The following is a 230,023-nucleotide window of genomic DNA, read 5'->3' on the forward strand; positions in this document are numbered from 1 at the left end:
GGTTACTAAGTGGGAATCCAAAACTTACAAGATATTTAAAAATGAAATCTTCTTTGAAAATACCTGTGAGTAATGGAGGCATTGATTGCAGATGGATAAAATATTTAATAAGATAATTTATTTTTTTCCTAATACTGCTTTTGTTGTTTTACCCAAACCTTCTAGTGTTTGGGGTAGATAAGGTCCTTTAGCAAGTTTTCCTCCAAGCTTTAAGCTCAAACCTGCAAGAAATAAATCAACAAATATTATCAAAAGTAAATTATATTCTGTTGCCCAATTATTCAACTTACTAAGAGTCAGATAAAAAATAACATGAATAGATATTAAAACTAATAATAATAAAATTCCACCCATAGCAATAAATACTCCCCCACTTATTAATCTTCTCTTTTCTCTATCAACTTCTTGAAGTGCTATTCGAACATGCAAATCCATTACCGAACTAGCAATTGCAGAGATTCTTGAAGCTGTATTAGCAAAGTTTTTGTTTTTGGGTTTATCCATTTATTTATTTCTACTATTAATTAAACTACCTATAAATAATCCTATACCAGCAGCAATAGCAATAGATAAGATTGGTTTTTTTCTAATTGGGGTTTCTATTTTTGGCCTTAATGTACTGTTTAGTTCATCTAGTAACTCTTCTAATTGACTTTCGATTGGTTCTATTTTATCTGCAATTTCCCAATTATTTTCTTGAATTGAATCAATGATTTGAAATAATTGATTTTTAATACCACTAGCAGATGATCCAGTATGACTTGCTATTACTCCAACTAAATCATCAATACTTCCTTTTGCAGTCTCAAGAGTTTGTTGTGCGATATTAGGCCATTTTTCTTGTATTAACGGAATCAAACTATCGATTTTTTCTCGTAACCATTTTTCTGATATGCCTTCTTCCTTTGGCAGCCCAGAATCATCAATTGTTTCTTTAACTTCTTTGGGAGGATGAAAAGCTTCCATTAATCAACCTACATTTCTTTTAGAGTAGACTGTATTTTCTTAATTTGAAACCCTTTTATTTAGTTTTTTTTTAATAAAAAATTATAGACATATAAAATTTTATTTACATTTCATTTATCTCACCTGTTCTGTAATAAGGTTTTGTTAAGCTATTACTGACTTTATTAAATTAAGTTTTTTATTTCATCATGGATATCACATTTGCAGCAATTATTTTTGCATCCCGTACAATTCCAACTGATTTTGGATTGGTAGCAGCAGCTATTGCAGGAGCTGGCAGCTTGCTATTTATTGCTTTGAGATTTGTTCCTGATGCGGGTAACTAGGTTTTTCCTTTTTTAAAATGCACTAACTTGTTAGTTCATTTTAATGATTGATTATTGAAATAAAATAATTTATTGATGAGCTAGATAATGAATCGATGGGTTTTACTCGAACATAAGATTCTTAGTAGTAAATTTATTGATATTCACTATGATTTTCTTGTTGAAGATCAATTAGATTGTTTGACTTGGAAGTTTCACGAAATTCCATCACTAAATAAGGGTGTCATTAAAATAGTAAAACAACCAAATCATAGATTGGTGTGGCTTTCTAGGGTTGAATATCAACTTTCTAAGAATAGAGGTTTAGTAAAAAGAATTGATCATGGAATTTTCTCTAATATTCCTCATAATCAAGACTCTCAAAAATTAAAAATTATATTGAATGGTAAATTGTTAAACGGTCTGTTCATAATTGATGGAAATTTTTGTCAATTAACGAAAAACAATTAATTTGTTTTTAGAAATAATCTTAATAATTCTCTTGAGATTTTTTGAAAAGTAGCTATTCTTACTTAGCTATTGTGACTTGCGATTGGTATACATCAATCAGGTCGAGTTTGAAAATTTTAAATCTTTTGGAGGAAGTGTAAAAATTCCTCTTGAAGAAGGATTTACAGTGGTGACTGGTCCAAATGGATCTGGGAAAAGTAATATTTTGGACGGAATTTTATTCTGTTTAGGTTTGGCAAATAGTAGAGGGATGAGAGCAGAAAGATTACCAGATTTAATAAATAATTCTAAAGTAAAAGAAGGTAAAGCTTCAGAAACATTTGTTTCCGTTAAATTCAATATTGAAGATTGGTCGCCAAGGGAAGATGTTCCACCTTTGGATTTAGAAGAAGATGATATCGCGCTTAATAGAGGTCAAAAAGAATGGATAGTTTCCAGGAAATTGCGGTTAATGCCTGGTGGATCTTATGCATCTACTTATACCTCTGACGGACGCCAGTGCACTTTACAACAAATACAGAGAGTTCTTAGAGATATAAGTGTTGATCCAGAAGGAAGTAATGTTGTGATGCAGGGAGATGTTACAAGAATAGTATCAATGAATAATAAAGAGAGGAGAACCCTGATTGATGAATTGGCAGGGGTAGCTCTTTTTGATAGCAGAATTGAACAAACACATTCAAAACTTAATGATGTTTTTGAAAGACAAGAAAGATGCGAGATTCTAGAAAACGAACTGCAATCTAGTAAAGTAAAGCTTGAAAAAGAATGTGAAAAAGCAAAAAAATATAAAGAGTTGAAGGCAAAACTTTTTCATATTAAGGAGATTGAAAAAGTACTTTTATTCGATAAACAAGTTCAAAATATTGAATTAATTAAGAAAAAAGCTATTAACTTGGATAAGAGTAAGATTTTATTTAATCAACACAAAGAATCTCTTAGTAAAGAAATACAAGTATTGCAAGATGCAATGCAAATCATGATTGCAGAATTAAAAGAGAAAGGAGAAGATAACTTAATCAAAGTAAATTCTGATATTGGGAGTATAAATTCTAATTTAAGGGAATTAGAAAGAATAGCAGTTGTCAATAAAGAGGAGGGCATTAAACTTCAAGATCAACGCGATAAAATTGCAATATCTAAAAAAAGTACGGAGTTAGAAAAGAATCGACAAGAGGACTTTAATTATAATTATCTAGAAAAATTGAACATCGAGATTCAAGATTTAACGTTAAAACACAAGCTATCTAGAAAAAAACTTTCTCATGCTGCAGGTGAATCAGGTGAATTTTCAAAGCAAAGTATAAAGCTTAATAATGAGTTAGAAAATTTAAAATCTTTAGTACAACCTCTTGAATCTAGTAAAAGGAATATTGAAGAGGAAATTATACAAATTAATATTCAAAGAGAAGAAATAGCATCTCAAAATGATCTTTTAAAGTTAGAAAAACAAAAACTATTAGAATTTAATCAAAATAATGAGAAATCAACGGATATAAAAAATCGTAATTTGAGCAGTATTAGATCTGAAATTGATTCTTTAAAAATTGAAATAGATCTGTTAAATAAAACTAAACTAAGGCTAAACAACGAACAATTAAGGCTTGAAAAGGATTTATCAAGATGTGAAAGCAGAAAAGAAGCTTTAAATGAAACCAGGGGATCATATGCATTAAGAATACTTTTAGAGGCAGGTTTAGATGGTATACATGGATATGTTGCTCAATTAGGTGCCGTCAGTGAAAAGCACAGGTATGCATTGGAAATTGCAGCTGGTAATAGACTTGGACAAATAGTTGTTGATAATGACACTATTGCTTCAAAAGCTATTGAAATTCTGAAAAAAAAGAAAGCAGGCAGATTAACCTTTATTCCACTTAATAGAATTAAAACCTATAAAAAAAATTTCGCGCTTAAAAGATTTGAGAATTTTAAAGAGAATGGATTTTTAGATAAGGCTATTAATTTAATTGATTGTGATGATGTTTATGATGATGTTTTTAAATACGTTTTTGGAGATACAGTAGTCTTTTCAGATTTAGAGTCAGCGAAATCATCTAAACAAAAAATTAGAATGGTTACTTTGAGTGGAGAACTGTTAGAAGTGAGTGGTGCAATTACAGGTGGTAGTAAAGTTAATAAAGATCTTGCTTATAGGTTCGGAACCAATAATGATATTGACGAATCTCACCCCATAAAACAAAGATTATCTACAATTGTAGAAGCTTTAAAGAAATCAGATAATGATACTTTAAATAAAACTAACAACTTGAACAAACTGAATTTTAATCAAAGGGAAATATTAGAGGATTGCGTATCTTCTAATAAAGAAATTGAAGTAAATAATAATTCTATAAAAGTTTCTATGAAAAGAATTGATGATAACAATTTGAGGCTTAATCAGCTTAAGTCTCAAAATAATTTATTAAATGATAAGTTGGATAACATTCGAAATGAAATAAAACCATTTAAAAAAAAGTTGGATGACTTAGAGATGATCCTTAAAAAGAATTATGAAGATAATCAAACATCCTCTTTAATGACTCATAATAATGATTTCGAAAAGTTAGATAAAAAACTTGAATTAATGATTCAAGAGAAAGATGAATTATTAAATAAAAAGAATCAATTTGTTTTAAATCAAGAACGTATAAATAATCAATTAAATCTAATATCTCTACAAGAAAAGAATCTACAAAAATCAGTTAAAGAGCTTTCTAATGCTCATAATGAATGGATAAAGAAAAGAGATGATTATAAAAGTGAGCTTGCGAGTCTTGATGGTCAAAAATCATTGCTTGAAAAGGATCTCGGAATATTAAGAAGAAAAAGGGATGAGTTGAATTCATCTATTTCCAATAAAAGACAAGAAATAAATCAGTTGACCCTTAAGTTGGAATATCTTGAAAGAGATATAAGTTCTCTAAATGAGGAAATGCGTAGCGAAACTATCAAGTTAGAAAATTATAAAAAACAGCTACCTGATCCTTTGCCCAGCTTTGGAGAATATGAGACTATAACGCTTGATTTATTACAATCAGAGATCGTTGTGATTAATACGAAATTGGAAAGTTTAGAACCAGTAAATATGTTGGCTTTAGATGAACTCGAGGAATTGACAGAAAGATTAAATGATTTGATAGAAAGACTGGAAGTTTTATCTAATGAAAGATCGGAGTTGTTATTAAGAATAGAAACTGTTTCAACTATGCGACAAGAAGCATTTATGCAGGCATTCATAGAGGTTGATAAGCATTTTAGAGAGATCTTTGCCAATTTATCAGATGGAGATGGGTTCCTTCAGCTCGAAAATCCAGAAGCTCCTTTAGAGGGAGGTTTAACTTTAGTGGCTCATCCTAAAGGAAAAAACGTTAGAAGATTAGCTTCAATGTCGGGGGGTGAGAAATCATTAACGGCCCTAAGTTTTTTATTTGCTTTGCAAAAATATAAGCCTTCTCCCTTTTATGCATTAGATGAAGTAGATAGTTTTTTAGATGGTATTAACGTTGAAAGATTATCAAAATTAATAACAAGTCAGTCATCAAATGCTCAATTTATAGTCGTAAGCCATAGAAGACCTATGATAAGTGCATCTGAACGAACAATTGGTGTTGCTCAAGCAAGAGGTGCTAATACTCAAGTTGTTGGATTACCAAATGCTGCATAATCACACTTTTTTATATTTTTACGTCAGAATGTCAGAAAGATATTAATGAGTTTGTCCAACACATCCACAAATAATAATGGCCGCAATTCTGTACCTAGCGAACGTCTATGGTTAAGATCGGAACTTATGGGGACCCAAGTCATTACTACTGATACTGGCAGGAGATTAGGAGTTGTAGGTGAAGTTGTTGTTGATATTGATAGAAGAGAGGTAGTTGCTTTAGGTCTGAGAGATAATCCTCTTACAAGATTTTTGCCAGGTTTACCTAAATGGATGCCTCTTGAAAGCATAAAGCAGGTTGGCGATGTAATTTTAGTGGATTCTTTAGATTCTTTGAGCGACGGTTTTTCTCCTGAAAGATATGGGAAAGTTATAAATTGCCAGGTAATTACGGAATCTGGTCAGCTTCTTGGAAGAGTTCTTGGATTTTCTTTCGATATTGAGACGGGGGATTTAATTTCTCTTGTGATGGGTGCAGTAGGAGTTCCTCTTTTAGGTGAAGGCGTTCTAAGCACTTGGGAAATTCCTGTAGATGAGATAGTCAGTAGTGGTACTGACAGAATAATTGTTTATGAAGGAGCTGAGGAAAAACTAAATCAGTTAAGTAGTGGATTACTCGAGAAACTTGGGGTCGGTGGCTCTTCTTGGGAAGAAAGGGAAGCTAATAGATATACAGCAAATCTTGTTCCAGTGGAGAATCAGCTATTGTCAGGTTCTGAATCAGAAGAACAAAATAATTTTATGGAAGAAATTAAAGAAGAAGAATTTATAGAAGAAGAAGAGTATGAAGAAGAACTGGAATATGTAGAAATCGAAACCACAAAAGAAAAAATAAATAATAAAAAACAACTTTATTTGGATAATGACTCCTCTGAACAATTAGACAATCAAACTGATGAAGAAAATACGACAGAATTTGCTGTTCAAAGGCCATCTATATCTAATCGAGCTTCAAAGAGACCTATTCAAAGGTCACAAGAACCTTTAGATATTGAACCTGTTGAAGAGAAAAAAACAATTATAGAAAATCCTCAATCAGAATCTGTAGAAATTGATGATCCTTGGTAATTATTTAGTAATTAACTGAATTTTTTGATCGAATTAAAAATTATGTAAGCTAATTTTTTAACTGCACCAGTTTTCCCTCGTTGTTTTGATAAATTATCTTTTTGCTCACTTAAATAATTTTTATTTTTTATCAGAAATATAGCTTCATTAGCGATTTGTTTTGGTGAAATGTTTCCTATTCTTTCTGGAATAATTAACTTGTTAGCTTTTATATTTGGCCATGAAAAAAATTTTTTCTGCTTTAAGTACCAATTTTTAATTATAAAAGTGAAGAATTTATTGATAAAAGAAATTTTACCAAGTATTCCGAAGATACCGTCCCAAGCGTTCATTACATTCAAATGTTGGGTGGGTAGAACAACTATCATGGGTAAAGTAAGTGAAGCTAATTCAGCAGTATTTGCTCCAACTGTAGTAATTGCAAGATCACATTTTTTTAGTACTTCATAGCAAGGGTGTTTATTAATTAAATAAATTTTTGTATTATTTGAGGTTTCAATAACATAGTCAAAAACGGAATTTTTAATTTGTTTAATTTGTTTAATTTTGGATGAATAATATTTTGATATAGGATTCTTATTACTTTGAAAGAATAAATATTCGCTTGTACTTGTAGTTGGTGCTATGGGAATAATAAAGTTAATATTTTTATTATTTTTATTAATATGATCAGCCATTTCAAGAAAGAAAGGAATACCCACCATGAGCTTTGCTTTTTTAGAACCTGGTAGTAAAGCAATCCACTTTTTTTCTTCAAGATTTAAAGCAATTTCTTTTTTATTCGTAATGTCTGCCATTAAATCGCCAATAATTTTACATTTATATCTATATTTTGAAGGAATGCTTTTCTTAACGTTTTTATTCATTGCTGCAATTACATTGTTCCAACGTGGCCATCTTGAAATCCATTCAGCATATGTGATGTTGATATAACCTAATCTTTTTGCTAACAAAACACTCCAAAATTGATCACCTCCAAGAAAAATAACGATCCCCTTTTTAGGCCATTTTGCATATTGAGCAGGCCTGATTAACAATTTCCAAAAAGTCTTTGCTTCTGTAACTAATTCAAATTTGTGCCAAGATTTAGCAACTTCATATTCTTTACCAGTAGCATTTGGACACGGTACTAAAACTAATCTTATTGAGTAATTCAGTTTATCAATATTTTTCGAAGTATCATTTATCTTATTTAGATAATCCACTACAGGCCTCACCCACGTTGATAATTCCCCAGGCCCATTAGTGATAATTACAACTGCAATTGATTTTTCTTTCATTGCAGTCAATCCAAGATACATTAAATGCGGACGGCGAGACTTGAACTCGCAAGGCCTAAGCCACACGCTCCTTAGACGTGCGCGTCTACCAATTCCGCCACGTCCGCAAAGGGTTTTCGAGCACAAGGGTGTTCTTAAACCACTAAGTTATCATACATTAATCGCATTAATTTGCGATAATATTTTGTTAATCTGCTCGGTTTAAATATTTAAAAGATGTATTTTATATAACTTAGTTTTAAATACTTAAAATGACTGATTTTTTCTATTGCATAAATAAATAATTATCCACATATAACGTTTTAGGTTGTATTGTTAATCAATGCATTCTTGAAATTCAAAAATTTTATTGAATACTTTTTAAAGTAATTTCAATTTAAATTAATTTTTATTTCTTCAATTTAATTTTGTAATGGTTGAAAAAGTTTTAATTGCTAATCGTGGAGAAATAGCTTTACGAATTATCAGAAGTTGTAGAGAGCTTGATATTGCAACTGTTGCTGTTTATAGCACCGTAGATAAAAAGGCATTGCATGTGCAATTAGCAGATGAAGCAGTTTGCGTTGGAGACTCACTAAGTAACAAGAGTTATTTAAATATTCCTAATATCTTAGCTGCTGCTACATCAAGAGGAGTTGATGCTATTCATCCAGGTTATGGTTTTCTTGCGGAGAACGATAAATTTGCAGAAATGTGTAACGATCATGGTATAACTTTCATTGGTCCATCTCCCAATGCTATTAGATCAATGGGAGACAAATCTACTGCTAAAGAGACAATGGAGAGAGTCGGAGTACCAACTGTTCCTGGAAGCAAAGGTTTATTATCGAGTGTCGAGGAGGCCTACGAAATGGCCCAAGAGATTGGATATCCCGTCATAATAAAAGCCACAGCTGGAGGAGGAGGTAGAGGAATGAGATTGGTTGAAAATAAGGCTAATTTAGAAAAAATGTTTAAAGCAGCCCAAGGAGAAGCAGAAGCGGCATTTGGAAATGATGGTTTATATATGGAGAAATTTATAAAAAAGCCAAGACATGTAGAAATTCAAATCCTTGCTGACAGGTCAGGTAATGTGGTTCATTTAGGAGAGAGAGATTGTTCTGTACAAAGGAGGCACCAAAAATTATTAGAGGAGTCTCCCAGTCCAGCTATAAACTATTCTCTTAGAAAAAAAATGGGTAATGCAGCCATTGCTGCTGCAAAAAGTATTAGTTATGAAGGGGCGGGAACTGTTGAATTTTTAGTAGATGATGATAATAATTTTTACTTTATGGAGATGAATACCAGGATTCAAGTGGAACACCCCGTAACTGAAATGGTTACTGGTGTTGATCTAATTGCTGAACAAATCAAAATAGCTGGAGGTGACAATTTAGGATTTACTCAAGATGATATTCAATTAAATGGACATGCTATTGAATGCAGAATTAATGCGGAAGATCCTTCACATAATTTTCGCCCATCTCCCGGTAAAATAACTGGATGGCTGCCTCCAGGGGGCCCTGGAGTGAGGGTTGATAGTCATGTTTATACTGGTTATGAAATACCGCCATTTTATGATTCACTTATAGGTAAATTAATAGTCTGGGGTAAAGATCGTAATACTGCTATTAAAAGAATGAATAGAGCTTTAAATGAATGCGCTGTAACAGGAATTCCAACAACAATTAACTTTCATTTATCTCTTCTCAATAAAAGGAAATTTATGGAAGGCAAAATTCATACTAAATACGTTGAGGAAGAATTATTACCTAACTATTAATGGAATATAATGCCTTCTTAACTTATACTTTTTAGAATGGCTAATTTGATTAAACCTTGTTGACCAACTAATATTTCTCTTAGAAAACTTATTATTCCTATCCAAATCACTGGGCCAACATCGACGCCCCCAATGGGAGGAATCAATTTTCTCGTAACGTTTAAAATAGAACTTGTTGGAATTGCAATTAATAACCAAAAACCTTTATTTAAATCAACTTTTGGGTACCAAGTTAAAATTAATCTTATTAAAAAGACTAGGGTTAAAAATGATAAAAGGATTCCTAGTGTAAGATCTAAAGCATGTAAATAGTTTTGAGACAATGAAATAACAATTGTTTAATCCATCTTAATAAATAACCCATAAGTTAGGATTTAATTCGTATTATAAATTCAGAATTTAATTTTAAAAAAGTGATTCAAATTTCAAATCTAATATTAGCGGCTGATGTTTCCCCAGAAGTGGCTGGTAGTTCGGGCTTCAATATGATAGCGAGTTTCTTCGCTGCAGCTTTACTTATAGTTATTCCAGCAGCAGCTTTTTTGATCTTTGTTAGCCAAAAAGATTCACTTGAACGTACTTCAGCTACACGTAGACGCTAGTTTTTATAAAAGTTTTAAGTAAACTATATATAAAGGTGTTTTATTGCACCTTAAAAAATAAGTTTTGGAGAAAAAAAGTGGTCAATGCTAGTCTAAATTGGGCGAGTATTGTAGGCATCGTACTAGCTGTATGTGGAGGTGGCCTATATTTTTTGAGGTCATTTAAACCTGCGCTGGCAAGAGATTATGATGTTTTCTTTGCGGCAATAGGTCTTTTATGTGGAGGAATATTATTTTTTCAAGGATGGAGATTAGATCCTATTTTGCAATTTGGGCAGTTTTTATTAGCAGGAACGACGGTATTCTTTGCGTATGAAAGTGTTCGACTAAGAGGTGTTGCCACTGATCAAGCAAGAAGATCTTCTTATTTTGAAGATGATCAGATTCCAGATATGCCTAGAAATTCTTCCAGAAATAGATTTAATGATGATTATAATCAATTTGAGGATTCTGATAGACCTTCTAGAAGATTCAAACCTCAAGATGATGATTTAGAAGATGATTACATGGAAGCTAGATCGCAAAGGAGAAATATATCAAGAGCTATTCCTGAATCTGCAGTCAGCAGGAGGCGTCCTTCTTTAAGAGAGTCTAATCAATTTGAGAATGAAGAACCTAAGAGAAGAAGAAATCGGTCTGAAGATAATAGGATGAGTAATGAAGATAGAAGAGCAAGTTTTGGAGAAAGAAGATCATCAAGAAGTGAAATTAAAAGAGGCTCTCGGCCATTATCTAATCAAGAAGTTTCTAGAAAATCAAATAATTCCTCTCTTAAGGATGCTTCTACCTCCTCTAATAAACCAACAAGGTCATCTATCAGATCTCAGACTTCAACAGAAAAAGTAGAAGATGCATCATTTTCTACAAATATCAATGAAGTAAAAAAGCCTCGTCAAGCAAGAAGCTCAGCAGCTAGTGCAAGATCAACCTCTAAAAATAAAACTGGAAGGTATACTGTGGGAACAAAAAAAAATAAACCCAGAGATAATAGTTCTAGATTTGATGACTAATTAAAATATCCCAGCCCAATTTAGAAATGATTTTTGACTTATTAATTCAATTAAAATAATTGCTAAAAAACCGAGCATTGCAAATCTTCCATTTGTTATTTCTGAATAATTGCTCCATCCAAACTCATATCTATCTTCAATTTCAATTGATTGTTCCTCAATTTTAATTTCTTCAGAATTTGTTTTTTCTAGTTCCATAGCTTCCTGATTATTTTGTTCTTGATTTGAAGTCATGATTGTAATCTAATTTTTAAAATTATACTTATCTGTAGTAAATAATTTCCAGCCCCCTTGTCCATTTAATTCTAAAATGTTCTCATGAAAATCTTTTAAACTAGGCCTGTGTCCCACGCTTATCAAGGATAATTCTCTATCCCTTAGTAAATTATATAGTCTTTTTTCAGTTTTAATATCGAGTGCACTAGTAGCTTCATCTAACACAGCAAATCTCGGAGAATTAAGTAGTAATCTTGCAAAGGCTAATCTTTGCTGTTCTCCTAATGAAAGTATTCTTGGCCAATCTTGTTTGACGTCAAGGTTGGGATATCTATCAACAATAGAATTTAAATTTACTTCATTAAGAACAGAAATTAAGTGGTCATCACTAAATTTGTCAACTTCTGTTGGATAACATAATTGTTCCCTTAAAGAACCCAATAGCATATAGGGTTTTTGAGGTATAAATAGCAAATCACCTGTCTTTGGTTTTTTAATCGATCCTTGATTGGGTTCCCATAATCCGCTGATCATCCTTAACAAAGAGGTTTTGCCACACCCAGATGGGCCTACTACTAATAATGATTGATTTGTTTCAATACTCAGATTTAAGTTTTTGATAATAGCTTTATCAGACCCAGGTGGAAAAAGGTCGGCATTGTTAATAAGAATAGAAGAATAATCAGAAATTATATTTTGATTGTCTATTGGCTTGGTTTGACTGATACTTTCAACTTTTGACTGAAAACCCTCTAATCTTCCAATTCCTGCTGTGAACTTTGCAAGTTCCTCTATTTGATTAACTATAAAAAATAAAGAACCTTCTACCATACCAAATGCAAAGCTTGCTTGAATAAATCGACCATAATCAATATCTCCTCTAAAGTAAGGAATTGCCATTATTAGATATGGAAAGAAGTTTCCAGCATAATTAATAGAACGTCTCATTACATCAATAATTACTCTCCAAATTATTAGTAAGTTAAAGTTTCTTACCACTTCTCCTAATCTTCTCTCTGTTTCACTTTTTTCTGGTTTTTCACCCGAATAAAAAGCTATTGATTCAGCATTATCTCTAATATGAACTAATCCATATCTAAAGTCTGCCTCATATCTAAGTTGATCGAAATCAATTTTTACAAGATTTTTTCCAGCAATTAATAAGATAGCAGTAGCAAATGCTGCGTATCCAAATAATGAAAAGGTTAATGTTGTACTAATGCTCCATAATATTAGAATGTTCAGAGAAAAAGTAAGAAGTGCATCAAAAACTCCCAAAGTAAAGGATAAACTTTGACCAGTAAAAGCTCTGGTATCATCTGTTATTCGTTGGTCAGGATTATCTACATCTGTTTGTTCTTCATCATTAGGATTTAGTTGGTAGTATGCTTTATTAGTCATGTAGTCTTTAACTAAGCTTTTTGAAAGCCAATCTCTCCAAATTATTCCTAATTTATAAGTAAAGAATATTTGAGAAACCCGAATTGGAAGCGCTACAGCAAAGCAACAAGCATAGATTCCTAAAATTCTATAAAATCCATCTTGTTGTTTCTCTACTAAAGCATTGGTTAAGTCTCTAGCAATAAATCCTATTCCTGCATTAATTCCATTTACTGCCAAAAGCATTAATACTATGACTGCTAGGAATAACCAATGTACCCATCTGCGATTCTTAAGTTGACGCCTTAAACTAAAAAAACTTCCTGAACCGATAAGAAATAATCCTGAAAACAATAATCCCCACCAGCCAGACCATATTGTATTAACAGTATTAACTACTCCTCCAAAGTATTTATCAAGAAAAATAGGTTGAATGCTTTCAAAAAAACTAATTATGCCTGTAAGAGCTACAAGAACAATACCTCCTACACAAAATAAGAGAGATATTAAAAGCCATATAAATTGAAAGCCATTACATTGATCAATTGGTAAGAAAAATGGTTGGGCTAATCTTCTTAACTTTTGTAGTTGATAAAATATTTTAGATTTATTTTGCACTACATTATTCATATTTTTTCTATATCTTTATAGTAAGTAAATTATATCTCTATGAAGATGATTGCCCAAAACCTATTAGTGAAAGTGCCCAATCTGGAAGGTTGAGGTATGATAATAATTTTAAATCAAATTCATGGACTTTAATAATCAATATATCCATAAGCCACCATATTAGAAAAGGTAAATTAAATAAAATTTGTAATTGCCATTTGTAAGTTAATACTTTCCAAATTTTAGTTAAAACTAACTTCTGAGATTCATCTAAACTCTCCCAATTTGTAGCAATTAGATCTAGTAAATTTTTAGATTTATTATTGAGAGATTCTGGAGAATTCATGTTTAATTTTTCTTATTTATAGCTAAAAAGAAACTCTTTTGAGAGTTTTAGCCAGGAGGCCAACTCATTTTTCTACCAGCTAAGAAATGTATATGTAAATGAAATACTGTTTGTCCAGATTCTTCACCAGTATTAATAACAGTTCTCCAATTTTTTAATTGCTTAGATTTGGCAATATTTTTTCCTATTAAAAGAAGATGTCCTAATAAATCTCTATCTTCCTCCAAACACTCGCATAAACTGACTAATGGTTTTTTAGGAATTACTAAAAAGTGAACTGGAGCTTGAGAGGCAATATCATTAAATGCTAAACAAAGCTCATCTTCATGAAGCTTTTCGCAGGGAATCTCACCATTTATTATTTTGCTAAAGATTGTAGTTTCAGCCATTGCTTTATTAAATAATTAAATCATTTGATTGGTATTACATCTTTTTGATGAAATCCTTCTTTGATGAGTTCTTTATTCAAATCTTCTTTTGAAGTAACTCTATCAACAAATAAAACTCCATTGAGATGATCCATTTCATGTTGAATGCATCTTGCTAAGAGTCCATCAGCTTTCATTTTTCTTGGCCTGCCCATTTCATCTCTAAATCTTAATTTAATTGTTGATGGTCTTACGACGTTTAAATAAACTCCTGGGATACTTAGACAACCCTCTTCATATGAATTTAAAGTTGTTCCATAATCAGTAATTTCTGGATTTATTAAAATTAATGGTTCAGCAGCAGCATCTTCAAAATTTACATCAATTACAAGTAGCTCTTTCTTGATTCCTATTTGCGGAGCGGCAAGTCCAATCCCTTTGGCTGCATACATACTTTGAAGCATGTCTTTAGCTAAATTTCTTATGGAATTATCAACTTTACTTATTCTTTTAGCATTTTCTCTCAATACATCATCACCAAGTTTATATATTTCTAGTGATGGAGTTCCTGTTTGTTCTTTAGATACCTTTTCTATAGGACTATTTGTTTTTGACTTTCTTGCAAGTTGTGAAAAATTGTTTGCCACGGTAAAAAAAATTATTTACTCAACAGTTAAGCTATAAAAATATTAGCACTTTAAATACATCTTGAAATAAACTTTTTAAATGAATAATGCTAAGAATTTAAAAATTAAGCAAATCGATAAAAAAAATATATCTTTTAAAGAGTTATCTCTAATTAAGAATATAATTTTCTGGGTAGATATTATTCCTGGAGATCAAACACAAAAAAATGCTATTTTTGCTAGGCCATTTCATGATAAAAATGCAATTCCACAAAAATTAACGGGCGATAATTTTTATATTAAAAGCAATTTTCATGGTTATGGGGGCAAATCATATCAATGTATAGAGGTGAATGATCATATTTATTTGATATGGGTTGATCAGCTTTCAAAAGCAATGTGGTTAAAAATTTTCAAAGTCCAAGAAAAAGTACTTAAAAATGATAATCAATATCTGCTATGCGATGTGGAACCAAGACAACTTACTGAGTCAATAAAAACGAATTTTGATACTTCATTTGTTATTTCTAAAAACAACCTTTTATTCGGTTTATGTGAGATAAAACATAGAGATTATTTATTCTCATTAAATTTAAAGAAAACTAAACAAGATATTCGCATAATAAAAAAATTTGATAATTTTGCGGGGAATTTATCTTCTAATATTTCAGCTGATTTATTTTCCTGGATAGAGTGGAATGCTGGCTCCATGCCTTGGGAAAGAAATGAGCTATTTTTTGCAATGATTGATAATGATGGAGAGATACAAAACATAAAAAATTTTTCTAATAAATTTGTTAATGAAGAGAAAAATGTTTCTTTCTTTCAACCTTACTGGATGAGTGATACTACTTTAGTCTGTTCTGAAGATAGTACAGGCTGGTGGAATTTATTATTTCTCGATTTAACTGATATTAAAAATATTATTCTAAAAAAAAGAATAATTAAACCTTTGACTGAGTATGGATCGCCTCAGTGGGTTTCTGGAATTTCATTTTTTTCCGGAAATATTAAAAATCTATTTTGTGTTGCAAAAAAAGATAATAGTTGGGTACTAGAGCATTATCAGAATTGTGAATGTATTAAAGAACTTAAATTACCATTTTGTTCAATAGGTGATTTAGATGTTTGTGATCAAAAATTAGTTATTAGAGGTTGTAGTTTTGGTTGTTTCGAAGAATTATTCGAGTGTGATTTTGGAGAGAAAAGCCATACTAAATTATTAAATGAGATATCCCTTGAGTCTATAAACGAATATTCAAGACCAGAATCTTTTTGGTTTAAAGGTTTTAATAATCAACCCACACATTCTTTTATTTATAAGCCTCTATTTGAAAGATTTATTAAGTCACCATTAATCGTTAAGGCACATAGTGGCCCTACTGCTTGCTTTGACGGGTCTTTAAATTCCGAAGTGCAGCATTGGACTTCGAAAGGATTTACAGTTGCGGAAGTGAATTATGGTGGTTCCTCGGGTTTTGGAAGAGAGTACAGGGAGAGATTAAATTATAAATGGGGTATTCTTGATTCATACGACTGTAAAGCATTGGTACTTGATTTAATTAGGTTAAATCTAGTTGATAGAACCAAAGTCGCAATTTTAGGCAATAGTGCTGGTGGTTTAACTGCAATTAATGCTCTATGTGAAGGTGATTTGTTTAAAGTGGCGATTTGTAAATATCCTGTTCTGGATTTAAACGATATGCATCAACACACTCATAGATTTGAAAAAGGTTATTTAAATTCTCTCATAGGTAGATATTCAAAATTTCATAATGAGTATAAACTTCGATCACCAATTTATAAAATTAATCATTTAAAAAAACCAGTTTTATTATTTCATGGAAAAAAAGATTTAGTTATTTCATGCAAAAAAACCCTACAAATCAAAGAAAAACTTCTTAAAAATAATAAAAATTCAGAAGTCATAATTTTTGAAAATGAAGGGCATGGTTTTAAAAACACAAATAATAAAAAACAAGTTCTTATTAAAACTCAGGAGTTTTTAGAGAAAACTCTTAATATTTAAGAATTTAGTTTTAAAAAACTAATAGTTTCCTTAAGTTTTTCGATAAAAGTATTTATATCTTCTTTGGTAGTTGTGAAATTCATACTAATTCTAGCTGTTGAATTTATTCCGATATGTCTATGCAGAGGTTGACAACAGTGATGTCCACTTCTGATACAAATACCTTTAGAATCAAGAATTTCAGCGATATCGTTTGAATGTATTTCTTTAACATAAAATGTTGCCAATGCAGCTCTGTTTGGATCTATTTTCGGAGAAGGACCTATTATTTCAAGATCCTCTATTTGCTTTAATTTTTTAAATAAATATTTTGTAATCTCCTTTTCATATTCACTGATTCGATCTAACCCAATATTGTTAATGTAATTAATCGCTGCAGCTAATCCTATTGCTTCAGCAATAGCTGGAGTACCAGCTTCAAATTTATGAGGGAGTTCAGCCCAAGTACTTTTCTCTTCAAAAACATCTTGAATCATTTCACCACCTCCAAAAAAAGGAGGAATTTTTTCTAAAATTTCTTTTCTGGACCATAAGAAACCTATGCCTGTTGGGCCACATAATTTATGTCCTGAACCGGCTAAAAAATCTATACCTAGTTCATTAATATCTAACTTTTGATGGGCTAAACTTTGACAAGCATCAAGCAGAACTAAAGAACCCTTATCCCTAGCTAATTTAGTTATTTCTTTTATTGGATTACAGCACCCTAAAGTGTTGCTTATATGTAATAAGCTTACTAGTTTTGTTTTCGTTGTTAATTTTGACTTGAAATCATTTATATCTAATCTTCCGTCTTGATCTATGCCCACAAATTTCAGTTTACATTTGTTTTTTGCAGCTACCATTTGCCAAGGAACAATATTACTATGATGCTCCATTATTGATAGAAGAATTTCATCATTCTCTTTTAAAGTAAATTCTCCCCATGATCTGGCAACCAGATTTATAGCTTCAGTTGCATTTCTTGTAAAAATTATTTCTTTTGTTGAATAAGCATTAACATATTTTGCAATTAAAGATCTTGAATTCTCAAATTCTTCAGTTGCTTTTGCACTTAATTGATGAGCTCCTCTATGAACGTTTGCGTTGAAATTCTTATAGTATTCATCAATTTTTTCAAGAACTTGGATTGGTTTTTGGGTTGTTGCAGCGTGATCTAGATAAATAATTGTATTTTTGTTTTTGAAATTATTTTCTAATAAAGGAAAGTCTTTTTTATCTATTAGAGGAAAGTTTTTTTTACAAATTTTCGGGAAATTTTTAATTGTTTCCATTAATTTTCTTTTAAAATTTTATCAAGCAAATCCCATCTATCTTTTGAAATAGGAATACTTGAAATAACTTCTTGTATATAAGAACTTAATTGTAGTTTACTCGCTTCTGCTAACGTGAGTCCTCTTGATCTCATATAGAAAAGTTCTTCTTCATTTAATTGTGAAATAGTTGCACCGTGTTTGCATTTTACATCGTCAGCAATTATTTCTAATTGAGGTTTAGTATCTATTTTTGCATGTCTCGATAAAAGTAGATTCCTGCTTAATTGTGACGCATCGGTCTTTTGCGCAATTTTTGGAACAATTATGGAGCCTTCAAAGACTGCATGTGATTTATCATCTGCCAAGGATTTATTAATTTGATCTAAAAATCCATTAGGACCGTTAAATTGCATTTTTGTATAAGTAGCTATTTGGTCATTATTTTTTGTTATTTGTATTCCTTTTAAATTTGTTTTGGCATTTCCCTCTAATTGATTAATACGGATTTCAAATCTTGCATAATCAAATTTGAAATGTAGTGATCCTAGGCTGTACTCACTGTTGGTCTTTTGAATTACATTTAAAGAATTTAATAAATTAGATTTGCTTTCTCCATAGGAAACTAAACCATGATTAACCGAAGTATTTTCTTCTAGACATAAATAAGTTGATTGAGATAGTGAAGAATTTTTGTTTCCAAGATTAATTTGTATTAAATCAACCTTAGAATTCTTTTCAAAGAATAAAATAAGTGTTTTAGCATTAAAAGAGTCGGGTGACGAAGCACTAAATATCTCAAGAGGAGGAATTTTATTACCAGAAATATTTAAACCTAAGATGTTTGCTTTAGAACTTAAAGAATGATTTAGTAAGTCACTCCAATGATCATTTTGATCAGAATTAGATATATTTTTTTTTATATAGTCTACAATTTCGATCTCTTTTAATTCTTTTATTGAATAGTTTTCTTTTTCTAAATTGATTGAGTTATTCTCTCCGATGATCAGTCTAATTATATTTTGAGAGGCTTTTTTATATGGGAGATTAACTTTAGATTCTTTATTTTTATTTGAATGATCTAAAAATCTTGAAAATTTGGATTTATTGGAAAGTCTCCAGTATTCACTTTTGATATTTGGTAATGGATTTAATTTTAATTTATCAAGACAAATTTTTTGTATCTCAGATGGATTACTAATTAATTCATTATTTTTGATTTCATCAATAATTTGCATTGATTTATTGCTCTTTTATAAAATTATCAGTCCATTCATATCCATGTTTCTCAAGTTCTAGGGCAAGATCACTTTCTCCAGTTTTTATTATTTGTCCGTCTGACATTACATGAACATAGTCAGGTTGTATTTCATCTAATAACCTTTGATAGTGAGTGATTAATATAATTCCGGTTTCTTCATTAGATATCTTTTTAATACCTGAAGCAACTATTCTAAGTGCATCAATATCTAAACCTGAGTCGGTTTCATCCAAAATTGCAATTTTTGGTTCTAATAATGCCATTTGTAATATTTCATTCCTTTTCTTTTCCCCACCTGAAAACCCTTGATTAATACTCCTCGATAAAAAGGCAGAATCCATTTTGACTAAGTCAAGTTTTTCTTTTACTAAGTCTTCAAAATCAAAAGTATCTAGTTCTTCTTTGTTAAGAAATTTTCTTCTTGCATTTGTCGCAACTCTAAGAAATTCTAGATTGCTTACTCCAGGAATTTCGATGGGATATTGAAAACCAAGAAAAATACCAGATTGAGCTCTCTCTTCTGGTTCTAAAGACTGAATATCATTTCCTGTAAATTTTATTTCGCCTTTAGTAATTTTGTATGATGGATGACCCGCAATAATCTTGGATAGAGTACTTTTCCCACATCCATTTCTTCCCATGATTGCGTGAATTTCGCCAGGATTAACTGAAATGGTTACCCCTTTTAAAATAGGAAGATTTTCGATAGATGCAAAAAGATTATTTACTTCTAATATTGGATCTAATTCTTTCGTTTTGCTTTGCATCACACTTTAGAAATTAATTGATTATCCAACCGAACCTTCTAATTTGAGGGCAAGCAGCTTATCGGCTTCAGCCGCAAATTCCAATGGCAGTTGATTGAAAACATCTCTACAAAAGCCACTTACCATCATTGATACAGCCTCTTCAAATTCAATACCTCTACTTTGTAAATAAAAAAGTTGATCTTCAGAAATTCTACATGTACTTGCTTCATGCTCAATTTCTGAATTTGGTTGTTGAGAGTGAATATAAGGAAATGTATTCGCAGCAGCTTGATCGCCTATTAACATTGAATCACATTGACTATAATTTCTTGATCCAGAAGCTTTTGAACCCATTTTTACAAGACCTCTGTAACTATTAATTGAATTGCCAGCACTAATTCCTTTACTAACTATTGTTGATTTAGTTCTAGGACCGATGTGAATCATTTTTGTACCTGTATCGGCTTGTTGAAGGTTATTAGTGAGAGCTACAGAATAAAATTCTCCTACCGATTCCTCTCCTAAAAGTATACAGCTAGGATATTTCCATGTTATGGCAGAGCCTGTTTCTACTTGAGACCAGCTTATTTTACTTCTCTTACCTAAACATTTCCCCCTTTTGGTGACAAAATTAAAGATTCCTCCAACTCCTTCTTCATTCCCAGCATACCAATTTTGTACTGTTGAATATTTAATTGAGGCGTCGTCTAAGGCAATAAGTTCAACTACCGCTGCGTGCAGAGTATTCGTATCAAACATTGGAGCTGTACATCCTTCAAGGTAACTGACGGAGCTAGATTCTTCTGCGATAATTAAAGTTCTTTCAAACTGACCAGAGTCTCCACTGTTGATTCTAAAATATGATGAGAGATCCATCGGGCATTTAACTCCTTTTGGGATGTAAACGAATGAACCATCACTAAAAACAGCTGAGTTTAATGCAGCAAAATAGTTATCATTAGCTGGTACAACAGAACCTAAATATTTTTCTATTAAATTTGAGTGATCTTTTACTGCTTCACTTATAGAACAAAATATTACACCATGCTCAGCAAGTTCTTTTCGGAAGGTTGTTGCAATAGATACACTATCGAATACTGCATCAACAGCAACGTTTGTAAGTTTTTTTTGTTCAGTAAGAGGAATTCCTAATTTATCAAAAGTTTCTAGGAGTTTGGGATCAACTTCATCTAAGCTAGAAATCTTTTCTTTTTGTTTAGGTGCAGAATAATAAATTATATCTTGATAATCAATCTTTTTGTAACCTAGGTCTGCCCAGTTAGGCTCCTCCATTCTTTGCCATTTCCGAAAGGCATTAAGTCTGAAATTAAGAAGATATTTTGGCTCTTCTTTTTTTTCTGAAATTAATCGAATCGTATCTTCATTTAGGCCTTTGGAAATCTTTTCAGTTTCGATATCAGTAACGAAACCATATTTGTATGGTTCAGATACGACATCTTTAACTAAATTTTCACTTACCATAGTTTCTATAAATTAGTCTATTACAATTAGTTTTCTATACTTTAGCTAAATATATGCCCAATATTGAGTTTTTATCTTTAATTAAATTAAAAAATTAATGTCTAATCAAACAAATTATTTTCCAAGTCCGTTAAGCGATGAGATCGTGAAAAATATAGATCAACTGAATTTGTCCATTATTAAAAAGCACCATGTTCGATTGCTTGCCCATTGTCTTGAAATCTTCAAGGAAATCGGAAAAGATGAAAAATCATTCTTTGATGAAGATGAACTTCTTAAGAAATGGTGTGAAAAAAAATCCCAGAAGTTTAATGATAAAAATTTCAATCAACTTTTTTATGAACAAATGTCTTCTGCTGCAAAAAAAATAAACTTTTTTTCTAAGAGTATTAATAAAAATTTCAAAGAATTGGATCTTGAGGATTTAATCACTTTAGTTGAGCAAAATCAGGCAAATTAATATGAAGCGATCCCGAAGAAAAAATATATTTTTGTTGAGTTCTTAACAATTCAAGGTAATAAAATTTAAAAAACAGAAAATTAATTTACGAGTTATAGATTTCTAGATTTCTTTAAAATTCACTTATACCAGTTACTTATAAGAAAGTTGTAAAATTTAAAAACTTGAAAGTAGTCAGAAGATCCTGACGACTGCCTCTAATGTTACCCAAACTGCAAAAAAAAAGAACATACTGATCCCATGCAATTTATGGAGTTTTAAAAGTGGTTGATGGGATCAAGAATAAAGAATATTTACTTAGTCTAACCCTCAGACAATTGCGACAAGAAGCTAGTAAATTATCTGTCCCTTTATACAGTAGAAAGACAAAAGCTGTACTTATTGAACTAATTGATAAATACCAAAAAAATGCTAATCAATCATTTAATAAAACTCCAACTAAAAATATTCCTCTAAAAACCTCTAAACTCGCAACTCAAACAAAAACAGAAGAAGTTAAAACAAAACTAGTATTTTTGCCCAGAGATCCAGAGTGGGCATATGTATTTTGGCAAATTTCAGAAAGTGATAGAGATAAAGCTCAGTCTTTAGGTGCTAATAAATTATGTCTACGTTTATATGATGCCTCAGGTATTGGTGAAGGAAATCTAAATAAAGGCACTTTAAGAGAAATTGCTGTAGATAGTTATAGTACCGAATGGTATTTGCCTATTCCTCTAGCGGATAGGGACTATAAGGTTGAATTAGGTTACAAATACGGCTTTAAATGGATGTCATTAGCTTTTTCCTCTGTTAGCTATGTACCAGGTACTCAGCCTTCAGAGCAGATTTTAGATAAATTTGTTCCTTTTAACTTAGAAAATCCTGCATCACTTGAGCCTCCTTCGATTATACAAAACCCAAAGGTACAAGAAAATAATGGTTTGCATGAGCGCTTATACCAGGCAGCAACAAGTTTTCCTATAAGAAGAAAAATAGGTTCTGAAGAATTTATGGAAAACATGAATTCAAATAATTTAAACTCAAATCTCACCGATTCTGGTGCAGGGCAATGGTCTTCAGGCTTAAACGAATCTGGTAGTGGAATAGTTAAAAATAAATCCTTTTGGTTAGTTGCTGATTCGGAATTAATTGTTTATGGAGCAACAGATCCATCCGCCAAATTAACTATTGGTGAAGAAGAAGTTCCTTTGGCTGCTGACGGTACTTTTAGGCTTCAAGTTCCTTTTAGGGATGGCTCGCAAAAATACGAAATTAAGGCTACGGATGCTTCTGGTGACCAAGAAAAAAGTATTACAATGAAATTTGATAGAGTTACTCCCCTTGACGATACAAATGAAAAAGATAATGCTGAGACAAAATGGTTTTAAATAAATAAAATACTAATGCTAAAAAAAATTGTTGCTTTTACACCTTTATTTGGAGCTGTGACTTTTCCTTTGATAGTTCCTATTACTATTTCTAAGTTTGGAGTAAATTATGGAATTCTAAGTGCATTAGTTATTTCCTCCTTATGGTTTATCGCTATGTTAAGAACATCCGAAATGCCACATTAATTTAGTTAGATTTTTCTAAGTTTTATATAAATCATGACTGAAGTTAATGTTATTAATATAAAAAATCCTTTTCTAGATCAGAAACCAGGTACTTCTGGGTTAAGAAAAAGCACTTTAAAATTTAAAGAAGAGCATTACTTGGAAATATTTATAGAGGCAATTTTTAAATCACTTAATAATTTGAGCGGATCAACTTTGGTTGTTGGTGGGGATGGTAGATATGGAAATATCGAAGCAATCGAGAAGATTATTCAAATATGTGTAGCTCATAAAGTTGGAAAAGTTATTATTCCAAAAAACGGTTTATTATCAACACCTGCGACATCTCATTTGATTAGAAAAGAGGAGGCTATTGGAGGAATTATTCTTTCAGCAAGTCATAATCCTGGTGGTATTGACGGGGATTTCGGAGTGAAATTAAATACTGCGAATGGTGGACCTGCTCCTGAGTCAATTACAGATCAAATATTCCAATGTTCTCAATCACTTAAGAGTTACAAAATTAGTAATATTAAAATTCCAGACTTAGATAAGTTTGGTGTATTCTCACTTGGAGAAACTTCATTAGAAATAATTGATGGATTAAAGGATTATTCAGATTTAATGGAGAATATTTTTGATTTTGATCAAATAAGTGATTTTCTTAAAAATGATTTCTCTTTAATTTTTGATGCAATGAATGCAGTTACTGGTCCATATGCAAAAAATATTTTTGTTGAAAAAATGGGTCTTGTAGATGCTTGTGTAATGAATGGCACACCCCTCGAGGATTTTGGAGGTTTACATCCTGATCCAAATCTTACTTATGCGTCTAAATTGGCAGATTTGTTATTAGTTCAAAAAGCCTATAGTTTTGGAGCTGCATGTGATGGTGATGGTGATAGAAATATGATCTTAGGTCAGGGATGTTTTGTAAATCCAAGTGATAGTTTGGCAGTTATTACTGCTAATACAAATTGTGTACCTGGATATAAAGATGGTATTGCTGGTGTTGCCCGATCTATGCCCACGAGTTCAGCAGTAGACTTTGTTGCACGTGCTTTAAATATTCCTTGTTTTGAAACACCAACTGGATGGAAATTTTTTGGAAACCTTTTAGATTCTAATTTAATAACAATTTGTGGAGAGGAAAGCTTCGGAACTGGTAGTAATCATGTAAGAGAAAAAGATGGCTTATGGGCAGTTTTATATTGGTTACAAATTTTAGCTGTGAAAAATTGTTCAGTAAGTGAATTAATTCAAAACCACTGGAAACAATACGGAAGAAATTATTATTCAAGACATGATTATGAGGCTATTCCCTCTACTATTGCAAATCAAATATTCAATAATTTATCTTCTATGCTTCCAAGTTTAAAAGACAATAAGTTTGCTGGAAATCTTGTAAAACAAGCTGACAACTTCTCATATTTAGATCCAGTAGATAATTCAGTTAGTAAAAATCAAGGATTAAGAATTATACTTGAGGATAATTCCAGAGTAATCATACGTTTATCAGGTACTGGTACCAAAGGTTCAACTTTAAGATTATATTTTGAAAAATTTGCCAATTCTCAACATAATTTAGATTTAAATCCTCAAATAGCTCTAAAAGATTTAATTAACGATTTAGATCATTTATTAAATATTTCAAAACTTACCAAAATGGAAAAACCTACCGTTATTACATAATTTTCAAAAATGATTTATTCGTTAGATTAAAAAACATGGAGTCAGATAATTTATTTAGCAATACTTATCGAATAGAAAGTAACGCGCCATTAGCGGATAAATTAAGACCAAAAAATTTAGATGACTTTTTCGGTCAGGAATCCATTTTAGGACATGATTCTTTATTAAGAAATGCAATTTTGAATGATAAGGTAGGAAATATTATTTTTTCTGGACCGCCTGGTGTAGGTAAAACAACTTTAATTGAGATTATATCTTCTAATACTCGTTCTTCATTAATAAAGTTAAACGCTGTTTTGTCTAGTATTAAGGAGTTAAGAACTGAGATTGCTAATGCGAAGGAAAGATTACGTAGTTCTAATAGGAAAACAATTTTATTTATTGATGAGGTACATAGATTCACCTCAGTTCAACAAGATGCTTTGTTGCCCTCAATTGAAAATGGCACCATTACTTTTATTGGCGCTACAACAGAAAACCCTTTCTTTGCCGTAAATAAAGCTCTAATAAGTAGAGCTCGTATTTTCTCATTACTTCCTTTGAATAAGAATGATTTGAAGAAAATAATTGATAAAGTAATAAAGTATTACTCCTGCCTTAAAGATTCCAAGGTTGTTGAAATAAAAGAAGAGGCAATTAATCATTTAATAAAATTTTCTGGAGGCGATGCGAGGAATCTCATAAACGCTTTAGAGTTAGGTATTAGTATTACCAAGGAAAATAAAGAAAACTTGGTTGTTATTGATCTCGCAATTGCTGAAGATTCAATCCAAAAGAAAAATATTGTATATGACAAAAATGGACAAAATCATTTTGATGTTATTAGTGCATTTATAAAATCTATTAGGGGTTCAGACCCAGATGCGACTTTATATTGGCTTGCCAATATGGTAGAAGCTGGTGAAGATCCAAATTTTATTTTTAGAAGACTTTTGATTTCCGCTTGTGAGGATATAGGTCTTGCAGATCCCAATGCAATAGTTGTTGTGCAATCATGTTGTGATGCTTTTGATCGAGTCGGTTTTCCTGAAGGATTATTTTTTCTTTCACAAGCCTCTTTATACTTAGCAATTTCTCCAAAGAGTAATAGTACTAAATCAATTTTTAAAGCGCTAGAAGCAATTAAGGCTACTAACGTATCGTTAGTTCCCAATCATCTGAAAAATAATGCTAGTAATTACTTGAATCCACATAATTATCAAGGGAAGTGGTTGCAACAAGAATATCTGCCAACAGATTTACAAGGAATTAAGTTTTGGAAACCAAAAGATTCTGGATGGGAAAAAAATAAATATGAAGATTTACCTAAAAAACAAAAAAGTTAGACCATTTTTGAGCTGCAAATAATATTAGGTATAAAGTGAGAAGTATCTTTATAAGCTAAAGAGATAGTCCATTTATATAAGTTAATTTGGGTAAATTTTAACTTCAGTTTCTTTTTATTATGAAATAAGATTTTGTCATTTTCAGAATATTGCCATTCCTTTATGTCTTCAGCTAACTTCCCATGATCCCATTTTATGGCGGCCTCAACTGCACACCATTGATTTAAGATGGTTTTTCTATATGATTCGCTCGTAGTATTTAAACTATTTGATTTGAAGAAATATTTTTTCGCTAATTTTTCATAATTGAAATTTCTATCAAGTCTCTCAATATCAATCCCAATTTTTCTTTCATGCCAAACTAATATAATTGCATCATTGCAATGACTAAAACTACAATACCCCATCCCTTTTGGTAATTCAGGAGGTTCTCCTGGATTTGCAATTATGGGTACCTCTAATGGATTTAAATTAAAAAGATTTCCTAAACATTGTCTTATATAAGCTCTGCTTTCTAAAAAAATATTTGCTCGATGTCTAGAAAGCTTATTTGCGATTTCAAGTTCATTCAGTGTTGCGACATCTTGTACACCTTTTATCTCATGAAACCAGATTTTTGGTATTTTATATTCATAGTTATTTAATAATGTCAATGGCTCTTAAGGTTGGTGATAAAGCACCAGAATTTAATTTAAAAGACTCTTTTGAAAAAGATGTATCTTTAAAAGATTTTAAAGGTAAAAGAATAATACTATATTTTTATCCAAAAGATAATACTCCAGGATGTACTAAAGAGGCTTGTAATTTTAAAGAAAATTGGGATTTACTTAAGCAAAATAACTTTGTAGTTCTGGGAATTAGTAAAGATAGCGCTGCTTCACATCAGAAATTCATTGAAAAATTTGACTTACCTTTTGTTCTCTTGACTGACCCTGAACCTTATAAAACCTCTTCTGATTATGATAGTTATGGCCTTAAAAAATTTATGGGCAAGGAATATATGGGAATGATGAGAAATACTTTTTTAATTGATGTTGATGGTAAAGTCGAAAAAATTTATCTTAAGGTTAAAGCAGCTATTATGGCAGACCATATTATTTCAGATTTAGGATTAAGGTAATTATTCTAATGATTGAAGTGTGTGATCATCCCTTGCATAACTAAATTCGGGGAGATAATAATTTCTTCTTTCTTTTGCTTTAATAGACTACCAATTAATTCAGAGTCGCCTCCGCACACAATCAAAATATCCTTAGCAGGGTTAAATGATAAATTAATCACACCCATGAGAGAGTTAGATACTCCCTTTAACATTGAATCTTCTGTATTAATTAGAAAATCTTGAACAGGAATATCATATTTTTTTGGAGCTTTAAGATTATCGGTATATTTCTCCATAGATCTTAGCTGTGTCAGGAAACCAGGTGTTATTTGCCCACCGATAATAGAGCCTTTTGCAGTTAACTTCGTAATAGATAAAGTTGTTCCAAAATCTGCTACTAATAGATCTTTTCTGGATGGGTTCTCTATTATTTTTAAAGCTTCCAAACAACCAAGAGCTCTATCAACCCCAAAATGATTCGGAAGGTTTTTTAATTTAATATCTTGAGTTGAGATCCTATTTTCTTGCTTAAGAGACAAATCTGGTAATTTACCTACTGATGCCCAAATTAAATTATTTAAATTGATATTTTGAGGCACATTATTATTTTTTTGTGTGTGAAAAAACTTATACTTTGATTGTAAATTTTCTGCCCAGTGAAGCCTGCTATTGCCAACTAAAAGGAAATTAATATCATCAATCATAGGCCCTAAAAGAAAAATTTAATTTTCAGTATGAATTCCACATTCTTGCTTCATTCCGCCAAATCTTGTTGTCCTGCCTTCTTTATCAACACTTTCAGGAGAACTGGAATGCCAATCTCCAACAGTTGAATAACCTTTTGAGAAAAGTGGGTGTGACGGTAATTGATTTTCTTTCATGTAATAAAAAATATCTTTGTTTTTCCAGTTGAGTAAGGGCCTTAAAGAAAGTCGTTTGCGAATTACGTCAACAAAATTCATTTTATTCCTATTTTTCGTTTGCTCCGATCTAACACCGCTAGCCCAGCAGAATATGTCGTGTTTATCTAAAGCATTTTCTAAAGGTTTGATTTTTCTTATGTCATGGTATTTATCTAAATCACTAGATTTATTAGTTTCCCAAAGTTTTCCATAAAGGGATTCCATTCTTGCTGGAGATAGTTCACTTTGTAAAACCTCAATTTCTAAAGATAAATCATTAATTAGTCTCTCTGCATATTTATAAGTCTCTGAGGGTAAGTAACCTGTATCTATCCAGAAAATCTTAATTTTTTTTTGTAGTGAGTGCTGATGCACCATATGTAAAATAACTGATGATTGTATACCAAAGCTTGTTGTAATAGCGAATTGATTACCAAAGTTTTTATAACCCCATAATATTATTTCTTTGGGGGTCATATCTTTTAATTTTTTATTATGCCCTTCTAAATTAAGTTGAATACTTTCTAGCGTTTTCTTAATCATTATCAAAGGTAGTTAGGGATTAGAGTTTATTTCGCTCAGTTTGAGTATTATTCGTTTAATTTAATAATACATTTAGGTTTAACTATATATCCTTCATGAAATCAATAAAAAAACCAATAGTAATAGTTGGAGCAGGCTTTGGAGGTATGACAGTTGCTTCAAACTTAAAAGAACTTAATCCTTCTTTGCCGATCCTAGTCGTTGATTCTGAAGCAAAGTTTATATTTAAACCTTTAATGTATGAAGTTTTAAGCGAAGAATTATCAATGTGGGAGACTGCTCCTGAATTTTCAAATATATTTTCAAATTTAGGTATTACATTTCTAAGAAATTGTTTAACTAAAATTAGATTTGATGAAAAGATTCTCGAATTTAGTGATGATTTAAATATAGGTTATGAATGTTTGATTCTTTGTACAGGATCCTTATCTAGTAATTTTTCAGTTAGAGGAGTAGATGAAAATTGTTATTTTTTCAATAATTTAAATGATCTTAAAAAATTAAAGTCGTTTTTACAAAAGTTTCAGAATGACAAAATTAAGAAAAACTTATTTGTAATTGGAGCTGGTCCTTCTGGGGTAGAGATCGCATGCAAAATTAATGATATATATAAAAATAAATTTGATATAAGTATTGTTGAAAGGTCTAATGAAATTTTAGGTCGAAATAAGATTTTTAATCGAGAAGAAGCCGAGAAAGCTTTAGAAAAAAGAAAAATAAATGTTCTTTTAAATTCAACTGTTCAAGAAATTTCTGACCAAAAAATTAGTATTTTGGATGGTTCTGAGATTAAAGACTTAGATCAAGATATTGTGATCTGGACTGCTGGGGTCAAACCTAACCTTCCATACATTGACGCACAAGTCACACAAAAAGATGGAAGAATTCTCGTGAATGAAAATTTTCAGATAGATAATTGTGTAAACTCTTTTGCTATTGGAGATATTTCAATTATTAAAGGTATGGAGGATTTGCCTTTGACCGCTCAAGTTGCAATGCAACAAGGAAATCATCTTGCTAAAAATATCGAATTACTCTTTCAAGAAAAAGAGCTTTTGCCTTTTAATTTTGAGGACAATGGTGAAATGATTAGTTTAGGAATTGGTGAAGCATCCATCTCTGCTTTAGGTGTAACTTTATCGGGTAAATTTGCATTTGAAGCAAGAAGATTGATTTATGCTTCAAAAATGCCTGATATTAGTAAAAGCTTAAAATCTACGGCTTCTTGGTTATTTCAAAAAAAATCTACTATAAATAACTTTATTAATAAAAAACCATAAATAAGCTTAAACTTTTGTGGCCTATTGTTTATAGGTATATTGAGTTAAATAAGTTTGATATGAATCTGATTTCTTTTTTTAGTAATAATTTAGATGCACTAATAACAGTATTAGTTTTATTTCTGTCATTAATTTTATTTATAAAAAATACTATAGCCCCTGAATTAACTGGTTTATTATGCGTTGGAATATTTATTGTCACTGGAGTTCTAACCCCTGAAAAAGCCTTATCTGGATTTGGAAGCCCATCTTTAATCACTTTGATGGGTTTATTTGCAGTCTCATCTGCATTATTTAAAAGTGGTGCGTTAGACAGAGTAAGGGAGCTTATATCCTCTGAAAATATTAAAACGCCTAGAAAATTAATTTTACTTATAACTTTTTTAATAGCTCCAATATCTGGAATCGTTCCCAATACGCCAGTTGTAGCTTCCCTTTTGCCTTTAATTGAAGGCTGGTGTGAACGACGAAATATTTCACCTTCCAAAGTCCTTTTACCTTTATCTTTTGCAACTCTATTAGGAGGAACACTTACATTATTAGGTAGCTCAGTAAATCTGCTAGTAAGTGATATTAGTCAGCAATTAGGCTATGGTTCTCTTGAATTATTTAGCTTGACTTCAATAGGGATTCCAGTTTGGTTAATAGGCACAACATATATGATCTTAGTCTCTGATGTTCTTTTGCCTGATAGAGGAAGAAATAAAGATTTTATTAAAAATGGTAATATGAATATCTATTTTACAGAAGTTACCATTCCTTCTTCCTCCGAATTAGTTGGCCAATCAGTAAGAAATAGTAGATTACAAAGAAGATTTGATGTTGATGTTCTTGAGTTGCAAAGAAACGGAAAAGTAATATTACCTCCTCTTGCAGATCGCAAATTTGAGCCTGAAGATAGATTGATAGTACGTGTTACGAGGGCAGATTTATTGCGATTACAACAAGAACATACAATTTTGTTAGCTGAAAACAAGAGATCTATTGTCGGAACAAATCTTCTCTCTAATGAAGAAGGTACTAAAACTTTCGAGGCTTTGCTCCCTTCAGGATCAACTTTAGCAGGAGCAAGCTTGAGAGAACTGAGATTTAGGCAACGCCATAATGCCACAGTTTTAGCCCTCAGAAGAGGACAACAAACTGTTCAGGAAAGATTAGGTCAAGCCGTTTTAAGAGCAGGAGATGTTTTGTTACTTCAGGCACCTTTAGACTCAATAAGAGGTCTGCAAGCAAGTAACGACTTATTAATTTTAGATCAATTTGAAGATGATTTACCATTTTTAATTAGAAAACCAATTGCAATTGCAATTGCAATTGGTATGGTTCTCTTGCCTGCTCTAACTAATATTCCATTAGTAGGGTCAGTTCTTTTAGCAGTTATAGCGATGGTTGCTTTTGGATGTTTGCGTCCTGCAGAAATACAAAGGTCAATTAGGTTAGATATTATTTTATTATTAGGTTCACTATCAAGCTTCAGTGTAGCTATGCAAGTCACTGGATTGGCAGATCTAATAGCCATAAATTTGGATTTTATCCTAAGTGGAATGCCACTTTATTTTGCTTTAATAGTAATTTTTATATCAACTGTAATACTAACTCAATTTATAAGTAACGCTGCTTCTGTCGCGCTGATATTGCCTGTAGCTATTCAGTTTTCAAGCGTTCTAGGGATCTCACCAAATGCCCTGATAATGCTTGTATTGTTCGGTGCAAGTCAATCATTCTTAACTCCAATGGGTTATCAAACAAATTTAATGGTTTATGGACCTGGGAGATATAGATTTTTTGATATTGCAAAATATGGGGCGGGTTTAACACTTATAATGTCTTTGATTGTGCCTGCTTTGATAATTTTAAATTTTAAATAATTAAATAAAGTGAAAATAAAGAACGTTGTTTATAAATTAAAAGAAATATACAGAAAGTTATCTGTACCTCAATTCACTATTGTCACAGGTTTAATTATTATTATTTTTGGAACCTTAATTTTAAGTTCCCCATTATGTTCTTCATCGGATGTGGGTTTGTGGGAAGCATTCTTTACGTCTACTTCTGCAATAACCGTTACTGGATTAACTATCATTGATGTAGGGGTTGATTTAAATATTTTTGGGCAAATTTTCTTAGCTTTAATGCTTTTATCAGGTGGTTTAGGCTTAATGGCTATTACAACTTTCTTACAAGGATTTGTTGTGAAAGGGACTCAGCTTAGAACTAGATTGGATAAAGGCAAGACTCTTGACGAATTTGGGGTTGGTGGAATTGGTAGAACTTTTCAAAGCATCGCTATTACTGCCACTTCTATTATTTCTTTTGGTGCAATAGTATTGTATTTTTTCGGTTTTTTAGAAATTCAAAATAATTGGCAAAGATTATGGTCTGCAATTTTTCATAGCATTTCTGCATATAACAATGCAGGTTTTTCTTTATGGTCTAAAAGCCTTCAAGATTATCGATCTAATTTTGTTGTTAATGTTGTATTTATTTTTTTAATTGTGATGGGAGGACTTGGTTGGAGAGTTATTGACGATATATGGAGTAATAGAAAAAATCTTTCATATAAAAAATTAAGTCTTCATTCTAGATTAGTAATTAGGACAAGTTTTTCCTTAATAATTTTTGGATCATTAGGTTTTTTCATAACAGAGACATTATTAAATAGTCAATTTTTTAGTGATCTAAATTTCTTTGAGAAAGTTTTATCATCTATTTTCGAGACTGTGAGTGCAAGAACAGCGGGATTTACAAATTTTCCAATATCTTTAAACTCAATATCAGATACTGGTCTCTTGCTATTAATGACGTTGATGTTTATTGGAGCTAGCACCGGTGGTACTGGTGGTGGAATCAAAACTACAACTTTTATTGCCTTAATGGCAGCAACTAGATCAACGTTAAGGGGACAAAAAGATGTAATTATTAGTAATAGATTAATTTCAGATAAGGTTATTTTGAAAGCAGTTGGAATAACTGTTGGCTCTTTACTTTTTGTTCTCTTGATGGCTATGTTATTAAGTACTACGAATACTTTTATTAAAAAAGAATCATTTACATTTCTAGAAATTCTTTTCACATGTATTTCTGCATTTGCAACTGTAGGTTTTGATATCGGTTTGACAGCAAAATTAAATCATTTTGGTCAATTTATTTTAATTATTGGTATGTTCGTGGGAAGACTTGGGATTCTTTTGCTTTTAAGTGCTCTGTGGCAGGCTCTATATAAGAGTAGAATAGAAAGACAAAAAAGAATTGGCTATCCAAAAGCTGATCTTTATGTTTAGCCTTTACAAATATTTATTATGGCTGATTGGTGGCAATGGTCTCAACAAAAAGAAGAGCAAGCTCTAACTTTCGCAGTTGTAGGAGTTGGAAGATTTGGAACGGCTGTTTGTAGAGAACTTATAAGTAATGGCGTAGATGTTTTAGCTGCAGATGCTTCTGAGAAGGCTATTGATGATTTAAGACAATTAGAACCTTCTATTGAAGCCAGAGTAATAGATTGTACTGATGAGGAATCAATGAAGGAATCAGGTATCTTAGAGATGAATACAGTTGTAGTCGGTATTAGTGAGCCTATTGAAGCAAGTATTACCACTACTCTTATTGCTAAGGATAGTGAAGGAACAAAAGTAAAAAGAGTAATTGCAAGAGCTACGAGTGATTTGCATGAAAAGATGTTAAAAAGAGTAGGTGCTGATAAGGTCGTTTTCCCTTCTAGAATGCAAGGTGAAAGGTTAGGTTTAGAACTTGTTAGACCAAATCTAATTGAAAGATTAGAATTGGACAATCAAACTGGAATAGATGAATTAACAGTTCCAGAAGAATTTATTGGTAGATCTTTAAGAGATTTAAATTTAAGAAAAAATTATTTAGTTAACGTTCTTGCTGCTGGTCCTCCGGAACAATTAACAGTGAATCCTCCTGCAAAATATATTCTTGAGAGAGGAAATATTTTGGTAGTTATGGGGAAAACTTTAGATTTACAAAAATTACCTCAAAATTAATTATTTATTCTCGGATTTTTTGGTATACCTAATCCTTTGAGGAGCCCCTTTTAATCTTTTAATACTTTGTCTTTCTAATGTATCCCGGAAATTCTCAGTATTAACTGCAGTATCTGATGTTTGTGATTTGGCTTCTCTTTTGAGATGATTTTTAATTCCTTGCTGAATTAATACCTTGGCCATATTGCTGACAGTTCTTGATTCATTCTCAGCTAAAATATTTAGTTGCTCACAAATCAATTCTGGAAGAACCACCTGTATTCTAGGGGATTTTGGCTTCCCATTAGTTGAGTTTTGGCGGGTTGCCATTAGTCAAACTTAATAACTGTTACTTATAAGTATACACAGTTAGTCAAGGGTAGTATCTTTGTGTATATTAATAGTAAGGATATAAGCCTTTGATTAATTTGTTCCTCGTATAAATTATGCAAAATTCAAGAAATCTTGATTCTTCTCAAAGATCAACAATTGATAAAAAGAAAAAAAAATTAATACAGTCTGAGTCTTTAAGTAACGAGAATAGTGATGTATTAGTATCTGCAGTGATCAGTCCGTATTTGTTGACACATCTGCATCAAATTTTGCAACGTTCTGAATATTATGCTCAGAAAGATGGAAGAATATCTCATGCTGCTAATTTTGCAAAGCTTAGGAAAGTTCTATGTTTAGATGCAAGAAGTATGGCAGATGCCTCAGCCAAAGAAATAAAAGATACTGATCATGATTTTTCTATAAATAAAAATAATGAACAAAATGTAGCTTGAGGGAATAGTCTATAGATATGAATTAATAGAAACTGATGACTAGTAATGTTGAAAAACTCTATAACTTGATAGCCGATGATTCAAGAAAAAAACAAAGTTTATTTTTGATGGCTCTTAATAATCCAAAATCAGCTCTTGAAAAAATTTGCGAGATTGGTAAACAAGTAGATATTCAGGTTACTAAAGAAGAGGTAATAGAGTATTTGTCGACTGTTGATGACGAAGCAACTAAATTATGGTTGATCAAGGCTCGAGGAGGTCTTTAGCAAAAGATTTTGCGTAGTTCCTTCTTTTAATGTTGGGGCTATTCTTCTGTTGTAACCTCCACCACCAGCTAATGTCCAAAAAAACCAGTAACTTGGAATTGCCAATGCTGCAGCTATGAAAATTACCACTATTTGTTCTATTCTTTTCATATAACAATTTTATTCCACAAAAATTTTTTTGGTAAAAAGTCTCTAAGTTTGTAAATTCAATTTTTTTAAAGTGATTAGATTTGATAATGTAAGTAAAATTTACTCTACTGATGTTGTTCTAAAAAATATTAATTGGGAAATTAGGAAGGGAGAAAAGATAGGCTTAGTTGGTTCTAATGGAGCAGGTAAATCTACTCAGTTTAAAATCTTAATTGGAGAGGAGGATCAAACAAGTGGACTTGTTCTTAAAGAAGGAAGTCCCAAAATTTCTCACTTAAAACAGGAATTGGATTGTAATTTAAATCGAACAGTCAGAGAAGAATTAGAAAGTTCTTTTAAAGATATTCAAGTAGTTTCAAATAAACTTCTAGAGATTGAAAATGAAATGAAATTTTTAGAAACTAGCAAAGACTCTGAAAAACTTGATCATCTTGTAAATCAACTAGCCAAATTTCAAGAAAAGTTTGAAGTTTTAGGTGGCTACCAAATGCAGGCAGAAGTAGAGAAGATACTGCCAAAACTAGGTTTTTCTCAGAATGATGCAGACAAATTGGTAGGTAATTTTTCTGGGGGTTGGCAAATGAAAGTTGCTCTCGGAAAAATTATTTTGCAAAAACCTGATCTACTTTTACTCGATGAGCCAACTAACCATTTGGATTTGGAAACAATTTTTTGGTTAGAGGAATATTTAATATCTCTAAAAATATCCATCATATTAATTAGTCATGATCGATATTTTTTAGATAAACTATGTAAAAAGATTATTTTTATAGAAAGAGGAATTTCTGAAACATATAATGGGAATTATTCTTTTTTTATTGAACAAAAGTCTTTAAATGAGGCAACTCAAAGTAAAGCTTTTGAGTTGCAGCAAAAAGAGATCGAAACACAAAAAAAGTATATTGAAAGATTTCGAGCTAGTGCTACAAGGAGTACACAAGCTAAAAGTAGGGAGAAGCAATTAAAAAAGATTGTGAAAATTGATGCACCTATTTCAAGACTAAAAAGTCCTTCTTTTAATTTTCCTGAGTGTCCGCGTTCTGGTAAATTGGTTCTTCAAATTAAGAATTTATCTCATAGTTTTGAAGAAAAGATACTATTATTCGATGTCAATTTAAGGGTTTCTGCGGGCGAAAAAATAGCAATTTTAGGTCCTAATGGTTGTGGTAAATCTACTTTGTTAAAGTTGATTATGAAAAAAATAGAACCCGAAATAGGAGAAGTTAATTTAGGTAAACATAATATAATTACAAGTTATTATGAGCAAAATCAGGCTGCAGCACTTGCTGTTGAAAAACAGGTTATTGATTTAATATATTCAAAAGCACCAGATTGGTCTCAACAAAAAGTAAGGACATTCTTAGGAAGTTTTGGCTTTCATAATGATTCTGTTTTTAAACATGTTCAACAACTTAGTGGTGGCGAAAAAGCTAGATTAGCATTGGCTTTGATGATAATGAATCCAAGCAATTTTTTACTTCTTGATGAACCTACAAATCATTTAGATCTACAATCGAAAGAGAATTTGGAACTAGCAATAAATAATTATAAGGGAACAGTATTTATTATTTCCCATGATAGATATTTTATTTCAAAAGTTGCAAATAGAATTATTGAAATTAAAGACTCTAAATTATTATCTTTTAATGGTAATTATGAATATTTTTTAGAGAAGAAAAGAAGTATAAAATAACCGTTTATGTTTATCTTTTAAATATTTTTTTCTTATTTTTTTTAGTTGTGACGAATAGCTTTTAGAAAACTTTACAATCCTCTAGGCAAGATCACTTATTTTTCTTTACAGACTTCATAACTTTGATTAATGTAATAATTACGAATTTGTTTTATTGAGAATACTTATGAAAAAGTATGATTTAAAAGAAAGTAAATATGTTACTTTTGATCCAGTAGAAAGTTATTTTGAGTGTATTTCTAGTTGTGATATTTCTGATGGTATTTGTATCTCTCAATGCGTAGAAATACTTAGAGACGATGAAAGTTAAAGAATTTTTATTTTGTTAATTTAGTAATATCTATAGGTTTAACTTTTAATTTAATAATTTTATTTTTTCTTTTTAAGGTTATATTTATAAATTTATTAATTCCGTTGTTGCTTATTTCATTGATAACATCAGAAGAATTATTAATATTTGTTTTCCCCACTTTTAGGATTATGTCATTAATAAAAATTCCGCTCTTTGCAGCGGGGCTATTTGGGACAACGTATCCTACTTTTACAATACTTTCATTCGTCTCAAAATAATTTTCGTCTATTAAGTTGATTCCAATCATGGGATGTATTACTGTTCCATTTTTTATCAGTTGCGAAGCGATATTTTTAGCTTTATTTATTGGGATTGCAAAACTTAAGCCTGCCCCAGGGCCTGATCTAATAAGAGTATTAATTCCAATCACTTCTCCCTTACTATTTAATAATGGACCCCCAGAATTTCCAGGGTTAATTGCTGCATCTGTCTGAATTAATTCAAACTTTTTATCATATATTCCTAATTGTGAGACATTTCTATTTAAGTTACTAATTATTCCTAGGGTTACTGTATTTTCTAGTCCAAAAGGATTACCAACAGCTATTGCCCAATCACCAACTTCAATTTTTGTTGAATCACCTAACTTTGCTTTTGGCCAAGGTCCTTTTCCTTCAAGCCTGATAACAGCTAAATCAGTAAGTAAGTCTTGTCCTATTAACTTCCCTTTATATTTTTTTCCGTTTGATAAACCAACTATTAACTTTTGTGATCTATTAACAACATGTGCATTAGTCATTACGAGACCATCTCCGAATATAAAGCCGCTTCCTTGGCTCTGTTCTATCCGTGGTTGATTTTCAGGAGGTAATTGTAAGCCGAAGAATCTTTCAAAATATGGATCTAAGAATATTCTTGAATCTCTAGAAAATTGTCTATTTTCAACAAATCTTTGAGTGTCAATAGTTACTACTGAAGCCCCTGTTTTCTTTACTGCTTTTGTTATGAAAGATATATTTGAAATTTTAGATTCTTCATTAAGATTTTGATTTACTATGGGCTGAGATATTACATTTGATTTATTAATTAGGCCAAGTGTTAAACAGGATAGGAAGAATAGTTTTTTAAAAGATAATTTTATAAATTTTCCTTTTGTGATTGTCTTTGAAAACATTCGTTTATAATTTATTATTTATGTTAGTGAAAATTACATAAATCGCTCAAATTATTTGGCAAATAGAAGAATATGTTTCTTTAAATTAGCTAAATTTATTTTTTTCGAGCTATTATAGATCATAAGTAATAATAGATTAATACACTAAATGTCTTTCTTATTTCCAATAGTTTATTCAGCTGCTCTAACCTATTTAGTTTGGAAAGCTTTTAAAGTAATGTCAAATGGTTGGGGGGCACTTGATAAACAACCAAATCGTTCTTACAAAACAAATATCAAACAAAAAAAATATACTATTCATCCTGAACTTCTTGATAAATCTGGAAATATAACTCAAGAAGAATTACTTACAGTAAGGTTTTCTAATGATACAGATTCAACTCTGGAGGAAAAGGGAACTACAACTGATTAAATTCATTAAACACATTTATTACGGATAAAAATTTGGAATTAAGAACAAAGATTGTCGCCGGAGTTATTAGATCACTTAAGTTACCGCCAAGGTTTCGTCTTAAAATGGTTAAGGAAGATCCTGTCAGACTTGAATTGAGTATAACGCCTTCTTATGGAAAAAATCCAGTAATAGTTGGAATAGTGGAGTCTCTTGATTTAGTTGCCAGGAGAGATAGAGAGGGAAGAATGCCAAGAGATCTACAAGGAACTTGGGATTGGACCGTAAGACATGGAAAAGTAAGTACTGGAGGTTGGAACCCAATGCTTAAAGAAGCTCTCCAAACTATGTTTGAAACAGGTTTGCCATCGATAATATATGAAGAATTAACTGGAGATGAGTACAAGCCAGTTGATGGAATAAGACATGTTAGATAAATCATGAATTTTTACATAAATTCAACCTTATAACGCTAAAATATAGTTACTTTTTCGAATAAATCATTATGAATGAGGATAATCAACCAAGATTTGGTTTTGTCAACTTTGCAGAAACTTGGAACGGAAGAATGGCAATGATGGGAATATTGATAGGTTTAGGTACAGAATTGATTACAGGACAAAGTATTCTAAGACAAATTGGGATTGGTTAAATTTTTTTCAAGAAGTATTTAAGGACAATCACTTAATTTCCTCTGCTTTTACTTCAATTGTAGTTTCGCTGGGTTTTTTCAAAATTTCTGAGCTTTTTGAATTTGTATTTTCTAAATCTGCACCACAATTCATGCAGGTATTATTAATTCCTAAAGTCACAGTGCCACACTGATTACAAGTATTTACTTTTGACTTTAAGGAATTAAAACTTATCAATAAAACAGCAAGTATTAAAAGAGGAATTAAAAATATAAGTAATAAAAGATTTCCGATAAGATTTAAAAAAAAGTTAAATCCAAAAAGGGAAATTAATATTAAAAAAATTAAAGAGTAGGTGAATAAATTTTTGTTCATTTTAGAAAAGGAAACATGTGATTCTTTTAGAATTAATTTTTTCTTCTCCTGCTTGTTAAAGACATACTAGCTATAACCACACTCCAACATTGTCCAAAATATAAAACGACGCCTAATAGCCAAACCCATAAAGTTAGTACTAAAAAACCTCCAATAAAACCATATGCTTGAAATCTTGTCCCAAGGGAAAGAATACTTTTACTTACTGCTAGATTAAGAGTAGTTAGCCCAATTCCAATCAGAATTGAACCAGGGATTAGTGGTTTTAAAGGAACTTTTCTACTAGGCAATAGTGCTTGAAGTAATAAAGCCATTAATGAAAATCCTACCAGTGGCAAAGCAAATTGACCAACTTGTAAGAGTGGTAATTTTATAATGAATTCAGATATGAAATTACTAGAATTTGATATCTTTTCTAAAACAGTAGTTGGAATCATTCTGAGGTTTGCACTGATTTGATCTAATACCATTAAAAACCCTATAAAAAATACTACCAAGAAAGCTTCAATTCTGTTCCTAAGAAATCTTGATGCTTGCTCTTGCCAGGCAGAGTTTATTCTTCTTGAAGGTAGCTGATCTTCCCATAGCCTATCTGAACCTCTTTGAAGTGATAAGTAGGCGTTGCCAGCAGTAAATAGTAAAAACATAGCTCCTAAAATACCTGCTCCAAAGCCTTGGTCAATTAAGTTAAATAATGTTGTTTCAACTAATTCAACAACCGATGGAGGTAAAATTTGAGCGGCAACAGATATTATTTGTTGATCTAAACCATCTTGCTTACCTAGAAACCAAGAAGCTATTGAAAGAGAAATAAGGAGTATTGGAAAGAATGACTGAAGAGTGTAATAAGCAAAAGCAGCGCTTAAATCAATACAATCCGATTTACTCCATCTTTCACAAGCTCCCCATAAACTTTTAATAATCCATGTTGTACTGCGCTGGATATTGATTCTCTTCAAATACTTATTCCAAAATCTTTTTTATTCTATCCAATAGGGATATTTTTCAAGTCTTTTATATATTTATGATGCAACTAATTTTCCAATAATAAATTGCCCCATGGTCTTAATACTTTCATTTTTTCTTTTGTTATGGAGGCAATTAAGGGAAAATTAGTATCTTGTAAATCTTGTTTTGCAGTTAAATGCATAGGGTTTATTTCTAACCATTCAATTGAACAATTTAGCTCCTCAAGTAATAGCCATGCTGCCGCAATGTCCCATATTTTAGGAGTTGATTCTATTGCCCCAAAAGTTTGTCCCATTGCAACGCTTGTTAAATTTAAACTGGATACACCAAGAAGTCTTATTTTCCCAGGAAATATAGAACTAGGATTTTTTTGTAAAATTTTAATAGATCTACTGCATAAAGATACGCATTCACTTTTTTGATTATTATTAACCTCAATTTTCTTGTTGTTAAGCCAAACACCTTCTCCTTTGATTGCTACAAATTTTTTCTTTAATGTAGGAATGATTAAAAAAGAAGATTGAGGGGTACCATCCACAAATCTTGCTACCGAAATAGACCAATATGGAATTCCTGCAGCAAAATTTGTCGTCCCATCAAGAGGATCTACTATCCAATAAGCATTTGTATTAGGAACTATCTTTCCTCCCTCTTCACTTAGAACCCCTTCATTTGGAGCAATTTTAGATAGAGCTCCTACTATTGTTTTATCGCTCCATAAATCACAACTAGTGATTAACGAACCATCTGACTTGTTGCTAGCACTGATGTTTCCAAAATCTTTTAATTGGCGATCACTAACCAATTCAAATAAAGATTCTAAATCTTTTAACTGTTGACTGGTTAAATTATTCTTATTCATATTCAGATATTGCAAATAGATTGAATTTCATTTTTGATAAGATTATTTTCCTCGTTACAAATATTACTTATTTCAAGAAAAGTCAATCTAACTAATTCATCTAAATTTAAATTGTAATTATAAATTGAATCAATTTTTTTTGAATTAGCATTACTTAACTCTTTTTGTCTTACAAGAACATCTTTTAGTGTAGATATTCCTATGTCATATCTTAATCTTGCTAATCTTAAGGATTCTTCTGTAGAAGAAATTTCTTTTAGAGATGAAAGAATTTTTTCCTCATTTAATTTTAAATTCAAATAAGCTTTACTAATATTTGTCTTTAAAACATTTTCAATATTTTTATAGGAGTAATCTTCGGATTTTACATCAGCTTTGCTTGATTTATATAAATTTTTATTTTGCCCGCCGTCAAAAATATTCCAACTAAAGTTTAAGCTTACAGTATTTGTATATGAAGATCCAGATTTTTCAGGGTCTATTTTGACTGACAAAGAGTCACCCTTAGAAAACGAACTAGTAAAATTATTACTTATATAAACATTTGGCTTGTAAACATTCAAATAATTCTTAGCTTGATTTTCTTTGATTGATTTTTTTAGATTAATATTTTTGAGGGAAAGGCTATTTGCCAAACCCTCAGTAATATTCTTGTTTAATTTATGGTTCCAGAAACCTATTAATTTTTGCTTTTGATTAATCTCGAAGTCCCCATTTATATTTAAGATTTCTTTTAGTTCAATTTTATTAATCTGATTCTGAATTTTTTTCTCATTTAGTGATTGCATATCTCTAGATAATTGTGCTTCAGCTTCAAGAACCTCAAATTTTGTTCCTATCCCTGCATCAAATTTTGACTGAGCATCTTTCAAACTAGTAATTGATAAATCAAGAGATAATGTTTTGTTTTTAATATCCTGATAAGACTTTTGTAATTTGTGATATCTAGATTTTGCCTCTTTTATGAGATCTTTCTTTTTAATCTCATAATTATTTTTAGCTATTGCGTAATTATTTCTAGCTATTTTAATTTCAGATCCCCTTAGAGGGTCTATTAAGTCTAATTTAATATTAAGGGATGGATTTGCTGAAAATTGGGAAGTTTTTGTAGTAGATGAGCTACTGTTATAATTTTTACCCGAAGTATATTTTGGTAATCCACTGGCTTGCAAATCTAATGAGGGATATCTTTTAGCGATTTTGCTCGAAAGAGTAAACATTGTTGAATTGACTAAACTTTCTAATGCTTTAAGTTCTCGATTATTCTTTAGAGTAATATTATCTATATCTGAATAATTAAGGAATATTTGGTTTTCGTTTTCATGAAGGATTTCTTCAATACTATTATTAGCCTTACTTAATAATGCTTCTTGAGAATTAATATACAAACAAAAAGGCAAAATTAAAATTGGATGTATAAGTTTTCTAAGCATAATTAGGTATTTCTTTTGTTTTAGATAAACCGATTAGATTACTAATAATATCATTTGTATCATCAAGAACGTGAATATTAGTTTTCAGTTTATTTGAAACTTCAGTTATATTTTTGTCATCCAAAAACAAATCACTATTAAGCTTTAACATTATCGATGGTATAAATATACTTTCTCCTAGATCCTTATTTTGTAGTCCAATAATTAAATCTTCACCAGTTAAAAGCCCTGTTACAACTTGATCTTGCCCCCAGTAAACACTTGGCAAACCATATAGATTAATTCTGAGGCCATCAATTTTATTAAGTTTTTTCACTGTTGGAAGCAGTGCTTCATAAACTAATTTCCCAACAACCCAACTGACTTTTCTTTGTTTATCTATTTTTTCAGGAAGAGATTTTGTTTTAGTTTCTAATGTTTTAAGAAAACTTCGTATTGAACCAACTCCATTAGATTCTTGGGGCATATTTTCATATGTTTTATAGCTTGGTAATTTGAGACCAGCTATTAAGTACCATTCGTCGGCAAGCCAACAAAACCGAGTTCCAATACTTTTTTGTAGAGAGGTTTGAAATTTTTCAACTTGTTGAATAATTTTTCTTGCATATTTTTTGCTTATCGCTATTAAGCCATCGTTTTCAGGCCTAAACTTTGTGAGGCCTACTGGAACTATGGCTGTTGAAAGTACCGTTTTAAAACTTTTTTTATGAAATTTTGCAAGATCGTAAATAGATTTTTCTAAGATTTTACCATCATTAATTTCGGGACATACAACTATTTGCGCGTGTATCTGGATTGAATTTTGTTCTAACCATTCAATTTGTTCAAGAATTTGACTTGCTTTTTTATTTTTTAATAATTTTTCTCGGGTCTTTGGGTCAGTGGCATGTATTGAAATAAAAAGCGGTGAGAGTTTTTGTGTTGATATTCTATTCCAGTCATCTTTATTTAAATTGGTTAGGGTTAGATATGAACCATATAGAAAACTTAATCTATAGTCATCATCTTTTACGTAAAGACTTTTTCTTTTACCATTTGGTTGTTGATCTATAAAGCAAAAAGGACACTTATTATTACATTGTTTGATTGAGTCAAATAATGCATCTTTAAAATTAATTCCTAAATTGTCATCTTGATCTTTTTCAATACTAATGTTGTGAATCTTCTTGTTTTTATCCAATACCGATATATCTAAAATTTCTTCACTAATCAGGATCTGATAATCAATTAAGTCTCTAGGTTTCTTACCATTAATACTAATAATCGAATCACCTGATTCAAAGCCTATTTCTTCAGCAATAGAATTATTTTCAATACTTTCAATTTCTGCTGGATTAATTTGGTAGTTAATATTCGGAATCAAAAGATCATTAGAATCCTCTTTATAATTAATTTCTTTCCACACAATTAAAGACCAATCTTTTATCTTTATATTTATTGTAAACTCATATAAGACTCAAAGTATATTAAATACTCTTAAAATACTAAATATGATTAATTTATTTCAACTATTAAATTAATAAAATATGTCATCTGCATTTTTATTAAACTAGACATAAATTAATTCAAAAATTTTAAAAGCCTTAATGCATTGGAAGAATTAATTACTAAAAAATTAGAAGTGAATGATAATTTGAAATCTAGATTTCATAATGGATTCAATATTGTTAAAAGTACTTTTTTATCTAGCCCAATTGCTTTGAGACTATGGTCCTCTTTTTTTGTAATTTTACCAATTTTTGTACAGGCACCATGGGTTAGATTTGCTCCTATTAGTGCTCTTTGCGCTACTTTTTTTATCCTTGCTGCGGCTTTTTTATTGTCTAGAAAAGAGGGAGATAAATGGTTTATTGTAGGCTCGTTATTATTAGGAGTCACGGGAAGTTGGCTTGGAGGTTGTTTATTTTGGGGCTGGTTAAGTGCTTATCCTATTCTCCATATCCCAGTTGAAGCAGTTGCATTGCCTCTTGCTATTGTCGGACTGGGAACAAAATGGAAAATCGGTTCAAGTTTTTATATCTCGTCTTTATTCGGAACGGCGATTACAGATTTGACAATATTTTTGACAGGAATAATGGATCAATGGAAGGAGGTTATTATTGCGGATTCTGATAATGCTCCATTAATACTTCAGAAAACTTCCGAAAATCTTATTCAGTTTAAATCTTTGTCTATTATTATTTTGGCGGCATTAATACTTTGGTTCATATCAAAAGAAATTTTTAATTACGCTACATCAAATTCGATAAATGGAAAGGCTTTTTTGGTATCAAGTTATGTAATTCAAACTACCTTAATAGTTGATGGTATTTTTATTATGCTAGCAATTATTCAACCAACACTAAGTGGTTTGGTTTAATGCTAAGACCGCCATTTTCGCAAGAATCAATATCTATTGATAAATGGGATGTGATTGTCATTGGTGCAGGAGCAGCTGGTTTAATGACTTGTTTGGAATTGCCAGAAAATTTAAATGTCCTTCTTTTAAATAGGAATACAAGTAAAAGATCATCTAGTAGATGGGCCCAAGGAGGGATTGCATCAGTAGTTAGACCTGAAGATTCTTTTGCTCTTCATGTTGAAGACACCTTAAAAGCTGGAGATGATTTGTGTGACTTATCTGCTGTTGAAATGCTTGTGAAAGATGCTCCTGGTTGCGTTGATAGGTTACAAAATTTAGGTATGATTTTTGATCAGAGCTCAGATCAACTATCAACAACTTTAGAAGCGGCCCATTCTTGTAGAAGAGTTTTGCATGTTAAAGATAGAACAGGTAGAGCACTTGTAGAAGTCTTAGAGGATCATATCGAAAACAAGGAGAATATTTTGCATTGTCGAGGTGTAAGAGTAACAGAATTGCTTATTGAAAAGGAAGTATGTAAAGGAGTTCAGGTATTAGATGGATCTAATTTATATTGGATTACTTCTAAAGCTGTTGTTTTAGCCACAGGAGGAGGGGGACACTTATTTACTAATACTACAAATCCTGCCCAATCTGCTGGGGAAGGAATAGCTCTTTCATGGAAAGCTGGAGTTGCAATAGAGGATTTAGAATTTATTCAATTTCATCCTACGGCATTAAAGTTTTATGGTTCTCCCTGCTTTCTAATCTCTGAAGCCCTTAGAGGTGAGGGAGCAGTTCTCGTTGATAAGAATGGTGAGAGCCCAGTAAAGCATTTGGAAAATGGTGATCTAGCTACAAGAGATCAAGTTAGTAGAGCAATTATGAATAATATGCAAGAAAACGATGTTGATCATGTTGGTTTGGATTTAAGATTTATTGATCCAGAAAAAATTGTAGAAAGATTTCCTATGATTATAAGTAGATGTCAAGATTATGGAGTTAATCCTTTAAATGAGGTGATTCCTGTTGCGCCAGCAGCTCACTATTGGATGGGAGGTGTTCATACCGATTTAAATGCATCTTCTACAATGAAAGGATTATATGCCGTGGGAGAAGTAGCTTCTACAGGAGTGCATGGTGCAAATAGACTAGCTAGTAATTCGCTTATGGAATGTCTAGTATTTGCAAGAAAAATGTCTTGTATCGAGTTGAATGCTCCTTATAACCTAAGAAGGTTAGATAGATATACTACGGAAATTTTTATGGATAATCCAAAGGAAGATTTTATCTTAGGTGTTTCAGATAAGATTGATAGTTTGAGAAAATTATGCTGGTCTAATTTAGGTGTCTCTCGTAATAAAAAAAATATGAATAAACTTTTAAAAACTCTTCAAGATGAGATAGATCAACTACAAAAAAATCCTTTACTTGAATGTCTTAATAAAATAGAAATTGATCAAAAATTGAAACTAAGTGAGCCAAATAGGAGAGGACTTAATTTATTGCTTGATTTGCATAATAGACAAATTACAACATTGCTATTGTTAAAAGCTTGTCTTTTTCGAGAGGAAAGTAGAGGAGGCCATTATAGGGATGATTTTCCAATTAAAGAAACAACTTGGAAATGCCATACTAGGCAGCAACTAAATCAAGAAATAATTAAAAGGTTTATTAAAAATTAGAATCGCCATCATATTCAGTCATTATTGCTAAATCATTTAAATCTTTGACTCCACTATATATTTCACCATTAATTTCCCATGATGGAAACCCTTCAATCTGTTTTTCTCTGCAAAGTTTATATTGATTATCTTTACCGTCTTGTGCGCATTCTATAATCGATAACTCTTTAACGGCTTTTTTGCCAAATATTTGTTTTTGATCATGGCAATGTGGGCACCAGTATGCACTGAACATTTTAATATTATTATCACTTAAAAATTTAGCAAACTTAATTTTCTGGGGTGAGCTAGTTGTAGTGATTGCAGGAGATACTTTTTCTGTACTTTTAGAAATATCAATTGCATTAGAAGGGTCAACACTATTTGACCATATCAATCCCCCAATAAGAACTGTTAAAAAAACAATAAATCCTCTATAAAACATAGGCTCTCTACTTTCAAACTTTGCACCAATCATAGAAATAATAAAGATAGAAATAGATAAAATTGCCGAAAGAATACAAAAAAAACAATAAGCCTTGATTTTAAAGAACATAATATTTAGCAAAAGGATGCTAAACACAGAAGAAGCACAAGAGATTAAAAATATTGCCCACCATATAATCTTATTTAATTTTTCTTTAGGAGAAACTAAATTCAATGATAAAAATATTGAAAATCCCAGTATTGAACCATAAGTAATTACTCCTGCTAATGAGAGAGGAATATTGAATTGACTATTATCGAATAATGTACCCCAAGGGCTATTTAAAACTGTTTCGCAACCATTTTTGATTCCAGGACATGAAAGAGAGTTAAATAATCCCCAATTTTTTAAGGTAATAGAGCCCGTATCAACTAATCCAATGGTGCTCAGAATAGCAATTATAATTTTTGGCCATTTTAGATCTTTTTTATTTTTACTTTTCAAAGTCTTAAGAGCCATAGATCTTTTATCTTTGTAATTTGCAGAATCTATCCTAATATTATCTTTTAATGAGACTTATTAAAAGTTTCTTTGTAAATTATTTCTTATATAATATCTAAATTACGTGAAGCAAAATAATCAAAATGTAAAGGATAAAAAAATTTCAAAGGTTGCTTTTAGTCATGTTGGTTGTGAGAAAAATCTTGTTGATACTGAACATATGCAAGGGTTATTAGATAAGGAGGGATATGAAGTAGGAAATGATATAGAAGATGCGAATGTGGTTGTAGTCAATACTTGTAGTTTTATAGAAACAGCTAGAGAAGAATCTATAAGGAAGATAATTGAATTTACTGATCAAGGTAAAGAGGTAATAGTTGCTGGTTGTATGGCTCAGCATTTTAAAGAAGAACTTTTAAAAGAAATGCCTGAAATAAAAGGTTTAGTAGGAACGGGTGATTATCAAAAAATAGCTAAGGTTATTAAAAGAGTAGAGAAAGGGGAAATTGTTAATGAAGTTTCAAAAATACCTGAATTTATTGCAGATGAAAAAATTCCACGCTTTGTAGATAAAAATAAATTTGTTGCTTATCTTCGTATCGCTGAAGGGTGTGATTATAAGTGTGCATTTTGTATTATTCCTAAGTTAAGAGGTCCTCAACGCAGTAGGGACATAGAATCTATAGTTTCAGAAGCAAAAAATCTTGCAGCTCAAGGGATTCAAGAAATAATACTAATTAGTCAAATTACAACAAATTATGGTCAAGATATTTATGGTAAACCTTCTTTAGCAAGACTCTTGAAAGAACTGTCTAAAGTTTCAGTTCCTTGGATACGAATTCATTATGCATATCCAACTGGTTTAACTGATGAAGTTATTAAATCTTTTAAAGATTCAAATAATATAGTTCCCTATTTTGATCTACCTTTGCAACACAGTCATCCAGATGTTCTAAAAAGTATGAATAGACCTTGGCAAGCTTCTTTAAATGAATCAATTTTGAGTCAAATAAGGGAGCAAATACCATCTGCTGTATTAAGAACAAGCTTAATTGTTGGTTTCCCTGGAGAAAATCAAAAACATTTTCAACATCTTTTAGATTTTTTGCATAGGCATGAGTTTGATCATGTTGGCGTTTTTATCTTTTCTCCGGAGGAAGGAACAAGTGCTTTCGATTTGCCAAATAGGGTACCCTCAGAAGTAGCTGATGCGAGAAAAGATAATATAATATCTATTCAACAAAATATTTCTAAGAAAAAAAATCAGTTATATGTAGGTACTACGATTAAAGTATTAGTAGAAAAAATATCAGAAAATAAAGAACTGATAGGACGTTCTTATAACTTTGCTCCAGAAATAGACGGTAATGTCATATTATCCATTAAAAATTATGAAGATGAAAAAAATTATATCGGTAAATTTGTTGAAGCAAATATTTGTTTTGCGGATGAATATGATTTATATGGAGAGGTTATAAAAACCTTATGAATTTTTTTAAATTAATTTAACTGCTCTTAAAAGTTTATCTAATAAGAAAGCGGCTCCAAAACCAAAACCTAGAAATGCAAAATAGAAAATGATGTTCATTTATCTTTTATATTTTTATTTAATTTAGCACCTCAATAAGAATTAGAATTCTTTCGTTTAATTTCTTAATCTTGAATATAAGGTAATTTTTTGTATAAGCATTCTTCTGCTTTTTGTAACTCTCGTCCTAAATATAAGGCATGATCAAATCTAGATATTAGATCATTACGCTTTTCTGTTATTGCTATTCCAATCTCTTTAGCGCTAATTCCTGTGAAGGTCTCATTACAAGTTTTGATTTCTTTTGAGTCACATTTAATAGGCTCATTAGTTTTTGGATCTATTGCATATCCTTCTTTATTAATAGTATTTAAATAATGTTCTAAGATGATTTTTTTTGTCTCCAAATCTATCTTTATAATAAAATATCCATTAGGGTCTAGCTTAATATATCTATTAGATAAATCATTATCTATATCTATTTTTTTTTCAAATATTTTAATAAAATCCATCTTCACATTTTTAATAAAATTATATTAATAATATAAACAACTATCAGATTAATTAATTTCTATTTTATTTAAAAGGAATAGAATTATTTTCTAACTCAATTTCTTTCAAAGTTTGAAAATTAACTTCATTTAACCAAGGGGTAATTATATTTTTCATGTTTTTGTTAAACCATTTGTGAAAACTTTTAGCACCTTTTGCATAAAATCCTCTTCTTCTTTTATGTTTACCTCCTGCTCCAGGATCAAAACTTTCAATGTTATTTTTTATTGCCCACTCAATAGGCTGGTAATAGCATAATTCAAAATGTAAGTTAAGTACTTCTTCTTGACTACCCCAATATCTACCCCATATATATTTTTCATTTTTTATACACATTGACATTGCAATCGTACTTTCAGAATCATTTCTTGATGCACTAAAAAACAATAGATTTCTTTTATTTTCAAGAATGTTTTCAAAAAATTCAGAGGTAAGATATTTGCTACCCCAGACTCCCCATCTCAAACAATGTTGCTCGTAGAAATTATGCATTTTTTGGACCATTTCTAGATTTATATTCTCCTCTGTATGAATTTTGATCTCGAGGTTTTGTTTTGAAATTGATTTTCTTTCTTTTTTAATGTTTTTTCTTTGATTAGAGTTGAATCTGGATAAAAAATCATCAAATGTCTTTTCCCCATTATTCTTCCATTCACTACTTGTATTTATCCATTCCTGATATCCTAGGGATTTTAGATGTTTTCCCCAATCTTCGTTTACATATAAGAAATTGCAACTCAAGATATTATTTTGCAAAGCAAAGTCATCAATATGTTTTATTAATGAATTTGTAATCTCAATTTTATTTTTATTTTCTTTATATAAAAATTCGTATCCACTAATAGGGCTGTAAGGGCTCATCCCAATGAGCTTAGGATAATAATTTAAATTTAAATCTTGAGCTAATTTTGCAAAGGATTGATCAAAAATAAATTCTCCATAACTATGATTTTTAAGAAAAAGTGGAGCTATTCCGCATATTTCTTCATTTTCATAAGCAATAAAATATAAAGGTTGCCATCCAGTTTGTCTTGAGACACTTTTCGATAATTCAAGGTTATAGAGCCATTCCCATTCGTAAAATGGATTGTTGATTTCTTTTCTTAATTCATTCCATGTTTCTTTATTTATTTCTTGAATTGATAGTTTAATTTCAATTTTGTGCTCAATATGATTCATATTTTTTTACTTTAATCATCTTTAGTTTTTCTTGTGTAATGAATATATATTTCATTTCTATCTAATTCTTGAATCGATTTTATATTCCAAAATTGCTTTAAATTAAAAATTTTATTTGTTTGTTCAGTAGGTATCCATGTAAATTTCCCTCCAATGATTCTTGGGGCTATTGTAATTTTGATTTCATCAATCAAATCTTCTTTTATAAAAGAATTTATAAGATTTGCCCCACCAAGAAGTGCTAGACGATTGATTCCAGCTTTTTTAATACTTAACAAGGTTTTACTCCAGGAATTTTTGTAGAAAATTTCTTTATCAAAATCTTTAGTCTCTATTGCATCTTTTTTATTAGAGCTGATTAACCATCTTTTAATTGGTTGATTGAAATAATTCCAATCTTTTTTAAATTTTTTGCTATTGGAGGCCACTATAGAAATAGGCTGATTTTTTGAAATTTTTATTTCGCCATTTTTACAATGATTTTTTACTAAATATGTACTTTGATGAGCTTTTAGAGTTCCCAATCCAAAAATGGTAGCGTCAACTATTGATAAGTTTTCATCTAACATTCTCCTATCTTCCTTACTTCCAAGATGAGATTCACCTCCACTTGGGAAGGCAATCCTTCCATCTAAACTAGAAGCGATAATGATCGCTATGCTTGGAGTATTCAAGCTTGAGCAACTAAAGAGTTAGTAAGATTTTTTTGCAAAGAATTTGGTAAGCTTTGTTCAACATAAATTTCCGCAGCATTATTTGGGCTCTCTTGAAGTTTTACCTTGTGCAGATTTGCTCCAATTTTTTTAATCGGAGATGAGAGAATATCGGCAATGTGTAGTGCAATATTTTCACATGTTGGGACGCAAGTTTTAAAATATTCGATATCTTTGTTTAAGAAAGTATGATCAAATGGTTCAACTATAAGATCATCAATAATTGCTTGTAATGAAGGTAAATCACATATCATCCCAGTTCTTGGATCAATTTTTCCTCGGACTGTTACATCGAGAAAATAATTATGTCCATGTCCATTTACTCTGGCACATTTCCCATAAATCTTCTTGTTTTCATCAAGAGAAATCTCATCTTTTGCTAATCGGTGAGCAGCATTAAAATGACTTTGAATTGTTAATAAAGCTTCCATGTTTTTTCCATAGTAATCTGCCCATAAAGTTGGGCTTTCATAAATTCTTAAACTTGTAAGAGGTAGTTCATCTTTTAAACGATTCCAGATAACTTTAACTAGAGCCTCAGTCGTTGGAAGAATGCCTTCTTGACTATGAATATTAAATTCAGGCCATACGTCATTTAAAAAACGAAAATCTAATTGTCCAGTGACCTTACTCTTAATAGAATGTTTTACATCAGAAAGATTAAGGACCATTCCATCCGAGTCAAGTTTGCCCCCCATTGATACGATAAGTTCGTAATTATGGCCATGTCCTGGAGCTATACTACATTTCCCAAAAAGAGAGAAATTATCTTCTGAGCTTTTTTCAGGAAGCCAATAACGATGACTCGAACTAAAACAGGCACGTCGAGTTATGACGCATTCACGTCCCTGCCCATGTAATGGATTGGTATGTGTAAAAGTCATAAATGTCTGTAATAATACTATCTTAAGGTTTTATATACTCTTTTGTCTGTATGGAAAAATCTATTATTGAGAAAACAAACAAAATAATTCAAGGAAGAAGTATATATTTGATAGGTATGATGGCTAGTGGTAAATCTAAAACTGGTCCAGTATTAGCCGAGTTATTGAGGTATAAGTATATTGATCTGGATAAATTAATAGAGAATATAGCAAAAAAAACAATTAATGAGATGTTCCAGGAAGATGGAGAAAAAGCATTCCGAGAACTAGAAACAAATTGCTTAAAAGAAACAATTAAAATCCCTTCTTTAATCGTTTCTACTGGTGGAGGAATTATTTCTAAACCAGAAAACTGGGGTGTTTTAAGGCAAGGAATTATTATTTGGATTGACACAAAGCAAGAGATTGCTCTTGAGAGGTTGAAAAAAGATATTGAAAATAGACCTCTATTACAGGGAGAAGATTTAAGTGATTTATATAACCAAATTTTTCAATCTAGAAAAAATTTATATTCTCAGGCTGACTTAAGAGTTGAGGTTAATAACGAAGATGTTGAAGAAGTTGCAAAACAAATAGTTTATGGAATTTACAAAAAAATTATAAATTAATCAGGTTCCACTCTTACAGCAAACCATTTAATAACGAATCCAAATTTTATTTCTAATTCATAAGTACTTTCTAATAATTCTTCGAGAAATTCCTCATTGGAATAATCTTTTTTTTGATATATAGTTGATGAATCAACCTTATGAAGCCAATTTCTTAACCATAATATTGCTTCTTTTTTAGTTACTATTTTTTCTTTTGAATCTGGCTCTAATAATACAAAATGGTCTTCAGATCTTATTAATGGATTAGACATGATTAAAAATTTTTTAGGATTAATTATTTTTCTAATTATTCAAGTAATTTCTTTAGATAATGCATTTGCTTTCAATGATCATAATGTAAGAGAATTTTTAGATGAAAGAGAAAATTTATGGCCAGAATTATACTTACCAAATTTCAAATTTTCAAATACTTCAAGAGATTTAATTTATCCTAATTGGTTTGAGGGTAATTGGCTTGTTACTTCTCAAGATTTAGAAGATGAGTCTCAAGCACCAGTGATTTACAAAGTAAATTTTTTCAAAAATAATTTAAATCAAGTTATTGGTAATCGATCGAAAAATTCTGAGTCAATTGGTAAAGCGATATTTGGTGATACTTTGATTAAAGTTGTTAATGATCCTAAATCAATTAACAAACAAATTACTTATTTAAAAGATGATCTATATATTGATTCAAGGATCACAGGAAGAAATCAAATTAAAGATGATGATATGTTTTTTGCTGACGAATTAGTTATTCAAACTCTTCATAAACCAGGAGCATCTAGGGTTAATCAGGTCGAGACAATAAGTAAATTTCAAAAATGTAATCGTCATAATTCCAATTCAGAGAATACTTTAAAACCTAATATCTGCGGTTTTCAATATATTGCTACATACGGTTCAAAAGTTGGAGATCCCTCAGTGCATGCAATTAAAACTAGTAAATTTAAATTATCGTTTGAATTTATTGAGAGTTAGCACTAAAAAGATATTCTTCTATGTTGTTTCTCCAAATAAATATATTTTCTAAATAAGGATTATTTATGTATTCTTGACAACCTTCCCCTGAAAGAATTGGTCCCGATGATTTTGGAAATTTAAGAAGAGATAATTGTGCACTAATTGCAATATCAGCTATTGATAAATTATCGCCTATCAAATATTTTTTATTAATTAGGGCTTTAGATAAAGCCTCTAATATTTTTTGCAGTTCTAAATTGTCTTTGGTAGAAAAAACTACATTAGAAATTTTACTAAGATTTTTAAAAGGTAATTTATCAACTAAACCTTTTACTGAAGATGGTATTTCGTCTGGAAGTAAAGCAGTGCGTAGTTGTGGATTCTCTATTGCTGATTTAATCAGAGCTTTTCTACAAGTTGAAGCCATAGTAGTGTCAGCCCAATCTTCTATTAATTTGCATTGTGCAAACAATAAAGGATCTTTTGGAAAAAGTGGATTATTATCATTTTTTTTATTTATATATTCGCAAATAATTGTAGAGTCACTAATAATTTGATCATTATCATCAACAATTATTGGGACTTGTTTTTGACCTGATATCTTAAAGATTTCAAATTGACCTAAGCCTGGTGTAACTTCTTCAACTCTATATTGCAATTTCTTTGCGTGAAGAGCCATTCTTGTCTTTAAGCAAAAAGCGCTATGTCTAAATTGATATAATGTAATCATGCTGTTTAATGTTTGTTAAAACTTAGCTAAAAAAGTAATCAAATTGTGGAGCTAATGGGCCAATTTTTCTCTAATGTTGCAAGATATCCTAAGTATTTAATTTCTATTATTGCAGGAGGATTAGTTGCATTACTAGAACCTTTATTTAAAAATAGATCAAATCCATTAACATTAGTAGGTTTAATTTCTTCAGTAATAAGTGCCTTCATAACATTTTATTTCGTACTAAAAGCAATGACTAATCCAATCAACTTATAACAATAATGCCTAATAATTATCGGATTGCAAAAATTTCTTCTTTGTTGAAAAAAGAGATAACTCTTATTTTGCAGAATGATTTGGAAAATGATCTATTAAGGAGTAATTTTATTAATATTTCAAAAATAGAATTATCAGGAGATTTGCAATTTTGCAAGATTTATATAACTTCAACTGCTGAAGAAGCAATAAGAAAAGAAATTGTTGAAGAATTAAATCTTGCTAAGACCTATATCAGGCATACTTTAGGTCAAAGAATAGAGATGAGACGAGTACCAGAAATGACTTTTAAAGACGATACAGTATTAGAAAAAGGATTGTCGGTACTCAAGCTCCTTGCGGAATTAAAAAATAAAAAACATAATCAAGATTCAAAAGTTGAGGGAAATAATAAAAATGTCTGAGCTCTCTTTGAATCAAAAAAATATAATTATTACTCGATCAAAAGATAAGATATCTGATGTAAAAAAGTTATTCACTAATAAAGGAGCTCAAATATTTGATTTTCCAGCAATTGATGTTGGATATCCTGATGATTTAAATCCTCTTGATGATGCCTTAAGCGAAATTAACGATTTTCACTGGATTATTTTTACCAGTAGTAATGGAATACAATTTGTAGATGAGAGATTAAGAAATTTAAATACTTCATTAAAAGAATGTTCGAAGAAAATAAAAATTGCTGTAGTAGGGGAGAAAACTTCCTTAACTCTAAGCGATTTAGGTATTGAGGCTGATTTCGTCCCCCCAGAATTTGTAGCAGAAAGTTTAATTGAAAATTTTCCGGTATCAGGATATGGACTCAGAGTTTTTTTGCCAAGAGTTCAAACAGGAGGAAGGAATTTCATAGCTGATGAATTCAGGAATTCTGGTTCGCGTGTTGTAGAGGTTCCAGCCTATGAAACAAGATGTCCGGATTCAATTCCTATAGAAACAATAAATGCTATCTCTAACAGAAAAATTGATGCAATGGTTTTTTCAAGTGGTAAAACAGTATCAAATTCTTCTTTCTTGCTTGAAAAAGAATTTGGGGAAGAATGGTTAACCTATCTAGAAAATGCAAAATTATTAACTATTGGACCTCAAACTTCAAAAATATGTGGAAAAACTTTTGGCAGAGTTGATAAAGAGGCGGTTAAGTACACTTTTGAAGGATTATTAGATGCGGCAATTGATATTTTTAATTAGTTAATTCATTTTTGTAATTTTTTTCTACTAAATCTCGAAATCTATCAATATTTGCTTGTAATTCATTAGTTACCATTTTACCCAAAATTTTTTCTTCCATAAATCGAGCAATCATTCTAGGTAATTCATAGGTAACTGCTAAGTGTACCGATGTTAATTGGTCTCCTTTTGATTCAAAAATAACAGAACCCTGAGTTGGTAATCCTCCAATAGATTTCCATTTTAATTTATTTTTCTCAATCCTTTCTGTTATTTGTGCTTTCCATTTAAATTTGAATCCATTAGCAGCTAAAGTCCATTCAGTCAGATCAGGTAAAGTTGATGTCTCTTGATCAATTGTTTTTACCGATTCAATCCAGCTCATCCACAGAGACATGGAATCCAAATCACTCCAGGTGTTCCAAACGTTATCTAATGGCGCATTAACAATTGTAATTACGTCATGTTTAAGCCAAGTACCCATAGTTAGCTGACCGCAAGATTCTTTGCTAATTCAGCTTTCTTATCTAAAATTGCTGCTGCTGCTAGATGACCGCTCATAGTAGCCCCCTCCATTGAATCTATATAGTCTTGTTTTGTATAACTACCTGCCATAAAGAAATTTGATATTGAAGTCTTTTGATCAGGTCTATATGGGTCCATACCTGGAGATTCTCTATAAAGTGATTGTGGAACTTGTACGACATTACTCCAAAGTAATTTTAGATTTTTCGAAGAAGGAAATAGACGACGCACTTCAGAATCAATTTCTTTAGTGATTCTCTCTGTTGATCTACCCATCCAACGATCTCCAGGAGTCAAAACACATTGAAGTAAAGATCCCATTCCTTCCTTTCTATAATCTACGGGACTTGCTAAAGCTAAATCTGCGAAACAACTGAAAGATGCATCTGCTGAATATAAAAGATTATCTAAACCTGTAGGGTTTTGACTTTTGTTATCGTTATTTAATTCTGTAACCCATCCATCATATCTTAATTGAATTGTCGCTACTGCAACCGCTCTGAGTTTTTTTAAACCCTCAAACTCCTTAAATTGATACCATTCTTTAGGAACTATCTTTTTAATTCCAGGAACATCACAAGCAGCGAGAAATGTATCAGCAAATATAACCTTTGGGCCTTCAGGAGTGGATATTTTAAGTTGAGTGACCGAGTAAGAGGAAGATTCTTTTTCAAAAATAATTTCGTCCACCTTATGATTTAAGTGGATTTTGCATCCTTTTTTTGTTATGTAATCAACGATAGGTTTTGTAAGCCATTTATGAGGGGATCCTTTTAAAAGATTAAGTTTAGAGGCTTCAGTCTTAGATGCAAACATCATAAAAATAGTTAACATGCATCTTGCCGATATATCTTGACAATTTATGAAACCTAATGCGTATGCAATTGGATCCCACATCCTTTCAAGACTTCTTAAGCTTCCGCCATGATTTAAAAACCATTCTTTAAAGCTTATTTTATCTAAGTCTCTTATTATCTTCATTGCACCCTCGTAATCTACTAATCCTCTAACTATCGGACTGGTTCCTAAAGCTAATGCATTTCTTAACTTATCTACCCAAGTCAATTGTTCGGTAGTGAAAAAAGCCTTTAGACCGTTGAAAGGAGCTCCTAAGGCAAATCTAAAATCCAAAGATTTTAAATCACCACCTTTATTTACAAATAAATGAGTATGTTCTTTAGGAAGCAAATTATCTAATGCTCCAACTTTTTTCATGAGTTTAAAAAGATTTGCATAGTTATAAAAAAATACATGTAATCCCATCTCTATGTGGTTACCATCTTTATCTTCCCAACTTCCAACTTTTCCGCCCCAGAATGATCTGCTTTCGTAAATTTCTACTTCATGACCTTCATCAACTAGGTTAACTGCCGCTGTTAAACCCGCTAATCCAGAACCTACTATTGCTATTTTCACTTTTTTTATGAATTATAACAAATCAACTTTGTATATCGCTTGAAATATGCATGATGTATCTATATTTTTTATAGTGTAGTTATACGTTTATATGTATTTATGGAAAATGTAAAAATAGAAGAAAAAATAAAGACCTCAGATGACGGAAAGGGAATTTTAATAACCAATGATGCCATAGAGCAAATATCTTCTTTATTGAAGAATCAGACTGATAAGAAAGCTCTAAGAGTTGGGGTAAGATCTGGCGGATGCAGTGGTATGAGTTATACGATGGATTTTATTGGTGGAGATGAAATAAATGCAGATGATAAAGTATATGATTATTCATTAAGTTCCGAACAAACCTTCAAAGTAATATGCGACCCAAAAAGTCTTCTGTATATTTACGGCATGCAACTAGATTTCAGTAAAGATTTAATTGGTGGAGGTTTTAATTTCGTTAATCCTAATGCTTCACAAACTTGTGGCTGCGGAAGCTCTTTTGCAGTTTAGAAATAAATATGACAGATGACATTAATCCAATTGAATCTGATTTCAATGCTGCCTTATCTAGATATCAAGATGGCCAAGAGTTAATCCCAATTGCACAAGATTTTCAAAAAATCATTCAACAAATACCCAACCACTTTGCTGCTTGGACTTGTTTATCTTGGCTGCAGCTTCTATTGAAAAATAACGAAGAAGCATTAGCAGCAGCTAGAGAGGCGGTTCGCTTAAATCAGCAAGACCCGCAAGCAAGAATGAATTTGTCCTTAGCTCTTTTGGCTACAAATAATAAAGGTGTTAGAGACCATGTTGAATTAATTAAAAAAATGGCAATGATGATGCCTGATGTAAAGACAGAGTTAAAAGAGTCAGTTGAAGACGGATTTAATAGATATCCAAACTGGCCAGAATTAACCAAAATCAATAAATGGTTAGAATTTTAAATTGTCCAGAATTTTACTATTAAGTAATGGACATGGAGAAGATTTATCTGGTAGTTTATTAGCCAAATATTTTGTAAAGAAAGGTGATCTTGTTGATGCACTACCTATTGTGGGTGATGGTGAAAATTATAAAAAAGAAAATATAAGAATAATTGGTAAAACCAAAAAATTTAGAACTGGTGGTATTGGTTATAATTCTTTTAGTGGAAGAATATTCGAAATATTTGGAGGACAAATAATTTACTTTTTTAAAAAATTATATTTGTCTTATAAATTAAAAAATAAATATGATTTCTATTTAGTAATTGGAGATATAGTTCCTGTTTTTTTTGCATGGTTTGCAAAAAAAGATTTTTTTACATATTTAGTAGCGTACTCTAGTCACTATGAGGGAAAATTGAAATTACCTTGGCCCTGTAAATTTTTTTTAATCTCAAAATATGCAAAAAAAATATATGCTAGGGATTTTCTAACAGCAGATGATTTATCTCAACAATTAAGAAAAAAAGTATCTTTTTTAGGTAATCCATTTATGGATAAGTTTTCTTTTTTTGAAAATAAACCGAAAATCGTCCCTTTTAATATTGGTTTATTTCCTGGAAGCAGATTTCCTGAACTTTTAGATAATTTGAAATTGATTTTAGAAGTTTTAGAGACAATGTCTAAGTTGCAATATTTTGAGAATATTGCATTCAAGTTTGCCATAGTAAAAGCTCTTTCTATGGAAGAAATTAGGCAGATACTAAATCAACGAAAATGGATTTACATAGAAAAAAAAGGAAAAAATGATGGTCTAGAATTTACATTTGGATTCATTACGATTAATTTGAACTGGAATTTGTTTGAAGAAATATTATTTGAAAGTAATTTCGTAATAAGTATGGCTGGAACTGCATCAGAGCAGGCAATCGGTTTAGCAAAGCCAGTTATTCAAATTGAAGGTAACGGTCCACAATTTACAAAATCTTTTGCAGAAGCTCAAAGAAGATTACTTGGTAGATATGTTTTTTGTTCTACCAATTATATTAATAAGAAAGATCAAATAAATCAGACAATAAATCTAATCCTTAAAGTTATTTATCTGATAAAGCTAGACAAAAAGTTTTTGGTTTCTTGTCTTGATAATGCAAATCTAAGAATCGGAGAGAGTAATTCATGCCTTAAGATAATTAATGATATAAAAGGGTTTCATGAAAAATGACTAAGCAGAAATCAGAATCAAAGTTGAGAGTGATTATTGATAATTTTTTATTGATAAATTTATTCGTTGTTATTTTTTTTGCAATATTTTTTATTTTTGCAGTAATTATGCAAATTAATGGAGTATTTATTTTCCTTAATATTTTTCAGAATCTTTGGAATCCACTCATCACACCTTTAATCACTATTTTAATTGTAAGTGCGGTAGTTAATGGCATTAATTCTTGGTGGAGGCGTAAATGGCTTTCTCAAGAAGAGGATATTTAAATTTATATACTTTTTCTTGTAATTTAATACTGATCACTTTTTGGCCATCTAGTACTAATTTTGCTCCATCACCTAATAATAATTTCAGTATTGATCCTGGCACTGGAAGTAGATCTGGTCTTTTGAGGCATCTACCTAAAGTTTTGGAGAAATACTTCATTAATACTGGCTCCGGTGCAACAGCGTTATATACCCCGGAAAATTGTTTATCTACTAGTGCTTTAATTATTAATCCACATAAATCACTTCTATGAATCCAACTCATCCATTGATTCCCATCTCCGATTGGACCTCCCAGTCCAATTTTAAATACTGGAAGCATTTTTCCTAGTGCACCTCCTTCTGCTTCTAAGACTATTCCGATTCTGAAAATTACTAATCTTGAGAAAAATGGTTTTCCGTTCGCAACTTCCTCCCATTTATTGCAAAGGTTGGCTAAAAAATCTTTACCACTCTGACTATTTTCATTGAACTCTTGAGTTAAGCTTGTCCCATAAAAACCTATTGCCGAACCATTTACTATGACTTTTGGATTGATTCTCGATTTTTTCAGGGTTTCCATCAAAAACTTAGTTGTATTAATCCTGCTTTTTTTTATCTCTTCTTTTTGAATATCAGTCCATTTTTTATCTGCTATTGGTTCACCTATTAAATTAATTATCCCATCAGAATCTTTTAAATTACTTAATAGATTTTCATTGCTCCAATTTTGTTTTTTTGAAAGATCTATTTTAAGAAATTTAAATTTATCTAGCGGAATATTTATCTTCAAATTATTAATATTTTTTCTACTGATAATGCAAAGTTCGTGGCCTTCTTTGAGTAAAGCTGGGACTAACTCTTTCCCCACAAAACCCGTACATCCAAGGAGTAGCAGACGCATATTTTTAATTATGTAATAAATCTAGACTATTTAAATTTTGTATCAATTGTAATTATTATGGTGTAATCAATTTAAAAAAAATTAATGAAAAAAGTTTTTTGTATAATAAATTTTGAAATCTAAATAAATTAATAAATCTCATCATGACTGAGTCGATACCCAAGAAGCCTCTTAAGAAAGGAAGCTTAGTCTTTATAGATAAAAGTATTTATGATGGAAGTGTCGAAGCATTAGCTAGTGATCAAGATTTACCTAGTTATATATTTGAAGGCCCTGGGGAAATTCTAAGTATTAAAGAAGAATATGCTCAAGTAAGGTGGCGTCGTCCAGTACCAGATGTTTGGTTTAAATTAGACCAAATTAAAGAATATATAGTTTCAGAATAGTTATTCAGGAAATTATAGATTTTTTATCATAAGCCATTTTTGATTGGATTCTTTTTGCTTCTTTCATCATTTCTTTTCCATCAAATAAATAATCATCTACATATCCTTGTGTGTACTTATCAAGTTCTGATAAAGCATCTTTAACTTGAGAAAAACAATGATAAAGATCTAAACCTAAAGAGGATATTGGATTGGGCACAGATATTGACTTATAAAGCTTATCAACTTTTTCAATTTTTCTTTGGGAAACAGTGATGTAACTGCAAAAATTATCCATCAATTCATCATCATATGGATCAGCAGATAGTTCCTTAATTTCTTGACTCAGAGGTTTGATTATTTGGGTAATAAATCTATTGGTAGGATTATAAATATTTTTAATCCAATTTTTAACTTCATTATCTTTTATTGTAGAACTATATTTTGTTGTATTAACTTTCTCTTCCCAATTTTCATTTCTGAAATTAGATGATTGTTTTAATGAAAATAGGGTTTTATCATATTGTTCTTTTTTAAAAGGATCATTAAGAGTCTCCCATGCATTTTGTATTGCAAGAAACCTATCTTTTTCACCTCCTGCATCGGGGTGATGTTGTTTAACTAAGCGACGATAAGAAGATTTAATTTCACCTTGAGTTGCATTTTCCTTTACCTCTAATTCTTTATAAAGATTTTTGATCATATCTAAATATCCTTGCCTATAGATAACCGTCTTTTCTAGCTTTTATTGCAGTGTTTGATTCAAACATTGCTGTAGATAAGTATCTTTCACCAAAACTCGGAAGAATCACTATTAATCTTTGATTAATAAGCTCTTTCCTTTGACCTATTTTGATTGTTGCTGCCAAAGCAGCTCCGCTACTAATTCCTGATAAAAGACCCTCTAATCGAGCTAATAACCTCCCATAATAAAATGCTTCTTCATCATCTATCTTAAAAATTTCATCTATTAAATGAGTGTCAAGTACCTTAGGAACGAAGCCTGCACCAATCCCCTGGATAGAATGAGAACCAGCTTTTTCTCCTGAAATTACAGCGCTTTTTGCGGGCTCTACTGCATATATTTTGCAATTTGGATTAACTTTTTTTAGAAATCGAGAACATCCAGTTATGGTTCCTCCAGTACCAACTCCAGAAACTAATCCATCAATAGTTTGATTAGATTGATCCCAAATTTCTTTAGCTGTGGTCCTTTCATGAATTTCTGGATTTGCAAGATTTTCAAACTGGTTAAACTGAAAGCTATTTGGAATACTTGAAGATAATTCACTTGCTAAATCTAGAGCACCGTTCATTCCTTCTTTGCCAGGAGTGAGTTGTAATTCTGCCCCATATGCTCTTAGCATTGCCCTTCTCTCAATACTCATAGTATCTGGCATAGTTAATATCAATCTATAACCTTTAGCTGCTGCAACCATTGCTAAAGCAATTCCAGTATTTCCACTTGTTGCCTCAATTAATGTTGTTTTCCCAGGTAAAATTAAACCATCTTTTTCGGCTGAATTTAACATCGAATAAGCAATACGATCTTTGACAGATGCTGATGGATTAAAACTTTCAAGTTTCGCTATTATTTCTGGATGACAATTACAGTATTTTTTTATGCGATCTAATTTTACTAATGGTGTTTTGCCAACTAAAGAAGTAATATCACCTGCTATTTCCATGGAAAAATTTTTACAAAATTAAATTTGTTCATTATTATTTTAAATGTATTTATACGTCTTTTATAAAAAAATTTTAAATTGAACTTAATTTCAAAACAACTTCTTAGAAAAGATTGTTCTATAGTTTGTTTATAATATAAAATTTACAATTCTTTTATGTATTCTCTTGAAATAAGTCTAAGATATTCCCCCTTTCCCCTTTCAATTCAGAAGAAAGAGTATGAGGATATTAAAAGAATCTATGATGAAATCAAAGATTCTATGAATAGTGATAACCAAAACTCCCCTTTAATCGAATTAAGTTGTGAAAAAGTTCAAGATAAATTGATAACTGTTCTTGCTAAAGAAGTTATTTCTGTTCAGATATATGAAAAGTCAGCAGTTGCTGGTGGATCAAAAAGACCTGGATTTTCCTTAGATATTTAGAATGATCGAGATCGAGGATACTTTGCAAAATGGAGTACCTAATGTAACTTTCAAAAATGTGAGTTTTTCATGGCCAGGAAAAAATGAGCATGTAATAAATAATTGTAATTTTTCTATTAATAAAACTGGGTTATGGATGATTGTTGGTAAAAATGGGAGCGGAAAGAGTACCTTGCTTAAGTTAATTAATGGACTTCTAATACCAAGCAATGGAGTCATAAATAAATTAGCGAACATTGGGATGGTTTTTCAGAATCCTGATCATCAAATATTAATGCCAAACTGTAGGAGTGAACTTCTTCTGAATATTAATCAAAATTTAAGTAGAAAAGATATTTCAAATAAAATTGACATTGCTCTAAACAAGGTTGGATTAGCTGGATTTGATAAAAGGTCGATTCATACATTAAGTGGCGGTCAAAAACAACGTTTAACTATTGCATCTTCATTGATAAGTGATAAGAATTTCATTCTTATGGATGAGCCCACAGCTCTATTAGATAGTTCTAGTCAATTAGCAGTTTTAGAAATAATTAAGGGCCTTACAAAGAATAAAAGAAACCCATTCACTGCTTTATGGATTACTCATCGTTTAGAGGAATTAAGTTATGCAGATGCAGTTGCAGAGATGAAGAATGGAAATTTATCAGATTGGCAGAAACCATTTAACTTTCAATATAATTAAGGTTTACCCCTTGTCATAAGGTACATGTAAGAGTTAAATTTTTATATGTTCCTCGGTAGCTCAGCGGTAGAGCGATCGACTGTTAATCGATTGGTCGCAGGTTCGAATCCCGCCCGGGGAGTTCCTTTTCATAAACGTTATCGTGTCATAAGACCCCATAAGGGTCTTTTTTATTGGCATGTCTTGCAATATTGCAAAAACCATTAGATCACACACGTCCATAATAAGTCGCTTTTTTTATGTGTTTTGTGTTTTTTTATGTGTTTTAGCTCTTTGTAAAAATGTGATTTTATTATTCAACTTATTTGACCATTTGTAATTGACAGTCAATCTAAAATTTAGAATAAACATCTATTTTATATGGTGTATTCAGGTGACATTTAGAGAACGCTAGAATGATATCGAATTTCAGTTACATCAAAATTCAAAATTTTTTTCGGACATGAAAAAACTTGTATACCTTTTTCTTATATTGATGTGTTTTACCAGTGGTAATTCATACTCATGGGAAAAGGTACCTGTTCCAGACTCTGTAGATAAAAAAACAAAATCTCCTTGGAATTTTTCTGAAGACTTTGAAAATCAAGAAGAAGGAAGACTGAGAACTAACAAATTTCTCATCAACGATAAGGGGGCAGGTCTCAAACCATTTTTAATTAAGGAAGATCCTGATGGTAATAAGTATCTTGCGGTGACAGTGAAACATGGATGGAATCATGATCCTAAGAAAAAAAGAGGAGAAGAAACTGAAAGAGCAGAATTTCAGACAAGACCAAAAAGAGCTGTAGGTAAAGAAATGTGGATAAGTTTCAAAACAAGACTTCCACAGGATTTTACTCATATCGACGACAGAGTATTATTTTTTCAATTCAAAAACCAATTTGAACAAATGGGAAGGAGTCCTCTTTTAGGATTACGTTATTATAAAAATGGAAATAGATTACAAATAGGGGGAGATACCGGAGGAAATCCAAGGAAATCTATGAGTCGGGAGGAAAGGTATGTTCACCACATCGGAACAAAGTATAAAAACAAAGGGGGAAATTGGATTGTGCGTTGGGAAAAAGATAGAAGGGAAGGTAAAATCAGAGATGAAGATGATTTCAAACTCACAACGAACGAACCAGTGAGTGTAACTCCATTAGGTGAATGGAGCACATATAAGATTGGAATTTATAATACAAAGAATGATGATGGTTTTGTAAAAGTTTATAAAGATAACCAATTGATGTTTGATTATAAGGGTGTCACCTTTGATTGGCGTGGACGTTATAAAGGAAGTTATATCAGAATCGGTATCTATCGAGATTCAGGAAAACAATTTGGAATCGAATACCCCGATCAAACTATTCACTTTGATGATTTCATTGTTGTTTCAGATGAAAAGACTTTAGATCAGATACTCAATAGGTAATCTGCGATCTTTTGATGAGCAGGTTCAAGTAGGTAAAATCCATTGACAAAATTGAAGTTAGAAGGAAATAGCAACATAAAAAATGACCCCATAAAATGTGTTTTTTTATGTGTTTTCCAAGAGGGATATTTGTAATTTGGGCGACTATGCCTGTCTATGAACGCTTATGAAATATCAAACCGACTTGCGCCCGGGGAGTTTATTTTCTCCTAAATAAGAGATATTGAGATCTTCGGGTCTCTTTTTTTACGTAAAATACAACTAACTAAAGGGAAAAACTTTAAAAGCGCCTCATAACCTACTTTTAAAGAGTTAATCATCCCACATGTCTTGTTTATTCTGTTCGATATTATTTTTTTCAAGCAACTCTAATCTATGCTCTTTTGAATCTTCTTCAAAATTTTGTAAGTTTTCGTTGTTTGCAAATTTTTGTTGAATCTCCAAAATTATAATTTCAAATTGATCGCCATAAAATTTAGACATTTCCATCCATGCTTCCATTTCCTCCTCTTTTCCAATTGTGTCGTTTATCTGATGGCTAATTATTTCTAAAACAAATTCTTTTAACTCTTTATGGCTCATGCATTCAACTTTTTTTTGAATATAAAGTTCTTTTAGATGTTGTAACTGCTTTTTAGATAAATCGGTGTAAGTAATAGATTTCTTTTTCATAAATATTCAGTTTGTTTTTATAATAAAGTTAACAATTAGTATCTAAAAAAGATTTTGAGTCACAAATAATTTACATAATATTCTACGAAAAAAATTTAGTTTAAAAATAAAAGATTTAAATTGGTATGATAACAATCACCTGAATTTTTTACTTTCATAGATGTTGATATTCATGTTTTGAATAAAATTTAACTGACGTTATTTGCCGATTTATATTGAATTATTAAGTAATTATTAAGCAAATCGAAAGAATTTATAAAATTTATATTTTCTTTTTAGTTGATATTTCCGTCTAATCCATTGAAGTAATTAGTTTTTTTATTGTAATAACTTAAATAAGTCTTTAAATTAGGTCTGCAATAAATGCAAAATGTTGAGAGAATCGTTATACAAAATCTTAATCTCGGTTTAATAATAGGTCAGATATGAAAATTTCAATCCTGTTGATAGAAGATGATCGTGATATGCGTGAATTAGTATCTGGTCATCTTGAACATTCTGGTTTTGATGTTCAAAAAGCTGAAGATGGTATTAAAGGTCAAGCTTTAGCCCTTCAATACTCTCCTGACTTAATTCTTCTAGATTTAATGTTACCTAGCGTTGATGGTTTGACATTATGCCAAAGACTGCGGAGAGATGAAAGGACTTCAAATATTCCCATATTAATGATTACAGCTTTGGGTGGACTTAAAGATAAAGTTACTGGATTTAATTCAGGTGCTGATGATTACATCACAAAACCATTTGATTTAGAGGAATTATACGTTCGTATCAAAGCTTTATTGAGAAGAACTAATAGAGCACAATTGAATTCAACTAACCAACAAGAAATTTTAAATTATGGACCTCTTACTCTTGTTCCGGAAAGGTTTGAAGCTATTTGGTTTGAATCTGCCGTGAGACTTACCCATTTAGAATTTGAGCTACTTCACTGTTTGATGCAAAGACATGGTCAAACAGTCTCTCCAGCACTGATATTAAAGGAAGTATGGGGTTATGAACCTGACGATGATATTGAGACTATTAGAGTTCATGTAAGGCACTTAAGAACAAAATTAGAACCTGAACCTCGCAAGCCAAAATATATAAAAACTGTTTATGGAGCGGGATATTGCCTTGAGTTACCTGCGGTAGCTCAGGTTGATAATGGTATGCAAGAGTTTGCTGAATCTACAAATTAAAACTTAATCAAATGAGTAATTAAGTAACTTTACAAATCTTCAATTGCTATTTTTAATAAAGTTACTTCCCATGCTAGTCGTGGTTGTATAAAACCTTTAAGATGTACCTTCAAATCTTCTAGTTTTTTGACGATGTTTTTGTTTCTAGTTTTTGCCCAACATTTTTGTTGTACAAAATTTATTAAAAACATTTGTTGATCAATATCTAGTTCTTCAGATATTAATTTTGTTATTTTTAGTATTTCTAAATTATCACTTAATGGAAAGTCCAAGTTTTCTTTAATTGCATTTGGTAATTGGTTCCAAATTTTTATATCTTTCAGTATTTTTCCTGGAGAGCCATTTGCTGAATTAATAAAATACTCTAAATCTATTTCTTTATAAATATCAAAAACTGTAGAATCTAAATTATTTCTTATGAAAATCTCAAGCTGTTTATATGAAAAAGCTTTAAATCTTATAAGTTGACATCTTGAGATAATAGTATCCAAAAGTAAGTTTAACCTAGAAGTTAAAAGAATAAATATACCGTTAGAGGGCTCTTCTAGTGTTTTTAAAAGACAATTAGATGCTGCTTCATTCATAAGGTGAGCATCATCAATTAATACAATTTTTCCACCTGATTCAATGGATTTTTGACCTAGAAAAGTCTTTAAATTTCTAATTTGCTCTATTCTTATTGTTTCTTTATTATTTTTTGTAGTTTCAGCTTCTGAACGATTTATAAGATTACCTTTAAAAAAATAGGTAGGCTCAATTAATAAGAAATCAGGGTGGTTTTTATCTATGATTTTTTTTTCAATGTTTGAATTAGATGAATATTTATTAAAAATTTCCATAATAAATTTCATAGCGGTTTGTTTTTTCCCTATACCTTCCGGACCATAAAATATATAACCGTTGGAAAATGCTTTACTCTTAAGTATGCTTTCTAGATTTTCATTAACTTCCTGATTAATTAAAAGATTCTCAGTTTTAAGATCAATCATTGTTTACTCGAGAAAACTTTTTTAGTAAGGTTTCTTTTATTTCATTAGTAATAGTATTTATATCCTGTAAAGCAGATATTGTTGTCCAATTTTTTTCTTTTGCAATCAACTTAAAACCTTCATTAACTTTTTCTAGGAATTTTATCCCTTCAGATTCCATCCTATCTGGAATAAACTTTTCCCTTCGTAATACACTTTCTTCTGCTGAAATTTCTAGAAAAATAGTCAGGTCTGGGGATTCTCCTTGACAAACAATAGATTCGATATTTTTGATAATCTCAAGATTGATATTTCTACCATAACCTTGATAAGCAAGTGTAGAGTCACAAAATCTATCGCTAAGTACCCAGTCTTGATTTTCTAAAGCAGGTGATATGGTTTTGGAAATATGTTCTGCTCTATCAGCAGAATAAAGCAATAATTCAGCCAGAGAAGAAGGTTTATTATCTTTATGATTATCAAGTATTAAATTTCTAATTTTTTTTCCTAATAAGCTTCCTCCAGGTTCTCTAGTTTTTACTAATTTTTGCTTTCCTCTCAAAAGACCACTAGTTGGGATCCATTTAGAAATTTCATCAATTTGGGTTGTTTTACCGCAACCATCAATTCCTTCAATAACAATAAATTTACCCCTCATTTATTCTAAAGATAAAGCATTTATTACAACGGTTATTGAACTAGTTGCCATCAATAATGCTGCGATTGATGGTGTAAGAAGAATGCCATATTTTGGAAATAGAATACCTCCCGCTATGGGAATTGCAATCAAGTTGTATCCAAAAGCCCAGAATAGATTTTGTTTAATTTTTCCTATTGTTCTTTTTGCAAGACTAAGTGCATAAGGTAATCCAGATAACTGATCTCCCATTAAAACAACATCTGCATTCGCTTTCGCAATCTGGGTACCTGAACCAACTGCTATTCCTAAATTTGAAGCTGCCAAAGCAGGTGCATCATTTATTCCATCTCCAATCATTGCAACTTTATTGCTCTTCTTTAAATTTTCAATTATTTTTAATTTCATTTCTGGAAGAAGATCCCATTTTATTTCTGCTTCTGGACTATCTAATTTTTTTGCCAACTCCACTACAGTTTCTTTTCTATCTCCGCTTAAAATTTTTATATTATAATTATCCTCTCTTAATTTTTGAACAGAACTAATAGAATCCTCTCTTAATAAATCACCTAATAAAATAAATCCGAGTAACTTCTTATTTATACATACTCCAATCACAGAATGGGATTTGTTTTCCTCATTTTCTAATATTTCTTTTGATTTACTATCAATTATTACTCCTTTACTATTCAACCATTCAACACTTCCAATATTGATTTCCCCATCAATTGAATCAAGTTCTCCTGATATACCTCTACCAGATTCTGTATGGATGTTTTTAATTGTCAACAAGCTAAGGTTTTGTTTTTTGGCTTCATTAACTAATGCGCTAGCTATGGGATGTCGGCTTTGACTTTCTAAACTTGCAGATATTTTTAAAAGAAATAATTTATCAGCAGTATTTAAATAATCGATTATGAAAGGTTTACCTTTGGTCAATGTCCCTGTTTTATCAAAAATAATATGATTAATTTTTGATGCCATTTCTATTTTATCTCCGCCTTTAAATAAAACGCCTTTTTTTGCAGCTTTACCTGATGCAACAGTTATTACTGTGGGAGTAGCAAGACCTAAAGCGCAGGGACAAGCTATTACTAAAACAGCAATTGAGAGTTGAATGGCTAAAGTTAAAAAATTTTCAGCATTACTACCTAATGAATTATGTAACGTATGGTTGGATGTGGTTAACAAGTCATGATGATTGTTTATTAACAAATCTGGCCAAATTTGTTTTGCACCTTTCCACCAAAAAAAGAAGCTTGAAGTTGCAATAAAAAGTACGAAGTATGTGAATTTCCCTGCAATCTTATCAGCGATTCTCTGAATTGGAGGCTTTTTAGATTGAACTGATTCAATAAGATTAACTAGTTTTGCTAGAGAAGTTTCTTCTCCCACTTTGATAACCTTTAGCTTTAAGGTGGAATTTAAATTTAATGAGCCATTAAGTAAATGTTCACCTGATTTCACATCTATAGGTTTAGATTCCCCTGTAATATGAGAAACATCTACAGATGAATTTCCATTGATAACAATACAATCAGCTGGTACACGATCTCCAGCTAATAATTGAATTTCATCTCCTATTTTTAAAGAATGTACTCTGACTGATTTGACTTTATTTGCTTCTATATAAATATTTGCCATTTCTGGTTGGAGATCTAGTAATTCTCCAATAGAAGAACCTGTTTGATACTTTGCTCTTTCTTCTAAAAAACGTCCAATAAGAATAAACCCCAATAACATTACTGGTTCATTAAAAAAACAGGGAAAACCAGTCGAAGGAAATATTAATGATAATAGACTTGTTGTATAAGCACTACTTACTCCCAGAGCTACTAAAGAATCCATATCTGGTCGATTTTTAATAAGTGATTTGAATCCTTTGATTACAATTTCTCTTCCAGGAAAGAATAAAGCTAATGTGGCCAGTGCAGCATGAAAGAATAAATTTCCTAATATTGGTAAATTTAAAAAACCTCCTTCTGCTAAATGCCCTAACACTGAAAACAATAAAAGTAAGAGTGCAAAATTAAGTTTTTTCCATTGATTAATCCATTTCTTTTTTTTTTCTAATTGAACTTTATTTACTTTTTTTGAAAAATCATTTATGTAAATCTTTGCGGGAAAACCGCTTTGCTTGAGGTTTTCTAAAACCTGATCAATGTTTGGAACTGTTTTATTAATTTCAAAATATGCACTTTCAGTAAGTAAGTTAACAGAAACATTTTGTACCCCATCCGAATTTTTTAATATATTTTCTACCGTGTTAACACAACCCCCACATTTCATACCGGTAATATTTAATTGAATACTATTCATATTTTTGCGATGAAAGCATAGTAATACTTGCTTGTATTAATTACTATAGTAATAAATGTTATAGACTTTATTAAATAGTTGATATTTTATTGACTATATTAACTTTATTTAAAAAAAGTGCCTAATAATCAAAACAGAGACAATTTTATAGATAAAGCTTTTACTGTAATTGCTGAATCTATTGTAAAGATTATGCCTATTGCTGATAAAGAAAAAAAAGCTTACATATATTACAGAGATGGATTAGCTGCTCAAAATAATGGCGATTATTCAGAAGCTCTGGATTACTATAATGAAAGTCTATTACTAGAAGAAAATAAAATTGATAGAGGAGAAACTTTAAAGAACATGGCAATAATTTATATGAGTAATGGTGAGGAAGATAGATCTATAGAAACTTATCAAAAGGCCTTAGAAGAAAATCCAAAACAGCCATCTTGTCTTAAGAATATAGGTTTAATTTATGAAAAAAGGGGGAGGTTTGCTGAACAGAATGGTGATTTAGATCAAAGAGATATGTGGTTCGACAAGGCTGCCCAAGTTTGGTCTAAGGCTGTAAGACTTTATCCTGGTGGATACTTAGATATTGAAAATTGGTTAAAAACTTCTGGAAGGAGTTCAATTGATATTTATCTCTAGATTTGTATAGATTTACTCGTTCAATGCATAATTAATAGCTTCATTTATATTTGAAATTTCTTTAATTTGTATGAATTTTTGAAAACTATCTTTAATTTCACTAGTAATTTTAGGTAGTAAAATATTTTTAATACCAAGCCTAATAGCCTCATCAATTTTGGCTCTAATATTACTTGCCTGCCTTACCTGACCGCTTAAACCTAATTCGCCAATAAATGCACAATTTATCAATGGTGGAATATTTTTTAAGCTTGATAAGATTGATATGGCAACTCCTAAATCTGAAGATGGGTCATTTATTTCAAAGCCACCTCCTGTAGCTATATAGCAGTCATATTCTGATAATTTAATCCCAACATGTTTTTCAATCACTGCTAATATTTGATGTAATCTATTTATGCTCATTCCAGTTGTTGTTCGTCTTGGGTTATTGTAGAAAGTCTTATTTACTAAAGCTTGAATATCAACTGCAAATGGTCTCGATCCTTCATTAGTGATAGTGGTTGTGACGCCGGCTATATTTTCTTTATTTGTGAATATTGAACTAGGGTTAATAACTTCTCTTAAACCATTTTCTAACATTTCAAAAATTCCAATTTCAAAAGTTGATCCAAATCTATTTTTTACACTTCTTAGTAATCTATGGGAGGCAATATTATCTCCTTCAAAATTGAGTACCACATCTACTAAATGTTCTAAAGTTTTTGGACCGGCAAGAGCTCCATCTTTCGTAACGTGACCTATTATCAAAAGGGCTATATTATTTTCTTTAGCAAGATTCTGAAGTTCAGATGAACAAGTCCTTACTTGGGAAACAGATCCTGGAGAACTTTCCATCTCATCATTATTAATAGCTTGGATACTATCAATAATCGCAAAACCAGGTTTTATTTTTTTAATCTCTTCGATAATTAAAGATAAATTAGTTTCTGCATAAATTTTTAAATCGAGGCTGCTTTGATTTAATCTTTCCCATCTTATTTTTACTTGTTCTAAAGATTCTTCTGCAGTGATGTATAAAACTTTTTCATTAAGGGATATTTTCCCTGCTGATTGAAGCACTATGGTACTTTTACCAATTCCTGGTTCTCCTCCAAGTAAAACTATAGATCCCGGAACTATACCACCACCTAGTACTCTGTCAAACTCTTTAAAACCACTCGTAAATCTTGATATATTACCTATTTCTATTTCATTAAACAGCTTAGATTTTTTATTTTTATTAACACTAGTTATTTTAGATCTAGTGTTTTTTCTTTCTTCAACGATGGTATTCCATTCATTACAATTTAAGCATCTTCCGAAGTATTGAGAAGTCTCAGATCCGCAATTTTGACAAATAAAAGTCGAAAATTTATTAGACATTTAATTTTTGATTAGATTCAGGAACTAAGATGTTTGGGATTTTGCCCCTCTACAAGTTAGATTGGGTAAAAGATAAATTCTCTTACTGATTAGCTAATAGAAACAAATGGCTGTATCTAGTCAAACAAAAGAAACAATACTTGTCGCAGATGACGAGGCAAGCATTAGAAGAATTCTCGAGACTCGTCTCTCAATGATTGGTTACAAAGTGGTAACTGCTTGTGATGGTAAAGAAGCACTAAAATTGTTTAAAGATTACGATCCTGACTTGGTTGTACTTGATGTAATGATGCCAAAATTAGATGGATATGGAGTGTGTCAAGAATTAAGAAAAGACTCAGACGTACCTATTGTGATGCTTACCGCATTAGGGGATGTAGCAGATAGAATTACAGGATTAGAATTAGGCGCTGATGATTATGTGGTTAAACCCTTTAGTCCAAAAGAATTAGAAGCTAGGATTAGGTGTGTATTAAGACGAATAGATAAAGAGCAACTTCCTGGAATGCCAAATTCAGGTTTAATTTTGGTTACAGATATTAAAATTGATACAAATCGAAGACAAGTTTTTAAAAGTGATGAAAGAATCAGGTTAACAGGCATGGAATTTAGTCTTTTAGAACTTTTAGTCAGTAGATCAGGAGAACCATTTAGTCGAGGAGAGATTTTGAAAGAAGTTTGGGGCTATACACCTGAAAGACATGTAGATACGAGAGTAGTTGACGTTCATATATCTAGATTAAGATCGAAATTGGAGGCTGATCCTGCAAATCCTGAATTAATTCTTACAGCAAGAGGTACAGGATATCTGTTTCAAAGGATAGTTGATATATCTCCATTTGACGGTAAATAGATGGAAAAAGATTCTTCTATTAAAAAGTCTAGAGCTATAAGAAGATTAGTTATTTGGTATAAAAGAAATTCTGCTGTGACTTCAATAGTTGATACAGCGGCTAATTCTGCTGTAACTGCAAGTAATGTCGCGGGCAACGTGGTTTCTGGTGCTGGTTCTGTTGTAAGTACTGCAAGTAATGTTGCGGGTAATGTAGCAGGTAATGTAGTTTCTAGTGCTGAATCAGTTGTTAACACTGCTAGTAATGTAGTTTCTAGTGCTAGTTCAATTGCAAAAAATACACTGCAGCCATTAGTTTTTGACCCTTTAAAAAGGTTACAAAATAGTGATAATTTAATAAGTAAAGAAGAGGTACCAAATTCTGAGAGGATTTGGATCGCAGTTGATGGTATGGGGGGAGATTATGCACCTGTGCCCATTTTGGAAGGCTGTCTCGGTGCTATCAGTAGATTTCCTATAAATATAAAGTTTGTAGGCAAAATTGAAAAAGTTAGATATGAAGCAGAAAGAGTTGGTCTAATAGATTTGTTAGAAAAAGAAATTGATAATAATCGTCTTGAATTAATAGATAGTGGAGATCCTATAGGGATGAATGAAGAAGCAACAGCAGTACGAAAAAGAAAAGATGCGAGTATAAATGTTGCTATGGATTTGGTTAAAACTAATAAGGCAAAAGCTGTTTATTCGGCAGGCAACTCAGGAGCTCTTATGGCCTCTGCAATATTTAGGATAGGGAGATTGAAAGGAATCGAACGACCTGCAATAGGAGCGTTATTCCCAACTAGAGATCAAACTCGACCTGTATTAGTTCTTGATGTCGGAGCAAATACTGATTGTAAGCCCTCTTATCTTCATCAATTTGCACTTCTTGGTAATGTTTATGCCAAAGATGTTTTACAAATAGAAAAACCACGAATTGGCTTATTAAATATCGGCGAAGAAGAATGTAAAGGGAATGATTTATCTATAAAAACATTTGAATTACTATCCAATGAAAAAAGTTTTAATTTTGGGGGTAATTGTGAAGGAAGAGATGTTTTATCGGGTGATTTTGATGTGGTCGTTTGTGATGGTTTTACAGGAAATATATTACTTAAATTTCTTGAGTCAGTTGGAGGGGTTCTATTAGATATTTTGAGATCCGAACTGCCTAGAGGAAGAAGGGGAAAGGTTGGTTCTGCATTTTTAAAAAGTAATTTACTAAGAATAAAGAAAAGGTTAGATCATGCTGAACATGGAGGAGCATTGTTGCTTGGGGTAAATGGTATTTGTGTAATTGGCCATGGTAGTAGTAAGTCTTTATCAGTAGTAAGTGCTCTGCGTTTGGCTCACTCTGCTGTAAATCATAATGTTATGGAAAATTTAAATCAACTTCAAAAGCTTCAAGTTTTAAATTCTTAAAACATATTTTGTCAGATTTGTGTTTGACTTATATAAGTAAATAGATAACTCTTTTGGAAGGAATAAATTTAAATCAAATTGGAGTCTCATTTAAAGGAAGTGGAAGTTACGTACCAAATCAAATCCTGACGAATCAGGAAATTAGTAAGAAGGTAGAGACTAGTGATGAATGGATAAAATCTAGAACAGGTATTTCTCAGAGAAGAATTTCTGGATTATCAGAAAATGTTAGCGAAATGGGTTACAAGGCAGCATTGGGAGCAATTGAGATGGCTAGATGGGATATTGAAACAATTGATCTAATAATATTAGCTACATCAACTCCAAATGATCTATTTGGTTCTGCTCCTGAAATTCAGTCAAAACTAGGCGCAATTAATGCTGTTGCTTTTGATTTGACAGCTGCTTGCAGTGGTTTCTTATTTGCGGCAATAACAGCTACTCAATTTTTAAAAGCAGGTAGTTATAAAAGAGCTGTAGTAATAGGCTCAGATCAACTTTCAAGTTATGTAGATTGGAATGATAGAAGAAGTTGCATTTTATTCGGGGACGGAGCGGGTGCAATAGCAATCGAAGGAACAAATGAATTAGATAATTTACTTGGCTTTAGTATGAGGACAGATGGTCAAAGAGGTTCTTTCTTAAATCTTCCATCTCAAAATAATCAAGATCTAATTATTAATGATATTAATTTTTCCAGTGGGGGGTTTTCCTCAATTAAGATGAATGGACAAGAAGTATATAAATTTGCGGTTAGAGAGGTACCATTAATTATTGATAATTTATTTAAAAAAACAAATTTCAATTCTGAAAAAATTAATTGGCTTTTATTACATCAAGCAAATCAAAGAATATTAGATTCTGTTGGAGAAAGGCTAAATGTTTCAACAGAAAAGATTCTCAGTAATTTAAGTAACTATGGAAACACTTCAGCGGCAACAATTCCTTTAATGCTAGATGAGGCTATAAGAAATAAGAAAATTAAAGAAAATGATATTATTGCCACAAGTGGTTTTGGTGCTGGGTTAAGTTGGGGTGCAGCCCTTATTCGATGGGGTTAAATAAAAGTTTTATTATGACAGTCGCATGGGTATTCCCTGGTCAGGGTTCACAAAAAATTGGTATGGCAAATAAAGTTATAGATTTGCCAAATGCAAAATTTAGGTTTAATTATGCCTCCGAAGTATTCGAGAGAAATTTATTTGAAATTTGTGAACTAAATTCTGATAAGAAAAATCTTTCTGATGATTTAAATAATACAAAGAACACTCAAATTTGTCTTTTTCTAGTGGAATCAGTATTATTAGACTCTTTAAAAGAAAATGGCTTTAAACCAACCTATATCGCTGGACATAGTTTAGGTGAAATTACGGCTTTATATTGTGCTGATGTTTTGTCTTTTGAAGATTGTGTACAACTTATAAAAGTTAGATCTGGATTAATGGCAGATGCCGCAAAGGGATCTATGGCAGCATTAATAAGTTTTGATAGAGATCAATTAGATTTACTGGTAGAAGAGATTGACGATCTTGTAATAGCGAATGACAATAGCTCTTCTCAAGTTGTTCTATCAGGAAGCGAAAAAGCTTTAGATAATATTTCAAAACGAATTAAAGCAAAAAGATTCCTTAAATTAAATGTTTCGGGTGCTTTTCATTCACCATTCATGAAAGAATCATCATTTCAATTTTCAAAATATTTAGACACTCTAGAATTTAATCAGCCTTCTATGCCCGTTATAAGTAATTCTCATCCATCACTATGTAATAATCCAAATGATCTGAAGGTTAGGTTTAAAAATCAAATGTGTAATGGTGTTAGATGGCGTCAAACTATGGATTTAATGAAAGAGAATAGTATTCTTCAAATGGTAGAAATTGGCCCATCTAATGTCCTTGGTGGTCTAGGTAAAAGGCATTTAAAGGATGTAAAAATTTCTCAAGTATCTTCTGCAGATCAAATTAAATATTGATTTAATGAAAAGTTATTTTTATCAAAAATTAATTTATAAATTGGTAAGTCAAATAATTATTTTACCGATTTATAAATTGATATTTCGAGGCAAGTTAATTGGTAGAGAAAACATTCCTCAGAAGGGTGCTTTCATAATGGTATCTAATCACGGTTCCCTACTTGATCCTCCTTTACTAGGTCATGCTATTGGTCGGAATATATCTTTTATGGCCAAGTCAGAACTTTTTAGAATCCCCTTACTTGGGTTTATAATAAAATCATGTGGAGCTTATCCTGTAAAGAGAGGCATAGTAGATAAAACGACTATTAAAACTGCATGTGAAAAATTATTAAATAATAATAGTATTGGTATATTTATTGATGGTACTCGACAAAAAGATGGTCGCGTAAATAAGCCAAAACAAGGAGCAGCTCTTTTATCTTTTAAAAATCAAAAAATGTTATTACCAGTTGCAATTATTAATTCAAATAGATTAGTTAGATTAAAGTTTTTTATTCCATTTTTCACAAAAATAGTTATTAAAGTTGGGAAACCGATTAATCCCCCTAAAGGCGCATCAAAAGACGATTTAGGTAAAGTAACATATCATTTGCAGGAGTCTATAAATAATATGCTTGATTGAATGATCAGTTAATTGGGGATATTGGATATAATGGCAAAACTTTTTCCCAAGTATTAGAACTTGAATGTTGTGAATTTTTATTAGATAAATTCAATAGTTCTTTTAAATCTTCTATGTCAGAATATTCAGCTTGATAAGAAGACTCTGTATCTGTTAATTCTTCAAAAATTTTTGGAATAATTTTTTCTTTGATAGTGATGTTTTTGTTTGCTTTTTCAGAAATGCATACTTCATATTTTCCTGCAATATATCCTCTTCTTTTTAATTTTTTGAAAATCCAAAATGAATTTTTATCGATATAGATATTATTTTGCGTGGCAATTCTTTTTGCCATCAATTCAAAAGAACTAAAACTATCTAATGAGCAATTTATTTGCTGAGCGAGAGTTCTCGCCAATACAATTATTTGTCTGGAAGCATTAAAGTTTGATGGCCCAATACTTACAGATATTTTATTAATTCTTTTTAAATTTTCTTTTGTAATAAAATTTGAAAAATCAACTATTAAATTATTACATAAATCTTTCTCAAATTTTTTTGTAAAAAAGTTTTCAGATAAAGAGTTTTTATTTTCTCTGTAAGCGAAGCCAAAAGAGTCATCAGTACTGTGAATTGCTAAGGTTAATTTATTATGGTTTGTTACTTCGTAAGGCATTTACCTTTAAATAGGTAACTCTAAACCTGGCCTACATTTAGACCACTTACCAGATTCTTCTGAAAAACTTGAACAAGATTGTACATCCCAGTCAATTTTAGAATCGCCATTTAAATCTTTGATTATACTTACGTGAATGTAAGGTTTTATTGGTTTAAAATTAGGAATATCACAAATATGCTCAACACCATGATTTTTTTCGACATCATGATAGGTCATACATCTATCAACTAATTTACAGTTAATGCAAATGCACATAATCAAGAAAGAAGATCTTAAAAATCATATTTTCATTGATCATACACTAATAATTAATGAAATAGAAAGAAGTATAAAATCTTATAATTGGGATTTTATTTTATCTTCTTTACCTTCTGGATCTTTTTTAGTAGGTGGATATATAAGAGATTTAATTTTAGGAAGATTAAATTCTGTAATTGATGTTGATATTTTAGTTCCAAAAAATGCAATTAATGTTGGTAAGAAAATTGCAGATAAATTTGAAGGTAAATTTATTATTCTTGATGAGGCAAGAGATGTAGTAAGAATTATTTTTAAACATATCTCAATTGATATCGCTTCTCAAATTTCTCCTTCTATTGATATTGATTTATTAAGTCGAGATTTTTCTATTAATGCTATTGCTTTTTCTTTTGAAGAAAAACTTCTCATTGATCCATCAAATGGAATTAAAGATCTACAACTTGCTTTTTTGAGAACTAATTCAAAGCAGAACTTATTGGATGATCCATTAAGAATCTTAAGATGCTTTCGTTTTATTTCTGAATTAGATTTTAATGTTGATGTAACTTTAATAGATTTTATTAAAACTTATAAAAATCAATTAAGACTTGTTGCTAATGAAAGAATTAATTATGAAATACAGCGAATAATAAGGGGGGGGAAAGCATCGCAGGCGATAATCTTAATAAATAAATTTAAAATTTTTGATTATATACAGTCAGAAAAAAATTTGATATTTCTTGATTTAGAAAAAATTAATTTTGAAGAATTTAATAAATTTGAAAAGGAAAAATTTTTACCATTATTTTATCTTGTTCAAATTTTAGACGAATTTTCTTTGAAAAATTTAAAATTTAGCAAATCTGAAATTTCAAAAATTAGGCTATTAAGAAAATGGAATCTTTTATTGAAGGTGCAAAATATTTATGAATTTAATGAGAAAGAAAGATTTGATTTACATCAGGAATTAGAAACTATTCTTCCATCTTTTATTCTTTTTTTGCCAAAATCATTTTATGTAAATTGGCTCGCTAGATGGCGAGATAAAGATGATAAATTATTTCATCCGTCGAATTTAATAAAAGGGAACGTTTTAAAAAAATATTTAAAAATCCAAGATGGACCTATTTTAGGAAAGGTCATTAATTATCTTTCTATGGAGCTTGCATATAATAGATTGAATAATTTTGATGAAGCTATATATAAAGGAAAGCAATGGATTCAACAAAATGCGCCAAAATGTGATTAAATACACATAGCTTAGTTTTTGTTTAAAGTTCAGACTTCAAATTATTTTCTAAAAATTTATGAGCATTCGTATTTACATTGGCAATTTACCACAAGTATTTAATCCAAAAGAATTTGATAGTTTTTTAAAATCAGTAACTGATTCTATTAGATTTAAAGCTGTTTTAGATAAAGAAACAAAAGAATGTAGAGGATTTGGTTTTGCTACAACAAATAATGAACAAAATGCAAATTTAATAATCGAAAAGCTTAATGGTTTTGAATTTAATGGCTCCAAATTGAGAGTTGAACTTTCAGAAAAGAAAGATTCTTCCTCACACAAGAGAAATAGTTTGGGCTCTAATAAAAATAAAAAGAGGAAAGATTTTAAGAAGATTGTTCATAGTGATGCCCCTAATCTTGAAGCCCCAGATCCAAGATGGGCTGGCGAACTTTCAAAATTAAAAGATTTGTTAGCTAATCAGAAAGCCCCTGCTTAGCTATTTGATCCTTGAGATCAAATAAGATATTGGTATTTCAAACGCTTTTACTGAATTCTTTACATAAGCTCTATTATTAAATACATCATAATCTAATCTTTCAATAGAATCTAATATTCCTCTGTAAAGGCGTAAAGATGTCCAGACAGGCCATCTTGCATCTGCGGATAACCACTTAATACCATCTTCAGATTTTTTAAACCAATCCCGAGCTCTTATTAATTGGAAATTCATAAGCATTTTCCACTGATTATTTATTACTCCTTTTAATAACTCTTCTTCAGAATAATTAAATTTATTCATGTCATCTTGGGGTAAATATATTCGACCTCTTTGTCTATCTTCTCCAACATCTCTTAAAATGTTGGTAAGTTGATTTGCTATTCCTAGAGCTATTGCTGATTCTGATGAGTCAGGCATGTTGCTCCAGGGGGCTGATGTATAAGCACTGTCTATGCCCATTACATTCTGAGTCATTAATCCCACTGTCCCTGCGACGCGATAACAGTAAAGCTGTAATTCAGAAAAACTTTTGTATCTAAATTTTTCAAGATCCATTCTCTGCCCCTCAATCATATCTAAATATGGTTCTATATTCTGTGGAAATTTTTCTATAGTATCGAAAAGAACAGCATCTAATTCTGTTTGTATTTTTCCTTTGAAAACATTTCTTGTGTTTTCTTCCCATTCATTTAAATTATCGGAAAGTTCTTCAGTTGTCTTGGTTGAAGCTTCAATACTATCCATTATTTCATCAGTTCTCCTGCACCAAACGTAAATCGCCCAAATCGCTTTTCTTTTTTCGTACGGTAATAAAAGTGTTCCTAAATAAAAAGTTTTAGCCCATTTTTGAGTTTCTTTTTGGCATATTTCATATGCTTTATTAAGTTGGGATAATGAATTTTTCAAAAAAATTTTTTTTTGAGGTTTAATTTATTTTAGATGTTTCTCGTGAAACAATATTTGATGTTTTGGAATATTCTTTATTGATAGTTTCTGCGCATAATTTACCACTTAAAACAGCTCCCTCCATAGAAGCAAGATATTTTTGCATTGTATAGTCACCTGCTAAAAAAAAGTTTTTTATTGGAGATCTTTGACTAGGTCTGAATTCTTGACATCCAGGGACTGCTTTATATACAGATCTGGGTGTTTTTACAACTTTAAACTTTCTTAGTTTAGTTTTGTCATCCCCAATAAAATGGGTTGGAAATAACTTTTTGAGTTCTTCCATTGTTGCATCGACTATATCTTGATCACTTCTATTAATCCATTCTTTTGCAGGAGCAAAAACTAATTCAAGCATTGATCTATTTGGATCCTCATATTCCTTACAAGTAATACTCATATCTGCATAAACACTTAGAAGAGGAGATCTACTAAATAATAAGTGATCAATATCCGTTAATTTTTTATCAAACCATAGATGAATATTAATTACAGGTACTCCAATTAAACCATCTAGTTTTGAGAATGCATTTATACCTTTCCATTGGTCCGGAATTATTAGTTTAAAAAGATCTACAGGCATTGCACTAACGTAGGCATCTGCTGTAATCACTTTTTTCTTTTCATCTGAGTCTAAAGGGGCAATTGTAAAGCTTTTTACAGTGCTATCCTCATTTAGGTCTATTTTTCTTAGAGGACTATTCATATGAACCTCGCCTCCTCTCTCTGTTATATAATCCACCATTGGTTGGCAAAGTCTTTCTGGTGGAGCCCCATCAAGGAAAGCCATTTTTGAGCCGTTTTTTTCTTGTAAAAATCTATTAAGTGCTGTTAATAAAACTGTTGATGAGATTTCATCAGGTCCAATAAAATTAAGCGCTTTACTCATAGCGATAAATACTTCATCATTAACTCTCTCAGGAATATTGTGTTCTTTTAACCATTCTGTCCATGATTTTGAATCACATTTATCAAGATATTTCTGGCCTCTCAACATTGCAGGAACTAAACCTAAGCCAAATAAAATCTTTTCATTCCATGAAAGCATGTCATTGTTACTAAGAATTGCTGTTACTCCATTTGCAGGGGCAGGTATGTCAGGGAAATCAAATCTACTGTAAGTACCAGGCTCAGAAGGTTGATTGAAAATCATTGAATGACTTTTCCATTGAAGTCTGTCTTCTATGTCTAATTCTTTGAAAAGTTGGAGCATATTTGGATAAGCGCCAAAAAATATGTGTAAACCTGTCTCGTACCAATCTCCATCTTCGTCTTTCCAAGCAGCGACCTTACCGCCAAGTACATCTCTGGCTTCTAAAACTATGGGTATGTGGCCATTGTCAACAAGATATTTAGCGCAAGATAAACCTGCTAAACCTGCACCTGCAATTACAACACGCATTATAAAATCAAAAAAATAGTTAACACTTACTAAGAAGCTATCCTAAAGTTAAGACATAAATGTTTTTTTTGTTGATTATTTTTCAGAATTATGGAAAAAATGCTTTTAAAGTCAACCACTAGGCATGTAAGAATTTTTACTGCTGATGTGATTAATAACGATTTAGTATTCCATCCTAATAAATTAACTCTCGACTTAGATCCTGATAATGAATTCATTTGGAATGAAGACTCCTTAAAAAAAGTAAATCAAAGATTTACTGAACTTGTTCAAGAAAGAGCCGGAAAAAGTTTAGATGACTATGAACTTCGTAAAATAGGATCAGAAATTGAAGGTTTAATCAAATATTTGCTTCAAAATGGATTACTAAGCTATAACCCCGAATGTAGAGTCATGAATTATTCAATGGGTTTACCTAAGACTAAAGAAGTACTGTGAATAAATATCCTAATAGAGGTCCAAGAAGAGACCCTGGCAAAAATTCCTACTCCTCAAGGGATCGCGATAACTATATACAGCGGGATAGACGTATATCACCTTCTAACTCTGGACAAAAAAATAATTTCAGCACCGGAACGATTGCTGTACTTGCTGGCGTTTTGATACTAGGGGTAGGTATAGGGAGCGCCATTACCAGTACAACAGATGGAGGGCAAGGTAATATAGCTAGTCAACAGCAATTAGATATGGCCGTTCCAGACCCTGAATTTTGTAGGCAATGGGGAGCAAGTGCTTTTGTGATTGATGTAGAAATGTATACAACACTTAATCCTTCAACTAGTTTCGTAACACAACCGGCACTGCAACCTGGCTGCGTTATTCGAAGGGAAAATTGGACAGTGTTACAAAAACAAGGAGCTATAAGTAATGAGGATGTTAGAGAATGTAAGCAAAGAATGAATACTTTTGCTTACATAGGTTCAATAAGAGATAAGCCTATTGTTAAGTGTGTGTATCAGACTGATGTAAATGAGAACAAATTCATTATCAAAGGAGATGGACAAGCTGAAGATGGAGGGGTGGGAATCAATAAGGAAGCTATTCAATTTTAGATTGAGTTAACTTGCCTTAATGGGCTCTCAGAGCTTGCAAATTGAGGCAATATATATTTTTTAAAAACTTCTGATGCTCTAGATGTGTATCTTGATGGATTTGTAATTAATTTTAACTCCCTTTTTACCTCTAAATCAGCTAGGTGGGGTTTGTGAATTGACCCACCTGTTAATTCTCTCTCAATAGAAACAACAGGTAAAAAAGAAACACCAAGACCAGATTGAACTGCATTTTTAATTGCTTCAAGAGAATTTAACTCCATTTCTATTTTTAATCTTTGAATATCAAGACCAGAATCCTTTAAAAGTTTATCAACAACTTTTCTGGTTGTTGATTGAGAATCTAATGTGACGAAATTTAGTTTGTATAAATCTTCTTTCATCAATTCTTTCTTGTTTGCAAGTGGGTGTTTTGGTGGTAATACAAGAGCTAATTCATCAGTTGCATATGGAATTACTTGTAACAAGTTTTCTAGATCGCTTGGTAATTGACCTCCAATTATTGCTAAATCAATTTGACCATTAGCAACGCTCCAACCTGTTCTTCTAGTACTGTGAACTTGTAGTTGGACAGATACATCAGGATATTTTTGACGAAAAAGCCCTATCATTCTTGGCATTAAGTAGGTACCGGTAGTTTGACTAGCTCCAATTATGAGTGTTCCGCCTTTTAAACTATTTAAGTCTTCAATAGCTTTGCAAGCCTCATCACATTGATTAAGTATTCTTTCGCAATATTCAAGTAAAAGCTTACCTCCTTCCGTTAAAAGTGCTTTTCTACCACCTCTATCAAAAATTGTTATTTCAAGTTGTTTTTCTAAATTTTGAATTTGCAAACTGACAGCTGGTTGAGTCACATAAAGTAAATCAGCAGCCTTTTTAAAACTTCCTTGAGCTGCAATAGCTTTTAATATTCTTAATTGGTCAAGAGTAAACGGTAATTCTGGCATTATTTTTATGCCTACAATTTAACTTTAATTCTAATACCTAAGGGTATTATTGTTAATGATGAAAAACTTGTATTTTGAAATTATATGGAGACTCACAAAACTTCGTTATTGATTTTGGGATTAATATTAATTTTTGCTGTTATACATAGTGGAGGTGCTGCTTTAAGAAGTAGAGCAGAGGCTTTTATGGGAGCAAGATTATGGAGATTGCTTTTTGTTTCTTTGAGTTTGCCATCTGCACTGATTTTAATCAGTTATTTCTTAGCTCATAGATACGATGGAATTAGATTATGGAATTTTCAGGGTAATCATTATGTATTTTTGTTGGTTTGGATTTTAACTGCTATCAGTTTCTTATTTTTATATCCTGCAACATATAATTTATTAGAAATTCCTTCAGTTTTAAAACCTCAAGTTAGGATATATGGCACTGGAATAATGAGAATAACAAGACATCCGCAAGCATTTGGCCAAATTATATGGTGTTTAGCTCATACATTATGGATTGGGACATCTTTTACATTCATAACTTCGATAGGGCTAATTTTGCATCATCTTTTTGCAATATGGCATGGTGATAAAAGATTAGAAATTAAATTTGGTGAAGAATTTTATAAGTACAAAGAAAGTACCTCAATAATCCCATTTGTCGCAATATTTGATGGAAGACAGCAAATTAAACTAAAAGAATTTTTTAAATTATCACAAATTGGGATATTAATAGCCATTGCAATAATCTGGTGGTCTCACAAATATATAAATATTGCTGTTACAACATTTAATTCATCTTTTATGTCTAAAATTTTCAATTAGCAGTTTAGTATTAATGTATTAATCTTATTAAATATGCCTCAAGCTTCAGAAATTGCCTGGTTGATTCCTGTCTTTCCACTTATTGGAGCGGTGTTTTCTGGTTTGGGTTTAATATGTGCGAATAAAAAAATCAATAATTCTAGAGAAATTGTATCTATCAGCCTTTTGTCATTCGTTGGTGTTTCTGCGGTAATCAGTTATAAAACATTAATTGAGCAAATCAATGGTTACCAATCAGTAGAAAAATTATTTGTTTGGGCAAGTGCTGGTGATTTCACAATCCCAATGGGATTTGTTCTCGACCCATTAGGGAGCGTAATGCTCACATTGGTAACCACTATTACTTTATTAGTCATGATTTACTCTCATGGTTATATGGCTCATGACAAAGGTTACGTAAGATTTTTTACATATTTAGCACTTTTCAGCAGTTCGATGATGGGATTAATTATTAGCCCAAACTTATTAGAAATATACGTTTTTTGGGAATTAGTAGGAATGTGTTCATACTTATTAGTTGGTTTCTGGTACGACAGAGATGGTGCAGCAAATGCTGCTCAAAAAGCTTTTGTCGTCAATAGAGTTGGAGATTTTGGCTTATTACTCGGAATTTTGGGTTTATTTTGGGCTACAAAAAGCTTTGATTTTAATGAAATTGCAGTAGGAGTATCACAGTCAGTTTCAGAGAATTCATTGCCAGTCTGGGCTGCATTATTACTTTGTTTTTTAGTCTTCTTAGGACCTATGGCAAAATCTGCTCAATTTCCTCTTCATGTATGGCTTCCAGACGCTATGGAAGGACCAACCCCTATTTCAGCTCTTATTCATGCAGCGACGATGGTTGCTGCTGGAATATTCTTAGTAGCAAGGCTCCAACCTCTATACTCTTTATTCCCTTCAATTCAATTTATTATTGCTTTAGTTGGTACTATTACATGTTTCTTAGGAGCGTCTATAGCCTTAACCCAGATGGATCTCAAAAAAGGTTTGGCATATAGTACGGTTTCTCAGCTCGGGTATATGATGCTTGCGATGGGTTGTGGTGCTCCCGTAGCAGGGATTTTTCACTTGATAACACATGCTTGTTTCAAAGCAATGTTGTTTTTAGGGTCTGGCTCCGTTATTCATGCCATGGAGGAAGTTGTTGGTCATCAACCTGTACTTGCTCAAGATATGAGGTTGATGGGAGGTTTAAGAAAAAAAATGCCCTTTACTTCTACGACTTTCTTAATAGGTTGCGTAGCAATAAGTGGTATTCCTCCATTAGCTGGATTTTGGAGTAAAGATGAAATATTGGGAAACGCCTTTATCTCATTTCCAGCTTTTTGGTTTGTGGGTTTTTTAACAGCTGGAATGACCGCCTTTTATATGTTTAGACTTTATTTTTTAACTTTTGAAGGAGATTTTAGAGGTGAAGATAAGGAATTACAAAAAGAACTTTTATTAGCTTCTAAAATTAATGTAGAAGAAGAACATGAAGAAGAACATGGTTCACTCCATGAGTCTCCTTGGTCAATGACATTCCCATTGGTTTTTCTAGCAGTACCTTCAGTAATAATTGGGTTTATGGGATTTCCTTGGGATAGTAAATTTGCAAACTTATTAGATCCCGAAGAAGCATTGATTGCTATACAGTCTTTTGAATTAAAAGAATTTTTGCCTCTAGCTATTGCATCTGTTTTCATTGCCTCAATTGGTATAACTATTGCTTATCAAGCTTATTTTGCTAAGAAAATAAACTTATCAATATTATTTGCACAAAGATTTCCATCTGTTAATAAGTTCTTATCAAATAAATGGTATTTAGACGATATTAATGAAAAACTTTTTGTGAAAGGTAGTAGAAAACTTGCAAAAGAAGTTTTAGAAGTTGATTCCAAAGTTGTAGATGGAGTGGTAAATCTTACTGGACTTGTAACATTGGGTAGTGGGGAGGGCTTAAAGTATTTTGAAACAGGCAGAGCTCAATTTTATGCTCTGATAGTTTTTGGAGGAGTAATTTTGTTGGTAGCAATATTTGGTTTCCAATCTCCCCAAGTAGCTTAATAACAAATGTGTGTCTTCACTGTCCATGGGATGAAAAAATCTAGATAATTTCTAGAATTTGTTTAAGATCATTTTCTTATTCATTTGAGCAGCTATTTTTTTACACATTTTGCACTACATACAATAGGAACATTGGGTGGAGTTATACCTGATTTCCCTTGGCTCTCAGTATCTATTCTTTTCCCTATTGGATGCGCATTTCTGATACCTTTTTTCCCCGATAAAGGAGAGGGTAAAGAAGTAAGATGGTTCGCTTTAAGTGTTGCTTTAATTACTTTTCTAGTAACAGTAGGATCTTACATAAACGGTTTTGATATCAATAATGAAGATGTTCAACTTAAAGAAAGTATAAATTGGCTTCCTAATCTAGGACTTACTTGGTCAGTCGGCGCTGATGGAATGTCAATGCCTCTTATATTATTAACTAGTTTTATAACGGCGCTAGCTGTCTTAGCTGCATGGCCTGTAAAGTTTAAGCCAAAATTATTTTTCTTTTTAATACTTATCATGGATGGAGGACAAATAGCTGTTTTTGCTGTTCAAGATATGCTCCTATTCTTTTTAAGTTGGGAACTGGAACTTTTGCCAGTATATTTACTTTTAGCTATCTGGGGAGGAAAAAATAGACAATATGCAGCTACAAAATTCATTATCTATACAGCTGGGAGTTCTATCTTTATCCTTTTAGCTGCGTTGGCAATGGGTTTTTATGGAACTGAAGTTCCAAATTTTGAGTTTTCTCATTTGGCTAATCAAGATTTTGGCCAAAACTTTCAAATCCTTTGTTACATAGGTTTGTTAATTGCTTTTGGTGTAAAACTCCCTATTGTCCCTTTGCATACCTGGCTCCCTGATGCTCACGGAGAGGCTACAGCACCTGTTCATATGTTGTTGGCTGGAATTTTATTGAAGATGGGCGGATATGCTCTTTTAAGATTTAATGCACAATTATTACCTATTGCACATGCTCAATTCTCTCCACTATTAATAGTTCTTGGAGTAGTCAATATAATATACGCTGCATTAACATCATTTGCACAAAGAAATCTTAAAAGGAAAATTGCTTATAGTTCAATAAGTCATATGGGGTTTGTCTTAATTGGGATAGGAAGTTTTAGTAGTCTTGGGACAAGTGGAGCGATGTTGCAAATGGTTAGTCATGGACTAATTGGAGCAAGTTTATTTTTTCTTGTTGGAGCAACTTATGACAGAACGAAGACTCTAAAACTAGATGAAATGGGTGGAGTAGGACAAAAAATGCGTATTATGTTTGCATTATGGACTGCCTGCTCTCTTGCTTCTCTTGCCTTACCAGGTATGAGTGGATTTGTTTCTGAGTTAATGGTATTTACTGGATTTGTTACGGATGAAGTTTATACTTTGCCTTTTAGAGTAATAATGGCATCTTTAGCTGCAATAGGGGTGATACTTACTCCAATTTATTTACTGTCAATGTTACGTGAGATTTTCTTTGGTAAAGAAAATCCAAAGTTAACTGAAGATAAGAATTTAATTGATGCAGAGCCTAGAGAGATATATATTATAGCCTGTTTACTCTTACCAATAATCGGGATAGGTTTATATCCAAGGTTAGTTACAGAAAGTTATTTGGCTACAATAAATAACTTGGTTGATAGAGATTTAAATGCTGTTAAAAACATACCAAAGACAAATGTTTTTGCAGGAAATAAATCAAATCAAATATTAAAAGCACCAACTATATAATTTTCTTAATAAGTTTATTATTTTTTGGCATAACAATTGATATAAAGATATCTTGAGAAAGATTATATTTAATTAAAGTAACTAATTCTCAATCTACTGATGGGTCACAGCTAGGGCCTAGATTACTCATAAAATTCCTTCAAGATGCAGCTGGAAGGGGTGATCTTGATCCATGGGATATTGATGTTATAGGTGTTATAGATAGTTTTTTAGAGCAGTTTAATCAAAATTTGCAATATTCATCCAATAACCAAACTTCATATCAAAAAGACTTATCTGAGACAAGTGAAGCATTTTTTGCCGCCTCTGTATTAGTTAATTTAAAAGCTCAAGTTTTAGAATCTGATGTATTTCAAGAAGAAACATTAGGTTATGAAGAAGAAATTGGGATGGATAACCAAGAATGGATTAATCAAGGATTTGACATGCCAAAATATCCTGAAAAATATCTTAGAAGAAGATCTGTAGCTCAACCCGTTATTAAACGTACATCTACATTAGGAGAACTTGTTAGTCAATTGGAATCTATAGCAGAAATAATTGAAACGCAGGATCTTTTGCTTATGAAAAGGAAAAGAAATAAAAAATATTCTGATAAAGTTTTGATCTCTAAAGTTCAATCTTTAGCACATCGTGAAAAGCTTCCTGAAACAACTAAAGCACTTGGCAAGTTTCTTGATGGATGGGAAAAGGCATTGCAATGGACTGATTTTGAATATTTAGTTAATAAATGGCAGACAGTAGTAAAAAGTGATTTAGATAAAGACAGACTGGGTGTATTTTGGGCTTTGTTATTTTTATCATCAGAAAATAGAATTGAATTAAAACAACAATATTCTCTCTATGGGCCAATACAAATTAAAAGGATTATTCCAGATGGAGAATTAGCTCAATTACCTATTGAAAATCTTGAGGTTTCAGAAACTTCTTCGACTGCTGCTTAGTAGTAAAAGAGTAATAAAGTATAATCTTTAAAAAGGGTATATAGAACTGATGAAGGCAATGATACTTGCAGCAGGCAAAGGAACTCGCGTTCAGCCAATAACGCATATTATTCCTAAACCAATGATTCCTATTTTGCAAAAACCCGTGATGGAATTCCTCTTGGAACTTTTAAAAGAACATGGTTTTAAAGAAATAATGGTAAATGTTTCTCATCTTGCAGAGGAAATAGAAAACTATTTTAGGGACGGACAAAGATTTGGTGTTGAGATAGCCTACAGCTTTGAAGGAAGAATTGAAGATGGAGAAATGATTGGTGATGCTTTGGGTTCGGCCGGAGGATTAAAAAAAATTCAAGATTTTCAAAACTTTTTTGATGAAACTTTTGTTGTATTGTGCGGCGACGCCTTAGTTGATTTAGATTTGACTGAAGCGGTTAAAAATCATAAGAAAAAAGGTGCAATAGCAAGCCTAATAACAAAAAAGGTAACTAGAGAACAGGTATCTAGTTATGGAGTTGTAGTATCTGATGAAAATGGGCGAATTAAAGCTTTTCAAGAAAAACCAGATGTAGAAGATGCTTTGAGTGATTCAATTAATACTGGTATTTATCTTTTTGAGCCTGAGATTTTTAACTATATTCCATCAGGAGATAAATTTGATATTGGTGCTGATCTTTTTCCTAAACTTGTTGAAATGGATTTACCATTTTTTGCTTTGCCGATGGATTTTGAGTGGGTAGATATTGGAAAAGTTCCTGATTACTGGAGTGCGATTAGAAATGTTTTATTAGGTAAAGTAAGGCAAGTGGAAATTCCTGGTAAAGAAATAAAGCCTGGAGTCTTTACTGGTCTTAATGTTGCTGCAAATTGGGATAAAGTTAATATAAAAGGACCTGTTTATATCGGAGGGATGACAAGAATAGAAGATGGTGCAACTATTATTGGCCCCTCTATGATTGGACCAAGTTGTTGCATTTGTGAGGGTGCAACTATTGATAATTCTATAATCTTTGATTATTCAAAAATTGGGAAAGGAGTACAACTTGTCGATAAATTAGTATTTGGTAGATATTGTGTTGGAAAGAATGGAGACCATTTTGATTTGAAAGATGCTTCTTTGGACTGGTTAATAACAGACTCAAGAAGATTAGATTTAACTGAACCATCTCCTCAACAAAAAGCGATGGCAGAATTACTAGGAACTGATTTGATTAACATTCCAGATTGAGACCAGCTTTTTCAAGTATCTCTGGGATAAGATGTTCTGATTTGACTGCCATAAGATGAATTCCATCTGCAATATTAATAAAATCTTGAGCTTGCTCTGAAGCAATTAATATTCCTTCTTGAAGTGGATTTTTTGCATCTTTGAGACGATTTAAAACATTTTCAGGAATATTCGCTCCAGGTACAAATTTATTTATGAAAAGAGCATTTTTATATGATTTTAAAAGAAATACTCCTGCAATAACTGGTATCTCAAGTGGATTACTGATTTCGTTGCAAAAGTCTGCTAAACATTTTCTATCCATAACTATTTGAGTTTGTAAGAAATTTGCACCGGCCTCTTTTTTTTTAATTGTTCTACTTTTTAAACTTCTTTGATTTCGACAACTTGGATCTACTGCCGCACCTGAGAAAATTTCAGTCCTTTTGTCTGGAAGTTGTTCAAAAGTAGGATCAATTCCTTGATTGAATGATTGAATTTGTTTTAATAATCTTACTGCCTCAAATTCATGAACGGCTTTTGTTTCTTGCTGATCTCCGGCTTTTACAGAATCTCCTGTAATGCATAAAATATTTTTAATTCCTAAGGCATTTGCTCCAAGAATATCTGATTGTAAAGCAATTTTATTACGATCTCTACATGAGATCTGCATTATAGGTTCTATCCCATTGTCTAGTAATAGTTTAGACATTGCTAAACTACACATTCTCATTATTGCTCTACTTCCGTCTGTAATATTAACTGCATGCACCTTATTTCTCAAGAGTTGTGCTATTTTAAGAGATCTTACGGGGTCTCCTCCTCTTGGCGGCATTAATTCTGCTGTAATTACTTTTGAATTCTTTTCTAAAGTTTGCTGAAGTTTTGATTTCAATTGCTTTTTTGCCTTACTTGGTTAAGAAGTTTACTGTTGCTGCTAAACTCAACTAATATATTAAAGGAACTGTTTAAATGCAAATGGTTGAAGAAGGTGTTAATGACATTGATATGATGGGTCTCTCATCAAGAGAGATGGAAATCATAAATTTAGTAGCTGATGGGCTCACGAATCAGGAAATTGCGGTAAGGCTTACTATTAGTAAAAGAACTGTCGATAATCATGTAAGTAATATGTTCACTAAAACAGGATCCAAAAATAGAGTAGCTCTTTTAAATTGGGCAATGGATCACGGAAAAATTTGTAGAGATGGGTTTAATTGTTGTACTCTACCTGATTCAGATCAAGATTAATATTATTTTCTTTATCGATACTGGATATTAAATTCATTAAACAACAATGTGATGAATTAAGTTCAAAAAGTTTTGCATAATCAAGACATGCTTCCTTATCATAGTTAACGCATCTTAGTATTCCATCTCTGTCATACAGACCATACATGTCTAAAAATAATAAAATTTATATTTCAAATATAAAGAGAATATAAAGGAAGCGAGAGCTTTTTGGCTAGGTTTTTTTAAATCTTCATTTCCCATTTGGAAAATGGATGTTTTGTCAGATTAAGATTAGTATATTTTGTTAGACCAGTAATTTCTTTTGCTATGAAAGATGGAAGAATAACTTGTTCTTCCTCTTTAGTAAGCTCAATTTCGGCAATTTCTAAAGGAAAATTTTTGTCTTTAAAGCAATCTACAATCCAATCTTTTCGATCAATTTTTAAAAAAAATCTTTCTTTTTTAATTGTATTGTTAAGAGTTGACATAATTTTTTCACCTTCACTATTTGGTATTGAGTATTCATATTCGTAATTAGTAAAATTTTTAATATGTTTTTTAAGTGCAATTTTAAAGTTTTTGCCATTAAATCTGATTCTTACTATCCAATCCTCCAAATGGTGGGAAAGATAGCCCTGCTCTATAAAAGTCTTATGAGTAATAAAATCATTCCATTGATCATTTTTGATAAGAAATCGTCTTTCAATTTCTAATGCCATCTAATTATTTTGATTATTTTTTAATGATAAATCTCCTTTCCAATCGAGCTTTTTGATTAATGTAATGTAATAGGAAATGCTTTTATTAAATTTAATCATTTTACAGGGCTTTGTTACTTTATTAATTTCACAATAATCATTTTCTTTTATAGTCATACACTTTGATCCATCTTTCCATAGTTTTATTTCTCTTTTGTTCTTTTGAACGACTCTAATAACTACTTTACTTGTATCAGGAATAATAATTGGCCGGCTAGCTAAGCTCATAGGACATATTGGATTTATAACGAATGCATTTATTGAGGGGTGCACTATTGGACCTCCTGCAGCCATAGAGTATGCAGTTGAACCAGTTGAGGAAGAAATAATTAAACCATCACCTTTGTATTCGTTTACTTTCTCATTATCTATTTCGATTTGAATTTGATTGGTTGGAGAAATATCTTCTTCAACAGATTTAAAATAAAAGTCATTTAACGCATCATAGCTTTTGAGTATTTTTCTTTCTCTATTCTTCTCGTTGCTATAAACATCACAATGTAATCTGTTTCTAAAATCAATTATGAATTCTTCTTTTTCTAAAATTTTGATAAATGATTGGTCAAATAAAAAATCCTTTTCTTGAGTCAAAAATCCTAAATTACCGCCAATATTAAAACTAAGTATAGGAATATCATAGTTTACTAATGCATTTGCAGATTTAAGAACAGTGCCATCACCACCAAGAACAATTACTAGATCAGGTAATGCAGCAAGATTGTAGAAGTAGTTTTCTAATTGATTGTTATCAAAATCACTTTCGATCCTTTTTGATTTAATATTTCTTTCTTTGAGAGTCTTATTACAAAATATAGATGCTTCTTTAGCAGTTAAGCTATTAGAACGATAAATAATAAGCACCAATGAAAGATTCACTTGATGCTTGTTACCACTTTAATAAATTAAAACTTTCCATATCAACAGTCACCCTATTTCTATAAAGAGATAACAATATAGCTAAACCTACAGCAGCTTCTGCTGCTGCAACTGTAATAACAAAAATTGTAAAAACTTGTCCTTGAATTAGGTTATTGTCCACATAAGAGGAGAAGGCCATCAAATTTATGTTCACTGCATTCAACATTAACTCTATACTCATCAGTACTCTTACTGCATTTCTACTATTTAATAATCCCCAAATGCCAATACAAAATAAAACTGAGGAAACTATTAAAAAAGCTTGAAGTGGGATGGATTCTAAATTCATCTTAATTTTTTTTTATAAGTAAAGGTTCATTTGGTTTCTCTATTAGCTCTTGATCTACCGGTAAACCTGTTGAAATATCTTCATTCATGACATCTCTTCTAGCCAAAACAATAGCACCAATCATGGCCATTAAGAGCAATACAGATGCCACTTCAAAAGGGAGCAAATAATCACTAAATAAGTGTTCTCCTATTCTTACTGTAGATTCTTCCCCTATAGATGCATTAGGTTCAGCCAAACCCCAAGTATTGGATAAATCAACTCTTATTAATAGACTTAGAAGAGTTAAACAAATTGATGTTGATATAATTCTTCTTGATTTGATATTTGCAATAGCCTTTAAATCTTCTTTTTTATTAACCAACATTATTGCAAAAATTATTAGAACATTAACTGCCCCTACATAAACTAAAACTTGAGCTGCAGCAACAAAACTTGCGTTTAGTAGTAGATATAAGCCTGCAACACTCATAAAGACTCCCCCAAGCAAAAATGCAGAGTAAACAATGTTCTCTAGAAGAATTACACCTAGTGCTCCAATTATTACAACTAAAGATAATACTGAAAAACAAATTATTTGAGTTGTTACTGCTAAAGACATGTATTATTTAAAGTTATTTATTTGGCTCGACAGTGGGGTTTTTAATATCATTCAATTTTGGTTTCATCCAATCATAAACTTCTTCTGGTAGTTTACCAACTCGAACATCTGAAGGAGGAACTTCATGAGGATCCATAACTCCTTTAGGCAAATATGCAAGTTCCCTTAGAGGTTTCACAGATGGATCAGTTGTAACGTTCGTCGGAAGTCTACCTAATGCAATATTATCAAAATTTAAATTATGCCTATCGAATGTAGCTAATTCGTATTCTTCAGTCATAGATAAGCAATTTGTTGGGCAATATTCAACACAATTCCCGCAAAAAATGCATACTCCAAAGTCTATAGAATAATTTCTAAGTTCCTTTTTCTTAGTTTCCTTATTCATAACCCAGTCCACAACTGGTAAATTTATCGGACAAACACGTACGCATACTTCACAGGCGATGCATTTATCAAATTCATAATGGATTCTTCCTCTATATCTTTCAGAAGGAATTAACTTTTCGTAAGGGTATTGAACAGTAACTGGTCGTCTTCGGAGATGATCAAAAGTTACAGTAAATCCATCATATAAATATTTACCAGCACTGAAGGCTTCTTTAATATAACTATTTACTTTTTGAAGAAAATCTTTCATTTTAAAGAATTTACTTAGTTATTTTATTCTAGTGTATTTAATAAATGTTTAAGTATTTCTACTTAAACATTATCCACCAAAAAATTGAGGAAAAGCTAATTTTAATCCTGCTGTCACAAGTAGATTAGCAAGAGATATGGGTAAAAGGAATTTCCATCCTAAATCTAGAAGTTGATCTATTCTCACCCTTGGTGTTGTCCAGCGCAATAATATAGCAACAAAAACCAATAGATATGCTTTGAGAACAGTCATTATGATTCCTATAGAAGCTGTGAAAACTTGAATCACAGGAGCATCAATTGGAAGATTTAGAGCTTTAGCAATTATCTCAACAGGAATAGGAAATCCCCATCCACCTAGATAAAGTATTGATACTAATAATGCAGATAGGATTAAATTTATATAACTGCCTAAATAAAATAAAGCAAATTTCATTCCAGCATATTCAGTTTGATAACCCGCTACTAATTCTTCCTCAGCTTCTGGCAAGTCGAATGGTAATCTTTCGCATTCAGCAAGAGCACATATCCAGAAAATTATGAATCCAACAGGTTGCCTCCATATATTCCAACTTAATATTCCTGCTCCGCTTTGTTGATTAACAATATCAATAGTACTAAGGGAATTTGTCATTAAAACAATGGCTAGTACAGACAAAGCCAGGGGTATTTCATAGCTAATAGATTGAGCAGCTGCTCTTAATCCGCCTAATAATGAATATTTATTATTCGAGGCGTAGCCACTCATAAGAAGACCAATGGGTTGAATACTACTTAGAGCTATCCAAAGAAAAATTCCAATACCAACATTACTAATTAGCAAGTTTTGGCCAAAAGGAACAATTAACCAAGATAGAATAACCGGTACCAATACTAATATTGGTCCCGCAGTGAATAGAATTGAATCTGCTTTTGCAGGAATAATATCTTCTTTTACAAGTAATTTCAGACCGTCTGCAATTGGTTGAAGTACCCCTAAGGCCCCTGCATATTCTGGACCTATTCGTTGTTGAGCAGCAGCAGATATTTTTCTTTCTAACCAAACTGTGACTAATACACCAACAACTGCTGATACTAAAACTAATAACATTGGTAAAGGTAGCCAGATTATATGAGCAAGCTCACTTGATAGGCCGAAGCCTTTTAAGATTTCATTAAAACTATATTCGAGATCTAATCCGGAGTTCAAAATTTTATTGTTATTTATTCTTTAGATTAACTCTTCATAAACAATATGTGTGTTTTTTATGAAAAGCTGAAGATATTATTTTCGATTTTCTAAAGTAATCCAATCTCTTGGAGCCGAACCGGTATAAATTTGAGACGGTCTAAAAATTCTGTTTGCGCCTAATTGTTCCCTCCAATGAGCTAACCAACCTGCGACTCTTGATATTGCAAAAATAGGAGTAAATAAGTCACGGGGAATACCAAGTTTTCTGTAAACAAGGCCAGAATAAAAATCAACGTTTGGGAAAATACCTTTTCCTCCTAGCCTTGGGATAGCCTCTAACTCTAATTTTTTAGCAACTTCATACATTTCATCTTTTCCAAACCTAACAAAAAGCTCCTCTGCTAATTTCTGAAGAATAATTGCTCGAGGATCTTTAACTTTGTACTCTCGATGTCCGAAACCCATTATTTTACTTTTGTTTTGAATAGCATCTTCTAAAAATGAAGCAGCTTTTTCTGGAGTTTTAATATCTTCTAACATGGCAATTACATCTTCATTAGCTCCACCATGAAGAGGACCAGCTAATGTTCCTACTGCAGAGGCAATTACTGCGTATGGGTCTGTAAGAGTGCTAGCCGTAACTCGTGCGCTAAATGTACTCGCATTTAAACTATGTTCTGCATGAAGAATTAGGCATCTATCAAAAACTTTTGCAGCTATGGGATCTTGTTCTTTTTCAGTCAACATGTAAAGAAAATTCGATGAGTAGGATAAATCATCCCTAGGTTGAATGGGATCTTGTCCTTTTCTTATAAGTTGAAATGCAGCAATCATTGTTGGAATTTTTGCAATTAGTCTTATCACTGCGTTGTAGATATACTTGGGATCATCTATCGCTCTTCTTGAGTAGAAAAGACCAAGAGAGGCGGCACTGGACTGCAGAGCATCCATGGGATGCCCTGTGGCAGGAAAGCATTTCATCATATCTCTTACTCTGAAGCTTAATCTCCGATGCATCTGTACTTCTTGTTCAAAATCTCTTAGTTCTGTTGCTGAAGGTAATTCTCCCCAAATTAATAAAAAAGCAGTCTCTAAGAAACTACTTTTCTGTGCTAATTCTTCAATTGAATAGCCTCTATATAATAATTTCCCTTTTTGACCGTCAATATCACATATTGATGAATTAGTTACTGGAACTCCCTCTAATCCTGGTTTTAAAATTAGTTTATGAGTATCCAAAATTTTAATGTGATATGAATCGTTTATAGATCTAAGATAGTCAAATAATTTTTAATTAACCACAAGATATCAATCAAATTTAATTATTAAATATTTTAAAATTAGTTTCTGCATAATAAAAAGGAGCTGTTTCTGGAATGGATTGTTTGATTACTGCTTTAAATTCTGTAATTGATAAATTAATTATATTTTTAAAAAAGTAATTAATGTTTTCTAAATAAGAGAAATTTTTAGTTTGTATAGAGTAAGGATTCTTGAGATTTAATTTTTTATTTAGAAAGTATTTAGCATGACTATCCCCTCTTAAACTAAAAAACTCATTTGAAATTGAATCTATATCTGTCTCATTTACCAATGTGTTACTAATAAAGTTTAGATTGTCAGTCTCAACTAAAAAAATCTTTTTATAATTTAACTGTTTTATAATATTTTCTTCTTTTAAAAGTACATCTTTTGAATATATTGTATAAATATTATTATTATTTTCTAAACTATTTTTATTAAAATCTTCTAATAATTTTATGTTCTCAATGGGTAAATAATTTTTATCATAAATTACTAACCAATTGTTATCGGAACTTAAGAATAGTATATTAGATTTTAATTTATTATTTAGTTCTTTAATAATAGCCTTTTCAAAACTGTTTATTTCAATATTATCAAGATACTTATTTGAATCTAATAAATCATTATAAATAGATAGTTGATAATTTTTTTTATCTAATATATTTACTGTATCCATATTTTTATATAATATAATATCTGAAATTTTGTTATTATTAACTAAATATGACTTTAATATAATTTCTTTATCCTTAAAATCAAATAAGGTTAATAAAGAGTCCTCTTTTCTTAGAGAATAATTTTTTGTATTTAATAGTTCATTTGTTTTAAAATTATTTGTTAAAAAGATATTATGTTCATTTTTAAAATTATTCAATACTTCTTTTAAAGAGATATATTTGTTTTCAATATTAATTGATTGTAATGCATCAAGTATTAAGGTTTTATTAGAGGAAGTAATAATATAATTATCATTAGTTCGATAAATATATTTTAAATAATTTAATTTATTTTCTCTAAATATTTTAATTAATTTATCAGGCTCATCAATTTTATTAGGAAGATTTAAAATATCGTCTATATCTTTATTTTCCTTTATTTTGAATATTATTAAAACATCATCTATCTCTTTTTCTTTATTATCATGGGTAGTAATTAAAAGTTCATTATTATAAATATCTTCTAATTTGTAAGTACCTAAATCTAAACCTAAGTAAGCCAATATACTATTTTTTACTAAAACAAGCTCATCTTGATTTGTTGTTTCAAAGTTTGTCCTTATGGCGTTAGTAATTTTTGAACTTTTAGTATTTGAAATGAAGAATTTTTTATTATCTTTCGGTAAGTACTTCAAGATCTTTAATTCTGAAATATCATTTTGATTTCCTTTATTTAAACTATAAGAAGTTTCTTCAAATCCAAAAATACAACATAAGAATAATATTGTTATTACAGTAAGATATTTAATATTCATTTTTATTTTTATTTTTAACAATAAACATGTTCTTGCAACCTTACTTATAAAATTGTTAATAACAAATATTTATTCTAACAATTGGGAAATTATCCGAAAACTTTAAATGCTTTTGATCTTAATGAATGGTTTAATTCTGAAGATGAGAATCCAATTATAATTGATGTTAGAGAGGATTCAGAACTCGAGATTGCATGTTTTAGTAGGGAATTTTTACATTTACCAATAAGTAAGGTTTCAGCTGAGTATGTAAAAACAAAAATCAGTGATTTAAAAGATAAAAAGTTCGTTGTTCTTTGTCATGCTGGTATAAGAAGTTATAATTTTGGACAATGGGCATTAGAAAATAATCTTGTAAACGAGATTTGGAATCTTGAAGAAGGTATAGATGGTTGGAGTCAGTATATTGATCAAACGATACCTAGATATTAATTAATCAATATTCAAAGATGATGCGACAGTATTAACATCCTTATCTCCTCTACCAGAACAATTAATTACTATTTCAGTATCTTTATCCAAGGTAGGACATAATTTTTCTAACCATGCAAAGGCATGAGCTGTTTCGAGTGCAGGGATAATTCCTTCTAGTTCACTGACTAGTTTCAAAGCGTCTAAAGCTTCTGCATCAGTAACAGACCCATATTCTGCTCTCCCTATATCTTTTAAATAACTATGTTCAGGACCTACCCCAGGATAATCAAGACCTGCGCTTATAGAATGCGCTTCTTGTACTTGACCATCCTTATCTTGTAAAAGAAGACTCATTGACCCATGTAAAATTCCTACGGATCCTTTAGTAATAGTCGCGGCATGTTTTTCAGTATTGACTCCACTCCCTGCCGCTTCAACTCCAATAAGTCGAACTGATTTTTCTTTTACGAAAGGATGAAAAAGACCCATTGCATTTGATCCTCCACCTACGCAAGCAAGCAAAATATCAGGTAAAGATCCAAATGATTCTAGACATTGTTTTTTTGCTTCTTCTCCTATAACTGCATGAAAATCTCTTACGATCATTGGAAATGGGTGTGGCCCTGCAACTGACCCCAAAATATAGTGCGTTGTTTCTACATTTGATACCCAATCCCTGATTGCTTCACTAGTTGCGTCTTTGAGAGTCGCAGTACCTGAAGTAACAACTTTAACTTCTGCGCCTAAAAGTTTCATCCGAAAGACATTTAATGATTGTCTTTTTATATCTTCTGCCCCCATGTAGATAATGCATTGCAAACCAAATCTCGCGCATACAGTAGCAGTAGCAACTCCGTGTTGCCCAGCCCCTGTTTCTGCAATTATTCTTTGTTTACCCATTCTTATCGCTAATAAAGCTTGACCTAATGCATTATTGATTTTGTGAGCACCAGTATGATTTAGGTCTTCTCTTTTGAGCCATATCCTGCTGGTAGATGTTTTTGTCTGGTAATGTTCAGTAAGTCTTTTAGCCTCATATAGTGGGGTCTCTCTTCCTACATAAGTTTTCAGCAAATGATTTAATTCATTAACAAATTGTTTATCTTTCCATGCATCAGAAGCTGCTTCTTCCAGTTCAAAAAGAGCTGGCATTAATGTTTCAGGGACATATTGACCTCCATATTTTCCAAATCTTCCTTCTTTTGAAGGTTGATTTAAATCATCATTATTATTTTGATCCTGACGAGAAATTGTACTTACCAATTTTTTATAGTATAAGTATGAACTAACTATAGATTATATAAAAAATAATGGGAAAAAAAAATTGGATTGAATTTGATAATCAGGAAAATATTTATAAAGAAAAATCTAAAGAAGAGAATTTTCAAAAAATATCAAAAATAAATATCTCAAAACAAAAAAAAGGTAAAAAAGGAAAAACTATTACTTTGATAAAAGGTTTATCTATTGGAAATGAAATTGAAGTTAAGGAATTACTAAAAAAAATGAAAGTGTTTTGTGGTACTGGAGGAACTTTAATAGGTGAAGATATTCAATTACAAGGTGATATGGTAATCAAATCAATTGAGTTTCTTCGCAAAGAAGGATTTCAAAATTTATGAGTCAAGAGTTAAAATAGATTTCTACTTTTAGAAACATAAAAAGATGACGGAACTTAATCAAAAAAATTCAGGAAAAAATATAAAATGGCACAATTTAACTATTGATAGAAATAAGTTAGAAAAAATGAGAGGACATAAAGGAATGGTAATTTGGTTTACAGGTTTATCAGGGTCTGGGAAAAGTACCTTAGCCAATGCTGTAAATGAGGTTTTACACTTGGATGGTTTTTCAACTTATGTATTAGACGGAGATAATATTAGACATGGTTTATGCAAGGATCTTGGATTTTCTGATGAAGATAGGGAAGAAAACATAAGAAGAATTGGAGAGGTAGCTAATTTATTTATGAATGCCGGAATCATAACTATTACAGCATTTGTCTCCCCTTTTATTAGTGATAGAGATAAGGTTAGAAAAATTATTGGATCAAAGGATTTTATTGAAGTACATTGCGCTGCAGATATTGAAGTATGTGAGAGTAGAGATACTAAAGGTTTATATAAAAAGGCACGTTTAGGAGAAATTAAAGAATTTACCGGTATATCTAGTCCATATGAAGCACCTGTAAATCCAGAAATAGTTGTTGATACAGGTTCCTTAGGTTTAAATGACTCTGTTGAAAAAGTTATTAATCATCTTAGAGAACAGAATTTGCTTGAAAGATCTTAATTTATAAAAAACCATTTAGTCAGTTTTCAGATAATTATCAGCCCCTAGAGCAGACAATTTACTATTTTTAGTTCTTACTTGTGTATGCAGATTCTCTCTAAATTTTTTCATTTTTAATCTTAATGCTTCATCAAATAAACTAAGGATTTGAATTGCTAATAAACCAGCATTTTTTGCACCGTTTATGGCTACTGTTGCTACAGGAATACCCGCAGGCATTTGCACTATTGATAATAGGGAGTCAATTCCTTTCAGGGTTTTACTCTCCACCGGTACACCTATGACAGGTATGCATGTTAGCGAAGCTATCATGCCAGGCAGGTGAGCAGCTCCACCGGCTCCTGCGATAATAACTTTTATGTTTTCTGATTCTGCTTTTTTTGCATATTCCATCATTTCCATTGGCGTTCTATGCGCAGAAAGTATACAAACCTCAGTTTCTATTCCAAATTCGTTCAATATATCTATTGCAGGTTTCAATGTTTTTAGATCTGAATCACTTCCCATTACTACAGCAATTTTATGAATATTGCTGGAATTAAATTCTGACAAAATAACAAATCAATTCTTTTCTTATAATGACGTGCAATTACTTGTGCGCTAGTTAGTTAGTATTAAAAAGACGAATTTTGTATGAATTGTTATGACGTTTAATAAAAATCTCGAAAAAAGCGAAGTTAGGGAGTATTTCAATGGGACCGGTTTTGATCGATGGAGAAAAATTTATAGTAAATCAGAAGAAATCAATACAGTGCAGAAAAATATTAGAAAAGGTCATCAAAAGACTGTCGATGATGTCGTTTCATACGTAAAAAATTATCCTGAATTAACAACTAAGACTTTTTGTGATGCTGGTTGTGGTGTGGGAAGTTTAGCTATTCCTTTACTAAGACTTGGTATTAAAGATTTGCAGGTTAGTGACATATCTTCTGAAATGATTAATGAAACAAAGAAACGTATCAATGAATTAGGTTTAAGTCAAAGAAAAATTAAATTTTTAACTAGTGATCTTGAACAGTTAAAAGGGTTATTTGATGTTGTCATTTGTTTAGATGTATTTATTCATTACCCGCAACCAGTCGCTGAAGAAATGGTCAGACATTTATGTGACTTAAGTAAAGAGAAGCTAATAGTTAGTTTTGCCCCTTATACACCAATATTGGCAGTGTTAAAGAATATTGGAAAGTTGTTTCCCGGGCCAAGTAAAACTACTAGAGCTTATACATTAAGAGAAAAAGGGATTATTAATGCTGCTAATGAAAAAGGTTTTATTGTAGTTCAAAAGAAATTAAATCAAGCTCCATTTTATTTTTCCAAATTAATTGAATTTAATAAAGTAAAATAAATTACTTTACTAGGTGATTCTCGAGTGCATAACGGACTAATTCGGTCCTGCTAGATGTACTTGTTTTTATAAAAAGCCTACTTACATATTTTTCAACATTTCTAATAGAGGTTTCAAGTTGTCTGGCAATTTCTTTATTCATAAGACCTTCTGCTACGAGTTGAAGTACGCTTGCTTCTCTTGGCGTAAAACTTGGAATATCTATAGAATTTTCTTTATTGAGTGGATTCTGATCTGTAAGCATAGATTTTATTTCAGTGATCTGTTTTGCCATTTTACTAACATCAATATCAGCAAATCGGGCTGCTTCTTTAAGTAATCGCTCTTGCCTATTAATTACATTTTTAACTCTTGCAGATAATTCATCTGGATCAAAGGGTTTAGAAATATAATCATCAATACCTGCAAGATAACCTTGGGTTCTATCTAAAGTCATTCCCTTTGCTGTAAGAAAAATAACTGGAGTACCTCCTAGCTTTTCATCTTCTCTTATTTTTTCTAATAAAGCATAACCATTTGATCTCGGCATCATAATATCGCTAATAATTAGATCTGGGAAAATTGTTTGAGCTTTTTCCCATCCATCCTCTCCGTCAACAGCAATAAAAATTTCAAATCCTTCGTCTTCTAGAAATGTTTTTACAGCTGTTCTTAAACCAGGCTCATCATCTACCAATAATATTTTTGATTTTCTAATTGCTTCATTATTTATTTGATTAGTGTCATTCATTTTTTTAATTTTGAATTAAATTTTCTTTAGCTTAAAAATAATTTTATATACTAAATATGATGCTTTCAACTCCCATACTACTAGATTATCAATCTTCAACCCCTTGTTTAGAGGAGGTTGTAAATTCTATGGCACCTTATTGGAGTGAAATATTTTCTAACCCCTCGAGTAAATCAAATTTAGCAGGCATTAATGCAAGTGCCGTATTAGAAGTCTCAAGAGAAAAAATACAAGAATATTTATTTCTAAAAAAAAAGAAAGTAATTTTTACTAGTGGAGCAACAGAATCTAATAATTTAGCTTTGCTAGGTTTTGCAAGGAGACATTTTAAAGAAACAGAACATTATGGTCATATTATTACTCTTAAAACTGAGCATAAAGCTGTTTTAGAGCCCCTAAATCAATTAAGAAAAGAGGGATTTCATATTACTGAAATTAGTCCAGAAAAAGATGGTTTAGTTTCAGAAGAAAAATTTGTTAGCTGTATAAGAGATGATACATTTTTGGTAAGCATCATGATGGCAAATAATGAAATAGGAGTTATTCAGCCTTTGAAGGAAATTTCAGAAATATGTGGTTCAAGGGATATAGTTCTCCATTCTGATTATGCACAATGTTTAGGTTTTCTGGAGTTTGATAGCCTTGACTCAGTGGCAAATATGTTAACAATAAGCTCCCATAAAATATATGGTCCTAAAGGGGTAGGAATACTTTTGATTGATAGAGATATTGAGCTGCAGCCTTTAGTTTTAGGAGGAGGTCAAGAATTTGGTTTAAGATCCGGGACATTGCCATTACCCTTGATAGTAGGTTTTACTAAAGCAATAGAGATAGCAGTTTTAAATCAAAAAAAGAATATCAATAAATTTCTTTTTTATAGAGATAAACTTTTGAAGGGATTATTAGGCAATAATTCTGGAGTTGAAATAAATGGGTCAATGAAGGAAAGATTACCTCATAATTTGAATCTGACAGTACTTGATGTAAACGGTTCAAAATTGCATAAAAGTTTGAAATCTAAAATAATCTGTTCTAGTGGGTCAGCGTGTAGTAATGGTGTGCCTTCGCATGTATTACTAGCTCTAGGAAGATCTTTTAAAGAAGCAGAGGCTTCATTAAGATTAAGTATTGGTTTGATGACTACTAAAGAAGATATAGAAAAATCAATTGAGATCATTACAGATTCTATTAAATTATTACGCTGAGATTTTAATCATTTTAATTGAGCAATTCTTAATTTTGCGCTTCGCGATCTTTTATTATTTTCAATTTCTTTTTCATTTGGTGTAATTGGTTTTTTTGTAAGATTTTTTAATCTTTCATCACCCTTAAAAGAATTTTTCACCAGCCGATCTTCTATTGAATGAAAGCTAATAATTGAAATTATTCCCCCAGGTAATAGCCAGTTTGGAGCAAGCTCTAAAAATCTTTCTAGTGCTTCGATTTCTTTATTTACAGCAATTCTTAGTGCCTGGAATGTTCTAGTCGCAGGATGAATTTTTCGATATCTTTGTTTGGGTGGGAAACAACCAGCAATAGAATAAGCTAAATCTTTTGTACCCGAATATTTGCCTTTTTCTTGTAAATCTTTTTTGATTCTCCTAGAAATCTTTCGTGATAATCTTTCATCACCAAATTTAAAAATTAAATCAGCCAGATCTTTTTCATTTAAAGTCTCAATTAAGTCCTCAGCATTCATCTCAAGTAACGGATTCATTCGCATATCTAAAGGCCCATCTTTTTGAAAACTAAATCCTCTTTGTGGATTATCTATCTGATTACTATTGACTCCAAGATCTGCTATTACAAAAGAAACTTTTTCTTTTGGCTCAAAGTTCGCAAAATTTGAGGGACATATTTCAATCCTCGATTTAAATTCTTCAAGTTTTATAAATGCTGACTGTCTTGCGAATGGATCGTGATCTAGTCCAATTATTTTTAAATCAGGATATTTTTTTAATAATTGATATGAGTGTCCACCACCACCTAAAGTTGCATCTATCGCTGTTAGTTTATTGTCTGATATTAACGGATATTGATCTACAGAAACTAAAATTTCATCTGTCATCACTGACTTATGATTGAATAAAGATGAATCAGAAAGGTCAGTTTGCATAACTTTCTACTAAGATTTAAATAGAGGTTAAATTATTAATGGCTCAACTAGAGACTAGAACAGAACCGATGGTGGTCAACTTTGGCCCTCATCATCCATCTATGCATGGAGTTTTAAGGTTAGTTGTAACCCTTGACGGCGAGAACGTAATAGATTGTGAGCCCGTAATAGGATATTTGCATAGAGGCATGGAAAAGATAGCTGAAAACAGGACAAACGTTATGTATGTACCTTATGTAAGCAGAATGGATTATGCAGCCGGAATGTTTTATGAAGCTATTGTAGTAAATGCACCAGAAAGATTGGCGAATATTGTTGTACCAAAAAGGGCCAGTTATATAAGAGTTCTAATGTTGGAGCTCAATAGAATTGCAAATCATCTTTTATGGCTAGGTCCATTTCTAGCAGATGTAGGAGCTCAAACTCCATTCTTTTATATCTTTAGAGAAAGAGAAATGATTTATGACCTTTGGGAAGCTGCTACTGGACAAAGATTGATAAATAATAATTTTTTTAGAATAGGAGGTGTAGCTTGTGATTTACCTTACGGATGGTTAGAAAAATGCATTGATTTTTGTGATTGGTTTGCTCCAAAGATTGATGAATATGAAAAACTAATAACAAATAACCCTATATTCAAAAAACGAATTGAAGGTCTTGGAACCATAGAAAGAGATCAAGCAATTAATTGGTCACTTTCTGGACCAATGCTTAGGGCTTCTGGAGTCTCTTGGGATTTGAGAAAAGTTGATAGTTATGAATGTTATGACGATTTTGAATGGGAAATTGCTTCCGAAAAAGAAGGTGATTGTTATGCCAGATATCGAGTAAGAGTTCAAGAAATGAGACAATCATTAAAAATTATTCGTCAAGCTTGCGAAATGATTCCTGGAGGCCCAACAGAAAATTTAGAAGCTAAACGCATGGCTACAGAGGATAAAAAAAGTGAAATATTTGGCATGGATTATCAATATGTAGCTAAGAAAGTTGCGCCTACTTTTAAGATCCCTAATGGAGAATTATATACAAGATTAGAATCTGGGAAAGGTGAAATAGGAGTTTTTATTCAAGGAAATAATGAAGTTACACCATGGAGATTTAAAATTAGAGCTGCTGATTTAAATAATCTTCAAATATTGCCTCATATTCTAAAGGGAGCAAAAATAGCTGATATTATGGCAATCCTTGGCTCAATAGACGTCATTATGGGTTCTGTAGACAGGTAAACCTTTTAATGAAACCTAAAAATTGGTTGATTTTAAAAAGGAAAGTAAGGTTTGGTGATTGTGACTCTGCAGGAGTGATACATTTTCACAACCTTTTAAGATGGGCTCATGAAAGTTGGGAAGAAAGTATAGATATATATGGTATTCCTCATCAGGATATTTTCCCCGATTCTAATTCCCATAAAAATCAAATTATATGTCCCATAGTTAATTGCGAAGCCAATTTTTTATCACCTATTAAGATTGGCGATTTACTTTCAATTAAGATATTCCCCAAAAAAATTAATAATCACTTATTTCAAGTAAATACATTTTTTTTAAAGGATGAAATTAATGTCGCTGAAGGAAAAATCATCCATTGTTCTTTAGATGTTGATTCAAAATTGAAAGTTAAATTACCTGATCAACTGGAGAGGTGGATAGAGGCTTCCAATATAAATACGAATTTAAAAGAGTGTTAATTATCATGAGTTACTATTTTTCAAATATGAAATTAGATTTTTTAATATAATTTGATTGATTTTTACCAATAATCCAAGCTTCAGGTCTCTCATGTCTTGGCCAATTTTTAGAAAAGTTTTTTAATATTTTTAATGAATATTCAATATCTGTTTTAGAAGTTTGTTTTTTAAAATCAATGTTGATTTCAATTTTGTTTCCCCATTCTTTATTAGGTATATTAAAAATCTTAAAATTTTCTATTGGAATTTTTTCATTTAAGATAAATTTACTTAATCGTAATTTAATTACTTCTGGAAAAACTATTTCACCTCCAGAATTAAAAGCATTATCTATTCTTCTAATAAATTTTAAATAAGAAGAATCATTCAGTTCTTGGATTTCTCCCAAATCACTGCTTTCCCACCAACCATTTTTATCTTTGAAATTTTTAGTTTTAGAAGCTTCAAGCAATTCAATTCCTATTCTTTCTGATTTGATTTGGATTAAACCCTTTTTACTAATTCTTAAATTTATATCACATAGTATTTCTCCAACATTATCAATCCCTTCTAAAAATTCCTTAGGTTTTAGGCTCGTAACCATGGCAGCAGTTTCAGTTGATCCGTAACAAGGTGCTAAATTTATTTTTTCTAGTCTGCACTTGCGAGAAGTTTCACTAGATATAGATGCACCACCAATCCAAATTAAATCAAAAATCTTTAACCAATTAACCCCATCTTTTTCAGATAAAAGTCTTTTTAATTGTGTTGGAACTAATGATGTTATCAGGTGTTGATTTTCTTTTTTTATCTCATTAGTAAAGACTAATAATTCCTTGGTTTTTTTAATTAATTTAGGAGAAATATTGATATGCTCACAACTCCATATTTTGCTTCTAAATAGTGGCATTAATCCACTGATATGATTCAAAGGTAAAGTATTAAAAATTAAACAGTTTTGTAATTTAAATCCTTGCTTTTCAAGCCAAATTCCAGATGCCTTAGCAGAAGAATTAAGATTTTCTAAACTATGTATGCATTTTCTAGGCTTTCCACTACTGCCACTACTATTTAAGATAATTGCAGGTCCAGTTATATCTATAGTCTCTAATATTTCTTCAGTTGTATAAGATTTATTTTTTATATAGGATATTTTTTTATCGTTTATATTTTCAAGAATTTTTTTTATAGATTCTTTTTCATTATTTTCAACTTCAATAATATGAATTTTATTTTTCATAATTGATCCCATATTTTTTGAGCATCATTTTGGAAAAGAAAAGAATTAGGATTTTTTTTTAAAGCCAATCCAGGAACTTTGGGAGTTAGTCCCAATAGCTGTAGAGAGGATAAATGAAAAAGCCATCTTCTGCCTATTCCTGTCTCGAAAGAAGTGCTTAAGGATCTAAAACCTTTTTTATCTTTTAACTCTTTTAAAAGTTGCATAGGATTTCTTTCTTGAGAAGGTCTGCGAATTTGCCAACCATCCCATTCATTAATCAAATATGGATATTTTAATAGTGATTCATCTAAAGCAATTGGCATCTTTTTATTAAGTTCTTTTAAACCCTCTATATCATCTTTAGAAAGAGGCTGTTCTAACCAATCTATATTTTCAATATCTTTCAAAATATCAACCCATCTATTAGCTGTTTCTCTTTCCCAAGAACCATTCGCATCTATTCTTAATTTTATATTACTTTTTAAATGATTTAGTATCTCTATTAGAGTTTTTTCTTCGGAGAAATTATCTTGTATGCCTACTTTCCATTTAATAGTGAGTGATTTCTTGTTCAAAAGTTTATTACCTTTTAAGATTATTAATTCTTTAAGAGCGTTATGAGGATCTAAAAGTATAGCTGTTTGATCAATTTCATTAAAGTAATAATTTTCCTGAAAATTTATTTTTCTTTCAATTTCAGCTAATGCAGAGTTTATTGCTGATTGAATGCACGGGTGAAAATTCTTTATTAACTCAGATATATTTTTTGAATTTACGTATTTGGGAATCTGATTTAATTGTATTTGACATGCATCTAAATCATGTTTTCTTAGCGGATTTACTTCTCCAAAACCAACTCCCTTTTCTATATTTTTTAATTTAATTATCCACCCTGATTTATAGTTATATGTTGTATTTGAATTATCCACTTTCGAAGATAATTTAAAGAAAAAAGATTTTTTTTTAAAAGTTAAGTTCATTTATAAATCAAGTAATTTATTATAAATCCTGCTATTAATCCAATTCCATTTAGCGTTTGGAATTTGATAGCAATAAATTTACAATTTTTTATTGCTTCAGGTTTGTTATATGAATATTTCAACAAATTTATAAGCTTTAATGATTGAGGAAAACTTATGAGAAAAAGAACACAAAGTATCGGAATAAATCCATTAATTATTAAAAAAAGTTGGAAAACATAAATTATAAAAACTATCCAAGGAATAATTTTAGCTCCTTTTTTCGCTCCTAAAAGAACTAAAGGTGAATTTTTACCATGTTCTTTATCTTCTTTTATCTGATGAAAATGAGAGCAAAATAGTACTAGTGTGGTTGCCAATGAGGATCCTGAACCAAGTAATAATGATTCTTTCCAAGGAATAGAAATCATGTATATATCTGATGGATTTAATGCAATTAAAGCAGCGGCGTAAGCAAAGGGGCCAAAAGCTAACCAACATAATGGTTCTCCTAAACCCTGGTATCCCAAACGAAAAGGCGGTCCTTGATATAAATATCCTAAGAAGCAGCAAGCGCCGACTAATAGCATTACATTTATGCTCGTCGAAATTGAAATAATGGCAATTACTACTAATCCAATTAATAGAGATGTATAAGCGGTAATTGAAACTATTGTTTTACTTCGCACAAGATTTACAATGGAATGAAATTTAAATTCATCAATTCCTGTTTCTGAATCAAATAAATCATTAGTTAGATTTTCCCAAATTAGTATTAATATTGCAGCGATTGTGAATGCAATTAAATTATATATTTTGACATTTTTGAAAGAGTTGAGGGTATAAGCTCCTGAAATAAACACTGGTAAAATTGCTACTGAATAAAGAGGCCATTTTATTGCTTGTTTCCATAAACTTTTATTTCTTTCATTCATTATTAATGCAGTTAAGAAAAACTATAATTATTAAATATAGTTTATAAATTGAGTTACATTTTTTACTTTAATGCATGATTTTTAGTTATTTTCAATAAGTGATGAAAAATAATTTAAACTTTTCAGATTTTTTAAAAGGCGTTTTTTCCAATTTCGATAAGAAAGGGGTAAATTCAGGATTAGTAAGTATTTGTATTGAGATACCTTGTGTTAATTTATTTGATGTATATGAATTTTTCATTGATAAATATTCTTTTTCTTCTTTTTGGGAAGAGGATAATAAAATGTCTTATATAGCTCTTGAGAAATGTAAATATCTAACTTTAGAAGGGCCTAAAAAATTTAAAGTAGCCAAAGAATTTAGCGATGAGAACTTTAATAATCTAATAAATTTGACTGATGAATCGAATAACTCTGCGCTTTCAAAAATAATTTATTTTTTTTCTTTTTCAGAGAATCTAAAGAAAAAATATTGCTTGTTTGACGTTCCTGGTTTAGAGGCCATTTTACCTAAAATATTGATTATTAAAAACAAAAAGAATTGTTGGTTAAGAATTAATGCACATGTAGAGGGTAAATCTTCTTTGAGGACTTTAATTGAAGAACTATGGTCAATAAGGGATCAGATCTTAAATTCAAAAAATCAAAAAAGTAAAAATATTTTTAATTATCCTTCGATCAATTATTTTTTGAATTCTTTAGAATTATCAAATAATAATCTGAATCAATTAATAAAAAAGGGAATTAAATTAGTAGAAAAAGGTAGCCTTGACAAGATAGTTTTAGCTTCAAGAGTCAAAATAGAATTTAAAAATAAATTAAATCTAATAAATATTTTAAAAAAATTAAAAACTAATCAACCAAATACTTGCAGATATGTTTGGAGGAGAAATAGTAAAGATATTATATTCGGAGCATCGCCTGAAAGATTATTTTCTTTAAGGAAGCCTGATCTGGTTTTAGAAGCTATTGCTGGAACAGTATCAAGTGATTTAAATCCGGATTCTCTTATGGAAAGCTCTAAGGATATAAAAGAGCATAATTATGTACTTGAGTATTTAATTAAATCTTTGGAAGTTTTAAAGATTAATAACCATACAAAAAGTTCTTTAAAGGTAACTTCTTTTGGAGATATTTCTCATTTACAAACTTTGGTATATTCCAAGATTAATAACATATGCCCTTTTGATTTGCTTAGAGTTTTACATCCATCTCCAGCAGTCTGTGGATCTCCTAAAAAGGAGGCAATTAATTGGATAAACACACTTGAATCATTTTCTAGAGGAAATTATGCTTCGCCAATAGGGTGGGTAGATTCTGAAGGGAATTCAGAATTCAGAGTAGCTATAAGAGGAGCACGTTATATTGATCAAAATCTAGAATTTACGGCTGGTTCAGGGTTAGTAAAAGGTTCTATCTCTAAAAAAGAAATTGAGGAGATTCAACTTAAATTTCAATCTTTAGTGAAGCAAATATTTCTTGCCAAAACCACTAAATAATTTCTAATAATTTTTCAATTACTTTATCCGAAACACTTTTGTTAGATAAAGTTTCTATCTCTCTTAATCCTGTTGGGCTTGTTACATTAATTTCACTAAGCATTTCATTTATTACATCTATACCAACAAAGAATAAACCTTCATCTTTGAAATGTTGAGATAACTCAGTACAAATCTTTTTTTCTTTAGCTGTAAGGTTTGTTTTTTCTGCTTTACCTCCCATAGCTAAATTACTCCTAAAGTCTCCTCCTTGAGGAATTCTATTTATTGATCCAATTGGCTCACCGTTAACAATAATTATTCTTTTATCCCCTTCTTTTACTTCGGGAATGAATTTTTGCATCATTACTGGTAATTGTTCTTGCGATGTTATTAATTCAATCATTGCTTTAATACCTGGAGAATCCTTAGTTAGACGAATAACGCCTTGTCCTCCTTTTCCGCCAAGTGGTTTAACAACAACATCATGATTAATTTGTGCAAAATTAATAAGATCTTTTACTTTACTTGCAACTATTGTTGGAGCCATCAAATGGCTGTACCTCAATGCCCCTAATTTTTCGTTCCAAGCACGTAATGAGGAAGGCTTATTTATAACTTTTACTCCTTTTCTTTCAGCCACTTCCAAAAGATGAGTTGCATATAAATATCCCTCATTTACTGGGGGATCTTTTCTCATCCAAATACAATTAAATTCAGCAAGAGGGATACATTTATTTTCTTTAAAAGAAACCCATGGACAAACTTCAGCTCTCCAAGAAGATGCCCATACTTCATCTCCTCTTGCCTCTAGATCTTGAGGAGTACAAATCCATACTTCTATCTTTTTCTTGGAAGAAGCTTGCATTAATGCTGCAGATGAATCTTTTAATGGATTTATATTTTTTATTGGGTCAACTACAAATAGAAATTTCATATTATCTAATTCAGTAATAAGTCCAGTTTGTCTTCTTTTTCTAATTCATAAAGTTCGTCACAACCACCAATACTTTTGTCATCAATGAAAATTTGAGGAACTGTTCTTTTACCATTAGCTCTCTCCATCATGAGTTCCCTTGCATTATCATCGCCATCTATTTTATGTTCAGTAAAAGTTATATTTTTTTTTTCAAGTAAAGATTTCGCTCGTATGCAGAATGGGCAAAATCGCCAAGTATAAATTTCAACTTTAGACATTTTTTTAAAATATTATTTACTTTATACTATTAAATAAAAGTGCTTGTTAGATTATAAATAACAATTAAATTCTATTTTGATAGATATAACAGAATTTAAAAAAGATCTTTCAGAGTTAACCAAGCGCCTGGGTAATGCTCAGGATTGTCTTTGACGTTCCCAATTTAGTAGCTAAGAAAAAAGAGTTAGAGCAAATTGCTGCTCAACCAGAATTCTGGGGTAATCAGGCAGATGCAAAAAAACATATGCTCAACCTTGATGATGTTAGAGATCAACTTCAATTGTTAGATAAATGGAAAATGTTCATTTCTGATGCTGAAGCTTCTCTTGAGCTTTATTCCTTAGAGCCTGAAGAAGAAATGATTGTTGAGTCACATCAAGGGTTAGTCACTTTAAGAGAGAATTTAGATAAGTGGGAATTCCAAAGATTATTATGTGGTGAATATGATAAAGAAGCTGCTATCGTCTCTATTAATGCTGGTGCAGGTGGCACTGATGCACAAGATTGGGTGGAAATTCTATTAAGAATGTATTCAAGATGGGTAGATAATAATGGAATGAGCTTAGAAATTACTGATTTATCTGATGGAGAAGAAGCAGGTATTAAAAGCGTTACTTTTGAAGTTAATGGTAAATATGCTTATGGTTATCTTCAAAATGAAAAAGGTACTCATAGATTAGTAAGAATCTCACCGTTTAATGCAAATGGTAAAAGACAAACTAGTTTCGCTGGAGTTGAGGTCATGCCTAAATTAGATCAAAGTATTTCATTAGATATTCCTGATAAAGATTTAGAAATTACAACTAGTAGATCAGGTGGAGCTGGTGGACAAAACGTTAATAAAGTAGAAACAGCAGTAAGGATTGTACATTTGCCTTCAGGAATCGCTGTAAGATGTACTCAAGAGAGATCTCAGTTACAAAATAAGGAGAAAGCAATGTTATTGCTTAAAGCTAAATTATTAGTAATAGCTAAAGAACAAAGAGCTTCTGAAATATCGGATATTAAAGGTGATATTGTTGAAGCTGCATGGGGTAATCAAATACGAAATTATGTTTTTCATCCCTATCAAATGGTCAAAGATTTAAGAACAATGAAAGAGACTAATGATTTAGATGCAGTTCTTAATGGTGGATTAGATCAATTTATTCATGAATTATTACGTATGAATATTTCTTCTAAAGAGTCTATTAAATAAATTTATGGCAAATAAAAACGAAAATTTAGAAAAAAAAGTTTCTCCTCCTAGCTTTATAAAACTAGCTATGAGAAACATGGTTAGGAAGGGTTCTAAAAGTATTTCTCATTTTTCAATTACTTTTTTAATTCTGATCGGACTTTTAATTTTAATAGCTACTTTAGGAAAGCCTAATATGCCAGTTTAATAAAAGTATGTATCAAAAAGATTTATATGACTTACAAATAGATTTAGTCTTTAAATGTAATGATTTTTCTAATTTATCAAATCATTTTATAAATAAGTCAGATAATATTATTTTCGAATCTGGTTTTTGGGAAGAAGTATTATTGTGTTGGATTAAAATAATTCTAGATGAAAAAGATACTTCTTTTCCAAATTTTATTTTATACAAAAAAAGTTTTTCGTTAAGTTTGCAGATTATTAATGATAATGAAATTTCTTCTATTAATCAAAAGTGGATGAATAAATCTGGGTCAACTGATGTTTTATCTTTCCCAATTATTTCTGATGAAGATACTACTAAAGATTTAAATTTTATTGAATTAGGAGATTTATTTATATCCTTAGAAACTGCTTTTAAACAATCCTTAGAATTTAATCATTCTATTAAAAAAGAAATGCTCTGGTTAGCAAGTCATGGATTATTACATCTTTTGGGATGGGAACATAATGATGATTATGAATTAGATAATATGTTAAATTTTCAAGAATATTTAATTTCAAAATTAGATTGAAAGATTTATTAATTAACTATAAATGAAGAGGAAAGCAAAACTTTTAAAAAGTAGAAGAAGGTCATATAGGACATCTAAAAATGTTTTAATAAGTTTTAGATACGCTTTTAATGGGATTAAATATACATTTAAAAATTCAAGAAATTTTAAAATTCAAGTTCTTTTTGCTTTTTTTAGTTTAATCATAGGTTCTATTCTTCAACTTGATAAAAGCGATTATTTGATTATGCTGGGGACTATTTTTTCTGTATTGACTTTAGAAATAATAAATACATCAATCGAATCTTTAGTTGATCTAGTGATTAAAAAAAAGTTTAGTAATCTTGCTAAAATCGCAAAGGACTGTTCAGCAGGTGCTGTATTATTAGCTTCAATTAATTCTGTTATTATTGGTCTATGCTTATTTATTCCTAAAATGAAGTTATTATTTTTAAATTGAAAAAGATATGTTTCTAGTTATTGATAATTATGATAGTTTTACTTATAACCTTGTTCAATACTTGGGAGAACTTTCAGTAGAACATAATATAACAAAAGAATTATTAGTAAAAAGAAATGATGAAATTACTTTAGAAGAAATAAGACATATTAATCCTGATGGTATTTTATTGTCTCCTGGTCCAGGGAATCCAGATCAGTCAGGTATTTGTCTGGCTATTCTCCAAAACTTATCAAAGGAAATTCCAATATTAGGAGTCTGTTTAGGTCATCAAGCCTTGGCTCAAGCCTATGGCGGCAAAGTAATAGTGGGTAAAGAATTAATGCATGGCAAGACCTCAAAAATTATTCACAATAAAAAAGGATTATTCAAAGATATTGATAGCCCATTTGTGGCTACTAGATATCATAGTCTTATAGTAGATTCAGAATCTCTCCCCTCTTGTTTTGAAATAACTGCAACTTTAGAGGATTCAACGATTATGGCAATTTCGCATAAAGAATATAAAAAGTTACATGGTGTTCAGTTTCATCCAGAAAGTGTTCTAACCCAATTTGGACATAAATTAATCAGTAATTTTCTAAATATGGCTGAACAGAAGTAAAATATAATTATAAAATTTTCTATGAGTATTATCAAAATTAAAAAATTTTTCCTTTTTATATTATTTTTATTTTTAATACCCTCATCCGCTATGGCAGGTGATTTGTTATTAAAAAGTTTAGGTCATGGTAGTTTTTTAATTAAAGGAAGAGAAAAATCAGTTCTTATAAATCCTTTTAAGGCTATTGGTTGTGCGAGTGATTTAAATGAGCCAAAAGACATCAATGCTGATTTTATTTTAGCTAGTTCAAAACTAGCTGATGAAGGATATAATCCAAATGATCAATTGATGTTTGTAGAACCTGGAGTTTATAAATTCGAAGATATATTATTAAATGGAATTGAGGTTCCTCATGACAGAGTTGGGGGAAGAAGGTTCGGTATGGCTACGGTCTGGAGTTGGGAGCAGAATAATTTAAAAATAGTCCACATGGGTGGAGCTGCTGGTGAAATGGATATAAATAGTCAAATTATTTTGTCCCGTCCAGATATTTTGTTTATTTCAATAGGAGGAGGATTAAAATCTTATAACGGAAGCGAGGCCTCAGATATAGTAAAAACATTAAAACCCTCAATTGTTGTTCCTGTTCATTTTAGGAGAGGTAAAAATATTAGTGATAATTGTGATTTTTCTAATGCTGACTTTTTTCTTGAAAATATGCAAGATTTTAGAATCAAATATCTTGGTAAAAGCTTTGAAATAAATTCAAAAAGAATTGATAAAAATACTATTTATATTTTCAAAGATTAATTATTAAGATCTAATTTTTTATAAGTACTCCAGAAAAGACTCATTTGTTCTTGAGTTCCTATACTAACCCTTATAGAATTCTCAATATCTTTTTTGTTTTTCATCTCTCTTATTAAGATACCCTTTTCTCTCATTTGCCTTGTCAAAATTTCGGGATTTTTTTTTGGCCAAATTAAAAAATAATTTCCTCCACCAAAATGTTTCCTAATTGCTATGGATTCAAATTTCTTTTCAATTAATACTCTCGCTTTTTTTACTTCAGAAACATAATCATCTATATAAGATTTATCATTTAGAGCAGCTAGTGCAGCAGTAACAGCAAAACTATTCACATCGTAAGGCCCTGTCACTTTATTGATATATTGCATTATGCTTTTATGTCCGAAAGCAAAGCCAATTCTTAAACCAGCTAAACCAGCAGTTTTTGAAAGGGATTGAATAACAACTATATTTTTAATTTTTTTAAAGTCTATTACTGGAAGAAGACTATCTCCATTAAATTTCTCATAAAGTTCATCAACGACAATTAATGAATTTTTATTCAAATTTGCTAATTTAATTATTTCTTGAGCACTTACAACAGTACCAGTAGGATTATTTGGATTACAAATAAATATTAATTTAGGTTTATATTTAATAATTTTTTCTTTAAATCGCTTTATTGGGAATAGAAAGTTTTCTCCTTCGTAGGCACAAGTTATTTTTCTCATACCTTGTATTTCAGAACAAGGAGAATAATAACCAAAAGTCGGATTAGTGGTCAGAAAAATTTCATCCCTGTCGCCAAAAGAATTAAATATCGCATTTATTGCAGCATCAGCTCCATTAAACAAACCTATCTCTTCAGAGTCAAATTGCCTTGATTCATAATAGTGATTCGATACAAATTTTTTTAATAAGTTATATTCTGGATAGATTGAAATTTGATTTAAATTAATATCTTTGATAGCTTCATATACTCTTTGACTGGGACCTAAAGTATTTTCGTTAAAATCTAAACGCAATAAATTTCTTCTGTTTTCTAAAGGTGCAGAATAAGATTGCATATTTATTATTTCCTTTCTTGGGAGAGGTGAAAGATTATTTATTTGATCAAATTCATTCATTACATTCTCTCTAAGGTTTCAATTCCAAGAAGCTCTAAACTTAATTTTAAAGTCTTTTCAGTTAAAGCACATAATGTAAGTCTTGAAATCTTTGTATCTATTTCTCCCTTAAGAATAGGAACTTGATCATAAAATCTATTAAAAGTCTTACATAATTCAAACAGATAATTACATAGTCTATTTGGCATTAAGTCTTTTTCTATCGAAATAATAACTTCATCAAATTTAAGTAATTTCCTTATAAGCTTCCACTCTAAATCATGGCTATAGGAAATAGATTCCAAATTTATTGCCTCTTCAGTCATATTATTTTTTCTATTAATTCCTGAAATTCTTACAAGTGTATACAAAAGATAAGGCGCCGTATTTCCATTAAGAGAAAGCATTTTTTCAAAACTAAATTGATAATTTGTGATTCTATTTTGGCTTAAATCAGCATATTTTACTGCTCCGATTCCAATAACTTTTGAAGTATTTAAAACAAAATCATCATTTTCAAAACGACTTTCGTTCTCTAATCTTTTTAATAGATCTTCTTTTGCTCTTTTAACTGACTCTGATAATAAATCTTTGAGTTTTATGGTATCTCCCTCTCTTGTTTTAAGTTTTTTGCCATCAATTCCTTGTACTAGCCCAAATGGGACGTGATTTACTTCACAATCTTTAGGGATCCAATTAGCTCTTTTTGCAACTTGAAAAACTCCTGCAAAATGATTGGATTGTCCATGATCTGTTACATAAATAATTCTAGCTGCATTATCGCCATAAGGTTCCTTAGTAAATCGATATCTTAGAGCAGCAAGATCAGTAGTTGCATAATTGAACCCACCGTCTTTTTTCTGAATAATAAGTGGTAATGGATTACCTTCTTTATTAGTCATGCCATCAAGAAAAACACATTTTGCGCCTTGATCTTCTATTAAAATTTTCTTGTAATTTAAATCCTCAATTATTGATTTTAAAAACGGATTATAAAAGGATTCTCCTCTTTCCTTAATTTTTATGTTCAATGTTTTATAGATTTGATCAAACTCTTTTCTTGATTGATTACATAATAATTTCCATGCTTCAATTGATTTTTTATCTCCACTTTGTAATTGAACAACCTCTTCTCTTGATCTCTTTTGAAATTCTGTTTCATTATCAAATCTTTTTTTTGAAGCTTTATAGAATTCAACTAAATCACTAATTTTTATTCTATCGATTTCTTTAAGATCACTTGAATATAAATCTTTAAGCTGTGTAATAAGCATTCCAAATTGTGTACCCCAATCTCCAATGTGATTTAGTCTTAAAACGATATATCCTCTAAATTCGAAAATTTTTGAGATCGAATCTCCTATAATTGTTGATCTTAGATGACCCACATGCATTTCTTTAGCAATATTAGGACTTGAAAAATCTACGATAACTTTTTTTTTGGAATAAATATTATTTTTATGGGATAAAGGAACACCTGCTCTAGGGCATTTAATATTAGATTTTATTGCTTCAATCAAAACTTTATTTTTTAATTTTATATTTATAAAACCTGGTCCCGCAATTTCTAAATTTTCACACAAATTAGATATCTTTTTATTTTCTTTGAGGGTCTCAATAAATGCAATAGCAATTTCTCTAGGGTTACTTTTATAAATCTTAGATAAAACCAGACATATATTACATTGATAATCACCAAACTCCTCTTTAGATGCTTGATTAATTAGATTTTTACGTATTTTTTCAAATTCTTCTTTCTTTTCATTTTTTATAAGACTTTCTAGAAGGGTTTCTTCAAAGCTTTTAGTTAATTCTTTAAAAATTGTCTGCATGAATTATTAAAATGCTATTCGAGTCATTTAATTAATATAACGCATACTAAAATCAATCCAATTACTTTTAGTAATTGAAGAACTTGTTGAAATCAAATCAATTCCATCAATTAAATAGTTACTAATGTTTATTGGATTAATTCCAGATACCTCTATGATTAAATCATTCCTAATTGTTCTAATAGAGTTATTTGTTGATAACTGTCTTAATTCTTTAATGCCTTCTTTAAGTAATTCAGGATTAAATTCATCTAACAAAATACTATCTGCACCTGCTAAAACTGCATCTTTTGCTTGCTTCATATCTTCTGCTTCAATAATAATATGAGTTGTAAAGGGAGTATTTAATCTAATTTTTTCAACTGCATTTTTCAAGTTATCAGTCCATGCAATATGGTTTTCTTTAATCATTGCAGCATCATATAATCCCATTCTATGATTAATACCACCACCACATTTAAAAGCATACTTTTCAAATATTCTTAAACCAGGAGTAGTTTTTCTTGTATCTGCTAAATTTATATTTGTACCTTTCAGAACATCTACAATATTTTTTGTATAAGTTGAGATTCCCGATAAATGCATTGAGATATTGAGACTTATTCTTTCGCTTGCTAAAAGACTTCTTGAAGGGCCATTTAGTTCAAGAAGCTTTTGATACTTCAAAAATTTTTCACCATCATTAATAAAAAAATTGTACTCTATCTTTTCGTCAATTTTTTTTAAAATTTCTTTTATTATTCCAACACCACAAAATATTCCTTCCTCTTTTGCTATCCAATGGGCTTTTCCTATTTTTTTGGTAATAGCAGAAGCTGTAAGATCACCTTTACCGATATCTTCTTCAATCCAACCATCAATAATTCTAGAAATATTTGGAGAGTATAAATCCACTAAATTTGAATAAGATAAAAATTTTATTTTAACTTTTAAATTTTACTTTATACATTTATGTATTTTAATAAAAATTTATTTACCTATACAAAATTTGGAAAAAATATTATTTAGTAGATCTTCAGTTAATTCTTGACCTGTAATTCTAGATAAGTTTTTTATTCCATCTCTAACTTCAATTGATAATAAATCGAAAGGTAATTTATTAGCAATTATTGGATCAGTATCATTTAAATTTTTTAGGCAATCCGTTAGGTTTGATATTTGTCTTTCATTTAAAAAAATATCTATATTTTCAAATTCTTTTGATCCACATTTTTTAACTATCTTTTCGACTAGTTCTTTTTCGCCTTCATCATTTTTAATACTCATTAAAACAGAGTTCGATAAATTTTTTTTATTTACTTTTTTTGAATCAATTAAATCTTTTTTATTCCCCAAGATTGTAATCAATTTTTCTTGTGGAATTTTGCTTATGATTTTCTCATCATCCTTATTTAATCCTTCTTCAAGACTATATAAATAGATTATATAGTCTGAGTTTTGAATCATTTCAAAGCTTTTATCAATTCCAATATTTTCTATATATTCATCGGTTTCTCTAATGCCAGCTGTATCTATTATTTTTATTGGTATATCTTTTATAGTCAAATTCACTTCAATTATATCTCTAGTTGTTCCTGGAATACTAGTAACTATTGCTTTTTCTTTTTTTGAGAGAAGATTTAAAAGAGAACTTTTCCCGACATTGGTTTTGCCAATAAGAGCAATTGATATTCCATTATGAATATGCGCCCCCCTTTTTGAATTTTCTATAAGGATTTTTATTTTTTCTTTTATAATTTTAATATTTCTAGAAAAATCATTATAATTAAATTCTGAAAAATCTTCTTCAAAATCTACTCTTGCCTCTATTTCTGATAATTGCTCAATTAAATCATTTTTAATAATATCAATCTTTTTCTTTATTTCTCCCTTTACTCCATTAAAAGCTATTTCGGCTGATTTAAGATTTTTTGCATTAATCAATTGATTAATTGATTCTGCTTGAGTTAAATCTATTTTGCCATTAAGAAATGCTCTTTGACTAAATTCTCCTGGATTTGCAATCCTTACTCCAGTATTATTTGATAACAATGTCTCAATCACTTTATTTACAACAATTACTCCTCCATGACAGTGCAATTCAACAATATCTTCTCCAGTGAAACTATTAGGAGAATGCATAACTGTAATTAAAATTTCATCTATAAATTTATTTTCTAAATTATCTTTTATAAAGCCATGAAAAACTCTGTGAGACTCCCAAGCATATTTAGATTTTGTTTCTACAATATTTTTACAGGAATTTATTGCTTCTTCCCCTGATACTCTTATAACTGCAATTCCTCCTTTACCTAGACTTACAGCCGAAGCTATAGCTGCTATTGTATCCTCAGTATCGATAATTGATTCCATCTCTCACTATGCTGTGGATAATTAAGTAGGCTTATCAAAGAAAACTTTTTTGATTGTGATTTCAGAATGAAGCTGATAAAGAATCTTCAATATAAAAAAATTCTATCATTATTTCTGAAACAAGATGGTACTCCCTTTTTTAATGCAAAGGGAGTAGCTGTTGGGGTCTTTTGTGGATGCTTTCCTTTCTTTGGTTTTCAAACTTTATTAGGATTATTTTTAGCAAGAGTTGCGAAAGGAAATCTTTTTCTTGCTGCTATTGGTACTTGGATAAGTAATCCATTTACTTATGTACCCCTATATTTTTTCAATTATAAAGTTGGTTCATTTTTGCTAAAAAACTCACCAGATATTGTTTTTGATAAAAATTTAATGATTGAAGAATTATGGGAAAAAGGAAGTGTTTTTTCATTAAGGTTAATTTTGGGTTCAGCATTAGTTGGATTTTTATTAGCTTCTATTTCAGGAATTATTGTTTTTTTGCTGTATAAAAGAAAAATAAAAAAAACAGCATCTTAAAAACTCTTCCAAGTTTAAATTAACTTATTCCTACCCGTGCAATATCTAAAACATCAGCCATTGATTTAATTTGATCAATAGTTTTGTGGAGTTGACTATAACTTTCTAGACCAACACATAAATTAATTATTGCAGGTTTACCAAAAGCGGTTTTTACATTTGCATCGCTAACATTTATTCCTTTATCAGATAATCTCATAAGAATATCTTTTAGGACGCCTACTCTATCTATAACTTCTATTCTCAGTTGAATTGGGAACTTATTGTCAAGAATCTTATTCTCTTGGTTCCATGCAACAGGTAATCTTCTCTCTATTGGTATTGGGATAACATTCTCACAATCTCGTCTATGAATAGTGATACCGTGATTACCTAGAGAGACAGTTCCAATTATTTCTTCCCCAGGAAGTGGACTGCAGCATTTTCCGATTCTATAATCTAAGCCTTCGACCCCAGTGATTGGTGATTTATTAGTTGCATGAGATTTGGTTGCTATTGAATTATTTTTATTTATGAGAGATCTTGCTAATTCTTCGTTAGATTCATTTTTAATTTCTTCTGTCTGTATTTTAATCTCTTCTCTTAATCTATTCAATACTTGATGTAAAGTTAAGCCCCCAAATCCTAATGATGCTAGTAGATCTTCCGTAGACTTTAAATTACATCGATGTGCAACTTTTTTCATAGCATCACTTGAAATTAATGATTCAAATCCATTACGACCTATTTCTTTTTCAAGCAGATCTTTTCCTCTTTTAATAGTTTCATCTCTATGGCTTTTTTTGTACCACTGCCGAATTCTATTTTTTGCGGTTGGAGTAACTACAAAATTCAACCAATCTAAGCTTGGAGTTGAATTAGTATTAGTTAAGATTTCGATAAAGTCGCCATTTTGCAATGATGTAGATAGAGGAGATAGCTTCTCATTTATTCTTATACCATTACAATGATTGCCTATTTCTGAATGTATTCTGTAAGCAAAATCGATTGCAGTAGATCCTTTCCTTAGGCCAACAACATCTCCTTTTGGTGTAATCACAAATACCTCTTCATCGAATAAATCTTCTTTTATAGAGGCTAAATAGTCATTATGGTCTTTCTCATTACCTTCTTGTTGCCACTCTACTAATTGTCTAAGCCAATTAAATCTTTCTGCATTACTAGATGCAGGTGAACCTCCTTCTTTATATTGCCAATGTGCAGCTATTCCGAATTCTGCAATTTGATGCATTGAACTCGTTCTTATTTGAACTTCAATAGGCCTATGTCTGCCGATCACAGAGGTATGCAAGGACTGGTAACCATTTGGTTTTGGTAAACCTATATAATCTTTAAATCTTCCAGGAATTGGCCTAAAAGTATCATGAACGACTGCTAAAGCTTTATAACAGCTATCTGTATTGCTAACAATAATTCTTAAAGCAGCAACGTCATAAATCTCGCCAAATTGTTTTTGTTGTCTTTCCATTTTGCTCCAAATACCATAGAGATGTTTTGGTCTTCCCGTAATTTCAAAATTTACTAAACCTGAAGAGACTAAGTTTTCCTTCATCAAATTTAAGGTAACGTTTAACCTTTTTTCTCTATCACTTCTTTTAACGGCAATTTGATCTTTTAAATTTTTATATTCTTCAGGTTCAAGAAATTTAAAAGCTAGATCTTCTAATTCCCATTTAAATCTATTTATTCCTAACCTATTTGCTAAAGGAGCATATATTTCTCTCGTTTCTCTTGCAATTCTCTCTTTTCTCTCTTCATTAAGCCATTGAATTGTTCTCATATTATGTAGTCGATCTGCAAGTTTAACTAAAACAACCCTTATGTCGCTTGCCATAGCTAAGAACATTTTTCTAAGATTTTCAGCCTGTGCTTCAGTTCTATTATTAAAATGAATACCTCCTAATTTAGTTACACCTTCTACAAGTACTTTTACTTCTAAGCCGAAATTAACTTCTATCTCTGAAAGAGCAATTCCGGTGTCTTCAACAACATCATGTAATAGGCCGGCAGCTACAACTGATGAACTTGCACCAATTTCTTTAAGCAGATCTGCAACAGCTAAAGGATGGATTATATATGGCTCTCCACTTGCCCGAAGTTGCCCATTATGAGCTTCATAAGCAAGTTTGAAAGCTTTTACTATAAGATCTTGATTCGAATTATTTTTTTTATTTGATACTTCATAGTTTTGAATAATCTCAAGAAGCCAATTAGGAATATTTATCTCATACTTCAAAGATTCACTTTCATAATTTTTATTTTCAGGCAAAATGATTGTTGAAACTTTAATTTCATTTTTTTCTTTTGAATTCGCCGTCGCCTCAGCCATATAATTTTCCTTTAAATTTATTTTATTTAGGAAAAGAGAAATTTGCTACAAAATTATGAAAATAAATAAAAGCAAAATTCTTGAAATAAGGAATCTAAATGTCAAATATGGTCCTTATCAGAAATCTACCATAAAAAATTTTAAATTAGATCTATTTAAAGGAGATCACTTAGCAATTATAGGTCCTTCTGGATGTGGTAAAACAACATTTGCAAAAACAATTGTAAATATGCTTCCTGAAGGTTCAATTACTCAAGGATTTATAAAAATATCTGGAGAAGATCTTACTAAAATTGATAAAAAACAAATTCAATTATTTAGAAGAAATAATTTTGGATTTATTTATCAAGATTCCATAAAAAAACTTAATCCTTTAATGACAGTTGGAGATCATTTAAAAGAATTATTCAAAACACACTTTCAAAACTATCCTCCTTTAATTATTAAAGATTTAGTAGAAGAAAATTTTAGAAAAGTAGGAATAGATATTGAAAGATTAGATTCATTTCCTCATCAATTTAGTGGGGGAATGAGACAAAGAGTTTCAATTGCAATGGCTTTAGCTTTGAAACCTAAAATATTAATAGCAGATGAACCTTCAACCAGTCTGGATTCTAAGACTAGTTTTGAAGTAATGAATCAAATTCTTTGTTTATGTGAGAAATCTGGAACCACTTTGGTTTTGATTAGTCATGACATTAATCTTGCAGCAAAGTGGTGTAAAAAAGTTGTGATAATGGATCAAGGATCAATTCAGGAGCAAGGAAATATAAAAGAAGTTTTCAAATCGCCTAAATCAAAAATTGGAGACAAATTGGTAAATGCAGCAAATATATCTTTGAAGCCAAGAAAAATAATTACCTCTATAAATGATGTTGTTTTAGAGGTTAATAATTTAAGACACTGGTATAAATTAAATTCTTCAATTTTCCAACCCAAATGGAATAAGGCTTTAAAAGAAGTTAGTTTTAAATTGTATCGAAATGAAGTCCTTGGAATTGTTGGATCTTCTGGGAGCGGAAAAAGTACTTTATGTAGAGCTTTAATAGGACTCTTGAAGGTGAGAGGAGGTGAAATAAAAGTTTATGAAAGAAATTTAGAATTACATAAAAAAAAGTCTAATAATTTTAAAAATATACAAATAGTTTTCCAAGATCCTTTTTCAAGTTTGAATCCAAAAATGAAAATTAAAAATATTTTGAAGGATATATTTTTAATTCAAAAAATATCTAATAATTATCAAATTAAAAATGAGATTAAACTAATTTTGAAAAATTTAAATCTACCTTCAGATTCTGAATTCTTAAACTCCTACCCCAATCAATTATCTGGCGGTCAATTACAAAGAATTTCAATTGCAAGATCATTATTACTTAAACCAAAAATTCTCATCTGCGATGAAAGTGTAAATATGTTAGATGCATATGTAAAAGTTGAGATACTTGATTTACTTAGAAAGATACAAGAAAAAATGGATTTAACTATAATTTTCATTACTCATGATTTAGGAATTGCAAAGAAATTTTGTAATAGATTATTAGTTATGAATTATGGACAGATTATTGAAGAAGGCGATTCAGTTACAGTTTTTTCTAATCCTAAGAATAATGTTACAAAAGCTTTAGTAAATAGCTCCTTAAACCTTAATTGATTTTTTTAAGACTCTCAATAATTTCTGAAATTCTTGGGGTAATTCTGCTTCAAATTTCATTTCTTCTCCATTTATAGGATGAAAAAGTCCTAGCTCTACAGCATGTAAAGCCTGACCATCCAATTTGCAAGGAAGCTTTTTACACCTTCCATATAAAGGATCACCAAGAATGGGGTGATTGATATGTGCACAATGAACTCTTATTTGATGAGTTCTTCCAGTATCTAATTTGAAGCTCATTAATGAATAATTACCTAATCTTTCTAATAATTTCCAATAAGTACATGCATATCTCCCGGATTTTTCATCAACTACTGCATACTTCAATCGATTTAGTTTATCTCTACCTATGTGTCCAACAATTTTACCTTCTGAAGTATTTGGGACTCCATGAATTACCGCAATATAGTTTCTTGAAGCGATTTTTTCTTTTATTTGTATTTGAAGATTGACAAGTGATTCTTGGCTTTTTGCTACAACCATACAGCCAGATGTGTCCTTATCTAATCTATGAACTATCCCAGGTCTTAACTTGCCATTTATTCCAGGTAAATCTTTACAGTGAAAAAGTAGTCCATTTACTAAGGTGCCTGATTTATGTCCTGGAGCTGGATGGACTATGAGTCCTGATTGTTTATTAATTACAATGATGTGTTCATCTTCAAAAAGGATATTTAAGTTCATCTTTTCTGGCTTTAAATATATGAGAGGTTCTGGAGGAGGCATCCAAATTTGTATATTATCTCCTGTTTTTAATGGGGTTTTAGCTTTTGCAGTTTTGTAGTTAACAAGAACTAATCCCGCGTTTATAAAATATTGTATTCTTGCTCTACTCTGTTCAGGCCTCTTACTTACTAGCCACCTATCGAGTCGCATAGGAAGGGACATTTCATAAGTAATTTCTATTAATTCACCTTTTCCTACTCCAAAAGAGTTTTTATTACTTGAGTTCATCTTGGCACTTCCAAAGAAATCTTTCCTAGCATTTGATTACGATAATCTTCTAATAATTTGTGAGCCATTCTTCTTTTATCACCTGAGGTATGTTTTAAGGCTACAAGATCAATCCATTCATGAGGGTTATCAAAGTTCTTTAATATATCAACTCCATATCTATCAGATATCTTTGAGAGTGAAATATTCGCATTTTTATCTTCTTTTAATTTGAAAATTATTTTTATAAATTCAATCGCAACACTTTCTATTTCATAAGCAGCCTCTCCAATATCATCACAAAGTGCAAGATTCAGAGCCGATTTTTGATTCTCTAAATTAGGAGGTATAACACCGGGGGCATCAAGCAAATCTATTCCATTGTCTAATCTGATCCATCTAAGATTACGTGTTACGCCTGCTTTCCTAGCGCTTTCAACAACTTTTTTCTTAGCGATTCTATTTATTAATGCAGATTTTCCTACATTAGGAAAACCGAGGGTAAGTGCTCTGATCGGCCTGACCTTCATTCCTCTAGATAATCTTTTGTTGTCAATTGATAATCGGGATTCCTTAGCAGATTTACAAATTTCTTTTATTCCTTTACCATTTTTTGCATCACACCAAAGAGGATATATATTATCTTTTTTAAACCACTTGTTCCAATTAGTTATAGTTTCTGTACTTATCATATCCGCACGATTTATCACAAGGATATGTTTTTTGTTTCTAATCCATTGATTAAGATGAGGATGACCTGTTGATAAAGGAATTCTTGCATCTCTAACTTCTATAACTAAATCTACCCTATTTATCACTTCAGTTAGCTTTTTTTCGGCTTTAGCAATATGGCCTGGGTACCATTGAATTTTAGGTATTTCCAATTGATTAAATCCAACAAGTTGTACGTATGAACCTTTTGATTCTTATTAATTTCAAAAGTTATTATATTTAATATTAATGTAAATATTAAATTTTTTTTATTTTTATAAATTTGTTATGTCTAGCTAATTTTTAAAATTTATTAAGGCATAAGTAACACTTAGTACTTTTTAACCCAATAAGCTCAAATTAACGTTAGGGTTTCTTGGTAAAAATAGGATGTTTTAATGTCGAAGTTGTCTCTTTCCAGTCTTGATAAGTCTAAATTAGAAGGAAAAAAAGTTCTTGTAAGGGTTGATTTTAATGTCCCATTAAATGACAGTGGTCAAATTACTGATGATACTAGAATAAGAGCAGCAATTCCTACGATAAAATATCTTATAAATAATTCGGCAAAAGTTATATTAGCTGCTCATTTTGGAAGACCTAAAGGGAAAGTTAATGAGAAAATGAGATTAACCCCAGTTGCTGCCAGATTAAGCGATATCTTGGAACAAAAAGTTAATCTGACTGAAAGCTGCATTGGTGAAGAGGCTCTAGCTAAATCTAATAGTTTAAACAATGGGGAGGTTTTATTACTAGAAAATGTTCGTTTTTATGAAGAAGAAGAAAAAAATGATTTAGATTTCGCTAAAAATTTAGCTTCTCATGCAGATATGTATGTTAACGATGCTTTTGGAGCTGCGCATAGAGCTCATGCTTCAACTCAAGGAGTTACAAAATTTTTAGAACCTGCTGTTGCAGGATTTTTGTTAGAAAAAGAGTTGAAATATTTACAGGGCGCAATTGATGCTCCAAAACGTCCTCTTGCAGCAATAGTAGGAGGTTCTAAAGTAAGTAGCAAAATTGGAGTTTTGGATTCTCTTTTAGATAAGTGTGACAAAATTATTATTGGGGGCGGTATGATTTTTACTTTTTACAAGGCAAGAGGATTAGATGTTGGGAAGAGTCTTGTTGAGGAAGATAAACTCGAACTAGCAAGAAATTTAGAGGCAAAAGCAAAAAATAAAGGGGTAGAGCTTCTATTACCATCTGATGTATTACTTGCAAATGAGTTTTCTCCTGATGCAGAAAGTAAAGTCTCTCAAATAGATGCAATAAGTGGTGATTGGATGGGCCTAGACATTGGGCCACAATCAATCAAGGTTTTCCAAAATGCTCTTGCCGAATGTAAAACAATAATTTGGAATGGTCCAATGGGTGTTTTTGAATTTGATAAATTTGCTGAAGGTACAAATGCAATAGCAACAACCCTGGCAGATTTAAGTTCTTTCTCTGAGGTTTGTACAATTATTGGAGGGGGAGATTCTGTCGCTGCAGTAGAAAAAGCTGGCTTAGCTGAAAAAATGTCACATATATCTACTGGTGGAGGGGCTAGTTTAGAACTTTTAGAAGGCAAAACTTTACCTGGAGTAGCAGCTTTAAAAGACGCTTAAATTATATTTTTTCAACAATTTCAACGCTTTTAGTGAAAGAAATAGTTCCCTTTGGATGAGAGATAACACCTGACCATATTTGTCTTGCTGGTTTGGATGATGCTCTAGTCGTTTTAAAAATGCCTCCAGAGGCTAAAGGCTCAATATTGATTTCTTGTTTTAAATGAGAATCTTCCAGATGCGATATTATTCCTCCAGCTATAATTACATCCCCAAGTGGTTCATTTAGAATAATATCAATATCATATTTTGTACCAGTAAGAACTTTCTCAGGAATTCTAAAAATAATATCTATTTTGTTTTGGTCATTTCTAATAGTAGTTAATAAATTTTTTATCTTTCCATTTTTTATTTTGTCGTTTTGAATGGAAAACAGATACTTAAAATTAGATTCAAGAAAGTATTTATCCCCATTAAATATTTTATTTCCATTAACTTTGATATTAAATATTTTTTCTTTAGAGTTTTCTACGCTTAATCTTTTAATTTGCCATGTTGAATTAGGGAAATCTTTGATTATTTCCTTAAATTGTTCTTGAATTTTAAAGTTTTCATCTTCTTTAAAAATGTTTTTTATCAATTTTAGGTTTCGAGTATTTAATGCATTTTCAAGATTTCTTCTTATATCAACGTTTGTATTTTGGGTGATTGCTAATTTTGGGGAAATGAGATAAATAAATATATATATAAATAATCCTAATTTTGGAAAAAACTTTAAATTGAACATTTTCATAATTTTATTTTACTTATTTAATTTTTAATGTCTAAAAAAAGAAATAATTTATTAATAGCGGCAAGTGGAACAGGAGGTCATATCTTTCCTGCTTTAGCAGTCTCTAAAAAGGTTGAAAAAGATTGGGATATTCATTGGCTAGGAGTTACAAAAAGACTCGATTCTGAATTTGTACCTAGCAAATATAATCTTTTGACTTTGAATTTGGAGACACCAAAAAAAAATATTTTTAGAGTATTTCAATATCTAAAAATCTTATTTTCAATTTTTAATATTATTAAAATCCTAAAAGAAAAAAAAATTAATTTAGTATTTACTACTGGTGGATATATTTCAGCACCGACAATTCTTGCAGCAAAGTGGCTTAAAATACCTGTTATCCTCCATGAATCAAATTTAATACCGGGCACAGTTACAAAATATTTTGGTTTTCTATGTGAATTTGTTCTTCTGGGTTTTAAAGATACAAATTATTATTTAAAAAATTGCAAAACAATTTTCACTGGTACTCCTCTTAGGGATCAGTTTTATGAAATTAATCCTTTACCAAAATGGGTTCCAAGAGGAAAGGGTCCTCTTTTGATTGTTATGGGAGGAAGTCAAGGTGCAAAGATGATTAATGAAATTTTTTATGAATCTATTGATTTTTTAATAAAACAAAATTTTCGTATAGTTCATATTATTGGTGAAAATAATTCTAATAATTTGGTAAAATTCAAATCTAATAATTATGTTCAAAAGAAATTTACTAATCAAATTGCATCTTTGATGCAAAACTGTGAACTCGTTATATCAAGATCTGGAGCAGGAACAATAAATGAACTCATACAAACTGGAAAACCATCAATTTTAATTCCATACCCTAATTCAAAAAATAATCACCAAGAAAAAAATGCAATGATTCTTTCCTCAATAGGGGGTGCAATTTTAATGAATCAAAATCAAATATCAAAGTTATTTTTTGAAGAGACTTTGAAAAGGATTTTAAAATTTAAATTAAAAAAAGGAAAACCCAAATATGAAATTTTAGATTTAATGAAAGAAAATATAAAAAATCTTGATACCTTAAAATCTACAAATGAGATTAAAAAATTAATAAACTATTTTTTAAAAGAATTTTGAATTTCTCTACATAAAATTTTATTATTTTTTCTAGTCTGTAAACTTATTCTTGCCCATTTTTCATTAAGAAATCTAAATGAGTTGCATTCTCTAATTAATATCCCTTTTTTTTCTAAATAATGAATATTTGAAGACAAGGAGAATTTACTTTCTATTAAAAAAAAGTTAGTTGAAGAGTTATGTACTTTAAGATTTTTTATTTTCGATAATTCATTAGAAACCCAATTTTTCTCAGTATTTACCCAGTTATGAATCATTGATGTCCATTCCTCATAAAGAATTTTATTACTTAATAGTTCTATTCCAGCTTTTATAGCAAATGAATTTAATGGCCAAGGGTCTCTTTTTATATTCCATTTCTTAAGTTTTTCAGATGAGCCAATAATATAACCTAATCTTAAACCTGCAATATTAAAGAGTTTGGTCAAACTCCTAATAACTAATAAATTATCATATTTTTTAGTGAGTGGAATTAAAGATTCTTTCTCACCATTAGGTGTGATGGCTAAGAAAGCTTCATCACAAATAACTAGTTTATATTTTTTTAGAATAATTTCTAAAGATTTTTTATCCCATAATTGACCCGTAGGGTTATGTGGGTTGGTTATCCAAAGAACATCACAAATTGGTTTAATTGGAAAGGTTTGGGGAAAACTATTGCTCCAATTTTTTGGTAATTCTGAATAATCGAAGCTAGCGTTCCAGCAATTTAGTGATCTTTCATAATCTACGAAGCCTGGACTTGGTATACAACTTGCTCCAGATTTGGAAGCTTCATAACCTGCCCAAGTTATTAATTCAGAAGCCCCATTCCCTGGCAATATATTATCAGGATTTATTTGATGAAATTCTCCAATGATTTCTCTCAAACTATTTAGATTTCTTTCAGGATAATATCGAAATCCTAGAGTTTTAATTTCTGAAATTAAAACATCTAATATCAGCTTGGGGGGTTCAAAAGGGACTAGTGAAGCACTTGAATCAATTATTTTAGATGGTAATAAATTTAATTTTTTTGCTTGAGTTAATATATTTCCTCCATGCTTGAAGTTTATTTCTTTTATACCTTTATTATTCAAATTATTAGTATTGAATTTATCCATAAATTATCTTAGGTTTTATTCAATCCATTCTAAGTTTGATCCAATAGCCTCTCTCACATTTGATAATTGGTGAATGTTAATTTGTTTTAGGATCCCGTTAAGAATATTTGGGACTAATTGTGGCCCCTTATAGATCCATCCAGTATATATTTGTACTAAAGATGCTCCAGAGCAAATTCTTTCCCAAGCAGATTCTGGACTATCAATTCCACCTACTCCAATTAAATTAATATTATTATCAATATTGTGAATATGTCTAATTATTTTATTTGCTTTTCGTTGAAGTGGCTTGCCACTTAATCCTCCATTTTCCTCAGAAAGTAATAGCCCTGTTTGCTTTATCTTTCTTTGTTCAAAACCTAATCTATCTAGACTAGTATTTGTAGCAATTATTCCATCAATATTCTCATCAATTATTAATTGGCATATATCTTCGATATCTTTATAACTTAAATCTGGTGCGATTTTCACAAATAAAGGAGGACAATTATCTAAATTTTTGACTTCTCTAAGTAGTTCTTTAAGAAGAATTGGATCTTGTAACTTTCTCAGTCCTTCAGTATTAGGTGAACTTACATTTATAACTGCGTAATCACAATAAGGAATCAAAAGTTTTAAAGAAGTTAAATAATCTTCTGTAGCTTTGGATAAGCTTGTAATTTTAGATTTCCCAAAATTTATGCCCAAACAATTATTTTTTCTATGTTTTTTTAAATCAACATTTTGCTTTAAAAAGTTTTTAACAAGATTTTCTGCACCATGATTATTAAATCCCATTCTATTTAATGCTGCTTGCTCCTTAGCTAATCTAAATAATCTTGGTTTAGGATTACCAGATTGAGCAAATTTAGTAACTGTACCAATTTCAGCAAAACCAAATCCAAATTCCTTCCAAATATTTGCAGCATTTCCATTCTTATCAAAGCCTGCTGCTAAACCTACTGGATTACAAAAATCTATCCCACATATTTTTTGATGTAATCTTTTATCAACAACACAAAATTCTTGATTTAAACTCTTTATTATTCTTGAAATTAAGGGCCAATCTCTATTATTTGAACTAAAAGTGAGAAGACTTAAGGAGAAATTTGTAAGGTACTCTGCATCTATTCCTGTATCTTTTTTAAGGATAGGAGTTACCAAGTTCTTATAAATATTATTAAATATCCCTTTCTGATCAATCATAAAAATATTAAAGATTAAGTATTAATATTCTCTATTATCCAATATTTTTGATTTTTAGGAATTAATCTCCAATTACGCCATTCAAACAATTCATATTTTTCAACGAGTATATAACTTTCTTCTCCAAGTAATTCATTCAATTCACTAGAATTTAAAAAATATTTTTTTTGGGCAAATTGTTCAAGTAATTCATTTTTGGAGAATAATTTTTGAATTTTATTAGTTTCTTTTTTCTTTGAAAAGTCGATTGCTTCAAATGATTTTTTAACTTCACCAACTAAAGGTATTCCTTTGCTATAGCTTGTGGCAATTAAATCAACTCTCTCATTCTGTTTATCCCCACTATGACCTTTGACAAATTCCATCACTAGGCCTTTTATTCTTAAATTATCTATTTTTTGCCATAAATCCAAATTTTGAACAGATTTACCTGCGCTTGTTTTCCATCCATTTCTCTTCCAATTGATGATCCATTTTGTATAGCCTTCAATTACATATTTACTATCTGTTCTTAATTTAAAGTTTTCTTTTAATTGAAAATCTTTTAACTTTTCGAGAGTTTTGATAGCTGCAGTGAGTTCCATCCTATTGTTAGTGGTATTTTCTTCTGAACCACCTATTTCTAGTTCACTATTATCATTAAAAATTATTAGTCCTCCCCACCCACCAGGACCTGGGTTTCCACTGCAAGCACCATCTGTTGCAGCTTCAATTGCAATATTTTGTTGACTATTCATAATTTTAAAGCCGATATTAGGTATATCGGCTAGAAAAATTTTTCTCTATTTTAGTGTAACTTTACCGCCAGCTTCTTCAATCTCTTTCTTTAAAGTTTCAGCATCTGCTTTCGCAATACCTTCTTTAACTGTCTTTGGTGCTGATTCAACAAGTGCTTTTGCATCACCAAGACCAAGACCAGTAGCATTTCTTACAACTTTAAGGACTTTGATTTTAGCCGCTGCATCGAAGCTTTCTAGAATTACGTCGAATTCAGTTTTCTCTTCAGCTGCTCCGCCGTCTCCATCTCCACCGCCAGCTCCTGGAGCTGCCATTACTACACCAGCTGATGCAGCTGCAGAGACACCAAATGCCTCTTCAATTTGTTTAACAAGTTCAGATGCCTCTAAAAGTGAGAGGGATTTTAATGAATCGAGAATTTCTTCAGTTTTTGCAGTCATTTTCTTAAAAGATAATTAATTTTGAAGTTTAAGATTCTGATTTTTCAGAATGTTGTTTAAGTGATCTAGCAATTCCAGAAGGTACTTCATTGATAGAAATAGCAATTTTTGTAGCAACACCATTTAATGCGCCGGCAATTTTTGCCATTAATACCTCTCTTGAAGGTAGACTTGCGATCTCTTTTATTTCAGATTCGCTGAGAAGTCTCCCCTCGAATAAAGCTCCTTTGGTTTCGGATTTTTTTGTCTCTTTCTGAAAAGATTGAATTGCTTTTACAGCGCCTCCAACATCTTCTTTGATTAAAACAAAAGCATTAGTCCCTGTTAGTAAGGATTCAAGATCAGTCCAGTTACTATTGCCATCAATTGCTTTACGCATTAATGAGTTTTTAGTAACTTTGCAAATGCCATTATTTGTTTGCAATCTTGATCGCAAATCAGACATCTCCTTGATAGTTAAACCTTTATAGTCAAGAACTACAGCCATTTCCGAATCATCTAACAGAGATTTTATTTCTGTGACAATTTTTTGCTTATTCTCTATTGTTCGGCCCATTGTTGTTTTTGGATCGTAATTTAGGAAGAGCAGGAAATGCGGCAAAGTCCATTTATGAAAGAGGCCGCACTTATTAGATCCAAAAAGAAAATAATTAAGACGAAACCTCGGGAGGATTTAAAGATTTAGCCGAAACTAAATTAACCTACTTTCTTTGGCCGTATTATTGCTTTAAAATTATACTACAGAGCGTTAACTTTCAGGCTGATAATCTTGCAAGGCATTTATATCGACTTGAACTGAAGGTCCCATAGTTGAAGTTAGATAAAAACTTCTCCAATACTTACCCTTCGCACCACTAGGCTTATTTTTATCAATAGATTCTTGTAATGTCTTTAAGTTTTCAAATAAGGCATTTTCGGTAAAACTAGCTTTCCCAAAGCGAACATGCACAATGCCAGCTTTATCTGCTCTAAATTCTAGTTTGCCTGCTTTAAATTCTTTTATTGCACTAGCTATATCACCAGTTACAGTACCCGCTTTAGGATTTGGCATTAACCCCCTTGGACCTAAAACTCTTCCAAGTTTTGCTACTTTTGGCATCATATCAGGAGTCGCAATAAGCAAATCAAAATCCATATTGCCTTTATTAATGCTTTCTACAAGATCCTCTTCTCCAAAAAGATCTGCACCTGCAGATTTGGCTTTTGCTACATTTTCACCACTTGTTATAACAGCAATTTTAATACTTTGGCCAGTTCCATTGGGTAGAGCTACTGTTGTTCTTAATTGTTGATCTGTATATTTAGGATCAATTCCTAACCGAATATGGGCTTCAATAGTCTCATCAAATTTAGCGTTTGCATTTTCCTTGACAATACCTAAGGCTTCAAGGGGAGCATACGTGCGATCTTCTATCTTTGTTGATAGAGCCTTCATTCTTTTGGATAGTTTTTTCATAATATATTTGGGTTCAAACGGTTAAATAATTAACCTCCCCTAAAAGGTGAATGTTTGGTATTGAATTTATTCTGTAATAGAAACACCCATGTTTCGAGCAGTTCCTTCAATTACCTTCATAGCTGATTCAATACTCGTACAGTTTAAATCAGGAAGCTTTGTTTTGGCTATCTCCTCTAATTGAGATTTACTTATATTGCCAACAGATCCTTTGGATGACTCACCAGCTCCTTTTTCTATTCCAGCGGCTTTAGTTATTAAGACTGAAGCAGGTGGAGTTTTGGTTATAAAGGTAAAGCTCCTATCTTCAAAAACTGAAATTTCAACAGGTATAACAAAACCGGCTTTATCTTGTGTTCTTGCATTATATTCTTTGCAAAATGCCATGATATTTACACCGTGTTGACCTAAAGCTGGACCCACTGGTGGGGCTGGATTTGCTTTGCCAGCTTGAAGTGCTAGCTTGATAACCGCAACAATTTTTTTTGCCATTAGATTCTTGAATTTAAACTGAGGTTAAAAATGATTAATTTACTCGATAAACAGAAATAATAATTAATTTTGTTTATTGATTTGGGAGAATTCTAATTCTACAGGAGTTTCGCGCCCAAATATTGAAAGTAATGCTTTTAATTTATTTCTTTCACCCGAAACTTCTATAACTTCACCCTGGAAATCTTTAAAAGGTCCACTTGTGACGATAATTCTATCTTTTTCCTCAAGATCTAATTTTATTACAGCTTTCTTCTCCGAGGCGCGCTTAAATATTCTATTTACCTCTTGCCTGGATAAGGGTCGAGGTTTAATATGTCCTCGTGATCTACCGCTGCCTCTTCCATCTTCCGCTCCAACAAAATTAATAACATTGGGAGTACTTTTTACAGCCATCATTGTATCTTCATCCAGAATCATCCTAACCAATACGTAACCAGGGAAAACTTTTTCTTCTGTAGTTTGTCTAGAACCATCTTTCTTAAGTTTAATACCTGGAGTTTGAGGAATTTCAATCTCTATAATTCTATTATTAACACCTAGAGTTACCGACCTTTGTTCGAGAGTGGCTTTTACTTTCTTTTCACAGCTTGATGCAACTTGAACTGCATACCATCTAGCAATACTAGTATTAGCCTTTTGAGAACTAAGGTTTGTTGTCAATTCATTACTCATTTTTCTTTCTTTGGAAACTGGATAAATGATTTTTTAAAATTATAGGATAGAGTCTATATTTAAAAATTTTTAATTTAACGGAAAATTTGTGATGCAGCCCATCCATAAAATCTACTTACAGATGCAATTGCCGCAGCAGAAAAGGATACCATAATGATAACAGCAATAGATTCGCTAAATAACTGTTGTTTGTTAGGCCACACAACTAGTTTGAGTTCATCGAATGTAGAAGTTAAAAAATTCTTCTTTTTCTTCGGCTCTTTTATTTCAGAAGGCTCTTTTTTAAGAGGTTCTTGATTAGTAGGACTTGTCACAAAATTTTAATTTAGTTTAAGCTTAAAAAAACTTAAAATTATATTAGCTCATCGTTTTACTCATCAGCTAGGTTTAAACAAAATCTCATCTTTTTTTGAAGGGCTAATTTTTACAGATATATTTTTTTTATTTTTAAAATTATCTTCTAATAGTTTTGATGCTAGTGGATTTTCTATTTGTCTTCTAAGTTCTCTTCCTAAGGGCCTAGCACCATATTCAGGCTGATAGGAATCATTAGCAATCTTTTGTATAACTCTTTTATCAATATTAATTTTTATCCCCTGTTCAAGTAATAATTTTTTTAAATCTTCTATTTGTAAAAGAATTATTTTTTGTAGTTGATCGATTGATAGTGTATCAAACTTTACTATTTCATCAATTCTGTTTAAAAATTCGGGTCTAAAAATAGAGGATAATGATTTATTAATAGAATCTTGTAAAGTTTGTTTTCTTAATTCGGAATTTTCTTTTTGATTCGTAATTATTTTTGAATCTTCTAATATTATTTTTCCAGCTAAATTGCTAGTCATTATTATGACTGTATTTTTGAAGTCAACAGTTCTCCCTTGAGAATCCGTTAATCTTCCTTCATCTAAAACTTGTAGGAGGATATTGAAAACTTCTGAATGCGCTTTTTCGATCTCATCAAGGAGAATTACAGAATAAGGTTTTCTCCTAACTGCTTCAGTTAATTGCCCTCCCTCTTCGTAGCCAACATAACCTGGAGGAGCTCCTAAAAGTCTTGCGACAGCGTTTTTCTCCATATATTCACTCATATCAAGTCTTAATAAAGCTTCTTCTTCATCAAATAATGATGATGCCAAAGATTTTGCTAATTCTGTCTTGCCAACTCCTGTCGGACCCATAAATAAGAATGATCCAATTGGTCTTTTAGGATTCTTCATTCCAACTCTCGCTCTTCGTATCGCAGAAGAAACAGCTTTTATAGCTTTTTCTTGTCCAATAACTTTTTCACTTATTTCTAACTCCAAGTTAACTAATTTTTTTCTTTCATTAGAAACTACTTTGGCAATAGGAATTCCAGTTATTTTTGAAATAACATCAGCAATATCATCAGGTTCAACTTGATATTTCAAATTATAGTTTCTATTTCTTTGAAGTTTCTGGCAACTTATCTCAACATTTTTTATTTCACATTCAACTTCATTTAGCTCTGCTTCTAGATTATTTAGGTTATCAAAATTATCTATTTCATCGCTATGAATGCTTAATTCTTCGATTTTTAGAATTAGCCTATTCTCTTCTTTTAACAAAAAAAATAATTGTTCCATTTTTTCTCGATCATTTTCCCAATCATTAGTAATTTCATTCAATTTCTTTATAGATAATTCTTTGCTTTCTAATAACTTTTCTCTTTCTTCGATATTTTCGGGGAAGATATTTTGTAACTTACTTTCAATAGTATCGATATTTTTTTCTTCATCGATAATTGTTTGGGGTTTTATATTAGATTCAATTTTTAATTGGGCTGCTGCTTCATCTATCAAATCTATTGCTTTATCTGGAAGGCACTTATCACTTATGTATCTATCTGCAAGTCTGGCAGAACAATTAATTGCTTCTTCTGTAATTCTAATGCCATGATGTAATTCATATTTCTTTTTTATACCCTGTAAAATTTTTGCACTTAACTCAACTGATGGTTCATTAACTAATATCTTTTGAAAACAATTATTTAATGACTGATCTTTTTCAATACTTTCGCGAAATTTTTCAGGCGTTGTTGTTCCTATGCATCTGAGCTCACCGTCGGTAAGTAAAGGTTTTAAAATGTTGCTTATATCTGTTGTAGTTCTATCAGAAGTGATTATTGTATGAATTTCATCAATAAATAAAATAATGCCTTGATTAGAGTCTTTAATTTCATTAAGTATTAAGCTTAGTCTTTCCTCTAATTGACCTCTAAATTTTGTTCCAGAAACTAATGCTCCCAAGTCAAGAGAGATAATTTTTGAGTTTTTTAACAAATCAGGAACTTTTTTTTCTACTATCAATTGAGCAAGTAATTTGGCAATAGAAGTTTTGCCAACGCCTGGATGACCAATGAGGATTGGATTATTTTTGCTTCGTCGAGATAAAACTCTCATTACGTTATTAATCTCATCCCCTCGCCCTATTACTGGGTCTAGCAGACCTTTTTCAGCAGATTCTGTTAAATCTTTTCCGTAAAGAGACAGTACATTCTCTTCAGTTTTTTGCTTGGTTTTAATTATAAGATTACTTTTCGGTGAAGGGATAATGGCTTTTGATTCCTTTATTAGCTCCTCCTTATCACTTTCATCGATAGATTTATTTATTAAAATTTTATCTTCATCAGATATATATTTTTTATTTTCTATATAATTTTGTCTTTGAATAATATTTGGGGAAAATTTTAATTCTTCTTCTAATTGTTCTACTGAAAGATCTCCCTCTTGAAAAACATAATTTCCTATTCTTGGATCACTGCCTAAAGCAATTAACAAATGAGGAATATCTATAAATTTAGAACCCCACTGTGTTTTTATTTGATTCGCATTGTCTAATAAAATTTCGAGCTCTTCACCAATAGTAAAAATATCTGAATCATTTATTGGGGTTTCTTCTAAAAATTCTTCAGTTATGTCTAGAACTGTATTTTGATCTATTGATAACTTTTCTATAAATGAAAAAAATTCACTTGAGGTGAACAAAGTATGAATAATATGTTCAATATTAAATTCACTATGATCCCATTTTTTTGCAGTTTCTTCTCCCAATAAAAGAAGATTCCAACTTATATCACTAAAAAGTTCTGGATTTGAGGTAAGAGTTTCTCTCATAAACTATATAAGATTTATGCTTGGTAATTTATTTTTATCTTAATTAAGAATAACTTAATGATCATTTAGAATTTTTATAATTATAGGTTGTATTTAAAAAATTTTATTTAATAAAGAGATTTTTTAGTTTGATTGGAAAATTTTCATGATTACTAGATAATTGGTAAAGGGTTTAAGAACTTGTTTTGAAATCAAAAAAAATAATTTGATTATCTTCTTTATATTTCAGATATTAGCCAAATACTTCAGCTATTTATAGGATTTAAATAGTATTAATTAAATTGTGAAAGAAACTATTGATTTCCTTATTGACACTATTGAAGCTAGGCAAGTGCTTGATTCAAGAGGGAACCCCACTGTAGAGGCTGAAGTATTTTTGGAATGTGGTGCTATTGGCAGAGCAATAGTTCCTAGCGGAGCGAGTACTGGTGCTCATGAAGCACACGAATTGAGAGATGGTGGGACAAAATATATGGGGAAAGGTGTCTTAAATGCGGTTAATAAAATTCATGAGACGATTTCTCCTGCTTTATGTGGATTATCAGCTTTAGATCAAACAAGTATTGATAACTTAATGATTGAAATTGATGGAACTCCTAATAAATCTAGTTTGGGTGCTAACTCAATTCTTGCAGTGAGTCTAGCCAACGCTAGAGCTGCATCAAATGCTTTGGATCTACCGTTATATAGATATCTTGGCGATCCATTATCTAATCTTCTCCCTGTACCACTGATGAATGTAATTAATGGTGGAGCTCATGCACCTAATGGTCTTGATTGCCAAGAATTTATGCTTGTCCCTCATGGGGTGAAAACTTTTAGTGAAGCATTAAGAATTGGAACTGAAATATTTCATTCACTAAAATCTTTACTTGAAAAAAAAGGTTTATCTACAGCTGTTGGAGACGAAGGTGGTTTTGCTCCAGAATTATCATCTAGTGAAGCAGCAGGAGATTTGCTTTTAGAGGCTATTCAGAAAGCAGGATTTATTCCTGGTGAGCAGGTATCGTTAGCATTAGACGTAGCTAGTACTGAATTTTATAAAGATGGATTTTATAAATATGAAGGTAAAAGTTTAACTAGCTCTCAAATGATTTCTTATCTTTCAAATTTAGTTTCAAATTATCCAATAGTTTCAATAGAGGATGGACTAGCAGAAGATGATTGGGAGGGTTGGTCAGCCCTAAATAAAGAGATTGGAAATAAAGTGCAGTTAGTAGGTGATGATTTATTTGTTACTAATACTGAAAGGTTAAGAAAAGGAATATTAGAAAAATCCGCAAATTCAATATTAATAAAGGTAAATCAAATTGGCACATTAACAGAAACTCTGGAAGCTATGGATCTAGCTAAAAGTGCTGGTTTTACAAGTGTTATCAGTCATAGAAGCGGCGAAACAGAAGATACAACGATTGCCGATTTATCTGTGGCAACGCGAGCCGGGCAAATTAAAACTGGCTCTTTGAGCAGAAGTGAAAGAATTGCTAAGTACAATAGGCTCTTAAGGATTGAGGAAGAGTTGGGTGATCAAGCTAGATTTGCTGGTGATTTAGGATTAGGTCCAAAAAATATATAGTTTTTATTGCTTCAGCTTTTCTATTCTTGAACCTTTTCTCATGCTTAATTGACACTTAATCCAATCAATACTTATTGGAGCTGCAAAAATTAAAGGTAAGACCGCAAAATTATTTTGGTTATTAGTTACTAGTAAGGCTGATGCTATGGTTAAGCTTCCTATAAGAATAGAATGACCTAATGATTTTTGCGCAGTAAACATTTTCTTAAATTGCCTATCAGACTCGCCCATCCTTATTTGAAGTTGTAAATCACCCTGCTCTAATCTCTCTAAACTCTCATCAATTCTTTTTGGGATACCTACAGCCTTTGAACCTAACTCTCCTACTTGCCTACCAAATTGGTTAATTAAATCATTAGGTGTTTGATTGTTAGAAGTCATTAAATCAATTAGATAAGGCTTAGTTATTGATACAAGGTTAAACCCTGGATCTAACATCCTACCAACACCTTCAAAAGTTGATAGTGCTCTCATTACAAATATTAAATCAACTGGTAGCTGAAAAGGAGTTTCATAAACAAGTTCGTATAAGTCCCCAGAAAGTTTTTCAATGATATTTGGGCTGAATGGTGGAGTTAAAGCTTCTTTCAGCATTAATCTAACTAATCTTCTAACTGGACCTACATCTATATTTTTAGAAATCAAGCCCGCTTGCTGGAGTTGAGTTACTAGTGATGATGCATCTCTTAATGCTGCAGATTGAACCATAGATCCTAAGCTTGCTTGTAGATTATTTGAAATATTGCCCATCATCCCAAAATCATAAAAGATTAACTTGCTTGAATTTGAAACGGCTAAATTACCTGGATGAGGATCAGCATGAAAAAAACCATAATTTACGAGCTGTTTTAAATAGCTAACTGCACCTATTTCTGCAATCTTTGATAAGTCAATATTCTTAGATTTTAATTTTTCAACATCACTTATTTTTGTACCTTCTAAATAACTTAAACAAAGAACTCTTTCAGTGCTCAAGTTCCAAATTACCTCAGGAATTTCTACATTTTCATCATCAATAAATTGCTGCCTAAATCTTGCGGCGTATTGAGCTTCACATTTAAAATCTAGTTCTTTCATAAGAACTTTTCTACACTCTTTTGCTATTGCAACCCAATTCCTTCCTCTACTCCAGTTCTTATTCTTTTGGATTATGAAAGCAATTTGTTGCATTATGCTCAAATCGATTGTGAATAAATTCTTCAGATTAGGTCTTTGAACTTTAAATACAACTTCTTTCCCATCTTTTAAAGTTGCTTTATGAACCTGAGCTAACGAAGCTGATCCAATTGGAGTAGAAGTAATTTGGTTGATTTCTGAGAACTTATGTCCTAATTCTTTTTGGATAATTTCTTCAACTTTCGTATATGAGAACTGAGGAACTTGATCTTGTAACTTTGATAATTCTTGTATCCAAGTATTCGGAATTAAATCAGGCCTCGCAGATAATAGCTGACCAATTTTGATAAAAGCAGAACCAAGTTCAATTAATTGATTAGTAAACCACTTAGCTCTTCTTATTTGAACTTTATTTTTTTTATCCCTTTTAGTTTGAAAAATTTTAAATATTAAATTGTCTAGCCATAAATTAACCAAAAGTAAAATAAGTATTCTCCAAATAAGAAATCCTCTTTTGATTTTCTTTATTCGATTTTTAAATTTATTATTAGTCATTAAATTGAATTATTCATTTTTCTATTAAAGTGATCAATTTTTACTTTAATATCTTCTATTTCTTTTAGAACATCACTTAAGTATGGATCTTGATTAGATTCTGAAGTATCAGCATTTCTACTATTACTTAATTCATTTTCCATTCTTTCAGCTTCTTCAATAATTGCGTCTTTTAGCGTGTCAAATTCTTTTTTAATTTTTCCTGGGACATCTTGAGCAATGTTTGAAGCTTCTTCAATTTTTTCTACGACTATTTTGTTTAATTTTTCAGTTACCTTTTTAATAGCTGCTTTTAAAAGATAATCAGAATTCGTCATAAATAATATTTAAAGCTTTTAAGCAATTCACAACTTTCATTTATCTAATCATAGATCAATTGAGAACAAATCTGTAAATTGATTTCCTTTTCAATTTATCTATTCTTATTTTTCCTATGTAAGTTTGTATCTATATTATGCTTTTTTCTTTTTTATCTCTTAACTTATATTTATGTAAAAAGGTTAGAAATTTTAATAGTATATTTTTCTACCCAAAAACTCATCTAATTATTGATTAAAAGGAGTTTTATTAAATTGGAAATTATTGAGACAGATGTTGCTATTATTGGAGGTGGTCCAGCTGGATGTACCTGTGCATTATATACATCTCGTTCTAACTTAAACACTGTCATAATAGATAAAAATCCATCTGTGGGAGCTTTAGCAATAACTCACCAAATTGCTAATTATCCAGGAGTTCCTGTAGATATTAGTGGCGAAAAATTGCTTACATTAATGAGAGAACAAGCTGTTCAATATGGAACTGACTATAGAAGAGCTCAAGTTTTTGGTATTGATGTAGCAGAAGATTGGAAGACTGTTTATACACCGGAAGGAACTTTTAAAGCTAAAGCACTCGTACTTGCAAGTGGGGCTATGGGGAGACCTGCTTCTTTTAAAGGAGAAGCAGATTTCTTAGGAAAGGGTGTAAGTTATTGTGCTACATGTGATGGTGCTTTTTATAAAAATAGAGAAGTTGCAGTTGTTGGTGCTAATAAAGAAGCAATTGAGGAAGCTACGGTTCTTACTAAATTTGCTTCAACGGTACATTGGATTACATCCAGTGATCCAAAATCAGATAATGAGGAAGCTATGGAATTAATGCATAGCTCTAATATTAAACATTGGAGTAGAACTAGATTATTAGAAATAAAAGGAAATGATATGGGAGTTAATGGGGTTGTTGTCAAGAATAAACAAGAAGAAGGGCCTATTAATCTTGATTTAGATGGAGTCTTTGTATACATGAGTGGTTCGAAGCCAATCACTGATTTTTTAGGAGATCAAATTGCTTTAAAGGAAGATGGAGGAGTCATTGTTGATGATTTTATGTCTACCAATTCTGATGGTGTCTGGGCTATTGGTGATATAAGAAATACACCTTTCAAGCAGGCGGTTGTCGCAGCATCAGATGGATGTATAGCAGCCATGTCTATAGACCGCTATTTAAATAGTAGAAAAAATATAAGAGTAGATTGGATACACTCTTAAAGAGTTTATAAAATAATTAATTTCATAAAGGTGTTGCTTCTGAGATGTAAGCTACTCCACCGTAATAACTTAGATCAGACTTAATATTGTCACGCATTTGATCAATTAGTTCTTGCTCACAGAAAACTATCACATGAGCATTTGAGCCTAACCCAGTGAATTCCATATCTTCAGTAACAACTCTTTCTGGACCTCTCCCAGTTGCATGTTTCATTACTGTATATCCTGGGACATTAGCTTTCTCTAATGTATTGATAATTGCATCAAGTTCTCTTTCACTAAAAATTAAATCTAATCTTTTCATTTTTTACAACGGGGAAAGTGGGATAATTTTATTTACTAAACTCATATAGATTGGGATGCCTAGAACTATATTGAACGGAAAAGTCAAACCTAATGTCGTAGATATATAGTAACTTGATCGTGCTTCTGGGACAGTCATCCTCATTGCTGCCGGTACAGCTAAATACGAGGCACTTGCACATAAAACCACAAATAAAAGTGCATTTCCAGGTCCTAGAGATAAAAATCTTGCAACGAAAACACCTATAAAAGCATTAAATAATGGCATGAAGATTGCAAATCCAATTAAATATGAACCCGCATTCTTCAACCTTGGTAATCTTTGAGCTGCAACTATTCCCATGTCTAAAAGGAAAAAGCATTCTGCTCCATAAAAAAGTTGTCCAGTAAAAGGTTCCATTTTTGAAATGGCTGCGGGATTACTGAAAGCCGTAAGAAAACCAACAATTAAACTTGATAGTAATAAATAAACTGATCCATTTAAAAGAGACTCATGCAATATGGAGCTAAGATGCATTTTTCTTGAATTGGGTCTATTTTTAGGGGCTGCAAATTTTACTAGTAATAAGCCTACAATTATTGCCGGAGACTCCATTAAAGCTAAAGCCCCGACCATGAATCCATCGAAGTCTATACTTTGACTCTCTAAGAAACTTTCTGCTGAGATAAAAGTTACAGCACTGATTGATCCATATGCAGCTGCAATAGCTGCTGAGTTAAAAACATCAAACTTGTATCTTAAGATAAAGAATCCAATCAGAGGAATTATTAAAGACATAATTATCGCTGCACCTAATGTTGGTAAAACCTGATCAGTAAAACCACTTTTTTGTATTTCAATTCCTCCTTTAAAACCAATTGCCAAAAGTAAGTATAAAGAAAAAAGTTTAGGTAAAGGAGCAGGTATTTCTAGGTCAGATTTAAAAAATATAGAAATTGCTCCAATTAAGAAAAAGAGTACAGGAGGAGCTAATACATTTTGTAATATGGGATTTATTTCCATAAATTATTAGGCTAATTCATTTAAAGCAGCTTCTAAAGCTTCTTTCCTTGTCTCAATTATTCCATCAACCCCAAATTTGGATAATCTTTCTTTGACTTTTTCATTAGCTCCAGCTACAAATGCTTTTCTAGAATTATTTTTAGCTTCTTGCATCATATCTTCAATTGCAAGTGTAGCTGTCACTCCAACTCTAGGGACATCAGTGATATCTAAGATTAAAATTTTATAGTTTCTTACTAACATCATTCTCTCTGTAATACCTTTTGCTGCACCAAAACTTAGTGGGCCTTTAAGTCTAAATAACATTACTTCTCCAGAACATCTATCAAGAAGAGCTTTTTCATCAGAGGGTAAAAGATTTTTACTTTGCTCATTATCCTCAGATAAAGGATTATCCTGATCCATTCCTTCTAGTTGCGTTTCAGTTATTGAATCAATGGTTAGCATATTTGCAATAAATACTCCAACTAATACTGCCCATATTAAATCCCAAAAAACTGTCATTAGTAATACACCATACATAACAACTGCAGTTTTAAGAGATAATTTGTGAGCTCTTCTCAAGAATCCCCAATCAATAATATCCAAACCTACTTTAATAAGAATGCCTGCTAAAAGAGCTGTAGGTATTTGCTCTGCTAAAGGTCCAGCGCCTACTAAAACTATTAATAGAACTACTGAATGAACCATTCCTGAAATAGGAGTAGAGCCTCCAGATTTAACATTTATAACAGTTCTCATTGTCGCCCCAGCTCCAGGTAAACCTGAAAATAGTCCAGCTATAGCATTTCCTATTCCCTGGCCAATTAATTCTCTATCAGAATTATGTCTTGTTTGAGAAATATTATCTGCAACTAGAGAGGTGAGTAAAGAGTCAATAGCTCCAAGAACTGCCAGAACTAAGCCAGCCTTGAAAATGATAGGAAAGTATTGATTAAAGCTTGGAAAGCTTAGAGATGGCACTCCTCTAGGTATTTCACCAATTCTGTCTAATGCACCATCGCCAAAAATTAAAATTGATAGTGGAGTCACTATTAATAAGGCTAGAAGAGGGGAGGGTACCCATTGGCTAATTTTTCTAGGTGTTAGAAATACTATGCTTAGTGTCATTATTGCCACACCAATAGCAGCTCCATTCGGTTGGAAATTAGAAAAAACAGTTGATAAAGACTCGACTACGCCTCCTCGGGTACTTATTCCTAATAGTGGACCAATCTGAAGAGCAATTATTATAACTCCTATGCCAGACATAAATCCGGAGACCACAGAATATGGAACAAGCGTTATATATTTACCAAGCTTTAAAATTCCAAACAATATTTGTAATAAGCCTCCAATTACTACTGCAGCCATGACTAAAGGTAAAATTTGACCTGCTGAAAGATCTCTAGGTACACCAACAGCTGCTAAACCTGCTACAACTCCTGCGACTGTTACGCTCATTGGACCAGTTGGACCACTAACTTGAGCGGGAGTGCCCCCAAATAAAGCTGCTAAAAAACCAACAACAACTGCTCCATATAAACCGTAAATTGCACCCCCAGGTCCTAAGGCTGCGTTTCCAAAAGCAAGTGCAAGAGGTAAAGCTACTACTGCAGCTGTTATTCCTCCTAAAATATCACCCCTTATATTCTTAAGATTAAATCCATTAATTATTTCCAAAGAAAATCTCCTTAAATAAATACATTAACTAGAAGATATTATCTCTTTATGATCAAAATTTGTTAAAAAATTAAATTTGTGAAAAATATATCAACAACTTTTAAAAATTTTTTTTAAGTATATTAGGTTAATTTTCCTGAACAAAAAAGTATTTTGGTTATTTTTTATGGAAGTCAAGAGACTATCGTATTAGTTAAATAATTACTTTATAACTTCAAAATATTCAAATGAATTTGATCATTCGCCCAAGAAGATTGAGAAGGACAGACGCAATAAGAGAGATGGTAAGAGAAAACCATCTGCATCCTCAAGATTTTATATATCCACTGTTTATTCACGAAAAGGATTTCCAAGAAGAAATATCTGCAATGCCTGGTATTTATAGATGGGACATGAATGGATTAATTAAGGAAGTTTCTAGAGCCTGGGAATTAGGTATTAGATGTATTGTACTTTTTCCAAAAATTGACGATAGTTTAAAAACAGAAGACGGATCAGAATGTTTCAATGAAGCTGGTTTAATACCTAAGGCTATTCGAATATTAAAAAAAGAGATCCCTGAGATGGCAATTATGACTGATGTTGCCTTAGATCCCTATTCATGTGATGGACATGATGGCTTGGTTGATGACAATGGAAAAATATTGAATGATGAAACCATTGAGATTCTGAAAAAACAGGCTATTACTCAAGCAAGAGCGGGAGCAGATTTTATTGGTCCAAGTGACATGATGGATGGGAGAGTTGGAGCTATAAGAACTGCTTTGGATATTGAGGGATTTAGCGATGTGGGAATTATTAGCTATACCGCAAAATTTTCATCTGCTTATTATGGTCCTTTTAGAACAGCATTAGATTCTGCCCCGAAAGAGAATAATAGGAAAATAATTCCAGATAATAAATCAACATATCAAATGGATCCTGCTAACTCTAGGGAGGCTTTAATTGAATCGGCATTAGATCAATATGAGGGTGCAGATATTTTGATGGTTAAGCCTGGTGTCTCTTATCTAGACATAGTTTATCGGCTGAGTACTTTTTCAAATAAACCAATAGCTGCTTATAACGTGAGTGGAGAATATTCAATGGTAAAGGCTGCTGCTATGAAAAATTGGATTAATGAAAAGGATATTGTTTTAGAAACATTGCTTAGTTTTAAAAGAGCAGGGGCAAAATTAATACTCACCTATCATGCTTGTGATGCATCAAAATGGTTGAATGAGAAGTAAAAACTCATTAAAGTTAAAAAATTTGTTTATTCTTATATAAATATTATTAATTATTTTGCTTTTAAAAAGTTCAAAAGGTGTCCAAAGAATCGGACATATTGCACTTAGAGTAGAAAATCTAGATAGAGCTAAGTCTTTTTATTTGAATTTAGGTATGCAATTAATTTGGGATGATAAAGATTGGTGCTATCTGGAGGCTGGTAAAGGGAAAGATGGACTTGCTTTATTGGGGACTAGTTATAAAGCAGCTGGTCCACATTTTGCTTTTCATTTCGAAGATAAAAAGGAAGTGGAAAATATTTATTCAGATTTAAAAAAATCTGGAGTGAAAGTTGCACCTATTCATGAACATCGAGATGGAACGGCTTCTTTTTATATGCAAGATACAGAAGGTAACTGGCTTGAAATGCTTTATGTTCCTGCCGGTGGGATTAAATCAAATATTTGATTATTTCGATTGAATGATAGAGAAAAGTCATTATAAAAATTCATCCGCTCATAGATCACTTTCAGAAGAATCTATAAGTCTTTTAGAATGGGATAATTTAAAAATTCAGCTCTCCTCTTTTGCTTCTACAAAAATGGGAGAAAATGCAATATTAGAGTCTGAGATTCCTACTGAATATGAAATTTCCAGAAGATTATTGCAAGAAACTATCGAAATAAATGAGTTAGAAAAGACCTTAGATAAATCTATTAGTTTTTCAGGTGTATTTGATATAAGTAAAAATATTGAGATTTGTTCAAAAGGAGGGGTTATTAATTCTTCTGAATTATTAGAAATAGCAGAAACAATATCTGCGGCAAAAGATTTAAAAAAAATACTCTTAGATTTTGAGGCAAGACCTTTTATTTCTTCTTTTTTAAATCGTTTAATTGATCATAATCAAATTGAAAAAATTCTAAAAAATGGTATTGAATCAAATGGTAGAATTTCCGATCGAGCTAGTCAGAAATTAGCTAATCTTAGACAAGATTTATTATCTAAGAAATCAGAAAGAAGGATATTAGTAGATAAATTTATTCAAAAAAATATTAATTATATTCAAGATACTATTATTGGTGATAGATATGGGAGACCTGTTGTAGCTATAAAAGTACAATTTGGTGAGAAATTCAAAGGTATAATTCATGATTCTTCTGCATCAGGAAATACCATATATTTGGAGCCAGAATCTATTGTATTTAAGGGTAATAAAATTGCTTCAATGGAAGCCAGAGTAGCAGGAGAAGAATTTAAATTATTAAAAGAATGGTCACAAATTGTTAGTGATAATGATAAAAGCCTTATTGAAATGTCAGATATTCTATTGAGAACTGAGCATGCTCTTATACGTTCAAGATATTCAAATTGGATTGGAGGTAATGCTCCAATTGTTGAGAATAATCCAATAGTTAATTTAATAGGTTTTTCGCATCCTCTTTTGATTTGGGAAAATAAAAAAAAAGAAGCTCCCAAACCAGTATCTATAGATTTTCATATAAATAGAAATACTAAGGTAGTAGCCATAACGGGTCCTAATACTGGAGGCAAAACTGTTGCTTTAAAAGGTCTTGGAATAGCATTATTAATGGCTAGATCGGGATTATTTATTCCATCAATAAAAAATCCAATTATCCCTTTTTGTCCAAATATATTTGTGGATATTGGTGATGATCAATCCTTGGAGGGAAATCTATCTACTTTCAGTGGGCATATTTTGCGTATTAGAAATATTCTGGAATCTCTTAATAATAAAAAGGGGCTATCAGTTGTTTTATTAGATGAAATAGGATCTGGGACTGATCCCTCTGAAGGTACCGCTCTTGCAATCGCATTACTAAAAGAATTCGCAACCCTATCTGATATAACTCTAGCCACAACTCATTATGGTGATATAAAAGCTTTAAAATATAGTGACGATAGATTCGAAAATGTTTCAGTTGCTTTTGACGAAGAATCTTTCAAGCCAAGGTATACTTTGAACTGGGGAATACCTGGAAGAAGTAATGCCTTATCAATTTCAAGGAGAATTGGGATTGATGAAAAAATACTCAATGAAGCTGCTAATTATTTAAAACCGAAAGAAGTTGAAAATATAAATAGTATTATTAAAGGGCTAGAAGATGAGAGGATAAAGCAACAAAATTCGGCAGAAGAGGCTGCTGAACTTATAGCTAGAACAGAAATATTGCATGATGAAATAAAGAGTAATTATGAATTTCAAAAAAATAATGCTGAAAAAATACAGGAAAGTGAAAAACAAAAATTATCAAAATACATAAGAGCAGCTAAAAAAGAGGTTATTAATTTGATTAAGAAATTAAAAGACCAAAATGCAAATGGAGAAGATTCTAGATTAATTGGAATTAGGCTTAAAGAGATTGAGAAGGAACATTTAACTCAAACAAATATCAATAAAGAAATTTCTTGGAGCCCTAAAATAGGAGATTTTATAAAAATTAAAAGTTTAAATAGTACTGGTCAAATAATTGATATAGATCGAAAAGCAAGATCTTTCGAGGTTAAATGTGGATCATTTAGAAGTACATTATTAATTAACGAATTTGAAGGTCTTAATGGGGAAAAACCCAATTTCAAAAATTCTAAAATTCAAATAAATTCTGTAAGAGAAGATTTTTCTTTTTCTAAAATTAGAACAAATAAAAATACCATAGACGTTAGGGGTATGAGAGTCCATGAAGCAGAAATAATAATTGAGGAAAAAATTAGAAAGTTTCATGGACCACTTTGGATAGTTCATGGAATTGGAACTGGAAAATTAAAAAAAGGATTACTTATCTGGCTATCTAGTTTGCATTATGTCGATAAAGTTGAAGATGCAGCAACTAATGAAGGAGGATCTGGTTGCAGTATTGCGTGGATAAAATAAAATCTATAAGTATCTATAAAAAAATCATTCAAAAAACTTTTAAGTGCAATTTATTGATCAAGCAAACATTATTCTCAAAGCTGGTAAAGGCGGCAATGGAATAGTTTCATTTAGAAGAGAAAAATTTGTTCCGGCCGGTGGCCCTTCAGGAGGTAATGGAGGTAAGGGTGGTTCAATAATCATTATCGCTGATAATAATCTTCAAACACTTTTAGATTTTAAATTTAATAGAGAAATATTTGCTAAAGATGGTTTCAAGGGAGGTCCAAACAAAAGATCTGGAGCTTCAGGAGAGAATACAATCCTAAAAGTTCCTTGTGGAACAGAAATTAGAGATTTTAATACTGGTATTATCCTGGGTGATTTAACTGAGGATAAGCAAAGTTTAACTATTGCTCATGGAGGGAGAGGCGGACATGGAAATGCTTATTATTTAAGTAATCAAAATAGAGCTCCGGAATCTTTCACTGAGGGAAAAGAAGGAGAGATATGGGAGGTGCAATTAGAATTAAAACTTCTTGCTGAAGTGGGTATTATAGGTCTTCCTAATGCTGGGAAGAGTACTTTAATTTCTGTTTTATCATCAGCAAGACCAAAAATCGCAAACTACCCTTTTACAACTTTGATCCCTAATTTAGGTGTAGTAAGAAAAGCTGATGGGAATGGGTGCCTTTTTGCGGATATTCCTGGTTTAATATCTGGAGCTGCTGAAGGAGTAGGATTGGGACATGATTTTTTAAGACATATTCAAAGAACTAAAATACTTATTCATTTGATTGATTCAATTGCTGAAAATCCTATTCGTGATTTCGAGATAATTGAGAAAGAATTAAAACGATATGGAAGTGGTCTTTTAAATAAAGAAAGAATAGTTGTACTTAATAAGATGGAACTTGTAGATGAAAATTATTTGCAAACAATTACAAAAAAGTTAGAAAATTTATCTAAGAAAAAAGTTTTAGTTATTTCTTCATCTTTACGAAAAGGTTTATCTCCACTACTTTCTGAGGTTTGGAAGAGAATTTAATTTTTTGGAAATATTATTTTATTAATCAAATTACTTGATTTAATTTAGGAAATTAGCCATAAATTAGATATTGCCTTTAATAAACTTATGAATTTTTATAGTTGCTTTGATCAACAAGGACAAATAATCGCCAGGTGCCAGACTATCCAAGATATTCAAGTTTTAAAGAAAATGGGAAGACCGATAGTAGAAGTAAAAGAAATGAAGAATGAAGAATCTGTTGTCTGTTCATTAACTGGAAGTCCATCTGATTTCAACATGGATTATTAATAAAAAAATAAAAAATAAAAAATAAAAAATAAAAAATAAAAAATAAAAAATAAAAAATAAAAAAGGAAAGGGGCTAATAAAGCCCCTATTATTTTTTACATTTTTAAAATTAAAAATTAATCGTCATAAACTAAACATTCAGGTTCGTCTGGATTTGCATCGCAGAATAACTCTAATGCATTCGGATCATGCTTATCTTCAGGATGATGATCCTTATATCCTTCGAGATCTTTTAATTCTTCAGTTAAATGTCTGACCTTTGGAAGATTTCCCTCTTCTTTTGCAGAGGCGATTTCCGATTGATCTTTTTGAATGTGTTCGTCAATGGATTTCTTTTTCAGTTGTTCATACTAAAGTAGATATCTATAACATAGTTAATTTGAATTGATTTTGCATCATGTACTTTTAAAGTTCGTGTTCATTACAACATGAAATATGTAAATCAATAATTATTTTAAAAAAAAATCTACTTTGGAAGTGATTGCATTATTTCCTTTAAAGAAGGAAGAACTGGGATGATTTGATTAGGATTTAAAGGGAATAATGCTTTGTAATAATCTTTTTTCCATTCAGAGTCAAAACATGTTTCAGAAACCTTAGTTAATTTAAAAAACCTTAATCTCCATTTAATAATATTTCTAAAATCTGAAATTTCTTTTTCAGTACATTTAAAAAGTTGCCTATATATTAATTCCCAACGAATAATTGTTGGAAATAAATAGATATCTGCATAAGTTAAATCTTCTCCACAAATCCAATTACCTACATTCTTATCAAATTTTTTTTCTATTATAGTTAAAGCCTCAAAAAGGTTCTTACTTGCTTTTTCATAAGAGATCTGATTTCTGGCAAATCCGCATTTATAAACACCATTGTTAATGTCAGAATGAATTATTTCTAGTAAATCTTGATCGCATTTTCTTATTTGAAGTGTTTTTTGAGAGGAGTCTACTTTTATTGAGTTCAGAAACTTTACTATTTCAGAACTTTCATTAGATAAGATATTAATCTGATCATTTTGAAAATTAAATAGTAATGGTAATGTCGCCCTAAAAAGATTATGCTTTTGGGCTTTTTTATAAAATTGATGAAGAGTCTCGCATTCCTCAAACTTTTTTTTAAAAATCCATTGACCACTATTAATATCTGCTTCTAAAAAAATAACTTTGACTTTCTTTGATAAGTTTTTCAGCTTGTAAATGAGTAAAGTTCTATGACACCACGGACAAGAATTCCCTACTAATAAGTAAGAATTTTCATTCTTGACTTTAAATTCATAATTTTTATTTATTAGTATCCCTCTCGGCCTTCTATAATTTCCTTGTAAATCTGAAGGTGCGAAACCATTCATTAATTTTGTCCAAAACCAAAACCAGAATTTTTTCGAAAAGTTAATGAGGTATTTATTTTGCATAAACTTAGAATTTTAATTTTTTAAATGACCTTGAAAAAAATACTAATTGTTTCTGGTACTCATGGAAATGAAATTAATCCAGTATGGGCAATCAATCAATTTAATAAGCAGTTTAAAACTATTGATAAAAATATTGAATATAAATTCGTCATAGGAAACCCTCTTGCTTATGAAAGAGGTTGTAGATATATAGATAATGACTTAAATAGATCTTTTACTTCAATTCAAGATAATAGTATTTATGAAACTAATAGGGCAAATTTTTTAGTTGAAAAGTTTGGATTCAATGGTTCAGAGCCTTGTGATGTTGCTATTGACTTACACACTACAACGGCAAATATGGGAACAAGTATTGTTATGTATGGAAGAAGAATGAAAGATTTTTGTTTAGCAGCTTTACTTCAGCATAAATTTGGTTTACCAATTTATTTGCATGAAAAAGATCTTAAACAAACTGGATTTCTTGTAGAAGCATGGCCATGTGGATTAGTCCTTGAAATAGGATCTGTTGCTCAAAATTTTTATGACCCAAAAATTATAAATAGATTTCTAATAATTATTAGTTCTTTGAGAGATGAAATAAACAAGTTAAAAAATAATCAAATAAGACTTCCGAAAGACTTATTTGTCCATGTTCATCAAGGAAGTATTGATTATCCCAGAGATAAAAATGGAAATATTAATGCTTTAATTCATCCTGAGAGAATCAATCAAGATTGGAAGCCAATAAAAAAGGACGCTCCATTGTTTATGGATATGGAGGGTAAAACTAAAACTTACGCAGATGAAGATACTATTTGGCCTGTCTTTATTGGTGAGGTCGCCTACAAAGAAAAGAATATTGCAATGAGTTTTACAAAAAAAGAAGTAGTAAGTGTATCAGATCAAATGTATGAGGAATTTTTTAGTTAGGTTTTATAAATTCGATAATCCCCCCTTTTTACATAAGAATAATTTATCTAAGGTATAAGATTCTTTTTCACATTATTGATGATTTTGGACTATATTTATCAAAGCGAAAATTATTTTTTTCGTTTTTAATTACACGTCTCGATTAGAGACATACTTTACGAACTCATGACAACTATTCAGCAGCAGCGTACTTCGCTGTTAAAAGGCTGGCCACAGTTTTGTGAGTGGGTAACATCAACTAACAATAGAATTTATGTTGGTTGGTTCGGCGTCTTAATGATTCCATGCCTACTTGCAGCAGCGGCTTGTTTCATCGTTGCTTTCATCGCAGCACCTCCAGTAGACATTGACGGAATTAGAGAACCAGTTGCTGGTTCATTCCTATACGGAAACAACATCATCTCAGGTGCAGTTGTTCCTTCTTCAAATGCTATTGGTCTACACTTCTACCCAATTTGGGAAGCAGCTACTGTAGATGAGTGGTTATACAACGGTGGTCCTTACCAGCTAGTAATATTCCACTTCCTTATTGGTATCTCAGCATACATGGGACGTCAGTGGGAGCTTTCATACCGTTTAGGTATGCGTCCTTGGATCTGTGTTGCATACTCTGCACCAGTTTCAGCAGCTTTCGCAGTATTCCTTGTATATCCATTCGGTCAAGGTTCATTCTCTGACGGAATGCCTTTAGGTATCTCTGGAACATTCAACTTCATGTTTGTTTTCCAGGCAGAGCACAACATTCTTATGCACCCATTCCACATGGCTGGTGTTGCAGGTATGTTCGGAGGATCTTTATTCTCAGCAATGCATGGTTCACTTGTTACTTCATCTCTAATCAGAGAAACAACTGAGACAGAATCTCAGAACTATGGTTACAAGTTCGGACAAGAAGAAGAAACATATAACATCGTTGCAGCTCATGGCTACTTCGGTCGTTTGATCTTCCAATATGCTTCATTCAACAACAGCAGAAGTCTTCACTTCTTCCTAGCTGTATTCCCAGTTGTATGTGTTTGGTTAACTTCAATGGGAATCTGCACAATGGCATTCAACCTTAACGGTTTCAACTTCAACCAGTCAGTTGTAGATGCAAACGGTAAGATTGTTCCTACATGGGGTGACGTTCTTAACAGAGCTAACCTAGGTATGGAAGTAATGCACGAGCGTAACGCTCACAACTTCCCACTTGATCTAGCAGCAGCTGAGTCTACAACAGTAGCTCTTACAGCTCCAGCTATCGGTTAAGCTTAAAATTCTAAATTTAAAGCCTCCTTTTATAAGGGGGCTTTTTTTTTATGTTTAATTCTCAATTGAGTTCTTATAATAGTTAATAGAACTTTAATAATTTGATATTTCAATGGGTAGCAGTTTTGGTAAAAATTTTCGTGTAACTACTTTTGGAGAATCTCATGGAGGGGCTGTTGGGGTTATTCTTGATGGATGTCCTCCAAAGTTAAAAATAAATATTGATCTCATACAAAATGAACTAGATAGGCGAAGACCTGGTCAGAGCAAAATTACAACTCCAAGAAACGAAGATGATAAATTAGAGATATTAAGTGGTTTAAAAGAAGGAATAACACTTGGAACCCCTATTGCAATGATGGTTCGCAATAAAGATCAAAGACCAGGAGATTATAGTAATTTAGAGCAAGTATTCAGGCCATCTCACGCAGATGGCACATATCATTTGAAGTATGGAATTCAGGCTGGTTCAGGAGGAGGGAGAGCCTCAGCTAGAGAAACAATAGGAAGAGTTGCTGCAGGTGCTATCGCAAAACAACTATTAAAAAACTTGTTTAATACTGAAATTCTTTCTTGGGTAAAACGTATACATGATATTGACTCTCAAGTAAATAAAAATAAACTTACTCTAAGTAAAATAGATTCAAATATTGTTAGATGTCCAGATGATAAGGTGGCTGCAAAAATGATTAAAAGAATAAAAGAATTGCAGCAAGATGGTGATTCTTGTGGAGGTGTTATTGAATGTTTAGTGAAAAATGTTCCATCAGGATTAGGTATGCCTGTCTTTGATAAATTGGAAGCTGATCTTGCTAAGGCTTTGATGTCATTACCTGCTACTAAGGGGTTTGAAATAGGTTCTGGTTTCTTGGGAACTTATTTAAGAGGAAGTGAACATAATGATTCGTTTATTGAGTCTGATGATATTAGCAAGCTTAAAACAATATCAAATAATTCAGGAGGCATACAGGGAGGAATAAGTAATGGAGAGAATATTGAGATGAAAATAGCTTTTAAACCAACAGCAACTATTGGAAAAGAGCAGAAAACTGTTAATGCTGATGGGAAAGAAGTACTAATGAAGGCTAAAGGCCGACATGATCCTTGTGTTTTACCAAGAGCAGTTCCAATGGTTGATTCGATGGTAGCTCTCGTACTTGCAGACCATTTGCTTCTCCATCAAGCACAATGTTCAATTATTAAATAGGAATAATTATTTAATTCGATCTTCTTCTGAGCCATTCATATATCTTTGGATCTATTTTATTATTTTTGAAACCCATATCCCCAATTACGATAGCTTTATATCCTAAAGATTTATATAGCGGTATATCTGATATAGATAGTCCTCCGGCAGCAATAAAATCTATATTTTTATATTGAGATATATTTATTAATTCAATATTATCTTTAACCGGGTAAATTTTGATAATTTTACAATTCAAATCTATTGCTTGTTTAAGATCTTTTAAATGCTTGATTCCAGGAATTAATAAATGATTTTTTGAATTTGAATAATTTAAAAGGTCTCTATCCCAACCTCTCATCATTGAATAATTGCAACCTATTTTTATAGAGTCATCTATCGATTTCTTATTTTTTATAGAAGCAGAGCCTAGATTAAGACTTGGGAACTTTAATCTTAAATTTGAAACGTAATTTATCCAGTTTTCATTATTAGACCAACTAATTTCTATATTTGTAAAACCTGCCTGTATTAAAAGCTCTATTTCTAGTTCAACTAAATCTTTTTCAATAGTATTTGTATAAATATTTTTAGTTGGTTTTATTAATAAGAAAAAAGATTCTAAGTTTAGACTTTTAGAGGAAGAATCTTTTTTATTTAAAGGAGATATCAAATTTTTTCAAATTAGATATAGTTAGCAACTTTAACCTCAGATCGATTAAGTAAATCTTGGATATCTTCAGTATCAATTGTTTCTCGCTCAATTAGCATTGAAGCCATTTCATCAAGAACACTTCTGTTATCTGAAAGGACTTTTGTCGCTCTTTTGTATGCTGTATCAACAAGTTCTGAAACTTCTACATCAATTGTTGCAGCTGTATCTTCAGAGAAGTCTCTTGTCGCGCTCATGTCTCTCCCGAGGAACATTCCCCCTTGTGATTGACCCAAAGCTACTGGACCTATTTTATCGCTCATTCCAAATTTAGTAATCATTTGTCTTGCAACATTAGCAACTTGCTGTAAATCGTTAGAAGCTCCTGTAGTAACTTCCTCTTCTCCATATACTATTTCCTCAGCAACTCTTCCACCTAGGGCTACAGCCATTTGATTTTGTAGGTAAGAACGTGAGTAAAGGCCGGACTCCATCCTTTCTTCACTAGGAGTAAAGAAGGTTAGACCTCCTGCTTGGCCCCTAGGAATTATGGAAACTTTTGCTACAGCGTCATAATCAGGCATGCAAGCGCCAACTAAAGCATGACCTGCCTCGTGATAGGCAACAAGTTCTTTCTTTCTGTCACTTATAACTCTATCTTTCTTTTCTGGTCCTGCCATTACTCTCTCGATAGCATCTCCTACTTCATCATTACTTACAGTATCGAGATCTTTTCTTGCTGCAAGGATAGCTGCCTCGTTTAAAAGATTAGCTAAATCAGCACCTGTAAACCCAGGAGTTCTTCTCGCAACCTTATCAAGGTCTACATCTTTTGAAAGAGTTTTATCCTTGGCATGAACATTTAAAATTTGTAATCTTCCAGCGTAATCAGGCCTATCTACAGTTACTTGTCTATCAAATCTACCTGGTCTCATTAATGCTGAGTCCAAAACATCCGGTCTGTTAGTTGCCGCAACAATAATAATTCCAGAATTACCCTCAAAACCATCCATTTCAGTTAAAAGTTGGTTTAAAGTTTGTTCTCTCTCGTCATTTCCACCTCCCATGCCAGCACCTCTTTGTCTTCCAACAGCATCTATTTCATCAATAAAAACAATACATGGGGCATTTTTTTTAGCTTGTTCAAATAAATCTCTAACCCTACTTGCACCAACTCCAACAAACATTTCAACAAATTCAGATCCAGAGATTGAGAAAAAAGGCACACCTGCTTCGCCCGCAACTGCTTTTGCTAAAAGAGTCTTTCCTGTTCCTGGTGGTCCAACTAGAAGAACACCTTTAGGAATTTTTGCACCAACGGCAGTAAATCTGTCAGGGCTTTTAAGAAAGTCTACAACCTCTGTTAACTCTAATTTTGCTCCTTCAACACCAGCAACATCTGAAAAAGTTACTTGAGTAGAAGGTTCCATTTGAAGTCTAGCTTTGCTTTTTCCAAAACTCATTGCTGGATTACCACCACCACCTCCACTTCCATTTTGTGATCTTCTAAATAGGAAGAATAAACCTCCTATTAATAAAACCGGGAAAATTAAACTACTTATAGCTTGCTGCCAAGGATTAGCTAATTTTGTGGGTGTAACGGCTATATCTACATCATTCTCGGTTAGGATTTTTAATAAATCTTTATCTGGAGCCAGATTAACTTCAGATCTACTGCCATCGTTTTCAACAACTTGTGCAGTTCCACTATCTGGGGATAATAAAACCCTGCTAACTTCTTTATCTTGAACAGCTTCTATAAAATCACTATATCTAAGGGTTTTGGTGGCATTCTCAGTCTTAGGTTTATCAAAAACAGAAGTACCTATAAAAATTACTGTAATTACTGCTAGGACGTAAAGTCCTACGTTTCTCCAACGTTTGTTCACGATAAAAAATTTCTATTAAGACTATGATACTAATAATAAAACAATATTAAGACTTTCTAAGTACATCTACTACACTTTTAAATGCGAACCATTCTGGAATTGAATCTCCATTCCTCAGCTTTTTCCTGAATTCTGTACCGCTTAGTTTCATTATCTGATATTTTTTCTCTTTTGCTTCTTCGGCAGTTATGTAACCTTTTTCTATTGTGTATACCAAATTTTTTGAAGGTACAGTTTTCATCAGTAACTCTTCTGCGCATTCATTGGCAAAAGTCTGGGCATCATAAGGTCCATAAAAATCTTCACCAGTTGATGATGATTTACATCCAGCCATATCCCTACCAATTATAAAATGAGTACATCCATAATTCCTTCTTATAATCATGTGTTGAAGAGCTTCTCTAGGTCCAGCCATATGCATTGAGTATGGCAAAAAAGCCCATTTTATTTTCTTATTAGAAATTTCTTCTTCTAATTTTTTATAGGTCAAATATCGGACTTTCCCTGGAATATCATCCTGTTGTGTTGGCCCGCAAGTTGGATGAACCAAAACAACTGAATTTGAGGAAACATTTTCCGATTGTAAGGCGTTAGTAAACAATTCATAATGAGCTCTATGAATTGGATTTCTACATTGAAAAGCAACTACATCAAAATTAGCAGGTAATAAATCTCTTACTTCTTTTGGTGTTTTACATGGAAAATCTCTATTTGGGAGCTCCAATCCATAAACTTTACCCCCTATGTAGTATCTGCCTCTTTCATTGAAAATCATCTTTACTGCAGGATGATCCAAAGAATTAGTCCCGTAACAAAATTCTGCCTCTTCGGCCTTATCTGGCTCCCATTTTGAACTTACTTTTAAAATCGCTAATTTTTGTTTTTTATAAGTGAGTAATATTGTTTCATCCTCCTTGATTTGTGCATTATTAGTATCAAATACAATCGGCAAACCAAAGAGTAAACCCTTTGTATCTCTATGGCTTTTAATTACAGATTTATACTCTTCTTTATCCATAAATCCTTCTAGAGGAGAAAATCCGCCAACCATTAATAGTTCTATATCACAAGCATTTCTATCACTACATTCGTGTTGATACGAAACTTGAGAAAGAAGCTTTAATTTTAGTTCTTCATCCTTAATAATTAATTCTTTTAGTTCACCGCCATAAGCAGGTATTAAACCTTTTGAATCTCTTTTAGATTCTTGTTGTGAATTCATTTTATGATTTGTATAAGATAAATTAAAAAAAAAGAGGGCTTGTTTAAACCCTCTTTTTTTATATTTATTTAGAATTAAGCTTTTCTTCCATAAAGCTCACCAATTATTTTTACATCAAGAGGTTCTTTTGAACCCATATCTGTATCGGAAGGTTGGATCGCAACAAATGTACCTGCAAATTCATCTGTATCAGAATCTACATTTTCAATTGATAGTTTTACAACTCCAGTACCATTTACATCAACTTTGATATTTTCTTTAGCAAGTTCTTCATCATCTCCACCTAGGGCAACTAAACCTTGAGCGTATTCAACTCCAGTATTTTTGGCTCTGGCTTTAGGATCTAAAAAATCTCCTGTTCTGTAATTAGGTGTGAATGTAGCACCACTGACTTCTGTCCCAGGCTCGATTGAGGAAGGTAGATCAGCTGTTAAATCTTTTGCAGAAAATGCAAATGGAACCTCTAAACCTCCAGGAGTTAGAACAGTAATTAATTGAAAATCAATACCACCTTTTTCAGTAAATGTACCGGAGTCTATATCTCCATATACTTCTGTAACTGTAGTGTTATTCCTAGGGCTAATAATTTTTGTTGCAACAAATTCTGCTTCTTTTCTTTTTGATCCCGGAACTTTTACATAAACTTCTGTTGGATGCATGCATATCCCTTTTAAGGAATCACCATTGCCTAAAGATATTGATCCGACTAGAGATGAATCTAAGGAAGGACAATCGTTAGCTTTACCTGTGTTTACAACATCTGTAAATTGGGCATTTCCTCTCTCGGAGAAGGCATATGTTTTATCTGTGACAAAAGCAAAAGTTAAACAAAAAGAAATAACTAAAGCTAATAAAGAACGAATTCTCATAATAAAATTTTAATAAAGTTCTGTGACTGCTGGTAAAGGATTACTTAAAAATGTTCAGTACGGATAATACAAGGTAAAGAACCACAAAAGAAAGTTTTTTAGATCCTCGAAACAACTCGTAGCTTTTTAATTTTTAAAACTTGAGATATTTTAAGATATCAGACTATTTTTAATGATTAAGATTACAAAAAAATACAAATATAAATGTTGTGGATCATTTTTTAGTTGAAATAATTTCATCTATTAAATTATTAGCTAACTCAATCTTTGATGTTTTTTCTAGATAATTTTCCATATTTTTTTTATCAAAAAGCCATCCTTCATTTTTTGCAAGTGAGCCAAATCCTTGGTCTTCGATATCTATAGGATTTGCAAATAGTAAATCACAACCCTTAAGCATTATTTTTTCTTTAATGCTCTTTTTTGCACTTTTAAAAGAACCTGTAAATGCACAAAATCCAACAAAAATTTGATTTTCTTTTTTTACTTTACTTATCTCTTTTAAAATATCTGGAACATATTCTATATTTTTATTTAAAAAATCCTCAAATTTGCTTTTTGGAATTTTTTTTGAAGTATCTCCTGATATTTTGAAATCTGCTACTGCAGCATTCATAATGAAATAATCACATTTCGAAATTTCTTTTTCAATTTCCTGAATTAAATCATTACTATTATCTATTTCATACGTATTAATTCCTTCTGTTATATCTAGTTTATTTTTTAAAGGACCATGTATATATTTGACTTTTGCACCCCTAAATCTTGCTACTTGAGCAAGCATTAATCCCATAGTTCCCGAACTATTGTTAGTTATCTTTCTTGCTGCATCTATGTTTTCTGAAGTACAACCTCCTGTAATTAAAAACTCTTTATTTAATAAGTCTCTGTAATAGGGCTTTTTATTTTGAAGGAGTAAAAACTTAAGAGCTAGTTGTATTAAATCATTTGGGGGTATTTTACCAACTCCAATTTCGTCACAAGCTAGGATCCCTTTGCTTGGCTTAAGGATTAAAACATTTGGATAATCTTTCAAATATACATAATTTCTTTGAACAGCTTTATTACTCCACATCTTAGAATTCATTGCTGGAGCAACAATAATAGGCTTATTATTCGCAATTAAAATACTTGATATCAATCCATCAGCATTACCTGTAACCCACTTCGAAAGTGTTGTTGCAGTCAAAGGAGCAATTATCAAAACATCAGCCCATTCGCATAAATCTATATGTAGAGGTCTTGAATGAAGATATGACCATTGGTCCTTATCTAATATGCAATTATTCCTACTTAAGATAGAAAGTGAAAGTGGCTGAATTAGTTTTTCAGCATTTTCAGAAACAACGCACTTTATCTCATAATTATCTTTAACTAATTGACTTACTAGTAAGGGGATCCTTACTGCAGCAATACTTCCAGTAATTAATAAAAGAACCTTAACTTTTAATTCTTTAGATTTAACGTTCATCCAATTGTTCCTCTTCAATAAGATGAATGTAATCGGATATTAATTTATACCTTTTAGTTTCAAAAGTCCTCACCAAATTCCAATTTTTAAATACATTAAATGGTTTAACGTAATTTTCCTCTCCTAAAGTTTTGGCAAGCTTAAAAGTTCCTTCTTCATATGATGTATAAAAAGGCTTTTTAAATATCTTGTTATCGGATGTGAATAACATTTTTATCCTTGTCCATGTATTTTTAATAATATAACCGCAAGGAAATTCATATTCACTAAATATTGCTCACTTTGAAAAATTTTTCAAAAATAATAAAAATATTGAATCTATTTAATTTTTTTATATTATAATTTTAGACACAAATTATTAATTCTTTTAAAAAAAAAATTATTTAAACTAAGAATGACGAAATATCAATTATGTCACAAACAAAAAAAGAGCAAATAGTAAGTCATTTGCGTTATTTAAGGCAGGAATTAAGAGAAATGCATTTAGGAATTCAAGATGATGGATTATTTCCTGAACCTGGAGAAATAAGAGGAATTCTTGCCCAAATGGAAGCTTTACTTGAATTAATTGAAGGTAATCCTAAAGTTAAATAAATTATGAATAGATCCAGCAGTTAGTTAAGATTCAGAATGTTTTTTAAACCCCAAAAGACTAAATTTCAACGATTAGTTATTGAAACTTTTGACAGTTTAAGCCAATGGGCAGTAAATCCATGGCGTAGATATTCTTTAGCTTTAACTGTTGTTTTGACTGGTTACTTTTTTGGGAGTTCATTAGGAATGATAAGTGCAGTCGTTGAATTAATTGACCCGGTAGGAGCTTTTTTATCAGTTTTTTTTATTGAAATTTTGATAAAATTTAGACGTAGATTACGTTTTGATAAAAGAAAAAAAATATTAGTATTATTACTTGATTCCTTAAGATTAGGTTTGTTTTACGGTTTTTTTACTGAAAGTCTAAAATTGCTTTAAATTTAATTATTGAATTTACTTAATAGATAAAGTAAAGCCATTCTTGTCGGAATACCATTTGAAACTTGATCATTTATTAGGCAATTTGGATATTCATCAACAACTCTGCTGCTGATTTCAATGCCACGATTAATAGGCCCTGGGTGCAAAATAGGAATATCTTTACAATTCAAGGATAGTTTTTCTGGAGTCAAACAATAATTTTCACTATACGATTTAATACTGCTTAATAAATTCTCTATCATTCTTTCTTTTTGTAATCTTAAAACAATTACTGCATCTGCACATTTAATGGATTCTTCTAATGAACTCGAAATTGTGATAGAACCTCTTGAAGAAATAGGGTCTCTTAATTGATTTGGTGGAGAACTACTTACAAAATCAGTAAATTCTTCAGGAATAAGTGTGGGTGGACCACACAAGATTATGTTTGCCCCAAATGCGGTCAATGCCCAAAGATTTGATCTGGCAACTCTAGAGTGAATTACATCACCAACTATTAATATTTTTTTAGAATTTAATATCTCTGGTTTCAGTAATTTTGGAGAAAAGAATTTTATTAATGTATAAAGATCTAGTAATCCTTGACTAGGGTGGCTATGTAAACCATCACCTGCATTAAGAACCGAAGTTTTTGCTTTAGATGCATCGAGTTTTTTGGAAATTTCTAAAGGGACATGGCTAGATGAATGTCTAATGACTAAAATATCAGACCCCATGGCAGCATATGTTAGTGCAGTATCTATGAGGGTTTCTCCTTTACTTAAAGAACTTGAAGAAGGAGAAAAGCTTTGAACATCTGCAGATAGCCTTTTGGCAGCAAGCTCAAAACTATTGCGAGTTCTAGTACTAGCCTCAAAAAATATTGATGTTATTAACTTTCCTTGTAAAGCAGGTATTTTTTTTGTCCCGGCATTATTAAGAGATTTAAATCTTTCAGTTAACTCAATAACTGATTCGTAATCATCTATTGAGAAATTTGAAAGTGTGAGGATATGTTTGTGAGGCCAATTTCCCATTATGTTACACCAGACAAATTATTAGTTGAATTTTTTAAATTAGGATTTCTATCACCTTTTTCCCTTTTACTAATACTTCTGCTCCTTTTAAGATACCAACGCCATTTTATATTTTTTGCTTTAGAAATGCCAATTCTTGTTGTTTGAATTAAATCTTTTTTCTCTAAATATGACTTTCCTTTGCTGATCCACAAACATTTATTATTAAGAATTTCGAGGGAATTGAATTTATTATCTAATTCAAATGTTTTGGTTACTAATCCTGGGCCAGAAGCTAACCTTTCGTTTTTATTTGATATAAAAACCGCCCTTATTAAAACACCACTTGCAAAATTATCTTTATCAGTAACAATATTTAAGCAATGATGAATTCCGTAAGATCTGTAAATATAAAATCTTCCTGGCTCACCAAACAATACTTTATTAGAAAGAGTTTTTTTATTATATCCATGGCAAGCCTCTTCTTCTTGTGAATAAGCTTCAGTCTCAACTATCATACCTTTAATTAGGCCTTTATCAATTCTATTTCTAATCAGATAACATCCAATTAAGTCAGGTGCTACAAGCTTGGAGTGCCTGTAAAAAAAATTTTTTTTTAAAGATTGTTGATCTATTTTTAAATACTTATCTAAGCTTATTTTTAACGGTGAAATACAATTAAGTCTAGCTTTTGAAGCATAAAAAAATTTTTTCTCTTTTATGAGATTTTATAAATATATTGTTATCAATTTTGTTTAATTCATTAAAGGCTTAAGTAATGTTTGTGAAAATCCTTTAATATCTATGATGTAATTGATTTTTTGATAATTGAAAACAAATGAAACGAATTAGTAGTGATGAAGTTAAAAAAGTAGCACAATTAGCAAGACTAGAACTAAATGAGAGTGAGATTAATCAGCATGCAGAACAGTTAGAAAAAATTTTGGAATATATTAAACAACTTGAGAAAATTAATACCGAGGATATTCCATGCACTACTAGAGCTATAGAAGTGGTCAATGTATTGAGAAAAGATGAAAAGAAAAACTATGAAAATTCGGAGGAAATTTTAGATTTGGCGCCTTCAAGAGAAAATAAATTTTTCAAAGTGCCAAAAATTATTAATGAATAGCTAGTTACCACCGATATAAGTCTTATTAACTATCTTTAGTAAAATTTTTCTTATTTTAAAATTTGGGAATGAATTTATTATTTTTCTAAGTTTTCCTTTTTTACTTTTGTGACTTCTTATCCCTATAATTAGATCATAAATAAAATTAAAAGTATCACCTTTAGTTTCAAAAATCCCTACTCTTTGAGGTGAACCTTTGATGTCTAATAAAGGTTTGGTTTTTTCGTAAGCTATTTTATATTCAAACCAGGGGATTGAAGGCCATAGGTGATGGATTAAATGATAATTTTGACCCATTATGAGGATATTCAAAAAATTGCCTGGATAAACTCTTGAATTTATCCATTTATTTTTTGAGCGAAATGGCCTATGAGGGAGATAATCAAAGAAAATACCTAAAGTGACTCCAACCATTAATGCAGGACCAAACCATAAATTATAAATTAAGTTCATAAAGTCAAATTTTAAGCCAGCTAAAATGATTGTTATAAATATCGATCTCTCTATTCCCCACTGTAGTAATTCATATTTTCTCCAGAGTTTTTTCTGGAAGAAAAATATTTCATGATAAAAAAATCTTGGAGCAATAAGCCAAATAGGCCCAAAAGTACTCACAATATGGTCTGGATCTTTTTTGGGATCATTTACATGAATGTGATGTTGTAGGTGTACTCTAGTGAAAACTGGGAAACTGAAGCCTAACAGTATAGCTGATCCATGTCCCATTGCTTGGTTTATCCAGGGCACGGGATGGGCAGCCTTGTGACATGCATCATGTATCACGGTTCCTTCAATATGAAGAGCAAGAAATGCAGTGGCGACTAGAAGAGGTAGAGGCCAAACTCCCCGATACCACTGCCATATACTCAGAAATGCAAGAAAATAACCACCAAAAAATAGACCTAATGTAGGATTCCAAAAATTAGGAGGGTCGACATAATTTTTGATCTCCCTGTTCCAGTTATATGTCTTGGAGGAATTAGTTTGAATATTTTTATTTTTACTAGTTAAGTTTGAAATTGTTTCTTTTAATCTATGATTAATATAACCAATAATTTATAGTGATTGCATAACAATATCAAACATTTTTAAATCTTTCTGAAATTATCGAGCCTAGTATTATGTGTCAAATTAAGGATCTTAAGTAAAAAATATTTTTAAAATATACCTTGCTAAACTAAAATTTAATTAAGCGGTCGTGGCGGAATTGGTAGACGCGCGAGTTTTAGGTACTCGTATCTTCGGGTGTGGGAGTTCAAGTCTCCCCGACCGCATTACAAGGGAAAATTTTTATTAAGCAACTAAATTAGTTAACTATTTGCATATTTACTATAATTTAAATATTAATAAGAATTTTTTTGACAATTTATTTAGGCTTTTTATATTTATTCTTTGGAATTATATTTTTGTTAATGCCTTTAATATATATTGAATTAGGTAGACCAAGAGATTTTATAAAAGGTGGTTTAAACCTAGTAATTGGGATGTTATTAATTTATAAACAAAATATTTTTAATACTTTAAATTATTTAATTTTTAGTGTCATTACTACATTACTGACTTTTTATATAGTAGAAATATTTTCTATAAGGTGGAATCAATTAACTAATCAAGAGAAAAATAATTTACTGACTTTAGAGGAATTGAAAAAAAATCTTTCAATTTTTTTAAAGGCCATCTCTCTAGCAAGGCAAGATTTTTTAAATTCAAACAATATTTTCAAATTTGGAAGAAAAAATGAAAATTTAAATAAAAAAAAGTGGGTTAGGAATGATGAAAATGATAATATAGTTAATTCAAATAAAAATAATTTACTGACTTTAGAGATGCCAAAAAAAGCAACAAATAAATCTACAAAAGATACAATCAATGAGGGTAAATAATTAAATAAATTAATCGATTATAAATAAATTCTCTAATTTCGAATGAAATCAAAACATAACAAAGAAAAAAAATCTGGCTTTTCCTATAAAGAAACTTTGAATTTATTGAAGACTGATTTTTCGATGCGAGCTAATTCAGTAATTAGGGAACCAGAGATTCATGAATTCTGGTCAAGAAATAAGATTGATTTGGAGTTGGGTTCAACTAACTCAGGTAAAAATTTTACTTTGCATGATGGCCCCCCTTATGCGAATGGTTCCCTCCACATGGGACATGCTTTAAATAAAGTCTTAAAGGATATTATTAATAAATACAAAACCTTACAAGGTTTCAAAGTTCATTTTATACCTGGTTGGGATTGCCATGGGTTACCAATTGAGTTAAAGGTTCTACAAAGTTTAAAATCCAATGAAAGAAGAAATTTAGATTCTTTAGGTTTAAGAAAAAAAGCAACAGATTATGCAAAGATTCAAATTAACAATCAACTAGAGGGCTTTAAGAGATGGGGTATTTGGGGAGACTGGGATAATCCCTATTTAACACTTAAAAAAAATTATGAGTCTGCTCAGATTGGTGTTTTTGGGAAGATGTTCTTAAATGGCTATATATATAGAGGTTTAAAACCTGTTCATTGGAGTCCAAGTTCTAGAACAGCACTTGCAGAAGCAGAATTAGAGTATCCAGAGGAGCATTTTTCAAAAAGTATTTATGTTTCTTTAAATATTACTAAATTATCAGATGCAGTTCTTCTTAAATTAGAAGAAAAAGATCTGAGAAACAAATTACTTTCTAGTTTAAATAAATTATTTATAGCTATATGGACTACTACTCCATGGACAATTCCTGGTAATGAAGCAGTAGCTATTAATCCTAGAATAAATTATGTTTTTGCCTCAGATCAAAACGGTAATATATATCTTTTTGCTAGAGATTTAATTTCTGAAATTTGTGAAAAGCTAGATAGAGAATTTAATGTTTTATTAGATGTAAAAGGATCATTGCTAGAGGGTCTTGAGTATAAGCATCCTACAAAAAATAAGTTTTGCAATATTGTAATTGGAGGTGATTATATAACCACTGAATCTGGGACAGGAATTGTGCATACTGCCCCTGGTCATGGCATGGATGATTTTAATGTTGGGCAAAAATATCAATTACCCATAACCTGCATTGTCGATGAAAAAGGTAATTTAAATAAGCATGCTGAAAAGTTTTGCGGATTAAATGTTTTGAAAGATGCTAATGATTTGATTATTGAAGATTTAGAGAAAAATAACTTACTCCTTTTAAAAGAAAATTATAAACACAGATATCCTTATGATTGGAGGACTAAAAAACCTACAATTTTTAGAGCAACTGAACAATGGTTTGCATCAGTAGAGGGATTTAGATCTTCAGCCTTGAAAGCAATAGAAGATGTTGAATGGATGCCAAAAACAGGTAAGAAAAGAATTTATTCAATGGTTGTTGGAAGAGGTGATTGGTGTATTTCTAGACAAAGGTCATGGGGAGTGCCAATACCTGTTTTCTATGAAAAAGAAGGGAAAGGAGTACTTATTAATACTGAAACTATTAACCATATAAAAAGTTTATTTGAGGAGTATGGAGCAGATGTATGGTGGGAATGGGATGAGAAGAAACTATTGCCAGAAAAATATAGAAATGAATCTGATCGTTGGGAAAAAGGGCTAGATACTATGGATGTCTGGTTTGATTCAGGTTCTAGTTGGGCCGCAGTTTGTGAGCAAAGGGAAGAATTACAATATCCAGCCGATTTGTATTTAGAGGGATCTGATCAACATAGAGGTTGGTTTCAATCATCTTTGCTAACTTCAGTAGCAGTAAATAATAAGCCGCCATATAAGACAGTTTTAACTCATGGATTTGCTTTAGATGAGAATGGTAGAAAAATGAGTAAATCCTTGGGTAACGTTGTTGATCCTAATATCATTATTAATGGTGGTCCTAACCAAAAAATACAACCTGCCTATGGAGCGGATGTCCTTAGGCTCTGGGTTAGTTCTGTTGATTACTCAGTTGATGTACCAATTGGATCAAATATTTTAAAACAACTTTCAGATGTTTATAGAAAAGTAAGAAATACAGCTAGATATCTCTTAGGTAATATTCATGATTATGATCCTGCATTAGAGGAAATTGATATTGATCAGTTGCCGTTATTAGATCAATGGATGTTAAATAGGCTAGTTGAGGTCTCAGATGAAGTAACAATTGCATATGAAAATTACGAATTTTCAAAGTTTTTCCAAATATTGCAAAGTTTTTGTGTTGTGGATTTATCTAATTTTTATTTAGATATCGCAAAAGATAGATTATATGTAAGTGCTAAAACTCAATTTAGGAGAAGATCTTGTCAGTTTGTGATGTCCAGAATTGTAGAAAATTTAGCTGTCATTATTTCTCCAGTTCTTTGTCATATGGCTGAAGATATTTGGCAAAATATCCCATATTCAACTATTGAAAAATCAGTATTTGAAAGAAGATGGCCAAAATTTCCTGAGTCATGGCTTAATCCCGAACTTAATGAACATATTTCTAATTTAAGAACATTACGTGTAGAAATTAATAAAGCAATAGAAGGTTGTAGAACCCAACAAATGATTGGAGCTGCTCTTGAGACTGAGGTTAATTACCTCCCTGAAAATGAGTTTTTTAAAAATTCTCTTTCTTGGCTTGATAAATTTGGCAATAAAGAAGTGGATTTATACCGAGATTGGTTGATAGTTTCTGATTTTAATATAGTTAATAATTTATCTAAGGATTGTTTAAGTATCGATAATAATGAACTTGGAAAGATTCAGATTCTTAAAGCTAAAGGTCTTAAATGTGATAGATGTTGGCATTATCAAAATATTACAGTTAAAGGGATTGAAAACACTAAATTATGCGAGAGATGTGCAAATATTATTAATTTATAAATAGTTGATTTAAATCAATTGCAGTATTGTTATTTTTGATCAACTACATACTCTTTAAATTATTATTTATAAAAATTCTTTAGAATATTCCCTTGATTAAGTAACCTTATATTTTTAAAGACTATTTGGAATATTAAAACTTATATGTTCTAAGTTTTTGATAAAATCAATTCCTGCCATAATTCGAAAAACCAGAATTCCGACCACTTTTTGGGAATTTAATTATCGCCCATTGTAATAAACCTAATGTATATATTAATAAGGCAAATAATCCTAAAAATTTTGCAACTGGTTGCGAAAAGCTAGCTCCAAATAAGAAATTAAATAAATTTTTTAAAATCAAGTAAAAATTTGTTGAAGGTTTAAGCCAAATTTCACATTGCGCAGAATTAATAAAAGAAACACAATTAATATTATTTAAACTTTGAATTAAAAAAATTAAAGATATAAAAGTTATAGACCATCGCCAAATTTTCGTAGTTGTAGTTAATGCATGAGATATTCTATATTCATTTAACTCGTCATTAATATCATTCCAAAACCATATTGAGATTGTCATTATTAATGTCGAAATATTTGTAATTAAGAGAGCGAAATTGTACTCTCCAATTAGGAGGATAAGACTTATGAAGAATAGAATTGATATTTTCCAATAATTAGATAAAAGTTTTGTAATGGCTTTACTTTTGTTTTTTATTGACCAACAAAGCAGAGTTAAAGGAAGACCAACTATAAAGACTAATGAAAGTTGAAAAGATAGCCAAATGGAAAGCTGATTAAGACTGTTCAAAACTTTTTCTTTTTAACACACATAAATATTAAACCTTACCCACCTGCTTATTAACTTATTATTGTCATAGTTATGAATAATATGCACCATATTAATTTCTACTACGAAATAATTAAATAATTTTTATGAGACAGCATGTAAATCCACTCAGTAAAAATTTCTTTGAAATAGATCCAATACCTCCTTTGAATCAAGTTTTTGAAAACCCAAAATTACCTCTCCATTTAGATATCGGTTGCGCTTCAGGTGAATTTTTATTCGAATTATCACTTAAAAATAAAAACTGGAATTATATAGGAATTGAAATTAGAGAAAAATTAGTTTTAAATGCTAATTTGAAAATGAAAAGTAGAGAAAATAAAAATTTATATTTTTCATTTGGTAATGCTAATAACATTTTTAACCAAACTAATAATAAATCAATTATTAATTTAATAACTAGTATTTCTTTTAATTTTCCTGATCCATGGTTTAAAAAGAAACATCATAAAAGACGTGTAATTCAGCCTAAATTATTAAATCTACTCTCAAATTCAATGAAAAAAGGATCTTTAATCTTTATTAAAACAGATGTAAGAGATCTTTTTGATCATATGGAACTCACAATATCCGAGAGTATAAAGTTCAAAAAAATACCATATCAAGATGTTGACTTTTGTGAAAGTTTTAATCCAAATAGAATTCAAACTAATAGAGAAAAATATGTAATATTAAATCAACTTAAAATTTATGAAAGTATTTATAAGAAAATTTGATTCAAAAAGTTTTAGATATTTTATAGATTTTTGTACTAAGTTCGGCCGTGATTTTTGTCGATAATGAATCTACTTCTTGTTGATTTCGTGCTTCAACTAATATACGTAAAACAGGTTCCGTTCCACTTGGACGTATGTAAACTCTACAATTATCTTTTTTAATATTTGAAAAACTTTCTATAGTTTCATTAATGAATTCCTTATATGATTTATCAATATTTTTGAATTTAAAATTTAATAATACGTTAGTTAGTTTTTGAGGATATGGTGAGAAGCTACTATTAAGCCAAGATCTTAAACTGATATTTTTTTTCTTGCAGTATTTTGATATTTGAATTGCTGTTAATATTCCATCCCCACAAAAGTCATTAATTTTTGAAAGAATATGACCTGATTGTTCCCCTCCTAATAAAGCCTTTTTTTTCTTTATTGCTTCAAATATAAATTTATCTCCAACTTCAGTTCTATGTAAAATCCCCCCAATTTTCTTCCAAGTATTTTCAAAACCTAAATTGGCCATTTTTGTTGAGATAATTGTGTTATTTGTAAGTAATTTTTCTTCTAAAAGTTCTCTTCCCCATAGAAAGAGTATGTGATCTCCATCTATTATATTGCCCTCTGAATCAACCCCAATAACTCTATCGGCATCTCCATCGAAGCTAAATCCCATATCAGCATTATTCTCTTTTATGGCTTTAATTATTGGATCCAAACATGTAGAACCGCAATTTAAATTTATTTTTAAACCATCTTGCTCATTATTAATAACTTTGACATTCGCTCCTAGTTTCTGAAAAATACTTGCTGCGCAGGTAGTTGCAGATCCGTAACATGTGTCTAAAACTATTTTCATTCCATCTAAGTTTTCATCCCCCATAGTATTAATAAGTCCTTCTGTATAGATATTAAAAAGGTTATTATTTTCCCTTATAGATGTTTTTTTATAAGTAGATAATTTAAGGTTGTTTGCTGTCTCTAAAATCAGTTCTATTTGATTTTCTAATTTCTTTTTAATTTTTTCTCCATTATTATCAAATATTTTAATACCATTATATTCAGGAGGATTATGGCTCGCCGATATCATAATCCCACCACTAAATTTTTCTTTTTTTATTAAGAACGGGATAGCTGGTGTAGGACAGATTCCTAAATATATAAATTCTTTTCCTGCTGCATTAATTCCTCTTGATATAGCTTCTATAAGAATATATCCACTTACTCTTGTATCTCTTCCGATTAGTATTGGATTATTGGTTTTCGTTGAAACTCCTAAAGCATATCCAACCTTATATGCTAAAGAATATGTTAATTCTTTATCAAATATTCCCCTTATTCCATCAGTTCCAAATATAGATTGCATATTATTACTTCTATAAGTATAAGTATTTTTCCAAGTGTATTTATATTATAAGTTGATTAAAAGTAAAAAGAATAATGCTCTCTTAAATTATATTATCTATATAAAATATAAAAAGTAAATGATTAGATAATGCAATCTGGTAATAAAGAATCCTTTTTAAATTCCTCGCAAAAATCGATACTGATATTATTTTTTGCTCTAATTATTTGCTCTGCACTTGTCTTGAAAAATTTTATATTTCAACCCACTTTTCTTCTTAAGAAATTTGGACAATCATCTATTGATCCTGAAATAGCTTTTACAAATAATAAACCTACTTTTCTTGAGTTTTATGCAGATTGGTGCGAAGTTTGTAAGGAAATGGCTCCAAAAGTTGAAGATATTAAAAATAAATATGAAAAAGATATAAATTTTGTTTTTTTAAATGTAGATAATCCAAAATGGGAAAAATACATAAGAAATTTCAATGTTAATGGAATTCCACAAATAAATATTTTTGATAATGATTCCAATTTAGAACTCACTTTTATTGGAAAACAGGAAGAAGATTCTATAAAAGAATCTCTCGATAATTTATACGATAAATTTAGAGGTGATTCACAAATTCTAAATTCAGAATTCTCAATAATCAAAGACAATAAAAATTATCAATCCTCTCCAAGAAGTCACGGATAAATTTATTCCCAATTCAATGCTTCAGATACAGATGGAAAATATTTGATAAATACTTTCTTACAGTCTTCAGCTATTTCCATATGTTCTTTTTGTGTTCCTTCTTTTGATCTTAGCTGTATATAGTGAATCCAAGACCTGCAGGAACCAGTCATATAAATTCTTGTTGGGGTAGCTAATGGCATAATAAATCTAGCGCATTCCTTTGCAATCCCTTCATTTAGCATTTCTTCGTATAGTTTATTTGCCTCTTGAAAGTGTTTTGAAATTTTTTCTGAAAATTTTATTTTAAGTTCATCCGGTATGTCATCAATGCTATTTTGACGATTCTTTTGATCTTGCCTTCTTAAGTTTGGGATAGGTATTTCATTTCCTAGTAAACTAGTTTCAGCATATCTTTGTGAGAATTCTTGAAAAGTAAATGATCTATGTCTAAGAATTTGAGCCGCGATACCTCTATTAGTTTCGATTTTCAATGTCATGCATGATTGTTCAAAAACTGACCAGTGCTCATGTTTTATGCAATATCTTAATAATCCGGCGAATTTATCATTAGCCTGATTCGAAGGATTAGAGACTCTGGCGATATAAGCCATTGTTTTTTCTGCCTCTGGAGTTAATGAAATTAGCTCAACTTTACTCATATTAAATTTTGGCTAAAGTAACCTTTTCTGGTTGATTTTGATATTTACCTTTTCTATCTTCATATGTTGTAGAGCAAGGATCACCCTCAAAAAATAATAGTTGACAAATACCTTCATTTGCATAAATCCGACAATCTGCACCTGAACTGTTGCTGAACTCTAATGTAAGATGCCCCTCCCAACCGGCCTCGGCTGGAGTTGTATTTACTATAATTCCGAGACGAGCATAAGTACTTTTACCGATACAAATCACAGTAATATTTTCTGGTACTTTCATTTTCTCTAAAGCAACTCCTAGGCCGTAAGAATGAGCAGGTAAAATAAAAAATTCACCATCTTTATCTTCGTGAAGAATGGTTTTTTCTAAATTATCAGGATTAAATTTCTTTGGATTCATAACTGTTCCTGGGACATGCTTAAATATTAAAAACTCTTTAGAAGAAAGTCTTAAATCATAGCCATATGAAGAACATCCGTAACTTAAAACTGCATTTTTTTTATTATTAGGATCTAGATGTCTGACTAAATTTGATTGAAAAGGATTTATCATGCCTTTAGAAGCTTTTTGGTTTATCCAGAGATCATTTTTGAGCATAATTTCTATGAGCGAAGTTCTGTAATTTGGTCAGCCATTAACAAGAATTTTTTTGGAATGGATGTACCAGTAAGGATTACATCTCCTGATATAAATCGGTTTTCAAGTGTTGAAATCAAATCATCTTTACTGATAATATTCATCTCTACAGCTAAAAAAACTTCATCAAGAATAATTTGATCATATTCTCCATAAAGTAATTCTTTTTTGCAATAATCCCATAATTCTATTATTGAATTATTAATAGATTTAGATATATTATTGTTTATGTTTTCTGACTCATATTGATCATAAGAATTAGAAGATCTTATCCAGGTAAGATTACCGCAAAGCTTTTGAGCATTGGAAATTCCTTGTTTTACACCTCCTTTCATTAGTTGAACTAAAAGTACTTTTCTTCCTAAAGCTGCATTTCTTAGTGAATCTCTGATAATGGATGAATAACTTCCTCGGTATGAAGATTGATAAATCTGAATTTGGCCATTTTGATTTATCTTTCTTAATTTAAATTCTTTATTTTTATTTATGTTTACAACTTCATTATTAGTTGTTAAATAACTATTTGACGAACTGGCTACCATTATTTTTGAATTTACTTTTCTATATTCAGTATAGTTAGAATTTTATAACACTGCATATAGTGTAATTTTCCTTAAAGTAGCTTCTTAGAATAAAGAATTTTTTTTTATAATAATTTTTTAAAAAATATAAGAATTGAAAAATGTTACTGTTGATACAAGTTATTTCTTGCTGTCTTCTTAAGTTTTTTAATAGTAAAGATATTTATGTCACCTGCTTCTAGAGGATTCAGCCGCTTAACTCCGCAACCTTCCGGACAAAATACTATTAATACTATTGGTGAACGTTTTCCGATTAATAGAACATTAATGGAAGTCATAAAAGGTCTTGAAGGAGCAAGTACAGAAATGGTTGAGAGATCGAAAACAATATTTTTCCCTGGAGATCCTGCTGAAAGAGTTTATTTAATAAGAAGAGGAGCAGTAAGGTTATCAAGAGTTTATGAATCAGGAGAAGAAATTACTGTTGCCTTGTTAAGGGAAAATAGCCTTTTTGGAGTTTTATCTCTCCTAACAGGACATAGGTCTGATCGTTTTTATCATGCTATTGCTTTTACAAGAGTTGAAATGATTACAGCTCCTGCAAATTCTGTTTTGAGAGCAATTGAAGCAGATGCATCCGTTGGTCTATTACTCTTGCAAGGCCTTTCAAGCAGGATTCTACAAACAGAAACAATGATAGAAACTCTTACACATAGAGACATGTCATCTCGCCTAGTAAGTTTTTTGATGGTTTTGTGTCGAGATTTTGGAGTGGCAAGTGAAAAAGGTATTACTATTGATTTAAGACTTTCTCATCAAGCTATAGCAGAGGCAATAGGTTCTACAAGAGTTACCATTACAAGATTATTAGGAGATTTGAAAGATTCAGGATTATTAACTATTGAAAGAAAGAAGATTACAGTTTTTGATCCAATAGCACTTTCAAAAAGATTTAATTGATATTTAATCAATTCATTCTCTATTATTAATGGTAATTAAATATTTAGATATATTGTGTCTGGTTGGCTTTTCATTATTTTCTTATTACTGCTTGGAGGTTTAATTTCAACGTTAGGTGACTTATTAGGTTCAAAGATAGGTAAGGCTAGGTTTAGCATTTTAAAGTTAAGACCCAAAAAAACTGCAATTTTAATTACAATTTTGACAGGCAGTCTGATAAGTGCTTCATCTTTGTTCTTAATGATATTAGTAAATAGACAGTTGAGAGTAGGGTTATTTAGGTTAGGAGATTTACAGAAAAAACTTCAAGAAAGTAAACAAGTTTTGATACCTTTAGAAAAAGAAAGAGAAAAACTAGAAAATAAAATAAAAGCTAAAGAGACTGAATTTAAGCAATTAGAAAGGAATATAATTGCATTAAGAAGCGGGAAATTTGTAATAAGAAGTGGGCAATCTTTAATTATTTCAGAGATAAGTTCTTCTAACCTGAAAGACATTAAATCTAAAATAGAAAAAATTATTATCAATGCCAATAGATATACTCATAAGATAGTTAAACCAAAAAATAAAGAAGTTAAAAATTTATTGTTATTAAGAAAAAATCATATCGAAGAAATGCAAAATATTATTTTAAAAGGTGGTAATTGGGTAATAAATATAAAATCTGTCAGAAATGTTCTAACAGGAGAAAATTTTGTGTATGCTTTTCCTGAAATAACAGAAAATAAAATAATAGTTAGAAAAGGTGAAAAAATAACAAAAATTGACTTCAAACAAGAAGATTTTAATAAAAAAGATTTTGGCGATAAGGTAAATTTTCTACTATCTTCTAGTTTGGCCGAAATTAAGAGAAGAGGTTCACTTGTAAATGAAATTAAATTGCGAGGCGATTCTATAAAAGAATTAAGAGACTTCTTAAATAAAAATGATAAAACTAATTTTGAATTAGAAGCAGTCTCTTTGTTTAACAGTAAGACTGCTCAACCAGTGATTGTTGAACTAAATGTAAATTATCCAGAATCTTAGATGTCTAGAGTTATAACTATTGATCCGGGGATATCGAAATGTGGAGTGATAATAGCTGATATCAAAGAAAAAAAAGTTTACGAAGCAGTAGTTATTAAAAGTCATCTACTTTTGCAATATGTTAAAAAAAAATATCAGAGCGGAAAAAACGTTCAGTTGTTAATTGGCAATGGAACAAGTAGTAAAAATTACATAAAATATTTAAATCAATTTGAGCCTGATTTGATTATTGCTGAAGAAAAAAATTCAACTTATAGGGCTAAACAAAGATATTTTGAAATTTTTCCATTAACAGGCATAAAATGTTTTTTACCAAGAGAGATATTTATTTTGAATAAAAATTTAGATGCATTAGCTGCGTTAATTATTATGGAAGATTATTTCAAAATTAAATTTGATGTAAGTGTAAAACTTAAGACTAAAACTTGGCTGAAATAATGAATTTATATTCATTTCCTGCTTCAAGTTCATAATCTTTCTTTAAAAAGAATCTCAATAATGAATCTTGAATTAATGCTCTTCCTAAAGGGGGGGTTACAAACAAAACTCCTTTTCCAAATGACCATGTGAAGGTCCACTTGAAATCGCTTGCTTCCACAACTCCTTTTACTTCTTTTTTGGTGAAACAATACTCTTTAACACTTACATGTGCAGTTGTCTCAGGCTTTGCTTTCATTTATAAATTTTCTTCTCTATGGAAGGAATTTAATTCACTAATAATATAATCTTCATTTTTATCATTTAGTTCTATGAGTGATTCGATTAATTTTTTATAAACTCTATCCAAAGTTAAACTTTCTTTTGAAGATATATTTCCTAAGACATGGGAAATAGTATTGAGGGTTTTCTTTCTTTCATTAACGGGTGGGGACCCTATACCTATTTTTATTCTATTAAAATTTTCAGTCTGCAATTTATTAATGATATCTTTAATTCCGTTATGTCCTCCAGAACTTCCTTTTTTCCTAAATCTAATTTTACCCAGGGGTAGATCAATATCATCAACTATTATAAAAAGACGATCCAAATCTATTTTGTACCAGTCCACTATCGCCCTTACAGCATTTCCACTGTTATTCATAAAAGTGTTCGGCATAAATAATCTATAAGTAAAATTATTTATTTTGAATTCTGAATACCAACTTTTAAGCTTATTTTTCAAAGTAAATTTAGAATCGTATTTTTCAGAAAAATTTTCAAGTAGTAAAAAACCAATATTATGTCGATTTTGAATATATTCTTTACCAGGATTGCCCAAACCAATTATAAATTTCTCATTATTGTTCATAATTATAATTTCATATGTAAATTTTTATAAATTATAAAATAGAAACATAACAAGGGTTTTTAATTGTGAATGAGAACACAAAATAAAGATTTTTATTTTCTTATTTATGAAATTATTAATTTTTACCTATTTAAAAAATTTTATATAATATTAATTTAATTACTCTACAAAAATAATTTAAAGAAGTTTAATTTCCATTCCAATCGACTGAGAATCCCTGAAGGAGTAAAGATTGATTATAAATTTGTAGGAGGATAACAAGAAAAACTAATAAAAGTAAACCTATTACGGTCATAATAGGAACAGCCCCCCATCCAGGAACAACTTTTCCTTGACCTGAATTTCCAATAGCTTTTAAAAGAGTTCCTAATGCAGTTTTTTGGCCCATAGTAATTTCTCTAAATCAAATTTATTTAGTTATTGTATAAGAGTTAATACATAAATTGTTTACAAATTTACTAAAATTGATGCAAACTTTATCATCCGCACCAGATCCTGCTGTTTCTGTAGCAGTTACAATACTGGCTGTACTATTAGCTTTAACGGGTTTTGGACTATGGACAGCTTTCGGTCCAAAAGCGGCGAAACTAACTGATCCCTGGGACGATCATGATGATTAGGGTTTTTAAAACAAGTTTATAAATGTAAAAAGTATTTCAAAATTTACCAAAAATACAAAAAGTAAACCTTTTCACATAATTTAAATATAAATTTAATAGGATATAAATCTGTTAGTATTTGCAATTCCATGCTCGCCTTAAAAATTTCAGTTTACACAATCGTTTTTTTCTTCGTAGGAATCTTTCTATTTGGTTTTTTAGCTAGTGATCCTACAAGAACACCTAATAGAAAAGACTTAGAAAGTCCTCAAGATTAATTTTCTCTTTTAATTTGTTCAACATTATCAAGATTAGAAAACTCATAAAAGCTATATTTTTTGTTTCCGCATTAATAAACTTATCTCCTTCGAGTAAAGCAACACAATTTTTTGCTATTGATTCAAAAAATTTCTCTCAATCAAAAAGCGTCAATTGGGTTAATAATGTTTTTCCAAAAAACATAGATGTTTCCAGTAAAAGACCATTTCCAAGATCTGAATATAACTATAGAAGTAATGCTAAAAACGAGATATTACATCCTTATAAGGATGGGTCTCCAAAACTTTTAGCTAACTCTTTTGATAACAAAAACGAGTTAGAGATCCAATCTGAAATACAATCTGAAGAAAATAATATTTTAAAGGCAAAGGGCAATGTCCTTGTTCTTTATCGAGGTAATATTCTTAAAGCAGATAGTCTAATTTATGATAAAACGCAAAAGACTGTAAGTGCTAAAGGAAATATTTCTTTGAGTATTGGTGAGCAACTATTCAAGATGAATAGATTTCAATATGATTTCAATAGTAAGAAAGGGTATTTGTTAGATGTCAAAGGATTAATAAAAACAGATAATCTTATTGATGATTTGTTTTCTAATGTTGAAACTTCAGATATTAAAAATAGTGAAATTTCAAAAGAGATATTTAAGGAAAAAGTTTTAAATACCCCTGGAGCTTTAAAAAATTGGATACTTATAACGGATAAAATAGAAATTGATGGGGAAAAATGGAAGAGTGAAAAAGCTATTTTTACTAATGATTTAATTGAATTAAAGCAAGTTAAGATAGAGATCAATTCGCTTGAAGCTATCTCTAGAAAAGACCAACTAAGATTCAAGTCTTCTTTAAATTATTTAATTTTGGATGAGAAGATTTCAGTTCCCTTCTGGTTTGGTGAAAGAACTTTGACGAAATCAGGAGAAAGTTTTTCTTTTGAAAATAGATGGAATATAGGTTATGACAATGTGGATAAAGATGGCTATTTCATTGGTAGAAAATTAAATTCAATAAATTTATTTGGTGATTTTTTTCTTGATTTAGAACCACAATTCTTAATACAAAGATCACTTCAGGGGCATACCAAAAGTTTTATAAGTAAGGGAGATTCAATAACTGCTGATAAGGTTAAAAGAGATGCATATTGGGAAGACTATTTTGGTTTTAATTCTCGAATTAAAGGAAAAATTAGTAATTGGAATTTGGAAATAGATAAGCAAATAAATTCTTTTGATCCTGATGAATCTTCAAATTCTTTACGAGTTAAGTCTAATTTAAGTAAAGAAATTTCTTTTTTAAACTCAATATGGGATAAAAGTTTTTTTGGAGTTTTTAGAGATAGGGTTTGGAACGGATCGTTAGGTGAATCTCAAGTGTATATAGGCTATGGTTCCAAACTAGAAAAACAAAATACTTGGGAAGTTAATGGTATTACTAAATCTGAAACTTTATCTTTAGGGTTGGGTAATTTTAAAGGCGAAACTTTAAATAGTAAGAACCTGGTTACTAGTATCAAAGGTAGTTTGTTGTATTCATCAGATCAAAAAATACCACTAAATGGTAATAAGGTTTTAAACAAATTTATTGATAGTTCGTTTAAATATATTTCTGAGCCAATAAACAAAGGGCTAAGTCTTAATACTAGTTTAAAATTATTTTATGCTTTTTATAAAAATGGCAACAATCAACAATACTTGGGTTTTGGTGCTGGACCTGAATTTATTTTAGGGGATTTACAAAAAAAATATTTTGACTATACGAGAATAAGTTTATTACCTTTTTATAAGATAAAAAGTGGAGATAGTTTATTTAAATTTGATCAAATTGCTGATGAATTTACCTTAGATATTGCCTTTGACCAACAATTATTTGGACCACTTATTCTTAAAAGTAATGCTAGCCTAAATTTGGATAGTGATTCAAAAGATTATGGTGATTTTATAAATTCTAAAATCTCATTAAATTGGAAAAAAAGATCTTATGAATTTGGAATTTTTTATCAACCTCATAATGAAGCAGGAGGTATTTCTTTTACATTATTTGGCTTCGAATAGCTATTAGAAACTAGAATTAAAATTTATATAAGGTAAAGCATTTAATTTGTTTTCAATTAAATCCTTATTTTCAAGTAGTTTTGAAGTAGCATCCCATTCTCCAGATAAAAACATTTTTTTTGAAGTTTCTTTTATTTCAAGATTAAATTTCAATTTTTCTCCTTTTGCAGTTGATTTTAAAAGATCAATCTCTAAGAATAAATTTTTAATATCCAGATATTTTTGGATTTCTTTTATCGATTCCTTTGGAAGATTAAAGCATGGAATTCCAATTGCAATACAGTTACTATAAAAAATATCTGCAAAACTTTCTCCAATTATGGCTTTTATTCCCCATCTCATCAATGCTTGAGGGGCATGCTCTCTGCTTGAACCGCATCCAAAATTACTATTAACAATAAGTATTGAAGCTCCTTTATTAGTCTCTAAATCAAAGGGGTGCTTCCCTTTAAGAGTTTTGCGATCATCATCAAAAACAGATTTACCTAAGGAATCAAAATCAATACATTTAAGAAATCGAGCAGGAATTATTCTGTCGGTATCAATATCATCTCCAACTAATGAGATACATTTACCATTTATTTGAGAAAATTTTCCTATTGGCGGTATAAATTTTGAACTCATTTGTTAATAAAATCTCTTACGTCACTAACTTTTCCTGTAATTGATGCAGCGGCAACCATTGCTGGACTCATGAGAAGCGTTCTTCCATTTGGAGAACCCTGTCTACCTTTGAAATTTCTATTGCTAGAGCTGGCACTTACTTGATTCCCAATGAGTTTGTCTGAATTCATTGCTAAACACATTGAGCAACCAGGTTCTCTCCACTGAAAACCTGCTTTTATAAATATTTTATCAAGACCTTCCTCTTTCGCTTCTTTCGCAACCTTCTCTGAGCCTGGAACTACAAAAGCTTTTATATTTTTTGCTACTTTATTATGCTCCAAAACTTGAGCGGCAACTCTTAGGTCACTTATCCTTCCATTTGTACAACTCCCAATAAAACAAACATCAATTGGAGTATTTTTAATTGATTGTCCCGGTTTGAAACTCATATATTCATATGCCTCCTCAGCAATAAATTGGTCGTTTGGATGTATTTGATTTAATGAAGGGATTTTTTGATTTACGCCGATACTTTGCCCAGGCGTAATACCCCATGTAATGGTAGGTTCTACTTTAGAAGCATCTAACTTGAATACATCATCATAAACACAATTATCACTACTTTCTAATGATTTCCACCATTTAACGGCTTTTTCCCAATTTTCATTTTGAGGCGAGCATAATTTATCCTTCATATAACTAAAGGTTTTTTCATCAGGATTTATATAACCGCATCTTGCTCCTCCTTCAATGGACATATTGCATATAGTCATCCTTTCTTCCATTGATAATTCACTTATGGCAGGACCTGCAAATTCATAGGCATAACCTACTCCTGCTTTTACTCCGAGTTGATTAATTATATGTAGCACTAAATCTTTAGCATAAATTCCATTTGATAATTTATTTTCACACCAAATTTGTCTGACTTTGAGCTTATTCATAGCTATGGTTTGACTAGCAAGTACATCTCTTACTTGGCTAGTACCAATACCAAAAGCAATTGACCCAAAGGCTCCGTGAGTTGATGTATGAGAATCTCCACAAGCAATAGTCATGCCTGGTTGGGTCAAACCAAGTTCAGGAGCTACTACATGAACTATTCCTTGATTACCACTCCCAATATTAAAAAATTTAATTTTGTGCTCGATACAGTTCTTTTCTAAAGTATCGATCATTTGTTCTGCCAGATTATCTTTGAAAGGCCTGCTTTGATTATCTGTTGGCACAATATGATCAACTGTAGCTACAGTTCTTTGAGGGAATTTTACTTTTAAATTTTTATCTTTTAGAGCTCCGAATGCTTGCGGGCTAGTAACTTCATGAATAAGGTGAAGACCGATTAAGATTTGATCGGAGCCACCAGGAAGATTTGCAACTTTGTGTAAATCCCACACTTTATCAAATAAGGTATCTTGACTCAATTTGCAAAAAAAATTACTTACTACTAGATAATAAGATTAATCTAAAGCTGTTTAAACACACATTTACACTTAGTCTTTGAATTTCAATTCTATTTCTTGTTGAGCTAAATATTTTTTTAATATTAGTCAAGTGACCATTTGGTCCTGCAATTGAGATATAAACTAATCCAACAGGCTTCTCTTTATTACCTCCACTTGGACCGGCAATGCCACTAATTGCGATAGACCAATCTGAATTTAGTTTTTCTTTTGCATTAATTGCCATAGTTTCAGCAACCTCTTCAGAAACAGCACCAAATTTTTTTATCAGATTTTCTGGAACACTTAATAAAGATTGTTTAAGGTTATTACTGTATGAAATAATACTGCCTTTAAATACTTGTGATGAGCCTGGTATTGATGTGATTGAAGAGGAGAGAAGACCTCCGGTACAGGATTCTGCAAAAACGAGAGATTCTTTTCTTTTTAATAATTCCTTTATTAGTACGCTTGATAAATTATCATCGTCTTCACCAAAAATAAATTTGGAAAACTCTTTTTTCAATTTTTCTTTAACGGGGTTAATTATTTTTCTTGCTTCTAATTCATTTTTAGCTCTTGCCGTTAGTCTGAGCTTAACTTCTCCTAAGTTAGCGTATGGGGCGACAGTGGGGTTTTTTAGTTTTAGAAGATTATTAATCTTTTCTGAAATAGTAGACTCTCCAATACCAGAAAATTTAAGAGTATTTGAGAAAAATATATACCCATCTGAAAAATTACTTTTAATATAATTAACTGCAGTTTCTTTCCACATTTCTTTCATTTCACTTGGCACTCCTGGAAAAGTCAGGATGGTAAATCCCTCAATTGGTTTCCATATCATGCCAGGAGCAGTGCCTCTAGGATTATTAATTATTTGAGCATCTTTTGGGAAAAAACATTGTTTTTTTAAACTAGATCTGTCGAAATTTGAACCTGAAATTGAAAGCTTTTTTTTTATTTGATCCCATAAATATCCTCTTTCAGAAAGAGTTGCATTAAAAGATTTAGCAATTGCCTCCGTAGTTAAGTCATCTGGAGTAGGGCCAAGACCACCTGTAGTAATTAATAAATTACTTCTTGAAGATATTTCTTTAATTAGCTTAGAAATCCTTTCAGAATTATCTCCAATAGTTGACTGTCTAAAATGGTTAAGTCCTAAAGTTGATAACTCCTCAGAAATCCATTGAGCGTTAGTATTTACTATATTTCCTAAAAGTAACTCAGTTCCTATAGAAAGAATTTCAACCCCTTTACAGTTAGGATCATTTGATTGATGCTTCAAGTTCGACTTCATAAAGAGGAAAACGATTACATAAAGTTAATACCCTTTCCTTGCATTTTTTTTCTGTTAATAAATCATCTGGATTGAGTAATCTATCAGCAATAATTTCACCAACTTCAACAAAAGCATCATCATTAAAACCTCTAGTAGTTAAAGCTGCAGTTCCCAATCTCAACCCACTGGTTACAAAAGGTGATTCAGGATCAAACGGGACAGTATTTTTATTTGCTGTTATGTTAACTTCACTTACAAGTAAGTCAGCAACTTTACCAGTCATATTAATACTTCTTAAGTCAAGCAAAACAATATGATTATCAGTTCCTCCACTAACAATATCTATTCCTCTTTTAATTAAAGTTGAAGACAGAACTTTTGCATTATTAATAACCTGTTTTGAGTAATTAACAAAGTTGGGCTTTAAGGCTTCTCCAAAGGCGACAGCTTTAGCTGCGATAATATGTTCTAAAGGACCACCCTGAGTTCCAGGGAAAACAGATTTATCAAATTTCTTTCCAAATTCCTTATCTTTACATAAGATCAATCCTCCTCTTGGACCTCTCAAGGTCTTATGTGTTGTCGTAGTTACAACATCACAATACGGTATTGGATTAGGGTGGAGTTTGGTTGCTACTAGTCCTGCTATATGAGCAATATCAGCCATTAAAAAAGCTCCAACTTCATCAGCGATTCTTCTGAACGACTCGAAATCAATTTTTCTCGGATAAGCAGAATATCCACAAATAATTAGTTTTGGTTTTGTAGCTAATGCAATATCTCTAATTTCATTAAAATTTAATTTATTAGTTTCTTTATCAACTCCATAGTGAACGGCATTGAACCACTTTCCGCTCATGTTGACTGGGGATCCGTGGGTTAAATGTCCTCCATGCGATAGATCCATTCCAAGTATTGTGTCACCAGGTTTAAGTAAACTTAGAAAAACAGCTGCATTTGCTTGTGCTCCACTATGGGGTTGAACATTCGCCCAGTCTGCATCAAAAAGTTGTTTTGCTCTTTCGATTGCAAGTTCCTCTATCTCATCTACAAATTCACAACCACCGTAATATCTTTTTTGTGGAAGACCTTCAGCGTATTTATTTGTTAAAACCGAACCCTGAGCCTGCATTACAGCCATTGATGCAAAATTCTCACTAGCTATCAATTCAAGATGTGTTTCTTGCCTATTTTTTTCGGAATTAATTAAATTAGATATGATTGGATCACTTTCTTTAAGATTTTGAAGAATATTCATTAAAATAAAGGGAACATTTATTTAAATATAGACGATATTTTGAGAGAAAATGTAAAAAAAATATATCATAAATTTTAACGCGCCTGGAGAGATTCGAACTCCCGACACCCTGATCCGTAGTCAGGTGCTCTAATCCACTGAGCTACAGGCGCATATTTATGTAATATCTCTGGTCCTGGGTCTCTTAGTCAACTAGATTTCAGTTAAACTATCTAATATTAACAATCTAAATTTATAATTATGCCGATTAAATGGTATGGCAATGGTGATTCAGAAGACCCCATTTACAAACATTTTTCCAGAATAGTAAATTTTGTAATTCATTGTATGGTATTCACTGCAGTCGTAAGTGGAACTTGGCTTTTTAAAGAGATTAAACATGACTTAGTTTTTTTTAATAATTTTGCAATTGCATGGGCAGTCATTCTCTCATCGCATTTACTTTTTGTATTTATAAAAAAACCTAAGGATTATAAAAAACAATCAACTTAAGTTTTTATTATGAATTCTCAGATGCAAATCAGTGATCTAGAAAATATTATTTCAGAAAAAATTTTTATAAAAATAGAAAAATGGAATCTGTACCTTGGAGATGCTGGTTTAGCTAGAAATCTTGCTTTGGAATGTATTAGCAATTTAGATAAAGGTAGTCAGCAGGCTGCAAAATTAGGCTTAGAAGCTATTAAGGTAAAAATTGGAGATGGAAATCAAACAATTCTTTTGTCTAAGTTGATAACTGCATCACAAATTTGTGATTTAGAAGAAATACTTGGTAATTTATGATTCTTAATCATATTTTGATTAGTGGATTGAATTTATTAACCCCGAATAACTTGGTTATCGAAAAATAAATAATCAAAAAAGCCAACAATCCTATAACTAATATAAATAGCTCCCAAACGTTCGGATTTAATACATTTATATCCTTGATAACTGCATAACAAATTGTGCTTGTAATAGAGCAGGCTAATGAAATAAGAACAAAGTTTTTTAATAAAATAATTTTAGGGATTTTGATTCCATAAGTATTAAAGTTTGAAGTAAGAAAAATACAAATAATTAAGTTAACTATTCCTGAAGAAAGGATTATACCAATAACACCAAAATTATAAGGAGATAAGTTTCCATAATTAATAGTTGGAGCTCCTACTAAAAACCAATCGAAAAAAACATTTAGTATTATTCCAGCGAAAGATAATTGAAAGGGTAACTTTGGTTTCTCAATTGCATAATAAGCTCTAACTAATAAATCTCTGTAGAGATAAAAGGGAATTCCAGCAGCATAGGCAATTAAAATATTTTTTACTAAAAATACGGCTTCGGAATTAAAAGCACCTCTTTGAAAAATAAATTGCACTAATTGATTATTAAATGTGATAAAAAAACCAGTCAAAAAAATAGTTGTTAAAAAACAATATTCTATTCCTGAGATTAAACTTTTTTCTAAGTTTCTATTCTCTTGCTTACTATTGAATTTTGAAAACTTTGGAAGTAGTGGCAATATCAAAGCGTTTGATAAAACTCCCAGTGGAGCTTGTATAAGAAAATTACCGTATGCTAATCCCGATGCGGCACCTTGAAAGCTTGAAGCAAAAAACATATCAACAAAAACATTAATTTGCCCTAAACCTGATGAAATTGTTGCAGGAGCGATTAATTTGAAGATTCTTTTCTCTTCATTTTTAAATAAATGCCAAGCCGAATTAAATCTAAATAAGCCGATCTTATTGATTTCCCAGCACTGAATAGCAAATTGTATACAAGTACCTGTTAAGGTCGCTTTGGCCAGTAATCCTGAATAAACCAAATAATTAGAATTTGTATTTTGATGACTAAAGATCCAACTGGCTGAAATAAATAAAATTGTTGTCAGACTTGTTAAAGCTGGACTTATGCTTGATAAGAAAAATTTATTTCTTGAATTTAAAGCTCCAAAACTCAACCCTATAAAAGCAGAAAGAGGAATACAAGGAGTTAAGATTTTTAATTGATAAGTTGCGATAGATTTAGCTTCATCACTTAAATTTGGGGCTATAAAGTTTATTAGAAAACCTGAATTAAAATATACAACTACTCCTAGAATAAAAAATAACAAAGTCAGTTTAATACTTACTTTTGTTAATACGAGGCCCCCCTTTCTCCTCTTAAGTGGAGTTAGCACTGCTACAACTGCATTATGTAATGGGCCATTAATTCCACCAATAATAATAAGTAAAAAACCTGGGATTATGTAGGCGTAGTTATAGGCGTCGTATGTTATTCCAATTCCAAAGGCTGCAGCGATAAATATTTGTCTTATAAAACCCGCAACTTTACTTAGAGATGTGGCAAAAGAAATTGAAGCTAAATTATTTTTAAAATATGAATGCATTTGATATTGAGTTAAATCTTTTCAAGAAGATTTAGATTCCATTATATTTTGTTTCTAATCTAGTTCACACTTTATGAATGATCGAATAATTGAATTTGAACCATTAATTGAAGGTATTTTAATTAAAAGATATAAAAGATTTCTCGCTGATATTCAGATTGAAAATGGAGAAATAGTTACTGCCCATTGTGCTAATACAGGCCCGATGAAGGGTCTTTTAAACGAAGGAGCTAACGTAAGAATTAGCTTCTCTTCATCAACTAAAAGAAAGCTACCTTGGACTTGGGAACAAGTAAAAGTAATAGGAAGAGATAACAAAGAGGTATGGGTTGGGATAAATACATTATTTGCAAATAAACTGATTAGAAAAGTTATTGAACAAAACCTATTCAAAGATAAACTCGGGGAGATAGCTAAAATCAAGTCTGAAGTACCTTATGGCAAAGATAAAAAAAGTAGAATTGATTTTCTTTTAACTCCAAAATCTTCAAATCCTGATAATCGTAACATTTATGTTGAGGTTAAAAATACTACTTGGACAAAAAATAATGTAGCTCTTTTCCCTGATACGGAGACTAAAAGAGGACAAAAACATTTAATAGAATTAAAAGGCTTAATTCCTGAAAGTAAAAGTGTTTTAGTTCCTTGCATTACAAGAAAAGATATAGATTATTTTGCCCCTGGAGATGAATCAGATCCATTGTATGGAGAGCTTTTTCGAGAATCAATTAGTGCAGGTATGTTACTAATTCCATGCTGTTTTGAGTTTCATTCAGATCATGTAGCTTGGAAAGGATTTAAACCCTTAAAATTAAATTAATTTTTTGGGATTTTAAGTTGATTTAGAAAAAATACCTCAATTTAACAAAGATTATTTGGTATACAACAATTAAATTGGTATAAACGACTACTAGACATACATAAGTTTTCTGAGCAAAATTATATATGAAAGGAAACAGGACCTCCTGTTTTTTTGCAGACTAATTTTTTATTTATGACCACTGCTTTGCAAACGCCTCAAAGGCGCTCTAGGTCCAAACTTCAAGATGCAAGTCTTGTAAACGGACCTATGCTCCTTTTGAGGAGTATTCGTGGGTTCAGTTCAAACCGCTCAATGTTGTGGCTTGCAACTGTCCCTCTAGCTTTGTTTGGTTTAGGTATTTTTAATCTTTCAGCTCACGCAGCTGATTTACCTGAGTTGAATGCAGCTTTTCTAGCTAACAATTTATGGCTTTTGATCGCTACTATTTTAGTGATCTTCATGAACGCCGGTTTCGCTATGGTTGAAGCGGGTATGTGTCGGTCTAAAAACGCCGTCAACATTCTTGCTAAAAACCTTTTCGTATTTGCTTTAGCTGTAACCTCTTATTGGTTTATTGGCTACTCATTAATGTACGGAGGAAGTGTTGCTGACGGATGGCTATATTTTGGAGGCTTATTTTTTGATCCGACAGTAACAGCCGATATGGTTACTGATGCTGGATTAGTTCCAACAGTTGATTTCTTATTCCAGTCTGCTTTTGCAGGTACTGCAGCAACTATCGTTTCTGGTCTTGTTGCTGAAAGAGTTAAATTTGGTGAATTTGTTGTTTTTGCGATTGTATTAACAGCATTTATTTATCCAATTGCTGGTAGCTGGAAATGGAATGGTGGCTGGCTTGATTCTCTTGGTTTCGTTGACTTTGCAGGTTCTTCAATTGTTCACTCAGTTGGAGCATGGGCAGGTTTAGTGGGGGCTATGCTCCTAGGACCAAGAATCGGTAAATACTCCGATGGAAAGCCACAGGCTATGCCTGGTCACAATATGGCTATTGCTACTTTAGGCGCTTTAATTCTATGGATAGGTTGGTACGGATTTAATCCTGGTTCTCAACTTGCTATGGATCAATGGGTTCCATATGTTGCTGTAACGACTACTCTTGCAGCTGCAGCTGGTGCTATTGGAGCAACTATTGTTTCTACTTTAACTTCCGGAAAGCCAGATCTTACTATGATCATTAATGGTATTCTTGCTGGTTTGGTAAGTATTACTGCAGGTTGTGGTGACATGACTCTTGCGGGAGCTTGGTTCGCTGGACTAGTTGGCGGTATTATCGTTGTATTCTCCGTTGCAGCACTTGATGCAGCTGAAATTGACGATCCTGTTGGTGCATTCTCTGTTCACGGAGTTTGTGGTGTATGGGGTACCCTAGTTATTGGTCTTTGGGGAACTGCAGTTCAAGGAGATGGAGCAGGTATGGGATTGTTCAATGGTGGTGGTATTAATCTACTTCTTGTTCAAGCTCTTGGTGCCGCGGCTTATGCTATCTGGACACTAGTTACTTGCTGGATCGCTTGGTCTATTATCGGAGGTTTATTCGGAGGAATCCGTGTATCTGAGGAAGAAGAGACTCAAGGTTTAGATATTTCTGAGCATGGTATGGAATCATATCCAGACTTTGCATCTGCTAAATAAACTAAATTTAAGTAAATTCAAGAAATCTGACTTATGTCAGGTTTCTTTTTTTTGCAATAAATTATTAAAAATGTTGTAATATCAAAAATATGGACACTCAAGCTTTTAGAAGATCTCTTCATCATTCGGACAGATATAACCGAAGAGGTTTTGACTCTCCTACTAAAAGAGCCCAAGCTTTAGAAGAAGCTTACCAAAGTGATTTAATTACCTCAATTAGAAATAATAGTTTTACATATAAAAAAGGGAGATTAAATATAAAATTAGCCCAGGCATTTGGTTTTTGTTGGGGAGTTGAAAGAGCTGTTGCAATGGCCTATGAAACTAGAAGACATTATCCTGATGAGAATATTTGGATAACAAACGAAATAATTCATAATCCCTCAGTTAATGATCATTTAAGAAAAATGAATGTTAAATTCATTTCAGCAAAAAATGGCATTAAGGATTTTTCTTTGGTTTCAGATGGAGATGTGGTTATCTTGCCAGCTTTTGGTGCTACTGTTCAAGAAATGAAACTTCTTCATGAAAAAGGTTGTCATATTATTGATACAACGTGCCCTTGGGTTTCAAAGGTGTGGCATACGGTAGAAAAACATAAAAAACATACTTTTACCTCTATAATCCACGGTAAATTTAAGCATGAAGAAACTCTTGCCACTAGTTCATTTGCGGATAAATATCTTGTAGTGCTTAATCTTGAGGAGGCAAATTATGTCTCAGAATATATTCTTGGTAGAGGCAATAAAAATCATTTTCTTAATAAATTTGCTCAGGCTTTTTCCAATGGATTTGATCCAGATAAAGATTTAGATAGAGTTGGAGTTGCTAATCAAACAACAATGTTAAAAAGCGAAACAGAGGAGATAGGAAAAGTTTTTGAAAAAACGATGCTTCATAAATTTGGTCCAGAAAAATTAAATAGTCACTTTTTAGCTTTCAATACTATCTGTGATGCTACAGAAGAAAGACAAGATGCGATGTTTTCATTAGTTGATGAAGATTTAGATATCCTTGTGGTAATTGGTGGATACAATTCTTCAAATACAACTCACTTGCAAGAGATAGCTATAAATAAAAATATTTCTTCTTTTCATATTGATACACCTGAAAGGATTTCAGTTAAGGAAAATTCTATTCTCCATAAACCACTTAAATCTGAAATGGTTTTGAAAAAGAATTTTATTCCTGATGGAGAAATTAAAGTAGGTATTACTTCTGGAGCTTCTACTCCAGATAAGATAGTCGCTGATGTTATTGAAAAGTTAATTGCTATTACTAAGTAAATATTAATTTTTCTGCTTAATTTTTAACTTTATTAAATACATATCACCTAAAGATCTACGTTATTATCTAGAATAATTAAAAATAATTTGAAGAATGGAAGACACAACACAATCTAATCGAGATCAAACAGCCAAAATGAATGCTTCAAAGCCTCCTCAAAAGGTGGAAGTTGTTGTAGCTAATCCCTCTACAAGTTCAGAGGTCAATATATTAGGCGAATTATCTATATTTATTTTAAGGATCGGTTTTAGTGTTTTGATGATTCATCATGGCTTGGAGAAGCTTCAAGATCCTCAAGGCTTTGGTGAGTTTGTTGTAGGCAAATATTTCCCATTCTTACCAGGCGACCCTGTCCTTTGGACATATGGAGCAGCTATTACTCAATTAGTATGCCCATTAGGATTAGCATTAGGAGTTTTTGCAAGACTTAGCTCTCTCGGACTTTTCTCCACGATGGCATTTGCTGTTTATTTTCACCTCTTAGATACTGGCCTAGAAGGGTTCCCATTAGCAGTGGTTGAGGGTCATAACTATGCTTTTGAGCTTTCTTTCATATACGGGGCTATCTCTCTTTACTTTTTATGTGCCGGACCAGGAAGGTTGGCGCTTCTTCGTAAAACAAACAAAATCACTTATTATCCAAAAACAAATTGATTTAGTGTAGAAAATGTCTCTTGTTTGTAAATACCATAGAAATACCCTTTAAATTGCACATTTCAATACTTTCTTCATCCCTTATACTTCCTCCAGGCTGAATAATTGAGTTTATTCCATATTCATTAGCAAGCTCTACTGTATCTGCGAATGGGAAGAATCCATCGCTTGCTAAAACCCCTCCGTAACCATTTTCCTTCGCAGCTTGTAAAGCTATTTTTGAAGCTCCAACCCTGTTCATTTGTCCAGCTCCGATGCCAAGAGTTTGTTGGTCTTTTGCAATAACAATGGCATTTGATTTAATGTGTTTGCAAATTTTCCAGGCAAAACTCAAATCTAAATAGTCCTGAGTACTTGGAAATTTTTTCGTAACTGTAATCCAACTTTCAGTTTTTTCTTCAATATTATCAGTGTCTTGAACGAGTAATCCTCCCATTATTGATTTAGTTGAAGTTTGGTTCTTATTTGGGATTTGATCTTTTGAAAACTTTAAAATTCTTAAATTCTTTTTGATTTTTAAAATTTCTAAAGCCTCTGGATCAAAAGATGGAGCTACGACACATTCTAAAAAAATATCTTTGAGGTTAATTGCGGTTTCACTATCCACATTTGAATTAAAAGCAACTATTCCTCCAAATGCACTAACTGAGTCACATTTCAAAGCGTTCAAAAATGCTTGAGAGGCTGAATTACCTATAGAAGCACCACAAGGATTATTGTGTTTTAAAATGACAGATGCAAACGTCTCTGTTGTAAGTTCATCTTTTTCTTCATAGCCAAATTCTAAAACCGTTGAAAGTGCCGACTCAAGATCTAATAGATTGTTATAACTTAACTCTTTCCCTTGTAACTGTTCTGCTGAGTTCCATCCAATATTATTTAAACCATACCAAAAAGCTTTTTGATGAGGATTTTCCCCATATCTTAAGGTTTTGATTAGTGGATAAGATTCAATATATTTGGAAGATTGTAAACCTCTTTCTTTTCTTATCCAATTAGATATCGCAGTGTCATAGTCAGCTGTATGTTGAAAAGCTTCAAGTGCTAATTTTGCTTTATATGTTTCTTTTAACTCCCCTTTTTTACTTTCTTCAATAAATTCTTGATATTGACTAGGATCGACTAAAACGGAAACGTCTTTATGATTTTTAGCCGCAGAACGAATCATTGATGGTCCTCCGATATCAATATTTTCAATAGCATCTTCCCATTTAGATCCCTTTTCAACAGTTTTCTTAAAAGGATATAAATTGACAACTACTAATTCAATTAGTTCAAGATCGTAAGCTTCTATATCTTTTTTATGTTCCTCATCTGTTCTTTTAGCTAATATTCCTCCGTGGATTTTCGGATGTAAAGTTTTAACTCTTCCTCCAAGTATTTCTGGAGAATTAGTAAAATCTGCGACTTTAATAACTGGAATTTTTGCCTCCATTAGATGTTTAGCAGTACCTCCACTTGATAGAATTTTATAATTAAATTTTTCTACCAATTCTGTACAAAATGGAATTATATTTTTTTTATCGGAGACACTTACTAGGGCTAATGGTGACATTATTGAAAAGTTAACTTACTTAAGAATATAAACATGAAATATGATATTGATCATGAATTTGTCGGGATTAGTTCTCAAACCGCAACTCATAGAATAATTTTGCTACATGGCTGGGGAGCTGATGCAGATGACCTTTTAACACTTGGAAAGGAGATTATAGAAAAAATAAATCTTGATTTTGAGGTAATTTCTTTGAGGGCTTCTGGATTACATCCAAGTGGTCTGGGAAGACAGTGGTATCAATTATATCCACATGATTGGGAGGGGGCTGAGGTTGAAGTAAATAAACTTTTAGATACATTAAAGAAATTTGATACTGATCAGATTTCAATAGAAAAAACAATTTTGTTGGGTTTTTCTCAGGGAGCAGCTATGGCAATTGATGCAGGATTTAAATTAAGGTTAGGACTAATTGTTGCTTGTAGTGGTTATCCCCACCCAAACTGGGCTCCAGGAGAAAAATGCCCACCACTAATTGTTAGTCATGGTTTATTTGATGAAGTGGTACCTATAGATGCTTCAAGAATTATTCATGAAATGGTAAGAAGTAAGTCTTCTAAATTTTGCGAATTAATAGAATTTGATGGATCCCATCAAATTGATTCAGGTTTAATTGATTTTATAAGTTCAAATATAAATAATTTTTTTTAAACGAAAGCATATTCGTATTCTTCAATCTCTTCCCAATCATCTGCAGTAAGTTCTAGACCTTCAAATATTTTTTCTTCACCAATTCCCTCAACTACGACTTTTAGTGATGGAAATAGAAAATGATTTTCTTCAGCATATTGGGCGCTAAATAAACCTTTTTGACCCCAAAAAAACCTATCAGTGGTATGTTCATTTCTTCGAACATTGAAAACTGAAGGGGCAGACAAAGCATTTTCAGCTATAAATCTTCTAGCAGCTGTAACTGGTTTATGTTTGCCAGTTTCGATATGATAAATAGGTACATGTGCCATTACTCTTTGGCCAGCCAACCTTCTTCTGCTGATTCTTTTTCTCTTTTTTGACATTGATTGGTACTCCAAGAATTATAAATGAGATTAGTCTTATTTATTTTTACTAATCTTATATCTGTGATTTTGAATTCACTTAAATTACATAGAGGACCCATCAACCCCTGATGTAGCTTAAAATATGATTAAATATTCATATTTAAGGCTGGCTAAAGTCAGACCTCTTTATATATCTTAATACTTTTTTCATATTTTACAAGTCCTTTTTCAGATTTTTTTTTAAATTTCACTAATTATGAAGCTCTCAAAAAAATTTGAAGAATTAATCATAAAACAGCTAGAGAGCTTTGGTTGCTCAATGGGCGTGACTCATTTGGTTATGTATCTTGCTTCAACGGAGCAAGGAACTAAAGCATCATTTGAAATGATTGGTCAATGGCCACAAATCGATAGGCTTCTGGTATCAGTAGAAGATGATCCTTCACTAAAAGTATCTTCTCCTAATAGAAGATGGTACCCGCTTCAAGAAAACGATATCCTACTTGGTGTCCTTAGGGTAGAAACTGATTTAAAAGAAGGGAATTGGCCAGTATCTCTTGACTCTAGATTAAAAGCACTTTCACTATCTTTAGCTAAATGCGTTTCTATCGAATTAGAACGTCAAAATAAAAATGAAGAAATTAATTATTTAAAAAGTCAGGTCAATGTCATAATCCATCAATTGAGAAATCCATTGGCTGCTCTTAGGACATATGCAAAATTACTAATAAAAAGACTTGGTTCAGATGTTGACTCTATTGAAATAGTTGAACGCATGATAATAGAGCAAAAACAAATTAATAATTATATGGACTCTTTTGCGCAATTAAATTCACCTATTCAACTCCCTCTAGACATTGGAGAGGAAAGATTATTATTACCACCAAATTTAGATAACAAAAAGCTAATAACTGTTCAGAGTTTATTGAGGCCAATTTTAGAAAGGGGTCAAGCTAATGCGAACTTAGAGAATAGAGATTGGACAGAACCTTCTCTTTGGCCAGATTGGACTTTATCGCCATTAAAGGCTAAATATGCTGTAATTGCCGAAATTGTGGCTAATTTATTAGAAAATGCGTTTAAATACGCCCACAAAGATGCTGAGATTGGAGTCGCCATTATGAGTAAAGGTCTGTGCATATTTGATGATGGTAAAAAAATAACCAAAATTGAAAATGAGAAAATTTTTCAAAAAGGCTTTCGAGGATCTGCGGCTAAGAAGAAGGATGGTACTGGTGTTGGACTTTTTTTAGCGAGGAAATTAGCAAAACAAATTGGAGGAGAGTTGAGATTGCTTGAAAACTCCTCAATTAATGATGTAGAGGAATTAAAAAGTTTTAAGAAGAAGAATATTTTCTATTTAGAACTTCCTATAAAAGAATTGCATTCATAAATAACATTGCAGTTTCGACTAGTACAACACTCGCACCGCAGGCATCTCCATTGAAGCCTCCAATTTTATTCCCAAGTATGTTTGGAATAGAATAACTTAAAAAAATACCAATTAAAATTAAAAATAAAAATTTAATTAATATAGCTTGGGATGTAATTGAAACAAATTGGTATGCGATGAAAATTAAAAGAAAAACGATGGAAATCAAAGATTCTTTTTTAAATCCATTCCAAAACTTTTTATGACTAATAGATTTTTTCTTGTAACTCATATATTTAAACTTTTCTATAAAAAATAAATTTGAAAATCTTCCCCAAAATAAGCATATTGGCAAAACAATAATTATTTGGTTTTGAATTTTGAGTATGCAAGCAATCTGAATTAAAGTTATAAAAAATAAAGATTGAACACCAAAGGATCCAACTTTACTGTCTTTCATGGCTTTTAAACGTTTCTTTTTACCCGCGAAAATGCCATCGAAAGTATCCATTAAACCATCGAGGTGTAGACCTCCTGTAATTAAATATCCTGAAGCTAAACAGATTAAAGTAGATGCATAAATAGACCAAGAGTTTACGCTTAGAAAAATAAAAATATAACTCTGTATTGTTCCAATAAAAAATCCCAAAGGCGGCGCAAATTGTGCAATATTTTTAAATTCGGGATTAATTAAAGGTATCTTTGGAAATGTCGTATAGAAAATCCAAGATCCAGCCAAATTTTTTATTAAATATTTTTTGATGAGATAAAAATAGATTCAATATTAAATAATAGGGTAGATTATTAAAAAAGGATCAAAAAATCTTATAAATTATCGTGTTTGAATTTGAAATTAAATCGAATTGTAGTAATACAGAGGCAAGAACTGGTATATTTCATACCCCAAATGGTCAGGTAAACACTCCAAGATTTATGCCTGTGGGTACTTTGGCAACGGTTAAAGGGATTTCATCTGAGCAGTTAATCTCTACAGGATCGGAAATGATTCTTTCGAATACCTTCCATCTTCATCTGCAACCTGGAGAAAAACTAGTTAAAGAATCTGGTGGAATTCATAAGTTTATGAATTGGGATAAGCCTATTCTTACTGATTCAGGTGGATATCAAGTTTTTAGTTTGGCCAAATTAAATAATATTTCTGATAAAGGTGTGGAATTTAGAAATCCAAGAGATGGTAGTCATGTATTTTTATCACCTGAAAAAGTAATGCAGATTCAAATGGATCTTGGTTCTGATGTTGCCATGGCTTTTGATCATTGTCCTCCGCACACAGCTAACGAAAATGATATTGAGGACTCTTTAGAAAGAACTCATTCATGGTTGCAAAAATGTGTTGAGACTCATCAGAAATCAAATCAAGCATTATTTGGAATAGTTCAAGGTGGTAAGTATCCAAGATTAAGAGAACATAGCGCAAAATTTACAAGTTCTTTTGATCTACCTGGAATAGCGGTAGGAGGTGTCAGTGTTGGAGAGGCAGTCGAAGAAATACACAGTGTAATTAATAACGTCCCGAAATTCTTACCAATAAATAAACCAAGATATTTAATGGGAATTGGCTCTCTAAGAGAAATTTCTTTAGCTGTTGCAAAAGGATTCGATATATTTGACTGTGTTTTGCCTACAAGACTGGGAAGACATGGGACTGCATTTTTTAATGATGAAAGATGGAATATACGTAATGCCCGCTTTAAAAATGATTTTTCTCCAATAGATAAAACTTGTAAATGTGAAACTTGTAAATCGTACTCTCGTGCTTACTTACATCATTTGGTTAGAAATGATGAAATATTAGGTCTAACGCTTATAAGCCTACATAATATTTCTCATCTAATTCGATTTACAAATGCAATTTCTGCTGCAATTAAAGATAATTGTTTTACAATAGATTTCGCTCCATGGAAAAGATCCTCTATTGCTCACCATACGTGGTAACGTCTTAACATAATTAATTAATTTATTAAGAAGGTGCTCACTCTTTTAAATACATTCGCTGAATTGCCTGAAGCATATAAGGCTTTCGCTCCAACCGTTGACGTTCTTCCTTTAATACCTTTATTTTTCTTTTTATTAGTTTTTGTTTGGCAAGCTGCAGTAGGGTTTAAATAAAATCTATTTATGATTCAGAAGGGTATTTCAAGGGATATTGCATCACCAGAGTTTTCTACTGCACATTCAATAAAATCTGCAATTTTTAACGCTCTTGATGCTTGTTCTCCGTCCACTTCTGGTAACTCTTTACCTTGTACGCACTTAAGAAAATGTTCTAATTCTGCATATAAAGGTTCGATAGAGGTTGTGCTTACTTCTTCAACATAACCATCATTTCGATAAACTAATTCTCCATGCTCTGCTGTATAGGATTCATGCGCTTTTCTATGGATTTGTAGAGAATGATTTAAGAAGTCTGTTTCAACTAGACCATTTTGGCAATGTGCACTTAAATTCCTAATTTTTTTATGACTCATTTTGCTGGCAGTTAAGCTTGCAATAATATTATTCTTGAAAACCAAAGTAGCATTTACATAATCTATTAAGCCATCACTATTTCTTCCTCCGACGGCGGCTAATTTCTGTATCTTTGAATTAACTAATTCAAGCACTAGATCAATATCATGAATCATTAAATCCATAACTACTGACACATCATTTGCTCTGTCAGCATGAGGACTGTGCCTTCTTGCTTCTAAAACAACAATATCTTCATTTTGAATTATTTTATTTAACTCCCTAAAAGCAGGGTTAAATCTTTCAATATGTCCAACTTGTAGAAGACAGTTATTAATTTTAGAGGCATTTATTAAAGATTTAGCCTCTAGCTCAGTAGCTGCAATAGGTTTTTCAATAAGAACATTAACACCTGCCTTAAGACAATCTAGGCCTACTTTGTGATGGAGAAGTGTAGGGACAGCAATACAAATTGCATCCACTTTAGAAATAAGATCATGATAATCTTTAAACCACTCACATTGAAATTGCTCTACTGCTAATTTACCTCTGCTTTCGTCTGGATCGGCAACTCCAACTAAATCTGCATCTCTTAGCAAACTAAGCACTCGAGCATGATGCCATCCCATATTTCCTATACCGATTACTCCAACCTTTACTGAGGATGAGGTTGGTTTCATATCTAATAGTCCATGTATATTTAGTTATTATCCTTCATTGGATGTCAATTTTAACTTTTTGGTAGAAATATTTTTACACGATCTATTTTGGGACCTGACATTGAAATTATTTCAAATTTAATATTTTTAAATTCTAAACTATCTCCGATTTTTGGGACCATTTGAAATTTTTCAAGAAGAAATCCAGCGAGTGTATGATAATCAGCTCCTTCTGGAAGAAAACATCCCAACTTTTTGTTGATTTCTATTATTTCTGCTTTACCAGCAATTGACCACTTCTTAGAGAAATTATCCAACATTTTCATATCAGAATATACTCTGGTGTTTAGCATTTCTTCCCCAACAATTTCGCCAGTAAGATCAGCTGCAGTGATAAGTCCCTCAGTCCCACCATGTTCATCAACAACCAGTAAAAATGGATTATAATCTCTAACGATAGGTAATATTTCTGCTAGTGAGCATGTCTCTATTACTTTTGTTACTGGCAAAAGGAAAGGCTCTAATAATGTATTTGCTCCCATTTCGCTTTTAGAAATTGGTTTTGCTAAGTAACGTAAATCTAAAACTCCTAAAACATCATCAAGAGACTCACCAATTACAAAAAAACGAGCATGCCTTGTTTTATCAACCTGTTTCATAAGTTCAGCAAACGTAATATTTTTTGGCAAAGTTACCATCTCAGATCTTGGAATCATTACTTCTTTGACTTGAGTATCTTTTAAAGCAAAAACACCTTCTAAGATGTTTTTCTCATCAGGCTTTAATCCCGTGACATTATCTGTTTCTATTAATGTTTCTAATTCACCTGCCGATAATACTGAATTTAATGAATCCCATTTGTTGTTTAGATTAAATAACCTTAAACAAGCACTTGCAAAAAATTCAATTACAGAGACAATAGGTTGCATTCCTTTTCGAACTGCATCAAAAATTGTAGTTAATCTCAAAGCGGCTGACTCTGGATTATTAATTACTAATGCTTTAGGAATAAGACCTGATATGAGGGTGACTATAAGTACAATAAATAAAAATAATAAGAGATCATATATTCGATTTGAAAATTTATTTACGTTCCAAAAATCATTAGCCAAACCTTTACTTAACCAACCAACAGCTACAAGAGAAATTGTCACACCAAATTGAGATGCTATTAAAGAAGATCTGAATCTTTTTTGAATTTTTAAAATGGAAAATGCTCCTTTTCTTTTCTCTTCTATCAGTCTTAAAACTTTACTTGGCCTTATTAATAAAAACGAAAGTTCACTCGCAGCAAAAAAAGCTGGAAATATCAAAAGTAAAAATAGTAAAGTTATTTTCATTCAATAACAAATTAGTGATGGGGGTGGCGAGGATCGAACTCGCCTAAGCCAAATTATGAGTTTGGTGCATTCACCAGATTGCTACACCCCCAGATTTTCTGCAGTAATGATTAATTACATTCGATTTACATACAATATAAAAATAATATTTCAAAAAGCACCAACTTAGTAAGTTTTTGTGAGATTTCTTTTTTTTCTCCTAATCTTGAAATATAAGCTTAACCTCTATTAATGAACAATTTCTCGCAGAAGAATAAATTAAATAAGGAGAATTTGTTAAAACTTTTAATTGAAAAGTCTTATAAGAAAGGAAACTTTACTTTGGCATCTGGCAAAAAAAGTGCTCATTATCTAAATTGTAAACCTGTATCTTTAAATGGCACAGGGTTGAAATTAATTAGCAATTTGTTTTTGGAGTTAATGGATCCAAGTTCAAAAGCTGTGGCTGGGTTGACTTTAGGAGCCGATCCTTTAGTTAGTGGTTTAATCGTAACAGCTGCTTCTCAAGGGTTATTAATAGATGCTTTAATCATCAGAAAAGAAATAAAAGAATATGGAACAAAGGCTGGGTTAGAGGGGCCTATATTAAAAGAAGGAACTGAAGTAACTGTCTTAGAAGATGTTGTGACTACTGCTGGATCAGCTATTAAAGCAATTAATAAGTTACGCGAAAATAATCTTTTAGTTAAAGAAGTTTTGTCTATTGTCGATAGAAGAGAAGGAGGATATGAGGCCTTGAAAGAACAAAATATACAATTAAAAAGCTTATTTTCAATAGAAGACTTTCTATAAATAATGTCAAAAATTAAAGAAAATAAAGAACAATTTTGGCTTGAAAAATTTGATTGCTTTTCTGTTACTGGAAAAGATAGTAAAAGATTCTTAAATGGAATAACTACAGGAAATATTGTTGATTTAAATAACAAGGTTTTAAAATCTTGCTGGTTATCCCCAAATGGAATTTTAAAGTCATTACTTGAAATTAATTGCTCAGAAAAAGAATTAAAAGTAATTGTCTTAGTAGGAAATACTAGTGAGATTAGAAAATACTTTAATGACATTATTTTTCCGTCTGACGATGTTTCATTAAGTGATTCTTTTTCAATAAATAGACTTCAGCAAGTTGATGATATGAATTCTTGGAGAATCACTCAACCTATTTTTTTAAAAAATGAAGATAAAAAATATGATTTTTATAAAAATAATCCAAATTCAATGAATACTAATGACTTGCAATTGTGGAAGATTAATCAGGCTATACCATCTTTAAATAGTGAAATTAATGGAAAAAATAATCCACTTGAATTAGGATTAACAGATCTTATAGACTTCAATAAAGGTTGTTATTTGGGTCAAGAAACAATGTCAAAAATCAAGAATGTTTCTTCTTTAAAGCAGGAGATCAGAGTATGGACGGCTAAAGATAAAGATGTGAATTTAGAATCTGTGAATAAAATTCTTTTTAATAATCAGAATAAAGAAAAATCGGTTGGTTATATTACCAGCATTTATGTATTAGAGTCTCGAATAATAAAAGGCCTAGCAATGATAAAGAGAAAATATTTAGATAAGGGAAATCCATTTTTCTCTGATAATTTTGGCCAAATTTCATTAGAGAAATCTGTAGGTTCAACTTTTCTTTAATTAACCTTTTAATGTTTTTTGATTAACCACTTCGCGATTTGAAGTGTAGCCAAACAGTCATCTCGATTATATTTAATTATTTTTTTTAGGAAAATATCATTTAAGGTGCTTTTATATTGTATCCACCAATATAAAGCTTTTGATCCACTTACATTTTCTTGCTCCCATTTGAATCCAATCCAATTAGCAACTGTTTTTAAACTATAGTTTCTAATAGGTAATATCCACGATCCTCTTACAATTAAGTGTAAGTCTATAAATCTGGAATTTAGGATTTCAATTTCTTTTAAATCGAGATCTGATTGCCTAGCTAAATTTAAAATTGCAATTTTCTCAGTCTCTCCATAATGTAAAACTGGCCAGTATTTTTGAGAAAAAAGTTTTTGAATAATTTCTTGATTAGATTTTTTAGTATTGTTTTTAAGGTTTAATATTGGATCATAAAAATCATCTTCAATATTTTCAAACAAACTATTTACTTTTAAAAATCCATATAAAAAATCATGTTTATCATCTGGATTTGACTCAATATCAAAAATAAAGAATCCCGAATCTTTATTTTTTAAAAGATAAGATAAGTTTTTATTTTCCAAAATTCGAATTGGTATTCCTGATAAATATGCTTTTGATTGCTTTATAAACTTTGAAGCTTTTTCAAATCTTTGCTCCTTAAATTGAAAAAGTTTTTTTCCTAAATCGATTTTCTTGGTAGCAGCTAGTTCTTTAATATTAGATATCCCATTTTTTTGGAGAAACAAGGCTGTTTTAGAACCAATACCATCTATATCAGTTAGATATCCATTATCTTTTGCTTCTGTATCGCAAAACTTTTGCCATGAACATATCGTACATTTTTTCCTGTCTTCAGTAATATCTGGAATAGATCTTTTTAGATATTCATTTAAATTTAAAAAGGTATGTATTACTTTTTTTCTTAAGCGTGGATTTAAATCAATTTTTTCAATATTAATTCGATTTGAAAAATTTGAAATTACCAATCCTTTTTCAATTTTTGCTTCTTGAAAGGGTTCTAATAACATCGAAGAAAAAGCTAAATCGAATAGATGCTCTTTTGTTGTTCTATGGCCTAACTTATATACAACAGGTATATATTTATATTCGCCCCATTTGCTATGACCACCTACTTTTTTAAGTAATTGAGGTTGCATTTCTGTATTTATATTATTGATTACTTTAGATCTTGCCTTTAATCCGATTACTCCACTTGAACCCCTCTTACAGGCTTTTTCCCCAGAATATAAATCTCCATCACTTAGTTTGTAAAAGGTTTTGTATCGTTTAATTATTTCTATAGATTGATGTGGTGACCAAATTCTTTGAGACTTATTGCCCTGATAATCGAGCCAAGCTTTTCTTTTGCATCTTATAAAACTTTTTAAATAAAGATTATTCAAATTTTTTTGCAAAGGCAGTTTAAATTTTTACTTATATAAATTAATATAGATAATTATTGGAAATTAAGGAACTATTTTACTTTGTCTTCAAATGAACTAGATGAAATAAAATTCGGAACTGATGGCTGGCGAGGAATAATTGGTTTTGATTTCAATCTATCAAATCTCTCAAGAGTTGTAGTCGCTTCTTGTCAGGAATTATATTATCAATACTTCGAAGAAACAAATTCTAAAAAAATTCTTATAGGGTACGATCGTAGATTTATGGCAAATGAGTTCGCAAAAGAGATAGCATCTTTTGTTAAAGGGTGTGGTTTTGAACCCATTCTTTCTACTAGTTATGTGCCCACCCCTTCCTGCAGCTTATACGCCAAAAAATTTATGTTTTTAGGTTGTTTAGTTATTACTGCAAGTCATAATCCTTATAATTGGCTGGGTTTAAAGATTAAAAGTTTTAAAGGATGTTCTGTGGATGAATCTTTTACAAAGGAAGTTGAAAAAAGGTTACTTCTGGGAAACTCAATTGAAAGATTGGAAGGTGCATATGAAAAAGTTGATATTAAGAAGTTTCATTTAGATCAAATTAAATCTAATTTTAATATTGATTTTATTGCTAATAATTTAAAGAAAATGAATTTGCATATTTTTGTTGACTCTATGCATGGTTCAGCAGCCAATTGCCTTAGTCAGATCTTTGAAGGTTATGATTCAAAAATTTTTACTGAAATTAGAGCAGATTATGATCCTTTATTTGGAGGAAATCCTCCAGAGCCACTGCTAAAATATTTAGATAATTTAACTAAAACATTAACAAAAACTTCTAAAAATGGTATTAAAACGCTAGGCATAATTTTTGATGGGGATGGCGATAGGATTGCTGTAATTGATGAAAAAGGAAGATTTTGTAGTACTCAAGTTTTATTACCTTTCTTTATTAGTTATTTGGGAGAAAAGAATAAGAATTTATATCCAGTACTTAAAACTGTTAGTGGTTCAGACATAATTAGTAATATCGCAAAAAATCAAGATAGAGAGGTTTTCGAACTACCGGTTGGTTTTAAATATATCGCAAAAAAAATGATTAAAGAAAAAATATTTATTGGAGGAGAGGAATCAGGAGGGGTAGGTTTTGGAGACTTTATGCCGGAGAGAGATGCTTTATATGCAGCTATGATTTTACTAAATGGAATCGCAGAAAAATCAAAATATTTATATGAAACTTTAGATCAAATTCAAGAAAATTTTGGTCCAAGTTTTTATAGAAGAATTGATGTTAAATTTCCAAATCAATCAGAAAAAGAAATTCTTGAAAAATATATTAAAAATAATATTCCTTCAAAAATATGTGGCTATAGTATAAAAAGTGTATCAAATATCGACGGCATAAAATTGAGAATGGATAATAATTTTTGGCTATTATTTAGGTTCTCAGGAACAGAGCCTCTTTTAAGATTGTATTGTGAGGCAAAATCTGAAAATGATTTAAATGAGGTTTTGGAATGGAGTCAAAAATACATAAATAAAGTAAAAAATATAAAATGAAAAAATTATATTTAGCAAGCAAAAACCAAGGTAAAATTGAAGAATATAAAAAATTACTATTAAATGTAAATTGCCAATTATTGCTTCAACCAGAATCAATAGAAGTTGAGGAGAATGGGATAACATTTAGGGAGAATGCAATCAAAAAAGCAAGTGAAGTTTCTAAAAAAACGAGGAATTATGCTATTGCAGATGATTCAGGAATATGTATTGATGCTTTGGACGGTAGGCCAGGAATTTACTCATCAAGATATGCAGAAAATGATCAAAAAAGAATAGAAAGAGTTTTACATGAACTTGATGGAGAAAAAAATAGAGGTGCTTTCTTTATTGCAAATGTTTGTGTTTGTTCTCCTTCTAGAGATGTGATATTAGAATCAGAGGCTAAATGTTTTGGAAACATTATTCTAAGCCCTAGAGGAAAAGGGGGTTTTGGGTATGACCCAATTTTCGAGGAGAGATCTACCAGATTAACTTTCGCAGAAATGAATAATGTTATTAAAGACTCTTGTAGTCATAGAGGTAGAGCACTAAAAAAAATTATTCCAGGCTTGCTTGAAATTTTTTCTTGACTTCAATTAACCCAAGATCCATGAAGGCCATGTGGAATCGAAATAGGTAATTCATAAACAGCTAATTCTTTTAAGTCATTTGCGTCTAAGATCACTAAATCGCTTCCTCTTCTTTCTCCGTTCCATAGAAGTATAAATAAAAATCCCTCATCTTCTTTTGAAGAGTTTTCTGATGGAACCATAATTGGTTCACTAACGAATCCACTTGGACCTGCTGACCAAGAAATCTCTTCCTTAGAAGTTAAATTTATTTTTTTTATTGCTTGAAGTGGAGCGTTCCCAAGTTTTTGAGATGTGCTTGCCATCCAACTAAAAGTTGCTGTTAGTCCTAAGTTTTTAGGATTAACAACAGCAAATTCACAACATTGTTCACTTAAAGTTTCAAGTTCACAAGTTTTTTTCTTTAGATCGATAAATGATCTTTTCAGTTTTCCTTCTGGATATTTATCAAAGTCAATATCCCTAAAATTCTCGTCTGGACCAACTGATGGAAAATCATCATAAAAAATACTATCTAATACGATTTTGGAATCTTTTTCAAATGCATTTACATGATGAAAAACGAATCCTTCTGGAGCATCTATTGTTAACGGTGGCTGACCTCTAAATAATCCACTTTCTCTGGGGATGATAAAAAACTTTGCCTTTTTATTTGGGTTTGACTTTAGACATTGTGCTGCTCCTCTTTGACCCATTACAAATGGAAGAGGATTGAAATCAATAGCATTCTGCAAAAATATTGCCCAATTAGTTGTAATTGCGAAATCATGAAGGAATGCAAAGCCATTAAAGGTATCTTTTCTGTCGAAAATGAGCTCTCCAGAATTTAAACCAGTATTATTAAATTCCATTAATCTAATGGTACTTTTTGGCCCGGTTTGTACTCCAAACGTGACTAAAAGTTCTGAAGATGCTTTTGAGTTTAGGTCTTTTTTTGGATGTGCACTGAATGCTTCGTTAGGCTTGAGTACCCCTTTTAATGTTGTTAAACCAATAGTGTCCAGACTATCAGGATCTATTGCATGTGGACCGGCTGCTTCCCATAATGCAAGAATTTCATCTCCTAATTTAACGACATGAGTATTAGCGATATTCTTGAATTTTAGATCTAATGCATTATTTAAAATTCCTCCATTTTTTTGTGTACCAAAAACACCTCTATAAATAAATTTATTTATTTTTTCTTCCTCCAAATAGCCTTTAGTTTTAACAAATCTATTTGTTAAGAACGGCTGACCATTTTCGAATTTTATGGATGTTATCATTCCATCTCCATCAAATGGATGATGAACCCATTGTCCACCTCTCTCTAATATTCCTGGTCCATTTCTTAATAATGTTCCATTTAAATTATTAATATTATTACCTTTGCTGATTTTTAGAGGCTCATTGGTAAGCTCCTTTTCTACATTTTGATACGCACTTGACCAATCTTCTTTATTAAAACTTTTAGGTTTATCAATTTTTTTATCTTGTAAATTAGTCACAACAAAATAATAACTTTGTCTATCTTCGCCAAAAATCAACTGAATTGTGGCTGATTCGAAAAAATTCCTATTTTATTGATTTTCAAGCATTCCTTTACTGCTTGGAATTGAATCAGATCTTCTTAGATCTATTTCGGTAGCCATTCTCATTGCTCGTGAAAAAGCTTTAAAGCAAGCCTCAACTATATGATGTGAATTGCTACCTCTTATTTGATTAATATGCAGAGTAATACCACTGTTATTTACAAAGGCGATAAAAAACTCTTTTACTAGTTCAGTATCATAATTGCCAATTCTAGGAGCTTTTAATTGAAGATCATAAGATAGATGTGGTCTGCCGGAACAGTCCAAAGTAACTTGAACTAATGCTTCATCTAATGGGGCAAAGAAATGTCCAAATCTACTGATTCCTTTTCTTTCTCCCAAGGCTTTTGAAAATGCTTTGCCTAACGCGATTCCTACATCTTCATTTGTATGATGATCATCAATATGGGTATCTCCAATTGCTTTTATTTTTAAATCGAATAAACCATGACTGGATATTTGATGAAGCATATGATCTAAGAAAGGTATCCCGGTTTCAATTTCGGAAATCCCATTCCCATCTAAGTTTATAAATACAGAAATATCTGTTTCATTCGTTTTTCTTTTTATTTCAGATTGCCTTAGAGATGACATTTTTATGCAAAAAATTTAGTTTACATTCCATTAATGCAGTAACCCGCATCAACATAAATTGTTTGGCCTGAAATGCCGCTAGAGAGATCACTTAATAAAAAAGCAGCAGTATTACCTACTTCCGTTTGAGTGACTGTTCTGCGTAAAGGAGCCTTTTCTTCAACATTGTGAATCATATCTAAAATGCCACCTATAGCAGAACTAGCAAGTGTTCTTATAGGTCCAGCACTTATTGCATTAACTCTGACTTGTTTTTCGGGCCCAAGTTCTGCAGAAAGATATCTTACTGAAGCTTCTAAAGCTGCTTTTGCAACTCCCATCACGTTGTAGTTAGGGATCGCCCTCTCTGAACCTAAATAAGTTAATGAGACAACGCCAGCACCATCACTAAAAAGTGGTTTTGCTGCTTTACATAAAGGTGCTAACGAATACGCACTTATATTAAGAGCCCTATCAAAACCCTCTGAAGTCGTGGCACTATAATCTCCAATCAATTCATCGCGTCCTGCAAATGCTAGGCAGTGAACTAATCCGTCAATTTGACCCCAATTGTCTTTTATATTTTTAAAGATTTCTTCAATTTGAGCTGGATTTTGAACATCAAGAGGCAAAAATAAGGATGGGTTTAACGGTTGAGTTAGTTCTCTAACTTTAGATTCGAATCTTCCCTTATCATCAGGCAAATATGTGATTCCAAGTTCTGCGCCAGCTTTTGAAAGTTGTTGAGCAATACCCCATGCTATTGAACGGTTATTGGCAATTCCCGTAACCAGAATTTTTTTGCCAGATAGATTTAGAAGCATTTTGTTTATTATTTCTATATATTCTCCTATATCAAAGTACCTATCTTTACGGATTACTGCAAAATATACAATAATTTTCAAATATCAAAGAATATTCAACTTAAAAATGGTCAAAACAAATTCTATGGTTTTGGAATTAGGTTTTCAATTACCTAATTTCAAAATGTTAAATGCTAATTCTTCTAATAATCAATATTTTAATTCTCATAATCTAGATAATCGGCATTTACTTTTAATGTTTATTTGTGCCCATTGTCCATTTGTTAAATATATTGAGAATCAAATTTTCACCTTAAGTAAAGAAATTGAAAATACAGTTCAAACAGTTGCAATTTCTAGTAATGATATTGTCACTCATCCTTCAGATTCTCCTGATTATTTGAGATTACAAGCACAATCACAGGGATGGAGTTTCCCTTATCTATATGATGAAAATCAAAATTTTGCTAAGGAATTAAAAGCGGCTTGCACCCCGGATTTTTATCTTTTTTCAAATGAAGGAGATGGTGATTTTTTATTGTTTTATCATGGCCAATTAGATGATAGTAGACCAGGTAATAATATTCCCCTGTCTGGAAAAGATTTGCGCTCTGCTGTAAAAGATTTGAATCAAGATAATTCTTATCCTTCAAATCAGATTCCTTCTTTAGGTTGCAATATAAAATGGACTCCTGGTAAAGAACCGAGTTGGTTTAAATGAATTAAAAAATTTTTTTACCCATAGAAATATGGTTTAGGGTTAATATATTCATTATGCAGATACCTCCATTTACTTTAAATAGGCAGTACCAAGAAATTGGCTCAGAAATTGAGAGCGAGGTTTCTAAAGTTTTAAAAGGGGGGCAGTATATTGGAGGACAAGAAATTGCCAAATTTGAGGAGAGTTTTTCTAGTCTGATTGGTGTTGAAAATACTATTGGATGTAATAGTGGAACTGATGCTTTAGTATTAGCTTTGCGCGCATTAGATATTGGTGTGGGTGATGAAGTTATTACCTCATCTTTTAGCTTTTTTGCGACTGCAGAGGCTATTAGTGCAGTTGGTGCTAATCCTGTTTTGGTAGATATAGATCCAGAAACTTATCTCATTAATACTGAACTAATAGAACAAGAAATAAATTCTAATACCAAGGCAATTATGCCAGTTCATTTATTTGGGAATGCAGTGAATATGACCTTAATAAAATCTTTGGCCAACAAATATGACTTAAAAGTAATCGAAGATTGTGCCCAGGCAACATGCACAATGTGGGATAATTCTAAAGTTGGTAGTATCGGTGATATAGGTTGTTTTAGCTTTTTTCCTACTAAAAATTTAGGAGCTGCTGGAGATGGTGGAGCAGTAACAACTTCAGATCAGAATATTGCCAATAAAATTAGAGAACTGGCTGTTCATGGCAGCCCAATAAGATATCACCATACCCAAATTGGATATAACAGCAGACTTGATACCATTCAAGCTGCCATATTAAACATTAAAATTAAATATATTTCTAAGTGGATTAATAATCGCCAAATAATTGCTAATAATTACCTTGATTTATTAGGAAAAAATCCATTTATTAGTTTTCCAAAAATTAGCTCTGATTTAATTTCCCATTCTTGGAATCAATTTGTCATCAAATTAAGAAACGATAAATATTTTTTAAATGAAGATTTTTCAAATTTATTTGATACTGATTGCAAAAAATACTATTCCTTAAGGAATTTGGTCAAACAACAACTTTTTGAAAAAGGTATTAATTCAATTATTTATTATCCAATTCCAATACATGCACAAATAGCTTACAAAAATAAAAATTTTTCTAGAATAAAACTTATAAATACAGAGAGAATTTGTACAGAGGTTCTAAGTCTCCCAATGTTTCCTGAAATTTCTTATGAAGAGCAAGTTTATATAGCAGAAAATTTAAATAAAGTTTTAAAGTATTGTATAGATGAAATTCAAATTTCAGCATAAAGTGATTTAAATAATCTTTGTTGTATGTTGTGATTGACGATAGGGCTTGAATAATTATTTTTTTCTAAATTAGATATCTCCCCATTTAATAATTCTGAATTTGACACTCTAGATAATTCAGGAATCCAATATTTTATATATTCGCAAATAGGATCAAATTTTTTTGCTTGGGTATATGGATTAAAAATTCTAAGTGGTTTTGGATCCATACCGCTACTGGCGCTCCACTGCCATCCCCCATTATTTGCAGCTAAGTCTCCATCAACCAACGTCTCCATAAATTTTTTCTCGCCCATTTGCCAACTGCATATAAGATCTTTTACCAGAAATGAAGCGACTATCATCCTACATCTATTATGCATCCAGCCAGTACTATTAAGTTGACGCATTGCAGCATCAACTATAGGTACTCCGGTCTCTCCGTTGCTCCAATGTTGAAACAATTCATTATTGTTTTGCCATGGAAAGTGATCCCATTTTTTTCTATATGGACCTTTCTCTAGCTCTGGGAAATGGAATAAGCAATGTTGATAAAATTCACGCCAAACAAGTTCTTTTTGCCATGTTTCAATTGATAGGTAATTTTCTTGATTTGCAAAATCTGAATTTAAATTTAATGTAGCGTTCCAAACTTTTCTAATGCTGATGGTGCCGAATCTGAGAGATGCACTTAGAAATGATGTCCCATTATGTGAAGGAAAATCTCTTGCAGAATTATAAGAATATATTTTTTTTTCGTTAATGAAGTTTTCTAATAATGTTTGCGCAGCATTCTCTCCAGGTCTACATGGACAAATATTCGAACCAGGAAATTTGATATTTTTGATAAATTTCTCTAGAACCGAATCAGATGAATTTATTGCCTTATTTTCTTTGAATTTATTATCTATATCTTTAAACTGGAAAACAACTTTATCTTGTTCAAATGAACCTAATAAATTAATTTTTGATTTAAGGTTTTTATAAAAAGGTCCATAAACTGAATAAGGATTATTATTCCCTGAAAATATTTTTAAAGGTTCTATTAATAAGTGATCCCAAGTTTCAATAACTTGAATATTTTGTTCTTTTAAATTATTTTTTATTTCTAAATCTCGATTAATCTCATAAGGTTCAATTGATCTATTCCAAAAAACAAATTTAGCATCTATTTTCTTTGCTAATTGAGGAATTATTAATACCGGATCTCCTTCTTCCAAAACTAATCTACTACCCATTTTTTTCCAATTATTTCCTAATTCTTGAAGCGAATTTCCTAGAAACCAAGCTCTTGAACTTGCATTGAAATCGTGTGAGTAATTTTTATCAAATATATAAGTTGAAGTAATAGCATCTGATAATGAAAATGCTTTGATTAAAGCTTGATTATCAAATATTCTTAAATCCTTTCTATGCCAAAAAAGTATTCTAGGTTTATTCATAATTTATCTAACAATTGTTTAGCTCTAAACCAAGCCGTAACGGTTTTTGCGTCAAGAATTTCATCCCCACTAGAAATAAGATTATCTAGTTCGTCGGGTTCTAGAATTAATACTTCTATATCTTCATCTAAATCTCCTTTAACCTCGGAATTGAGTTTGTTTAAATCACGAGCTAAAAATAAATAAATTTCTTCATCTGCATAACCAGGAGCAGGGACAAGAGTTCCTAGTTCATCCCATTTGTTTGCACTGAATCCAGTCTCTTCTTGTATTTCTCTTTGAATTGAATTAATAGGTGTTTCACCTATTTCTAATGTACCTGCTGGAAATTCTAATAAATACCTTGAAACAGCAAATCTATATTGCCGAAGAATGATAACTTTATTGTCTTTTGTAATAGGTACTGCTAATGCTGCGCCAGGATGCTTAATGTATCCATATTCACCTTCATGTCCATTTGGAAGCTCAATTCTATTTATTTCGAAACTAAATTTTTTTGACTTTAACTCAGATATTTTTTCTTTAAAAATCGATCTTTTTATAAAGTTTTTGTTGCCCATAATTTTTAAATAAAGACAGCCTAACAGTTATTTTTTGGTTTTGTAAATCATTTATATAGTCCATTTTGGGGCATCAAACTTTTTGATTTTTTGGCTTCTACTTAAGATTTCAGATAGTGGTGTAATAACGAAATTCCGATTCATGAATCTAGGGTGAGGTAATGTTAATTTCTCGTCAACCGTATAAAAATCTTCCCACCAAAGAATATCTAAATCGAGACATCTTGATAGCCATTTCTTACCCTTTGGCGTCTCTTTTCGTCCGAAAAACCTCTCTAACTTTTTTAGCTCTTTTAAAAGTAATTTCGCGTTTTTATTTGATGTTTTAGGGAAAGAATTACTTTTTATAAGCAATAGAGTATTTAAATAATTTGGCTGCTCATTTTCAACTCCATGAGGTAATGTCTCATAAATTGATGACCAAAAAAAGTTTGCATGAAATTTTCTTTTCTCTTCTTTTTTGTTGTTGTAAAGATCTCCCCACTCATTTATTATTTCTTCTATTTTTGGTTTGCAAATTAATAGTGACTCAAGAGGGCTTCCGAATTTACTATCAATATTTGCTCCCAGGGATATACATAGTCCATTTTTGATATTAAGATTTGATAATTCCACTAAAAAAAACAAAGTTATTGGATAAATTCTATATCAGGCATTTTTAAAGTGATTTTGAACCCCGAGTTACAAGAAAAAGGAGAAATAAAAGATTTAATGAAGTCAAGGGGTTCTTTTAGAGCTTTCCCATTGGCGGCAATTACAGGTCATAGTTTATTGAAGTTATCTTTACTTTTGGCAGCAGTTGATCCCAGTTTAGGAGGAGTGATTATCGCTGGAGGAAGAGGCACTGGTAAGTCAATATTAGCTAGGGGTTTGCATACTTTACTCCCTCCTATAGAGGTATTAGATAATGAATCAATACTGGAAAAGCTAACTATGAGTAATAGTAATACTTCATTAAGACCTATTGGGAGGAACCTAGATCCAGATAAAGCAGAGGAATGGGATATTAGTACTAATAAATTGTTGGAGGAGGTAATTGGAAGTGATTATTTGAATCAAATTGAAGAAATTCCGAAAAAAGTAAGAGAGGCCCCATTTATTCAAGTTCCCATTGGCATAACTGAAGATAGGCTTGTTGGATCAATTGACGTCGCTGCATCATTAAGTTCGGGGGAACAAGTTTTTCAGCCAGGAGTTTTAGCAGAGGCTCATAGGGGTGTTTTGTATGTTGATGATATTAATTTATTGGATGACGGGATTGTAAATTTAATTCTTGAAGCTACTGGTAGAGAACAAAATAATATTGAAAGAGATGGATTAAGTCTTTCTCATCCTTGCAGATCACTTTTGATAGCAACTTATAATCCTGAAGAAGGAGCTTTAAGAGATCATGTGTTAGATAGATTTGCAATTGTGCTCTCTGCGGATCAATCGATAGATAATAACCAAAGAGTTGAAATAACAAAATCTGTGTTATCTCATGCTGAAAACAATATCAAGTTTTCAGAAAAATGGTCTGAAGAATCTGATAATTTATCCACCCAGTTAATTTTGGCTAGGCAATGGTTAAAGGATGTAAAAATTACTAAAGAACAAATAACTTATTTAGTAAATGAAGCCCTTAGAGGTGGAGTCGAAGGACATAGATCTGAGTTGTTTGCAGTAAAAGTTGCTAAAGCAAATGCGGCCCTTCGAGGTGATGAGAATGTTAATTCTGATGATTTAAAGGTTGCAGTAAGGTTAGTAATTCTTCCAAGAGCTACGCAAATACCACCTCAGGATGATGATATTCAACCACCACCCCCTCAGGATCAAAGCCCACCCCCACCTCAGTCAAATAATGAAGATTCTGAACCTGAATCTAACGAAAAAGAGGATAATCAAGAAGAAGAACAAGATAATTCTGATGGGGAAGAAGATTCTACTCCCGATATTCCAGAAGAATTTATTCTTGATCCTGAATCATGCATGGTAGATCCTGATTTATTGCTTTTTTCATCAGCAAAATCTAAAGCAGGGAATAGTGGAAGTAGATCAGTAATTCTAAGTCAAAGCAGAGGTCGATATGTCAGACCTTTAATTCCAAGAGGCAAAGTAAAAAGAATTGCTGTTGATGCAACTCTCAGAGCCGCTGCTCCATATCAGAAATCTAGAAGATTAAAGAATCCGAATAAAACAATAATTATTGAAGAAAATGACTTTAGGGCAAAGCTCCTTCAAAAACAAGCAGGAGCTTTGGTTATTTTTTTAGTTGATGCTAGTGGTTCTATGGCACTTAATAGAATGCAAAGCGCTAAAGGTGCTGTCATAAGACTTTTGACTGAGGCTTATGAAAATAGAGATGAAGTAGCTCTAATACCATTTAGAGGAAATCAAGCAGAGGTTCTTTTGCCTCCAACAAGATCTATTACGGCAGCAAAAAGAAGGCTAGAGACTATGCCATGTGGAGGTGGATCACCTTTAGCTCATGGGTTAACTCAATCAGCAAAAGTAGCAAAAAATGCTCTTTCCACAGGAGATATAGGTCAGGTCATTGTTGTTGGAATAACTGATGGGAGGGGTAATGTCCCTTTAGGTACATCATTAGGTCAAGCAGAAGTTAATGAAAATGAAAATGTGGATTTAAAACAAGAAGTTTTAGATATTGCCGCTAAATACCCCATGTTAGGAATAAAGTTATTAATTATAGATACAGAAAGGAAATTTATAGCTAGTGGTTTTGGAAAAGAACTTGCAGAAGCTGCACAAGGGAAATATGTTCAATTGCCTAAAGCTACTGATAAGACAATTGCCGCGATGGCCTTAAATGCAATTAATGAATTTTAAATTTTTTATGGGTAAATCTCATTAAGGAATTTTGATAGTCCAATTGTTAAATCTCTTATAGATTTAGTTAATTCTTTATCTTTCATTAATTGTTCAAAATCATCACTCATATTATCAAATTTGCCTGATATTGATTCGGCTGCTTCTATTGTTAATTTAATATCTTTAAGGGTTTCTTCGTCATTTATAGTAGACAAAATATTGTTTAAATGACCTGCTGCAATGGTTACCTCTTTTATAAGAGGTTTAACTCTAATAATTTCTTGCTTTGACAAATAAATTAGTTCATCAAGATTTTCTTGTGTTTTATCAAATTGGTCTATTGAATTAACTACATTTTCAATTAAATTTTCTTGATTTGATTCTTTAAGTAGTTGATTTATCCTGTTAGTGATATTTGAAAGGCTCGATAGTTGTTTTCCAGTAATAGTGTCTCCTTGGCAAATTATTAATTTACTATCACATTTGTCTGATATGGCTTTTGGAGTATTCTTTGGAATTGTTTTTTCACTGGTTTCTAATGCAACTTGAACATCTCCCCCTAAAAATGAATTCGTAACAACTCTTGCGAATGCAGGTTTGGGAAGAATAATTTCTGGATTATTTAAAACAATTTTTGCTTTGATTGATTCATTAGTAAAAAGAATATCCTCAATTGAACCTACTAATATCCCTCTGTAGGTTACTGGAGATTTTTTTGATAAACCACTTGCGTTGTTAAATTCTGCAAAAAGATACCAATTTTTTGAAGACAGCTTTACACCTCTTAACCAGAAAGAAAAAAATGTAAATACTAATAAACCTCCTAATAAGGAAAATCCTACTATCGAATCTCTTAAGCTTCTACGCATAATTTTTAAATGTCTTTTGGTTGCATTGGCCCTGCAAGGTTCCCATTTCTAAATTGAAAAACATAAGGATCATTACTCTCTTTAAATTCATCAATCGAACCAGCCCATCTGAATTTACCTCCATAAAGCATAACAACTTTTTCTGAAGTCCTTTCTATAGTACTAAGAACATGACTCACGACAATAGATGATCCATTGGCTTTATTGTTTGTATTATTAATCAAGTCTTCAATTCTTGATGAAGCAATAGGGTCAAGACCAGCAGTAGGTTCATCAAAAAGTAATAAAGGGTGACTATTTTTATCTAAATCTTGATCTGTAATCAATGCTCTTGCAAAACTTACTCTTTTTTGCATACCGCCACTTAATTCATTTGGCAGTTTTTTCTCAACATTAAATAATCCTACTTCTTCCAAACATTCTCTTACAATTTCATGAATAAATTTCTTGGATAAATTTTTATTCTTTTGGAGTAGGAATCCTACATTTTCTTCAATAGTTAAAGATCCTAATAAAGCAGGATTTTGAAAAACTAATCTTACATCTGGAGGGTTAGTTTGATCTAATCTTAAGTAGGTTTGTTTTTGTCCAAATATGCTTAATTCACCCGCAGTGGGTAAAAGCAAACCTGCCAAGATTTTTAATATAGTTGATTTCCCAGAACCTGAGGGGCCAACAATAGCTAATTTTTCTCCCTCATAAAGTTTTAAATTGATTTTATTTAGTACATTAAGTTCTCCCCAACTAATTGAGAGATTATTGGTTTCTACGACATGGTTTGTTTTTTTCAAAATGAATATAAAGCAATTTGTCTTTAAATACATATTGCCTACTTTTTAAAAATAAAAAAGGATGTATGTATTTGATTTATAATCAATGTAAATATTTAAATTTTAAGAAATTTAAGAGGATTTTGATGCAGAAGAAGAAAAAAAGAATAATGAGAACTTTATCTTATTTTAAAAAGTCAAATTTAGGTTTGATAAATAAAATTATAAGAATTCTAAGTTGGTTATTGCCAGGGTTAGTAATCAAAAGATGGATGATAACTTCTGCTATTGGTTTATTAACTTCTTTATTAGGGATTGCAATCTGGACTAATTTAAGACCTCTTTATTGGTTAATAGAAGTCTTTTTCTCGATAATGAATATTTTAACAAAAATTTTACCTATTTCAGTTTTGGGACCATTAATCCTTTTGTTTGGTCTTCTTTTGATTTGTATTGGGCAAAATAGAAGTATTAATTCTATACAAAAAGCTCTTGTCCCAGAAAAAAATACATTTTTAGTAGATGCACTAAGAGTTAAAAGTAAATTAAATAGAGGCCCGAATATTGTTGCTATTGGAGGAGGAACAGGCTTGTCAACATTATTGAAAGGCCTAAAAAACTACAGCAGTAATATAACTGCAATAGTTACAGTTTCAGATGATGGAGGTAGTAGTGGAGTTTTAAGAAAACAATTTGGAGTTCAACCTCCAGGAGATATCAGAAATTGTTTGGCAGCCTTATCAAATGAAGAACCAATATTAACAAGATTGTTTCAATACAGATTTTCTGGAGGTAGTGGATTAGAGGGACATAGTTTTGGCAATTTATTCTTATCTGCTTTAACAACAATTACGGGAAGTTTAGAAAAGGCGGTTCAGGCTTCCAGTAAAGTGTTGGCAGTACAAGGGCAAGTTTTGCCAGCAACAAATACAGATGTAATGCTTTGGGCAGAACTTGAAGACGGTGAGAAAATATTTGGTGAAAGTAAAATAAGTCAATCAAAAAAGGTGATTTCCAGGATTGGTTATCTGCCCGAAAATCCACCGGCTCTTCCTAGTGCTCTTGAAGCTATTAAAGAAGCAGACCTAATAATACTAGGTCCAGGAAGTCTTTATACTTCTTTGCTACCTAATTTACTGGTCCCTGAAATTGTAGATGCTCTTCTGAAAAGTAATGCTCCCAAAATCTACATAAGTAATTTGATGACTCAACCAGGGGAAACGGATAATCTTGACGTATATCAACACATCAAAGCAATAGAAAAGCAATTATCAAATTTTGGTGTAAAAAATCGAATATTTAATGCAATACTTTCTCAAATTAAATTTGAAAAGTCACCACTTGTTGATTACTACCAAAGTAGAGGTGCCATGCCAGTGATTTGTAACAAAGAAGAATTAATTTCAGAAGGATATTATGTCTTGCAAGCTCCCCTTTATTCAAGAAAGATAACTCCAACACTTAGACATGACCCCCGAAGACTTGCAAGGGCAGTAATGTTTATTAATAAAAAAATGAAGAAATTAAATTAATAAATTTTTTAATAAGCATCTTGTAATTCATAGAAGTCAGGTTGTATATAATCTTTTCTTAATGGCCATCCTCTCCAGTCTTCTGGCATTAAAAGTCTTGTGGGATTTGGATGATCAGCAAAATTGATTCCAAACATGTCATAGGTTTCCCTTTCTTGCCAATCACTTCCCTTGAAAATTTTATAAAGGCTAGGTACAGATAAATCTGAGTCTCTATTTAAAAAAACTTTTACTCTAATTTCTTTAATCTCTTTTATATCTTGAATATCTCCAAGTGAGATTAGATGGTAAAAACTTACGAGACATTTTCCTGGTCCTTCATCGTAACCTCCTTGACACTGAAGGTAGTTAAAGCCATAGCCTCTTAAAGTAGATATTGCTTCGTACAACTTTTCTGGTTTTACTGAAAGTATCTCAACACCTATATGATCATTCCCTAAAGATTCGTTTGTAATCCCATCTTGAGAAAGCTGATTACTTACTATTCCATTTTGTTTTACAATTTCTTCTGAAGATTCAGGTGAACTATTATTTTCCATTATTTTATTACTTCATCTATAGAATTTGTTTCATATATATTTTCACTACTTTCTTCTACCGGATTAAGTTTAGAAGATTCAATTGACTTTTCAGATTTTTTATTTAAATATTCACCAGTATTTTCTGAAAAAACAAGATTCATCTCATGATCTACAGTTAAATATCTATGAGTTTGTTCAGATTTATTCCTCTCAAGAATACTCTCATTAGCAACTTTCTTTCTTAATTTTATAACAGCATCAAAAATAGCTTCTGGTCTAGGGGGGCATCCAGGAAGGTACAAATCAACTGGGATTAATTTATCAACTCCTCTTACTGCTGTTGTTGAATCTGCACTAAACATTCCACCAGTTATGGTACAAGCTCCCATGGCAATGACATATTTTGGTTCTGGCATTTGTTCATACAACCTTACTAATGCTGGTGCCATTTTCATTGTGACTGTACCAGCAACAATTAGTAAGTCTGCTTGTCTTGGGGAGCTTCTAGGTACTAAGCCAAATCTATCAAAATCAAACCTAGACCCTATGAGTGCTGCAAATTCTATAAAACAGCATGCAGTTCCGTATAAAAGTGGCCATAGACTACTTAATCTAGCCCAGTTATGAAGATCATCTAAACTTGTCATTATGATATTTTCGCTCAAGTCAGTTGTGACTTGGGGGGCACCCAGAGGATTACAAGTTTCTTCTCTAAGCTCTCTTATTGCTTTTGGTGAAAGTGAATTGTTCAACTTTTTAACTCCATTCTAAAGCTCCTTTTCTCCAAGCGTAAGCAAGAGCAATTACTAATATTGTAATAAATATTAGAGCCTCAATAAATGCTAGTAGGCCTAGTCTATTGAATGCAACCGCCCAAGGATAAAGAAATACAGTTTCTACATCAAATATAACGAATACTAATGCAAACATGTAATATCTGATATTGAATTGAATCCAAGCCCCCCCTATAGGCTCCATCCCTGATTCGTAGGTGAGTTTTCTCTCTCCAGTTCTTCCTTTGGGAGAGACTATTAGGTTAGTAACTAAAGCTAAAATTGGGACTGCCGCAGCAATTATTAAAAAACCTAAAAAATATTCGTAGCCGGGTAATGAAAACATTTAAAAAAATTGTTGGAAAATTCGCTTAATTCAGCAAAATCTTTTAGAGTCTCTAAAGTTAAATACTAAATCGTGAGTGAAAACATTCAACCATCTTCTGAGGAAAACCAAATAGTTGAGGATTTAACAAATAAAGAATCTCCTGAAAAACTTCCAGAATTTAAAGATAAAGAGCTCATTACCAATTTAGAACAAAATAGATTCGAATGTAGAAGTTGTGGATACATTTATGATCCTATAGAAGGAAACAAGAAACTTAACATTCCTAAAAATACTCCTTTCTCGGCAATAGATGGAAATACTTTTGCTTGTCCAGTATGTAGAGCAGGTAAAAATTTATATAAAGATATAGGACCAAGAGAAAAACCTAGTGGTTTTGAAGAAAATTTAACTTATGGCTTTGGATTCAATAGTTTGCCACCTGGTCAGAAAAATATTTTAATATTTGGTGGTTTAGCATTTGCAGCTGCATGTTTCCTTTCTTTGTACTCTTTGCACTAAAATATATCCATGAAAAAATTTGTAACTAGCATTCCAAACCTTCTCCTAACATTTACACTTTGCTTTGTTTTAAGTAGTTGTTCTTCAACAGGTGTAAAAATGAGCGAGAGTAGTCCCTGGGAAACAATTCAATTTGAAGATCAGTCAAATGCATTAGATATAGATTTCATAGATAATAATCATGGATTTTTAGTTGGATCAAATAGGCTTATTATGGAATCTAATGATGGAGGAAAATCGTGGGAAAAAAGATCTTTAGATATTGCTGCAGAGGAGAATTTTCGTTTACTTGATATAGATTTTAAGGGTTCTGAAGGTTGGTTGATAGGACAACCCTCTTTAGTTATGCATACGATTGATGAAGGTAAGAATTGGACAAGGTTATCTCTTGGTAAGCTGCCTGGCCAGCCATTTTTAGTCTCAACTGTTGATGATGGGGTTGCTGAATTGGCAACAACCTCAGCTGCTATTTATACAACTTCAAATAGTGGTGAAACATGGGAGGCTAAGGTTTCAGACCCTTCCGAGCAGGGAGGTATTAGAGATTTAAGAAGAACATCTAATGGAGATTATGTAAGTGTAAGTAGTCTTGGTAATTTTTTCTCTACTCTCGAAAGTGGAAGTGATACTTGGATAGCTCATCAAAGAGCGAGTAGTAAGAGAGTACAAGGTATAGGATTTAATCCAGACGGAAATTTATGGATGTTGTCTCGAGGTGCTGAGATAAGATTTAATGATGATAGTAATGATTTGGAAAGTTGGACTAAACCAATAGTTCCGATTCTAAACGGCTACAACTATTTAGATATGGGATGGGACCCTGAAGGAAATATCTGGGCCGGCGGTGGTAATGGGACTTTGATAGTTAGTAAAGATGATGGTAAGACATGGGATTCTGATCCTGTTGCTTCAAATTTGCCAACTAACTTTATCAAGATTCAATTCTTGGAAAAAGATGAATTAGATGCTAAAAAAGGCTTTATTCTTGGAGAAAGGGGTTACATCCTCAGGTGGAACGGTTAAGTTCAAGCAAATTAAAAAGTAAAAAAATCCTTAAATTTCTTGTAATTTAACAACTGTCTGTAACCAAGCTGTAAATTTCTTCACAAACTTAGGATTTTTCCTTGTAAGATCAAGGAGTAAATAATTGTGATTATGGCCGCAGGTTCAACGGGTGAACGCCCATTCTTTGAAATAATCACCAGTATCAGATACTGGATTATTCATGCAGTAACACTTCCAGCTATTTTTATAGCAGGTTTCCTATTTGTATATACAGGTTTAGCCTATGATGCTTTTGGGACTCCACGTCCAGATAGTTATTTCCAGGCTTCTGAATCAAAAGCACCTGTTGTAACGCAAAGATATGACGCTAAATCTCAATTAGATTTAAGAACAAAATAATTATGTCAAATTCTCAAGCTCCAATGCAGGCTGTTGAAGTCCGCGTTTATCCGATCTTTACTATTCGTTGGCTAGCAGTTCATGCTCTTGCGATTCCTTCAGTATTTTTCTTAGGTGCTATAGCAGCTATGCAATTTTTAAGATAACTTTATTAATCATGCAAGTAAACGAAAATCCGAATAAAGTTCCAGTTGAACTTAATCGTACAAGTCTATATTTAGGCTTATTATCAGTATTAGTCTTAGGAATTTTATTTTCCAGTTACTTTTTCAACTAAATTAAAATTATGAGTAAATTAAAAGGCCCTGATGGCAGAATCCCTGATAGATTACCCGATGGTAGACCCGCTGTTGCATGGGAAAGAAGATGGACTGAAGGAACCCTTCCTCTTTGGTTAGTTGCTACGGCAGGAGGAATAGCAGTTATTTTTGTCTTAGGTATATTTTTCTACGGTTCATACCAAGGAGTAGGTGCTGGCTAAGTCTATCATTACTCTTTTTCAAATGAGTATTAATTATCCCCAATAAGAATCTGTAAATATCTTTAGTTTTTCTTTTGTAAAACTAGGGATATTTTCTTTTTGAGTTATTAAACCATCCTTTAAAGAACTATGGGATTTGCTTTGAGGTCTCTTTTTATCGATAACTTTAGCGATTTCAAAGACAATTTTGTTGGCAACTTCAGTATTTGCTCTAAGATTTTCCAAAACCATCTCTACCGATACTTCCTGATGAGTTTGATGCCAGCAATCATAATCAGTAACCATAGAAAGAGAAGAATAAGCTATCTCAGCTTCTTTAGCTAATCTTGCTTCAGTGTGATTAGTCATACCTATAATTGAACAACCCCAACTTCTATATAAATTAGATTCTGCTCTGGTAGAGAAGGCGGGCCCCTCCATTGCTAAATATGTTCCTCCTCTATGTAATTGTCTTCCTCCCGGGATATTTTCTTCGCTAACATTGCATAAAATTCCCGACAAGTTCATACAGAAAGGATCCCCCATAGTTACATGAGCTACTGCTCCTTCATTAAAAAATGTTGCTGGTCTTTTATGTGTTCGATCAATAAATTGATCTGGGATAACAATATCAAGGGGCCTGATTTGTTCTTGAAGGGAGCCAACTGCTGATGGAGCTATTATCCACCTCACACCAATTGATCGGAGAGCCCAAATGTTAGCTTTGTATGGTATTTCTGTCGGATTCAGTTTATGTGTTCTACCGTGCCTTGCTATAAAAGCTATTTCTAAATTACCAGTTTTAAAGAGCCTAATTGAATCAGAAGGTTTACCATAAGGTGTATTGACCTCGATTTCTTCATGACAATCTATTTTGTTAATTGAATAGAAACCACTCCCACCAATTACTCCTAATCTTGATTCTTTAATGGGTAATAAATGCTGTTTATTCATTGTAATGAAATGACTATTAATCATCTAGTACTAATTGGAGGCGGACATACAAATGTTCTTTTGATGAGAAAATGGTTGATGTATCCGAAATTAATGCCAGAAATCCCTATCTCAATTATATCCAGAGATACTCAGTTAGTTTATTCGGCTATGTTCCCTTCTGTTATTTCTAAAGCAATTTCTTTAGATGAAAGCCTAATCGATATTAGATCCTTAGCTAAAAAGTCAAGAGTAGCTTTCATAAAAGGA

254 protein-coding genes and 5 tRNA genes (2 of these 259 only partly in view) are annotated in these 230,023 nt (G+C 31.3%); 127 read left to right on the forward strand and 132 right to left on the reverse strand.

Going from position 1 to position 230,023, the window contains the following annotated elements:
- On the forward strand, positions 1-116 hold the end of the coding sequence (locus tag TX50_RS00280; protein ID WP_011131691.1) for a THUMP domain-containing class I SAM-dependent RNA methyltransferase. Its footprint begins 1,009 nt before the window's first position; 116 of the gene's 1,125 nt are visible here — the last part of the coding sequence; its start codon lies beyond the left edge, outside the window; its stop codon occupies positions 114-116.
- 1 nt (position 117) lies between these two features.
- On the opposite strand, the gene TX50_RS00285 is transcribed toward TX50_RS00280, so the two are convergent.
- Both TX50_RS00285 and TX50_RS00290 read right to left on the reverse strand, forming a co-directional pair.
- The gene (locus TX50_RS00285) at positions 118-504 is read right to left on the reverse strand and encodes a phage holin family protein (RefSeq protein WP_011131692.1); all 387 of its coding nucleotides are present in this window, start codon (positions 502-504) and stop codon (positions 118-120) included.
- Positions 505-966, reverse strand: a complete 462-nt coding sequence (locus TX50_RS00290) for a hypothetical protein (protein ID WP_011131693.1) — start codon at positions 964-966, stop codon at positions 505-507.
- A 188-nt stretch (positions 967-1,154) separates the two neighbouring features.
- On the opposite strand from TX50_RS00290, the gene TX50_RS09530 reads away from it, so the two are divergent.
- The 4 genes from TX50_RS09530 (at position 1,155) to TX50_RS00305 (ending at position 6,477) form a co-directional block, all read left to right on the forward strand.
- On the forward strand, positions 1,155-1,292 hold the full coding sequence (locus tag TX50_RS09530; protein WP_152556135.1) for a hypothetical protein: 138 nt from the start codon (positions 1,155-1,157) through the stop codon (positions 1,290-1,292).
- A gap of 87 nt (positions 1,293-1,379) precedes the next feature.
- The gene (locus tag TX50_RS00295; RefSeq protein ID WP_011131694.1) at positions 1,380-1,742 is read left to right on the forward strand and encodes a hypothetical protein; all 363 of its coding nucleotides are present in this window, start codon (positions 1,380-1,382) and stop codon (positions 1,740-1,742) included.
- 76 nt (positions 1,743-1,818) lie between these two features.
- Positions 1,819-5,409 carry a chromosome segregation protein SMC gene (gene smc, locus TX50_RS00300; RefSeq protein WP_036930396.1) on the forward strand — a complete coding sequence of 1,197 codons (3,591 nt, stop codon included), beginning with the start codon at positions 1,819-1,821 and terminating at the stop codon, positions 5,407-5,409.
- A gap of 45 nt (positions 5,410-5,454) precedes the next feature.
- Entirely contained in the window at positions 5,455-6,477 is a 1,023-nt protein-coding gene (locus TX50_RS00305; protein WP_036930395.1) for a PRC-barrel domain-containing protein, read from the forward strand.
- 11 nt (positions 6,478-6,488) lie between these two features.
- Here the strand turns inward: TX50_RS00305 and TX50_RS00310 are convergent, their stop codons facing one another.
- The gene (locus TX50_RS00310; protein ID WP_011131697.1) at positions 6,489-7,778 is read right to left on the reverse strand and encodes a hypothetical protein; all 1,290 of its coding nucleotides are present in this window, start codon (positions 7,776-7,778) and stop codon (positions 6,489-6,491) included.
- Positions 7,779-7,782: 4 nt separating this feature from the next.
- Positions 7,783-7,864: transfer RNA gene (locus TX50_RS00315), tRNA-Leu, on the reverse strand.
- Between the two features lie 305 nt (positions 7,865-8,169).
- Between TX50_RS00315 and accC the strand changes: the two genes are divergently transcribed.
- Positions 8,170-9,519, forward strand: a complete 1,350-nt coding sequence (gene accC, locus TX50_RS00320) for an acetyl-CoA carboxylase biotin carboxylase subunit (RefSeq protein ID WP_011131698.1) — start codon at positions 8,170-8,172, stop codon at positions 9,517-9,519.
- Positions 9,520-9,536: 17 nt separating this feature from the next.
- On the opposite strand, the gene TX50_RS00325 is transcribed toward accC, so the two are convergent.
- Positions 9,537-9,842: a YggT family protein gene (locus TX50_RS00325; protein WP_011131699.1), complete on the reverse strand. Its 306-nt coding sequence runs from the start codon at positions 9,840-9,842 to the stop codon at positions 9,537-9,539.
- Positions 9,843-9,932: 90 nt separating this feature from the next.
- Here TX50_RS00325 and psbX point away from each other — a divergent pair, with 90 nt between their 5' ends.
- Together psbX and TX50_RS00335 are read left to right on the forward strand one after the other, a co-directional pair.
- Positions 9,933-10,121, forward strand: a complete 189-nt coding sequence (psbX, locus tag TX50_RS00330) for a photosystem II reaction center X protein (protein WP_036930392.1) — start codon at positions 9,933-9,935, stop codon at positions 10,119-10,121.
- Between the two features lie 77 nt (positions 10,122-10,198).
- Positions 10,199-11,131: a Ycf66 family protein gene (locus TX50_RS00335; RefSeq protein ID WP_011131701.1), complete on the forward strand. Its 933-nt coding sequence runs from the start codon at positions 10,199-10,201 to the stop codon at positions 11,129-11,131.
- Here the strand turns inward: TX50_RS00335 and TX50_RS00340 are convergent, their stop codons facing one another.
- The 5 genes from TX50_RS00340 to def are packed head-to-tail and all read right to left on the reverse strand — an operon-like array spanning position 11,132 to position 14,697.
- On the reverse strand, positions 11,132-11,365 hold the full coding sequence (locus TX50_RS00340; RefSeq protein ID WP_011131702.1) for a chlorophyll a/b-binding protein: 234 nt from the start codon (positions 11,363-11,365) through the stop codon (positions 11,132-11,134). It lies immediately after the preceding gene.
- 9 nt (positions 11,366-11,374) lie between these two features.
- Positions 11,375-13,357 (reverse strand): ABC transporter ATP-binding protein/permease, encoded by a 1,983-nt coding sequence (locus TX50_RS00345; RefSeq protein ID WP_011131703.1) that lies wholly within the window; start codon positions 13,355-13,357, stop codon positions 11,375-11,377.
- A 37-nt stretch (positions 13,358-13,394) separates the two neighbouring features.
- Entirely contained in the window at positions 13,395-13,682 is a 288-nt protein-coding gene (locus tag TX50_RS00350; RefSeq protein ID WP_011131704.1) for a hypothetical protein, read from the reverse strand.
- Between the two features lie 47 nt (positions 13,683-13,729).
- Positions 13,730-14,071 carry a histidine triad nucleotide-binding protein gene (locus tag TX50_RS00355; RefSeq protein WP_011131705.1) on the reverse strand — a complete coding sequence of 114 codons (342 nt, stop codon included), beginning with the start codon at positions 14,069-14,071 and terminating at the stop codon, positions 13,730-13,732.
- 20 nt (positions 14,072-14,091) lie between these two features.
- Positions 14,092-14,697, reverse strand: a complete 606-nt coding sequence (def, locus tag TX50_RS00360) for a peptide deformylase (RefSeq protein ID WP_011131706.1) — start codon at positions 14,695-14,697, stop codon at positions 14,092-14,094.
- A gap of 79 nt (positions 14,698-14,776) precedes the next feature.
- Here def and TX50_RS00365 point away from each other — a divergent pair, with 79 nt between their 5' ends.
- The gene (locus TX50_RS00365; protein WP_011131707.1) at positions 14,777-16,705 is read left to right on the forward strand and encodes an alpha/beta hydrolase family protein; all 1,929 of its coding nucleotides are present in this window, start codon (positions 14,777-14,779) and stop codon (positions 16,703-16,705) included.
- On the opposite strand, the gene TX50_RS00370 is transcribed toward TX50_RS00365, so the two are convergent.
- The 4 genes from TX50_RS00370 to sufB are packed head-to-tail and all read right to left on the reverse strand — an operon-like array spanning position 16,702 to position 21,450.
- Positions 16,702-17,979 (reverse strand): SufS family cysteine desulfurase, encoded by a 1,278-nt coding sequence (locus tag TX50_RS00370; RefSeq protein ID WP_011131708.1) that lies wholly within the window; start codon positions 17,977-17,979, stop codon positions 16,702-16,704. The genes TX50_RS00365 and TX50_RS00370 overlap by 4 nt on opposite strands.
- Positions 17,979-19,196: a SufD family Fe-S cluster assembly protein gene (locus TX50_RS00375; protein ID WP_011131709.1), complete on the reverse strand. Its 1,218-nt coding sequence runs from the start codon at positions 19,194-19,196 to the stop codon at positions 17,979-17,981. Before TX50_RS00375 ends, TX50_RS00370 begins: the two co-directional genes overlap by 1 nt.
- Before the next feature lie 4 nt (positions 19,197-19,200).
- Positions 19,201-19,986 carry a Fe-S cluster assembly ATPase SufC gene (sufC, locus tag TX50_RS00380; protein WP_011131710.1) on the reverse strand — a complete coding sequence of 262 codons (786 nt, stop codon included), beginning with the start codon at positions 19,984-19,986 and terminating at the stop codon, positions 19,201-19,203.
- A 21-nt stretch (positions 19,987-20,007) separates the two neighbouring features.
- The gene (gene sufB / locus TX50_RS00385; protein ID WP_011131711.1) at positions 20,008-21,450 is read right to left on the reverse strand and encodes a Fe-S cluster assembly protein SufB; all 1,443 of its coding nucleotides are present in this window, start codon (positions 21,448-21,450) and stop codon (positions 20,008-20,010) included.
- A 97-nt stretch (positions 21,451-21,547) separates the two neighbouring features.
- Here sufB and TX50_RS00390 point away from each other — a divergent pair, with 97 nt between their 5' ends.
- From TX50_RS00390 to TX50_RS00410, 5 genes are all read left to right on the forward strand, one after another.
- Positions 21,548-21,910: a hypothetical protein gene (locus TX50_RS00390; protein ID WP_011131712.1), complete on the forward strand. Its 363-nt coding sequence runs from the start codon at positions 21,548-21,550 to the stop codon at positions 21,908-21,910.
- A gap of 263 nt (positions 21,911-22,173) precedes the next feature.
- A complete protein-coding gene (locus TX50_RS00395) occupies positions 22,174-23,280 on the forward strand; it encodes a DUF4912 domain-containing protein (RefSeq protein WP_011131713.1) in 1,107 nt (368 codons plus the stop codon).
- 15 nt (positions 23,281-23,295) lie between these two features.
- A complete protein-coding gene (locus tag TX50_RS09535) occupies positions 23,296-23,466 on the forward strand; it encodes a hypothetical protein (RefSeq protein WP_036930389.1) in 171 nt (56 codons plus the stop codon).
- A 33-nt stretch (positions 23,467-23,499) separates the two neighbouring features.
- Complete coding sequence (locus tag TX50_RS00405) at positions 23,500-25,137, forward strand: alpha-D-glucose phosphate-specific phosphoglucomutase (RefSeq protein WP_011131714.1); 1,638 nt, start codon at positions 23,500-23,502, stop codon at positions 25,135-25,137.
- A gap of 35 nt (positions 25,138-25,172) precedes the next feature.
- A complete protein-coding gene (locus TX50_RS00410; protein ID WP_011131715.1) occupies positions 25,173-26,462 on the forward strand; it encodes an AAA family ATPase in 1,290 nt (429 codons plus the stop codon).
- Here TX50_RS00410 and TX50_RS00415 read toward each other — a convergent pair.
- On the reverse strand, positions 26,459-27,115 hold the full coding sequence (locus tag TX50_RS00415) for a 4'-phosphopantetheinyl transferase family protein (protein WP_011131716.1): 657 nt from the start codon (positions 27,113-27,115) through the stop codon (positions 26,459-26,461). The two genes, TX50_RS00410 and TX50_RS00415, sit on opposite strands and share 4 nt — an antisense overlap.
- Between TX50_RS00415 and bcp the strand changes: the two genes are divergently transcribed.
- Positions 27,115-27,582 carry a thioredoxin-dependent thiol peroxidase gene (bcp, locus tag TX50_RS00420; protein WP_011131717.1) on the forward strand — a complete coding sequence of 156 codons (468 nt, stop codon included), beginning with the start codon at positions 27,115-27,117 and terminating at the stop codon, positions 27,580-27,582. The two genes, TX50_RS00415 and bcp, sit on opposite strands and share 1 nt — an antisense overlap.
- Positions 27,583-27,587: 5 nt before the next feature.
- Here bcp and TX50_RS00425 read toward each other — a convergent pair whose 3' ends face one another.
- Positions 27,588-28,268 (reverse strand): type III pantothenate kinase, encoded by a 681-nt coding sequence (locus TX50_RS00425; RefSeq protein WP_011131718.1) that lies wholly within the window; start codon positions 28,266-28,268, stop codon positions 27,588-27,590.
- 18 nt (positions 28,269-28,286) lie between these two features.
- Positions 28,287-29,009, reverse strand: a complete 723-nt coding sequence (locus TX50_RS00430; RefSeq protein WP_011131719.1) for a phosphoadenylyl-sulfate reductase — start codon at positions 29,007-29,009, stop codon at positions 28,287-28,289.
- 95 nt (positions 29,010-29,104) lie between these two features.
- On the opposite strand from TX50_RS00430, the gene TX50_RS00435 reads away from it, so the two are divergent.
- The 4 genes from TX50_RS00435 to TX50_RS00450 are packed head-to-tail and all read left to right on the forward strand — an operon-like array spanning position 29,105 to position 34,293.
- Positions 29,105-30,289 (forward strand): NAD(P)/FAD-dependent oxidoreductase, encoded by a 1,185-nt coding sequence (locus TX50_RS00435; protein ID WP_011131720.1) that lies wholly within the window; start codon positions 29,105-29,107, stop codon positions 30,287-30,289.
- Between the two features lie 59 nt (positions 30,290-30,348).
- The gene (locus tag TX50_RS00440; RefSeq protein ID WP_011131721.1) at positions 30,349-32,157 is read left to right on the forward strand and encodes an SLC13 family permease; all 1,809 of its coding nucleotides are present in this window, start codon (positions 30,349-30,351) and stop codon (positions 32,155-32,157) included.
- A gap of 9 nt (positions 32,158-32,166) precedes the next feature.
- Entirely contained in the window at positions 32,167-33,570 is a 1,404-nt protein-coding gene (locus TX50_RS00445; RefSeq protein ID WP_011131722.1) for a potassium transporter TrkG, read from the forward strand.
- Positions 33,571-33,588: 18 nt separating this feature from the next.
- The gene (locus TX50_RS00450; protein ID WP_011131723.1) at positions 33,589-34,293 is read left to right on the forward strand and encodes a potassium channel family protein; all 705 of its coding nucleotides are present in this window, start codon (positions 33,589-33,591) and stop codon (positions 34,291-34,293) included.
- On the opposite strand, the gene TX50_RS00455 is transcribed toward TX50_RS00450, so the two are convergent.
- Entirely contained in the window at positions 34,294-34,602 is a 309-nt protein-coding gene (locus tag TX50_RS00455; RefSeq protein WP_011131724.1) for a ribbon-helix-helix domain-containing protein, read from the reverse strand.
- Positions 34,603-34,718: 116 nt separating this feature from the next.
- On the opposite strand from TX50_RS00455, the gene TX50_RS00460 reads away from it, so the two are divergent.
- The gene (locus TX50_RS00460; RefSeq protein WP_011131725.1) at positions 34,719-35,057 is read left to right on the forward strand and encodes a hypothetical protein; all 339 of its coding nucleotides are present in this window, start codon (positions 34,719-34,721) and stop codon (positions 35,055-35,057) included.
- 35 nt (positions 35,058-35,092) lie between these two features.
- Positions 35,093-35,323: a hypothetical protein gene (locus tag TX50_RS00465; protein WP_011131726.1), complete on the forward strand. Its 231-nt coding sequence runs from the start codon at positions 35,093-35,095 to the stop codon at positions 35,321-35,323.
- On the opposite strand, the gene TX50_RS09395 is transcribed toward TX50_RS00465, so the two are convergent.
- A complete protein-coding gene (locus TX50_RS09395) occupies positions 35,291-35,473 on the reverse strand; it encodes a hypothetical protein (protein ID WP_036930386.1) in 183 nt (60 codons plus the stop codon). The genes TX50_RS00465 and TX50_RS09395 overlap by 33 nt on opposite strands.
- Positions 35,474-35,543: 70 nt before the next feature.
- Between TX50_RS09395 and TX50_RS00475 the strand changes: the two genes are divergently transcribed.
- Complete coding sequence (locus tag TX50_RS00475; RefSeq protein WP_011131727.1) at positions 35,544-37,166, forward strand: ABC-F family ATP-binding cassette domain-containing protein; 1,623 nt, start codon at positions 35,544-35,546, stop codon at positions 37,164-37,166.
- 166 nt (positions 37,167-37,332) lie between these two features.
- Entirely contained in the window at positions 37,333-37,476 is a 144-nt protein-coding gene (locus TX50_RS09540) for a hypothetical protein (protein WP_173027939.1), read from the forward strand.
- A gap of 7 nt (positions 37,477-37,483) precedes the next feature.
- Here the strand turns inward: TX50_RS09540 and TX50_RS00480 are convergent, their stop codons facing one another.
- A complete protein-coding gene (locus TX50_RS00480; protein ID WP_011131728.1) occupies positions 37,484-38,632 on the reverse strand; it encodes a trypsin-like peptidase domain-containing protein in 1,149 nt (382 codons plus the stop codon).
- A 148-nt stretch (positions 38,633-38,780) separates the two neighbouring features.
- On the opposite strand from TX50_RS00480, the gene TX50_RS00485 reads away from it, so the two are divergent.
- From TX50_RS00485 to TX50_RS00495, 3 genes are all read left to right on the forward strand, one after another.
- Entirely contained in the window at positions 38,781-39,044 is a 264-nt protein-coding gene (locus TX50_RS00485) for a DUF2973 domain-containing protein (RefSeq protein ID WP_011131729.1), read from the forward strand.
- 32 nt (positions 39,045-39,076) lie between these two features.
- The gene (locus tag TX50_RS00490) at positions 39,077-39,460 is read left to right on the forward strand and encodes a hypothetical protein (RefSeq protein WP_042115974.1); all 384 of its coding nucleotides are present in this window, start codon (positions 39,077-39,079) and stop codon (positions 39,458-39,460) included.
- Between the two features lie 68 nt (positions 39,461-39,528).
- The gene (locus TX50_RS00495; RefSeq protein ID WP_011131731.1) at positions 39,529-39,675 is read left to right on the forward strand and encodes a high light inducible protein; all 147 of its coding nucleotides are present in this window, start codon (positions 39,529-39,531) and stop codon (positions 39,673-39,675) included.
- 28 nt (positions 39,676-39,703) lie between these two features.
- Here the strand turns inward: TX50_RS00495 and TX50_RS00500 are convergent, their stop codons facing one another.
- The 5 genes from TX50_RS00500 to TX50_RS00520 form a co-directional block, all read right to left on the reverse strand.
- On the reverse strand, positions 39,704-40,030 hold the full coding sequence (locus TX50_RS00500) for a hypothetical protein (protein WP_011131732.1): 327 nt from the start codon (positions 40,028-40,030) through the stop codon (positions 39,704-39,706).
- Between the two features lie 32 nt (positions 40,031-40,062).
- Entirely contained in the window at positions 40,063-40,974 is a 912-nt protein-coding gene (locus TX50_RS00505; RefSeq protein ID WP_036930417.1) for a YihY/virulence factor BrkB family protein, read from the reverse strand.
- 89 nt (positions 40,975-41,063) lie between these two features.
- Positions 41,064-41,861 (reverse strand): inositol monophosphatase family protein, encoded by a 798-nt coding sequence (locus tag TX50_RS00510; protein WP_011131734.1) that lies wholly within the window; start codon positions 41,859-41,861, stop codon positions 41,064-41,066.
- Between the two features lie 2 nt (positions 41,862-41,863).
- Positions 41,864-43,294, reverse strand: coding sequence for a TolC family protein (locus tag TX50_RS00515; RefSeq protein ID WP_011131735.1), 1,431 nt, complete (start codon positions 43,292-43,294; stop codon positions 41,864-41,866).
- The gene (locus tag TX50_RS00520; RefSeq protein WP_011131736.1) at positions 43,287-44,699 is read right to left on the reverse strand and encodes a TIGR03279 family radical SAM protein; all 1,413 of its coding nucleotides are present in this window, start codon (positions 44,697-44,699) and stop codon (positions 43,287-43,289) included. The genes TX50_RS00515 and TX50_RS00520 overlap by 8 nt, the downstream gene beginning before the upstream one ends.
- A gap of 186 nt (positions 44,700-44,885) precedes the next feature.
- Between TX50_RS00520 and TX50_RS00525 the strand changes: the two genes are divergently transcribed.
- Together TX50_RS00525 and nadB are read left to right on the forward strand one after the other, a co-directional pair.
- A complete protein-coding gene (locus tag TX50_RS00525; RefSeq protein WP_011131737.1) occupies positions 44,886-45,653 on the forward strand; it encodes a DUF3120 domain-containing protein in 768 nt (255 codons plus the stop codon).
- Positions 45,653-47,320: an L-aspartate oxidase gene (gene nadB / locus TX50_RS00530; protein WP_011131738.1), complete on the forward strand. Its 1,668-nt coding sequence runs from the start codon at positions 45,653-45,655 to the stop codon at positions 47,318-47,320. Before TX50_RS00525 ends, nadB begins: the two co-directional genes overlap by 1 nt.
- Here the strand turns inward: nadB and TX50_RS00535 are convergent.
- Positions 47,310-48,245 carry a vitamin K epoxide reductase family protein gene (locus TX50_RS00535; protein ID WP_011131739.1) on the reverse strand — a complete coding sequence of 312 codons (936 nt, stop codon included), beginning with the start codon at positions 48,243-48,245 and terminating at the stop codon, positions 47,310-47,312. The two genes, nadB and TX50_RS00535, sit on opposite strands and share 11 nt — an antisense overlap.
- A gap of 106 nt (positions 48,246-48,351) precedes the next feature.
- On the opposite strand from TX50_RS00535, the gene rimO reads away from it, so the two are divergent.
- Positions 48,352-49,716 carry a 30S ribosomal protein S12 methylthiotransferase RimO gene (gene rimO, locus TX50_RS00540; protein ID WP_011131740.1) on the forward strand — a complete coding sequence of 455 codons (1,365 nt, stop codon included), beginning with the start codon at positions 48,352-48,354 and terminating at the stop codon, positions 49,714-49,716.
- A 164-nt stretch (positions 49,717-49,880) separates the two neighbouring features.
- On the opposite strand, the gene TX50_RS00550 is transcribed toward rimO, so the two are convergent.
- The 4 genes from TX50_RS00550 to TX50_RS00565 form a co-directional block, all read right to left on the reverse strand.
- On the reverse strand, positions 49,881-50,267 hold the full coding sequence (locus TX50_RS00550; protein ID WP_011131742.1) for a DUF4346 domain-containing protein: 387 nt from the start codon (positions 50,265-50,267) through the stop codon (positions 49,881-49,883).
- A 64-nt stretch (positions 50,268-50,331) separates the two neighbouring features.
- Positions 50,332-51,486, reverse strand: coding sequence for a GNAT family N-acetyltransferase (locus TX50_RS00555; protein WP_011131743.1), 1,155 nt, complete (start codon positions 51,484-51,486; stop codon positions 50,332-50,334).
- Between the two features lie 11 nt (positions 51,487-51,497).
- Entirely contained in the window at positions 51,498-52,160 is a 663-nt protein-coding gene (locus TX50_RS00560; protein WP_011131744.1) for a RibD family protein, read from the reverse strand.
- A complete protein-coding gene (locus tag TX50_RS00565; protein ID WP_011131745.1) occupies positions 52,157-53,083 on the reverse strand; it encodes a 6-pyruvoyl trahydropterin synthase family protein in 927 nt (308 codons plus the stop codon). The genes TX50_RS00560 and TX50_RS00565 overlap by 4 nt, the downstream gene beginning before the upstream one ends.
- 50 nt (positions 53,084-53,133) lie before the next feature.
- Between TX50_RS00565 and TX50_RS00570 the strand changes: the two genes are divergently transcribed.
- Positions 53,134-53,691 (forward strand): shikimate kinase, encoded by a 558-nt coding sequence (locus TX50_RS00570; protein ID WP_011131746.1) that lies wholly within the window; start codon positions 53,134-53,136, stop codon positions 53,689-53,691.
- Here TX50_RS00570 and TX50_RS00575 read toward each other — a convergent pair.
- A complete protein-coding gene (locus TX50_RS00575; RefSeq protein WP_011131747.1) occupies positions 53,688-53,945 on the reverse strand; it encodes a chlororespiratory reduction protein 7 in 258 nt (85 codons plus the stop codon). The two genes, TX50_RS00570 and TX50_RS00575, sit on opposite strands and share 4 nt — an antisense overlap.
- Between TX50_RS00575 and TX50_RS00580 the strand changes: the two genes are divergently transcribed.
- A complete protein-coding gene (locus tag TX50_RS00580; protein ID WP_011131748.1) occupies positions 53,944-54,654 on the forward strand; it encodes a DUF6816 family protein in 711 nt (236 codons plus the stop codon). The two genes, TX50_RS00575 and TX50_RS00580, sit on opposite strands and share 2 nt — an antisense overlap.
- Here TX50_RS00580 and TX50_RS00585 read toward each other — a convergent pair.
- A complete protein-coding gene (locus TX50_RS00585; protein ID WP_011131749.1) occupies positions 54,641-55,366 on the reverse strand; it encodes a glutathione S-transferase family protein in 726 nt (241 codons plus the stop codon). The two genes, TX50_RS00580 and TX50_RS00585, sit on opposite strands and share 14 nt — an antisense overlap.
- 54 nt (positions 55,367-55,420) lie before the next feature.
- Between TX50_RS00585 and TX50_RS09230 the strand changes: the two genes are divergently transcribed.
- The 3 genes from TX50_RS09230 to TX50_RS00595 are packed head-to-tail and all read left to right on the forward strand — an operon-like array spanning position 55,421 to position 56,812.
- Positions 55,421-55,624, forward strand: coding sequence for a DUF751 family protein (locus tag TX50_RS09230; protein WP_071812981.1), 204 nt, complete (start codon positions 55,421-55,423; stop codon positions 55,622-55,624).
- Positions 55,625-55,629: 5 nt separating this feature from the next.
- Complete coding sequence (gene rbfA, locus TX50_RS00590; protein WP_011131751.1) at positions 55,630-56,028, forward strand: 30S ribosome-binding factor RbfA; 399 nt, start codon at positions 55,630-55,632, stop codon at positions 56,026-56,028.
- Positions 56,021-56,812 carry a uroporphyrinogen-III synthase gene (locus tag TX50_RS00595; protein WP_036930414.1) on the forward strand — a complete coding sequence of 264 codons (792 nt, stop codon included), beginning with the start codon at positions 56,021-56,023 and terminating at the stop codon, positions 56,810-56,812. The genes rbfA and TX50_RS00595 overlap by 8 nt, the downstream gene beginning before the upstream one ends.
- Here TX50_RS00595 and TX50_RS00600 read toward each other — a convergent pair.
- Both TX50_RS00600 and zds read right to left on the reverse strand, forming a co-directional pair.
- A complete protein-coding gene (locus TX50_RS00600; RefSeq protein ID WP_011131753.1) occupies positions 56,805-57,275 on the reverse strand; it encodes an SRPBCC family protein in 471 nt (156 codons plus the stop codon). The genes TX50_RS00595 and TX50_RS00600 overlap by 8 nt on opposite strands.
- A gap of 2 nt (positions 57,276-57,277) precedes the next feature.
- Positions 57,278-58,732: a 9,9'-di-cis-zeta-carotene desaturase gene (gene zds / locus TX50_RS00605; protein WP_011131754.1), complete on the reverse strand. Its 1,455-nt coding sequence runs from the start codon at positions 58,730-58,732 to the stop codon at positions 57,278-57,280.
- Between the two features lie 99 nt (positions 58,733-58,831).
- On the opposite strand from zds, the gene TX50_RS00610 reads away from it, so the two are divergent.
- Genes TX50_RS00610 through TX50_RS00625 form a run of 4 tightly spaced genes read left to right on the forward strand, consistent with a single transcriptional unit; the run spans position 58,832 to position 61,128 of the window.
- Complete coding sequence (locus tag TX50_RS00610) at positions 58,832-59,224, forward strand: HesB/IscA family protein (protein WP_011131755.1); 393 nt, start codon at positions 58,832-58,834, stop codon at positions 59,222-59,224.
- Between the two features lie 8 nt (positions 59,225-59,232).
- On the forward strand, positions 59,233-59,661 hold the full coding sequence (locus TX50_RS00615; protein WP_011131756.1) for a tetratricopeptide repeat protein: 429 nt from the start codon (positions 59,233-59,235) through the stop codon (positions 59,659-59,661).
- A 1-nt stretch (position 59,662) separates the two neighbouring features.
- Positions 59,663-60,862, forward strand: coding sequence for a lipid-A-disaccharide synthase-related protein (locus TX50_RS00620; protein WP_011131757.1), 1,200 nt, complete (start codon positions 59,663-59,665; stop codon positions 60,860-60,862).
- On the forward strand, positions 60,859-61,128 hold the full coding sequence (locus TX50_RS00625; RefSeq protein ID WP_011131758.1) for a hypothetical protein: 270 nt from the start codon (positions 60,859-60,861) through the stop codon (positions 61,126-61,128). The genes TX50_RS00620 and TX50_RS00625 overlap by 4 nt, the downstream gene beginning before the upstream one ends.
- On the opposite strand, the gene TX50_RS00630 is transcribed toward TX50_RS00625, so the two are convergent.
- Entirely contained in the window at positions 61,079-62,011 is a 933-nt protein-coding gene (locus tag TX50_RS00630; protein WP_011131759.1) for a TIGR01777 family oxidoreductase, read from the reverse strand. The two genes, TX50_RS00625 and TX50_RS00630, sit on opposite strands and share 50 nt — an antisense overlap.
- 143 nt (positions 62,012-62,154) lie before the next feature.
- On the opposite strand from TX50_RS00630, the gene TX50_RS00635 reads away from it, so the two are divergent.
- Positions 62,155-62,397, forward strand: a complete 243-nt coding sequence (locus TX50_RS00635; RefSeq protein ID WP_011131760.1) for an NAD(P)H-quinone oxidoreductase subunit O — start codon at positions 62,155-62,157, stop codon at positions 62,395-62,397.
- Positions 62,398-62,401: 4 nt separating this feature from the next.
- Here TX50_RS00635 and TX50_RS00640 read toward each other — a convergent pair whose 3' ends face one another.
- Positions 62,402-63,079, reverse strand: a complete 678-nt coding sequence (locus tag TX50_RS00640; RefSeq protein ID WP_011131761.1) for a J domain-containing protein — start codon at positions 63,077-63,079, stop codon at positions 62,402-62,404.
- Positions 63,080-63,095: 16 nt separating this feature from the next.
- The gene (gene cysK / locus TX50_RS00645; protein ID WP_011131762.1) at positions 63,096-64,064 is read right to left on the reverse strand and encodes a cysteine synthase A; all 969 of its coding nucleotides are present in this window, start codon (positions 64,062-64,064) and stop codon (positions 63,096-63,098) included.
- Positions 64,065-64,220: 156 nt separating this feature from the next.
- Between cysK and TX50_RS00650 the strand changes: the two genes are divergently transcribed.
- The 4 genes from TX50_RS00650 (at position 64,221) to TX50_RS00665 (ending at position 66,589) form a co-directional block, all read left to right on the forward strand.
- Positions 64,221-64,490 (forward strand): hypothetical protein, encoded by a 270-nt coding sequence (locus TX50_RS00650; protein ID WP_011131763.1) that lies wholly within the window; start codon positions 64,221-64,223, stop codon positions 64,488-64,490.
- Position 64,491: 1 nt separating this feature from the next.
- Complete coding sequence (locus tag TX50_RS00655; RefSeq protein WP_011131764.1) at positions 64,492-65,175, forward strand: ABC transporter ATP-binding protein; 684 nt, start codon at positions 64,492-64,494, stop codon at positions 65,173-65,175.
- A 49-nt stretch (positions 65,176-65,224) separates the two neighbouring features.
- Positions 65,225-65,296: transfer RNA gene (locus tag TX50_RS00660), tRNA-Asn, on the forward strand.
- A 321-nt stretch (positions 65,297-65,617) separates the two neighbouring features.
- The gene (locus TX50_RS00665; protein WP_036930376.1) at positions 65,618-66,589 is read left to right on the forward strand and encodes a heparin lyase I family protein; all 972 of its coding nucleotides are present in this window, start codon (positions 65,618-65,620) and stop codon (positions 66,587-66,589) included.
- A gap of 312 nt (positions 66,590-66,901) precedes the next feature.
- On the opposite strand, the gene TX50_RS00670 is transcribed toward TX50_RS00665, so the two are convergent.
- On the reverse strand, positions 66,902-67,261 hold the full coding sequence (locus TX50_RS00670) for a DUF7326 family protein (protein WP_011131766.1): 360 nt from the start codon (positions 67,259-67,261) through the stop codon (positions 66,902-66,904).
- 425 nt (positions 67,262-67,686) lie between these two features.
- Between TX50_RS00670 and TX50_RS00675 the strand changes: the two genes are divergently transcribed.
- Positions 67,687-68,442: a response regulator transcription factor gene (locus tag TX50_RS00675; RefSeq protein ID WP_011131767.1), complete on the forward strand. Its 756-nt coding sequence runs from the start codon at positions 67,687-67,689 to the stop codon at positions 68,440-68,442.
- 29 nt (positions 68,443-68,471) lie between these two features.
- On the opposite strand, the gene TX50_RS00680 is transcribed toward TX50_RS00675, so the two are convergent.
- From TX50_RS00680 to TX50_RS00690, 3 genes are read right to left on the reverse strand one after another with little or no spacing between them, the layout of a single operon-like run.
- The gene (locus TX50_RS00680) at positions 68,472-69,431 is read right to left on the reverse strand and encodes a DNA polymerase III subunit delta' (protein ID WP_011131768.1); all 960 of its coding nucleotides are present in this window, start codon (positions 69,429-69,431) and stop codon (positions 68,472-68,474) included.
- On the reverse strand, positions 69,424-70,068 hold the full coding sequence (gene tmk / locus TX50_RS00685) for a dTMP kinase (protein ID WP_011131769.1): 645 nt from the start codon (positions 70,066-70,068) through the stop codon (positions 69,424-69,426). The genes TX50_RS00680 and tmk overlap by 8 nt, the downstream gene beginning before the upstream one ends.
- A complete protein-coding gene (locus TX50_RS00690) occupies positions 70,069-72,366 on the reverse strand; it encodes a heavy metal translocating P-type ATPase (RefSeq protein WP_011131770.1) in 2,298 nt (765 codons plus the stop codon).
- A gap of 117 nt (positions 72,367-72,483) precedes the next feature.
- On the opposite strand from TX50_RS00690, the gene TX50_RS00695 reads away from it, so the two are divergent.
- Entirely contained in the window at positions 72,484-73,005 is a 522-nt protein-coding gene (locus TX50_RS00695; RefSeq protein WP_011131771.1) for a photosystem I assembly protein Ycf3, read from the forward strand.
- A gap of 12 nt (positions 73,006-73,017) precedes the next feature.
- Here TX50_RS00695 and radA read toward each other — a convergent pair whose 3' ends face one another.
- Complete coding sequence (gene radA, locus TX50_RS00700; RefSeq protein ID WP_011131772.1) at positions 73,018-74,370, reverse strand: DNA repair protein RadA; 1,353 nt, start codon at positions 74,368-74,370, stop codon at positions 73,018-73,020.
- A 106-nt stretch (positions 74,371-74,476) separates the two neighbouring features.
- On the opposite strand from radA, the gene rpaB reads away from it, so the two are divergent.
- From rpaB to TX50_RS00725, 5 genes are read left to right on the forward strand one after another with little or no spacing between them, the layout of a single operon-like run.
- Positions 74,477-75,223, forward strand: coding sequence for a response regulator transcription factor RpaB (gene rpaB / locus TX50_RS00705; RefSeq protein ID WP_011131773.1), 747 nt, complete (start codon positions 74,477-74,479; stop codon positions 75,221-75,223).
- A complete protein-coding gene (gene plsX / locus TX50_RS00710; RefSeq protein ID WP_011131774.1) occupies positions 75,224-76,624 on the forward strand; it encodes a phosphate acyltransferase PlsX in 1,401 nt (466 codons plus the stop codon).
- 53 nt (positions 76,625-76,677) lie between these two features.
- Positions 76,678-77,685, forward strand: a complete 1,008-nt coding sequence (locus tag TX50_RS00715) for a beta-ketoacyl-ACP synthase III (RefSeq protein ID WP_011131775.1) — start codon at positions 76,678-76,680, stop codon at positions 77,683-77,685.
- 14 nt (positions 77,686-77,699) lie between these two features.
- A complete protein-coding gene (gene fabD / locus TX50_RS00720; protein ID WP_011131776.1) occupies positions 77,700-78,596 on the forward strand; it encodes an ACP S-malonyltransferase in 897 nt (298 codons plus the stop codon).
- Between the two features lie 4 nt (positions 78,597-78,600).
- Positions 78,601-79,221: a lysophospholipid acyltransferase family protein gene (locus tag TX50_RS00725; protein ID WP_011131777.1), complete on the forward strand. Its 621-nt coding sequence runs from the start codon at positions 78,601-78,603 to the stop codon at positions 79,219-79,221.
- Between the two features lie 4 nt (positions 79,222-79,225).
- On the opposite strand, the gene TX50_RS00730 is transcribed toward TX50_RS00725, so the two are convergent.
- Both TX50_RS00730 and TX50_RS00735 read right to left on the reverse strand, forming a co-directional pair.
- Complete coding sequence (locus TX50_RS00730) at positions 79,226-79,876, reverse strand: hypothetical protein (RefSeq protein WP_011131778.1); 651 nt, start codon at positions 79,874-79,876, stop codon at positions 79,226-79,228.
- 6 nt (positions 79,877-79,882) lie between these two features.
- Positions 79,883-80,134, reverse strand: a complete 252-nt coding sequence (locus TX50_RS00735; protein WP_011131779.1) for a Ycf34 family protein — start codon at positions 80,132-80,134, stop codon at positions 79,883-79,885.
- Here TX50_RS00735 and TX50_RS00740 point away from each other — a divergent pair.
- Both TX50_RS00740 and TX50_RS00745 read left to right on the forward strand, forming a co-directional pair.
- The gene (locus tag TX50_RS00740) at positions 80,121-81,368 is read left to right on the forward strand and encodes a CCA tRNA nucleotidyltransferase (RefSeq protein WP_011131780.1); all 1,248 of its coding nucleotides are present in this window, start codon (positions 80,121-80,123) and stop codon (positions 81,366-81,368) included. The two genes, TX50_RS00735 and TX50_RS00740, sit on opposite strands and share 14 nt — an antisense overlap.
- 58 nt (positions 81,369-81,426) lie before the next feature.
- Complete coding sequence (locus TX50_RS00745; protein WP_011131781.1) at positions 81,427-81,846, forward strand: RNA-binding protein; 420 nt, start codon at positions 81,427-81,429, stop codon at positions 81,844-81,846.
- Here the strand turns inward: TX50_RS00745 and TX50_RS00750 are convergent, their stop codons facing one another.
- A complete protein-coding gene (locus TX50_RS00750) occupies positions 81,847-82,755 on the reverse strand; it encodes a phytoene synthase (protein WP_011131782.1) in 909 nt (302 codons plus the stop codon). It abuts the gene before it with no gap.
- Between the two features lie 19 nt (positions 82,756-82,774).
- A complete protein-coding gene (gene pds / locus TX50_RS00755) occupies positions 82,775-84,196 on the reverse strand; it encodes a 15-cis-phytoene desaturase (protein WP_011131783.1) in 1,422 nt (473 codons plus the stop codon).
- Between the two features lie 90 nt (positions 84,197-84,286).
- Here pds and ndhM point away from each other — a divergent pair, with 90 nt between their 5' ends.
- Both ndhM and TX50_RS00765 read left to right on the forward strand, forming a co-directional pair.
- Complete coding sequence (gene ndhM / locus TX50_RS00760) at positions 84,287-84,634, forward strand: NAD(P)H-quinone oxidoreductase subunit M (RefSeq protein ID WP_011131784.1); 348 nt, start codon at positions 84,287-84,289, stop codon at positions 84,632-84,634.
- Positions 84,631-85,248 carry a DUF3172 domain-containing protein gene (locus TX50_RS00765; RefSeq protein ID WP_011131785.1) on the forward strand — a complete coding sequence of 206 codons (618 nt, stop codon included), beginning with the start codon at positions 84,631-84,633 and terminating at the stop codon, positions 85,246-85,248. Before ndhM ends, TX50_RS00765 begins: the two co-directional genes overlap by 4 nt.
- On the opposite strand, the gene TX50_RS00770 is transcribed toward TX50_RS00765, so the two are convergent.
- The gene (locus tag TX50_RS00770; RefSeq protein ID WP_011131786.1) at positions 85,245-86,198 is read right to left on the reverse strand and encodes a LysR family transcriptional regulator; all 954 of its coding nucleotides are present in this window, start codon (positions 86,196-86,198) and stop codon (positions 85,245-85,247) included. The two genes, TX50_RS00765 and TX50_RS00770, sit on opposite strands and share 4 nt — an antisense overlap.
- An 84-nt stretch (positions 86,199-86,282) precedes the next feature.
- Here TX50_RS00770 and TX50_RS00775 point away from each other — a divergent pair, with 84 nt between their 5' ends.
- The 5 genes from TX50_RS00775 (at position 86,283) to TX50_RS00795 (ending at position 92,954) form a co-directional block, all read left to right on the forward strand.
- Positions 86,283-87,011, forward strand: a complete 729-nt coding sequence (locus TX50_RS00775) for an NnrU family protein (protein WP_011131787.1) — start codon at positions 86,283-86,285, stop codon at positions 87,009-87,011.
- 33 nt (positions 87,012-87,044) lie between these two features.
- Entirely contained in the window at positions 87,045-89,057 is a 2,013-nt protein-coding gene (locus tag TX50_RS00780; RefSeq protein ID WP_011131788.1) for an NAD(P)H-quinone oxidoreductase subunit 5, read from the forward strand.
- A gap of 84 nt (positions 89,058-89,141) precedes the next feature.
- On the forward strand, positions 89,142-90,782 hold the full coding sequence (locus TX50_RS00785) for an NAD(P)H-quinone oxidoreductase subunit 4 (RefSeq protein WP_011131789.1): 1,641 nt from the start codon (positions 89,142-89,144) through the stop codon (positions 90,780-90,782).
- Between the two features lie 71 nt (positions 90,783-90,853).
- Positions 90,854-91,726, forward strand: a complete 873-nt coding sequence (locus tag TX50_RS00790) for a segregation/condensation protein A (RefSeq protein WP_042115982.1) — start codon at positions 90,854-90,856, stop codon at positions 91,724-91,726.
- Between the two features lie 49 nt (positions 91,727-91,775).
- A complete protein-coding gene (locus TX50_RS00795; RefSeq protein WP_011131791.1) occupies positions 91,776-92,954 on the forward strand; it encodes a nucleotidyltransferase family protein in 1,179 nt (392 codons plus the stop codon).
- On the opposite strand, the gene TX50_RS00800 is transcribed toward TX50_RS00795, so the two are convergent.
- Positions 92,938-93,828, reverse strand: coding sequence for a methylenetetrahydrofolate reductase (locus tag TX50_RS00800; protein WP_011131792.1), 891 nt, complete (start codon positions 93,826-93,828; stop codon positions 92,938-92,940). The genes TX50_RS00795 and TX50_RS00800 overlap by 17 nt on opposite strands.
- A gap of 77 nt (positions 93,829-93,905) precedes the next feature.
- On the opposite strand from TX50_RS00800, the gene TX50_RS00805 reads away from it, so the two are divergent.
- The gene (locus TX50_RS00805) at positions 93,906-94,184 is read left to right on the forward strand and encodes a helix-turn-helix domain-containing protein (protein ID WP_011131793.1); all 279 of its coding nucleotides are present in this window, start codon (positions 93,906-93,908) and stop codon (positions 94,182-94,184) included.
- 224 nt (positions 94,185-94,408) lie between these two features.
- Here the strand turns inward: TX50_RS00805 and TX50_RS00810 are convergent, their stop codons facing one another.
- The 8 genes from TX50_RS00810 to TX50_RS00845 form a co-directional block, all read right to left on the reverse strand.
- Positions 94,409-94,885, reverse strand: coding sequence for a CYTH domain-containing protein (locus TX50_RS00810; RefSeq protein ID WP_011131794.1), 477 nt, complete (start codon positions 94,883-94,885; stop codon positions 94,409-94,411).
- Entirely contained in the window at positions 94,886-95,800 is a 915-nt protein-coding gene (locus TX50_RS00815) for an NAD(+) kinase (RefSeq protein ID WP_036930370.1), read from the reverse strand.
- A gap of 10 nt (positions 95,801-95,810) precedes the next feature.
- Positions 95,811-96,131, reverse strand: coding sequence for an NADH-quinone oxidoreductase subunit NuoK (gene nuoK, locus TX50_RS00820; RefSeq protein WP_011131796.1), 321 nt, complete (start codon positions 96,129-96,131; stop codon positions 95,811-95,813).
- A gap of 1 nt (position 96,132) precedes the next feature.
- Positions 96,133-96,732 carry an NADH-quinone oxidoreductase subunit J gene (locus tag TX50_RS00825; RefSeq protein ID WP_011131797.1) on the reverse strand — a complete coding sequence of 200 codons (600 nt, stop codon included), beginning with the start codon at positions 96,730-96,732 and terminating at the stop codon, positions 96,133-96,135.
- Positions 96,733-96,745: 13 nt separating this feature from the next.
- Complete coding sequence (gene ndhI, locus TX50_RS00830) at positions 96,746-97,372, reverse strand: NAD(P)H-quinone oxidoreductase subunit I (RefSeq protein WP_011131798.1); 627 nt, start codon at positions 97,370-97,372, stop codon at positions 96,746-96,748.
- Between the two features lie 69 nt (positions 97,373-97,441).
- A complete protein-coding gene (gene nuoH, locus TX50_RS00835) occupies positions 97,442-98,560 on the reverse strand; it encodes an NADH-quinone oxidoreductase subunit NuoH (RefSeq protein WP_011131799.1) in 1,119 nt (372 codons plus the stop codon).
- Positions 98,561-98,635: 75 nt separating this feature from the next.
- Positions 98,636-99,781 (reverse strand): citrate synthase, encoded by a 1,146-nt coding sequence (locus TX50_RS00840; protein WP_011131800.1) that lies wholly within the window; start codon positions 99,779-99,781, stop codon positions 98,636-98,638.
- Positions 99,782-99,860: 79 nt separating this feature from the next.
- Complete coding sequence (locus TX50_RS00845; protein ID WP_011131801.1) at positions 99,861-101,318, reverse strand: hypothetical protein; 1,458 nt, start codon at positions 101,316-101,318, stop codon at positions 99,861-99,863.
- An 81-nt stretch (positions 101,319-101,399) separates the two neighbouring features.
- Between TX50_RS00845 and TX50_RS00850 the strand changes: the two genes are divergently transcribed.
- Positions 101,400-101,750 carry a rhodanese-like domain-containing protein gene (locus TX50_RS00850; RefSeq protein ID WP_011131802.1) on the forward strand — a complete coding sequence of 117 codons (351 nt, stop codon included), beginning with the start codon at positions 101,400-101,402 and terminating at the stop codon, positions 101,748-101,750.
- Here the strand turns inward: TX50_RS00850 and trpB are convergent, their stop codons facing one another.
- A complete protein-coding gene (gene trpB / locus TX50_RS00855) occupies positions 101,751-102,995 on the reverse strand; it encodes a tryptophan synthase subunit beta (protein ID WP_011131803.1) in 1,245 nt (414 codons plus the stop codon).
- Positions 102,996-103,042: 47 nt separating this feature from the next.
- On the opposite strand from trpB, the gene TX50_RS00860 reads away from it, so the two are divergent.
- Together TX50_RS00860 and cysC are read left to right on the forward strand one after the other, a co-directional pair.
- Positions 103,043-103,354, forward strand: coding sequence for a translation initiation factor SUI1 (locus TX50_RS00860; protein WP_011131804.1), 312 nt, complete (start codon positions 103,043-103,045; stop codon positions 103,352-103,354).
- A 43-nt stretch (positions 103,355-103,397) separates the two neighbouring features.
- Positions 103,398-104,024, forward strand: a complete 627-nt coding sequence (cysC, locus tag TX50_RS00865; protein ID WP_011131805.1) for an adenylyl-sulfate kinase — start codon at positions 103,398-103,400, stop codon at positions 104,022-104,024.
- A gap of 15 nt (positions 104,025-104,039) precedes the next feature.
- Here the strand turns inward: cysC and purE are convergent, their stop codons facing one another.
- Complete coding sequence (gene purE / locus TX50_RS00870; RefSeq protein WP_036930364.1) at positions 104,040-104,576, reverse strand: 5-(carboxyamino)imidazole ribonucleotide mutase; 537 nt, start codon at positions 104,574-104,576, stop codon at positions 104,040-104,042.
- A 91-nt stretch (positions 104,577-104,667) separates the two neighbouring features.
- Between purE and bchM the strand changes: the two genes are divergently transcribed.
- Positions 104,668-105,369: a magnesium protoporphyrin IX methyltransferase gene (bchM, locus tag TX50_RS00875; RefSeq protein ID WP_011131807.1), complete on the forward strand. Its 702-nt coding sequence runs from the start codon at positions 104,668-104,670 to the stop codon at positions 105,367-105,369.
- A 1-nt stretch (position 105,370) separates the two neighbouring features.
- On the opposite strand, the gene TX50_RS00880 is transcribed toward bchM, so the two are convergent.
- Entirely contained in the window at positions 105,371-106,099 is a 729-nt protein-coding gene (locus TX50_RS00880) for a response regulator transcription factor (RefSeq protein WP_011131808.1), read from the reverse strand.
- A gap of 59 nt (positions 106,100-106,158) precedes the next feature.
- Here TX50_RS00880 and TX50_RS00885 point away from each other — a divergent pair, with 59 nt between their 5' ends.
- Positions 106,159-107,304: a cysteine desulfurase family protein gene (locus TX50_RS00885; protein WP_036930362.1), complete on the forward strand. Its 1,146-nt coding sequence runs from the start codon at positions 106,159-106,161 to the stop codon at positions 107,302-107,304.
- Between the two features lie 8 nt (positions 107,305-107,312).
- Here TX50_RS00885 and rsmH read toward each other — a convergent pair whose 3' ends face one another.
- Positions 107,313-108,215, reverse strand: a complete 903-nt coding sequence (rsmH, locus tag TX50_RS00890) for a 16S rRNA (cytosine(1402)-N(4))-methyltransferase RsmH (protein WP_011131810.1) — start codon at positions 108,213-108,215, stop codon at positions 107,313-107,315.
- Positions 108,216-108,253: 38 nt separating this feature from the next.
- On the opposite strand from rsmH, the gene TX50_RS00895 reads away from it, so the two are divergent.
- Together TX50_RS00895 and TX50_RS00900 are read left to right on the forward strand one after the other, a co-directional pair.
- Positions 108,254-109,441, forward strand: coding sequence for an NAD(P)H-quinone oxidoreductase subunit H (locus TX50_RS00895; RefSeq protein ID WP_011131811.1), 1,188 nt, complete (start codon positions 108,254-108,256; stop codon positions 109,439-109,441).
- Between the two features lie 8 nt (positions 109,442-109,449).
- Positions 109,450-109,902 carry an acyl-CoA thioesterase gene (locus TX50_RS00900; RefSeq protein WP_011131812.1) on the forward strand — a complete coding sequence of 151 codons (453 nt, stop codon included), beginning with the start codon at positions 109,450-109,452 and terminating at the stop codon, positions 109,900-109,902.
- 13 nt (positions 109,903-109,915) lie between these two features.
- On the opposite strand, the gene TX50_RS00905 is transcribed toward TX50_RS00900, so the two are convergent.
- From TX50_RS00905 to menA, 3 genes are read right to left on the reverse strand one after another with little or no spacing between them, the layout of a single operon-like run.
- Positions 109,916-111,121, reverse strand: coding sequence for an AMP-binding protein (locus tag TX50_RS00905; protein WP_036930409.1), 1,206 nt, complete (start codon positions 111,119-111,121; stop codon positions 109,916-109,918).
- Complete coding sequence (locus TX50_RS00910; protein ID WP_011131814.1) at positions 111,118-112,083, reverse strand: o-succinylbenzoate synthase; 966 nt, start codon at positions 112,081-112,083, stop codon at positions 111,118-111,120. Before TX50_RS00910 ends, TX50_RS00905 begins: the two co-directional genes overlap by 4 nt.
- On the reverse strand, positions 112,080-112,997 hold the full coding sequence (menA, locus tag TX50_RS00915) for a 2-carboxy-1,4-naphthoquinone phytyltransferase (protein WP_011131815.1): 918 nt from the start codon (positions 112,995-112,997) through the stop codon (positions 112,080-112,082). The genes TX50_RS00910 and menA overlap by 4 nt, the downstream gene beginning before the upstream one ends.
- 101 nt (positions 112,998-113,098) lie before the next feature.
- On the opposite strand from menA, the gene TX50_RS00920 reads away from it, so the two are divergent.
- On the forward strand, positions 113,099-114,496 hold the full coding sequence (locus TX50_RS00920; protein ID WP_011131816.1) for an isochorismate synthase: 1,398 nt from the start codon (positions 113,099-113,101) through the stop codon (positions 114,494-114,496).
- Here TX50_RS00920 and gshB read toward each other — a convergent pair.
- Positions 114,489-115,412, reverse strand: coding sequence for a glutathione synthase (gene gshB, locus TX50_RS00925; protein WP_011131817.1), 924 nt, complete (start codon positions 115,410-115,412; stop codon positions 114,489-114,491). The two genes, TX50_RS00920 and gshB, sit on opposite strands and share 8 nt — an antisense overlap.
- 5 nt (positions 115,413-115,417) lie before the next feature.
- On the reverse strand, positions 115,418-115,672 hold the full coding sequence (grxC, locus tag TX50_RS00930; RefSeq protein WP_011131818.1) for a glutaredoxin 3: 255 nt from the start codon (positions 115,670-115,672) through the stop codon (positions 115,418-115,420).
- Between the two features lie 76 nt (positions 115,673-115,748).
- Here grxC and prfB point away from each other — a divergent pair.
- From prfB to TX50_RS00960, 6 genes are all read left to right on the forward strand, one after another.
- Positions 115,749-116,871, forward strand: a protein-coding gene (gene prfB, locus TX50_RS00935) for a peptide chain release factor 2 (protein ID WP_011131819.1) whose coding sequence is annotated in 2 segments (ribosomal slippage) — positions 115,749-115,823 and positions 115,825-116,871 — 1,122 coding nt in all. Because the reading frame shifts where the segments join, the coding sequence is not laid out codon by codon here.
- Between the two features lie 4 nt (positions 116,872-116,875).
- Positions 116,876-117,058, forward strand: coding sequence for a DUF3285 domain-containing protein (locus TX50_RS00940; protein WP_011131820.1), 183 nt, complete (start codon positions 116,876-116,878; stop codon positions 117,056-117,058).
- A 7-nt stretch (positions 117,059-117,065) separates the two neighbouring features.
- Entirely contained in the window at positions 117,066-117,608 is a 543-nt protein-coding gene (ybeY, locus tag TX50_RS00945; RefSeq protein WP_011131821.1) for an rRNA maturation RNase YbeY, read from the forward strand.
- Positions 117,609-117,630: 22 nt separating this feature from the next.
- Positions 117,631-118,047 (forward strand): diacylglycerol kinase family protein, encoded by a 417-nt coding sequence (locus TX50_RS00950; protein ID WP_011131822.1) that lies wholly within the window; start codon positions 117,631-117,633, stop codon positions 118,045-118,047.
- Positions 118,048-118,054: 7 nt separating this feature from the next.
- Entirely contained in the window at positions 118,055-118,651 is a 597-nt protein-coding gene (locus TX50_RS00955; RefSeq protein ID WP_011131823.1) for an anthranilate synthase component II, read from the forward strand.
- A 21-nt stretch (positions 118,652-118,672) separates the two neighbouring features.
- Positions 118,673-119,401 carry an MBL fold metallo-hydrolase gene (locus tag TX50_RS00960; protein WP_011131824.1) on the forward strand — a complete coding sequence of 243 codons (729 nt, stop codon included), beginning with the start codon at positions 118,673-118,675 and terminating at the stop codon, positions 119,399-119,401.
- Here TX50_RS00960 and TX50_RS00965 read toward each other — a convergent pair.
- The 4 genes from TX50_RS00965 to mnmE all read right to left on the reverse strand — a co-directional run bounded on the left by TX50_RS00965 (position 119,398) and on the right by mnmE (position 124,670).
- Complete coding sequence (locus TX50_RS00965; protein WP_011131825.1) at positions 119,398-120,507, reverse strand: pyridoxal phosphate-dependent aminotransferase; 1,110 nt, start codon at positions 120,505-120,507, stop codon at positions 119,398-119,400. The two genes, TX50_RS00960 and TX50_RS00965, sit on opposite strands and share 4 nt — an antisense overlap.
- On the reverse strand, positions 120,507-122,318 hold the full coding sequence (gene argS / locus TX50_RS00970; protein WP_011131826.1) for an arginine--tRNA ligase: 1,812 nt from the start codon (positions 122,316-122,318) through the stop codon (positions 120,507-120,509). The genes TX50_RS00965 and argS overlap by 1 nt, the downstream gene beginning before the upstream one ends.
- A 27-nt stretch (positions 122,319-122,345) precedes the next feature.
- On the reverse strand, positions 122,346-123,212 hold the full coding sequence (nadC, locus tag TX50_RS00975) for a carboxylating nicotinate-nucleotide diphosphorylase (protein WP_011131827.1): 867 nt from the start codon (positions 123,210-123,212) through the stop codon (positions 122,346-122,348).
- A 75-nt stretch (positions 123,213-123,287) separates the two neighbouring features.
- On the reverse strand, positions 123,288-124,670 hold the full coding sequence (gene mnmE, locus TX50_RS00980) for a tRNA uridine-5-carboxymethylaminomethyl(34) synthesis GTPase MnmE (RefSeq protein ID WP_011131828.1): 1,383 nt from the start codon (positions 124,668-124,670) through the stop codon (positions 123,288-123,290).
- A 66-nt stretch (positions 124,671-124,736) separates the two neighbouring features.
- Here mnmE and TX50_RS00985 point away from each other — a divergent pair, with 66 nt between their 5' ends.
- Complete coding sequence (locus tag TX50_RS00985) at positions 124,737-125,189, forward strand: DUF2062 domain-containing protein (protein ID WP_011131829.1); 453 nt, start codon at positions 124,737-124,739, stop codon at positions 125,187-125,189.
- Between the two features lie 19 nt (positions 125,190-125,208).
- Here TX50_RS00985 and TX50_RS00990 read toward each other — a convergent pair whose 3' ends face one another.
- On the reverse strand, positions 125,209-127,518 hold the full coding sequence (locus TX50_RS00990; RefSeq protein WP_011131830.1) for a RelA/SpoT family protein: 2,310 nt from the start codon (positions 127,516-127,518) through the stop codon (positions 125,209-125,211).
- A 55-nt stretch (positions 127,519-127,573) separates the two neighbouring features.
- On the opposite strand from TX50_RS00990, the gene TX50_RS00995 reads away from it, so the two are divergent.
- On the forward strand, positions 127,574-129,169 hold the full coding sequence (locus TX50_RS00995; protein ID WP_011131831.1) for an ABC transporter ATP-binding protein: 1,596 nt from the start codon (positions 127,574-127,576) through the stop codon (positions 129,167-129,169).
- Here TX50_RS00995 and TX50_RS01000 read toward each other — a convergent pair.
- Complete coding sequence (locus TX50_RS01000; RefSeq protein ID WP_011131832.1) at positions 129,155-130,123, reverse strand: RluA family pseudouridine synthase; 969 nt, start codon at positions 130,121-130,123, stop codon at positions 129,155-129,157. The two genes, TX50_RS00995 and TX50_RS01000, sit on opposite strands and share 15 nt — an antisense overlap.
- Positions 130,120-130,986 carry a ribosome biogenesis GTPase YlqF gene (gene ylqF, locus TX50_RS01005; RefSeq protein WP_011131833.1) on the reverse strand — a complete coding sequence of 289 codons (867 nt, stop codon included), beginning with the start codon at positions 130,984-130,986 and terminating at the stop codon, positions 130,120-130,122. The genes TX50_RS01000 and ylqF overlap by 4 nt, the downstream gene beginning before the upstream one ends.
- A gap of 225 nt (positions 130,987-131,211) precedes the next feature.
- Between ylqF and TX50_RS01010 the strand changes: the two genes are divergently transcribed.
- Positions 131,212-132,420: a phosphoglycerate kinase gene (locus TX50_RS01010; RefSeq protein ID WP_011131834.1), complete on the forward strand. Its 1,209-nt coding sequence runs from the start codon at positions 131,212-131,214 to the stop codon at positions 132,418-132,420.
- Position 132,421: 1 nt separating this feature from the next.
- Here the strand turns inward: TX50_RS01010 and TX50_RS01015 are convergent, their stop codons facing one another.
- Entirely contained in the window at positions 132,422-133,153 is a 732-nt protein-coding gene (locus tag TX50_RS01015) for a hypothetical protein (protein ID WP_011131835.1), read from the reverse strand.
- 27 nt (positions 133,154-133,180) lie between these two features.
- On the opposite strand from TX50_RS01015, the gene TX50_RS01020 reads away from it, so the two are divergent.
- Positions 133,181-134,275 carry a UDP-N-acetylglucosamine--N-acetylmuramyl-(pentapeptide) pyrophosphoryl-undecaprenol N-acetylglucosamine transferase gene (locus TX50_RS01020; protein ID WP_011131836.1) on the forward strand — a complete coding sequence of 365 codons (1,095 nt, stop codon included), beginning with the start codon at positions 133,181-133,183 and terminating at the stop codon, positions 134,273-134,275.
- Here TX50_RS01020 and TX50_RS01025 read toward each other — a convergent pair.
- The 10 genes from TX50_RS01025 to TX50_RS01070 form a co-directional block, all read right to left on the reverse strand.
- Positions 134,254-135,378 (reverse strand): pyridoxal phosphate-dependent aminotransferase, encoded by a 1,125-nt coding sequence (locus tag TX50_RS01025; protein ID WP_011131837.1) that lies wholly within the window; start codon positions 135,376-135,378, stop codon positions 134,254-134,256. The two genes, TX50_RS01020 and TX50_RS01025, sit on opposite strands and share 22 nt — an antisense overlap.
- A gap of 15 nt (positions 135,379-135,393) precedes the next feature.
- Positions 135,394-136,563, reverse strand: coding sequence for a quinone-dependent dihydroorotate dehydrogenase (locus TX50_RS01030; protein ID WP_011131838.1), 1,170 nt, complete (start codon positions 136,561-136,563; stop codon positions 135,394-135,396).
- Between the two features lie 14 nt (positions 136,564-136,577).
- Positions 136,578-137,300 carry a ribonuclease H family protein gene (locus tag TX50_RS01035; protein ID WP_011131839.1) on the reverse strand — a complete coding sequence of 241 codons (723 nt, stop codon included), beginning with the start codon at positions 137,298-137,300 and terminating at the stop codon, positions 136,578-136,580.
- A 45-nt stretch (positions 137,301-137,345) separates the two neighbouring features.
- Entirely contained in the window at positions 137,346-137,741 is a 396-nt protein-coding gene (gene rplL / locus TX50_RS01040; RefSeq protein WP_011131840.1) for a 50S ribosomal protein L7/L12, read from the reverse strand.
- Between the two features lie 28 nt (positions 137,742-137,769).
- Positions 137,770-138,297 (reverse strand): 50S ribosomal protein L10, encoded by a 528-nt coding sequence (rplJ, locus tag TX50_RS01045; protein WP_011131841.1) that lies wholly within the window; start codon positions 138,295-138,297, stop codon positions 137,770-137,772.
- Positions 138,298-138,489: 192 nt separating this feature from the next.
- A complete protein-coding gene (gene rplA, locus TX50_RS01050; protein ID WP_011131842.1) occupies positions 138,490-139,197 on the reverse strand; it encodes a 50S ribosomal protein L1 in 708 nt (235 codons plus the stop codon).
- A 66-nt stretch (positions 139,198-139,263) separates the two neighbouring features.
- The gene (gene rplK, locus TX50_RS01055; protein WP_011131843.1) at positions 139,264-139,689 is read right to left on the reverse strand and encodes a 50S ribosomal protein L11; all 426 of its coding nucleotides are present in this window, start codon (positions 139,687-139,689) and stop codon (positions 139,264-139,266) included.
- A 63-nt stretch (positions 139,690-139,752) separates the two neighbouring features.
- A complete protein-coding gene (gene nusG, locus TX50_RS01060) occupies positions 139,753-140,364 on the reverse strand; it encodes a transcription termination/antitermination protein NusG (protein ID WP_011131844.1) in 612 nt (203 codons plus the stop codon).
- Positions 140,365-140,438: 74 nt separating this feature from the next.
- A complete protein-coding gene (gene secE, locus TX50_RS01065; RefSeq protein WP_011131845.1) occupies positions 140,439-140,678 on the reverse strand; it encodes a preprotein translocase subunit SecE in 240 nt (79 codons plus the stop codon).
- A 63-nt stretch (positions 140,679-140,741) separates the two neighbouring features.
- Positions 140,742-143,501, reverse strand: a complete 2,760-nt coding sequence (locus tag TX50_RS01070; protein WP_011131846.1) for an ATP-dependent Clp protease ATP-binding subunit — start codon at positions 143,499-143,501, stop codon at positions 140,742-140,744.
- A 283-nt stretch (positions 143,502-143,784) separates the two neighbouring features.
- Here TX50_RS01070 and eno point away from each other — a divergent pair, with 283 nt between their 5' ends.
- Entirely contained in the window at positions 143,785-145,077 is a 1,293-nt protein-coding gene (gene eno / locus TX50_RS01075; protein ID WP_011131847.1) for a phosphopyruvate hydratase, read from the forward strand.
- 3 nt (positions 145,078-145,080) lie between these two features.
- Here the strand turns inward: eno and TX50_RS01080 are convergent, their stop codons facing one another.
- Positions 145,081-146,748, reverse strand: a complete 1,668-nt coding sequence (locus tag TX50_RS01080; RefSeq protein WP_011131848.1) for an ABC1 kinase family protein — start codon at positions 146,746-146,748, stop codon at positions 145,081-145,083.
- A complete protein-coding gene (locus TX50_RS01085; RefSeq protein WP_011131849.1) occupies positions 146,748-147,065 on the reverse strand; it encodes a hypothetical protein in 318 nt (105 codons plus the stop codon). The genes TX50_RS01080 and TX50_RS01085 overlap by 1 nt, the downstream gene beginning before the upstream one ends.
- Before the next feature lie 255 nt (positions 147,066-147,320).
- On the opposite strand from TX50_RS01085, the gene TX50_RS01090 reads away from it, so the two are divergent.
- A complete protein-coding gene (locus tag TX50_RS01090) occupies positions 147,321-148,277 on the forward strand; it encodes an NAD(P)/FAD-dependent oxidoreductase (RefSeq protein ID WP_011131850.1) in 957 nt (318 codons plus the stop codon).
- 22 nt (positions 148,278-148,299) lie between these two features.
- On the opposite strand, the gene TX50_RS01095 is transcribed toward TX50_RS01090, so the two are convergent.
- From TX50_RS01095 to TX50_RS01105, 3 genes are read right to left on the reverse strand one after another with little or no spacing between them, the layout of a single operon-like run.
- The gene (locus TX50_RS01095) at positions 148,300-148,581 is read right to left on the reverse strand and encodes a P-II family nitrogen regulator (protein ID WP_011131851.1); all 282 of its coding nucleotides are present in this window, start codon (positions 148,579-148,581) and stop codon (positions 148,300-148,302) included.
- A 3-nt stretch (positions 148,582-148,584) separates the two neighbouring features.
- Complete coding sequence (locus TX50_RS01100) at positions 148,585-149,583, reverse strand: sodium-dependent bicarbonate transport family permease (protein ID WP_011131852.1); 999 nt, start codon at positions 149,581-149,583, stop codon at positions 148,585-148,587.
- A gap of 6 nt (positions 149,584-149,589) precedes the next feature.
- Positions 149,590-151,245, reverse strand: a complete 1,656-nt coding sequence (locus TX50_RS01105) for a SulP family inorganic anion transporter (protein ID WP_011131853.1) — start codon at positions 151,243-151,245, stop codon at positions 149,590-149,592.
- Positions 151,246-151,472: 227 nt separating this feature from the next.
- On the opposite strand from TX50_RS01105, the gene hemB reads away from it, so the two are divergent.
- The 5 genes from hemB to TX50_RS01130 all read left to right on the forward strand — a co-directional run bounded on the left by hemB (position 151,473) and on the right by TX50_RS01130 (position 156,644).
- A complete protein-coding gene (gene hemB / locus TX50_RS01110; protein WP_011131854.1) occupies positions 151,473-152,474 on the forward strand; it encodes a porphobilinogen synthase in 1,002 nt (333 codons plus the stop codon).
- A gap of 55 nt (positions 152,475-152,529) precedes the next feature.
- Positions 152,530-152,922 carry a VOC family protein gene (locus TX50_RS01115; protein WP_011131855.1) on the forward strand — a complete coding sequence of 131 codons (393 nt, stop codon included), beginning with the start codon at positions 152,530-152,532 and terminating at the stop codon, positions 152,920-152,922.
- A 13-nt stretch (positions 152,923-152,935) separates the two neighbouring features.
- On the forward strand, positions 152,936-155,347 hold the full coding sequence (locus TX50_RS01120) for an endonuclease MutS2 (RefSeq protein ID WP_011131856.1): 2,412 nt from the start codon (positions 152,936-152,938) through the stop codon (positions 155,345-155,347).
- Between the two features lie 43 nt (positions 155,348-155,390).
- Entirely contained in the window at positions 155,391-156,374 is a 984-nt protein-coding gene (obgE, locus tag TX50_RS01125; protein ID WP_011131857.1) for a GTPase ObgE, read from the forward strand.
- 87 nt (positions 156,375-156,461) lie between these two features.
- The gene (locus TX50_RS01130) at positions 156,462-156,644 is read left to right on the forward strand and encodes a hypothetical protein (protein WP_011131858.1); all 183 of its coding nucleotides are present in this window, start codon (positions 156,462-156,464) and stop codon (positions 156,642-156,644) included.
- Between the two features lie 116 nt (positions 156,645-156,760).
- On the opposite strand, the gene TX50_RS09240 is transcribed toward TX50_RS01130, so the two are convergent.
- Positions 156,761-156,985: a Calvin cycle protein CP12 gene (locus TX50_RS09240; RefSeq protein WP_011131859.1), complete on the reverse strand. Its 225-nt coding sequence runs from the start codon at positions 156,983-156,985 to the stop codon at positions 156,761-156,763.
- Positions 156,986-157,110: 125 nt separating this feature from the next.
- Complete coding sequence (locus TX50_RS01140; RefSeq protein WP_327077674.1) at positions 157,111-157,995, reverse strand: glutathione S-transferase family protein; 885 nt, start codon at positions 157,993-157,995, stop codon at positions 157,111-157,113.
- An 87-nt stretch (positions 157,996-158,082) separates the two neighbouring features.
- Between TX50_RS01140 and TX50_RS01145 the strand changes: the two genes are divergently transcribed.
- The 3 genes from TX50_RS01145 to aroC all read left to right on the forward strand — a co-directional run bounded on the left by TX50_RS01145 (position 158,083) and on the right by aroC (position 161,425).
- On the forward strand, positions 158,083-158,970 hold the full coding sequence (locus tag TX50_RS01145; RefSeq protein WP_011131861.1) for an aspartoacylase: 888 nt from the start codon (positions 158,083-158,085) through the stop codon (positions 158,968-158,970).
- A gap of 165 nt (positions 158,971-159,135) precedes the next feature.
- Positions 159,136-160,218: a photosystem II q(b) protein gene (gene psbA / locus TX50_RS01150; protein ID WP_011131862.1), complete on the forward strand. Its 1,083-nt coding sequence runs from the start codon at positions 159,136-159,138 to the stop codon at positions 160,216-160,218.
- Positions 160,219-160,330: 112 nt separating this feature from the next.
- Positions 160,331-161,425 (forward strand): chorismate synthase, encoded by a 1,095-nt coding sequence (gene aroC, locus TX50_RS01155; protein ID WP_011131863.1) that lies wholly within the window; start codon positions 160,331-160,333, stop codon positions 161,423-161,425.
- A 10-nt stretch (positions 161,426-161,435) separates the two neighbouring features.
- Here the strand turns inward: aroC and TX50_RS01160 are convergent, their stop codons facing one another.
- From TX50_RS01160 to TX50_RS01185, 6 genes are all read right to left on the reverse strand, one after another.
- Positions 161,436-162,077 (reverse strand): bifunctional 4-hydroxy-2-oxoglutarate aldolase/2-dehydro-3-deoxy-phosphogluconate aldolase, encoded by a 642-nt coding sequence (locus TX50_RS01160; protein WP_011131864.1) that lies wholly within the window; start codon positions 162,075-162,077, stop codon positions 161,436-161,438.
- An 11-nt stretch (positions 162,078-162,088) separates the two neighbouring features.
- The gene (gene ftsH / locus TX50_RS01165) at positions 162,089-163,945 is read right to left on the reverse strand and encodes an ATP-dependent zinc metalloprotease FtsH (RefSeq protein WP_011131865.1); all 1,857 of its coding nucleotides are present in this window, start codon (positions 163,943-163,945) and stop codon (positions 162,089-162,091) included.
- 46 nt (positions 163,946-163,991) lie between these two features.
- Complete coding sequence (gene sat, locus TX50_RS01170; protein WP_011131866.1) at positions 163,992-165,167, reverse strand: sulfate adenylyltransferase; 1,176 nt, start codon at positions 165,165-165,167, stop codon at positions 163,992-163,994.
- 74 nt (positions 165,168-165,241) lie between these two features.
- Complete coding sequence (locus tag TX50_RS01175; RefSeq protein WP_011131867.1) at positions 165,242-166,036, reverse strand: photosystem II manganese-stabilizing polypeptide; 795 nt, start codon at positions 166,034-166,036, stop codon at positions 165,242-165,244.
- A 214-nt stretch (positions 166,037-166,250) separates the two neighbouring features.
- Entirely contained in the window at positions 166,251-167,507 is a 1,257-nt protein-coding gene (gene coaBC / locus TX50_RS01180) for a bifunctional phosphopantothenoylcysteine decarboxylase/phosphopantothenate--cysteine ligase CoaBC (protein ID WP_011131868.1), read from the reverse strand.
- Positions 167,497-167,718 carry a DUF2555 domain-containing protein gene (locus tag TX50_RS01185; RefSeq protein WP_011131869.1) on the reverse strand — a complete coding sequence of 74 codons (222 nt, stop codon included), beginning with the start codon at positions 167,716-167,718 and terminating at the stop codon, positions 167,497-167,499. Before TX50_RS01185 ends, coaBC begins: the two co-directional genes overlap by 11 nt.
- Before the next feature lie 200 nt (positions 167,719-167,918).
- Between TX50_RS01185 and TX50_RS01190 the strand changes: the two genes are divergently transcribed.
- Positions 167,919-168,101, forward strand: coding sequence for a hypothetical protein (locus TX50_RS01190; RefSeq protein WP_011131870.1), 183 nt, complete (start codon positions 167,919-167,921; stop codon positions 168,099-168,101).
- 36 nt (positions 168,102-168,137) lie between these two features.
- The gene (locus TX50_RS01195) at positions 168,138-168,479 is read left to right on the forward strand and encodes a DUF565 domain-containing protein (RefSeq protein ID WP_011131871.1); all 342 of its coding nucleotides are present in this window, start codon (positions 168,138-168,140) and stop codon (positions 168,477-168,479) included.
- A 2-nt stretch (positions 168,480-168,481) separates the two neighbouring features.
- Here TX50_RS01195 and TX50_RS01200 read toward each other — a convergent pair whose 3' ends face one another.
- Positions 168,482-169,498, reverse strand: coding sequence for an aspartate carbamoyltransferase catalytic subunit (locus TX50_RS01200; RefSeq protein WP_011131872.1), 1,017 nt, complete (start codon positions 169,496-169,498; stop codon positions 168,482-168,484).
- The gene (locus TX50_RS01205) at positions 169,498-170,199 is read right to left on the reverse strand and encodes a DNA-3-methyladenine glycosylase (protein WP_327077679.1); all 702 of its coding nucleotides are present in this window, start codon (positions 170,197-170,199) and stop codon (positions 169,498-169,500) included. The genes TX50_RS01200 and TX50_RS01205 overlap by 1 nt, the downstream gene beginning before the upstream one ends.
- A gap of 116 nt (positions 170,200-170,315) precedes the next feature.
- On the opposite strand from TX50_RS01205, the gene gatC reads away from it, so the two are divergent.
- Positions 170,316-170,609 (forward strand): Asp-tRNA(Asn)/Glu-tRNA(Gln) amidotransferase subunit GatC, encoded by a 294-nt coding sequence (gene gatC, locus TX50_RS01210; protein WP_011131874.1) that lies wholly within the window; start codon positions 170,316-170,318, stop codon positions 170,607-170,609.
- On the opposite strand, the gene TX50_RS01215 is transcribed toward gatC, so the two are convergent.
- Entirely contained in the window at positions 170,610-171,479 is an 870-nt protein-coding gene (locus tag TX50_RS01215; RefSeq protein ID WP_152556156.1) for a fatty acid desaturase, read from the reverse strand.
- A 322-nt stretch (positions 171,480-171,801) separates the two neighbouring features.
- On the opposite strand from TX50_RS01215, the gene TX50_RS01225 reads away from it, so the two are divergent.
- From TX50_RS01225 to ileS, 3 genes are all read left to right on the forward strand, one after another.
- Positions 171,802-171,883 (forward strand) — tRNA-Leu (locus TX50_RS01225).
- 138 nt (positions 171,884-172,021) lie between these two features.
- Positions 172,022-172,492, forward strand: a complete 471-nt coding sequence (locus TX50_RS01230; RefSeq protein WP_225866760.1) for a hypothetical protein — start codon at positions 172,022-172,024, stop codon at positions 172,490-172,492.
- Positions 172,493-172,534: 42 nt separating this feature from the next.
- Complete coding sequence (gene ileS / locus TX50_RS01235) at positions 172,535-175,432, forward strand: isoleucine--tRNA ligase (protein ID WP_011131876.1); 2,898 nt, start codon at positions 172,535-172,537, stop codon at positions 175,430-175,432.
- Between the two features lie 166 nt (positions 175,433-175,598).
- Here the strand turns inward: ileS and TX50_RS01240 are convergent, their stop codons facing one another.
- The gene (locus TX50_RS01240) at positions 175,599-176,222 is read right to left on the reverse strand and encodes a DUF3177 family protein (protein ID WP_011131877.1); all 624 of its coding nucleotides are present in this window, start codon (positions 176,220-176,222) and stop codon (positions 175,599-175,601) included.
- A 125-nt stretch (positions 176,223-176,347) separates the two neighbouring features.
- On the opposite strand from TX50_RS01240, the gene trmB reads away from it, so the two are divergent.
- Positions 176,348-176,977, forward strand: coding sequence for a tRNA (guanosine(46)-N7)-methyltransferase TrmB (gene trmB, locus TX50_RS01245; RefSeq protein WP_011131878.1), 630 nt, complete (start codon positions 176,348-176,350; stop codon positions 176,975-176,977).
- A 1-nt stretch (position 176,978) separates the two neighbouring features.
- On the opposite strand, the gene TX50_RS01250 is transcribed toward trmB, so the two are convergent.
- Positions 176,979-178,337 carry a phosphoglucosamine mutase gene (locus TX50_RS01250; RefSeq protein ID WP_011131879.1) on the reverse strand — a complete coding sequence of 453 codons (1,359 nt, stop codon included), beginning with the start codon at positions 178,335-178,337 and terminating at the stop codon, positions 176,979-176,981.
- 129 nt (positions 178,338-178,466) lie between these two features.
- Here TX50_RS01250 and TX50_RS01255 point away from each other — a divergent pair, with 129 nt between their 5' ends.
- Entirely contained in the window at positions 178,467-179,012 is a 546-nt protein-coding gene (locus TX50_RS01255) for a thioredoxin family protein (RefSeq protein ID WP_011131880.1), read from the forward strand.
- 2 nt (positions 179,013-179,014) lie between these two features.
- On the opposite strand, the gene thyX is transcribed toward TX50_RS01255, so the two are convergent.
- Genes thyX through TX50_RS01270 form a run of 3 tightly spaced genes read right to left on the reverse strand, consistent with a single transcriptional unit; the run spans position 179,015 to position 180,829 of the window.
- Complete coding sequence (thyX, locus tag TX50_RS01260; protein ID WP_011131881.1) at positions 179,015-179,653, reverse strand: FAD-dependent thymidylate synthase; 639 nt, start codon at positions 179,651-179,653, stop codon at positions 179,015-179,017.
- A gap of 1 nt (position 179,654) precedes the next feature.
- Positions 179,655-180,248 carry a dCTP deaminase gene (gene dcd / locus TX50_RS01265; protein ID WP_011131882.1) on the reverse strand — a complete coding sequence of 198 codons (594 nt, stop codon included), beginning with the start codon at positions 180,246-180,248 and terminating at the stop codon, positions 179,655-179,657.
- 5 nt (positions 180,249-180,253) lie between these two features.
- On the reverse strand, positions 180,254-180,829 hold the full coding sequence (locus tag TX50_RS01270; protein WP_011131883.1) for a cob(I)yrinic acid a,c-diamide adenosyltransferase: 576 nt from the start codon (positions 180,827-180,829) through the stop codon (positions 180,254-180,256).
- A gap of 204 nt (positions 180,830-181,033) precedes the next feature.
- Between TX50_RS01270 and ntcA the strand changes: the two genes are divergently transcribed.
- Genes ntcA through TX50_RS01285 form a run of 3 tightly spaced genes read left to right on the forward strand, consistent with a single transcriptional unit; the run spans position 181,034 to position 183,232 of the window.
- The gene (gene ntcA, locus TX50_RS01275; RefSeq protein ID WP_011131884.1) at positions 181,034-181,768 is read left to right on the forward strand and encodes a global nitrogen regulator NtcA; all 735 of its coding nucleotides are present in this window, start codon (positions 181,034-181,036) and stop codon (positions 181,766-181,768) included.
- 54 nt (positions 181,769-181,822) lie between these two features.
- Positions 181,823-182,794 (forward strand): DUF3084 domain-containing protein, encoded by a 972-nt coding sequence (locus tag TX50_RS01280; RefSeq protein ID WP_011131885.1) that lies wholly within the window; start codon positions 181,823-181,825, stop codon positions 182,792-182,794.
- Positions 182,795-183,232 carry a hypothetical protein gene (locus tag TX50_RS01285; protein ID WP_011131886.1) on the forward strand — a complete coding sequence of 146 codons (438 nt, stop codon included), beginning with the start codon at positions 182,795-182,797 and terminating at the stop codon, positions 183,230-183,232.
- Here the strand turns inward: TX50_RS01285 and TX50_RS01290 are convergent.
- The 3 genes from TX50_RS01290 to psbH form a co-directional block, all read right to left on the reverse strand.
- Complete coding sequence (locus TX50_RS01290) at positions 183,213-183,470, reverse strand: DUF3146 family protein (protein WP_011131887.1); 258 nt, start codon at positions 183,468-183,470, stop codon at positions 183,213-183,215. The two genes, TX50_RS01285 and TX50_RS01290, sit on opposite strands and share 20 nt — an antisense overlap.
- Entirely contained in the window at positions 183,471-184,082 is a 612-nt protein-coding gene (gene pth, locus TX50_RS01295; protein WP_011131888.1) for an aminoacyl-tRNA hydrolase, read from the reverse strand.
- Positions 184,083-184,269: 187 nt separating this feature from the next.
- Positions 184,270-184,470 carry a photosystem II reaction center phosphoprotein PsbH gene (gene psbH / locus TX50_RS01300; RefSeq protein ID WP_011131889.1) on the reverse strand — a complete coding sequence of 67 codons (201 nt, stop codon included), beginning with the start codon at positions 184,468-184,470 and terminating at the stop codon, positions 184,270-184,272.
- A 79-nt stretch (positions 184,471-184,549) separates the two neighbouring features.
- On the opposite strand from psbH, the gene psbN reads away from it, so the two are divergent.
- The 3 genes from psbN to TX50_RS01315 all read left to right on the forward strand — a co-directional run bounded on the left by psbN (position 184,550) and on the right by TX50_RS01315 (position 187,010).
- The gene (gene psbN / locus TX50_RS01305) at positions 184,550-184,702 is read left to right on the forward strand and encodes a photosystem II reaction center protein PsbN (protein ID WP_011131890.1); all 153 of its coding nucleotides are present in this window, start codon (positions 184,550-184,552) and stop codon (positions 184,700-184,702) included.
- Positions 184,703-184,830: 128 nt separating this feature from the next.
- Positions 184,831-184,959 carry a photosystem II reaction center protein I gene (locus tag TX50_RS01310; RefSeq protein ID WP_002805124.1) on the forward strand — a complete coding sequence of 43 codons (129 nt, stop codon included), beginning with the start codon at positions 184,831-184,833 and terminating at the stop codon, positions 184,957-184,959.
- A 14-nt stretch (positions 184,960-184,973) separates the two neighbouring features.
- Complete coding sequence (locus TX50_RS01315; protein ID WP_011131891.1) at positions 184,974-187,010, forward strand: DUF3769 domain-containing protein; 2,037 nt, start codon at positions 184,974-184,976, stop codon at positions 187,008-187,010.
- A gap of 3 nt (positions 187,011-187,013) precedes the next feature.
- Here the strand turns inward: TX50_RS01315 and leuD are convergent, their stop codons facing one another.
- From leuD to TX50_RS01340, 5 genes are all read right to left on the reverse strand, one after another.
- Entirely contained in the window at positions 187,014-187,634 is a 621-nt protein-coding gene (leuD, locus tag TX50_RS01320; RefSeq protein ID WP_011131892.1) for a 3-isopropylmalate dehydratase small subunit, read from the reverse strand.
- Entirely contained in the window at positions 187,631-189,040 is a 1,410-nt protein-coding gene (gene leuC, locus TX50_RS01325) for a 3-isopropylmalate dehydratase large subunit (protein WP_011131893.1), read from the reverse strand. Before leuC ends, leuD begins: the two co-directional genes overlap by 4 nt.
- 13 nt (positions 189,041-189,053) lie before the next feature.
- Positions 189,054-190,355, reverse strand: coding sequence for a competence/damage-inducible protein A (locus TX50_RS01330; protein ID WP_011131894.1), 1,302 nt, complete (start codon positions 190,353-190,355; stop codon positions 189,054-189,056).
- On the reverse strand, positions 190,324-191,595 hold the full coding sequence (gene glyA, locus TX50_RS01335; protein ID WP_011131895.1) for a serine hydroxymethyltransferase: 1,272 nt from the start codon (positions 191,593-191,595) through the stop codon (positions 190,324-190,326). Before glyA ends, TX50_RS01330 begins: the two co-directional genes overlap by 32 nt.
- Positions 191,596-191,673: 78 nt before the next feature.
- Positions 191,674-191,747 (reverse strand) — tRNA-Arg (locus TX50_RS01340).
- Positions 191,748-191,835: 88 nt separating this feature from the next.
- Here TX50_RS01340 and TX50_RS01345 point away from each other — a divergent pair.
- Both TX50_RS01345 and TX50_RS01350 read left to right on the forward strand, forming a co-directional pair.
- Complete coding sequence (locus TX50_RS01345; protein WP_011131896.1) at positions 191,836-192,087, forward strand: hypothetical protein; 252 nt, start codon at positions 191,836-191,838, stop codon at positions 192,085-192,087.
- Between the two features lie 9 nt (positions 192,088-192,096).
- Positions 192,097-192,378 (forward strand): DUF3181 family protein, encoded by a 282-nt coding sequence (locus TX50_RS01350; RefSeq protein ID WP_011131897.1) that lies wholly within the window; start codon positions 192,097-192,099, stop codon positions 192,376-192,378.
- Positions 192,379-192,385: 7 nt separating this feature from the next.
- Here TX50_RS01350 and murJ read toward each other — a convergent pair whose 3' ends face one another.
- A complete protein-coding gene (gene murJ / locus TX50_RS01355) occupies positions 192,386-193,966 on the reverse strand; it encodes a murein biosynthesis integral membrane protein MurJ (protein WP_011131898.1) in 1,581 nt (526 codons plus the stop codon).
- A gap of 73 nt (positions 193,967-194,039) precedes the next feature.
- Between murJ and sfsA the strand changes: the two genes are divergently transcribed.
- From sfsA to TX50_RS01375, 4 genes are all read left to right on the forward strand, one after another.
- On the forward strand, positions 194,040-194,786 hold the full coding sequence (gene sfsA, locus TX50_RS01360; protein WP_011131899.1) for a DNA/RNA nuclease SfsA: 747 nt from the start codon (positions 194,040-194,042) through the stop codon (positions 194,784-194,786).
- Between the two features lie 174 nt (positions 194,787-194,960).
- Positions 194,961-196,421 (forward strand): ammonium transporter, encoded by a 1,461-nt coding sequence (locus TX50_RS01365; RefSeq protein ID WP_011131900.1) that lies wholly within the window; start codon positions 194,961-194,963, stop codon positions 196,419-196,421.
- Positions 196,422-196,510: 89 nt separating this feature from the next.
- Complete coding sequence (locus TX50_RS01370) at positions 196,511-197,707, forward strand: 4-hydroxy-3-methylbut-2-enyl diphosphate reductase (RefSeq protein WP_011131901.1); 1,197 nt, start codon at positions 196,511-196,513, stop codon at positions 197,705-197,707.
- Positions 197,708-197,801: 94 nt separating this feature from the next.
- Positions 197,802-198,362 (forward strand): DoxX family protein, encoded by a 561-nt coding sequence (locus TX50_RS01375; RefSeq protein ID WP_011131902.1) that lies wholly within the window; start codon positions 197,802-197,804, stop codon positions 198,360-198,362.
- Position 198,363: 1 nt separating this feature from the next.
- Here TX50_RS01375 and purH read toward each other — a convergent pair whose 3' ends face one another.
- Complete coding sequence (purH, locus tag TX50_RS01380; protein WP_011131903.1) at positions 198,364-199,917, reverse strand: bifunctional phosphoribosylaminoimidazolecarboxamide formyltransferase/IMP cyclohydrolase; 1,554 nt, start codon at positions 199,915-199,917, stop codon at positions 198,364-198,366.
- Between the two features lie 33 nt (positions 199,918-199,950).
- Here purH and TX50_RS01385 point away from each other — a divergent pair, with 33 nt between their 5' ends.
- Entirely contained in the window at positions 199,951-200,568 is a 618-nt protein-coding gene (locus TX50_RS01385; RefSeq protein ID WP_011131904.1) for an alpha/beta hydrolase, read from the forward strand.
- Here the strand turns inward: TX50_RS01385 and TX50_RS01390 are convergent.
- Positions 200,565-200,933 carry a DUF3155 domain-containing protein gene (locus tag TX50_RS01390; RefSeq protein WP_011131905.1) on the reverse strand — a complete coding sequence of 123 codons (369 nt, stop codon included), beginning with the start codon at positions 200,931-200,933 and terminating at the stop codon, positions 200,565-200,567. The genes TX50_RS01385 and TX50_RS01390 overlap by 4 nt on opposite strands.
- 238 nt (positions 200,934-201,171) lie before the next feature.
- Between TX50_RS01390 and TX50_RS01395 the strand changes: the two genes are divergently transcribed.
- The gene (locus TX50_RS01395) at positions 201,172-202,308 is read left to right on the forward strand and encodes a sensor histidine kinase (protein WP_011131906.1); all 1,137 of its coding nucleotides are present in this window, start codon (positions 201,172-201,174) and stop codon (positions 202,306-202,308) included.
- Here the strand turns inward: TX50_RS01395 and TX50_RS01400 are convergent.
- Positions 202,286-203,026: an adenosylcobinamide-GDP ribazoletransferase gene (locus TX50_RS01400; RefSeq protein ID WP_011131907.1), complete on the reverse strand. Its 741-nt coding sequence runs from the start codon at positions 203,024-203,026 to the stop codon at positions 202,286-202,288. The two genes, TX50_RS01395 and TX50_RS01400, sit on opposite strands and share 23 nt — an antisense overlap.
- A 98-nt stretch (positions 203,027-203,124) precedes the next feature.
- Between TX50_RS01400 and tgt the strand changes: the two genes are divergently transcribed.
- Both tgt and TX50_RS01410 read left to right on the forward strand, forming a co-directional pair.
- A complete protein-coding gene (gene tgt, locus TX50_RS01405) occupies positions 203,125-204,243 on the forward strand; it encodes a tRNA guanosine(34) transglycosylase Tgt (RefSeq protein ID WP_011131908.1) in 1,119 nt (372 codons plus the stop codon).
- A gap of 33 nt (positions 204,244-204,276) precedes the next feature.
- On the forward strand, positions 204,277-204,417 hold the full coding sequence (locus TX50_RS01410; RefSeq protein WP_011131909.1) for a photosystem II reaction center protein K: 141 nt from the start codon (positions 204,277-204,279) through the stop codon (positions 204,415-204,417).
- Positions 204,418-204,431: 14 nt separating this feature from the next.
- On the opposite strand, the gene TX50_RS01415 is transcribed toward TX50_RS01410, so the two are convergent.
- The 3 genes from TX50_RS01415 to TX50_RS01425 all read right to left on the reverse strand — a co-directional run bounded on the left by TX50_RS01415 (position 204,432) and on the right by TX50_RS01425 (position 206,846).
- Complete coding sequence (locus tag TX50_RS01415; protein ID WP_011131910.1) at positions 204,432-205,436, reverse strand: Gfo/Idh/MocA family protein; 1,005 nt, start codon at positions 205,434-205,436, stop codon at positions 204,432-204,434.
- A gap of 50 nt (positions 205,437-205,486) precedes the next feature.
- On the reverse strand, positions 205,487-206,755 hold the full coding sequence (locus tag TX50_RS01420) for a hemolysin family protein (protein WP_011131911.1): 1,269 nt from the start codon (positions 206,753-206,755) through the stop codon (positions 205,487-205,489).
- Between the two features lie 18 nt (positions 206,756-206,773).
- Positions 206,774-206,846, reverse strand: a tRNA-Ile gene (locus TX50_RS01425).
- A gap of 140 nt (positions 206,847-206,986) precedes the next feature.
- Between TX50_RS01425 and pyrE the strand changes: the two genes are divergently transcribed.
- Both pyrE and TX50_RS01435 read left to right on the forward strand, forming a co-directional pair.
- Positions 206,987-207,547 carry an orotate phosphoribosyltransferase gene (pyrE, locus tag TX50_RS01430; RefSeq protein ID WP_011131912.1) on the forward strand — a complete coding sequence of 187 codons (561 nt, stop codon included), beginning with the start codon at positions 206,987-206,989 and terminating at the stop codon, positions 207,545-207,547.
- A gap of 3 nt (positions 207,548-207,550) precedes the next feature.
- Complete coding sequence (locus tag TX50_RS01435) at positions 207,551-208,399, forward strand: folate-binding protein YgfZ (protein ID WP_011131913.1); 849 nt, start codon at positions 207,551-207,553, stop codon at positions 208,397-208,399.
- An 8-nt stretch (positions 208,400-208,407) separates the two neighbouring features.
- On the opposite strand, the gene TX50_RS01440 is transcribed toward TX50_RS01435, so the two are convergent.
- Positions 208,408-209,814 (reverse strand): TM0106 family RecB-like putative nuclease, encoded by a 1,407-nt coding sequence (locus TX50_RS01440; RefSeq protein ID WP_036930997.1) that lies wholly within the window; start codon positions 209,812-209,814, stop codon positions 208,408-208,410.
- An 81-nt stretch (positions 209,815-209,895) separates the two neighbouring features.
- On the opposite strand from TX50_RS01440, the gene TX50_RS01445 reads away from it, so the two are divergent.
- Together TX50_RS01445 and rdgB are read left to right on the forward strand one after the other, a co-directional pair.
- On the forward strand, positions 209,896-211,356 hold the full coding sequence (locus tag TX50_RS01445) for a phosphoglucomutase/phosphomannomutase family protein (RefSeq protein ID WP_011131915.1): 1,461 nt from the start codon (positions 209,896-209,898) through the stop codon (positions 211,354-211,356).
- Positions 211,353-211,928 carry an RdgB/HAM1 family non-canonical purine NTP pyrophosphatase gene (gene rdgB, locus TX50_RS01450; RefSeq protein WP_011131916.1) on the forward strand — a complete coding sequence of 192 codons (576 nt, stop codon included), beginning with the start codon at positions 211,353-211,355 and terminating at the stop codon, positions 211,926-211,928. The genes TX50_RS01445 and rdgB overlap by 4 nt, the downstream gene beginning before the upstream one ends.
- A 2-nt stretch (positions 211,929-211,930) precedes the next feature.
- On the opposite strand, the gene TX50_RS01455 is transcribed toward rdgB, so the two are convergent.
- From TX50_RS01455 to fabI, 3 genes are all read right to left on the reverse strand, one after another.
- Complete coding sequence (locus tag TX50_RS01455; RefSeq protein WP_036930996.1) at positions 211,931-213,415, reverse strand: carotenoid oxygenase family protein; 1,485 nt, start codon at positions 213,413-213,415, stop codon at positions 211,931-211,933.
- 72 nt (positions 213,416-213,487) lie between these two features.
- The gene (gene hisB / locus TX50_RS01460; protein WP_011131918.1) at positions 213,488-214,093 is read right to left on the reverse strand and encodes an imidazoleglycerol-phosphate dehydratase HisB; all 606 of its coding nucleotides are present in this window, start codon (positions 214,091-214,093) and stop codon (positions 213,488-213,490) included.
- Positions 214,094-214,113: 20 nt separating this feature from the next.
- The gene (gene fabI / locus TX50_RS01465) at positions 214,114-214,896 is read right to left on the reverse strand and encodes an enoyl-ACP reductase FabI (protein ID WP_011131919.1); all 783 of its coding nucleotides are present in this window, start codon (positions 214,894-214,896) and stop codon (positions 214,114-214,116) included.
- A 106-nt stretch (positions 214,897-215,002) separates the two neighbouring features.
- Here fabI and TX50_RS01470 point away from each other — a divergent pair, with 106 nt between their 5' ends.
- Positions 215,003-215,596 carry a thioredoxin family protein gene (locus tag TX50_RS01470; protein ID WP_011131920.1) on the forward strand — a complete coding sequence of 198 codons (594 nt, stop codon included), beginning with the start codon at positions 215,003-215,005 and terminating at the stop codon, positions 215,594-215,596.
- A gap of 53 nt (positions 215,597-215,649) precedes the next feature.
- Positions 215,650-216,855, forward strand: coding sequence for a DegT/DnrJ/EryC1/StrS family aminotransferase (locus TX50_RS01475; protein WP_011131921.1), 1,206 nt, complete (start codon positions 215,650-215,652; stop codon positions 216,853-216,855).
- On the opposite strand, the gene TX50_RS01480 is transcribed toward TX50_RS01475, so the two are convergent.
- From TX50_RS01480 to folK, 3 genes are read right to left on the reverse strand one after another with little or no spacing between them, the layout of a single operon-like run.
- Positions 216,840-218,276 (reverse strand): cryptochrome/photolyase family protein, encoded by a 1,437-nt coding sequence (locus tag TX50_RS01480; protein ID WP_011131922.1) that lies wholly within the window; start codon positions 218,274-218,276, stop codon positions 216,840-216,842. The two genes, TX50_RS01475 and TX50_RS01480, sit on opposite strands and share 16 nt — an antisense overlap.
- Positions 218,273-218,836 carry an NUDIX hydrolase gene (locus tag TX50_RS01485; RefSeq protein ID WP_011131923.1) on the reverse strand — a complete coding sequence of 188 codons (564 nt, stop codon included), beginning with the start codon at positions 218,834-218,836 and terminating at the stop codon, positions 218,273-218,275. Before TX50_RS01485 ends, TX50_RS01480 begins: the two co-directional genes overlap by 4 nt.
- A 51-nt stretch (positions 218,837-218,887) precedes the next feature.
- A complete protein-coding gene (gene folK, locus TX50_RS01490) occupies positions 218,888-219,451 on the reverse strand; it encodes a 2-amino-4-hydroxy-6-hydroxymethyldihydropteridine diphosphokinase (protein WP_011131924.1) in 564 nt (187 codons plus the stop codon).
- A 96-nt stretch (positions 219,452-219,547) separates the two neighbouring features.
- Here folK and bchD point away from each other — a divergent pair, with 96 nt between their 5' ends.
- Positions 219,548-221,662 carry a magnesium chelatase ATPase subunit D gene (gene bchD / locus TX50_RS01495; RefSeq protein ID WP_042116207.1) on the forward strand — a complete coding sequence of 705 codons (2,115 nt, stop codon included), beginning with the start codon at positions 219,548-219,550 and terminating at the stop codon, positions 221,660-221,662.
- A gap of 5 nt (positions 221,663-221,667) precedes the next feature.
- Here the strand turns inward: bchD and TX50_RS01500 are convergent, their stop codons facing one another.
- Positions 221,668-222,513: an MlaD family protein gene (locus TX50_RS01500; protein WP_011131926.1), complete on the reverse strand. Its 846-nt coding sequence runs from the start codon at positions 222,511-222,513 to the stop codon at positions 221,668-221,670.
- A 5-nt stretch (positions 222,514-222,518) separates the two neighbouring features.
- On the reverse strand, positions 222,519-223,337 hold the full coding sequence (locus TX50_RS01505; protein ID WP_011131927.1) for an ABC transporter ATP-binding protein: 819 nt from the start codon (positions 223,335-223,337) through the stop codon (positions 222,519-222,521).
- Between the two features lie 92 nt (positions 223,338-223,429).
- On the opposite strand from TX50_RS01505, the gene TX50_RS01510 reads away from it, so the two are divergent.
- A complete protein-coding gene (locus TX50_RS01510) occupies positions 223,430-224,815 on the forward strand; it encodes a gluconeogenesis factor YvcK family protein (protein ID WP_036930993.1) in 1,386 nt (461 codons plus the stop codon).
- A gap of 8 nt (positions 224,816-224,823) precedes the next feature.
- Here TX50_RS01510 and TX50_RS01515 read toward each other — a convergent pair whose 3' ends face one another.
- Genes TX50_RS01515 through TX50_RS01525 form a run of 3 tightly spaced genes read right to left on the reverse strand, consistent with a single transcriptional unit; the run spans position 224,824 to position 226,455 of the window.
- Positions 224,824-225,354, reverse strand: coding sequence for an NAD(P)H-quinone oxidoreductase subunit J (locus TX50_RS01515; RefSeq protein WP_011131929.1), 531 nt, complete (start codon positions 225,352-225,354; stop codon positions 224,824-224,826).
- The gene (locus tag TX50_RS01520; RefSeq protein ID WP_011131930.1) at positions 225,354-226,088 is read right to left on the reverse strand and encodes an NADH dehydrogenase subunit K; all 735 of its coding nucleotides are present in this window, start codon (positions 226,086-226,088) and stop codon (positions 225,354-225,356) included. Before TX50_RS01520 ends, TX50_RS01515 begins: the two co-directional genes overlap by 1 nt.
- Before the next feature lie 4 nt (positions 226,089-226,092).
- On the reverse strand, positions 226,093-226,455 hold the full coding sequence (locus TX50_RS01525) for an NAD(P)H-quinone oxidoreductase subunit 3 (protein ID WP_011131931.1): 363 nt from the start codon (positions 226,453-226,455) through the stop codon (positions 226,093-226,095).
- Positions 226,456-226,527: 72 nt separating this feature from the next.
- On the opposite strand from TX50_RS01525, the gene TX50_RS01530 reads away from it, so the two are divergent.
- From TX50_RS01530 to TX50_RS01550, 6 genes are all read left to right on the forward strand, one after another.
- A complete protein-coding gene (locus TX50_RS01530; protein WP_011131932.1) occupies positions 226,528-226,956 on the forward strand; it encodes a rubredoxin in 429 nt (142 codons plus the stop codon).
- Positions 226,957-226,965: 9 nt separating this feature from the next.
- Positions 226,966-227,979 (forward strand): photosynthesis system II assembly factor Ycf48, encoded by a 1,014-nt coding sequence (locus TX50_RS01535; RefSeq protein ID WP_011131933.1) that lies wholly within the window; start codon positions 226,966-226,968, stop codon positions 227,977-227,979.
- Positions 227,980-228,111: 132 nt separating this feature from the next.
- The gene (gene psbE / locus TX50_RS01540) at positions 228,112-228,360 is read left to right on the forward strand and encodes a cytochrome b559 subunit alpha (protein WP_011819648.1); all 249 of its coding nucleotides are present in this window, start codon (positions 228,112-228,114) and stop codon (positions 228,358-228,360) included.
- 2 nt (positions 228,361-228,362) lie between these two features.
- Positions 228,363-228,506, forward strand: coding sequence for a cytochrome b559 subunit beta (gene psbF, locus TX50_RS01545; RefSeq protein ID WP_011131935.1), 144 nt, complete (start codon positions 228,363-228,365; stop codon positions 228,504-228,506).
- Positions 228,507-228,517: 11 nt separating this feature from the next.
- Positions 228,518-228,637 carry a photosystem II reaction center protein L gene (locus TX50_RS09245; RefSeq protein ID WP_011131936.1) on the forward strand — a complete coding sequence of 40 codons (120 nt, stop codon included), beginning with the start codon at positions 228,518-228,520 and terminating at the stop codon, positions 228,635-228,637.
- A gap of 9 nt (positions 228,638-228,646) precedes the next feature.
- Entirely contained in the window at positions 228,647-228,841 is a 195-nt protein-coding gene (locus TX50_RS01550; RefSeq protein WP_011131937.1) for a photosystem II reaction center protein J, read from the forward strand.
- 33 nt (positions 228,842-228,874) lie between these two features.
- On the opposite strand, the gene mtnP is transcribed toward TX50_RS01550, so the two are convergent.
- Complete coding sequence (gene mtnP / locus TX50_RS01555; RefSeq protein WP_036930991.1) at positions 228,875-229,774, reverse strand: S-methyl-5'-thioadenosine phosphorylase; 900 nt, start codon at positions 229,772-229,774, stop codon at positions 228,875-228,877.
- Positions 229,775-229,783: 9 nt separating this feature from the next.
- On the opposite strand from mtnP, the gene selD reads away from it, so the two are divergent.
- Positions 229,784-230,023 carry the 5' portion of a selenide, water dikinase SelD gene (selD, locus tag TX50_RS01560; protein ID WP_036930941.1) on the forward strand. The gene runs 1,929 nt beyond the window's last position, so the window shows 240 of its 2,169 coding nt (coding positions 1-240); it begins with the start codon at positions 229,784-229,786; its stop codon lies off the right edge, out of view.

Origin of the sequence: Prochlorococcus marinus subsp. pastoris str. CCMP1986 (assembly GCF_000011465.1) — a bacterium.
GTDB lineage: Bacteria > Cyanobacteriota > Cyanobacteriia > PCC-6307 > Cyanobiaceae > Prochlorococcus_A > Prochlorococcus_A pastoris.

What these genes read in the sequence shown, in the direction of transcription:
- TX50_RS00285 (WP_011131692.1), bottom strand. Translation starts at nt 504, where the DNA reads ATGGATAAACCCAAAAACAAAAACTTTGCTAATACAGCTTCAAGAATC.
- TX50_RS00290 (WP_011131693.1), bottom strand. Translation starts at nt 966, where the DNA reads ATGGAAGCTTTTCATCCTCCCAAAGAAGTTAAAGAAACAATTGATGAT.
- TX50_RS09530 (WP_152556135.1), top strand. Translation starts at nt 1,155, where the DNA reads ATGGATATCACATTTGCAGCAATTATTTTTGCATCCCGTACAATTCCA.
- TX50_RS00295 (WP_011131694.1), top strand. Translation starts at nt 1,380, where the DNA reads ATGAATCGATGGGTTTTACTCGAACATAAGATTCTTAGTAGTAAATTT.
- TX50_RS00305 (WP_036930395.1), top strand. Translation starts at nt 5,455, where the DNA reads ATGAGTTTGTCCAACACATCCACAAATAATAATGGCCGCAATTCTGTA.
- TX50_RS00310 (WP_011131697.1), bottom strand. Translation starts at nt 7,778, where the DNA reads ATGTATCTTGGATTGACTGCAATGAAAGAAAAATCAATTGCAGTTGTA.
- accC (WP_011131698.1), top strand. Translation starts at nt 8,170, where the DNA reads ATGGTTGAAAAAGTTTTAATTGCTAATCGTGGAGAAATAGCTTTACGA.
- TX50_RS00340 (WP_011131702.1), bottom strand. Translation starts at nt 11,365, where the DNA reads ATGACTTCAAATCAAGAACAAAATAATCAGGAAGCTATGGAACTAGAA.
- TX50_RS00345 (WP_011131703.1), bottom strand. Translation starts at nt 13,357, where the DNA reads ATGAATAATGTAGTGCAAAATAAATCTAAAATATTTTATCAACTACAA.
- TX50_RS00350 (WP_011131704.1), bottom strand. Translation starts at nt 13,682, where the DNA reads ATGAATTCTCCAGAATCTCTCAATAATAAATCTAAAAATTTACTAGAT.
- TX50_RS00355 (WP_011131705.1), bottom strand. Translation starts at nt 14,071, where the DNA reads ATGGCTGAAACTACAATCTTTAGCAAAATAATAAATGGTGAGATTCCC.
- TX50_RS00365 (WP_011131707.1), top strand. Translation starts at nt 14,777, where the DNA reads ATGAATAATGCTAAGAATTTAAAAATTAAGCAAATCGATAAAAAAAAT.
- TX50_RS00370 (WP_011131708.1), bottom strand. Translation starts at nt 17,979, where the DNA reads ATGGAAACAATTAAAAATTTCCCGAAAATTTGTAAAAAAAACTTTCCT.
- TX50_RS00375 (WP_011131709.1), bottom strand. Translation starts at nt 19,196, where the DNA reads ATGCAAATTATTGATGAAATCAAAAATAATGAATTAATTAGTAATCCA.
- sufC (WP_011131710.1), bottom strand. Translation starts at nt 19,986, where the DNA reads ATGCAAAGCAAAACGAAAGAATTAGATCCAATATTAGAAGTAAATAAT.
- sufB (WP_011131711.1), bottom strand. Translation starts at nt 21,450, where the DNA reads ATGGTAAGTGAAAATTTAGTTAAAGATGTCGTATCTGAACCATACAAA.
- TX50_RS00390 (WP_011131712.1), top strand. Translation starts at nt 21,548, where the DNA reads ATGTCTAATCAAACAAATTATTTTCCAAGTCCGTTAAGCGATGAGATC.
- TX50_RS09535 (WP_036930389.1), top strand. Translation starts at nt 23,296, where the DNA reads ATGCTAAAAAAAATTGTTGCTTTTACACCTTTATTTGGAGCTGTGACT.
- TX50_RS00405 (WP_011131714.1), top strand. Translation starts at nt 23,500, where the DNA reads ATGACTGAAGTTAATGTTATTAATATAAAAAATCCTTTTCTAGATCAG.
- TX50_RS00410 (WP_011131715.1), top strand. Translation starts at nt 25,173, where the DNA reads ATGGAGTCAGATAATTTATTTAGCAATACTTATCGAATAGAAAGTAAC.
- bcp (WP_011131717.1), top strand. Translation starts at nt 27,115, where the DNA reads ATGGCTCTTAAGGTTGGTGATAAAGCACCAGAATTTAATTTAAAAGAC.
- TX50_RS00425 (WP_011131718.1), bottom strand. Translation starts at nt 28,268, where the DNA reads ATGATTGATGATATTAATTTCCTTTTAGTTGGCAATAGCAGGCTTCAC.
- TX50_RS00430 (WP_011131719.1), bottom strand. Translation starts at nt 29,009, where the DNA reads ATGATTAAGAAAACGCTAGAAAGTATTCAACTTAATTTAGAAGGGCAT.
- TX50_RS00435 (WP_011131720.1), top strand. Translation starts at nt 29,105, where the DNA reads ATGAAATCAATAAAAAAACCAATAGTAATAGTTGGAGCAGGCTTTGGA.
- TX50_RS00440 (WP_011131721.1), top strand. Translation starts at nt 30,349, where the DNA reads ATGAATCTGATTTCTTTTTTTAGTAATAATTTAGATGCACTAATAACA.
- TX50_RS00450 (WP_011131723.1), top strand. Translation starts at nt 33,589, where the DNA reads ATGGCTGATTGGTGGCAATGGTCTCAACAAAAAGAAGAGCAAGCTCTA.
- TX50_RS00455 (WP_011131724.1), bottom strand. Translation starts at nt 34,602, where the DNA reads ATGGCAACCCGCCAAAACTCAACTAATGGGAAGCCAAAATCCCCTAGA.
- TX50_RS00460 (WP_011131725.1), top strand. Translation starts at nt 34,719, where the DNA reads ATGCAAAATTCAAGAAATCTTGATTCTTCTCAAAGATCAACAATTGAT.
- TX50_RS00465 (WP_011131726.1), top strand. Translation starts at nt 35,093, where the DNA reads ATGACTAGTAATGTTGAAAAACTCTATAACTTGATAGCCGATGATTCA.
- TX50_RS09395 (WP_036930386.1), bottom strand. Translation starts at nt 35,473, where the DNA reads ATGAAAAGAATAGAACAAATAGTGGTAATTTTCATAGCTGCAGCATTG.
- TX50_RS09540 (WP_173027939.1), top strand. Translation starts at nt 37,333, where the DNA reads ATGAAAAAGTATGATTTAAAAGAAAGTAAATATGTTACTTTTGATCCA.
- TX50_RS00480 (WP_011131728.1), bottom strand. Translation starts at nt 38,632, where the DNA reads ATGTTTTCAAAGACAATCACAAAAGGAAAATTTATAAAATTATCTTTT.
- TX50_RS00485 (WP_011131729.1), top strand. Translation starts at nt 38,781, where the DNA reads ATGTCTTTCTTATTTCCAATAGTTTATTCAGCTGCTCTAACCTATTTA.
- TX50_RS00495 (WP_011131731.1), top strand. Translation starts at nt 39,529, where the DNA reads ATGAATGAGGATAATCAACCAAGATTTGGTTTTGTCAACTTTGCAGAA.
- TX50_RS00500 (WP_011131732.1), bottom strand. Translation starts at nt 40,030, where the DNA reads ATGAACAAAAATTTATTCACCTACTCTTTAATTTTTTTAATATTAATT.
- TX50_RS00510 (WP_011131734.1), bottom strand. Translation starts at nt 41,861, where the DNA reads ATGAATAAGAATAATTTAACCAGTCAACAGTTAAAAGATTTAGAATCT.
- TX50_RS00515 (WP_011131735.1), bottom strand. Translation starts at nt 43,294, where the DNA reads ATGCTTAGAAAACTTATACATCCAATTTTAATTTTGCCTTTTTGTTTG.
- nadB (WP_011131738.1), top strand. Translation starts at nt 45,653, where the DNA reads ATGCTAAGACCGCCATTTTCGCAAGAATCAATATCTATTGATAAATGG.
- TX50_RS00535 (WP_011131739.1), bottom strand. Translation starts at nt 48,245, where the DNA reads ATGGCTCTTAAGACTTTGAAAAGTAAAAATAAAAAAGATCTAAAATGG.
- TX50_RS00550 (WP_011131742.1), bottom strand. Translation starts at nt 50,267, where the DNA reads ATGGATTTTATTAAAATATTTGAAAAAAAAATAGATATAGATAATGAT.
- TX50_RS00555 (WP_011131743.1), bottom strand. Translation starts at nt 51,486, where the DNA reads ATGAATCATATTGAGCACAAAATTGAAATTAAACTATCAATTCAAGAA.
- TX50_RS00565 (WP_011131745.1), bottom strand. Translation starts at nt 53,083, where the DNA reads ATGACTTTTACACATACCAATCCATTACATGGGCAGGGACGTGAATGC.
- TX50_RS00570 (WP_011131746.1), top strand. Translation starts at nt 53,134, where the DNA reads ATGGAAAAATCTATTATTGAGAAAACAAACAAAATAATTCAAGGAAGA.
- TX50_RS00580 (WP_011131748.1), top strand. Translation starts at nt 53,944, where the DNA reads ATGATTAAAAATTTTTTAGGATTAATTATTTTTCTAATTATTCAAGTA.
- TX50_RS00575 (WP_011131747.1), bottom strand. Translation starts at nt 53,945, where the DNA reads ATGTCTAATCCATTAATAAGATCTGAAGACCATTTTGTATTATTAGAG.
- TX50_RS00585 (WP_011131749.1), bottom strand. Translation starts at nt 55,366, where the DNA reads ATGATTACATTATATCAATTTAGACATAGCGCTTTTTGCTTAAAGACA.
- TX50_RS09230 (WP_071812981.1), top strand. Translation starts at nt 55,421, where the DNA reads ATGGGCCAATTTTTCTCTAATGTTGCAAGATATCCTAAGTATTTAATT.
- rbfA (WP_011131751.1), top strand. Translation starts at nt 55,630, where the DNA reads ATGCCTAATAATTATCGGATTGCAAAAATTTCTTCTTTGTTGAAAAAA.
- TX50_RS00595 (WP_036930414.1), top strand. Translation starts at nt 56,021, where the DNA reads ATGTCTGAGCTCTCTTTGAATCAAAAAAATATAATTATTACTCGATCA.
- TX50_RS00600 (WP_011131753.1), bottom strand. Translation starts at nt 57,275, where the DNA reads ATGGGTACTTGGCTTAAACATGACGTAATTACAATTGTTAATGCGCCA.
- TX50_RS00610 (WP_011131755.1), top strand. Translation starts at nt 58,832, where the DNA reads ATGGAAAATGTAAAAATAGAAGAAAAAATAAAGACCTCAGATGACGGA.
- TX50_RS00615 (WP_011131756.1), top strand. Translation starts at nt 59,233, where the DNA reads ATGACAGATGACATTAATCCAATTGAATCTGATTTCAATGCTGCCTTA.
- TX50_RS00625 (WP_011131758.1), top strand. Translation starts at nt 60,859, where the DNA reads ATGACTAAGCAGAAATCAGAATCAAAGTTGAGAGTGATTATTGATAAT.
- TX50_RS00630 (WP_011131759.1), bottom strand. Translation starts at nt 62,011, where the DNA reads ATGCGTCTGCTACTCCTTGGATGTACGGGTTTTGTGGGGAAAGAGTTA.
- TX50_RS00635 (WP_011131760.1), top strand. Translation starts at nt 62,155, where the DNA reads ATGACTGAGTCGATACCCAAGAAGCCTCTTAAGAAAGGAAGCTTAGTC.
- TX50_RS00640 (WP_011131761.1), bottom strand. Translation starts at nt 63,079, where the DNA reads ATGATCAAAAATCTTTATAAAGAATTAGAGGTAAAGGAAAATGCAACT.
- cysK (WP_011131762.1), bottom strand. Translation starts at nt 64,064, where the DNA reads ATGGAAATAGCAGGTGATATTACTTCTTTAGTTGGCAAAACACCATTA.
- TX50_RS00650 (WP_011131763.1), top strand. Translation starts at nt 64,221, where the DNA reads ATGTATTCTCTTGAAATAAGTCTAAGATATTCCCCCTTTCCCCTTTCA.
- TX50_RS00655 (WP_011131764.1), top strand. Translation starts at nt 64,492, where the DNA reads ATGATCGAGATCGAGGATACTTTGCAAAATGGAGTACCTAATGTAACT.
- TX50_RS00665 (WP_036930376.1), top strand. Translation starts at nt 65,618, where the DNA reads ATGAAAAAACTTGTATACCTTTTTCTTATATTGATGTGTTTTACCAGT.
- TX50_RS00670 (WP_011131766.1), bottom strand. Translation starts at nt 67,261, where the DNA reads ATGAAAAAGAAATCTATTACTTACACCGATTTATCTAAAAAGCAGTTA.
- TX50_RS00675 (WP_011131767.1), top strand. Translation starts at nt 67,687, where the DNA reads ATGAAAATTTCAATCCTGTTGATAGAAGATGATCGTGATATGCGTGAA.
- TX50_RS00680 (WP_011131768.1), bottom strand. Translation starts at nt 69,431, where the DNA reads ATGATTGATCTTAAAACTGAGAATCTTTTAATTAATCAGGAAGTTAAT.
- tmk (WP_011131769.1), bottom strand. Translation starts at nt 70,068, where the DNA reads ATGAGGGGTAAATTTATTGTTATTGAAGGAATTGATGGTTGCGGTAAA.
- TX50_RS00690 (WP_011131770.1), bottom strand. Translation starts at nt 72,366, where the DNA reads ATGAATAGTATTCAATTAAATATTACCGGTATGAAATGTGGGGGTTGT.
- radA (WP_011131772.1), bottom strand. Translation starts at nt 74,370, where the DNA reads ATGTCTAATAAATTTTCGACTTTTATTTGTCAAAATTGCGGATCTGAG.
- rpaB (WP_011131773.1), top strand. Translation starts at nt 74,477, where the DNA reads ATGGCTGTATCTAGTCAAACAAAAGAAACAATACTTGTCGCAGATGAC.
- plsX (WP_011131774.1), top strand. Translation starts at nt 75,224, where the DNA reads ATGGAAAAAGATTCTTCTATTAAAAAGTCTAGAGCTATAAGAAGATTA.
- fabD (WP_011131776.1), top strand. Translation starts at nt 77,700, where the DNA reads ATGACAGTCGCATGGGTATTCCCTGGTCAGGGTTCACAAAAAATTGGT.
- TX50_RS00725 (WP_011131777.1), top strand. Translation starts at nt 78,601, where the DNA reads ATGAAAAGTTATTTTTATCAAAAATTAATTTATAAATTGGTAAGTCAA.
- TX50_RS00730 (WP_011131778.1), bottom strand. Translation starts at nt 79,876, where the DNA reads ATGCCTTACGAAGTAACAAACCATAATAAATTAACCTTAGCAATTCAC.
- TX50_RS00740 (WP_011131780.1), top strand. Translation starts at nt 80,121, where the DNA reads ATGCAAATGCACATAATCAAGAAAGAAGATCTTAAAAATCATATTTTC.
- TX50_RS00735 (WP_011131779.1), bottom strand. Translation starts at nt 80,134, where the DNA reads ATGTGCATTTGCATTAACTGTAAATTAGTTGATAGATGTATGACCTAT.
- TX50_RS00745 (WP_011131781.1), top strand. Translation starts at nt 81,427, where the DNA reads ATGAGCATTCGTATTTACATTGGCAATTTACCACAAGTATTTAATCCA.
- pds (WP_011131783.1), bottom strand. Translation starts at nt 84,196, where the DNA reads ATGCGTGTTGTAATTGCAGGTGCAGGTTTAGCAGGTTTATCTTGCGCT.
- ndhM (WP_011131784.1), top strand. Translation starts at nt 84,287, where the DNA reads ATGGAAAAAATGCTTTTAAAGTCAACCACTAGGCATGTAAGAATTTTT.
- TX50_RS00770 (WP_011131786.1), bottom strand. Translation starts at nt 86,198, where the DNA reads ATGCCAGAATTACCGTTTACTCTTGACCAATTAAGAATATTAAAAGCT.
- TX50_RS00775 (WP_011131787.1), top strand. Translation starts at nt 86,283, where the DNA reads ATGGAGACTCACAAAACTTCGTTATTGATTTTGGGATTAATATTAATT.
- TX50_RS00780 (WP_011131788.1), top strand. Translation starts at nt 87,045, where the DNA reads ATGCCTCAAGCTTCAGAAATTGCCTGGTTGATTCCTGTCTTTCCACTT.
- TX50_RS00795 (WP_011131791.1), top strand. Translation starts at nt 91,776, where the DNA reads ATGAAGGCAATGATACTTGCAGCAGGCAAAGGAACTCGCGTTCAGCCA.
- TX50_RS00805 (WP_011131793.1), top strand. Translation starts at nt 93,906, where the DNA reads ATGCAAATGGTTGAAGAAGGTGTTAATGACATTGATATGATGGGTCTC.
- TX50_RS00810 (WP_011131794.1), bottom strand. Translation starts at nt 94,885, where the DNA reads ATGGCATTAGAAATTGAAAGACGATTTCTTATCAAAAATGATCAATGG.
- nuoK (WP_011131796.1), bottom strand. Translation starts at nt 96,131, where the DNA reads ATGAATTTAGAATCCATCCCACTTCAAGCTTTTTTAATAGTTTCCTCA.
- TX50_RS00825 (WP_011131797.1), bottom strand. Translation starts at nt 96,732, where the DNA reads ATGTCTTTAGCAGTAACAACTCAAATAATTTGTTTTTCAGTATTATCT.
- ndhI (WP_011131798.1), bottom strand. Translation starts at nt 97,372, where the DNA reads ATGAAAGATTTTCTTCAAAAAGTAAATAGTTATATTAAAGAAGCCTTC.
- TX50_RS00845 (WP_011131801.1), bottom strand. Translation starts at nt 101,318, where the DNA reads ATGAATATTAAATATCTTACTGTAATAACAATATTATTCTTATGTTGT.
- TX50_RS00860 (WP_011131804.1), top strand. Translation starts at nt 103,043, where the DNA reads ATGGGAAAAAAAAATTGGATTGAATTTGATAATCAGGAAAATATTTAT.
- cysC (WP_011131805.1), top strand. Translation starts at nt 103,398, where the DNA reads ATGACGGAACTTAATCAAAAAAATTCAGGAAAAAATATAAAATGGCAC.
- bchM (WP_011131807.1), top strand. Translation starts at nt 104,668, where the DNA reads ATGACGTTTAATAAAAATCTCGAAAAAAGCGAAGTTAGGGAGTATTTC.
- TX50_RS00880 (WP_011131808.1), bottom strand. Translation starts at nt 106,099, where the DNA reads ATGAATGACACTAATCAAATAAATAATGAAGCAATTAGAAAATCAAAA.
- TX50_RS00885 (WP_036930362.1), top strand. Translation starts at nt 106,159, where the DNA reads ATGCTTTCAACTCCCATACTACTAGATTATCAATCTTCAACCCCTTGT.
- rsmH (WP_011131810.1), bottom strand. Translation starts at nt 108,215, where the DNA reads ATGCAAACTGACCTTTCTGATTCATCTTTATTCAATCATAAGTCAGTG.
- TX50_RS00895 (WP_011131811.1), top strand. Translation starts at nt 108,254, where the DNA reads ATGGCTCAACTAGAGACTAGAACAGAACCGATGGTGGTCAACTTTGGC.
- TX50_RS00900 (WP_011131812.1), top strand. Translation starts at nt 109,450, where the DNA reads ATGAAACCTAAAAATTGGTTGATTTTAAAAAGGAAAGTAAGGTTTGGT.
- TX50_RS00905 (WP_036930409.1), bottom strand. Translation starts at nt 111,121, where the DNA reads ATGAAAAATAAAATTCATATTATTGAAGTTGAAAATAATGAAAAAGAA.
- TX50_RS00910 (WP_011131814.1), bottom strand. Translation starts at nt 112,083, where the DNA reads ATGAACTTAACTTTTAAAAAAAAATCTTTTTTCTTTAAATTATCTTCG.
- menA (WP_011131815.1), bottom strand. Translation starts at nt 112,997, where the DNA reads ATGAATGAAAGAAATAAAAGTTTATGGAAACAAGCAATAAAATGGCCT.
- TX50_RS00920 (WP_011131816.1), top strand. Translation starts at nt 113,099, where the DNA reads ATGAAAAATAATTTAAACTTTTCAGATTTTTTAAAAGGCGTTTTTTCC.
- gshB (WP_011131817.1), bottom strand. Translation starts at nt 115,412, where the DNA reads ATGAAATTTCTATTTGTAGTTGACCCAATAAAAAATATAAATCCATTA.
- grxC (WP_011131818.1), bottom strand. Translation starts at nt 115,672, where the DNA reads ATGTCTAAAGTTGAAATTTATACTTGGCGATTTTGCCCATTCTGCATA.
- TX50_RS00940 (WP_011131820.1), top strand. Translation starts at nt 116,876, where the DNA reads ATGGCAAATAAAAACGAAAATTTAGAAAAAAAAGTTTCTCCTCCTAGC.
- ybeY (WP_011131821.1), top strand. Translation starts at nt 117,066, where the DNA reads ATGTATCAAAAAGATTTATATGACTTACAAATAGATTTAGTCTTTAAA.
- TX50_RS00950 (WP_011131822.1), top strand. Translation starts at nt 117,631, where the DNA reads ATGAAGAGGAAAGCAAAACTTTTAAAAAGTAGAAGAAGGTCATATAGG.
- TX50_RS00955 (WP_011131823.1), top strand. Translation starts at nt 118,055, where the DNA reads ATGTTTCTAGTTATTGATAATTATGATAGTTTTACTTATAACCTTGTT.
- TX50_RS00960 (WP_011131824.1), top strand. Translation starts at nt 118,673, where the DNA reads ATGAGTATTATCAAAATTAAAAAATTTTTCCTTTTTATATTATTTTTA.
- TX50_RS00965 (WP_011131825.1), bottom strand. Translation starts at nt 120,507, where the DNA reads ATGAATGAATTTGATCAAATAAATAATCTTTCACCTCTCCCAAGAAAG.
- argS (WP_011131826.1), bottom strand. Translation starts at nt 122,318, where the DNA reads ATGCAGACAATTTTTAAAGAATTAACTAAAAGCTTTGAAGAAACCCTT.
- mnmE (WP_011131828.1), bottom strand. Translation starts at nt 124,670, where the DNA reads ATGGAATCAATTATCGATACTGAGGATACAATAGCAGCTATAGCTTCG.
- TX50_RS00985 (WP_011131829.1), top strand. Translation starts at nt 124,737, where the DNA reads ATGAAGCTGATAAAGAATCTTCAATATAAAAAAATTCTATCATTATTT.
- TX50_RS00990 (WP_011131830.1), bottom strand. Translation starts at nt 127,518, where the DNA reads ATGGCTGAGGCGACGGCGAATTCAAAAGAAAAAAATGAAATTAAAGTT.
- TX50_RS00995 (WP_011131831.1), top strand. Translation starts at nt 127,574, where the DNA reads ATGAAAATAAATAAAAGCAAAATTCTTGAAATAAGGAATCTAAATGTC.
- TX50_RS01000 (WP_011131832.1), bottom strand. Translation starts at nt 130,123, where the DNA reads ATGAACTCAAGTAATAAAAACTCTTTTGGAGTAGGAAAAGGTGAATTA.
- TX50_RS01010 (WP_011131834.1), top strand. Translation starts at nt 131,212, where the DNA reads ATGTCGAAGTTGTCTCTTTCCAGTCTTGATAAGTCTAAATTAGAAGGA.
- TX50_RS01015 (WP_011131835.1), bottom strand. Translation starts at nt 133,153, where the DNA reads ATGAAAATGTTCAATTTAAAGTTTTTTCCAAAATTAGGATTATTTATA.
- TX50_RS01020 (WP_011131836.1), top strand. Translation starts at nt 133,181, where the DNA reads ATGTCTAAAAAAAGAAATAATTTATTAATAGCGGCAAGTGGAACAGGA.
- TX50_RS01025 (WP_011131837.1), bottom strand. Translation starts at nt 135,378, where the DNA reads ATGGATAAATTCAATACTAATAATTTGAATAATAAAGGTATAAAAGAA.
- TX50_RS01030 (WP_011131838.1), bottom strand. Translation starts at nt 136,563, where the DNA reads ATGATTGATCAGAAAGGGATATTTAATAATATTTATAAGAACTTGGTA.
- TX50_RS01035 (WP_011131839.1), bottom strand. Translation starts at nt 137,300, where the DNA reads ATGAATAGTCAACAAAATATTGCAATTGAAGCTGCAACAGATGGTGCT.
- rplL (WP_011131840.1), bottom strand. Translation starts at nt 137,741, where the DNA reads ATGACTGCAAAAACTGAAGAAATTCTCGATTCATTAAAATCCCTCTCA.
- rplJ (WP_011131841.1), bottom strand. Translation starts at nt 138,297, where the DNA reads ATGGGCCGAACAATAGAGAATAAGCAAAAAATTGTCACAGAAATAAAA.
- rplA (WP_011131842.1), bottom strand. Translation starts at nt 139,197, where the DNA reads ATGAAAAAACTATCCAAAAGAATGAAGGCTCTATCAACAAAGATAGAA.
- rplK (WP_011131843.1), bottom strand. Translation starts at nt 139,689, where the DNA reads ATGGCAAAAAAAATTGTTGCGGTTATCAAGCTAGCACTTCAAGCTGGC.
- nusG (WP_011131844.1), bottom strand. Translation starts at nt 140,364, where the DNA reads ATGAGTAATGAATTGACAACAAACCTTAGTTCTCAAAAGGCTAATACT.
- TX50_RS01070 (WP_011131846.1), bottom strand. Translation starts at nt 143,501, where the DNA reads ATGAGAGAAACTCTTACCTCAAATCCAGAACTTTTTAGTGATATAAGT.
- TX50_RS01080 (WP_011131848.1), bottom strand. Translation starts at nt 146,748, where the DNA reads ATGACTAATAATAAATTTAAAAATCGAATAAAGAAAATCAAAAGAGGA.
- TX50_RS01085 (WP_011131849.1), bottom strand. Translation starts at nt 147,065, where the DNA reads ATGACGAATTCTGATTATCTTTTAAAAGCAGCTATTAAAAAGGTAACT.
- TX50_RS01095 (WP_011131851.1), bottom strand. Translation starts at nt 148,581, where the DNA reads ATGAAAAGATTAGATTTAATTTTTAGTGAAAGAGAACTTGATGCAATT.
- TX50_RS01100 (WP_011131852.1), bottom strand. Translation starts at nt 149,583, where the DNA reads ATGGAAATAAATCCCATATTACAAAATGTATTAGCTCCTCCTGTACTC.
- hemB (WP_011131854.1), top strand. Translation starts at nt 151,473, where the DNA reads ATGAATTTGATCATTCGCCCAAGAAGATTGAGAAGGACAGACGCAATA.
- TX50_RS01120 (WP_011131856.1), top strand. Translation starts at nt 152,936, where the DNA reads ATGATAGAGAAAAGTCATTATAAAAATTCATCCGCTCATAGATCACTT.
- TX50_RS01130 (WP_011131858.1), top strand. Translation starts at nt 156,462, where the DNA reads ATGAATTTTTATAGTTGCTTTGATCAACAAGGACAAATAATCGCCAGG.
- TX50_RS01140 (WP_327077674.1), bottom strand. Translation starts at nt 157,995, where the DNA reads ATGAATGGTTTCGCACCTTCAGATTTACAAGGAAATTATAGAAGGCCG.
- TX50_RS01145 (WP_011131861.1), top strand. Translation starts at nt 158,083, where the DNA reads ATGACCTTGAAAAAAATACTAATTGTTTCTGGTACTCATGGAAATGAA.
- psbA (WP_011131862.1), top strand. Translation starts at nt 159,136, where the DNA reads ATGACAACTATTCAGCAGCAGCGTACTTCGCTGTTAAAAGGCTGGCCA.
- aroC (WP_011131863.1), top strand. Translation starts at nt 160,331, where the DNA reads ATGGGTAGCAGTTTTGGTAAAAATTTTCGTGTAACTACTTTTGGAGAA.
- sat (WP_011131866.1), bottom strand. Translation starts at nt 165,167, where the DNA reads ATGAATTCACAACAAGAATCTAAAAGAGATTCAAAAGGTTTAATACCT.
- TX50_RS01175 (WP_011131867.1), bottom strand. Translation starts at nt 166,036, where the DNA reads ATGAGAATTCGTTCTTTATTAGCTTTAGTTATTTCTTTTTGTTTAACT.
- coaBC (WP_011131868.1), bottom strand. Translation starts at nt 167,507, where the DNA reads ATGAACGTTAAATCTAAAGAATTAAAAGTTAAGGTTCTTTTATTAATT.
- TX50_RS01185 (WP_011131869.1), bottom strand. Translation starts at nt 167,718, where the DNA reads ATGTTATTCACATCCGATAACAAGATATTTAAAAAGCCTTTTTATACA.
- TX50_RS01190 (WP_011131870.1), top strand. Translation starts at nt 167,919, where the DNA reads ATGTCACAAACAAAAAAAGAGCAAATAGTAAGTCATTTGCGTTATTTA.
- TX50_RS01195 (WP_011131871.1), top strand. Translation starts at nt 168,138, where the DNA reads ATGTTTTTTAAACCCCAAAAGACTAAATTTCAACGATTAGTTATTGAA.
- TX50_RS01200 (WP_011131872.1), bottom strand. Translation starts at nt 169,498, where the DNA reads ATGGGAAATTGGCCTCACAAACATATCCTCACACTTTCAAATTTCTCA.
- gatC (WP_011131874.1), top strand. Translation starts at nt 170,316, where the DNA reads ATGAAACGAATTAGTAGTGATGAAGTTAAAAAAGTAGCACAATTAGCA.
- TX50_RS01230 (WP_225866760.1), top strand. Translation starts at nt 172,022, where the DNA reads ATGCCTTTAATATATATTGAATTAGGTAGACCAAGAGATTTTATAAAA.
- ileS (WP_011131876.1), top strand. Translation starts at nt 172,535, where the DNA reads ATGAAATCAAAACATAACAAAGAAAAAAAATCTGGCTTTTCCTATAAA.
- trmB (WP_011131878.1), top strand. Translation starts at nt 176,348, where the DNA reads ATGAGACAGCATGTAAATCCACTCAGTAAAAATTTCTTTGAAATAGAT.
- TX50_RS01250 (WP_011131879.1), bottom strand. Translation starts at nt 178,337, where the DNA reads ATGCAATCTATATTTGGAACTGATGGAATAAGGGGAATATTTGATAAA.
- TX50_RS01255 (WP_011131880.1), top strand. Translation starts at nt 178,467, where the DNA reads ATGCAATCTGGTAATAAAGAATCCTTTTTAAATTCCTCGCAAAAATCG.
- thyX (WP_011131881.1), bottom strand. Translation starts at nt 179,653, where the DNA reads ATGAGTAAAGTTGAGCTAATTTCATTAACTCCAGAGGCAGAAAAAACA.
- dcd (WP_011131882.1), bottom strand. Translation starts at nt 180,248, where the DNA reads ATGCTCAAAAATGATCTCTGGATAAACCAAAAAGCTTCTAAAGGCATG.
- TX50_RS01270 (WP_011131883.1), bottom strand. Translation starts at nt 180,829, where the DNA reads ATGGTAGCCAGTTCGTCAAATAGTTATTTAACAACTAATAATGAAGTT.
- ntcA (WP_011131884.1), top strand. Translation starts at nt 181,034, where the DNA reads ATGTCACCTGCTTCTAGAGGATTCAGCCGCTTAACTCCGCAACCTTCC.
- TX50_RS01285 (WP_011131886.1), top strand. Translation starts at nt 182,795, where the DNA reads ATGTCTAGAGTTATAACTATTGATCCGGGGATATCGAAATGTGGAGTG.
- TX50_RS01290 (WP_011131887.1), bottom strand. Translation starts at nt 183,470, where the DNA reads ATGAAAGCAAAGCCTGAGACAACTGCACATGTAAGTGTTAAAGAGTAT.
- pth (WP_011131888.1), bottom strand. Translation starts at nt 184,082, where the DNA reads ATGAACAATAATGAGAAATTTATAATTGGTTTGGGCAATCCTGGTAAA.
- psbH (WP_011131889.1), bottom strand. Translation starts at nt 184,470, where the DNA reads ATGGGCCAAAAAACTGCATTAGGAACTCTTTTAAAAGCTATTGGAAAT.
- psbN (WP_011131890.1), top strand. Translation starts at nt 184,550, where the DNA reads ATGCAAACTTTATCATCCGCACCAGATCCTGCTGTTTCTGTAGCAGTT.
- TX50_RS01310 (WP_002805124.1), top strand. Translation starts at nt 184,831, where the DNA reads ATGCTCGCCTTAAAAATTTCAGTTTACACAATCGTTTTTTTCTTCGTA.
- leuD (WP_011131892.1), bottom strand. Translation starts at nt 187,634, where the DNA reads ATGAGTTCAAAATTTATACCGCCAATAGGAAAATTTTCTCAAATAAAT.
- TX50_RS01330 (WP_011131894.1), bottom strand. Translation starts at nt 190,355, where the DNA reads ATGAAGTCGAACTTGAAGCATCAATCAAATGATCCTAACTGTAAAGGG.
- glyA (WP_011131895.1), bottom strand. Translation starts at nt 191,595, where the DNA reads ATGAATATTCTTCAAAATCTTAAAGAAAGTGATCCAATCATATCTAAT.
- TX50_RS01345 (WP_011131896.1), top strand. Translation starts at nt 191,836, where the DNA reads ATGCCGATTAAATGGTATGGCAATGGTGATTCAGAAGACCCCATTTAC.
- TX50_RS01350 (WP_011131897.1), top strand. Translation starts at nt 192,097, where the DNA reads ATGAATTCTCAGATGCAAATCAGTGATCTAGAAAATATTATTTCAGAA.
- murJ (WP_011131898.1), bottom strand. Translation starts at nt 193,966, where the DNA reads ATGCATTCATATTTTAAAAATAATTTAGCTTCAATTTCTTTTGCCACA.
- sfsA (WP_011131899.1), top strand. Translation starts at nt 194,040, where the DNA reads ATGAATGATCGAATAATTGAATTTGAACCATTAATTGAAGGTATTTTA.
- TX50_RS01365 (WP_011131900.1), top strand. Translation starts at nt 194,961, where the DNA reads ATGACCACTGCTTTGCAAACGCCTCAAAGGCGCTCTAGGTCCAAACTT.
- TX50_RS01370 (WP_011131901.1), top strand. Translation starts at nt 196,511, where the DNA reads ATGGACACTCAAGCTTTTAGAAGATCTCTTCATCATTCGGACAGATAT.
- TX50_RS01375 (WP_011131902.1), top strand. Translation starts at nt 197,802, where the DNA reads ATGGAAGACACAACACAATCTAATCGAGATCAAACAGCCAAAATGAAT.
- purH (WP_011131903.1), bottom strand. Translation starts at nt 199,917, where the DNA reads ATGTCACCATTAGCCCTAGTAAGTGTCTCCGATAAAAAAAATATAATT.
- TX50_RS01385 (WP_011131904.1), top strand. Translation starts at nt 199,951, where the DNA reads ATGAAATATGATATTGATCATGAATTTGTCGGGATTAGTTCTCAAACC.
- TX50_RS01390 (WP_011131905.1), bottom strand. Translation starts at nt 200,933, where the DNA reads ATGTCAAAAAAGAGAAAAAGAATCAGCAGAAGAAGGTTGGCTGGCCAA.
- TX50_RS01395 (WP_011131906.1), top strand. Translation starts at nt 201,172, where the DNA reads ATGAAGCTCTCAAAAAAATTTGAAGAATTAATCATAAAACAGCTAGAG.
- TX50_RS01415 (WP_011131910.1), bottom strand. Translation starts at nt 205,436, where the DNA reads ATGAAACCAACCTCATCCTCAGTAAAGGTTGGAGTAATCGGTATAGGA.
- TX50_RS01420 (WP_011131911.1), bottom strand. Translation starts at nt 206,755, where the DNA reads ATGAAAATAACTTTACTATTTTTACTTTTGATATTTCCAGCTTTTTTT.
- pyrE (WP_011131912.1), top strand. Translation starts at nt 206,987, where the DNA reads ATGAACAATTTCTCGCAGAAGAATAAATTAAATAAGGAGAATTTGTTA.
- TX50_RS01435 (WP_011131913.1), top strand. Translation starts at nt 207,551, where the DNA reads ATGTCAAAAATTAAAGAAAATAAAGAACAATTTTGGCTTGAAAAATTT.
- rdgB (WP_011131916.1), top strand. Translation starts at nt 211,353, where the DNA reads ATGAAAAAATTATATTTAGCAAGCAAAAACCAAGGTAAAATTGAAGAA.
- hisB (WP_011131918.1), bottom strand. Translation starts at nt 214,093, where the DNA reads ATGTCATCTCTAAGGCAATCTGAAATAAAAAGAAAAACGAATGAAACA.
- fabI (WP_011131919.1), bottom strand. Translation starts at nt 214,896, where the DNA reads ATGCTTCTAAATCTATCTGGCAAAAAAATTCTGGTTACGGGAATTGCC.
- TX50_RS01470 (WP_011131920.1), top strand. Translation starts at nt 215,003, where the DNA reads ATGGTCAAAACAAATTCTATGGTTTTGGAATTAGGTTTTCAATTACCT.
- TX50_RS01475 (WP_011131921.1), top strand. Translation starts at nt 215,650, where the DNA reads ATGCAGATACCTCCATTTACTTTAAATAGGCAGTACCAAGAAATTGGC.
- TX50_RS01480 (WP_011131922.1), bottom strand. Translation starts at nt 218,276, where the DNA reads ATGAATAAACCTAGAATACTTTTTTGGCATAGAAAGGATTTAAGAATA.
- TX50_RS01485 (WP_011131923.1), bottom strand. Translation starts at nt 218,836, where the DNA reads ATGGGCAACAAAAACTTTATAAAAAGATCGATTTTTAAAGAAAAAATA.
- bchD (WP_042116207.1), top strand. Translation starts at nt 219,548, where the DNA reads ATGAAGTCAAGGGGTTCTTTTAGAGCTTTCCCATTGGCGGCAATTACA.
- TX50_RS01500 (WP_011131926.1), bottom strand. Translation starts at nt 222,513, where the DNA reads ATGCGTAGAAGCTTAAGAGATTCGATAGTAGGATTTTCCTTATTAGGA.
- TX50_RS01505 (WP_011131927.1), bottom strand. Translation starts at nt 223,337, where the DNA reads ATGTATTTAAAGACAAATTGCTTTATATTCATTTTGAAAAAAACAAAC.
- TX50_RS01510 (WP_036930993.1), top strand. Translation starts at nt 223,430, where the DNA reads ATGCAGAAGAAGAAAAAAAGAATAATGAGAACTTTATCTTATTTTAAA.
- TX50_RS01515 (WP_011131929.1), bottom strand. Translation starts at nt 225,354, where the DNA reads ATGGAAAATAATAGTTCACCTGAATCTTCAGAAGAAATTGTAAAACAA.
- TX50_RS01525 (WP_011131931.1), bottom strand. Translation starts at nt 226,455, where the DNA reads ATGTTTTCATTACCCGGCTACGAATATTTTTTAGGTTTTTTAATAATT.
- TX50_RS01535 (WP_011131933.1), top strand. Translation starts at nt 226,966, where the DNA reads ATGAAAAAATTTGTAACTAGCATTCCAAACCTTCTCCTAACATTTACA.
- psbE (WP_011819648.1), top strand. Translation starts at nt 228,112, where the DNA reads ATGGCCGCAGGTTCAACGGGTGAACGCCCATTCTTTGAAATAATCACC.
- psbF (WP_011131935.1), top strand. Translation starts at nt 228,363, where the DNA reads ATGTCAAATTCTCAAGCTCCAATGCAGGCTGTTGAAGTCCGCGTTTAT.
- TX50_RS09245 (WP_011131936.1), top strand. Translation starts at nt 228,518, where the DNA reads ATGCAAGTAAACGAAAATCCGAATAAAGTTCCAGTTGAACTTAATCGT.
- TX50_RS01550 (WP_011131937.1), top strand. Translation starts at nt 228,647, where the DNA reads ATGAGTAAATTAAAAGGCCCTGATGGCAGAATCCCTGATAGATTACCC.
- mtnP (WP_036930991.1), bottom strand. Translation starts at nt 229,774, where the DNA reads ATGAATAAACAGCATTTATTACCCATTAAAGAATCAAGATTAGGAGTA.